Annotated in this window: 204 protein-coding genes, 2 tRNA genes and 1 pseudogene (2 of these 207 running past the window's edge); 73 read left to right on the top strand and 134 right to left on the bottom strand. The window is 64.8% G+C overall.

The features are described from left to right. From araD to ABFK29_RS20930, 4 genes are all read right to left on the bottom strand, one after another. Positions 1–1371: the 5' portion of an L-arabinonate dehydratase gene (araD, locus tag ABFK29_RS20945; RefSeq protein WP_005862550.1), read on the bottom strand. 366 nt of this gene lie to the left of the window's left edge; 1371 of the gene's 1737 nt are visible here — the first part of the coding sequence; its start codon is at positions 1369–1371; its stop codon lies beyond the left edge, outside the window. Between the two features lie 264 nt (positions 1372–1635). After that, positions 1636–1758: a hypothetical protein gene (locus ABFK29_RS20940; protein WP_005862548.1), complete on the bottom strand. Its 123-nt coding sequence runs from the start codon at positions 1756–1758 to the stop codon at positions 1636–1638. A 9-nt stretch (positions 1759–1767) separates the two neighbouring features. After that, positions 1768–3849, bottom strand: a complete 2082-nt coding sequence (locus tag ABFK29_RS20935) for a TRAP transporter large permease subunit (RefSeq protein ID WP_005862546.1) — start codon at positions 3847–3849, stop codon at positions 1768–1770. A 106-nt stretch (positions 3850–3955) separates the two neighbouring features. Further along, positions 3956–4996, bottom strand: coding sequence for a TRAP transporter substrate-binding protein (locus ABFK29_RS20930; protein ID WP_005862544.1), 1041 nt, complete (start codon positions 4994–4996; stop codon positions 3956–3958). Positions 4997–5161: 165 nt separating this feature from the next. Here ABFK29_RS20930 and ABFK29_RS20925 point away from each other — a divergent pair, with 165 nt between their 5' ends. Then, positions 5162–5866: a GntR family transcriptional regulator gene (locus tag ABFK29_RS20925; protein ID WP_005862542.1), complete on the top strand. Its 705-nt coding sequence runs from the start codon at positions 5162–5164 to the stop codon at positions 5864–5866. Positions 5867–5892: 26 nt separating this feature from the next. On the opposite strand, the gene choV is transcribed toward ABFK29_RS20925, so the two are convergent. The 4 genes from choV to ABFK29_RS20905 form a co-directional block, all read right to left on the bottom strand. After that, complete coding sequence (choV, locus tag ABFK29_RS20920; RefSeq protein WP_005862540.1) at positions 5893–6972, bottom strand: choline ABC transporter ATP-binding protein; 1080 nt, start codon at positions 6970–6972, stop codon at positions 5893–5895. Position 6973: 1 nt separating this feature from the next. Then, positions 6974–7807: a choline ABC transporter permease subunit gene (gene choW, locus ABFK29_RS20915; protein ID WP_005862538.1), complete on the bottom strand. Its 834-nt coding sequence runs from the start codon at positions 7805–7807 to the stop codon at positions 6974–6976. Between the two features lie 108 nt (positions 7808–7915). Next, positions 7916–8836 (bottom strand): choline ABC transporter substrate-binding protein, encoded by a 921-nt coding sequence (locus ABFK29_RS20910; RefSeq protein WP_005862536.1) that lies wholly within the window; start codon positions 8834–8836, stop codon positions 7916–7918. Between the two features lie 147 nt (positions 8837–8983). Next, a complete protein-coding gene (locus tag ABFK29_RS20905) occupies positions 8984–9475 on the bottom strand; it encodes a MarR family winged helix-turn-helix transcriptional regulator (RefSeq protein ID WP_005862534.1) in 492 nt (163 codons plus the stop codon). A gap of 234 nt (positions 9476–9709) precedes the next feature. On the opposite strand from ABFK29_RS20905, the gene ectA reads away from it, so the two are divergent. From ectA to ABFK29_RS20880, 5 genes are all read left to right on the top strand, one after another. Continuing rightward, positions 9710–10240 carry a diaminobutyrate acetyltransferase gene (gene ectA, locus ABFK29_RS20900; protein WP_005862532.1) on the top strand — a complete coding sequence of 177 codons (531 nt, stop codon included), beginning with the start codon at positions 9710–9712 and terminating at the stop codon, positions 10238–10240. Between the two features lie 53 nt (positions 10241–10293). Beyond that, on the top strand, positions 10294–11583 hold the full coding sequence (gene ectB, locus ABFK29_RS20895; protein WP_005862531.1) for a diaminobutyrate--2-oxoglutarate transaminase: 1290 nt from the start codon (positions 10294–10296) through the stop codon (positions 11581–11583). A 5-nt stretch (positions 11584–11588) separates the two neighbouring features. Beyond that, on the top strand, positions 11589–11990 hold the full coding sequence (locus ABFK29_RS20890; RefSeq protein WP_005862529.1) for an ectoine synthase: 402 nt from the start codon (positions 11589–11591) through the stop codon (positions 11988–11990). Then, positions 11991–13412 carry an aspartate kinase gene (locus ABFK29_RS20885; RefSeq protein WP_005862526.1) on the top strand — a complete coding sequence of 474 codons (1422 nt, stop codon included), beginning with the start codon at positions 11991–11993 and terminating at the stop codon, positions 13410–13412. Positions 13413–13575: 163 nt separating this feature from the next. Beyond that, a complete protein-coding gene (locus ABFK29_RS20880) occupies positions 13576–14028 on the top strand; it encodes an RrF2 family transcriptional regulator (RefSeq protein ID WP_005862524.1) in 453 nt (150 codons plus the stop codon). Positions 14029–14055: 27 nt separating this feature from the next. Here ABFK29_RS20880 and ABFK29_RS20875 read toward each other — a convergent pair whose 3' ends face one another. The 7 genes from ABFK29_RS20875 to ABFK29_RS20845 form a co-directional block, all read right to left on the bottom strand. Then, a complete protein-coding gene (locus ABFK29_RS20875) occupies positions 14056–15159 on the bottom strand; it encodes a c-type cytochrome (protein ID WP_005862522.1) in 1104 nt (367 codons plus the stop codon). After that, a complete protein-coding gene (locus ABFK29_RS20870) occupies positions 15156–15725 on the bottom strand; it encodes a cytochrome c oxidase assembly protein (protein ID WP_040605025.1) in 570 nt (189 codons plus the stop codon). Before ABFK29_RS20870 ends, ABFK29_RS20875 begins: the two co-directional genes overlap by 4 nt. Next, positions 15725–16114 (bottom strand): hypothetical protein, encoded by a 390-nt coding sequence (locus tag ABFK29_RS20865; protein WP_005862518.1) that lies wholly within the window; start codon positions 16112–16114, stop codon positions 15725–15727. The genes ABFK29_RS20870 and ABFK29_RS20865 overlap by 1 nt, the downstream gene beginning before the upstream one ends. Then, the gene (ctaD, locus tag ABFK29_RS20860; RefSeq protein WP_005862516.1) at positions 16114–18669 is read right to left on the bottom strand and encodes a cytochrome c oxidase subunit I; all 2556 of its coding nucleotides are present in this window, start codon (positions 18667–18669) and stop codon (positions 16114–16116) included. The genes ABFK29_RS20865 and ctaD overlap by 1 nt, the downstream gene beginning before the upstream one ends. 7 nt (positions 18670–18676) lie before the next feature. Continuing rightward, complete coding sequence (gene coxB, locus ABFK29_RS20855; protein ID WP_040605009.1) at positions 18677–19636, bottom strand: cytochrome c oxidase subunit II; 960 nt, start codon at positions 19634–19636, stop codon at positions 18677–18679. Next, positions 19615–19968: a hypothetical protein gene (locus ABFK29_RS20850; RefSeq protein WP_198135753.1), complete on the bottom strand. Its 354-nt coding sequence runs from the start codon at positions 19966–19968 to the stop codon at positions 19615–19617. The genes coxB and ABFK29_RS20850 overlap by 22 nt, the downstream gene beginning before the upstream one ends. Positions 19969–20083: 115 nt before the next feature. Beyond that, positions 20084–20452 (bottom strand): response regulator, encoded by a 369-nt coding sequence (locus tag ABFK29_RS20845; protein WP_005862513.1) that lies wholly within the window; start codon positions 20450–20452, stop codon positions 20084–20086. 158 nt (positions 20453–20610) lie between these two features. On the opposite strand from ABFK29_RS20845, the gene ABFK29_RS20840 reads away from it, so the two are divergent. From ABFK29_RS20840 to ABFK29_RS20830, 3 genes are all read left to right on the top strand, one after another. Then, on the top strand, positions 20611–23694 hold the full coding sequence (locus tag ABFK29_RS20840) for a transporter substrate-binding domain-containing protein (RefSeq protein WP_005862511.1): 3084 nt from the start codon (positions 20611–20613) through the stop codon (positions 23692–23694). Positions 23695–24225: 531 nt separating this feature from the next. Further along, the gene (locus ABFK29_RS20835) at positions 24226–24531 is read left to right on the top strand and encodes a hypothetical protein (RefSeq protein ID WP_005862509.1); all 306 of its coding nucleotides are present in this window, start codon (positions 24226–24228) and stop codon (positions 24529–24531) included. Between the two features lie 128 nt (positions 24532–24659). Next, entirely contained in the window at positions 24660–26942 is a 2283-nt protein-coding gene (locus ABFK29_RS20830; RefSeq protein ID WP_005862507.1) for an arginine/lysine/ornithine decarboxylase, read from the top strand. 78 nt (positions 26943–27020) lie between these two features. Here the strand turns inward: ABFK29_RS20830 and ABFK29_RS20825 are convergent, their stop codons facing one another. The 10 genes from ABFK29_RS20825 to ABFK29_RS20780 form a co-directional block, all read right to left on the bottom strand. Continuing rightward, a complete protein-coding gene (locus ABFK29_RS20825) occupies positions 27021–28475 on the bottom strand; it encodes an N-acyl-D-amino-acid deacylase family protein (protein ID WP_005862505.1) in 1455 nt (484 codons plus the stop codon). Beyond that, positions 28472–29401, bottom strand: coding sequence for a DUF6963 family protein (locus tag ABFK29_RS20820; protein ID WP_005862503.1), 930 nt, complete (start codon positions 29399–29401; stop codon positions 28472–28474). The genes ABFK29_RS20825 and ABFK29_RS20820 overlap by 4 nt, the downstream gene beginning before the upstream one ends. Continuing rightward, on the bottom strand, positions 29398–31137 hold the full coding sequence (locus tag ABFK29_RS20815; RefSeq protein ID WP_005862501.1) for an ABC transporter ATP-binding protein: 1740 nt from the start codon (positions 31135–31137) through the stop codon (positions 29398–29400). The genes ABFK29_RS20820 and ABFK29_RS20815 overlap by 4 nt, the downstream gene beginning before the upstream one ends. Beyond that, a complete protein-coding gene (nikC, locus tag ABFK29_RS20810; protein ID WP_005862499.1) occupies positions 31134–32030 on the bottom strand; it encodes a nickel transporter permease in 897 nt (298 codons plus the stop codon). Before nikC ends, ABFK29_RS20815 begins: the two co-directional genes overlap by 4 nt. Next, positions 32030–32950: an ABC transporter permease gene (locus ABFK29_RS20805; RefSeq protein ID WP_005862497.1), complete on the bottom strand. Its 921-nt coding sequence runs from the start codon at positions 32948–32950 to the stop codon at positions 32030–32032. Before ABFK29_RS20805 ends, nikC begins: the two co-directional genes overlap by 1 nt. Before the next feature lie 94 nt (positions 32951–33044). Then, positions 33045–34568, bottom strand: a complete 1524-nt coding sequence (locus ABFK29_RS20800) for an ABC transporter substrate-binding protein (protein WP_005862494.1) — start codon at positions 34566–34568, stop codon at positions 33045–33047. 239 nt (positions 34569–34807) lie between these two features. After that, entirely contained in the window at positions 34808–35656 is an 849-nt protein-coding gene (locus ABFK29_RS20795) for a MurR/RpiR family transcriptional regulator (protein WP_100929039.1), read from the bottom strand. A gap of 156 nt (positions 35657–35812) precedes the next feature. Further along, positions 35813–36859: a GlxA family transcriptional regulator gene (locus ABFK29_RS20790; RefSeq protein ID WP_005862490.1), complete on the bottom strand. Its 1047-nt coding sequence runs from the start codon at positions 36857–36859 to the stop codon at positions 35813–35815. Between the two features lie 258 nt (positions 36860–37117). Further along, positions 37118–37777, bottom strand: coding sequence for a hypothetical protein (locus ABFK29_RS20785; RefSeq protein ID WP_005862488.1), 660 nt, complete (start codon positions 37775–37777; stop codon positions 37118–37120). Positions 37778–37779: 2 nt separating this feature from the next. Next, positions 37780–39180 carry a selenium-binding protein SBP56-related protein gene (locus ABFK29_RS20780; RefSeq protein WP_005862486.1) on the bottom strand — a complete coding sequence of 467 codons (1401 nt, stop codon included), beginning with the start codon at positions 39178–39180 and terminating at the stop codon, positions 37780–37782. Between the two features lie 512 nt (positions 39181–39692). Between ABFK29_RS20780 and ABFK29_RS20775 the strand changes: the two genes are divergently transcribed. The 4 genes from ABFK29_RS20775 to ABFK29_RS20760 all read left to right on the top strand — a co-directional run bounded on the left by ABFK29_RS20775 (position 39693) and on the right by ABFK29_RS20760 (position 44165). Continuing rightward, positions 39693–39953, top strand: coding sequence for a hypothetical protein (locus ABFK29_RS20775; protein ID WP_005862484.1), 261 nt, complete (start codon positions 39693–39695; stop codon positions 39951–39953). Between the two features lie 227 nt (positions 39954–40180). Beyond that, complete coding sequence (locus tag ABFK29_RS20770; RefSeq protein WP_040605008.1) at positions 40181–41407, top strand: ATP-grasp domain-containing protein; 1227 nt, start codon at positions 40181–40183, stop codon at positions 41405–41407. Continuing rightward, on the top strand, positions 41407–43434 hold the full coding sequence (locus ABFK29_RS20765; protein WP_005862480.1) for a hypothetical protein: 2028 nt from the start codon (positions 41407–41409) through the stop codon (positions 43432–43434). Before ABFK29_RS20770 ends, ABFK29_RS20765 begins: the two co-directional genes overlap by 1 nt. Positions 43435–43634: 200 nt before the next feature. Beyond that, positions 43635–44165 carry a hypothetical protein gene (locus ABFK29_RS20760; protein WP_005862478.1) on the top strand — a complete coding sequence of 177 codons (531 nt, stop codon included), beginning with the start codon at positions 43635–43637 and terminating at the stop codon, positions 44163–44165. Between the two features lie 51 nt (positions 44166–44216). Here ABFK29_RS20760 and ABFK29_RS20755 read toward each other — a convergent pair whose 3' ends face one another. The 4 genes from ABFK29_RS20755 to ABFK29_RS20740 all read right to left on the bottom strand — a co-directional run bounded on the left by ABFK29_RS20755 (position 44217) and on the right by ABFK29_RS20740 (position 47890). Further along, positions 44217–45488, bottom strand: coding sequence for an aspartate aminotransferase family protein (locus tag ABFK29_RS20755; RefSeq protein ID WP_005862476.1), 1272 nt, complete (start codon positions 45486–45488; stop codon positions 44217–44219). A 3-nt stretch (positions 45489–45491) separates the two neighbouring features. Beyond that, complete coding sequence (locus ABFK29_RS20750) at positions 45492–46724, bottom strand: NAD(P)/FAD-dependent oxidoreductase (RefSeq protein WP_005862474.1); 1233 nt, start codon at positions 46722–46724, stop codon at positions 45492–45494. A gap of 102 nt (positions 46725–46826) precedes the next feature. Further along, positions 46827–47159: a RidA family protein gene (locus ABFK29_RS20745; protein WP_005862472.1), complete on the bottom strand. Its 333-nt coding sequence runs from the start codon at positions 47157–47159 to the stop codon at positions 46827–46829. A gap of 35 nt (positions 47160–47194) precedes the next feature. Then, on the bottom strand, positions 47195–47890 hold the full coding sequence (locus ABFK29_RS20740) for a TetR/AcrR family transcriptional regulator (RefSeq protein ID WP_415857465.1): 696 nt from the start codon (positions 47888–47890) through the stop codon (positions 47195–47197). A 201-nt stretch (positions 47891–48091) separates the two neighbouring features. Between ABFK29_RS20740 and ABFK29_RS20735 the strand changes: the two genes are divergently transcribed. The 3 genes from ABFK29_RS20735 to ABFK29_RS20725 are packed head-to-tail and all read left to right on the top strand — an operon-like array spanning position 48092 to position 50915. Continuing rightward, positions 48092–49378 carry a TRAP transporter large permease gene (locus tag ABFK29_RS20735; RefSeq protein ID WP_005862469.1) on the top strand — a complete coding sequence of 429 codons (1287 nt, stop codon included), beginning with the start codon at positions 48092–48094 and terminating at the stop codon, positions 49376–49378. Between the two features lie 10 nt (positions 49379–49388). Then, complete coding sequence (locus ABFK29_RS20730; protein ID WP_005862467.1) at positions 49389–49925, top strand: TRAP transporter small permease; 537 nt, start codon at positions 49389–49391, stop codon at positions 49923–49925. Positions 49926–49928: 3 nt separating this feature from the next. Next, positions 49929–50915, top strand: a complete 987-nt coding sequence (locus tag ABFK29_RS20725; RefSeq protein WP_005862465.1) for a TRAP transporter substrate-binding protein — start codon at positions 49929–49931, stop codon at positions 50913–50915. 127 nt (positions 50916–51042) lie between these two features. Here ABFK29_RS20725 and ABFK29_RS20720 read toward each other — a convergent pair whose 3' ends face one another. The 3 genes from ABFK29_RS20720 to ABFK29_RS20710 form a co-directional block, all read right to left on the bottom strand. After that, positions 51043–52548 (bottom strand): amidase, encoded by a 1506-nt coding sequence (locus ABFK29_RS20720; protein WP_005862463.1) that lies wholly within the window; start codon positions 52546–52548, stop codon positions 51043–51045. Positions 52549–52561: 13 nt separating this feature from the next. Then, entirely contained in the window at positions 52562–53380 is an 819-nt protein-coding gene (locus ABFK29_RS20715; protein ID WP_005862461.1) for a sulfite exporter TauE/SafE family protein, read from the bottom strand. A gap of 251 nt (positions 53381–53631) precedes the next feature. Then, complete coding sequence (locus tag ABFK29_RS20710; RefSeq protein ID WP_005862459.1) at positions 53632–54081, bottom strand: MarR family winged helix-turn-helix transcriptional regulator; 450 nt, start codon at positions 54079–54081, stop codon at positions 53632–53634. A gap of 579 nt (positions 54082–54660) precedes the next feature. Here ABFK29_RS20710 and maiA point away from each other — a divergent pair. Then, complete coding sequence (gene maiA / locus ABFK29_RS20705; RefSeq protein ID WP_332306613.1) at positions 54661–55299, top strand: maleylacetoacetate isomerase; 639 nt, start codon at positions 54661–54663, stop codon at positions 55297–55299. Between the two features lie 102 nt (positions 55300–55401). Here the strand turns inward: maiA and ABFK29_RS20700 are convergent, their stop codons facing one another. Next, the gene (locus ABFK29_RS20700) at positions 55402–55914 is read right to left on the bottom strand and encodes an Lrp/AsnC family transcriptional regulator (RefSeq protein WP_005862455.1); all 513 of its coding nucleotides are present in this window, start codon (positions 55912–55914) and stop codon (positions 55402–55404) included. 461 nt (positions 55915–56375) lie between these two features. Here ABFK29_RS20700 and ABFK29_RS20695 point away from each other — a divergent pair, with 461 nt between their 5' ends. Next, on the top strand, positions 56376–58013 hold the full coding sequence (locus tag ABFK29_RS20695; protein ID WP_005862453.1) for an aminotransferase class V-fold PLP-dependent enzyme: 1638 nt from the start codon (positions 56376–56378) through the stop codon (positions 58011–58013). 298 nt (positions 58014–58311) lie between these two features. On the opposite strand, the gene ABFK29_RS20690 is transcribed toward ABFK29_RS20695, so the two are convergent. Then, positions 58312–59775: an aldehyde dehydrogenase family protein gene (locus tag ABFK29_RS20690; protein ID WP_005862450.1), complete on the bottom strand. Its 1464-nt coding sequence runs from the start codon at positions 59773–59775 to the stop codon at positions 58312–58314. A gap of 560 nt (positions 59776–60335) precedes the next feature. Then, positions 60336–61469, bottom strand: coding sequence for an acetylornithine deacetylase (gene argE / locus ABFK29_RS20685; protein WP_005862448.1), 1134 nt, complete (start codon positions 61467–61469; stop codon positions 60336–60338). Positions 61470–62156: 687 nt separating this feature from the next. Here argE and ABFK29_RS20680 point away from each other — a divergent pair. Beyond that, complete coding sequence (locus ABFK29_RS20680; RefSeq protein ID WP_005862446.1) at positions 62157–63530, top strand: aminotransferase class III-fold pyridoxal phosphate-dependent enzyme; 1374 nt, start codon at positions 62157–62159, stop codon at positions 63528–63530. A 463-nt stretch (positions 63531–63993) separates the two neighbouring features. Here ABFK29_RS20680 and ABFK29_RS20675 read toward each other — a convergent pair whose 3' ends face one another. From ABFK29_RS20675 to ABFK29_RS20665, 3 genes are read right to left on the bottom strand one after another with little or no spacing between them, the layout of a single operon-like run. Further along, positions 63994–65430, bottom strand: coding sequence for an NAD-dependent succinate-semialdehyde dehydrogenase (locus tag ABFK29_RS20675; RefSeq protein ID WP_005862444.1), 1437 nt, complete (start codon positions 65428–65430; stop codon positions 63994–63996). Next, a complete protein-coding gene (locus tag ABFK29_RS20670) occupies positions 65427–66479 on the bottom strand; it encodes a tartrate dehydrogenase (RefSeq protein ID WP_040605007.1) in 1053 nt (350 codons plus the stop codon). Before ABFK29_RS20670 ends, ABFK29_RS20675 begins: the two co-directional genes overlap by 4 nt. Before the next feature lie 17 nt (positions 66480–66496). Beyond that, positions 66497–67822, bottom strand: a complete 1326-nt coding sequence (locus ABFK29_RS20665) for an NAD(P)/FAD-dependent oxidoreductase (protein ID WP_005862440.1) — start codon at positions 67820–67822, stop codon at positions 66497–66499. 169 nt (positions 67823–67991) lie between these two features. Here ABFK29_RS20665 and ABFK29_RS20660 point away from each other — a divergent pair, with 169 nt between their 5' ends. Beyond that, complete coding sequence (locus ABFK29_RS20660) at positions 67992–68486, top strand: Lrp/AsnC family transcriptional regulator (RefSeq protein ID WP_005862438.1); 495 nt, start codon at positions 67992–67994, stop codon at positions 68484–68486. A gap of 15 nt (positions 68487–68501) precedes the next feature. On the opposite strand, the gene ABFK29_RS20655 is transcribed toward ABFK29_RS20660, so the two are convergent. Beyond that, positions 68502–69410, bottom strand: a complete 909-nt coding sequence (locus ABFK29_RS20655) for a 2-hydroxyacid dehydrogenase (protein WP_005862436.1) — start codon at positions 69408–69410, stop codon at positions 68502–68504. 92 nt (positions 69411–69502) lie between these two features. Continuing rightward, the gene (locus tag ABFK29_RS20650) at positions 69503–70333 is read right to left on the bottom strand and encodes a GNAT family N-acetyltransferase (RefSeq protein ID WP_005862434.1); all 831 of its coding nucleotides are present in this window, start codon (positions 70331–70333) and stop codon (positions 69503–69505) included. Between the two features lie 657 nt (positions 70334–70990). On the opposite strand from ABFK29_RS20650, the gene ABFK29_RS20645 reads away from it, so the two are divergent. Then, complete coding sequence (locus ABFK29_RS20645) at positions 70991–71656, top strand: haloacid dehalogenase type II (RefSeq protein WP_040605006.1); 666 nt, start codon at positions 70991–70993, stop codon at positions 71654–71656. A 3-nt stretch (positions 71657–71659) separates the two neighbouring features. Further along, a complete protein-coding gene (locus ABFK29_RS20640; protein WP_005862430.1) occupies positions 71660–72949 on the top strand; it encodes an NAD(P)/FAD-dependent oxidoreductase in 1290 nt (429 codons plus the stop codon). Between the two features lie 19 nt (positions 72950–72968). Here ABFK29_RS20640 and ABFK29_RS20635 read toward each other — a convergent pair whose 3' ends face one another. The 13 genes from ABFK29_RS20635 to ABFK29_RS20575 all read right to left on the bottom strand — a co-directional run bounded on the left by ABFK29_RS20635 (position 72969) and on the right by ABFK29_RS20575 (position 88118). Further along, positions 72969–73841: a GNAT family N-acetyltransferase gene (locus ABFK29_RS20635; RefSeq protein ID WP_005862428.1), complete on the bottom strand. Its 873-nt coding sequence runs from the start codon at positions 73839–73841 to the stop codon at positions 72969–72971. A 243-nt stretch (positions 73842–74084) separates the two neighbouring features. Continuing rightward, a complete protein-coding gene (locus ABFK29_RS20630; protein WP_005862426.1) occupies positions 74085–75086 on the bottom strand; it encodes a threonine ammonia-lyase in 1002 nt (333 codons plus the stop codon). 3 nt (positions 75087–75089) lie between these two features. Then, entirely contained in the window at positions 75090–76082 is a 993-nt protein-coding gene (locus tag ABFK29_RS20625) for an ornithine cyclodeaminase family protein (RefSeq protein WP_005862424.1), read from the bottom strand. 18 nt (positions 76083–76100) lie between these two features. Next, positions 76101–77411, bottom strand: coding sequence for an NAD(P)/FAD-dependent oxidoreductase (locus ABFK29_RS20620; protein WP_005862421.1), 1311 nt, complete (start codon positions 77409–77411; stop codon positions 76101–76103). Positions 77412–77419: 8 nt separating this feature from the next. Next, a complete protein-coding gene (locus ABFK29_RS20615; RefSeq protein ID WP_005862419.1) occupies positions 77420–78301 on the bottom strand; it encodes an ABC transporter permease in 882 nt (293 codons plus the stop codon). Between the two features lie 22 nt (positions 78302–78323). After that, positions 78324–79274 (bottom strand): ABC transporter permease, encoded by a 951-nt coding sequence (locus tag ABFK29_RS20610; protein WP_005862416.1) that lies wholly within the window; start codon positions 79272–79274, stop codon positions 78324–78326. Positions 79275–79355: 81 nt separating this feature from the next. Then, complete coding sequence (locus ABFK29_RS20605; RefSeq protein WP_005862415.1) at positions 79356–81023, bottom strand: peptide ABC transporter substrate-binding protein; 1668 nt, start codon at positions 81021–81023, stop codon at positions 79356–79358. Beyond that, positions 81020–82732, bottom strand: coding sequence for an ABC transporter ATP-binding protein (locus ABFK29_RS20600; RefSeq protein ID WP_050772478.1), 1713 nt, complete (start codon positions 82730–82732; stop codon positions 81020–81022). The genes ABFK29_RS20605 and ABFK29_RS20600 overlap by 4 nt, the downstream gene beginning before the upstream one ends. A 265-nt stretch (positions 82733–82997) precedes the next feature. After that, the gene (locus tag ABFK29_RS20595; RefSeq protein ID WP_005862410.1) at positions 82998–83354 is read right to left on the bottom strand and encodes a cupin domain-containing protein; all 357 of its coding nucleotides are present in this window, start codon (positions 83352–83354) and stop codon (positions 82998–83000) included. A 650-nt stretch (positions 83355–84004) separates the two neighbouring features. Beyond that, a complete protein-coding gene (locus ABFK29_RS20590; protein WP_005862406.1) occupies positions 84005–85348 on the bottom strand; it encodes a cytochrome-c peroxidase in 1344 nt (447 codons plus the stop codon). A 215-nt stretch (positions 85349–85563) separates the two neighbouring features. Beyond that, positions 85564–86067, bottom strand: coding sequence for a flavin reductase family protein (locus ABFK29_RS20585; RefSeq protein ID WP_005862405.1), 504 nt, complete (start codon positions 86065–86067; stop codon positions 85564–85566). A 9-nt stretch (positions 86068–86076) separates the two neighbouring features. Beyond that, positions 86077–86967: an aldo/keto reductase gene (locus ABFK29_RS20580; protein ID WP_005862403.1), complete on the bottom strand. Its 891-nt coding sequence runs from the start codon at positions 86965–86967 to the stop codon at positions 86077–86079. After that, positions 86964–88118, bottom strand: coding sequence for an LLM class flavin-dependent oxidoreductase (locus ABFK29_RS20575; RefSeq protein ID WP_005862401.1), 1155 nt, complete (start codon positions 88116–88118; stop codon positions 86964–86966). The genes ABFK29_RS20580 and ABFK29_RS20575 overlap by 4 nt, the downstream gene beginning before the upstream one ends. Positions 88119–88203: 85 nt before the next feature. On the opposite strand from ABFK29_RS20575, the gene ABFK29_RS20570 reads away from it, so the two are divergent. The 6 genes from ABFK29_RS20570 (at position 88204) to ABFK29_RS20545 (ending at position 99451) form a co-directional block, all read left to right on the top strand. Next, positions 88204–88905, top strand: a complete 702-nt coding sequence (locus tag ABFK29_RS20570) for a GntR family transcriptional regulator (RefSeq protein WP_005862399.1) — start codon at positions 88204–88206, stop codon at positions 88903–88905. Beyond that, positions 88902–90011 carry a Gfo/Idh/MocA family protein gene (locus ABFK29_RS20565; RefSeq protein WP_005862397.1) on the top strand — a complete coding sequence of 370 codons (1110 nt, stop codon included), beginning with the start codon at positions 88902–88904 and terminating at the stop codon, positions 90009–90011. The genes ABFK29_RS20570 and ABFK29_RS20565 overlap by 4 nt, the downstream gene beginning before the upstream one ends. Before the next feature lie 189 nt (positions 90012–90200). Further along, positions 90201–94592 carry a beta strand repeat-containing protein gene (locus tag ABFK29_RS20560; RefSeq protein WP_005862395.1) on the top strand — a complete coding sequence of 1464 codons (4392 nt, stop codon included), beginning with the start codon at positions 90201–90203 and terminating at the stop codon, positions 94590–94592. A 139-nt stretch (positions 94593–94731) separates the two neighbouring features. Further along, entirely contained in the window at positions 94732–96027 is a 1296-nt protein-coding gene (locus ABFK29_RS20555) for a TolC family protein (RefSeq protein WP_005862394.1), read from the top strand. 14 nt (positions 96028–96041) lie between these two features. Further along, positions 96042–98270: an ATP-binding cassette domain-containing protein gene (locus ABFK29_RS20550; RefSeq protein ID WP_005862392.1), complete on the top strand. Its 2229-nt coding sequence runs from the start codon at positions 96042–96044 to the stop codon at positions 98268–98270. Next, entirely contained in the window at positions 98270–99451 is a 1182-nt protein-coding gene (locus tag ABFK29_RS20545) for an HlyD family efflux transporter periplasmic adaptor subunit (protein WP_005862390.1), read from the top strand. The genes ABFK29_RS20550 and ABFK29_RS20545 overlap by 1 nt, the downstream gene beginning before the upstream one ends. Before the next feature lie 91 nt (positions 99452–99542). On the opposite strand, the gene dtd is transcribed toward ABFK29_RS20545, so the two are convergent. From dtd to ABFK29_RS20525, 4 genes are all read right to left on the bottom strand, one after another. Then, on the bottom strand, positions 99543–99986 hold the full coding sequence (gene dtd, locus ABFK29_RS20540; RefSeq protein WP_005862388.1) for a D-aminoacyl-tRNA deacylase: 444 nt from the start codon (positions 99984–99986) through the stop codon (positions 99543–99545). Continuing rightward, positions 99983–100882, bottom strand: a complete 900-nt coding sequence (locus tag ABFK29_RS20535) for a carbohydrate kinase family protein (RefSeq protein WP_005862385.1) — start codon at positions 100880–100882, stop codon at positions 99983–99985. The genes dtd and ABFK29_RS20535 overlap by 4 nt, the downstream gene beginning before the upstream one ends. A gap of 258 nt (positions 100883–101140) precedes the next feature. After that, positions 101141–102277, bottom strand: coding sequence for a TFIIB-type zinc finger domain-containing protein (locus ABFK29_RS20530; RefSeq protein WP_040605003.1), 1137 nt, complete (start codon positions 102275–102277; stop codon positions 101141–101143). 335 nt (positions 102278–102612) lie between these two features. After that, positions 102613–103092, bottom strand: coding sequence for a cytochrome b (locus ABFK29_RS20525; RefSeq protein ID WP_005862381.1), 480 nt, complete (start codon positions 103090–103092; stop codon positions 102613–102615). Positions 103093–103246: 154 nt separating this feature from the next. Between ABFK29_RS20525 and ABFK29_RS20520 the strand changes: the two genes are divergently transcribed. Continuing rightward, entirely contained in the window at positions 103247–103792 is a 546-nt protein-coding gene (locus tag ABFK29_RS20520; protein ID WP_157136589.1) for a hypothetical protein, read from the top strand. Positions 103793–103975: 183 nt separating this feature from the next. Here ABFK29_RS20520 and ABFK29_RS20515 read toward each other — a convergent pair whose 3' ends face one another. The 7 genes from ABFK29_RS20515 to ABFK29_RS20485 form a co-directional block, all read right to left on the bottom strand. After that, the gene (locus tag ABFK29_RS20515) at positions 103976–105100 is read right to left on the bottom strand and encodes an SPFH domain-containing protein (RefSeq protein ID WP_005862379.1); all 1125 of its coding nucleotides are present in this window, start codon (positions 105098–105100) and stop codon (positions 103976–103978) included. 49 nt (positions 105101–105149) lie between these two features. Then, on the bottom strand, positions 105150–106127 hold the full coding sequence (locus ABFK29_RS20510) for a DUF2927 domain-containing protein (protein WP_005862377.1): 978 nt from the start codon (positions 106125–106127) through the stop codon (positions 105150–105152). 59 nt (positions 106128–106186) lie between these two features. Next, on the bottom strand, positions 106187–107383 hold the full coding sequence (locus ABFK29_RS20505; RefSeq protein WP_005862375.1) for a toxic anion resistance protein: 1197 nt from the start codon (positions 107381–107383) through the stop codon (positions 106187–106189). A gap of 24 nt (positions 107384–107407) precedes the next feature. After that, positions 107408–108322, bottom strand: a complete 915-nt coding sequence (locus ABFK29_RS20500) for a 5-bromo-4-chloroindolyl phosphate hydrolysis family protein (protein WP_005862358.1) — start codon at positions 108320–108322, stop codon at positions 107408–107410. Positions 108323–108569: 247 nt separating this feature from the next. Beyond that, positions 108570–109409: a hypothetical protein gene (locus tag ABFK29_RS20495; RefSeq protein WP_005862355.1), complete on the bottom strand. Its 840-nt coding sequence runs from the start codon at positions 109407–109409 to the stop codon at positions 108570–108572. Continuing rightward, entirely contained in the window at positions 109409–109606 is a 198-nt protein-coding gene (locus ABFK29_RS20490) for a hypothetical protein (RefSeq protein ID WP_005862353.1), read from the bottom strand. Before ABFK29_RS20490 ends, ABFK29_RS20495 begins: the two co-directional genes overlap by 1 nt. Positions 109607–109690: 84 nt before the next feature. Then, on the bottom strand, positions 109691–110716 hold the full coding sequence (locus ABFK29_RS20485; protein ID WP_005862351.1) for a pseudouridine synthase: 1026 nt from the start codon (positions 110714–110716) through the stop codon (positions 109691–109693). Positions 110717–110791: 75 nt separating this feature from the next. Here ABFK29_RS20485 and ABFK29_RS20480 point away from each other — a divergent pair, with 75 nt between their 5' ends. Beyond that, the gene (locus ABFK29_RS20480; RefSeq protein WP_005862350.1) at positions 110792–111241 is read left to right on the top strand and encodes a nucleoside deaminase; all 450 of its coding nucleotides are present in this window, start codon (positions 110792–110794) and stop codon (positions 111239–111241) included. Beyond that, positions 111241–111786 (top strand): pseudouridine synthase, encoded by a 546-nt coding sequence (locus ABFK29_RS20475; protein ID WP_005862348.1) that lies wholly within the window; start codon positions 111241–111243, stop codon positions 111784–111786. The genes ABFK29_RS20480 and ABFK29_RS20475 overlap by 1 nt, the downstream gene beginning before the upstream one ends. A 55-nt stretch (positions 111787–111841) precedes the next feature. Here the strand turns inward: ABFK29_RS20475 and ABFK29_RS20470 are convergent, their stop codons facing one another. From ABFK29_RS20470 to clpS, 5 genes are all read right to left on the bottom strand, one after another. Beyond that, positions 111842–112309: an SRPBCC family protein gene (locus tag ABFK29_RS20470; RefSeq protein ID WP_157136588.1), complete on the bottom strand. Its 468-nt coding sequence runs from the start codon at positions 112307–112309 to the stop codon at positions 111842–111844. Positions 112310–112480: 171 nt separating this feature from the next. Continuing rightward, positions 112481–113362 carry an oxygen-dependent coproporphyrinogen oxidase gene (gene hemF / locus ABFK29_RS20465; RefSeq protein WP_005862345.1) on the bottom strand — a complete coding sequence of 294 codons (882 nt, stop codon included), beginning with the start codon at positions 113360–113362 and terminating at the stop codon, positions 112481–112483. Positions 113363–113466: 104 nt separating this feature from the next. Beyond that, the gene (locus ABFK29_RS20460; protein WP_005862343.1) at positions 113467–114264 is read right to left on the bottom strand and encodes an SDR family NAD(P)-dependent oxidoreductase; all 798 of its coding nucleotides are present in this window, start codon (positions 114262–114264) and stop codon (positions 113467–113469) included. 25 nt (positions 114265–114289) lie between these two features. Beyond that, the gene (locus tag ABFK29_RS20455) at positions 114290–115297 is read right to left on the bottom strand and encodes a class I SAM-dependent methyltransferase (protein ID WP_005862341.1); all 1008 of its coding nucleotides are present in this window, start codon (positions 115295–115297) and stop codon (positions 114290–114292) included. A 70-nt stretch (positions 115298–115367) separates the two neighbouring features. Then, on the bottom strand, positions 115368–115691 hold the full coding sequence (gene clpS, locus ABFK29_RS20450) for an ATP-dependent Clp protease adapter ClpS (RefSeq protein ID WP_157136587.1): 324 nt from the start codon (positions 115689–115691) through the stop codon (positions 115368–115370). A 120-nt stretch (positions 115692–115811) separates the two neighbouring features. Between clpS and ABFK29_RS20445 the strand changes: the two genes are divergently transcribed. Continuing rightward, the gene (locus ABFK29_RS20445) at positions 115812–116510 is read left to right on the top strand and encodes an HAD family hydrolase (protein WP_347099788.1); all 699 of its coding nucleotides are present in this window, start codon (positions 115812–115814) and stop codon (positions 116508–116510) included. 116 nt (positions 116511–116626) lie between these two features. Here the strand turns inward: ABFK29_RS20445 and ABFK29_RS20440 are convergent, their stop codons facing one another. The 3 genes from ABFK29_RS20440 to ABFK29_RS20430 all read right to left on the bottom strand — a co-directional run bounded on the left by ABFK29_RS20440 (position 116627) and on the right by ABFK29_RS20430 (position 118625). Further along, on the bottom strand, positions 116627–117694 hold the full coding sequence (locus ABFK29_RS20440) for a 5-(carboxyamino)imidazole ribonucleotide synthase (RefSeq protein WP_005864279.1): 1068 nt from the start codon (positions 117692–117694) through the stop codon (positions 116627–116629). A gap of 141 nt (positions 117695–117835) precedes the next feature. Further along, positions 117836–118321, bottom strand: a complete 486-nt coding sequence (gene purE, locus ABFK29_RS20435; protein WP_005864277.1) for a 5-(carboxyamino)imidazole ribonucleotide mutase — start codon at positions 118319–118321, stop codon at positions 117836–117838. A gap of 79 nt (positions 118322–118400) precedes the next feature. Beyond that, the gene (locus ABFK29_RS20430) at positions 118401–118625 is read right to left on the bottom strand and encodes a YdcH family protein (RefSeq protein WP_005864276.1); all 225 of its coding nucleotides are present in this window, start codon (positions 118623–118625) and stop codon (positions 118401–118403) included. Between the two features lie 167 nt (positions 118626–118792). Between ABFK29_RS20430 and ABFK29_RS20425 the strand changes: the two genes are divergently transcribed. From ABFK29_RS20425 to ABFK29_RS20415, 3 genes are all read left to right on the top strand, one after another. Next, positions 118793–119203 (top strand): Hsp20 family protein, encoded by a 411-nt coding sequence (locus tag ABFK29_RS20425; protein ID WP_005864274.1) that lies wholly within the window; start codon positions 118793–118795, stop codon positions 119201–119203. A gap of 4 nt (positions 119204–119207) precedes the next feature. Next, positions 119208–119438, top strand: a complete 231-nt coding sequence (locus ABFK29_RS20420) for a DUF1150 family protein (protein WP_005864273.1) — start codon at positions 119208–119210, stop codon at positions 119436–119438. A 276-nt stretch (positions 119439–119714) separates the two neighbouring features. Then, positions 119715–120929 (top strand): peptidoglycan-binding domain-containing protein, encoded by a 1215-nt coding sequence (locus ABFK29_RS20415; RefSeq protein WP_005864271.1) that lies wholly within the window; start codon positions 119715–119717, stop codon positions 120927–120929. On the opposite strand, the gene ABFK29_RS20410 is transcribed toward ABFK29_RS20415, so the two are convergent. The 6 genes from ABFK29_RS20410 to trxB all read right to left on the bottom strand — a co-directional run bounded on the left by ABFK29_RS20410 (position 120917) and on the right by trxB (position 127412). Then, complete coding sequence (locus ABFK29_RS20410; protein WP_005864268.1) at positions 120917–121666, bottom strand: hypothetical protein; 750 nt, start codon at positions 121664–121666, stop codon at positions 120917–120919. The genes ABFK29_RS20415 and ABFK29_RS20410 overlap by 13 nt on opposite strands. 7 nt (positions 121667–121673) lie before the next feature. After that, entirely contained in the window at positions 121674–122954 is a 1281-nt protein-coding gene (locus tag ABFK29_RS20405) for an autotransporter domain-containing protein (RefSeq protein WP_040605268.1), read from the bottom strand. Positions 122955–123192: 238 nt separating this feature from the next. Beyond that, positions 123193–125271 carry a bifunctional sulfate adenylyltransferase/adenylylsulfate kinase gene (locus ABFK29_RS20400; RefSeq protein WP_005864264.1) on the bottom strand — a complete coding sequence of 693 codons (2079 nt, stop codon included), beginning with the start codon at positions 125269–125271 and terminating at the stop codon, positions 123193–123195. A gap of 145 nt (positions 125272–125416) precedes the next feature. After that, positions 125417–125968: a VOC family protein gene (locus ABFK29_RS20395; protein ID WP_005864262.1), complete on the bottom strand. Its 552-nt coding sequence runs from the start codon at positions 125966–125968 to the stop codon at positions 125417–125419. Between the two features lie 92 nt (positions 125969–126060). Then, entirely contained in the window at positions 126061–126399 is a 339-nt protein-coding gene (locus ABFK29_RS20390; RefSeq protein ID WP_005864260.1) for a ribonuclease E inhibitor RraB, read from the bottom strand. After that, the gene (trxB, locus tag ABFK29_RS20385; protein WP_005864258.1) at positions 126399–127412 is read right to left on the bottom strand and encodes a thioredoxin-disulfide reductase; all 1014 of its coding nucleotides are present in this window, start codon (positions 127410–127412) and stop codon (positions 126399–126401) included. The genes ABFK29_RS20390 and trxB overlap by 1 nt, the downstream gene beginning before the upstream one ends. A 171-nt stretch (positions 127413–127583) precedes the next feature. Here trxB and ABFK29_RS20380 point away from each other — a divergent pair, with 171 nt between their 5' ends. Beyond that, positions 127584–128084 (top strand): Lrp/AsnC family transcriptional regulator, encoded by a 501-nt coding sequence (locus ABFK29_RS20380; RefSeq protein WP_005864256.1) that lies wholly within the window; start codon positions 127584–127586, stop codon positions 128082–128084. A gap of 116 nt (positions 128085–128200) precedes the next feature. On the opposite strand, the gene ABFK29_RS20375 is transcribed toward ABFK29_RS20380, so the two are convergent. From ABFK29_RS20375 to lgt, 5 genes are all read right to left on the bottom strand, one after another. Continuing rightward, on the bottom strand, positions 128201–128986 hold the full coding sequence (locus tag ABFK29_RS20375; protein ID WP_005864254.1) for a Hint domain-containing protein: 786 nt from the start codon (positions 128984–128986) through the stop codon (positions 128201–128203). A 389-nt stretch (positions 128987–129375) separates the two neighbouring features. After that, a complete protein-coding gene (locus ABFK29_RS20370) occupies positions 129376–129519 on the bottom strand; it encodes a hypothetical protein (RefSeq protein ID WP_005864252.1) in 144 nt (47 codons plus the stop codon). 159 nt (positions 129520–129678) lie between these two features. After that, entirely contained in the window at positions 129679–130434 is a 756-nt protein-coding gene (gene pgeF / locus ABFK29_RS20365; RefSeq protein WP_005864250.1) for a peptidoglycan editing factor PgeF, read from the bottom strand. Between the two features lie 82 nt (positions 130435–130516). After that, the gene (locus ABFK29_RS20360) at positions 130517–131590 is read right to left on the bottom strand and encodes a class I SAM-dependent methyltransferase (protein ID WP_005864248.1); all 1074 of its coding nucleotides are present in this window, start codon (positions 131588–131590) and stop codon (positions 130517–130519) included. Beyond that, positions 131587–132495: a prolipoprotein diacylglyceryl transferase gene (gene lgt / locus ABFK29_RS20355; RefSeq protein ID WP_005864246.1), complete on the bottom strand. Its 909-nt coding sequence runs from the start codon at positions 132493–132495 to the stop codon at positions 131587–131589. Before lgt ends, ABFK29_RS20360 begins: the two co-directional genes overlap by 4 nt. A gap of 97 nt (positions 132496–132592) precedes the next feature. On the opposite strand from lgt, the gene ABFK29_RS20350 reads away from it, so the two are divergent. From ABFK29_RS20350 to xylA, 3 genes are all read left to right on the top strand, one after another. Continuing rightward, positions 132593–132838 carry an accessory factor UbiK family protein gene (locus ABFK29_RS20350; protein WP_005864244.1) on the top strand — a complete coding sequence of 82 codons (246 nt, stop codon included), beginning with the start codon at positions 132593–132595 and terminating at the stop codon, positions 132836–132838. Positions 132839–133107: 269 nt separating this feature from the next. Then, a complete protein-coding gene (gene xylB, locus ABFK29_RS20345; RefSeq protein WP_005860285.1) occupies positions 133108–134559 on the top strand; it encodes a xylulokinase in 1452 nt (483 codons plus the stop codon). Between the two features lie 26 nt (positions 134560–134585). Further along, complete coding sequence (gene xylA, locus ABFK29_RS20340) at positions 134586–135893, top strand: xylose isomerase (RefSeq protein ID WP_005860282.1); 1308 nt, start codon at positions 134586–134588, stop codon at positions 135891–135893. Between the two features lie 239 nt (positions 135894–136132). Here xylA and ABFK29_RS20335 read toward each other — a convergent pair whose 3' ends face one another. The 5 genes from ABFK29_RS20335 to ABFK29_RS20315 form a co-directional block, all read right to left on the bottom strand. After that, on the bottom strand, positions 136133–136855 hold the full coding sequence (locus ABFK29_RS20335) for a CDP-alcohol phosphatidyltransferase family protein (protein WP_005860280.1): 723 nt from the start codon (positions 136853–136855) through the stop codon (positions 136133–136135). Positions 136856–137088: 233 nt separating this feature from the next. Continuing rightward, entirely contained in the window at positions 137089–137712 is a 624-nt protein-coding gene (locus ABFK29_RS20330; RefSeq protein ID WP_005860278.1) for an FMN-binding negative transcriptional regulator, read from the bottom strand. Positions 137713–137830: 118 nt separating this feature from the next. Further along, the gene (gene mtaB, locus ABFK29_RS20325) at positions 137831–139096 is read right to left on the bottom strand and encodes a tRNA (N(6)-L-threonylcarbamoyladenosine(37)-C(2))-methylthiotransferase MtaB (RefSeq protein ID WP_005860276.1); all 1266 of its coding nucleotides are present in this window, start codon (positions 139094–139096) and stop codon (positions 137831–137833) included. Further along, entirely contained in the window at positions 139093–139932 is an 840-nt protein-coding gene (gene dapF / locus ABFK29_RS20320; RefSeq protein ID WP_005860274.1) for a diaminopimelate epimerase, read from the bottom strand. The genes mtaB and dapF overlap by 4 nt, the downstream gene beginning before the upstream one ends. Before the next feature lie 48 nt (positions 139933–139980). Then, positions 139981–140988 carry a hypothetical protein gene (locus tag ABFK29_RS20315; RefSeq protein WP_005860272.1) on the bottom strand — a complete coding sequence of 336 codons (1008 nt, stop codon included), beginning with the start codon at positions 140986–140988 and terminating at the stop codon, positions 139981–139983. A 325-nt stretch (positions 140989–141313) separates the two neighbouring features. On the opposite strand from ABFK29_RS20315, the gene ABFK29_RS20310 reads away from it, so the two are divergent. Both ABFK29_RS20310 and ABFK29_RS20305 read left to right on the top strand, forming a co-directional pair. Continuing rightward, positions 141314–142405, top strand: coding sequence for a hypothetical protein (locus ABFK29_RS20310; RefSeq protein WP_005860270.1), 1092 nt, complete (start codon positions 141314–141316; stop codon positions 142403–142405). Between the two features lie 163 nt (positions 142406–142568). Next, positions 142569–142644: transfer RNA gene (locus tag ABFK29_RS20305), tRNA-Lys, on the top strand. 766 nt (positions 142645–143410) lie between these two features. On the opposite strand, the gene ABFK29_RS20300 is transcribed toward ABFK29_RS20305, so the two are convergent. The 14 genes from ABFK29_RS20300 to ABFK29_RS20235 form a co-directional block, all read right to left on the bottom strand. Then, positions 143411–144010 (bottom strand): SCO family protein, encoded by a 600-nt coding sequence (locus ABFK29_RS20300; protein ID WP_005860268.1) that lies wholly within the window; start codon positions 144008–144010, stop codon positions 143411–143413. Then, complete coding sequence (locus tag ABFK29_RS20295) at positions 144010–144984, bottom strand: DUF1775 domain-containing protein (RefSeq protein ID WP_005860266.1); 975 nt, start codon at positions 144982–144984, stop codon at positions 144010–144012. The genes ABFK29_RS20300 and ABFK29_RS20295 overlap by 1 nt, the downstream gene beginning before the upstream one ends. 96 nt (positions 144985–145080) lie before the next feature. After that, a complete protein-coding gene (locus ABFK29_RS20290; RefSeq protein ID WP_050772437.1) occupies positions 145081–145329 on the bottom strand; it encodes a hypothetical protein in 249 nt (82 codons plus the stop codon). A gap of 484 nt (positions 145330–145813) precedes the next feature. Next, a complete protein-coding gene (locus tag ABFK29_RS20285) occupies positions 145814–147292 on the bottom strand; it encodes a PLP-dependent aminotransferase family protein (protein WP_005860263.1) in 1479 nt (492 codons plus the stop codon). A gap of 7 nt (positions 147293–147299) precedes the next feature. After that, positions 147300–148040 (bottom strand): hypothetical protein, encoded by a 741-nt coding sequence (locus ABFK29_RS20280; RefSeq protein WP_157136525.1) that lies wholly within the window; start codon positions 148038–148040, stop codon positions 147300–147302. Between the two features lie 15 nt (positions 148041–148055). Then, complete coding sequence (locus ABFK29_RS20275) at positions 148056–149711, bottom strand: tetratricopeptide repeat protein (protein ID WP_005860258.1); 1656 nt, start codon at positions 149709–149711, stop codon at positions 148056–148058. 58 nt (positions 149712–149769) lie between these two features. Further along, positions 149770–151287: a tripartite tricarboxylate transporter permease gene (locus ABFK29_RS20270; protein WP_005860256.1), complete on the bottom strand. Its 1518-nt coding sequence runs from the start codon at positions 151285–151287 to the stop codon at positions 149770–149772. After that, positions 151284–151772: a tripartite tricarboxylate transporter TctB family protein gene (locus tag ABFK29_RS20265; protein WP_232281576.1), complete on the bottom strand. Its 489-nt coding sequence runs from the start codon at positions 151770–151772 to the stop codon at positions 151284–151286. Before ABFK29_RS20265 ends, ABFK29_RS20270 begins: the two co-directional genes overlap by 4 nt. A gap of 16 nt (positions 151773–151788) precedes the next feature. Further along, a complete protein-coding gene (locus tag ABFK29_RS20260; protein ID WP_232281575.1) occupies positions 151789–153147 on the bottom strand; it encodes an MmgE/PrpD family protein in 1359 nt (452 codons plus the stop codon). Between the two features lie 115 nt (positions 153148–153262). Continuing rightward, positions 153263–154240, bottom strand: a complete 978-nt coding sequence (locus ABFK29_RS20255; protein ID WP_347099764.1) for a Bug family tripartite tricarboxylate transporter substrate binding protein — start codon at positions 154238–154240, stop codon at positions 153263–153265. 68 nt (positions 154241–154308) lie between these two features. Then, on the bottom strand, positions 154309–155604 hold the full coding sequence (locus ABFK29_RS20250) for a CapA family protein (RefSeq protein ID WP_005860247.1): 1296 nt from the start codon (positions 155602–155604) through the stop codon (positions 154309–154311). A gap of 356 nt (positions 155605–155960) precedes the next feature. Further along, positions 155961–156989 carry a YeiH family protein gene (locus ABFK29_RS20245; RefSeq protein WP_005860244.1) on the bottom strand — a complete coding sequence of 343 codons (1029 nt, stop codon included), beginning with the start codon at positions 156987–156989 and terminating at the stop codon, positions 155961–155963. An 8-nt stretch (positions 156990–156997) separates the two neighbouring features. Continuing rightward, entirely contained in the window at positions 156998–158311 is a 1314-nt protein-coding gene (locus ABFK29_RS20240; protein WP_040604700.1) for an aspartate aminotransferase family protein, read from the bottom strand. 74 nt (positions 158312–158385) lie between these two features. Then, positions 158386–159888, bottom strand: a complete 1503-nt coding sequence (locus ABFK29_RS20235) for a CoA-acylating methylmalonate-semialdehyde dehydrogenase (RefSeq protein WP_050772436.1) — start codon at positions 159886–159888, stop codon at positions 158386–158388. Positions 159889–160182: 294 nt separating this feature from the next. On the opposite strand from ABFK29_RS20235, the gene ABFK29_RS20230 reads away from it, so the two are divergent. After that, on the top strand, positions 160183–161376 hold the full coding sequence (locus ABFK29_RS20230) for a CaiB/BaiF CoA transferase family protein (protein ID WP_005860238.1): 1194 nt from the start codon (positions 160183–160185) through the stop codon (positions 161374–161376). Between the two features lie 30 nt (positions 161377–161406). Here ABFK29_RS20230 and ABFK29_RS20225 read toward each other — a convergent pair whose 3' ends face one another. The 3 genes and pseudogenes from ABFK29_RS20225 to ABFK29_RS20215 all read right to left on the bottom strand — a co-directional run bounded on the left by ABFK29_RS20225 (position 161407) and on the right by ABFK29_RS20215 (position 164368). Then, positions 161407–162330, bottom strand: a complete 924-nt coding sequence (locus ABFK29_RS20225; RefSeq protein ID WP_005860236.1) for a LysR family transcriptional regulator — start codon at positions 162328–162330, stop codon at positions 161407–161409. 227 nt (positions 162331–162557) lie between these two features. After that, a pseudogene (locus ABFK29_RS20220) lies at positions 162558–162755 on the bottom strand (integrase core domain-containing protein); the annotation flags it as partial. Between the two features lie 53 nt (positions 162756–162808). Continuing rightward, a complete protein-coding gene (locus tag ABFK29_RS20215) occupies positions 162809–164368 on the bottom strand; it encodes a methyl-accepting chemotaxis protein (RefSeq protein ID WP_005860234.1) in 1560 nt (519 codons plus the stop codon). Between the two features lie 577 nt (positions 164369–164945). Here ABFK29_RS20215 and ABFK29_RS20210 point away from each other — a divergent pair. Continuing rightward, complete coding sequence (locus ABFK29_RS20210) at positions 164946–165614, top strand: hypothetical protein (protein WP_347099760.1); 669 nt, start codon at positions 164946–164948, stop codon at positions 165612–165614. A gap of 1 nt (position 165615) precedes the next feature. Here ABFK29_RS20210 and ABFK29_RS20205 read toward each other — a convergent pair whose 3' ends face one another. Then, positions 165616–166014 carry a c-type cytochrome gene (locus ABFK29_RS20205; protein WP_040604699.1) on the bottom strand — a complete coding sequence of 133 codons (399 nt, stop codon included), beginning with the start codon at positions 166012–166014 and terminating at the stop codon, positions 165616–165618. Positions 166015–166142: 128 nt separating this feature from the next. Between ABFK29_RS20205 and ABFK29_RS20200 the strand changes: the two genes are divergently transcribed. Beyond that, positions 166143–166844 carry a DUF1194 domain-containing protein gene (locus ABFK29_RS20200; RefSeq protein ID WP_005860229.1) on the top strand — a complete coding sequence of 234 codons (702 nt, stop codon included), beginning with the start codon at positions 166143–166145 and terminating at the stop codon, positions 166842–166844. Here the strand turns inward: ABFK29_RS20200 and ABFK29_RS20195 are convergent. After that, positions 166841–168334 carry a hypothetical protein gene (locus tag ABFK29_RS20195; protein WP_005860227.1) on the bottom strand — a complete coding sequence of 498 codons (1494 nt, stop codon included), beginning with the start codon at positions 168332–168334 and terminating at the stop codon, positions 166841–166843. The two genes, ABFK29_RS20200 and ABFK29_RS20195, sit on opposite strands and share 4 nt — an antisense overlap. 260 nt (positions 168335–168594) lie before the next feature. Here ABFK29_RS20195 and ABFK29_RS20190 point away from each other — a divergent pair, with 260 nt between their 5' ends. Continuing rightward, positions 168595–170664 (top strand): S8 family serine peptidase, encoded by a 2070-nt coding sequence (locus ABFK29_RS20190; protein ID WP_005860225.1) that lies wholly within the window; start codon positions 168595–168597, stop codon positions 170662–170664. A 95-nt stretch (positions 170665–170759) separates the two neighbouring features. On the opposite strand, the gene ABFK29_RS20185 is transcribed toward ABFK29_RS20190, so the two are convergent. Then, on the bottom strand, positions 170760–171686 hold the full coding sequence (locus ABFK29_RS20185) for a phosphatase PAP2 family protein (RefSeq protein WP_232281573.1): 927 nt from the start codon (positions 171684–171686) through the stop codon (positions 170760–170762). 348 nt (positions 171687–172034) lie between these two features. Between ABFK29_RS20185 and ABFK29_RS20180 the strand changes: the two genes are divergently transcribed. After that, positions 172035–173642 (top strand): hypothetical protein, encoded by a 1608-nt coding sequence (locus tag ABFK29_RS20180; RefSeq protein ID WP_005860219.1) that lies wholly within the window; start codon positions 172035–172037, stop codon positions 173640–173642. A 254-nt stretch (positions 173643–173896) separates the two neighbouring features. Next, the gene (locus tag ABFK29_RS20175) at positions 173897–177031 is read left to right on the top strand and encodes a Hint domain-containing protein (RefSeq protein WP_005860217.1); all 3135 of its coding nucleotides are present in this window, start codon (positions 173897–173899) and stop codon (positions 177029–177031) included. Positions 177032–177034: 3 nt separating this feature from the next. Here the strand turns inward: ABFK29_RS20175 and ABFK29_RS20170 are convergent, their stop codons facing one another. The 3 genes from ABFK29_RS20170 to ABFK29_RS20160 form a co-directional block, all read right to left on the bottom strand. Beyond that, positions 177035–178276: a lytic murein transglycosylase gene (locus ABFK29_RS20170; RefSeq protein ID WP_040604698.1), complete on the bottom strand. Its 1242-nt coding sequence runs from the start codon at positions 178274–178276 to the stop codon at positions 177035–177037. A 45-nt stretch (positions 178277–178321) separates the two neighbouring features. Beyond that, entirely contained in the window at positions 178322–178552 is a 231-nt protein-coding gene (locus tag ABFK29_RS20165) for a hypothetical protein (protein WP_157136524.1), read from the bottom strand. Positions 178553–179422: 870 nt separating this feature from the next. Continuing rightward, complete coding sequence (locus tag ABFK29_RS20160) at positions 179423–180622, bottom strand: efflux RND transporter periplasmic adaptor subunit (protein WP_005860211.1); 1200 nt, start codon at positions 180620–180622, stop codon at positions 179423–179425. 138 nt (positions 180623–180760) lie between these two features. Between ABFK29_RS20160 and trxC the strand changes: the two genes are divergently transcribed. After that, positions 180761–181186: a thioredoxin TrxC gene (trxC, locus tag ABFK29_RS20155; protein ID WP_005860209.1), complete on the top strand. Its 426-nt coding sequence runs from the start codon at positions 180761–180763 to the stop codon at positions 181184–181186. A gap of 13 nt (positions 181187–181199) precedes the next feature. Here the strand turns inward: trxC and ABFK29_RS20150 are convergent, their stop codons facing one another. The 3 genes from ABFK29_RS20150 to ABFK29_RS20140 form a co-directional block, all read right to left on the bottom strand. After that, entirely contained in the window at positions 181200–181706 is a 507-nt protein-coding gene (locus tag ABFK29_RS20150) for a DUF2478 domain-containing protein (protein ID WP_040604697.1), read from the bottom strand. A 63-nt stretch (positions 181707–181769) separates the two neighbouring features. Next, entirely contained in the window at positions 181770–182552 is a 783-nt protein-coding gene (locus tag ABFK29_RS20145; RefSeq protein WP_005860204.1) for an oxepin-CoA hydrolase, alternative type, read from the bottom strand. A 58-nt stretch (positions 182553–182610) separates the two neighbouring features. Next, positions 182611–183810 (bottom strand): lytic murein transglycosylase, encoded by a 1200-nt coding sequence (locus tag ABFK29_RS20140; RefSeq protein WP_005860202.1) that lies wholly within the window; start codon positions 183808–183810, stop codon positions 182611–182613. Positions 183811–184016: 206 nt separating this feature from the next. Between ABFK29_RS20140 and ABFK29_RS20135 the strand changes: the two genes are divergently transcribed. Together ABFK29_RS20135 and ABFK29_RS20130 are read left to right on the top strand one after the other, a co-directional pair. Beyond that, positions 184017–185387, top strand: coding sequence for an SH3 domain-containing protein (locus tag ABFK29_RS20135; RefSeq protein ID WP_005860200.1), 1371 nt, complete (start codon positions 184017–184019; stop codon positions 185385–185387). A gap of 71 nt (positions 185388–185458) precedes the next feature. Beyond that, entirely contained in the window at positions 185459–186109 is a 651-nt protein-coding gene (locus tag ABFK29_RS20130; RefSeq protein WP_157136523.1) for a M15 family metallopeptidase, read from the top strand. A gap of 27 nt (positions 186110–186136) precedes the next feature. Here the strand turns inward: ABFK29_RS20130 and ABFK29_RS20125 are convergent, their stop codons facing one another. Together ABFK29_RS20125 and ABFK29_RS20120 are read right to left on the bottom strand one after the other, a co-directional pair. Next, positions 186137–186904 carry a metallophosphoesterase gene (locus ABFK29_RS20125; RefSeq protein ID WP_157136522.1) on the bottom strand — a complete coding sequence of 256 codons (768 nt, stop codon included), beginning with the start codon at positions 186902–186904 and terminating at the stop codon, positions 186137–186139. 88 nt (positions 186905–186992) lie between these two features. Continuing rightward, positions 186993–188387, bottom strand: a complete 1395-nt coding sequence (locus ABFK29_RS20120) for a polysaccharide biosynthesis/export family protein (protein WP_005860193.1) — start codon at positions 188385–188387, stop codon at positions 186993–186995. A 321-nt stretch (positions 188388–188708) separates the two neighbouring features. Between ABFK29_RS20120 and ABFK29_RS20115 the strand changes: the two genes are divergently transcribed. Next, the gene (locus ABFK29_RS20115; RefSeq protein ID WP_005860192.1) at positions 188709–190913 is read left to right on the top strand and encodes an NADP-dependent isocitrate dehydrogenase; all 2205 of its coding nucleotides are present in this window, start codon (positions 188709–188711) and stop codon (positions 190911–190913) included. Positions 190914–190986: 73 nt separating this feature from the next. On the opposite strand, the gene ABFK29_RS20110 is transcribed toward ABFK29_RS20115, so the two are convergent. The 4 genes from ABFK29_RS20110 to uvrB all read right to left on the bottom strand — a co-directional run bounded on the left by ABFK29_RS20110 (position 190987) and on the right by uvrB (position 195359). Next, complete coding sequence (locus ABFK29_RS20110; protein ID WP_005860190.1) at positions 190987–191175, bottom strand: PLD nuclease N-terminal domain-containing protein; 189 nt, start codon at positions 191173–191175, stop codon at positions 190987–190989. A 289-nt stretch (positions 191176–191464) separates the two neighbouring features. Then, the gene (locus ABFK29_RS20105) at positions 191465–191752 is read right to left on the bottom strand and encodes a hypothetical protein (RefSeq protein ID WP_005860188.1); all 288 of its coding nucleotides are present in this window, start codon (positions 191750–191752) and stop codon (positions 191465–191467) included. 176 nt (positions 191753–191928) lie between these two features. Further along, positions 191929–192888 (bottom strand): hypothetical protein, encoded by a 960-nt coding sequence (locus ABFK29_RS20100; RefSeq protein WP_005860186.1) that lies wholly within the window; start codon positions 192886–192888, stop codon positions 191929–191931. Positions 192889–193163: 275 nt separating this feature from the next. Continuing rightward, entirely contained in the window at positions 193164–195359 is a 2196-nt protein-coding gene (gene uvrB / locus ABFK29_RS20095; protein WP_005860184.1) for an excinuclease ABC subunit UvrB, read from the bottom strand. Positions 195360–195922: 563 nt separating this feature from the next. On the opposite strand from uvrB, the gene ABFK29_RS20090 reads away from it, so the two are divergent. Next, complete coding sequence (locus ABFK29_RS20090) at positions 195923–196234, top strand: ETC complex I subunit (protein ID WP_005860181.1); 312 nt, start codon at positions 195923–195925, stop codon at positions 196232–196234. A 71-nt stretch (positions 196235–196305) separates the two neighbouring features. Beyond that, positions 196306–197283, top strand: coding sequence for an MYG1 family protein (locus ABFK29_RS20085; protein WP_005860180.1), 978 nt, complete (start codon positions 196306–196308; stop codon positions 197281–197283). 244 nt (positions 197284–197527) lie between these two features. Here ABFK29_RS20085 and ABFK29_RS20080 read toward each other — a convergent pair whose 3' ends face one another. From ABFK29_RS20080 to ABFK29_RS20055, 6 genes are all read right to left on the bottom strand, one after another. After that, the gene (locus ABFK29_RS20080) at positions 197528–197815 is read right to left on the bottom strand and encodes a hypothetical protein (RefSeq protein ID WP_157136521.1); all 288 of its coding nucleotides are present in this window, start codon (positions 197813–197815) and stop codon (positions 197528–197530) included. An 8-nt stretch (positions 197816–197823) separates the two neighbouring features. Continuing rightward, entirely contained in the window at positions 197824–199782 is a 1959-nt protein-coding gene (gene parE / locus ABFK29_RS20075) for a DNA topoisomerase IV subunit B (RefSeq protein WP_005860174.1), read from the bottom strand. Between the two features lie 140 nt (positions 199783–199922). Continuing rightward, positions 199923–200411, bottom strand: a complete 489-nt coding sequence (locus tag ABFK29_RS20070) for a hypothetical protein (protein WP_005860172.1) — start codon at positions 200409–200411, stop codon at positions 199923–199925. Between the two features lie 543 nt (positions 200412–200954). Continuing rightward, positions 200955–201776: a DUF3800 domain-containing protein gene (locus ABFK29_RS20065; RefSeq protein WP_083803463.1), complete on the bottom strand. Its 822-nt coding sequence runs from the start codon at positions 201774–201776 to the stop codon at positions 200955–200957. Between the two features lie 64 nt (positions 201777–201840). Next, positions 201841–202302: a dihydrofolate reductase gene (locus ABFK29_RS20060; protein ID WP_005860168.1), complete on the bottom strand. Its 462-nt coding sequence runs from the start codon at positions 202300–202302 to the stop codon at positions 201841–201843. An 11-nt stretch (positions 202303–202313) separates the two neighbouring features. Further along, positions 202314–203105 carry a thymidylate synthase gene (locus ABFK29_RS20055; protein WP_005860166.1) on the bottom strand — a complete coding sequence of 264 codons (792 nt, stop codon included), beginning with the start codon at positions 203103–203105 and terminating at the stop codon, positions 202314–202316. 224 nt (positions 203106–203329) lie between these two features. Here ABFK29_RS20055 and ABFK29_RS20050 point away from each other — a divergent pair, with 224 nt between their 5' ends. From ABFK29_RS20050 to ABFK29_RS20030, 5 genes are all read left to right on the top strand, one after another. Further along, positions 203330–204400 carry a hypothetical protein gene (locus ABFK29_RS20050; protein ID WP_005860164.1) on the top strand — a complete coding sequence of 357 codons (1071 nt, stop codon included), beginning with the start codon at positions 203330–203332 and terminating at the stop codon, positions 204398–204400. Between the two features lie 4 nt (positions 204401–204404). Beyond that, positions 204405–205784 carry a tetratricopeptide repeat protein gene (locus ABFK29_RS20045; protein ID WP_005860162.1) on the top strand — a complete coding sequence of 460 codons (1380 nt, stop codon included), beginning with the start codon at positions 204405–204407 and terminating at the stop codon, positions 205782–205784. Between the two features lie 69 nt (positions 205785–205853). Beyond that, the gene (locus ABFK29_RS20040) at positions 205854–206288 is read left to right on the top strand and encodes a VOC family protein (RefSeq protein WP_005860160.1); all 435 of its coding nucleotides are present in this window, start codon (positions 205854–205856) and stop codon (positions 206286–206288) included. Continuing rightward, positions 206282–206998 (top strand): DUF1194 domain-containing protein, encoded by a 717-nt coding sequence (locus tag ABFK29_RS20035; protein ID WP_232281578.1) that lies wholly within the window; start codon positions 206282–206284, stop codon positions 206996–206998. The genes ABFK29_RS20040 and ABFK29_RS20035 overlap by 7 nt, the downstream gene beginning before the upstream one ends. Beyond that, positions 206995–207672: a DUF1194 domain-containing protein gene (locus tag ABFK29_RS20030; RefSeq protein ID WP_005860156.1), complete on the top strand. Its 678-nt coding sequence runs from the start codon at positions 206995–206997 to the stop codon at positions 207670–207672. The genes ABFK29_RS20035 and ABFK29_RS20030 overlap by 4 nt, the downstream gene beginning before the upstream one ends. Before the next feature lie 284 nt (positions 207673–207956). On the opposite strand, the gene ABFK29_RS20025 is transcribed toward ABFK29_RS20030, so the two are convergent. After that, on the bottom strand, positions 207957–208454 hold the full coding sequence (locus tag ABFK29_RS20025) for a MarR family winged helix-turn-helix transcriptional regulator (RefSeq protein ID WP_005860154.1): 498 nt from the start codon (positions 208452–208454) through the stop codon (positions 207957–207959). A gap of 220 nt (positions 208455–208674) precedes the next feature. Between ABFK29_RS20025 and ABFK29_RS20020 the strand changes: the two genes are divergently transcribed. Further along, positions 208675–209157, top strand: a complete 483-nt coding sequence (locus ABFK29_RS20020) for an NUDIX hydrolase (RefSeq protein WP_005860152.1) — start codon at positions 208675–208677, stop codon at positions 209155–209157. Positions 209158–209230: 73 nt separating this feature from the next. Then, entirely contained in the window at positions 209231–210739 is a 1509-nt protein-coding gene (locus ABFK29_RS20015; protein WP_198135725.1) for an inorganic phosphate transporter, read from the top strand. A 99-nt stretch (positions 210740–210838) separates the two neighbouring features. Here the strand turns inward: ABFK29_RS20015 and ABFK29_RS20010 are convergent, their stop codons facing one another. Further along, complete coding sequence (locus ABFK29_RS20010) at positions 210839–211060, bottom strand: succinate dehydrogenase assembly factor 2 (RefSeq protein WP_415857462.1); 222 nt, start codon at positions 211058–211060, stop codon at positions 210839–210841. Between the two features lie 50 nt (positions 211061–211110). After that, a complete protein-coding gene (locus ABFK29_RS20005) occupies positions 211111–211503 on the bottom strand; it encodes a helix-turn-helix domain-containing protein (RefSeq protein WP_005860146.1) in 393 nt (130 codons plus the stop codon). An 87-nt stretch (positions 211504–211590) separates the two neighbouring features. Between ABFK29_RS20005 and ABFK29_RS20000 the strand changes: the two genes are divergently transcribed. From ABFK29_RS20000 to ABFK29_RS19985, 4 genes are all read left to right on the top strand, one after another. Further along, complete coding sequence (locus tag ABFK29_RS20000; RefSeq protein WP_005860144.1) at positions 211591–212808, top strand: pyridoxal phosphate-dependent aminotransferase; 1218 nt, start codon at positions 211591–211593, stop codon at positions 212806–212808. Continuing rightward, positions 212805–213206 (top strand): hypothetical protein, encoded by a 402-nt coding sequence (locus ABFK29_RS19995; RefSeq protein ID WP_040604716.1) that lies wholly within the window; start codon positions 212805–212807, stop codon positions 213204–213206. The genes ABFK29_RS20000 and ABFK29_RS19995 overlap by 4 nt, the downstream gene beginning before the upstream one ends. 538 nt (positions 213207–213744) lie before the next feature. Next, positions 213745–214065, top strand: coding sequence for a hypothetical protein (locus tag ABFK29_RS19990; RefSeq protein WP_005860141.1), 321 nt, complete (start codon positions 213745–213747; stop codon positions 214063–214065). A gap of 83 nt (positions 214066–214148) precedes the next feature. Beyond that, a complete protein-coding gene (locus tag ABFK29_RS19985) occupies positions 214149–214940 on the top strand; it encodes an inositol monophosphatase family protein (protein ID WP_005860139.1) in 792 nt (263 codons plus the stop codon). Positions 214941–214958: 18 nt separating this feature from the next. Here the strand turns inward: ABFK29_RS19985 and ABFK29_RS19980 are convergent, their stop codons facing one another. After that, positions 214959–215366 (bottom strand): hypothetical protein, encoded by a 408-nt coding sequence (locus tag ABFK29_RS19980; protein ID WP_040604693.1) that lies wholly within the window; start codon positions 215364–215366, stop codon positions 214959–214961. Between the two features lie 342 nt (positions 215367–215708). On the opposite strand from ABFK29_RS19980, the gene ABFK29_RS19975 reads away from it, so the two are divergent. Then, positions 215709–216053: a hypothetical protein gene (locus ABFK29_RS19975; RefSeq protein WP_005860136.1), complete on the top strand. Its 345-nt coding sequence runs from the start codon at positions 215709–215711 to the stop codon at positions 216051–216053. 31 nt (positions 216054–216084) lie between these two features. Here the strand turns inward: ABFK29_RS19975 and ABFK29_RS19970 are convergent, their stop codons facing one another. The 3 genes from ABFK29_RS19970 to putA all read right to left on the bottom strand — a co-directional run bounded on the left by ABFK29_RS19970 (position 216085) and on the right by putA (position 220939). After that, a complete protein-coding gene (locus ABFK29_RS19970; protein ID WP_005860135.1) occupies positions 216085–216459 on the bottom strand; it encodes a GFA family protein in 375 nt (124 codons plus the stop codon). After that, entirely contained in the window at positions 216456–217199 is a 744-nt protein-coding gene (locus tag ABFK29_RS19965) for a rhomboid family intramembrane serine protease (protein WP_005860133.1), read from the bottom strand. The genes ABFK29_RS19970 and ABFK29_RS19965 overlap by 4 nt, the downstream gene beginning before the upstream one ends. A 284-nt stretch (positions 217200–217483) precedes the next feature. After that, positions 217484–220939: a bifunctional proline dehydrogenase/L-glutamate gamma-semialdehyde dehydrogenase PutA gene (gene putA, locus ABFK29_RS19960; RefSeq protein WP_005860131.1), complete on the bottom strand. Its 3456-nt coding sequence runs from the start codon at positions 220937–220939 to the stop codon at positions 217484–217486. A gap of 142 nt (positions 220940–221081) precedes the next feature. Between putA and ABFK29_RS19955 the strand changes: the two genes are divergently transcribed. The 4 genes from ABFK29_RS19955 to ABFK29_RS19940 all read left to right on the top strand — a co-directional run bounded on the left by ABFK29_RS19955 (position 221082) and on the right by ABFK29_RS19940 (position 224193). Beyond that, complete coding sequence (locus ABFK29_RS19955) at positions 221082–221537, top strand: Lrp/AsnC family transcriptional regulator (RefSeq protein ID WP_005860129.1); 456 nt, start codon at positions 221082–221084, stop codon at positions 221535–221537. 48 nt (positions 221538–221585) lie between these two features. After that, a complete protein-coding gene (locus tag ABFK29_RS19950; RefSeq protein WP_005860128.1) occupies positions 221586–222107 on the top strand; it encodes a tetratricopeptide repeat protein in 522 nt (173 codons plus the stop codon). A 121-nt stretch (positions 222108–222228) separates the two neighbouring features. Further along, positions 222229–224052 (top strand): calcium-binding protein, encoded by a 1824-nt coding sequence (locus tag ABFK29_RS19945; RefSeq protein WP_005860126.1) that lies wholly within the window; start codon positions 222229–222231, stop codon positions 224050–224052. A gap of 56 nt (positions 224053–224108) precedes the next feature. After that, positions 224109–224193 (top strand) — tRNA-Leu (locus ABFK29_RS19940). Positions 224194–224407: 214 nt separating this feature from the next. Here the strand turns inward: ABFK29_RS19940 and irr are convergent. Then, positions 224408–224848, bottom strand: a complete 441-nt coding sequence (gene irr, locus ABFK29_RS19935; RefSeq protein WP_005860124.1) for a Fur family transcriptional regulator Irr — start codon at positions 224846–224848, stop codon at positions 224408–224410. Positions 224849–225014: 166 nt separating this feature from the next. Here irr and fabA point away from each other — a divergent pair, with 166 nt between their 5' ends. The 4 genes from fabA to ABFK29_RS19915 form a co-directional block, all read left to right on the top strand. Continuing rightward, positions 225015–225524 carry a bifunctional 3-hydroxydecanoyl-ACP dehydratase/trans-2-decenoyl-ACP isomerase gene (fabA, locus tag ABFK29_RS19930; protein WP_005860122.1) on the top strand — a complete coding sequence of 170 codons (510 nt, stop codon included), beginning with the start codon at positions 225015–225017 and terminating at the stop codon, positions 225522–225524. A gap of 335 nt (positions 225525–225859) precedes the next feature. After that, positions 225860–227089 (top strand): beta-ketoacyl-ACP synthase I, encoded by a 1230-nt coding sequence (gene fabB / locus ABFK29_RS19925; RefSeq protein ID WP_005860120.1) that lies wholly within the window; start codon positions 225860–225862, stop codon positions 227087–227089. A 15-nt stretch (positions 227090–227104) separates the two neighbouring features. Then, entirely contained in the window at positions 227105–227893 is a 789-nt protein-coding gene (locus ABFK29_RS19920; protein ID WP_005860118.1) for an enoyl-ACP reductase FabI, read from the top strand. Positions 227894–227974: 81 nt separating this feature from the next. Further along, positions 227975–228213 carry the 5' portion of a hypothetical protein gene (locus tag ABFK29_RS19915; protein ID WP_005860116.1) on the top strand. The gene runs 217 nt beyond the window's last position, so the window shows 239 of its 456 coding nt (coding positions 1–239); the start codon lies at positions 227975–227977; the stop codon falls past the right edge of the window.

Raw genomic sequence — 228213 nt, 5'->3', positions numbered from 1 at the left:
CATCGGGATCATGCCCCATTCCGGCATGCCCGGCCCGCCCTGCGGCCCTGCGTTCCTGAGGACCAGCACGTGATCCGGGGTCATCGGGTAGTCCTCGTCGTTGATGATCTCCTTCAGCTCCGCGTAGCTGTCGGCGACGATGCAGGGGCCGCTGTGGGTCTGGAACTTCGGGTCCATCGCGGCGGGCTTGATGACCGCGCCGTCGGGCGCGAGGTTGCCGCGCAGCACCGCCAGCGAACCTTCGTGATACAGCGGATTGGAAAGCGGGCGGATCACGTCGTCGTTGTAGTTCACCGCCGACTCGATGGTTTCGCCCAGCGTCTTGCCCGAGACGGTCATCACCGACAGGTCGAGCTTGTTGCCCAGTTCCTTCATCAGCGCCGGAAGGCCGCCTGCGTAGAAGAAGTCTTCCATCAGGTATTCCTTGCCCGAAGGGCGGATGTTGGCGAGGACGGGGGTGGTGTGCCCGATGGCATCGAGGTCGTCGAGACCCAGCGGAACGCCCGCACGCCGCGCCATGGCGATCAGGTGGATGATCGCGTTGGTCGAGCAGCCGGTGGCCATGGCGACGGTGACGGCGTTGCGCGTGCTCGCCTCTGTCATGATCTTGTCGGGGGTCAGGTCTTCCCACACCATGTCGACGATGCGGCGCCCACAGGACTTGGCCATGCGCTTGTGGCCGGCGTCGGGCGCGGGGATCGAGGACGCGCCGGGCAGGGTCAGGCCCCAGCCGTCGGCGATGCTCATCATGGTCGATGCGGTGCCCATGGTCATGCAGGTGCCGTAGCTGCGGGCGATGCCGCCCTGAACGCCCATCCACTCTTCCTTGCCGATGGTGCCCGCGCGGCGTTCGTCCCAGTATTTCCAGACGTCCGTGCCCGAACCGAGCTTTTGCCCCGCGTAGTTGCCGCGCAGCATGGCGCCGGCGGGCATGAAGATGAACGGAAGCCCCATGCTGACCGCGCCCATCACAAGCGCCGGGGTGGACTTGTCGCAGCCGCCCAGCAGCACCGCGCCGTCGATGGGATGGGAGCGCAGGGTTTCCTCGACCTCCAGTGCTCCCATGTTGCGGTAGAGCATGGATGTCGGCTTCAGGAGCTGTTCGGAGAACGAGTGCACCGGCATCTCGACCGGATGGCCGCCCGCCTGCAGGACGCCCTGCTTCACGAATTCCGCGCGGTCGCGCAAGTGGTGGTGGCAGGGCGAGAGGTCGGACCAGGTGTTGATGACGGCGATCACCGGCTTGCCGGTCCAGTCCTCGTCGTCCCAGCCCATCTGCATCGCACGGGAGCGGTGGCCCATGGACCGCAGGTCGTCGGGTGCGAACCAGCGGGCGGAGCGGAGCTGTTCAGGGGTCTTGCGGTTGGTCATGGTCTGTCCTTGCTGGTCTTCGAAACTGGCGGCGCTGGCCGGGCCATCCCGGCCGGCGCGAGGCCGGATGTTGCGGGCATGTGGTTCGGCGCATGGCCACGGTCACCACCATGCCATCTGTGGTGCCCGTGGTCACGTTGCCCCCGATGGGATTTCCGATGGCGGGCCTCATCGCGCGGCGACAGGGCCGGAGGCCATCCGTTCGGGCAGGCCGCGCGGCGGTCCGGCGGTCCGGCATGTCGTCCCCCTCCCCAGGGTTGCCGCTCAGGAAATGGGCTGGGCGGCACCGAACATGATTCCGATGATGACCGCCACGAGCACAAGCCCGAAAAGCCAGGGCCAGATGCCGTAGCCGTCGATGTCTTCACGTGAGTCGCGTCCGATCATGGCTCTACCTCAGTTCAGGAGTTCGGGAAGGAAAAGGGCTATCTGCGGGAAGGCCATCACCAGGACGAGGCCGACGATCTGAAGGCCGATGAAGGGCAGTACGGAGAGGAAGATCTCCTGCAGGGTCACATCCTTCGGCGCCACGGATTTCAGCCAGAAGCAGGCCGGGCCGAAGGGCGGCGACAGGAAGTAGATCTGGATGTTCATCACGAAGAGGATGCCGAACCAGATCTTGGCCTGATCCTCGGTCAGGCCGAGGGCGGGCGCCAGCGTCATCACCACCGGCGCAAAGACCGGGACGGTGATCAGCACGATGGCGATCCACTCCATGAAGGTGCCCAAAACCATCAGGATCAGCATCATCACGAGCACTGTGCCCATGGCCGACAGGCCGAGGTCGAGGAACAGGGAGCGCATGAACTCTCCGCCGCCGACAAGGTTGAAGATACCCACGAAGGAGACCGCCCCGACGATCAGCCAGATGATCGTGCCCACGGTCGCCATGGTGCCCATGAGCGCGGCGGTCACCACCTCCCAGTTGAAGCGGTTGCGGATGGCGGCGATCACCATCGCGCCGATGCAGCCCACGGCGGCGGATTCGGTGACCGAGGCGATTCCGGCGTAGATCGACCCCATGACCGTGGCGATCAGGGCGATCGACAGGATCACGGCGGTCAGACGCTCGCGCGACAGCCTTTGTTCGGTGCCGGTCATCGCGGCGACCTCGGACGCGGTGGGGGCAAGGCGGGGGTTCAGGTTCACGCGGATCAGAACGTAGCCCGCGTAAAACACCGCCAGCATGATGCCGGGGATCGCGCCCGCCATGAAGAGGTCGCCGATGCCGACCTCGGCGGACAGGCCGTAGACGATCATGATGATCGACGGCGGGATCAGCGTGGCCAGCGCGCCTGCGGCACAGATCAGGCCGATGGTGATCTTGCGGTCGTAGCCCAGGCGGAACATCTGCGGCAGGGCGACGAGACCCAGCATGACGATTTCTCCGCCCATGACGCCCGACATGGCGGCGAGGATCACGGCGACGACGGTGGTCTGCACGGCGACGCCGCCGCGCAGGTTGCCGGCAAAGATCGACATGGCGTCGAAGAGGTCCTCGGCGATGCCTGCGCGTTCGAGGATGGAGGCCATGAGCACGAAGAACGGCACCGCGACGAGCGAGTAGTGCTCCAGCAGGCCCACCGCGTTCGAGGACACGAGGAACAGCCCGCGCGGTCCGAAGAAGCCGATGGCCATGATGACCGACACGATCAGGGTGACGATGCCCAGCGGCATGCCGGTCATCATCAGCGCGATCAGCATGACCACCATGATGAGCGACACGGTGCCCAGGTCCATCGACCGCATGTCCAGCGCCTTCGACGGGTCGAGCGCCTTGCCGATTTCGGAGATGGCGCCCGACAGCGCCTCTGCCGGGGCGAAGGCGAAGACCTCGGACAGGAAGGCGGAGACGAAGTAGAGGACGAAGTAGACGGCGACGATCTTGACCAACAGCCGCCCGAGGTTGGTGTTCAGGTGCCGGTGCAGGTTCATCATGAGCTGCGCGAGGTACATGAACGCGCCGATCACCATCAGCGACTTCATCATCATCGGCAGGGGGGAATTGAAGGCGGAACCGGACTTCTCGATGCGTTCGATGCTGACGTAGGCGCGGATCGGCGCGTCGGTCAGCAGCATGTAGAGCGCGAAGATGCCCACAAGCATGGCGAAGAGGTCCAGCCACCATTGCTGGCGCCGGGTGGTCAGCCCGTGGATGACGGTGATCGCGATGTGCCGCTTCTTCAGCGTGACGTAGCCCGCCGACAGCATCCACGCGGCGGCCACGGTGGTCATCACCGTCTCGAACGCCCAGAAGGTCGGGTGGTTCAGCACGTAGCGCGAAAACACCTCGTACAGTCTGGCGAGCGCCGCCACGAGGTAGAAGGACGAAATGGCGATGCCTGTGATGTGGCTGGCGTGGTCGACCACCGTGTAGTCGGACATCGGCAGGTCCGTCTCATCCTCGTGGGCGAGGGGGTCCTGATCGGCGATTTCCAGATCGGACTGCGCGATGGCGTCGTCGATGTTTCGGGTCACGGGCGGGAATCCTCCCTCGGGGCCGGGAAAAGAGGGCCTCGGACAGGCCCTGGAGGTGCCGAGGCGTCCCCGTCGTCCGGGGACGCCCTGGGGGGCTCTGAGGCGGTCAGAGCAGCCCGGCTTCCTTCATGAAGGCGATATGCGCGTCGTAGACTTCCTGTGCCAGGTCGGAGCCCTTGGCGAAGTCTTCCCACGCCTGCTGCGCCACCTTGCGGAAGGCGTCGCGCTCTTCCTGCGGCCAGTCGATCACTTCCAGTTCCCCGGCCGCCTTGTCACGCGCGACAAGCTGGCGGTCGAGGCGGTCGAAGTGCTGGCGCAGCCCGTTGTAGGCGGCAAGATACCAGGTTTCGAGCGCGACCTGCTCCTGCTCGGACATCTCGTCCCAGACGGCTTGAGAGACAGTGAACTGCAGGATCGGGGTGGAGTGGATGCCCGGGAAGATCGGGTACCTGGCGATCTTGTGCATGCCGTTGGCGTCGTTGTTGGCATAGGCGGAATTGTCCGCGGCGTCGATCACGCCCTTTTCGAGCGCGCCATAGGTTTCGGAGCCGGACATCGACACGGGCGCTGCACCCACGCGCTTGAAGACGTCCGCCGCAAGACCTTCGGGCGAGCGCACCTTCACGCCCGCGAAGTCCTTCACGCCCCGGATCGGCACCTTGGAGACGAAGGCTTCGCGCGCGTATGCGCCGCAGCCGACCACGTGCACGCCCTCGAAGTGTTCGTCGAAGAGCTTCTGCAGCATCTCCTTGCCGCCACCCTGCGCGCAGAACGCCTGGATCTGGTCGGCCGAGTCGTAGCCCGCGATCAGGTCGCCCATCAGCGCGAAGGCCGGGTCGACACCGGCGAAATAGTTGATCGAGGTGAGGTCGCCGTCGAGGATGCCGACCGAGATCGCCTCGGCCGTCTCGCGGCGCGGCACGACGGCGTCGATCGGCAGAAGCTCCACCCCAAGCGATCCGCCGGTCATTGTCTCCAGCTTGGGCACCCATTCCTCGTTCAGGTAGGCGAGCGAGGCGTGGCTGGCGTTGGATGACGTCTGGATCTTCAGCGTCTTGTCGGCAGCGGTCGCCGCGGTGGCCAGCGCGGCGACGGATGCCGCAAGGACCGCCGCCTTGGACATGTGCTTCAGGATCTCGGTTTTCATTGTGTCCTCCCTTGGTGCAGTGCACGCGGCGCGGCCCTCCTCGACCGGCGCTCACGAGCTGCGTGGACTAATATATTAGTAGTATTAGGCGTTCAATCTTGATTGAAATGGGGAAGCGCCGATATTAGTGGGCAAGGCCACTGCGGTGGCGTATCTGGAACGGACATGGCGATCATCGAACAAGCTTTTGGCGAACATGGAGAGAAGCACCCGGTCTCGGCGGCGAGCGCGGTCTACGACGCGTTGCGCAAGAAGGTGGTGTCGCTGGACCATCCGCCGGGCACGGTGCTGTCGCGCACGGCCATCGCGCAGGAATACGGCGTCAGCCTGACCCCGGTGCGCGAGGCGCTGCAGAGGCTGGAGGAGGACGGGCTGGTCCGGATCATGCCGCAGTCCGGCACGGTCGTGAAGCGCATCGACGTCGACCAGTTGCGGGAAACCCAGTTCCTGCGGGTCGCCGTGGAAACGGAGGTGGTGCGCCGGCTGGCGCTCGATCCCGATCCGGAGGTGATTTCACGCGCGCGGGCGATCCTGAACATGCAGGAGGCGCTGCAGGGCGATACCGCGCAGATGGGTCTGTTCAACGAACTCGACCGGGCCTTTCACCGCACGCTGTTCGCGGGCGTCGGCATGACGAACCTCCAGCAGATCCTGATCCGCAGGCTGGGCCACTTGTTCCGCTGCCAGATGCTGGACCTGCCGTCCGAGGGCAAGATGGCCGACATCGTGGAAAAGCACTGGAGCATCTTGCAATGGATCGAGCAGGGCGATCCCGACGCCGCGATGGAGGCGATCCGCGTCCACCTCTCGGGCACGATCCGCCGGCTCGACATGCTGCGGGAGAAGTACCCGGAGTTCTTTTCGAGCTGAGGGGCAGCAGGACGTGCGCCGAGGTTTCAGGCGCTTTCCCGGACCTCTGCAACCTGTCGCTGTTCATTCATCAGGGCGGTCAGCAGCGCGCGGGTGTCGATTATCCCTACGGGCTGGCCGTCTTCCATGACGATCAGCGGGGCGGTGTCCTCGCTGAGCATCGGCAGGATGTCCCGGATCGGTATGGTGGGCGCGACGTGCCGCGCCGACGCGGGCGGTGCGGCAGGGGCGGGCGCCATGATCTCCATCGCGCGCAGCACATTGAGCGGATTCATGTGCGCGACGAAATCGGCGACGTATTCCGTGGCAGGCGTCAGGACGATGTCCTGCGGCGTGCCGCATTGCACGATGCGCCCGCCCTCCATGATCGCGATACGGTTGCCGATCTTCAAAGCCTCGTCCAGATCGTGGCTGACGAAGATGATCGTCCGTCCGAGCCGCTGTTGCAGTTCCAGCAATTCATCCTGAAGCCGGTTGCGGATCAGCGGGTCGAGGGCCGAGAAGGGTTCGTCCATCAGCAGGATCGGCGCCTCGGTGGCGAGCGCGCGGGCAAGGCCCACGCGCTGTTGCATGCCGCCCGACAGTTCCTGCACCTTGCGGTCGGCCCATTCGCCGAGGTTCACGGTGTCGAGCTGGCGGCGGGCGCGATCCATACGTTCGGTTTGGGGCACGCCTGCGATCTCCAGCCCGAAGGCCACGTTGTCGATGACGGTTCGCCACGGCAACAGACCGAACTGCTGGAAGACCATGGCGACGCGCTGGGTGCGGATACGGCGCAGCGCCTTGGCGGAGGCGGTGGCGACATCGACGAACTCGTCGTCCATGCGGACCTCTACCTTGCCGCGCGCCACCGGATTCAGCCCGTTGACCGCGCGCAACAGCGTCGACTTGCCGGAGCCCGACAGCCCCATCAGCACGAGGATTTCGCCGTCATGCACGTCGAGCGAACAGTCATGTACGCCCAGCACCTGGTTCGTACGTTCCTGGATTTCGGCACGGGAGAGGCCTTCGTCCATCAGCGGCAGGGCCGTCTGGGGTGCGTCGCCGAACACGATGTTGACGGCGTCGAAGCGGACCATGGGCCGGGTCGTCATGGGGTCGGTCATCTCAGGACCCCCGCTTCTTGAACATGCGGTCGAAGATGATCGCGACAAGGACGATGGCGATGCCCACCTCGAAGCCCTGGGCGATGTTGACGGAGTTCAATGCGCGCAGCGTCGGCACGCCCAGGCCGTCGGCGCCGACCAGCGCGGCGATCACCACCATCGACAGCGACAGCATGATCGTCTGGGTCAGCCCGGCCATGATCTGCGGCATCGCGTAGGGCAGTTCCACCTTGTAGAGCAGTTGGCGGCGAGTGGCGCCAAACGCTTCGCCGGCCTCGATCAGCGCGGTGGGCGTCGATGTGATGCCGAGATGGGTGAGGCGGATCGGCGCTGGGATGGCGAAAATCACCGTGGCGATGAGCCCCGGAACCATGCCCAGTCCAAAAAGGATCAGCGCCGGGATCAGGTACACGAATGTCGGGATCGTCTGCATCAGGTCGAGGACCGGTGACAGCGCGTTATAGAGCCACGGGCGGCGCGCCGCGGCGATGCCCACCGGCACGCCGACACCCATGCAGACCACGGCGGCCGCGATCACCAATGCCAGGGTCTCGGTGGTTTCTTCCCAGTAGCCCTGATTGATGATCAGCAGCAGCCCGGCGGCGGTGAAGATCGTGAAACCGACAGAGCGGCGGGCGAACCATGACAGCAGCGTGATGAGGGCGACGATCAGCAGCGCGGGCGGCGTCTGGAGGCACCAGAGCAGGGCGTCGATCACCGATTCCAGTGCCAGCGAGAGCCCGTCGAAGAACCAGACCGCGTTGTCGGTCAGCCAGTCGACCGCGTCCCTGACCACACTGCCGATCGGCAGCTTGTGTTCTTCCAGCCACTCCATGTCACGCCCCTGTCCCTGTTCGGTCCGTCTTTGGTCTTGGTCTTGTCAAACCCGAAAGCGCCGATCCCTGTCGGGACCGGCGCCGGTATCTGTAGAACCGTCGGGCGCTTATTCCAGCGCGCCCTTCACGGCCTCCATGGCGTCCCCACCGTCCTTGGTGGTCACACCGGACAGCCAGCCATCCAGCACATCGGCGTTGGCCTGGAGCCACTCAGTCGCGGCATCTTCCGGGTCCGCGCCATCGTCGAGGATCTTGCCCATGATCTCGTTCTCCATCGCGAGGGAGAATTCGAGGTTGTTCAGCAGCGCGCCCAAGTTCGGGCACTCTTCGGCGAAACCCGCGGAGGTGTTGGTGTAGACGGTCGCGCCGCCGAGGTTCGGGCCAAAGTAATCGTCGCCGCCGGTGAGGTAGGACATCTCGTAGTTGGCGTTCATCGGGTGCGGTTCCCAGCCGAGGAAAACGACCGGTTCGTCTCGACGGTCGGCGCGGGCAACCTGGCTCAACATGCCCTGTTCGGACGATTCCACGACTTCGAAACCTTCGAGGCCAAAGGCGTCTTCATCGATCATGGACTGGATCAGGCGGTTGCCGTCGTTGCCTGGTTCGATCCCGTAGATCTTGCCTTCGAGCGCATCCTTGTGCGCGGCGATGTCGGAGAAGTCCTTGATGCCCAGATCGGCGGCGGCCTTGTTGACGGCGAGCGTGTACTTCGCGCCTTCGAGGTTGGCGCGGACCGTATCGACCGTCCCGGCTTCGCGGTAAGGGGCGATGTCGGCTTCCATCGTGGGCATCCAGTTGCCGAGGAAGACGTCCACGTCGCCGGAGGCCATGGAGGTGTAGGTCACGGGAACGGACAGCACCTTCACGTCGGTGTCGTAGCCGAGCGCTTCGAGCACGACGGAGGTCGCGGCGGTGGTGGCGGTGATGTCGGTCCAGCCGACGTCGGACAGGACAACCGTATCGCAATCGGCCCATGCGCCATTGGCCGAAAGGGCCGCGATGGCGCAGAAGGTGAGGGTCTTTTTCATCGGGTTTCTCCGCTGTCGGGATTTGTCATGCACCCAACATCCGGCAATGTGGCCCCGTCTTCAAGCAATCTTAAGCAATCTTGTGTGCGGTGTCACAGGCGGCATTCCGCGTGTGAACCGGTCGCCCGGTGTGTACCCGGGGAACGGTCAGTGTGCGCCGTTGCGGGCGGCGTGGCGAATGTCGCCTGTGTCCAGCACTGGGGACGCGTCCAGATCCTCCGCATCGAGCATGGCCGCAACGCGTTCTAGAGACGCCACGAGCATCGACTGTTCCCAGTCGTCCATGGCCTCGAACTTGCGGACAAACCGTTGTTGCAAGGGGTCGGGCGCCCGGTCGAGCGTCTCGTGCCCCAGCGGTGTCACCTGAATGTTGGTCTGACGGCGGTCGGCGGCGGATTTCTCCCGCACGACGAGATTTTGCCGCACGAGTTTATCGACAAGCGACGTCACCGTCGCCTGGGTCACCCTCATGCGTTGCGCGATCTCGGTCGCGGTGGCGGATCCGTTCTCCGCGATGATCTGCAGGGCGCGGAACTGGGGTGCGGTGATACCCGCCACCTGCTTCAGCTCACGACCGAACAGCTCTGTCGCGCGGAGAATTCTGCGTAATGCGATCAACGACGTATCGATGCGATCCATCGAACCTCCTTTGTTAGATCGTCTAAATATAAGGGTGGCTAACCATTGCGTCAAGCGCGTTACAGGTTAGCCTATCGAAGGACATTCCCTTAGGCGCACAAAGAGTTAACATGTGCTATTGGCTTTGTTTTATGAGGGATATGCGGCAACTCCCAAGAATATTTACTTTGCCTATTGAAGCAAAGCATCCGTCACGCTATTTAGATTGACGAAGCAATATGGAGCGACCGATACATGCAGCATCCGCGTGACCTTGCCCGGCAGGCTTTGCCGACACTGCGCACCCCGGTATCCGAGGACGGCTCGGGCATCTGGGAACTGGTGCGTGCCTGCAAGCCGCTCGATGAGAACTCGATGTATTGCAACCTTCTGCAGTGCGACCATTTCTCCGACACCTGCGTGGTGGCGGATATGGGCGGCGAAGCGATCGGTTGGGTGTCTGCCTATATCCTCCCGAACGATCCCGAGACGCTGTTCGTCTGGCAGGTCGCCGTATCCGAAAAGGCGCGGGGCATGGGCCTTGGCGGCAAGATGCTGGCCGAGATCCTGAACCGTGACGTGTGCGCGGACGTGACCCGTCTGCAGACCACGATCACAAGCGACAACAAGGCATCGTGGGGGCTCTTCCGCAAGTTTGCCCGCAATCAGGGTGGCAGTCTCAGCTCGGAACCGCACTTTATCCGCGAAGACCACTTCGCAGGCCGCGCCGCGACCGAGAACATGGTGACAATCGAGATGCCGAACCCGGTGGCGCAGGCCGCCTGAGCTGCGCACGCTCCAGAATTCCCAAAATTTCAAGTTATCCGAGAGAGGTCGTAATGACTACGCAACCGACAGAAACGAATGTGTTTGAACGACGCGAATCCGAAGCCCGCTCCTACTGCCGCGGCTTCAAGACCACCTTCACCAGCGCCAGCGGGTCGGAGATGACCGACGAGTCCGGCCAGACCTACATCGACTTCCTGGCGGGCTGCTCCTCGCTGAACTACGGGCATAACGACCCGGACATGAAGGCGGCGCTGATCGAGCACCTGACCAACGATGGCATCGCTCACGGTCTGGACCTGCACACCAACACCAAGAAGGACTTCATCGAAGCCTTCGAGCGTCACATCCTCGAACCGCGCGGGATGGACCACAAGCTGATGTTCGTGGGGCCGACCGGCGCAAACGCCGTCGAAGCGGCGATGAAGATCGCCCGCAAGGTTACCGGCCGCACCAACGTGATCTCGTTCACCAACGGTTTCCATGGCGTGACTCTTGGCGCGCTGGCCGCGACCGGCAACAGCTACCACCGTGGCGGCGCCGGCATCGAGCTGAACGGCGTGACGCGGATGCCATACGATGGCTACATGGGTGAAGGCACCGATACCGCCGACATCCTTGAGACGATGCTTGAGGACAAGTCCTCGGGCATGGACGCGCCTGCCGCGATCATCGTAGAGCCCGTGCAGGGCGAAGGCGGCCTGAACGCCGCGCGCCCGGAATGGCTGCGCCGTGTGGCCAGCCTTGCGAAGAAGCACGGCGCGCTGCTGATCGTCGACGACATCCAGGCGGGTTGTGGCCGTACCGGCGACTTCTTCGGCTTCGAGGAAGCGGGCCTCAAGCCCGACCTCGTCACCATGGCGAAATCCGTCTCGGGCTTCGGCCTGCCGATGGGCCTCGTGCTGTTGAAGCCGGAACATGACATCATGGGCCCGGCCGAGCACAACGGCACGTTCCGCGGCAACACCCATGCCTTCGTGACCGCCCGCGTGGCGATCGAGAAGTTCTGGGCCGACGATGCCTTTGCCAAGGACATCGCCCGCCGCGCCGACATCGTCGAGAAGGGCCTGAGCGCCCTGGCCGCGATGATCCCGGGCGCCTACCTGAAAGGCCGCGGCATGATGCGCGGCGTGGACGTAGGTTCCGGCGAACTGGCGGCAGCCATTTGCGCCAAGGCCTTCGAGAACGGCCTTGTCATTGAAACATCCGGTCCGGAGGACGAGGTGGTCAAGGTGCTCGCACCGCTCACCACCCCCGACGAAACGCTGGGTAAGGGTCTGGCCATCGTGCTGGACGCCGCCCGCGACATCGTCGAGCCCGGCCAGAAAATCGCAGCGGAGTAACAGACATGATCGTCAGAGACTTCAACGAAATCACCAAGAACGAACCCGACCGCGTCGTGTCGGATGCAAAGTGGACATCGGTCCGCATGCTTCTGGCCGACGACAAGATGGGGTTCTCGTTCCACATCACCTTTCTCGAGGCCGGTTCCGAGCACACGTTCGAATACAAGAACCACTTCGAGAGCGTCTATTGCATGCAGGGCACCGGGTCGATCACCGACCTCGGCACAGGCGAAACGCATGAGATCAAGCCCGGTGTCATGTACGCGCTCGACAAGCACGACCGGCATGTCCTGCGCGCGGACGAGGAGCTTGTCATGGCGTGCTGCTTCAATCCGCCCGTGACGGGCACCGAAGTGCACCGTGAGGATGGCTCCTACGCCGCGCCCGAACCTGCAGAGGCCTGAATGACCCATACTGTCGAAAAGATCGGCGGGACGTCCATGTCCCGCCTCGGCGAACTGCGCGATACGCTGTTCATCAAGAACGGCAAACCGGAATACGGCCGCATCTTCGTCGTTTCCGCGTTCGGCGGCATCACCAACATGCTGCTCGAACACAAGAAGACCGGTGAACAGGGCGTCTTTGCCAGTTTTGCGCAGGCAGATGACGACCACGGCTGGCACCGCGCGATGGACCGTGCCTCGACAGAGATGATCGCGGCTCACTCCGAGGTGCTCACTCACGCGGGTGACATCCAGCTTGCGACGCGTTTCGTGCAGGACCGCATGGAAGGCGCCCGGAGCTGTCTGGTGGATCTTCAGCGGCTGTGCTCGTACGGGCACTTCCGCCTGAACGAACACCTCCTGCAGATCCGCGAGCTGTTGTCCGGGCTGGGTGAGGCGCACTCCGCCTATGTCGCCGTCCTGATGCTGCAGCGCGCTGGTGTGAACGCGCGGCTGGTCGATCTGTCCGGCTGGCGTGACGAGGAGCATCTGAGCCTCGAAGACCGCTTGGCGAAAGGTATGGACGGCGTCGATCCGGCGACCGAAATGCCCATCGTCACCGGTTATGCCCAGTGCACCGAGGGTCTGATGCGCGAGTTCGACCGTGGTTACTCCGAGGTGACGTTCTCTCGCTTGGCGGCACAGACTGCCGCGCGCGAAGCGATCATTCACAAGGAGTTCCACTTGTCATCCGCCGATCCCAAGGTGGTCGGCGCGGACGTGGTGCGCAAGCTGGGTCACACGAACTACGATGTGGCGGACCAGATGGCAAACCTCGGGATGGAAGCGATCCACCCCTCGGCGGCCAAGACGCTGCGCCGGGCCGGTGTGCCGCTGCGCGTCACCAACGCATTCGAACCCGAGGATCCGGGCACCATCATCGACGACAAGCCGGCAGAGACCGCAGCTGCCGAGATCGTGACCGGACTGACGGTCTTTGCGCTGGAAGTGTTCGAACAGGACATGGTCGGCGTGAAGGGCTACGACGCAACGATCCTCGACGCGCTGAAACGCCATGACGTGTGGATCGTGTCCAAGGTGTCGAACGCCAACACCATCACCCACCACGTGCACGGGTCGCTGAAGGCGTTGCGCCGGGTCGAAAGCGATCTGAGCGAAGTCTACCCGCAGGCCGAAATCTCGCTGCGCAAGTGCGCGCTCGTTTCGGTCATCGGCCGTGACCTGACCGGGCTTTCGGTACTGACGCGCGGCATGGCAGCGCTGGAAGAGGCGGACATCGTTCCGCTGGGCGCCGCGCAGGGGCCGCGCAGCGTGGACGTGCAGTTCATCGTCGACCACTCGGAATTGTCCAACGCGATCCGCAGTCTGCACGATGTGTTCTTTCCGCGCGAAGAACAGGCGGGCGTCGCGCTCGTCGCCTGATGGCCGTCGCGCCTGCATTGAATGATGAAAAGGCCCTGCCGAAAACGGTGGGGCCTTTTCTTATGGTGTTGTGCGTGACGCTAAATTCTCCTTTAAGGTGAATGCGTTGACGTATCGTAAATCCTGCATCAGATTGGCGGGAATTAATAAAAGGTAATGCTGTATGCACTTCTCGAAATTCACCGACTACGCTCTCAGGGTCTGTCTTTACCTCGGCGCTCACGACGGACGCGTGGTGCCCATATCGGAAATCGCGAGGGCGCATAGCCTGTCACAGAACAACCTGATGAAGGTTGTGAACATGTTGGTGGAGGGCAATTTCCTCAAAAGCACGCGGGGCCGTGCCGGCGGCGTTCAACTGGCCCGGTCGCCGGATCGGATCCTGGTCGGCGACGTGGCCCGCTTCATGGAGGGAGATGCCCAGATGGTCGACTGTTCCTCCTGCATCCTGCGTGGGTCCTGCGGTTTGACGGGTGCGTTGGCAGAAGCGAAAATCCTCTTTTACCAGACCCTCAACCGAAACAGCATCGCGGATGCAATCGCCTCCCATCCGCGCACGCTGCCGATCCTCATGAATGCCGACCGACAACCGGGTTCGGTGTCGCGCGCAAGCTGAGGCGTGCCGTAGCCCAGGGGTGGGCGGTCAGTTGTCGTCGCCCGCAGCCGCCTCAGACAGCCCGGCATAGTAGGCGGATAGGTCCGCAATGTCGCTGTCCGACAAGGGCTTTGCCGCTGCGGCCATGAGGTGTGCACGGGGTGTCTCCGGGACCGGACCGTCGCGGTACATAAGCAACCAGTTGTACAGCCAGAAGCCATCCTGACCGGCAATTCTCGGGGTGTCGGCGCGGCGCGGCATCAGCGGGTTCTCCCCGCCCTCGTGACAGGACGCGCAAGACGCGATGTCGTTGTGTTCGTCTCCCTTGCGGGCCAGTTCAGCGCCCCTCTCCGGATCGCCGAAGGGAAGGGGGCGACCGGACCAATTGCCGTCCATTTCCGCGTAAAGCTCCGAAATGCCGTCGATGTTGGATTCGGTCAGTGTGGCGCCGAGCGGCTCCATGAAGCCGCTCTCCCGGCGGCCGTCGTGATAGGCATCCAGCACCAGAGCCAGCCAGTCCCGCGACTGTCCGGCAAGTTTCGGTGCGGTGCCGTCGCGGCCCAGCCCGTCCTCGCCGTGGCAACGGGCGCAGGCCATGTCCTTCGGGATCGCACCGTACAGGCCGGGGAAGCGGATGGCATCGCCGGCATAGGCGGAACCGAGCGCGGATTCTTCGTAGGACGCGCGGTCGAAGTCGTCGTAGGTGCGCAGGAAGGCCGCGATGGCCCACGGCTCCACCTCTCGGCCTTCGCCTGGCCAAGAGGGCATGCCGGAATAGCGGATGCCGTGACGGGCGATCCACCAAAGTTCGCCGTCGGTGAAGTCGAGCCCGTCGAGCTTCGGGGGCGCGGGCATCATCTCGGCCGTGATCGGGTTGCGCGCGATGCCGGGCGCGCCGTGGCAGGTGGCGCAGCCGGTGGCAAAGTGCCCGGCGCCAAGGCGGACAAGTCCCGGATCGTCGAGGTCGATCTGACGGGGGACCTCCTTGTTGCGGGACCGGATGGCGACGGCGTTGCGCATGTACTGGTGCAAGACCTCGCCCACGCCGGGCCAGTGCGGCTGGGAAGCTGCGATTGTGTAGGGGGCGAGCCAGTAGAAGGCGTTGCCAAGCACGACGACCAGACCGGCGGCATAGAGGACCAGGCGTTTCATGCGGGTTCTCCTTCGTCGAGCGCGCGGCCCAGACGGCCCAGTGCCGCGGCGAGGTAGAGCGCGCCGCCAAGACCGGCCATGAGCACCCCGGCGACTTGCTGTTCCTGCAGGGCGGTCAGTCCGAAGTGCCCGGCGCAGATGTCGCCGTAGAGGTCGCGGGGGGCGAGGCCTATCAGAGCGCCGAGTAGCGTCATGTGCATGGTGGTGGCCAGCAGCACCAGCACGCCGCCGAATGGTCCGGCCTGCCGCACCGCGCCCCAAAGCAGCAGCCCCGCACCGAGGAAACTGGCCTGTTCAAGGATCAGCCCCATGGTGTCCAGCCGGGCCCAGAGGTGCATTCCGGGCAGGTGCCACGTCCAGACCACGGCCATGTCGACCACGGAGCCGAGCGCGAGGGCGATGGGGCCGGAGGGGAACGCGGCCGGCAGGCGCGGCGCCCAGAGTAGTGGCACCACCGCGACCACGCCCAGATGCAGGACCATGTGCACGATCATCGACCCCGTCGCAAAGGCGGGCAACGCCAGCCAGAGTACGGTCAGAAGCACAAGCGCTATGGCGCGGCGCATCAGCATGTCTGCATCACCAGCCCGGGGATCACGGTGAAGCCGACCGCCACCGCGGAGAGGATGCACAACAACAGCGACACGTGCCCCATGAAACGTTCGCGCGCGGGGCGGGAATCCTCGGTGATTTCCTCGAAGATGATGAGCGTCCCGCCGTACCGGCGCACCGCGACTAGCGCCAGAAGGCCAATGAGCGCGATGGAGGCCAGCCCGAGTGCCGCGATGATCCAGCGTACATCCAGCAGCGATCCGCCGATCTTGGCGCACCAGATCGCCGCGACCCAGTAGCTGATCAGGAAATGCGCCGCCCAGATCGAGGGTGCGGCGATCACGATCCAAAGCGAACCGTCGTCGATCAGGCGGGGCGCGCGGGGTCTTGTCGGGTGTTTCATCACAGCGCCCCCAGCCAGAGCGGGAAGACCGCCAGCATGGCAAACGTCATGATGACCGTCACCGCGAGGAAGTGGGTGTAGAGCGTCAGGTTGCGCAGGTCTGCCGGGAAGTCAGGGGTGCAGATGCCCGCCCAGATGCGCGCGGCGGTGTAGAGCTGCATGAGCAAACCAAGCGCCACATGCACGGAGAGCCAGAGCAGCAGCGCCCAGATGGTTGCGTCGAAGCTGTGGCGCGTGGGGTCCAGCCCCGCCTGCATCGCGGCCCACGCGAAGGCCGCCATGCCCAGCACGCCCGCCACCGGTGCCGCGATCAGCGCGCCGATGGCCGCGCCCGGTGCGCGCCCCGCCAGTTGTCCGCGCGCAGCGACAGTCAGGCCCCATTGGCCAAGGACGCCCGCGAAGCCGAGCAGCAGCCAGCCGAAGGGCATCGCCTCGGTCGTGGACATGAAGTCGGGCAGCACGGTCCAGAAGAAGAAGTACGAGAACACCAACCCCACAAACGCGGTCATGTCGCCGGTCATGGTGATGAACACGGCCCACCAGCCGACCGACCCTGCGCCTGCCTCGTAGGTGGGCAGGGTCAGCCCGCGCCCGACGTACTTCTCGGTCTTCTCGGGGATGTGCGCGGTGCCGGTCCACAGCCAGTAAAGCGTGACGGCGACAAAGGCTGCACCGGAGATCAGGGCCACGGTCCACCAGTGATAGGTGGCCACGATGAAACTGGTCCCGAGAAAGAGCGCGGCGAACAGCATCAGCCACGACGGCCCCGGCACGCGCTGCACGAACAGCGGGCGTGCGTCGAGGATGTCGGTGACGATCAGTTCGCGCTTGCCTTCTTTAGCATCCGGCAGGAACCACTCGCCCCGGTCAATCTGGTCAAGCAGGCCGGGCTGGTCCCACAGCGGATAGCGCGACTTGATAAGCGGGATCGACCGCACGCCCCACGGCTTGTCGGGGACCTCTGCGCTCCACTCCATGGTGCCAGCGTTCCAGACGTTGCGCTTCACTGGCGCGTGCTTGCCGCGCGGCCAGAGCACGTTGACCGCCAGCACGACGAAGCCCGCCGCGAAGATGAAGCTGCCCACGGTCGACACCATGTTCAGCACCGCCCAGCCGTCTGTCACGTCGTAGGTCCAGACGCGGCGGGGCATCCCCATGACGCCCGTCCAGTGCATCGGCAGGAAGGCGAGGTTGAAGCCGCCGAACATCAGCCAGAAGGACCACTTGCCTGCCTTCTGGTTGGTCTGGCGCTGCGTGACGAAGGGATACCAGTAGTACACCCCGGCAAAGAGCGGGAAGAGCATTCCGCCAATCAGCGTGTAGTGCAGGTGGGCGACGACGAAGTAGCTGTCATGCGCCTGCCAGTCGAAGGGCACCAGCGCGACCATGACGCCCGTCAGGCCGCCGAAGACGAAGATCGCCAGCGCGCCGCCTGCGAAAAGCATAGGCAGGGAGGGGCGCACCTTGGCCACCAGCATCGTCGCGACGAAGCAGAAGATCTGGATGCCGGTTGGCACGGCCACGGCCTCTGACGCGGCAGAGAAGAAGCTGAGCGAGATTTCTGGCAGGCCCACGGTGAACATGTGGTGGACCCATAGACCGAACGACAGGAACGCCACCCCAACCGCCGACAGCACGATCCAGGAATGACCGATCATCGGACGGCTGGCGAAGGTCGGCAGGATCGTCGCGATCAGTGCGATGGAGGGCAGGAAGACGATGTAGACCTCGGGGTGGCCGAAGATCCAGAACAGGTGCTGCCACAGCAGCGGGTCGCCGCCCCGATCCGGGTCGAAGAAGGCCCAGCCGAAGGCGCGTTCCAGTTCAAGCAGCAGGTCGCCCGCGATCAGCGGCGGGAAGGCGAAGAGGATCATGCCGGCCACCACCAGCACGTACCAGCAATAGAGCGGCATCTGGTTCAGGCGCATGCCCGGCGGACGGGACTTCAGTACGCCGACAATCAGCTCCACTGCCGCGGCGATCGACGACACCTCGATGAACGACAGGCCAAGCAGCCAGATGTCCGCGCCGACACCGGAGTATTCGGGGTTCGACGACAGCGGCGCGTACATGAACCAGCCGCCGTCGGGCGCCGCGCCAAAGAAGATCGACCCGCAGACAAACACGCCGCCGATCAGGAAGCACCAGTAGCCGAAAGCGGAGAGGCGCGGGAAGGGCAGGTCCCGCGCGCCGAGGATCTCCGGCAGGACGAGGATGGCCACCGCCTCGAAGATCGGGACGGCAAAGAGGAACATCATCGCCGTGCCATGCAGGGTGAAGACCTGATTGTAGAGGTCCTGCGACAGGAAGTCGTTGCCCGGCACCGCAAGTTGCGTGCGGATCAGAAGGGCCAGCACCCCGGCGAAGCAGAAGAAGGCGAAGGACGTCAGCAGATACCAGAGGCCGACCTCGGAATTGTTGACGTCCGAAAGGTAGCGCCAGCCCTTCGGGCTTTGCCACGTCGTGAGCAGGCGCTCACGCTGCGCTTTGTCACGGGCCTCGTCGTAGGGTTCGGCGGGCGGCAGATCGTCAAGGTCGAAGGCGTCTGATGTCATGGCGGCTTTACTTGAGGCTCATCAGGAAGGAGACGAGCGCGTCGAGGCGGTCGCCGGAAAGATACGGATAGGCGGGCATGTCGATGTCGGGTTTCATGGCGTCGAGATCGGTGATCCAGCGGGCCATGTTCTCGGGGGTCATGTCGTAGATGCCCGCGCCCAGCCGTTCGCGGCTGGCAAGGTGGGTGAGGTCGGGGCCGACCTGCCCCACGGCCTCCGTGCCGCGCAGCGTGTGGCAGGCGCCGCAGCCCTCGTCGAGGAAGACCTCCCAGCCGGGATCGCCCTCCGTGATCCGGGCGGGGGAGGATTCGTTCTGCAGCCAGGCGTCGAAGGCTTCCGGCTCCATCACCACGGCGTCGAAGCGCATCAGGGCGTGCGCGCCGCCGCAGTATTCCGCGCAGAGCCCGCCCCAGCTTCCCAGTTTCGTGGGTGTCAGGGTCAGCTTGGTTTCGCGGCCTGGGATCATGTCCATCTTGCCGCCCATCGCGGGCACCCAGAAGGAATGGATCACGTCGTCCGCGGTCAGGCGGAAGAGCGTCGTCTTTCCCAGCGGCATGCGGATCTCATTGGCGGTGAAGACCTCGCCTTCCGGGGTCTCGTAGATCACGCGCCACCACCAGCGTTCGCCGTCCACCCGGACGGTCAGGTCGCCTTCGTCGGCCACGAGGTCGCGCAGGATGAACAGGCCCCAGATCAACAGGGCGCCGACCACCACTGTGGGCAGGACAGCGCCGCCCCAGATGATGAAGCGGCGAGCCTGCTGTTCGCGGTGCGGCTTGGCCTCGGCGCGGTGGGCAAAGACAGCGGCGCCCACAACCAGCGTCCAGATCAGGGCGGCACCCGCCACGACCGTCCAGAACAGGGGTTCGATGGTCTGCGCTTCCTCGCCCGCAGACGACAGCCAGTTGTGCCGTCCGCTGCAACCGGACAGCAGCAATCCCGCCGTCAGAACTGAAATGCGCCGCAACCCTTCGTCCCATCCCTGCTTTTCTTTTCGAACCAACCGACAAAGCGGCATTCGGTTGCACGACTATTCGGGCAAAGTGCATTTTGGGGCATGACGATCGTAAGCGCCTGAAAGTCCGGGGTCTTCGGACACGCAACCTGGCGGGCCAATCCACGTCTATTTTTCATGCCGAGGGCAATGTGAGCGTTGTCGTCATGGATGGTGTTATGCCGCCTCCGGCCGATACGGTCCGGGCGCAGAGCCGCTGGATCGCGCGCGTCGGTGTGTTCCGGCGAGGCTCCGCCCGAACATCCCGAAGCCTGTGCCTTCATTATAGTGATGGCGATGGTCATCCTGCCATCGTACCGAAAAACTCAGGCGCGGCTGGATCACCGGTACCCATTGTCACGGGTGCGACCTCGCCGCCCCCTGACCCGAAGGCTCAAGGCTGTCCGATACATGGGCGTGTTAGGGTGCCTTCTTCAACCCGCCCAGAATCGCCTTGAGCTGATCCATGGGGATCGGCTTTTGAAGGACGGTTGTGTCTTCGTGGTGGGCGGGTCGTTCGGCGCTGGAGCCCAGGCCCGACATCAAAGCATACACGAGGTCCGGTTGGATCGCCCGCGCCTGATCCACGAAGTCGAATCCATTGCGGCCTCCGGGCAGCGACACGTCCACGAGCGTAAGGGCGACGCGCGGCCCCGCCGTGAGCGCTTCCAACCCGCTGTTCAAGTCCTGAGCCACCAGGGCGTCGTGCCCCAAGACCCGGCAGATCTCGGCCATCAGTCTGGCGAGGTCGGCGTTGTCGTCCACGATCAGGACGCGTTTGTCTGGCATGGAGCAAATCCGGTGAAGTGAGGAGGAATCCGATCAGTCTGGCGCACGCGGACGACGGGCTTTCCGCGCACCGCTAAAACAACCCTGTGAAGTATCTTCGCTTGCATCGACAGATGCAACGGGTGTCACTGGGATCACGTGTCATACGGGACCGCCCCATGTCAAACCTGCTTGTCCGTGTGCTTCTGGCTTCGGCGATTGCCTTGATCTGCAGCTTCCCGGCCGCCGCGCAAGATGTCGCGGAGGAGCGGGTCGTCGTGCCTTGGGCACCGCTGAACGGGGTATATGAACAGACCGAGTCCGGTTTGACCGGCTTCTTCGCGGAACTGGCGCAAGAGATCGGCCGCCGGGCCGGTTTCGAGGTCGACTTTCGGCGTTATCCGACTTACCCGGCGGCGCTGGCCGCACAGGCCGAGGGCGAAACCGACATGCTCGCCGGTGTCATCGATCTGCCGATCATGCGCGGCAGGGTCCTGCTGTCGGAACCGGTGGCCGAGACGGCTGTCTACCTGTTCGTTCTGGGCGAGGCGCGTGCCGACACCAATCTTGACAGCATGGCGGGACGGCGTGTCGGGATCGTGCGCGATGCCGCCGGAAGCGATCTGGCCGACCTCCGGGGACGGGCCGAAGTTGTGACGTTCGACACCGTGTCGTCCGCTTTCGCGGCTCTGCTGGTCGGCCAGGTGGATGGGGTCGTGACGCTGCACAAGGCCGCGGTGGATTTCCTGCGCAAGGCGCGGCTCGACTACCGGATCCGCATCGCCGGAGAGCCGCTGCGCAGCGAACCGCACTACATCGCCTTGTCGCCCGATCGGGCCGACCTGATGCCCCGGATCAACCGTGCCATCGACGACATGCGTGCGGACGGTACTCTGAGCGACCTGCTGCAATGGTGGAACATGATCCCGCCAGAGCCCGCGCCCGGCGTCCTCACCGTCGGCGTCACGCATTTCCCGCCGTACCAGGTGGTCAATGCGGACGGGACCTTTACCGGCTACGGAGTCGAGACGCTGCGCGGGCTGGCGTCGCGTGCGGGTCTGACGCTGCGATACAAGGGTATCACGGTCGAGGAATGGGCGCGGGGACCGGGGCCGGGACGCTATGACCTGCTGCCGCCGATCAGCGTGACCAACGAAAAGCGGCAGACCATGGATTTCTCCATTCCGATCCAGCAGTCGCCCTACGCGATTTTCGTGCGCTACGGCGAAGGCGACGATGTGCAGGGGCTCGACGATCTGGAGGGTCTCCGGGTCGGTGTGCGCGAGAACAACTATGCGGCGCAACTGGCCCGGGATCATGGTGGGCTGATGCTGTCCACGTACCCGGACGAGTCGGGGCTGTTCGAGGGCTTGCTGAGCGAAGAAGTCGACGCCGTGCTCTACGCCAGCGTACCCGCGCGGGAGATATTGTCGCGCGGTGGATTGAGCGGGGACGTCCGCGAGATCATGCCGCCGTTTGACGTTTCGCAGCGGGCTGTGGCGCTGCGTCTCGGCCTGCCCGAGGTGCGGGAGCGGCTCAACGCCGCTATCCCCGGTTACCTGTCGTCCGAGGAGTTCATCGCCCTGCGCGACCGCTGGATGGGCGATCCGGTGTTCTGGACGCCCGCCCGCATCCGTCTGGCAGGTGGCATCGGCATTGCGCTTGCGGTGCTCATCCCGCTCGCTTTCCTCGTGCAGGCCAAGCGGGCGCAGCACCGCCTGCAGACCCAGGCCGACGACCTGCGAAGGGTCTCGGTTCGGCTGCGGGCGATCCTGAACGCCACGCGCGCCGCCATCGTCGGTCTCCGCCGCGACGGGCGCGTCGCCTTCGCCAATCCAGGCGCTGTGGGCATGCTGGGGCTGAATGGCGACGCGTGGCCCGCGGACTGGCCCGGCGAATTGACCTTTGTCGGCGCGGACAACGACTTGCCGTTGCAGTCTTCCGCGGATCCGGTGCAGCGGGCCCGCGCCGGGGCCGAGATCGTTTCGGAACGGGCGGTGCTGCGCACCGGCGAGAGCGACCCGAGGCGCTTTGTGCGTATCTCCAGTTCCCCGGTAGAGGCACCCGCCCAATCCGACCTCTCCACCGTGCTGGTGATCGAGGACGTGACCGAACAGGAGAAGGTGCGCCAGCAGGCGGAACGCGCCGGACGGCTGGATGCTTTGGGTCAATTGACCGGCGGGGTGGCGCATGACTTCAACAACATCCTCGCCACGATCCAATACGCAGCGCAACTGGCCAGCATGTCAGCGGATGAAACACAGAAAGCGTTCCTCGAAAAGGCGCTGGCCTCGGTCGAGCGGGGCAGCCTTTTGACAGGTCGTTTGCTGGCCTTCGCAAAACGTCAACCCGGCGCGCCGGAGGCTGTGTCGGTCACGCGCGTGCTGCGAGAACTGCGGGACCTGGCCGGGCCGCTTCTGGAGACGTCCGTGACGCTAGAGACCGAGTTTCCGGAGCCCGACCTCTGGGTGGTCTGCGATTCATCGCAGCTTGAAAATGCGTTGCTGAACCTCGTCCTGAACAGCAGGGACGCGATCCTCGGGGCGGCGGACAGCGGGCGGATCGTCGTCCGGGCCTGTGCGACAGCCCCGGACGCAGGCGGTTTCGACAGGGTGGAAATCTCGGTGGTGGACGACGGTCCGGGAATGTCGCCGGAGGTGCGCATCCGCGCCACGGACCCGTTCTTCACGACCAAGGGCAGCGACGGCGGCACTGGCCTGGGCCTGTCGATGGTCTACGGTTTCGTCGAGCAGTCGGACGGCGAGATGGACATCCTGAGCACGCCGGACCACGGCGCGACGGTGATCCTCCGGTTGCCAGGCGGCGACATGCCGGACGGGAGCGAGCAGACGTACTCGGAGCAGGTCGAAAGAGGATCTGGCGAATGCGTCCTGATCGTCGAAGACGAGAGCGACCTGCTATTCCTGACCTCGGAGCTGGTGAAGTCGCTGGGTTACCGCGTCCTCACTGCGGCCACGGGGCGGGCGGCGCTCGATCTGGTCGATGCCGATCCCGACTGTTTCGATATTCTCCTGACCGATGTGGTCATGCCGGGAGGAATCGGCGGCTTCGACCTCGTGCGCAGGATACGGGACGTGCGGCCGGACGTGGCCATCGTCTACATGTCCGGCTACACCGGCATCACGCGCGAGAACATGGGCAACGTTTCGGCCCCGCTGGTCCGCAAACCTTGCCGCCCTGCAGAACTGTCGCGCGTCCTGCGCCGCGCGCTTCGGAGCGCGCAGCACAAGTCGCTCCCCTAACCTGCTGTCATGGATGGTGGGCATCCGGCCACGTGCGGCGGACCCTTCCTTTTCAGCAAACAGATGCAACGTGCTATTTTTCGAGTTGCCGCATGCAGGTGCGCACCTTACCCAGCCTTACTTTACGTCACCTTTCGGCTGTTAAGAAAATATCTCTTTGGTCTAAATTCAATCCGGCAGGCGGCCGTCTTATGGACCAATGAAACGTGCTGCGAGCATCGAATCCAGAAGGCTTCAGCGCCCCACGTCGTCTTTTCCAGCCGGACTGCGGTCAGCCGGCATTCGGTGTGCCCGGCGGCTGGTCGTCAGAAACAGTTGCGGGTTTCCGCAAGTGAAGCCTGCGTTCTGCCAAGTTTCCATGTTCCGCGCGCAGGATGCTATCCTTTCGGAGAGGTCCCGATGCCGCGATGCCTCATTTTTTGCCGCCGGACGCCTGAAAGGTCTCCCGAAACCTCGGGATTGCGTTTTTGCATCCTTGTTAGGAGCCGACATATTTTGTAGCAAAAACGAAATTTCAAGGTTGGATGCAATATGTCCTCGCTTTCGGGTATGGCCAAGCTGCGTGCAGCGCTTTGGCAAATGGAAAAAGACGCCGGTCTCGCCGATCTGTCTCGGAACGAGCGCGATCTGCTGTACGCTTTTCACTCGGTTGCGGCCGTCACGGGCGGGGGCGAGGTGAGCTCGGAACAGGTCAGGACCGACGGTGTCGTCTGCGACATGAAACATGCGACGTTCCACAGGTCGCTCAAGCGGTTGCTCGAACTGGGCTACATCGAGGTGGCCCCGGAGAGAAAGACCAAGGTCTACATCCTGACAGGCAGGCCAATGGGCGTCTGACACAAGGAAACGCACACGGGTCGGTGTCATGCCGTGCCCGCCGCGCGCCCCCTTGACGATGCCGCCTCGGGCAGGAACAACGAGTGGACGCCGTGCGTCCGTTCAGGGCCGGTCCCGAGGAGTGACACATGAAATTCCGCTTTCCCATCGTCATCATCGACGAGGATTTCCGATCCGAAAACACATCCGGCCTTGGCATCCGCGCCCTGGCTCAGGCCATCGAAAGCGAAGGGTTCGAGGTGCTCGGCGTCACCAGCTATGGCGACCTGAGCCAGTTTGCCCAGCAGCAAAGCCGCGCGTCGGCTTTCGTGCTGTCCATCGATGACGAGGAATTCAGCCCCGGGCCGGACCTCGACCCGGCGGTGCTGAACCTGAAGAACTTCATCGATGAAGTGCGCTGGAAGAACGCCGACGTGCCGATCTACGTCTACGGCGAGACCAAGACCAGCCGCCATCTGCCGAACGGCATCCTGCGCGAGCTGCACGGCTTCATCCACATGTTCGAGGACACGCCGGAGTTCGTGGCCAAGCACATCATCCGCGAAGCGAAAAGCTACCTCGAGTACATCCAGCCGCCGTTCTTCAAGGAGCTGCTGGATTACGCGGAGGACGGGTCCTATTCGTGGCACTGCCCGGGGCATTCGGGCGGCGTGGCTTTCCTCAAGTCGCCCATCGGGCAGATGTACCACCAGTTCTACGGCGAGAACATGCTGCGGGCCGACGTGTGCAACGCGGTTGAGGAACTTGGCCAGTTGCTGGACCACAATGGCGCCATCGGCGAGTCGGAGAAGAACGCGGCGCGTATCTTCAACGCGGATCACTGCTTCTTCGTGACCAACGGGACCAGCACGTCGAACAAAATGGTCTGGCACCATACCGTGGCGCCGGGCGACGTGGTGGTGGTCGACCGCAACTGCCACAAGTCGATCCTGCATTCGATCATCATGACGGGCGCGATCCCGGTTTTCCTGAAGCCCACCCGCAACCACTGGGGAATCATCGGTCCGATCCAGCGCTCGGAGTTCGAGCCCGAGGCGATCAAGGCCAAGATCCGCGCCAACCCGCTGCTGGAAGGCGTCGACCCGGAGACGGTCCAGCCGCGCATCCTGACGCTGACCCAATCGACCTATGACGGCGTGCTCTACAACACCGAGGTCATCAAGGGGATGCTGGACGGCTGGATCGAGAACCTGCATTTCGACGAAGCCTGGCTGCCGCACGCCGCCTTCCATCCGTTCTACGGCACCTATCACGCCATGGGCCGCAAGCGGGAGCGGAGCAAGAAATCAGTCACCTACGTCACGCAATCGGTGCACAAACTGCTGGCCGGGATTTCTCAGGCAAGCCACGTCCTGGTGCAGGACAGCGAAGAGACGAAGCTGGACAGGCACCTGTTCAACGAGGCGTACCTGATGCACACCTCGACCTCGCCGCAATATTCGATCATCGCGTCCTGTGACGTGGCCGCCGCGATGATGGAGCCTCCGGGCGGCACGGCGCTGGTAGAGGAAAGCCTTGACGAGGCGCTGGATTTCCGCCGCGCGATGCGCAAGGTCGACGAGGAATTCGGCAACGACTGGTGGTTCCAGGTCTGGGGGCCTGACACGCTGGCCGAGGAAGGCATCGGTCGCGCCAAGGACTGGGAGCTGAAGAAGACCGACAGCGAAGGCGTCGAAAGCTCGGGCGAGGACGCGTGGCACGGGTTTGGCGACATGGCCCGCGGGTTCAACATGCTGGACCCGATCAAGGCGACGATCATCACGCCGGGCCTGGACATCGACGGGCTGTTCTCGGACGAGGGCATCCCGGCCTCCATCGTGTCGAAGTACCTGACGGAGCATGGCGTGGTGGTCGAGAAGACCGGGCTTTATTCCTTCTTCATCATGTTCACCATCGGCATCACCAAGGGCCGGTGGAACACGCTTCTGGCGGCGTTGCAGCAGTTCAAGGACGACTACGACCGGAACAACCCGCTGTGGCGCGTCATGCCGGAGTTCTGCGCCGCGCAGCGCCGGTACGAGAAGATGGGCCTGAAGGATCTCTGCCAACATGTGCACACGATGTATGCGAAGTACGACGTTGCCCGCCTGTCGACGGAAATCTACCTGTCAGACCACCACCCCGCGATGACCCCGTCCGAGGCGTTCTCGCACATCGCGCGCCGCACGACCCAGCGCGTGCCGATCGACGAACTCGAAGGACGCGTGACCACGTCACTGGTGACGCCGTATCCGCCGGGCATCCCGCTCCTGATCCCGGGCGAGGTCTTCAATGCGAAGATCGTGGATTACCTGCGCTTCAACCGCGAGTTCGCGCGAGAATGCCCGGGCTTCGAGACCGACATTCATGGGCTGGTGCAGGAAGTGGGCGAAGGTGGTGTCGTCCATTACTTCGCGGATTGTGTCGCCTGACAGGCTATTGCGGCGGATGCCGTGCCAGCAATTCGACGCCCGCTCCGGCAGGAGCGGGCGTTTTGCATCGCACTGGAACTACGGGGCGCGGGACAGCAGCGTGCCGCAGGGCGTGGTGCCCGGGGCGTCGGGACGATAGGCGAGTTTGCCGTTCAGGTAGACTGACACGATCCCTTCGGCGGGCCGGGCCGGGTCTTCGAAGCTGGCGGCATCGCGGATCAGGGCAGGGTCGAACAGCACCAGATCGGCGGCGGCCCCTTCGGTGATCCGTCCGCGGTCGTGCAGTCCAAGCACAGCCGCCGTCTGCCCGGTCATCTTGGCGATTGCCGTCGACAGGTTGAGCAGCGACCGTTCGCGCACATAGTGGCCAAGAACCCGCGGGAACGCTCCCCAAAGCCGGGGATGCGGCCTGCGGTCACGCGGCAACCCGTCGGACCCCACCAGCGACGGGGGCCATGCCAGAATGCGCTCAAGGTCTCCGTCATCCATCTGGTGATAGATCGCGCCGCCCGGGCGCAGCCGGTCGAGCGCTTCCATCTCCGGAATGCCCCAGATTTCCGCGATTTCGCTCAGGTCGCGACCTGCCATCTCGGGATGCGGATCCGACCAGCTTACGGTTACCCTGCGGCTGTCCCGTGCGAAGCTTTCGATAAGCACAGTGGAGCTGGCTGTGTAGGGATAGACGTCGATGTCCAGCGTGATATCCCGCCGGGCGTCCTCGATCATCGCCAGTGTCGTCCGGGACAGGCCGAACGCAGCTTCGCCACAGCATTTGTGGTGTGAAATCAGCGTGCGCGCGCCGCTGCGGCGGGCGATGTCGATGGTCTCGGCCACGGCGGACACGACCCCGGTCCGTTCGTCGCGCATATGCGTTGTCCAGAGCGCGCCTGCAGTGGCGACCTCGCGCACCAAGGCCAGCACTTCTTCGGTCGTGGCGGCTTTGGCGGGCGGGTAGGCGAGGCCGGTCGACAAGCCTGCAGCCCCCTGATCCAGCGCGGCGACAAGGTCTTGCCGCATGGCCGCGACCTCCTCTTCGGTGGCGGGCCCGCTCAAGTCGTCCACCGCCCGCGCGCGCAGCACCGTGTGGCCGACCAGCGGAACGACGTTCAACGCGGGACCAATGCCGCGGACGGCAGAGAGGAAGTCGCCGAAGGTTGCATAGCGATACTCGTCCTTCGTCGCGATCAGGTCCAGCGGCGGCACGACGGTATCCCGCCGCCCGAGCGGGGTCGGCCCGAGGCTGATCCCGCAATTGCCAGTCACGACAGTGGTGACGCCCTGGCTCAGTTTCGGCAGGCTGGTGTCCAGCGACATGGCGGCCAGATCGTCGTGGGTGTGAACGTCGATGAAGCCCGGCGCCAAGGCCAGCCCGTCGGCCTGCACCTCGTCGTGGGCGGACAGTGTCAGCGCGGCGCCGACCGCCACGATCCGGTCTTCGGCAACGGCAACGTCGCATGTGACAGGCGCTGCGCCAGTCCCGTCGAAAACGGAAGCGCCACGGATGAGAAGATCGCATTCGTAATCGCCCCTCATGACGGGTCCCCCTGTATCCAGGTGATCGTTTGGCCGCCGCGCGTTTGGGTCACGGTGCCGTTGCGGAGGATGCAATACGCCTCCTGAATGACCTTGCCGACGACGCGGCCGCCGGCGACGACGGGATCGCCCCGGCGGACCGGGCAGCCTTCCCAGGCCGGTCTTCTCCATTCGGAAGCTGCCGCTTCGAACCCAAGTATTGCGCCGGTGTCCGGGTCGGTCAGCAGCGCACGTTCGGCAGCGCCATCACAGACGGTCAACCCGATTGCCGTGCCAGATCCGGTCCATGCGTCCTTTGGCGCCAGCGTGTCGCGGATCGCCGAGACGGCAAGGTCCGCCAACGCCTCGTGCGGGAGGATCGAATTGTGCATCACCGCGACGGACATGCCCGGTTCGACCACCAAAGCTTGTCCGATGTCGTCCCGCGCCGCGACGGAGGCGGAGTTTGCCAGCGCGATCTCTCCGTCGAGCGTCAAGGCGATCAGTCCGGCGTCGAGCCCTGGCGCGTCGCCGAGGGCGCGGTTGATCGCCTCGGCGGCGGACAGCCCGTTGCGCAGGGCCTGCAGTGCCACGAGGTTCGGCGGCGTTCCGGCGGGGCCGGGCATGTTGGGCAGGCGGTGACCGGTCATCAACCCTGTGTCGGCCGCCGCCGGAGTGAACTGGGACAACGGTTCGGGGCGGTCGGGGCCAGAGGACATGAGCACGGCCAGGCGCGCCGCCGCGAGCCTCGTCAGATCGGGGTCTGCCAACATGGCCCGAGCGCCGCCCTTCTGGACACCCAGGTTTTGCACCTCGCCGCCGGGTGTGATGATCGACAGGCTGACGAAGCCCCCTATCGCCCCACGACCGACGGCTTCGACCGCTTCGAGACCCGCGAGCGCCGCACGGGCGGCGCCGGGGGCATGTACTGCAATTCCAATAGTCAACTGGCCACCATGTGTTGGGGAGCGATTTCTGTCAGCGGCCCCATGGGCAACTGATCGGCGTCGAGCGACGGCAGGGCGCCGCGTGTGCGGGTCGGATCGGGCACCGGCACGGCGGCCAGCAAAGCCTTGGTGTAGGCGTGGCGCGGATCGTTCAGCACCGCTTGCCGTGGCCCGATCTCCACGATGCGGCCACGGCGCATGACCGCGACGCGGTGCGCGACCTCTTCGACCACGGCCATGTCGTGGCTGATGAAGAGATAGGCGAGGCCGAGGCTTTGCTGAAGTTCCAGCATAAGTTCCAGCACCTGAGCCTGCACGCTGACATCGAGCGCAGAGGTCGGCTCGTCCGCGACGATCAGCTTCGGGTTTACCGATAGCGCCCGTGCGATGGACAGGCGCTGGCGCTGGCCGCCAGAGAATTCGTGCGGGAAACGGCGCATGTGGTCGGCTTCCAGCCCCACCCGAAGGAACAGTTGCTCGGTGCGGTCCTGCAGGTCCTTGCCGCTCGCCAACCCGTGGATCACCATTGGTTCCGCCACCAGACGCCCGGCGCTGAGGCGCGAGTTGAGCGAGGCGAACGGGTCCTGGAAGATCATCTGCATCTCGCGTCGCGCCTTGCGGACGGCCTTGCCCGACAGCTTGCGCATGTCGGTGCCGCCGATTTCGATAACGCCTTCGTCCAGGTCGAGCAGCCTGAGCACGGCACGCCCGGTTGTCGATTTACCGGAACCGCTTTCGCCCACAAGCGCCAGCGTTTCGCCGGCGGCGAGGTCGAAACCCACGTCCTGCATCGCCGCCGTGCCACCGGCCTTCGCAGCGAACAGCCCGCGTTCGCGGAAGGTTTTGGACATGCCATACGTGTGCAGCAGACGGTCGCCGGGGCGGGCCGGGCTGTCCACCACCTGCCGGGGCTCCGCCGCCGCCGCATGGGCACCAAGCCGCGGCACGGCGGCCAGCAGCGCCTTGGTGTAATCGTGTTGCGGCGCCTCGAAGATTTCGCGGACGGTGCCTTCCTCGATCTTCCGGCCCTTGCGCATGACGACGACGCGGTCGGCCATCTCGGCCACCACGCCCATGTCATGGGTGATGAGGATGATCGACGTGCCGAACCGGGTCTTCAGGTCACGCATGAGGTCGAGGATCTGCGCCTGTACGGTCACGTCCAGCGCCGTCGTCGGTTCATCTGCCAGCAGGATGGCCGGGTCTGAGGCCATGGCCATGGCGATCATCACCCGCTGTCGCATGCCGCCCGACAGTTCGTGCGGGAATTGCCGCATCCGCCGGTCGGGTTTGTCGAGCCCGACGAGGGTCAGCATCGCGCGGCCACGTGCGGCAGCCTCGGAGCGGGACATGCCCTTGTGCTCGATCAGTGCTTCGGTCAGTTGCTGGCCGATGCGCAGGACCGGCGTGAGCGACGTCATCGGTTCCTGAAAGATCATCGTCACCCGGTCGCCCCGGATCCCGCGCAACTGCTCGTCAGTGAGGGTCAGAAGATCACGCCCGTCGAATGTGGCCGTGCCGGTTTCGACGTTTGCCGACCCCGGCGGCAGCAGGCCGAGCAGCGCCATGGAGGACACGCTTTTCCCCGATCCGCTTTCTCCGACGATGGCCAGCGTTTCGCCGGGGTTGAGGTCGTAGCTCAGGTCCTGCACCGCGACGTTGCGGTTGCGACCCTTGCCGAAGGAGATGGTCAGCCCGTTGACCGACAGGAGGGGGGCGTCGGTGTCTGATGTCATCGTTCTGTCTGCCTCGGGTCGAGGGCCTCGCGGATGCCGTCGCCCAAGAGGTTGAAGCCCAGGACGGTGATGGCGATGGCGAGGCCGGGAAAGATCATCATCCACGGCGCGCGGGAAATCAGGTCGCGTGACGAGGACAGCATGAAACCCCATTCTGGCTGCGGCGGCTGCGCGCCGAGGCCGAGGAAGGACAGTCCGGCGGCGGCGAGTATCGCGGTCGAGACACCGAGCGTGCCGATCACGATCAGGGTCGGCACCACGTTGGGCAGCAGGTGAAGGAAGATCAGACGCAAGTGCCCGGCGCCGGCCGCGACCGCAGCTTCGAAGTAGGGTTTGCCCTTTTCCACCAGCACGACGGAGTGCGTCACGCGGGCGTAGAAGGGGATCGACGCGATGCCGATTGCGATCATCGCGTTGGTCAGACCCACGCCGAAGATGGCGAGGCAGGCCAGGGCGATCACGATCTCGGTGAAGGAGAACAGCACGTCCACCAGCCGCATCAGCACGCGCTCGGTCCAGCCGGAGGAGTAGCCCGCGACAAGCCCCAGAAGCAGGCCGGCGGTCAGCGAGATGCCCACGGCGATCACTCCGATCTGCAGCGTTAGACGCGCGCCGTAGATGATCCGGCTCAGTACGTCGCGACCGAAGTCGTCGGTGCCCATGAGGTGATCCAGCGACGGCGGCTGAAGCCTCGGCCCCGCCGCCATGCGCAGTGGATCGAATGGCGCGATCATAGGGGCGGTCAGGGCGGCCACGATCAGTACCGCCACGATCACGAGGCCGATAAGGCCCGATGGGCTGGCCACCAGCGCCCGCCAGAAGCTTCGCTTGCGCGGAGCGGATTCGGTAGCCAGATCGTCCGCCAGTTCGGCGGTGGAGGATGAGTGGATCATCACGAATACCGGATGCGGGGGTCAAGGAAGGCATAGGCGATGTCGATCACCACCGACGCCAGTGCGACCACGGTTGCAAAGAAGAGGATGAAACCCTGGATGAGCGGGTAGTCCCGCGACAGCACGGCCTCGATGGCAAGACGCCCGACGCCGTTCCAGGCAAAGACGTTCTCGATCACGATGGCGCCGCCCATCAGGTAGGCGAACTGCAGGCCAAGCATCGACACCACCGGAACGAGGCCGGAGCGCAGCGCGTGGCGGTAAAGCACGATGGACCGTGGCAGCCCCTTGGCGCGGGCGGTGCGGATGAAGTCCTGATCGAAGATGTCGATCATGGCGGACCGTGTCAGGCGGGCCAGCACGGCGGCATTGGCAAGGCCCAGCGTGAGGGCAGGCAGGATCAGGCTGCGCCAGTCTCCGCCCGCCACGGGCAGCCATTGCAGTTGCAGCGCGAAGAGGAAAAGCAGGAGCAGCCCCAGCCAGAAGTGTGGCATGGACACACCCACGATGGCGATGACCATCGCCCCCACGTCAAACCATGTGCCGCGCTTGTAGGCGGCCAGGAAGCCAAGGCTCATGCCCACCACGATGGCAATGGCAAGGCTGGACACGGTCAGCGCCAGCGTCGCCGGAAAGCGCGTCAGGAGCACGTCGAGCACCGGCTGGTCGCCGACGATGGAGCGGCCCAGATCGCCGTGCAGCAACCTTTCGAGGTACATGAAATACTGCGTCCAGATCGGCTGATCGAGGCCAAGCCTGACGCGGATCGCCTCCAGCTCCTCGGGCGTGGTCTGGAAGCTGCCGTACATGATCCGCACCGGATCGCCGGGCACGAGGTGGATGAGGATCGTCACCGCGATGGTCGCGATCCAGATCGTCACGAGCGCGGCAAGCAAACGCTGGAGGATGAACTTGCCCATGGGCGGTCTCCTTGGCGAGGGGATGTTCGGCGCGCGGGGGAATGAAACCGCGCGCCGATTTGGTGACAGGCCGGAGCCGTGTGGGGAACGGAGGTCAGCCCCCGCTTGTCACCGTGACGTCAAGGAAACTGGGGTGGAGGAAGGGCCCGACCTTGAAGCCTTCGACCTCGGGGCGCACGGCGAACACCCATTCCCAGCCGGGGCTGTAGAGGCCGATGTGAACCGCGTTTTCCATGAGGTACTTGATGACCGCCTGCACCTTTTCCAGCCGGGCTTCGAGCTCGATGGTGGTGCGGGTTTCCTCAAGCATGGCGTCAAGCTCGGCGTTCTGGAAACCCGAATAGGCGCCGGGCGAATGCCAGAGCTGGTAGAGGATGTCCGGGTCGTACCAGGACCACGTCATCATGTCGAACGTGCCCGGTTCCTCCGAGGTGCTGTCTTCGTTCTGTGCCTTCACGCGGGCGTTCATGGTGCCGATGTCCATGATCTCGATGCTGGCGTCGATGCCGACCTGTGCAAGTTGCGACTGGAAGATTTCCGCCAGCTTGTGCCGGTTGCCACCGGTCCAGACGAACATCGTCGTTTTCATCGGGTTGTCCGGGCCATAGCCCATCTCGGCCAGCAGCTCCTTCGCCTTCTCGGGATCGTACTCGTACCCGTACTGCTTGCAGAACTCCTGATCGTTGCCAAAGACGCCGCGGGCGACCGGGCACCACTCACGGTTGGTCAGCCCGCCGTAGATGATATCGATCGCCATCTGCGGATCGGTGGCATAGGCCACGGCCTGCCGCGCGCGGATGTCGTCGAAGGGCGGACGCGAGACGGTGAATTCCCAGAACACGTCCTGGCCGGTGTTCTCGGCCACCATGATGTCCAGCTCGCCATCAGCCTTGATCGCCTCGATGTCGTCGAAGGGCGGTTCCGCGATGTGGACCTCGCCCGTGCTCAGCGCGGCGAGACGGGTTTGCGCCTCGGGCACGGTGCGGATCAGCAGCCTGTCGATGTGCGGGGCGCCGTCGTTCTCCCACGGTTCGCCGTAGTTCACGTAGTCGGGGTTCTTCGACAGGACGATCTCGCTGCCCTTGACCCATTCGTCGAGGATGAAGGGCCCGGTGCCGATGGCGGTGGTCGACCCGAAGGTGTCCGCCGTGTTGGTGTCGCAGACCATCGACGAGAAGCTGTCGGCGAGAAACGGGAGGAAGGCGCCGAATTTGCTTTCCAGCGTGACCTTGAACGTCAGCGGGTCCTCGACGGTGACGTCGGTGATCGGGCCCCAGCTTGTCTTCGTCAGGCTTGGCGTGTCGCCGAATGCGCGGTCGATGGTGAACTTCACGTCATTGGCGTCGAAGGCCGTGCCGTCATGGCACAGGATGCCGTCGTTCAGGGTGAAGGTGTATTCGAGGCCATCCTCGCTGACCTCCCAGCTTTTCGCCATGTTCGGGCCGGGTGTGCCGTCCATGTCGAAGGCGAGCAAAGTGTCATAGATCTGGTCCCAGACCTGCATCGAAAGCGTGCTTGTCGCGCGGTGCGGATCGAGGCTGTCGATGTCCCCGTACCGCGCCCAAACGAGGTCCTGGGCGCTTGCCGTGGTCGCGCCGAGCGCCAGCGCAGCCGTCATCAACCCCCCCGTTGCCGCGTGCAATCCGCGTCTTCTTTTGCGTTTGTCGTCCATTGTCCTCATCTCCGTCAGACCGAGTTGCGTCGCCTCGCTTGGAGGAACGACATGAGGACAAGGGTCCGTGTGGAACCTCCTTCAGCGCAAGAACTGTTTCATAAACGACATGTCGATTTTCACAAATGACTCTTTCAAAGTGATCGCTTCAGGCGGTTCGTTTCACTTATGAAAACGCAACACTCTCATTTGCTGCTTTCTTCAGCCCATTGAGAATGGATCGACTCGATATGGTCTAGGCGCCGCTGTGCCGAATCGCCGGTCCGGGTCGCCACGCGTGCGCAGAGGTACGTGACGAGGCTGAGCGGCGCGGTCATGGAGCCGAAGACCGTCGGCCCCTCGGATCGTCCGCGCAGGATCAGGTCCGCGCCGCGCTTGTCCCCGGCGGCGATGGAATTGGTCACGAGGATGACCTTCGCGCCCGCGCGGCGGGACGAGCCGATTACATTGCGGAACTCGTCCGTGCGGCGTCCGACGCCGAAGGCCAGAACCGCGTCCTCGGGGTTGATCGAGGCGAATTCCTCCGGCACGGGGAAGCCGCTGAGGGGGATCATGCGTATGTCGGGGAAGACCTTGATAAGCAGCGCCCGGGCGAACAGTGCCAGCGGATAGCCCTCGCCAAAGCCCACGACCCACAGTTTCGCGGCACGGCAGAGGATCTCGACGGCCTCGGACATCTGTTCCGCGGGCAGGGTCTCGAACGTGCGCACGAGGTGCTTCACCTCGGCGTCGAGGTATTCGCCGGGCGACAGGAACCCGCCGGAGAGAGCGGGAACTTCCGGCGCGGCGGCCTTGGTCGACTTGTTTTCACGCACCTCGCGCTGGGCGTCGCGATACCCGTGATAGCCGAGGCGCCGGAACAGGCGCGCCGCGGTCGCCTTTGACACGCCGGCCTGGTCTGCCAGATCGCTGGCCGTCAGGTAGCCGAGCACGCCGACGTCTTCGAGCAGCAGGTCCGCCAGCCGACGCTCGCCGCGCGGCATCTCGTCATAGGTGGACAGCAGGCGTTGCGCGATGTGAAAGGTCTTTTCCATGGCTTTGGTCCCCGCCGACAGGATCATTTGCGTTGCCTTGCAGCGTAGAGGCTTGCCCGGAGCGTCGCCATGCGAAATCAAGCCAGTGGCGGAACGCCCACAGGGCGGTTCGGAAACCCGGTGCGCGTGACGCGGCATCCCGGACTGGCGACGGCCCTACCGCCTGTGGGTCGCGGTGTATTCCGTCGGCGTGATGCCGAAGCGTTTCTTGAAGTTGACCGCAAAGACCCGGGCGGATTCGAAACCGCAGGCGATCGCGACCTCGTGGACCGACATGTTGGTGGTCGCCAGTTGCAGGCGCGCATGGTCCAGGCGTCGTAGCTTGGCATAGGCCTGGGGCGAGTGGCCGGTGTACTTCTTGAACAGGCGCTCGATCTGCCTGCGCGACAGCGCGTGTTTTTCACAAAGAGTATCCATCGTGTCGAACCAGTTTTCGCTGTTCTCGATGTCCTGGATCAGCGCAAGGAAGCGGGCGTTTCGCACCCCGAAGGTGAAGGCCAGAGACGCCTTCTGTGCCTCGTCCGGCATGCGCATGGCCGGATGCAGGCACATTTCCATGACGACGCTTGCCGCGATGGGACCGTAGCGATCGTTCAGCACCGACAGCATCATGTCTGTCGCAGCGGTTCCCCCGGCGCAGGTCATGACGTTGTTGTCGATGGCGAACAGTTGCCGCGTCGACAGCAGTTTGGGATAGCGCAGCTCGAAACTGTCGGTGTTTTCCCAGTGCAGGGTAAAGCGTCGGCCCAGCAGCAGCCCGGCCTCTGCCAAGGTGTAGGCGCCGGTGCAGATCCCGCCGACGATATGGCCGTGCCGCCACGCGCGGCGGACCATCGCTGTGACGGCGTCGGAGAGCGAGGTTTCCGGTTCTGTGCCGGAACAGACGATCAGCCGGGTGTGGCGGGGCAGATCGCGTGGCGGGCTCTCGGCCATCATGCTCAGACCTGAGGAGAAGGTCAGCGGCGCGCCGTCCGGGGTCACCAGCCGCCAGCGCGCAATCTGACGACCGGCCAGCTGGTTGATGATGCGCAGTGGTTCCACGGCGGAGGTAAAGGCCAGCATGGACGCCTTGGGCAGGCCGACGAAGGTGAAGTCCAGCGTATCGACGTCGCCCTCCAGCACGATTGACGCGATCCCCCTCGAGGTCTGCTCGTAGGTGGCCGGGTCGCCAGTGGGCCGGGTCGAGGCTTGGTCAGTATCCATATCGCTGTGCCGTCGGTCAGTGAAAATACGGTGCGGGTGGTCGAACGGGTATGTCGTTTACACGGTCAGGCCTTTCGGGTTCCTACCCGTGGCGACGGTAAAGTGGCCTGATACCGAAGTAACACGACACCGGTCCATCGGCTTGTGGTGCCGGACCGACCGTACAGTCACGGGTGGCGGACGCAAGCTGAGCGGGGGTCTCACGGCAGGGGCAATCGTTGCTGCGCCGACGAAACAGGCCGGGCGGGTCCTTCGGCGTCAGTGCAAGGTCAGAAGTGAAATCCCGCCGACCGTCACCAGGCTGAGCGCCCAGACGATGTCGAGGTTGAACCAGCTCCGCGACAGGGCCTTCAGTCCAAACCAACGGTAGACGGCATAGGCGAAGGTTCCCCCGGCGAGCGTCATGGCCAGCGTGTGGGCCAGCGCCACCGACACGGCAACGCCCGCGTTTCCAGTCATCAGACCGGCCGCCGCAGCATGTCCCGCGTCGGTTTCGAGGGTACGGCATATGCCCAGGTAGATCGGCACCAGCATCAGCCCCGCCCCATGTGCCATTGCGGCGAGGAAAGACCACAATGCCAGGCGCGACGGTGGAACACGCGCCAGAAACCGCGGGTGGCGCCGGTTGAACAGCAGGTACAGGCCCAATGCTATCACCAGAATTGCGGCAACTAGTTGAATTGCCCGCTCCCATTCCGCCAGGAACATGAGCGCGCCGAACGGAAACAGGATTGCGGCCATCGCAATCAGATGCCCGACGGCCAGCGCCCCGAGGGCTCGCCAAAGGCTGCGCCGGCTGCGGTCCATCAGCGCGGCTGAGACTGCCAGCGGCCAGCCCATGCCGGGGTTGACCCCGTGGTAGACTCCGGACAAGACAACGGCCCCCCAGAGGGCCGTTGCGGTTGTGGTTTCGTCCATGTTCAGGCGGAGGGATAGCAGAAGCTGTCGGTCGAGCAGTCGCCGCCTTCCAGACGGATCTGATGGCTGCGATAGCCTTTCGGAAACTCGACGTAAAAGTCTTCCGCCAGGGTCAGGCCGCCGTTTTCGCCCACATGGGCCATGACCATCTGGCCTCCTTCATCATCCGGGTAGAACTGGTCGTCCCAAGTAGAGTACAGCGAGTTGGTCCAGTAGACGCGTTTCCCGTCGCGGCTGATCTCCACCATCTGCGGGCCGTAGGCGAAGGGTTTGCCGCAGGGATGTTTCGTGCCGCGCGCGATGCCGCCCAGCTCTACCTTGCCGGCTAGTTTGGGGTTCATTGGGTCGGAGACGTCGTACTGGTGCATCTCGCCCAGACCCCAGCAGGCGACGTATAGGAACCGGTCGTCGAGGCTGAGGTCGATGTCGGTGACCAACGGCGGAACGGCTTCGAACCCTTGCAGAAGGGGCGGCAGGTTCTCGGGCTTTTCCGGACGCGGGTCGATGGTCAGGGTCTTCTTCGCCTCAAAGGTGCCGTCGTCCTTTTGCCACCAGGTAAAGATCGACCCTTGAAGGTTGGTTGTGTCCACCACGACGCCGCAGAAGCCGTAATCTTTCGACGGATCGTGGGCAGGCCGGATTTCCAGCGCCATCTGGTGGTTCTCGCCCAGGTCGATGGTCTGCACGTTCTTGCGTTCGCGCAGTTTCCAGAAATGGATTTTGTGCCCGTACTTGTTGGACAAGAGGTCCTCGGCGACGATTCCGTTCTCGAACTGTGGCGGCAGGCCCCACTCCGACGACACCATGTAGTCGCGCGGCAGGTTCCACCAGAAATCGTAATGCTTGTCCTGCTCGCCCCGGTCCATCTCGTAGCGGCCGAGGATGTCGAAGGTTTCGCAATCCATGATGAAGATGCCCGGAGGCCCATCGGTGCCGTCCTTTCCGCCACCGCCAAGGGTGCTGACATAGATGCCTTCGGGACCGCAGTGAATCGTGTGGGGCCGGGAATAGCCGGTCTTGGCAAAGACCTCTTCGGGTTCGATGATCTTGTGGATCTTCGCCTTCAGCGGCTCCTTCACATCTATAACGTAGATCCGCGACGACCGGATACCGGGCACGATCAGGTAGCGCCGTTCCAGGAAGGCGTGCCCCGACAGCGGCGAGAGCGAGGACGAACAGGCATTCCAGCCGAAATGGTGAAACTCGTCGCCCTTGTTCGGCATGATGACCTGGTGGACGATCTGGCCATAGGACTTGGACTTCGGGTCCACGTCGACGACGGCAACCCCGTCCGGTTGCGATCCATCCGGACTGAGCATCAGCGTGAAGGCAAGTGTCTCGGCCGGCGCCTCCATCGCCAGCTTCGGCGTCGCGTGGAACGTCGGGTCGGGTCTTAGGTTCATGGTCTTTCCTCCCTGTTATTCAGTGTGTCGTTATGCGTTTGCTTGAAATCGTTTTGGTTAACTTTGCCATGGATTGTGGCCACGCCGAAGTCTTTTGCAGGTCTTCCGGAGCACGGAGCGGAAATCCGGCATGTTCCGGCGCACCGGCCCTTTTTCGCCGGCAGGCGGTTCGGACCTGCCCGGGTCTTTCGACGACGCTGCGGTGACGGAAGGAATTGGTATTGATGAGAAGAGCCAAGCGGGCCGGTTTCGGGCGCGCGCGGGACGGATTGGGCGCACACCGAAGGAACTTGTTCCGCGCACATGTCAGAAACATCGGCACCGATTGTGGCTCTTGCCCACTGTGTGGCGCCGTCTTCGGTATGCCGGGCGACCGCCAGTTCGAAGGTAAGATCGAATGCCAGCAGGCCGATTCATCGGGAATTTGCGGAGTAATTTCAGTTAATTAACCCTTAACGGTTTCCCCTGCGGCAATTCTGCGCTACTCTAAATCCCGAAAGGTGGTGAACATTATGGCTGCACCAGCTCAAGTCACATGGGCAAAGGTCGCGGAAAATGGCGCACAACTTCTTGCGATCGGAGGCGTTCGCAAGTCATTCTTCGGAAAGTCGCAGTGGCGTCTCTCGACCGAGGAAGCCATTGCCATGATCGAACAGGACGAATGGCGTTTCTTCGTCGAGATCGACGATGAAAAGGAATGGCTCGATGTCTTGGAAGAGCCCGACGGGACCAAGACGATCAGCGCCGACGGCCCGGTCAGAAACCTGCTCTGACGTCGTCCACTCATCCTGCGTCGTAAGCGGGTGCCAAGCGCCCGCCCAATGGCCTGTGTTGTGCGATCCGGTTGAACCGCGGGCAAGATGGGCTAACCTTTCAATCTGAAACCGACGCAGATCCAGCTCGCCGAGGTCGCTTTTCCCGTTACAGGATCTTCCCTTTGTCCGCGAGCGGACAGGACGCGCGCTCGTCCCTGTGGGTCTGCCCGAAGAAAGGATATGCAATGACTGACAAGAACCCGAACAAAGGGTATGTCGCCCTGCTCGGCTGGAGCCTGAACGCCATCGACGCGGTCGACCGCTTCGACCGCCGGTACGTCGTCGTCGCGCCTCCTTGGGCCGAAGACTATTGCAAGCAGAACGACATCCCCTTTGTGCCCTGGGACTTTGACCGGCTGAACGAACGTTCGCACGAACTGGCGCATCAGCTTGACGACATGGGCGTGGACGTGGCCATCCCGATCTTCGAAGAGACGGTGGAATGGGCCGGCGCGATCAATGCCGTGCTGCTGAAGAACCCGCGTCTTCTGGGGCAGGCGATGCTGTTCCGGGACAAGTCGCTGATGAAGCGCCGCGCACAGCTTGGCGGCATTCGGGTCGGTGTCTTCGAAGAGGCGCACGACCGAGGTGACGTGATCCGGTTCCTCAAGCGCGTGAACCAGACGCTGCTGAAACTGGACGGCGACCCGAACGACCCGATCCACTTCAAGGCCTTCGACAAGTCCGGCACCGCGGGACACAGGGTGATCCGTACGCCCGAGGACGTGGACAACATCCCCGACGAAGAGTTCCCGGCGCTGCTGGAAAGCCATCTCGACGGTTGGGAGTTCGCGGTCGAGGCATGGATCAAGAACGGCAAGGTGCAGTTCCTGAACATCTCGGAATACGTGACGCTGGGCTATTCGGTCTTCGTGCCCGCCACGCCGGAACTTGAAGCGCACCGCGAAAGGATCACCGAGGAGATCGAGAAGCTGATCGAGGTCTTCGACATCGACTTCGGCTTCATCCACCCGGAGTATTTCCTGACCTCCGACAACAAGCTTTACTTCGGCGAAGTCGCCTATCGTCCGCCGGGCTTCAACGCCTTGGAGCTGATCGAACGTGCCTATGGCTTCAACGGCTATCAGGGGCTCGTGGTGGCCTTCGACCCGAAGACCACGCAGGAAGAGCTCGACGCGTTCTTTCCGAAGGAGATCGTCGATGCGAAAGGTCACGCCGGGTGTTTCGGTGTCTATCCGCGCCGTCGCGTGGTCAGCCGGCTGGAAATCCCCGACGAGACCGCCAACCATCCGTACTTCGAGTTCCACGAACTGTCGGACCCGCGCGAGCAGAAGGTGGCCAAGCGGTCGGCCTTCGGCACGCACTGGGGGCTTGCCTATTTCTTCGGTGACAATCCGCACGAACTGCGTGACCTTCTGAAGAAGCAGGAAGAGCTGGATTACTACGTTTGATGAACCTCCGAAACGCGTCCACCGCGGACGGGCAGGCCGGCGAAGATACAGCCGCACTGGACCGGTTGTCCGGTACGCTCGATATCGCGATTGAACGGTTGGAGCGCGCCCGGCCCTTTGCCAAGGCGCGCTATCAGCGCCCCGTGCTTGACGTTCTTGGCCGCATCATCGCTCAGCCCGGCGGGCTGGGCGTGGTGCGCGAACATGCCGTGCGCATGGACGCCGCCGGGCTTTTCGCCGGCTCCGACTGGGACCGGCCGGAAACGCTGCGGCCGCAACTGGTCGGTGGAACTTTGGTGTCCGAAGATCCGGCGTTCCAGGCGCTGGAGGCGGCAAGCCTCTCGCGGTTCCTTGCGGTGGCAGAGGGCGACGCACGGCATGCCAACCTGCATCAGGATGGCGCACGGCACTTCCTCACCCAGGTTCTTGCGCTGAACCTCAAGGACCTTTTCGGTGTCCCGGATGAAGCGGCGCGCGGGCTGGGGGCACGGCACGACATGAAGTGCCGCGTGCTGAAACATATCGCGGATCACATCGGGCTGACCGACGTGCTGAGCGTGCTCGTGTCCGAGATATGGCGCCTTTTGGAACAGCGGTCGGTACAGGTCGGGGTGGTCAAAGACATGATCGCGCAGATTGCGGTCGCTCTCAACGAGAACGGCACCGAACCGGGCAGCACGCGCCTTGGCGCAGAGCGTCTGGTCAGCGCCCTCTTCGGTCCGACTAGCGCGTCGCGGGACGACCCGGGCCTCGCCGTCTATATCGACCGGATTTCGGTCGCCGATGATGCTGGCCTTTCGCGCGAAGCGATGGGATTTGCCCGTGCGATGCACGACACCGGGCTGGTCTCGGACTACCACGCGGCCTTCTTGACCTGGGCGTTGGACTTCGATCAGCGGCCCCTGATCCCTGAGGCACTTGGCCTTGGGTCCACCGGGCTGGACTGCTGGCGGCATTACCGTGGTCTGATCGAGAAACTGGTGCGCAGTGCCGTGACCCCGGCAACGCCGCAGGCGGCCTATGGTCTCGCCATGCTTCTGGAGCGCGGCATCCTGCATCATGCGCCGATGGTGCCCGCGCTCGAACGTCAGCTTTCTCTGTCCCTGCGCGGTGCTGCGCGGGACCGGCTCGCGCTTGGGTTCGGGCCTGCTGTTCCGCCCGAGACGCAATTGCTGGCGGGTGTGCTGCAGGTGCTCGGTCAACCGCTCGGTGTCGGGCAGGGCGCCAATCCGACCTGTCAGTCTGCCCGTGCCATTGCGCTTTGGGCGCTGAACGACCCCGACTACCTGCTGCACCTCGTCACGCAGGTGGCCGAGTTCGACACGCTTCTGATGCAGTTCGAAGGCACGCCGATCGACTCCGCCGACCTTCCCGCCGGGCTGGCGGGAACAGGGCCTATCGACGCCGACCCGGTGTCGGTTCTGCTGGTCGGCCATCTCGACCGCATCTATGCCGAGATGGGCCGTCTGTGCACCGGGCGCGCGGGCGATCCGCACAAGTGGATCAATCCGCAATTTCACGGCTGGTGGGTGTCGCGCGACTGCGCGGTTGCGGTGGACGTGACGACCGGAAAACTGGCGGCCTACCACGAATTCCTGCGCCGCTTCTTCGCGACCTACCATCCGGATCACAACGGTGGGCGGCCGCTTGGCCATCCGCAACCGGCCGGCATCGCGGTGACGGACGCGCAGCAACGGTTCGTGGGCTGGCATGCCATCGCCATCCTGCGCGTGGCCGAGGATCAGGCCGGACAGATGCGCGTCTACTTCTACAACCCGAACAACGACAGCGGTCAGGACTGGGGGAACGGCGTGGTGGTGTCGACTTCGGGCCACGGAGAACGCTATGGCGAAGGTTCTCTGGAGTTCGACGCCTTCCTGTCGCGCGTTTACCTCTTTCACGATGAGCCGCTGCGCAGCGCGCACGGTCAGGACATTCCCGCGGATGTCATCGAAAAGGTGCGCAAGCAGGCCATATCCAGTTGGGCCGCGGACAGGCAGCCGGAGGACGACGCCGGCGGGCCCTGAAACCGAAGGTGGACCGTGTGGAAGACTTCCACTGATGCGCTGACGCGCGTCTGCGAAGCGGTCGTCATCGGGAAGCACCTACGCTCGGACGCCGCCTCGGGCGAAACACACCAAGGGCCCGTCTTGCATCCATGGGGTGTCCTGCGTGATACGGTGGCGCGCAAGCCCTTGCGACCATGCGATGAAAGGCGACATCCGCGATGCCTCAGACCGACCATCTGGAGACCGATTGTTCGAAGTGCGCGGCGCTTTGCTGCCTTGCGCTGGCCTTCGACAAGGGCAAGGACTTCGCGTTCGACAAGAACCCGGGCGAGCCGTGCCGCAACCTCTCGGGCCACAGCTGCTCGATCCACGATAGGCTGACGCAGGAAGGGTTCCTAGGGTGCGTCGCATACGATTGTCTTGGGGCGGGCAACCGCGTCGTGCAGGAGGTCTTTGGCGGACGGTCGTGGCAGACGGAGCCGCGTCTGACGCGGCCTATGATGGAGGCGTTCTCCGGCATGCGCGAGGTCCATAAACGCATCGATCTGCTGCGCGCTGCCGAAACCCTGCCGCTGAAGCAAGGCGACGAGCAGGCGCGCCGCGATTTCCTTGGTCGCCTGGAACAGCACCGCTGGAGCGGTGACGCTCTCAACGACTTCGAGGTGGGGCTGGCGCTGGAGATCGACATTTTCTTTCATGCCATCCAGACTTACGCGCCGGACCCCCGCTTTGCCGAATGGCACGCGTGACGTGCATCTGGCCGCGCGCGATGCGCGCGTCTCTCTTCGGGCGACCGCCCCCTATCGACCGGCGATGAGCACGGCGTCCAGCGCGTCGAGGAAACCGGTCATCTCGGTCTCGCCCACCGGGAAGGACAGGGCGATCAGGCCGCGCGCGGCAAAGTAATAGCCCCGCTCCATCATCCGGAAGTGCAGCAGGCGCAGACGGTCGAGTCGGAGCGCGGCGTCTTCTCCCTTGCCGTGGATGTTCATGATCGAACCCATCCCGGTCACGTGGAATGCCCCGCCGTTCGCAGCGAAGCGCTCGTTCAAGGCGGCACGGAACGCTTCGCCGCGTTCGTAGAGGGCTGCCAGGGCCTCGGGTGTCAGGTGGTTGCGGACCGCTTCGAGCCCAGCCGCCATGGTGAGGCGGTTGTTGTTGAAAGTGCCCGCGTGAGGGATCGGATCGGGATGTGCGGGATCGAAGCGCGCCATCACCGACTGCCTGCCGCCAAACGCGCCGAAGGCGAGACCGCCGCCGAAAATCTTGCCCAGCGTGGTCATGTCGGGCGTGATGCCCAGACGCTCCTGCGCGCCGCCGGGTGCCATGCGGGCGGTCTGCACCTCGTCGAAGATCAGCCACGCGCCACTATCGTCGCAGAGATCGCGCAGAGTCTGCAGGAATTCGGCCGAGCCGACGACGCAGCCGCCCGCGCCCTGCATCGGTTCCACCAGCACCGCGGCGATGCGATCCCCCGATGCGGCGAATTCCCGGGCTGCGGCCTCCGCATCGTTGTAGGGCAGCACGGCAAAATCGAACGGCACATTCACCGGCGCATTGCCATTGCCGAACGTGAGCACCCCGCCGTGGTAGCCCCCGGCAAACACCACGATGCGCTTGCGCCCGGTCACCAGACGAGCGGCGGTCAGTGCCATCAGGTTCGCCTCGGTCCCCGAGTTGGTGAAACGCAGCAGGTCGATGGAGGGGAAACGCGCTGCCAGTTCCTCGGCCAGCGCGACCTCGTAGGGCGTGTGCGAGGACAGGCCGAAACCGGCGCGATGTGCCGCCGTCACCGCCTGTTCGAGGGACGGGCAGGTGTGTCCGTAGATACCGGCGGTGAACTCCCCCAGGAAATCGAAGTAGGTGTGGCCGTCGGCATCCGTGATGCGACAGCCCTCTCCTCCGGTGATGGACAACGGGTAGGGCGCGGTCCAGAGCGAGCTGCGGGTGTTTCCGCCCGGCAGGACGCGGGACGCACGGGTCAGCGCGTCCGCGCTTTGCGGGGTGCGCCTGCGAAAATCCTCTTCGGCGCGGCTGAGTTCGGCGGTCAGGGTGTCTGTGTGAAAGGTCATGTCTTACATCCGATGTGATGGCAGGAGGGCCTCGAAGCCCTCGTTCGGGTGGCCCGCAACCATCTGCGCGAGCAGGGTTCCGGTGGTTGGCCCAAGGGTGAAGCCCTGATGGCCGTGGCCGAAGTTCATCCAGAGCCCCTTGTGCCGGGGGGCTTCGCCCACCAGCGGCAGCATGTCGGGCAGGCACGGACGTGCGCCGGACCACTGGGGTTCATCCTTGCGGGCACCGATCTCGATCAGGTCGGATATGCCCGCTCGGCCACGATCGAGTTGTCGCAGGTCTGCGGCGCTGTCCTTGCTGACCAGGGCGGCACCTGTTGCAAGGCGCAACCCGTCGGTCATTGGTGACGCAACGATCCCATGCGCCACGTCGAGAAAGGGCCGCACCGGTGCACGCGGCGCGGCAAAATGGCCGTGATAGCCGCGCTTGTAGATCATCGGGATTCGGTAGCCGAGCCGGGCCAGAAGGCGCGGCGACCATGGACCAAGGGCAATCACGGCCTGTGTGGCATCGACAGCGCCTGCCTCGGTCTCGACCTGCCAGCCGGCTCCTCGCTGCCGGAGCGTGGCCGCGTCGCCAGTCAAGAGCGTACCGCCGCGCCGGACAAAGAGGTCGGCGTACCCCGCCGTCAGCGCCCCGGGCGATGCGCAGCTCCAGGAATCCTGCCAATGGACGACGCCTGCAGGCGCCTTGAGCAACGCTGGATCCTCCCGCGCATATTCGGCACCATCGATCGCCCGGAAGCGTGTGCCGTAAGTGGCGTGAACGCGCTCGGCGTCGATCACCGCGGCGGCGTATTCGTCAGGGTCGCGGTACAGGATGGCAATGCCGTCGCGGGTGATCAGCTTCTCCATCCCGGCCTCGGCGATCAGCGGGGCATGGTCGTGGGTCGACCGTTCGGTCAGCCTGACATAGGTGTGCGAGATCTTTGCATGGCGGGCGGGGGAGGAGTTCCTGTAGTACTGCCAAAGCGCCGGAAGCATCTCGGCCACGCCACTCAGTGACCATGTCACATCGTTGGTCCCGCCAAGCGCAAGGCGCAGAAGGGTAATCGGATCGCGGGGCAGGGCATACGGTTCGGCAGCCTCTGCCTGGATGATACCTGCGTTCCCGAAAGAGGTTTCCCGCCCCGCCGCCTTACGGTCGACAAGGGTGACCGAAAGGCCCTGTTCCTGCAGCGCAAGCGCGGTGGACACGCCGACCATGCCGGCGCCGAGTACGAGAAAATCGGCCATGATACGTTCCGAGTGTGGGGCTGGGACCGGCGGGACTGCCGGTCCGAAAGACTTTGGTGGAGGCAGGGACGCATTGTGGCGCCCTGGCTCCCCGCTGGTGGATCAGGCCTCGGCGATGACGGTGATCTCGACCTTTGCGTCGATCATCAGGCCGCTCTGCACGGTGGTGCGGACGGGCAGCGGATCGGAGAAGTACTCCGCGTAGACGCGGTTGAACTCGGCAAAGTCACTGGTGTCGGTCAGGTAGCAGGTGGCCGACACGACGTTGGCCAGCGTCAGACCCTCGGATGTCAGCGTCGCCTTCAGGCGTTCGAAGATATTGCGCGTCTGCGCCTCGATACCTGCGGGGACCTTGCCGTCCGCGTCGAAGCCGATCTCACCGGCAAGGTATACCGTGTTGCCGACGCGGCGGGTCTTGGAGAAGGGGAGGTTCATCAGATGTCCTTGTTTTCGGAAGGTTGGGGGAGGTGTCAGGAAGGTGGGGCCGGTGCCCGGGCCTTCAGCCCCTCGACCAGAAGGTCGAGCAGCAATTCGAAACTGTCGTTGTAGGGGATCTCGGCACCGCTCTGCCAGCGCAGGACGAAGATGCGATTGGATATCTCCGGGAGTGCCGCCGCCGTCAGCGGATAGAGTTCGGGATCGGTCTGCGCGACACGCTTGGCAAAGAGATCTTGCCAGGTCTCGCCCTCGCTGTCGGGCTTGCTGACCGGGGGCGGCGCGAGTTCCATCGTGACGAATCCGGCCAGCCCGCCCACCAGCGCGTTGAAGGCGGGCCGCAGCGCATCGCCGCGATAGCCGCCGTCATGTAGCGCCGAAAGGATCGTTTCGACCCAGTCGAGGTTCGCCACACCGTTGGATTTCATCTGGGCGCCCAGCAACGGCGCGACCGCCGGGTGACGGTGAACAAGCTCGCGGTATTTCAGAAACACCTGCCTGAGACGGTCGTCCCACGGCATGTCCGCATCCAGACCTTCGGACAAAGTCCCGGTGATCGAGGCGGATATCTCGGCGTAGAGGTCTTCTTTCGCGCCACCCACGTGCCAGTAGATCACCGCCGGGGAAACGCCCAGCTTGCGGGCCAGCTCGCGCAGGGAGAAGGCCGCCAACCCTTTTTCGCCGATTTGCGCGATCGCCGCGGCGACCACCTGATTCTTGTTCAAGCCCACTGCTGCGGCCCGGCCGCGCAGAACTTTGCCCTTTTCTTCATCATTTCCCGTGGTCACTGGTACGATTCCCGTTCAAAAATTAGGCGTTTCTCATTTTGTGTGACGGACTCGACGAGTTTGGTTTAACAGGTATAGAACATCGTTCAATTAAAAAACGCTACTCTCGCCCGGACACACTCGAACCTGACGAATGGGACCAAAATGACGGCACTGCCGATCCTCATCTTCTCTGCCGCCCTGTTGCTCGGGGGCGCTGTGCTTGCGCACCTGATCGGGGCAGCCTCCATCTTGTCCTTCGTTGCAGCCGACAGGACGCGCTTCCTAGCCGCAGCGCCCCAACGGATCATCGCTCATATCGACCTGTTTTCGATCATGTCGATGCCGTTGTTCATTCTGGCGGGCGAAATAATGAACCGCGCAGGCGTCACGAAGGCGCTGATCGACCTGGCCATGGCATTGATGGCGCGTCTGAAAGGCGGTCTGGGGCACGTCAACATCCTCACTTCGGTGTTCTTCGCGGGGATCTCCGGTTCTGCCATGGCGGATGCGGCGGCCGTGTCGAACACGCTGGTGCCGGCCATGCGGAAGTCGGGCTACTCCGTGCAATATGCCGGCGCGGTTACCGCGGCCTCGTCGGTCATCGGCCCAATCATCCCGCCGTCGATCATCATGATCTTCTACGGGGCACTCATGAACACATCGGTTGCGGCGCTGTTCATCGCGGGTATCGTGCCCGGCATCATCATGGCGGTCGCACTGTTTGGCGCGAACGCCTGGATGGCCCACCGCCACGATCACCCGACGGGTGAAAAGGTGCCAGCGCGCGAAGTGCTGAGACGTGCCGTCTACGCGCTGCCCGCCACGGTCATTCCGGTGATCATCCTGTCGGGTATCGTCTTCGGGGTCATGACCCCGACCGAGGCCGCCGGTGTCGCCGTATGCTGCGCGATCCTCGCAGGGATCATCTACGGTCAGATGTCGTGGGACACGATCATCAAGAGCCTTGAGCGTACGGCAATCCTGTCCGGATCTATCTTCATACTGTTGTCGGGCGTGGCGATCTTCGGCTACCTCGCAGGGCTGGAAAAGCTGCCGACGCTCCTGGCCGACGCTCTGATCGGGCTCGGGTTCGAGGGTTGGAAGTATCTGCTGCTGCTCAACGTGGTATTCCTTGTGGCGGGCATGTTCCTGGAGGTGCCGGTTGCGCTGGCCCTGCTTGTCCCGCTCCTGGTGCCGACTGGCATTTCGATGGGCGCAGATCCGATCCACCTTGGGATCGTCATCGTGGTGAACCTCATGCTTGGCATCGTGACCCCGCCTTTCGGCGCGGCGCTGCTGGTCGTGTCGGCGGTGTCGGGTGCGCCTTACTGGGGCATTGCCAAGGCAGCGGCGCCCTTCCTGCTGGTTCAGCTTGGCGTGCTGCTGATCCTGACCTTCACGCCTGAGCTGACGCTGTTCCTGCCGCGCCTGGCCGGTTTCGTCGAGTGAGGAGAGACAGATGATCCGTATCGCCAATCTCACGTATGCCACGTCGCAACGGTTGAACTTTTTCGCCACAAGGATCGCCGCCCTGTGCTTTGGCGCAATGCTGTGCGTCATGATGCTTCAGGTCGTGGCACGGTACGCCTTTGCCTCGCCGCCGTTCTGGACCGAGGAACTGGCCCGCTGGCTCATGGTCTGGGGCGGGTTGCTGGGGGCTTCGGCGGCGTTCCACACACATGCCGACCCGGCGATGGTGCATCCGCCCAGCCACGTGATCTGGCGCCAGAAGGTGCAGGTCGTGGCGCGCTTCCTGGCCTCGTGGACCTTCTTCGCGCCGGTTCTGTGGTTCACCTGGCCCTATCTCGAACGCCAGATTGGCCGCACCTCCGAGGGGCTTGAAATCTCGACCGCCTGGATGGCCGCCGCGTTGCCGGTCGCCCTGATCCTGATCCTGTTCCATGGGCTTGCCGGACTTGGCGCGCTCATCTCACCGAAGGTGCTCGAAGAAGAGATCGCCTTCGCAAAGTCCACTGAATCCAACATGCTGGAGTAACCGATGAACCTATTCTCTACCGCCACCCTCACCGCGCTTTTCCTAGCCTCCGCCGCTTCGGCGCAGTCCATCAATGTCGCGCTCGACTCCAACCCCGACCGTGAACAGTCCGGCACCTACCGCTACGTGGACAACTTGTTCACCACACTGAAAGAGGCCGGCTGGGACACTGAGACCTTCCCCCGTGACACCATCGGCGGCGAGGATGAGCGTCTCGACCAGATCCGCGCGGGTATCCTCGACCTCTCCATGTCGAACTATGCCGTGGCAACCCAGTTCGTCGAGGAAATGCGCGCGCTGCAACTGCCCTACACCTTCGAGAACCCGGCGCACGAGTTCAAGTTCTTCACCGAGTCCGACTACCTCGATCAGGTCAACGAAGAGTTGGCCGCCGAAGGTATGCGCATCCTGGCGATTGTGCCGACCGGCGGTTTCCTCGGTATCTTCAACAACGAAAAGGAAGTCCGCAGCGTTTCCGACATGGAAGGTCTGCGGATGCGCGCGCTGGACCCGAACCAGCTCGAGATGTTCCAGATGATGGGCGCAAGCGGCGTGGTCATCCCGTTCTCGGAAGTGCCTAATGCGATCCAGACGGGCATCGCCAACGGTTACGTCAACGCGTCGCTGGTGCCGCTGGTCTTTGGCCAGGGTGACCTGTTCACCAACTTTACCGATGCCAAGGTCATCATGTCCGCCCGGCTTGCGCTGGCATCGACCACCTGGTGGGATGGACTTTCGGAAGAGGAGCAGGCCACCTTCGAGAAAGCCTCTCTCGACGCTCTGGCCGAGGTCTTCGACTGGGTTGATGCCTCCGAAGTCACGCACAAGAAGAACCTCGAAGAGGCCGGCATTGCCGTCTACGAGCCGACCGAAGAAGAACTGGCGACGTTCCGCGAAGCCACTCTGCCGATGGCCGATGTGCTGACCGAGGTGCCGAACGAGCGGATCGAGGAGCTGCGCAGCTTCGTGGCGGAATACGCGCCCGAGTGATCGGGGCCGATGGGAAAGACCGGGGGCGTCCTGACGGGCGCCCCTTTTTCGTACCTGCCGATTTTGCGGGAACAACGATGCCGGGCGCGTCCCGCGGCCCGGCATCGGTCTGCTTCGGCAGTCGCGATCAAAGGCTGAGAAAGCCCTCGACATCTGAAAGCGGTCCGGCGGACTTGAGCGCCGAAATGTCGGGGCCACGCGGCGCGAGATCGGAAATCCCTGCGATGATGGCCTCAAGCTCTGCCGCGACGCTGAGGACGCCGAGGTCGTCGTACCGCCTGCCCACGATCTGCAGGCCGAACGGCATCCCGTTGGCGTCCCGGCCGCAGGGAATGGTGATCGACGGATGCCCCGCGATGGTGGAGGCATAGGCCATCGCCAGCCAGTGGTAGTAGCTTTTGGTTGCCACGCCGTCGATCTTGGTCGGGTAAAGCTCGTGCCAGTCGCGGGGGCTGATCGTCACCGCCGGAGAGATCACGTAGTCATGCGTTTCGAACCATGTCTGCCAGCGCTGGTAAAACGCGCCCTGCATCGACAGTGCTTCGGCGATGTCATCGGGGGTGAAGCTGCGGCCCTCGTGGACATTTTCTGTCACGTTGGGTCCGACCTGTTCGGGATGGTGGTCCAGGCGCTTGCCGTGCATGGCCACGAAGAGGATGCCGCGCAGCACGGAGAAGATCCGGTCGGCATCGGTGCAATCGGGCGTGCCGTCGTCGGCAGCGCCGAACAGCTGAGACAGTTGCGGCACGACGGTGCGGAAGTGATCCCGCACGATGCCTTCGGTGGGGGCAAAGCCGTAGTCCTCGGTGAAAGCCACACGCAGTGAAGACAGGTCGCAGCGGGGAAGGTTGGCGAAACTTGCCGGATTCCACGCGGTCCGGCCGTCCACGGTCGCCGTGTAGGGATCGCGCATGTCGGGCCGGGCGAGCACCGACAGCATCAGCGCCGTGTCCTCCACGTTGCGGCCCATGGGGCCAGCCGTCGACAGCGGGAGATATCCGATGCCCCGTGTGTTGCCCGGCACGACACCGGGCGAAGGGCGGTAGCCCACCACTCCGCAGAAGGCCGCCGGGTTGCGCAGCGATCCGCCGGTGTCGGAGCCGGTGGCCAGTGGAAAGTACCCCGCCGCCAGCCCCGCCGCCGACCCGCCCGAAGACCCGGCGCAGGTACGTGTCAGGTCGTGCGGATTGGCCGTTGCGCCGTAGACGCGGTTGCGGGTGTTGCCGCCCGCGCTCCATTCCGGGTTGTTGGTCTTGCCCATGGGGGTCGCGCCCGCGCGGCGCATGGCGGCCACCATGGCATCGTCCTTCGTGGCGACATTGTCGCGGAACAATTCCGATCCGAAGGTGGTGGGCAGGCCGGCGACGTCGACCATGTCTTTCACGCCGAATGGCAGCCCGTGCAGTGCGCCGAGGTCCGCGCCGGATGCCAGCGCCTTGTCCGCTGCCCATGCGCCCTCCCTCAGGCCGTCGAAGTCGCGCGCCACAAGCGCGTTCACCGCGTGGTCCACGGCCTCGACACGGGTGATGCAGGCGATGGCCAGTTCCGTCGCGGACAGCGCCTTGCGGGCGATCAGCCGGCGCGCTTCTGCGGCGCCAAGGTCTGCGGGATCGGTTGGGATGTCTCGGGCCAAGGGAGCGTCTCCTTCAGAAGAGGGCCTTGCGCAGCATATTCATGGCCGCAAGGATGATGAACAGGGCAAAGACCTGGCGCAGTCGGCCTGTCGGCAGGACGTGGGTCAGCCGCGCGCCGATCGGCACGGTCAGGAAGGTCATTGCGGTGATGGCGATAAAGGCGGGCAGGCTGACAAGGCCCATCGTGAACGGCGGAAGGGTGAGATCCTTCGGCGATGCGAGCAGGTAAGTCACACTCGCGGGAAGCGAGATCAACAGCCCGAACCCGGCAGACGTGGCGATGGCACGGTTGATCGGTGTGCCATAGGCGGTCAGGGCAGGTACGCCGAACGTCCCGCCGCCGATGCCGATCATCGCGCAGACAAAGCCCATCGTTCCGGAGTAGGGCACGTAAACCCGAGGTCCGGGATGCTCATTCCCCAGCCGCCAGTCGGGATTGCCGGCAAGCATGTAGATCCCCATGAGCGTTGCAAGTCCGCCGAAGATCAGCATCAGGGTGTCCGATTTGAGGGACGTCGCCGTCAGGACGCCGAGGATCGCGCCAGCCGCCAGCCATGGCGCCCAGGCCCGCAGAATGGCGACTTCGACCGCGCCGCGCCTGTGGTGCGCCCAGACAGAGCGGATCGACGTTGCCACGATGGTGGCCGTGGAAGTGCCCACGCAAAGCTGCATGACGATGGTGTCCGACACGCCGAGGCCGCGAAAGATGAACAGCAGAACGGGGACAAGGAAAATGCCTCCGCCGATGCCAAGCAGTCCCGACAGCAACCCGGCAAAGGCGCCGGTGGCCAGCAGGATCAGGAGGATAGGAAGCAAGGAGGGATCGAACATGGGCGCTATTCCATTCGGAGCATGCGCGGCCCGTACCACTCAATTGAACGGTGTTCAATTGTGGTTGGGCAGGCCGGGAGAGTTTTCCGGCAGAAATCCTTCAAGCTGCCTTTTTTCGATGCGCTGCGGGTTGCCATCGTTTGCCCTAGGGCGAACGCCCGTTCGATCCGCGTTCATCGGCGCGGCATGAATGATGAGCGAGAACAACGATTGCCTGAACGAGGATCAAAGCCCGATACCCAGGCAGGGTATCACTTGGTTTCTTTCAGCAGCTCTTCCAGCCCCGCTTCAAGCTGCTGGAACGCGTCCCCAAGCCGTTTTTCCAGTTCTTTCTGGTGTGCCTTGGCCATGGGCAGCAATTCGGTCATCATCTGGCGCCCCTTTGATGTGAGCGACAGGATCACGAGCCGCCGGTCCGCCGGGTTTTCCTTGCGCTCGATAAGACCCGCTTCGCGCAGACGCTTGGCTGCGCGGCTGACCTCGTATTTCTCCATCGCGACGCGGACTTCGATGTCCCGGACTGAAACCTTCCCGGAATGGGCAAGGTGTACCAGAACGCGCCACTCCGGGATCGAAATGCCGAAGCGGGCACGATACTGGCGGGCCAGTTCCTCGCTCGTGCGTTTCGCGGCAACAGCCAGCCTGTAGGGCGTGAAGCCGTACAGGTCGAACTCGGGAAGTGGGGGCAGATCCTCTTTCATCACGGGTCCTTTCGGTTCCCGGAACTATCCGCCGGGCACTGGGTGGGCGCAAGTGGTTTGGTTGCGAATGCAACAAACGCCTTGACTTCATTGCAAGTGCAACGTTCATTTTTGGTTTAGGATGCCGACCGTCGGACGAGGCAGATCGGGCGACGCACTTTGGAGACGGGGAGTTGACCAGAAACGTGCAGCGGGGCGTTCTCCATGGAATCCGATGCGCATTGCCCACGTGCTTCGTGCAGGGAGCGTGACATGGTGACGCCACGCAGGCGCGACACGTGGGCCTTCGAAAGCGCGTCGCATTCGATCCTGTGGCCGAAGGCCAAGATGCTGGGTTTTGGGATGCCCTTCAGGTTCGGGACCCGCCACCCAAAGCGCCCGGGCGGAAGCCGCCAGAAAGCAGGGGCCGCAGCAGGGCGATGACATGGACCGTCGCGGCAGGCCTGAGAATATGCCCGACGGCAAACCCGGGTTGAATGGACAGACCGTGGGAGGCGTTTCCATACCCACGGTATAGCGTCGGGAAGGTGTAGCAGAGGGGCACGACTTAGCCCCGCCACCAAATCGGAGGAGAACACGGTGTCCCTGAAACTTTATTCTTATTGGCGGTCGACCACGTCGTTGCGGGTGCGCGCGGCGTTGAACCTCAAGGGTATCGACTACGACATCCAACCGGTCAATCTGTTGACGGGAGAACACAGGAGCGATGCGTTCCGCGGGCTCAATCCCTCTGCCGGTGTGCCCGCCCTGCGGCTTGAGGACGGTACTGTCCTGACACAGTCGCTGGCGATCCTCGACTGGCTGGACGATATGTACCCCGACCCGCCGCTGCTGCCCCCGGATCCGACCGACAAGGCCCGTGTCCGGGCCGCCGCACAGGTGATCGCGCTGGAAATCCATCCGGTCAACAACCTTAAAGTCCTGGGCCAGCTCAAGGCCATGGGCCATAGCCAGGATGACTGCGTCTCCTGGATGCACCACTGGATGCAGGAAGGGTTCACAGCCTATCAGGGGCTGTTACCGGACGGCACCCGATACAGTTTCGGCGATACGATCACACAGGCCGACCTCTGCCTTGTGGGCCAGATGGTGAATGCGCGGCGCTGGAACCTTGACCTTGCCGCGTTTGAACGCCTTGTCGCCGTTGACGAGGCCGCCCGCGCTGTCCCCGAGATCGCCGCTGCCTTGCCCGAAGCGCAGCCTGACGCCGCGCTGTGACATGCCGAAGGGCCTGGACGGCGCACGCCGGCAGGAGCCAAGATGTTCAGCCAGCCGGTGACCCGACGGGAAAGTGGCATCCGTCTGGATCAATGATCCGGATCATAGGTACTTTGTCGGAACCGCCGTTGTGGACTTCATCTCTTCCATCGAGATCATCCCGTTGACCATCGTGAAATCAAGCTTGGCCACCATCCGCTTGTAGACGGCATCGTAGGCCGTCACGTCGGGCACCACGACCTTCAGGATGTAATCCACCGTGCCCGTCAATCGGTAGGCTTCGATGATCTCCGGGATCTCGTCGATCAACTCCCGGAATCGGTCGATCCAGTCCGTTTCATGGCGCGGAGTGCTGATGCCGATAAAGACCGTCATGGGCACCTTGGCCATAGCGTGGTCGACAATGGCCACGCGCCTCGCGATCAACCCGGCCTGTTCCATACGCTTGATCCTGCGCCAGCACGGAGTGGCGGTCAGCCCGACCTCTTCGGCGATGGCACTGATCGGCGCGTCGCTGTTCAACTGAATGATATCGAGGATCTTGCGGTCAATCGCGTCGAAACTGGTCTGCTCTGCCGGTTTCGCGGTGGTTCGGTCATTTTTTGTCTGGCTCATGGTGCAGGTCCTTCAGTGCAGATGACGGTTTTGCGGGGCCGGTGCATGGCATCGTGCCGCGGTGTCGCGTGGCGCGGTGCCGGTTTCGCGGCGGCAGCTGGATGATTGCTGCGGCGATCCGTGCGAATCGTTTGGCAGGTCAAAATGGTCTTCCCCGTTGCCTTTTGGGCACCTCCTCGCCGAAGCAGGTGAGCTTTGCCCCAGTGCTGGACCCTTGCCGGCGCAATTCATTTCGACCAGATCGCCTTATCGGCACGAAGGGCGGAATCCATTTCTTTATAGGTCTGAGAGTATAGAATGAGAATGCAAATTTATTACAATAAGTAGGTCAATATTGACGAGATTGGGTGGTTTCCCGCATTCTGAAGGTGGTCTCCTCTAGGGGCCAAGCCAGAAACAGTTCTTTGGGCCCTCTGTGCCGGCATGCATGTCGGGGCCGGGCCTGCACGGGCCAGGTCATCATGAACGTCACCATCTCCGACATCCGCAACTCCCTGATTGGCGAAGGCACGGCGATCGCAGGACCGTTCGGTCCGCGGCGCCTGATGTATGCAGACTACGTCGCCTCCGGGCGGTCGCTGAGCTTCATCGAGGATGCGATCCGGACGCATGTCATGCCGTTCTACGGCAACACCCATACCGAGACCTCCTTTACCGGGCGGCGCACGACACAACTGCGCGAGATGGCCCGGGCTTCCGTGCGTCGTGCGGTTGGCGCGGACGACCGACACGCTGTGATCTTTGCCGGGTCGGGGGCGACCGCAGCCGTGGACAAGCTGGTTCGGGCCTTGCTGCTGCGCGGGCTGGACGCGCGGTCGGTCGTTTTTGTCGGCCCCTATGAACACCACTCCAACGATCTGCCTTGGCGAGAATCCGGTGCCACGATTGAGCGCATTCCGCTTGATGACAGCGGTGCGATCTGTCTGAAGACATTGGAAAAGCGCCTGGCCGCGCACGCGGATGCGACGCTGAAGATCGGCGCCTTCGCGGCGGCCTCCAACGTGACGGGGATCGTCAGCGATCTGCGCGGCATCGCGCGGCTGATGCATGCGCACGGGGGATGGTGTGTCGCGGATTTCGCGGCTGCCGGACCCTATCTGCAAGTTTCGCTGGCCGAGACATCGCCTGGCGCGGGCGACCGGATCGACGCAGCCTTCCTGTCACCTCACAAATACGCCGGCGGTCCGGGTGCATCCGGTCTTCTGATCGCGGACCGGAGCCTGTTCGCAACCGGTCGGCCAACCGTGGTGGGCGGCGGCACCGTCTCCTACGTCACGGAACACCATCATGCTTACGTGGCCAATCCCGAACGGCGCGAGGAAGGGGGGACCCCCTCGATCATCGAGAATATCCGGGCGGGCATGGTTCTCGACCTCAAGCGGTGTGTCGGCGAAGATGAGGTCGCGCGACGCGAACTGGCCATGACAACGCGGATGGAGCGGGCCTTGCGCGCCATACCCGGGCTGGAGCTTCTTGGTCCCGCCGGTGCGACGCGCGTCGGGGTATTTTCATTCAACGTGAAATCCGGCGAGAAGAGGCTACACCACAACTATGTGGTCGCACTGCTGAACGACCTGTTCGGAATCCAGGCGCGTGGAGGCTGTTCTTGCGCCGGTCCTTATGGACACCACTTGCTGGGCATCGATGTCGAAACGGCTGAGCGCCATGAACAGCAGGTGCAGCTTGGCAACTCTGCCTACCGGCCGGGCTGGGCGCGCCTCGGGGTGAACTGGTTCTTTGAAGATGGCGACGTTGACCGCATCGCCCGCGCCATCGACTTTGTCGCCCGCAACGGTTTGGCATTGCTGCCGCTCTATCGTCTGGACCTTGGAGACGGCGTCTGGCGTGCACGCTGTTCCGCCGCCGAGGCGGCACCCGCCCAGTTTTCCGACCTTTGGAACGCGTCGGCGGCGCCAACAGATCCGGCGCCTGATTTTGAGGGGGCCATGCAGGCAGCTCATGCACTGCTGTCCGAAGTCCCCGCCAATGCAGAGCCGGTTCCTCTGTCGGCCGAGCAGGAGGCGCTTCGCTGGTTCTGGCTGCCCCACGAAGTTGCTGGCGCAGGCGCGATGGCGGGAGCCCGAACCCGGTCCGCATGAAGCGCCTGTGCCTGCGGCCCAGCAGAACCCGATCCGGCGCCGTTGCGCACGTGTGGTCCGTACGTTCGGAAAATAGTCTGACGACGGATGGTTGATGCGGCGCTCAGAAAACCTTCGCACGCGATGGTGCTGAATGTCCCGATCTGGCGTCGTTCATGGTAACGGGGTTCACGGCTTCAAACGGTGAACCGAACCGGCGCCCGCTCTTGGTTTGTCTAGGGCGTATCGACGCGACGATCCATCAAAGTGAAGGATCGCCACAAGAGCGGACGTCGCGCCGATGCCCGGGCGGCTATCGTCAATCGCCCTCGAAGTAGCCGAGGATGGACTTGATTTCGAGGTATTCTTCCAGTCCTTCAACGCCGTATTCGCGACCGTTTCCGGACTGTTTGTAACCGCCGAAGGGGACATGGGGATCCCAGGCCGGGTAATTGAGGTGTACCTGACCGGCACGGATGCGCGCGGCGGTGCTGCGAACCAGACCGAGGTCCGTGCCCTGCACATGCGCCCCCAGACCATAGACTGTATCGTTGGCGATGGCGATCGCGTCCTCCACATCGTCGTATGGCAGGATGACCAGAACCGGGCCGAAGATTTCTTCCTGCGCGACGGCCATGCCGGTCGTAACATCCGAAAAGACCGTGGGTTTCGAAAAGAAGCCGCGCGTCATACCTTCGGGCCGGCCCGGGCCACCGGTCAGAAGCCTTGCGCCCTCTTCGATGCCGGTCCGGATCATCGTCTGGACGCGGGCATACTGGGCCCGGTTCGAAGAAGGGCCGTGCGTCGTTTCGGTGTCGGTCGGGTCACCCACACGCATGGCGGCCACCGCTTCGACTACGAGGGCTTCGACCTCTGAAAGGCGGGGGCGCGGAACGATCATCCGGGTCGGTGCGCTGCAGGACTGGCCGACATTGCGCATCGCGGCCGCAACGCCCGGTGGCACGGCTTTCGACAGATCCGCGTCGGGCAGGATCACGTTCGGTGACTTGCCGCCCAGTTCCTGGGCGACCCGCTTGACCGTGGGTGCGGCAGCTTCCGCCACTGCGACGCCGGCCCGCGTCGATCCCGTGATCGAGACCATGTCGATGTCGGGATGTCCGGCCAGCCGCGCGCCGACCACCGGACCCGTCCCGTGGACAAGGTTGAACACGCCTGCCGGAAAGCCGGCCTGTTCGACCAGCTCCGTGAAGAGCGCCGCGCTGAGGGGGGAGAGTTCGCTCGGCTTCAGAACCATCGTGCAGCCCGCCGCCAGGGCCGAACCCGCTTTGGCGGTGATCTGGTAAAGCGGCCAGTTCCAGGGCGTGATAAGACCGCAGACGCCGATGGGCTCACGCACGATGGCGGCCTGGCCACGGCGGGTCAGGAACCTGTAGTCCCGCAACGCCGAGCTCGCGGCCCTCAGGTGTTCCGCGGCCAGAGGCACCTGGGCGGCCCGGGCATAGCTGGTCGCGGCGCCCATCTCGGCGGTGATGGCGCAGGCGATCTTCTCCTCGTTATCAAGGATCAGCGTGCGCAGCCTGTCGATCCGGTCGGCGCGCTCTTCGGTGGTGGTCGCGGCCCATGCGGGAAAGGCCGCGCGCGCCGCCGCAACGGCCCTGTCCGTCTCCGCGACAGAGCCAAGCGAGACTTCGCCGATGACCTCCTCGGTCGCCGGGTTCACGATGTCGGCGCGCTCGTTGCCCGATGCGTCGACCCAGGCGCCATCGATGTAGAACTGATGCATGCGCGCTTTGGCGGTTTCGATATGGGCAGCGTTGGCCATGAACGGCTCCTTAAGCTGCTGCCCGAGCGGTCGGTCGGGCAGCGTTACAGGTGAATTGCGGTGCGGTCAGGTCGGCTTGGGGTGGGCGCAGAGAGGGTGCACCCGTACGTGCCCGCAGTCTGCTACGTGGCTGGCATGGATTTTTGTCATCTTACCGGTCGCCTCGCAGACGGCGCGCGGGCCGTAATCGCCGCCGGTGATGTCGTTCGGTGTAATCCGTGCCATCGGGGTTCCTCATTTGCCCTCATCCAAAGCCTAGCTGCCCGAGACGAAGGATATTGCGGAAGGGGTTGATGTTGGCGGCATTAATGAGCGAATGCCCTCTTTGTTCTGGCAGGAACGCGCATGGCCCCACGGAAATAATCATTTTTTGTCGGTTCCCCTGAGGCGATACTCGTGAACCAGCGGTGCATGAAACCTGAGGCCGCGTGCACACAGCCCGGAGCACGCGTCATGCGTCCGCCTTCGAAGTCCGTGCCAACACTTCGAGGATCGGCTGTTTGCGCCGCGCCGAACGTCTCACGTTGAGAGCGCCCTGGCAGGGCAGGCCGCGCCGCGTGTCAGGCGGCCAGCTCGCTGGCCAGTCCGCGCAGCATGGCCATGCAGTCCCCCAGTTCTTCCGGCAGGATGTATTCGTCCGGGCGATGCGCCCTGCCGATGTTGCCGGGGCCGCAGACGATCGAAGGAATGCCCGCCGCGTAGAACAGCCCGGCTTCGGTGCCGAAGCTGACCGACTGCACCGGCGCGTGCCCGGTCAGACGCTCCAGCAGTTCGGACAGCGCCTTGTCCTCGGCGGGCGGCAGGGCGGGATAGCTGCTCAGCACCTCGGTCGAGACGGACAACGCCGCGCCGGTCCCGGTCAGACCTTCCAGACGTTGCACAACCAAAGCCGTCACATCGGCGGCGGTTTGGCCGGGAATGCAGCGCACCTCCATGTCGATCTCGGCGTGGTCAGGGATGATGTTGACGGCCGTTCCACCACGCACCACCCCGGCAACCGCGGTGGAATGCGGCGGATCAAAGCGCGGATCGAACGGTCCGTCGCTTGCCAGTGTCGCGTTGAGGTCCCGGATCGCCAGCAGCATCTCGGCGCTGGCGTAGATCGCGTTCACCCCGTCGTCGGGACGCGAGCTGTGGGCGGGACGTCCGGTCATCGTCAACCGGGTCGACTGCTTGCCCTTGTGCGACAGGACCGGTCGCATGTCCGTTGGCTCACCGACGATGCATCCGAAGGGCGGCGCCACCAGATCGGGCAGCGCAGCGATCATGTGGCCGACGCCACGGCAGCCGATCTCTTCGTCGTAGCTGAAGGCAAGATGCAGCGGGCGCTCCAGTCGGGCGGCCCGGAAATTGGGTATGGCGGCCAGCATGCAGGCCAGAAACCCCTTCATGTCCGTTGCGCCGCGCCCGTGCAACTTGCCCTCCCGCTCGGTCAGGCGGAAGGGGTCGCTGGTCCAAGGCTGGCCTTCCCCGGGGACCACGTCCATGTGACCGGACAGGATCATACCCGGAACGTCGCGCGGGCCGATGCTGGCGAAGATATTGACACGATCACCCTCCGGCCCCGGCATCACATGGGGATCGAGGCCCGCGCGGCGCAGGTGCCCGAGGACGCAATCGGCCACGCGGGCGTTGCTGTCGCCGGGCAGGTCGGCGCAGGCCACGAGGTCGGCAAGGATGGTTTCCGGGGTCATTCCACTTCTCCGCTTTGGCATCAAATTGCGCCGAACGTAGCGCCAGATGCTGCCGAATAGCACGACCGGGACGAAATCCTCTGCCGGCGGTGGGCGCGACGCGGTCGATGCTTGGGCTCGCGGCTAGCCCGAAAAGGGCGATCTGAATGCGATTTTCGTTGCACCCCCGCACCGCGGGACCAAGGGCCATATTAGGGCGTGCAGTATTTCATGCCGTCCGGTGGCGCTTCGACGGCCAAAGATTGCTACCGAGGCGCGGCATGCCGCTACATCTGGGTCCGCCATACGGCACTATGGGCCGCAGACGACTGGCAAGGCCCCGCATGACCCAGACAAAGATCTTCCGCCGCTTCGCAACGGACCGCATGGAAGCTGCCGCGACCCGGTCTCGCACCGCTGACAGACCGACCCGCCGCGCAGACCGGGGGCCACGGCCTCACCGTTCCGCATCGCCGGAGCGACACGCATCCGGCCGGACTGCCCACTGCGCGGCATCGCGTCGTGGCGTGGGACGGGGCAGGGGTCCGCGGCGTGCAGCCGGTTCCTCGGACTGGCTGGGCGAGAGCGGGTTGCCACAAATCGATACCGGCACTGCAACGCGACGCGGCACTCCCCGAGCGCCCAAGGGCGACAATCGGCGGTTCTCGCGCGTGATGCAGGCCCTCGGCTGACAGAGAAAGGGAAATCGTGCTGAGCAACTCCATCGCCGAACTCGACCGGAGACATCTGGTCCATCCCCTCGCCTCCTGGCGCGGACACGAAAAGGCAGGCCCGCGGATCCTGGCTTCGGCCAAGGGCGCGACGGTTACCGATGCGCAGGGGCACACGCTGCTGGACGGCTTTGCCGGACTATGGTGCGTGAACGCGGGCTATGGCCAAGACCACATTATCGAGGCCGCCACCCGGCAGCTCCGCGAACTGCCCTATGCCACGGGCTATTTCGGCCTCGGGTCTGAACCTGCGGCGCAGCTGGCGTCGCGCCTGGCCGATCACGCACCGGGCGATTTGAACCACGTCTACTTCTCACTCGGCGGATCGGACGCGGTGGACAGCACGATCCGGTTCGCCCGTCATTACTGGCATTCCAAGGGCGCGTCGGAGCGTGACCAGTTCATCTCGGTGGCACAGGGCTATCACGGCTCCTCGGTGGTGGGCTCGGGGCTGACCGCACTACCGGTCTTCCACGCGAATTTCGGCGTGCCACTGGACTGGCAGCACAAGATTTCCTCGCATTACGCCTATCGCAATCCGGTCGGGCAGGACGCAGACGCGATCATCGAAGCCTCTGTCGCGGAACTGCGCGCCAAGATCGCCGAGATCGGCGCCGAACGTGTGGCGGCCTTCTACCTCGAACCGATCCAGGGCTCGGGCGGTGTGCTCGTCCCGCCCAAGGGCTGGGTCGCGGCAATGCACGCGGTTTGCAAGGAAATGGACATCCTCTTCGTCGCCGACGAGGTCATCACGGGATTCGGCCGCACCGGACCGATGTTCGCCTGCGGTGAGGAAGGCATCGTCCCCGACATGATGACCACGGCCAAGGGCCTGACCTCGGGCTATGTGCCGATGGCGGCGGTCTTCCTGTCGGACCACGTCTACGAGACCATCGCCGATGGGGCCGGGGCGGGCATGGTGGGCCACGGCCAGACCTATTCCGCGCATCCCGTCAGTGCGGCGGTGGCGTTGGCGGCGCTCGATCTGTATGAGGGCGGCCTGCTCGACAATGGCGTGAAGATGGGGGCGCGGCTGATGGACGGCCTGCAGGGCCTCTCTGATCACCCGCTGGTCGGAGAAGTGCGCGGCCGTGGCATGCTGGCCGCGGTGGAACTGGTTACGGACAAGGCGAAGAAGACGCCGCTTCCCGCGGCGGCGGCCCCCGCAACCCGGATATTCGACCGGGCCTGGCAGAATGGCCTGATCGTCCGCGCCTTTGCGCAGGGTATCCTGGGCTACGCGCCGCCGCTCTGTTGCACCGCCGACGAGATCGACCAGATCGTGGAGCGGACGCGCCTGACACTCGATCAGACGCTGGAAGACCCCGACGTGCGCGCGGCCATGGCCTGAGCGCCACTCCGCGACTGCCACTGCATGACCCGGCGAAGGTGGACTGCCTTTGCCGGGAGCCCCAATCCGGTCAGCGCAGGTCGGGCCGCTCGACCCGTCACGCGGAACCGGGCTGTCGGCATTCCGGTAGGCACGCTGACCGAAAAGGGCCACGGCGTCGCGCTCATACCGGCGGCCCTGGCTGAGCCAGTGTTTTCAGTGCATTCCGGCTTGATTTGAGGAACGGGGCGCCAGCGGTTGCGGTCCACTTCGGGGCCCTGCGGTATCCTCCCGATTTCCTCAGCGTCGCCCTGCCGGCGGAGGTTTGAACTCGCTCGGCGAATACCGCCAGATCAGGGACAGGCACTGTTTTGGCGGAGGAGGCATCATGTCTCCTCCGGTTCGCGTTTCCGTAGCGGTCTGCCGGAAAGGCGGTACGGCACATATCCGCCCCCAACCCGCATCATAGCGATGGAAGGTCGGATCACAGACCGCCGAAATGCATCGCCTTTGTTTCGAGGTATTCCTCGATCCCCTCCTGCGCCCCCTCGCGGCCGAGGCCGGATGCCTTGACCCCGCCGAAGGGTGACACTTCGTTGCTGAGGATCCCGGTATTGAGCCCCACCATCCCGAATTCCAGGGCCTCACCGAACCGGAAGGCGCGGGCCATGTCGCGGGTGTAGAAGTAGGAGGCAAGTCCGAAGGGCGTGCCATTGGCCAGTTCCAGCGCCTCTTCCTCGGTCTCGAATCGGAAGATCGGCGCGACGGGTCCAAAGGTTTCCTCGGACGCAAGCCGCATCGTCGTGTCGGCCCCGGTCAGCACAACAGGGTCGGCGTATTGCCCGTCCAGCTTGCGGATTTTTGTGGCGCGCGACGCGCCCCGCGCAAGCGCATCGGCGACATGTGCGTCGATCTTGTCGATGGCGGCCGGGTTGATCATCGGACCGATGTCCACCGCGTCCCCGGTTCCGGGACCGACGCGCAGCGCGTCGACGCGGGCGGCCAGCGCCGCGACAAAATCGTCGTGGATGCCCGATTGCACCATGATCCGGTTGGCACAGACGCAGGTCTGCCCGCCATTGCGGAACTTGGACTGCATGGCGCCTTCGACTGCGGCATCCAGATCGGCATCGTCAAAGACCACGAAGGGTGCATTGCCACCCAGTTCCAGGCTCATCCGCTTCAGCGTAGGCGCGCATTGCTCCGCCAGCAGAGCGCCCACGCGGGTGGAGCCGGTGAAGGACAGCTTGCGCACAACGGGGCTTTGGGTCAGCGCACCGCCGATGGCCTCGGGCCGGCCGGTCAGCACGTTGATGACCCCCGCAGGGATGCCGGCACGCTCTGCCAGCACCGCCAAGGCAAGCGCGGAATAGGGCGTGAAGTCCGACGGTTTCACCACCATGGTGCAGCCCGCCGCCAACCCAGGCGAGACCTTGCGGGTGATCATCGCGATGGGGAAGTTCCACGGCGTGATGATCGCGCAGACGCCCACCGGTTCCTTCATCGCAAAGATCTTTTTGCCCGGGGTGGGCGACGGGATGATCTTGCCGTTGATACGCCGAGCCTCTTCAGCGAACCAGCGCACGAAACTGGCGCCATAGGCGACCTCGCCGCGCGACTCGTGCAGGGGTTTGCCCTGCTCGGCGGTCAGGATCTGCGCAAGATCCTCGGTGTTGTCGAGGATCAGGTGATACCATTTCATCAACAGATCGGCGCGCTCGGCGTGGGTGCGTGCGGCCCACCCTTTCATCGCGACGTCGGCGGCGGAAATGGCCTCGTGGGTTTCCTGCGCCGTAATGTCAGGCAACTGGCCGAGGGTCTCTCCGGTGGCGGGATCGGTGACGGCCATCTCGGACCGGGCGCGCCAGTCTCCATTGATCAGGGCCGCGTTGCGGAACAGGTCGGGGTCGCGAAGTTTCATGCGTTGTCTTTCAGTGCGGCCAGGATTGCCGTCGTGATGTCATCTGTGGAATGGCTGCCGGGGCGTGTGCCGATGCCCTTGGCGGTCGCCGCCTCGATGGCGGACAGAATGGCCTGCGCCGCTGCGGTTTCGCCCAGATGGTCGAGCATCATGGCCGCCGACCAGATCGCCGCGATGGGATTGGCGATGCCCTTCCCTGCGATGTCGGGGGCAGAGCCGTGCACCGGTTCGAACATCGACGGCCCGCTGCGGTCGGGACAGATGTTGGCCGAGGCGGCAAAGCCGAGGCCCCCCTGGATCGCCGCGCCGAGGTCGGTCAGGATATCTCCGAAGAGGTTCGAGGCGACCACCACGTCCAGGCTTTCGGGCGCCATGACCATCCGTGCAGCCATCGCGTCGATATGCATCATGTCGACCGTCACGTCGGGATAGTCCTGCGCGACAAGCCGGGTCATCTCGTCCCAGAAGACCATCGAGTGTTTCTGCGCGTTGGACTTGGTGACCGAAGTGACATGGCCGCGCCGCGACCGGGCCTGATCGAAAGCGAACCGCAGGATGCGCTCGACCCCTGCGCGGGTGAAGATCGCGACCTCAGTGGCGACCTCGTTCAACGTGCCCTGATGGACCCGGCCACCGGCACCGGAATACTCGCCCTCGGTATTCTCTCGGATGCAGAGGATGTCGAAGGCGTCGGCCTTCAGCGGACCCTGCACGCCCGGCAGCAAGCGGTGCGGGCGGATGTTGGCGTATTGGGTAAAGGCCTTGCGGATCGGCAGCAGAAGCCCGTGCAGCGACACAGAATCCGGCACGGTTTGCGGCCAGCCGACCGCCCCCAGCAGGATCGCGTCGAAGCGGCGCAGCGTCTCGATCCCGTCTTCGGGCATCATCGCGCCAGTTTCGAGGTAATGCGCGCAGGACCAGTCGAACTGCTGCGAATTGATCCCGAAGCCGTGACGCGCGGCGGCGGTCTCGACCACGGCCATGGCTGCGGAAGTCACATCCACACCGATCCCATCGCCCGGGATGAGGGCCAGTTCATATGTTTTCACGTTTCGCTCCGTCTGGGTCAGAAGTCCGACACCTTGCCCCACTGGCTGCGCCCGAAGCGCGCCAGCCGGTATTGTGCGGTCTCGGTAATTGGGGCGCGCCCCAGGATCAGGTCGGCGACGAGGTGGCCCACGCCCGGGCCGATGCCAAAGCCGTGCCCTGACAGTCCCGCCGCGAGGACAAGGCCGGGCACGCCGATGTCGGCGTCGATCACCGGCACGCCGTCCGGGGTGCTGTCGATATAGCCGCCCCAGGCGGCCTGCACCGGCACCTTGTTCAGCTCGGGCATCAGCGCCCGCCCGCGTGCGAGGGTCTGGGCGATGACCTTGGCGTCGGGCTTCGGGTCGAGGATGCGCACGCGTTCCATCGGTGTGGGGCGGTCCAGCGCCCAGCGGCGGCGGGTCTCGAACCCCGCGGCCCAGGCCTGCGTGCCGCCGGGGCGCAGCACCCGCCAGCGCCGGGCAAACATCGGCAGGAAATGCCGCATGCCCATGATGGCGCCCGGTGTCGGGTCGAGGTTGGCGCGGCCCGAGGTGGCCAGCGTGTACCCGCCATCGGCGCGGCGGGTGACGGTGACGGGCGCCGTATGCAGCGCATCGGGCAGCCCCTGCGCGCCCGGCGCCACCGACAGGATCGAACTGCGGGCAGAGGCCTGAGGAAAGAAGATGCCCTGCTGGTGCAGGAAACTGCCCGCCCAGGCACCGCCCGCCACGACGACCGAAGGCGTGCGGATCGTGCCGCGCTCGGTCACGACGGCAGAGACCCGGCCCGCGCTGCGCTCCACGCCGCGTGCGGCGCAGGTCTGCACCACATGTCCGCCCAGCTTTTCGATCCCCTTGGCGATCAGCGGTGCCGCCCGCGACGGGTCGGCGATCCCGTCGGTGGGCGACCAGACGCCGCCTTTCCATTGCTGACCGGTGGCCGCTCCGCGCTCTGCGGCTTGCTGAGCCGTCAACATGTGCGTCTCGACCCCTTCGCCACGTGCGAAACGGCCCCATTTCGCCCAGCCTTCGATCTCGGCCTCGTCGTTGGAGAGATAGATCAGCCCACAGCGGCGAAATCCCAGGCTGTCGCCCAGCTCGGCGCCCATGCGCTCCCACAGTTCCAGACTGCGTGTGGACAGGGGCAGTTCGCGCGCGTCGCGGTTCTGCTGGCGGCACCAGCCCCAGTTCCGGCTGGATTGCTCTCCGCCGATGGCGCCCTTTTCGACCAGCACGACCTTCTGGCCCGCGCGCGCCAGCCACCAGGCGGCACAGGTGCCGACAATGCCGCCTCCGATCACCACGCAATCGGCTTCGCGCGGAAGGGTATCGGATGTTGTCACCGTGAGACGAGGTGCGGACATGGGCAGGCCTTTCGTTTGGCCGCAGCCTACCCGTGGCGATAAAGCGGGTTGTTCTGCAATCAAAGGCGCAAACGGCATTTCCTGTTGAAACGGGATGGTAAATAACGTGCATAGGGAAGCACCCCGTCGTGGGTCGTCCGTCCCTCCCGAGCAGGCACAAGGAAGATAGATGAAGCCGGCCTACAAACTCGACCGGATCGACGTGAAAATTCTTGCCGTGCTGCAACGCAACGGTCGGATCACCAACGTCGAACTGGCCGAAGAGGTGAACCTGTCGCCTTCGCCCTGCCTGATGCGGGTCAAGAAGTTACAACAGGCTGGCTATATCTCGGGCTATTCGGCACAGATCGACCTGGCGATGCTTGGCTCCACCATGACGGTGTTCACCGAGTTCACGCTCAAGAACCACCGGCAGATCGACTTTGCCCGCTTCCAGGAGGCGCTGGAAAAGACCGATGCCTGCGTGGAGTGCCACCTCGTCTCGGGCGGGTACGATTACCTGGTGAAATTCGTCACCAGCGGAATCGACGATTACCAGTCCATCGTCGAAGGGCTGATCGACCGGGGGCTGGGCATCGACAAGTATTTCAGTTTCGTCGTGCTCAAGACCCCTTTCACGCGCCAGCACGTCGATCTCACGCGGCTTTTCGGCGATCCCGACTGAGCGGACGAAGAGACGTCAGTAGCCCCGTGCCGGATCCACCTCGCCGGGCAGGGGGGTGCCGTCGCGCAAGGCACGCATCACGGACAGGGCGTGGCGCGCTCCCTCGGCGGCGTCGGTCTGGGCGGCGATATGAGGGGTCACGATGACCCTCGGGTCGCGCCACATCCAATGGTCGGCGGGCAGCGGTTCAGGGTCCGTGACATCCAGCATCGCGGTCGACATCTGTTCGGAGTCCAGCGCGGCGCGCAGGGCATCGGCATCCAGATGCGCGCCCCGTCCCGCATGAACTAGCGCGGCCCCCTTCGGCAGCGCCGAGAAGGTCTTCGCATTCAGGATGCCCCGCGTCTCATCCGTCAGCGGCAGCAGGCAGATCAGCAGGTCTGTCCGCGCCAGAAAGCCGTCGAAATCCGTCGCGGGGAACATCGGCACAACGCCGGACTTGCCCGAGCGCGAGAGGCCAGCCACCTCGAAACCAAGGGCCTGAAGGCTTTGCGCCGCAAGCGTGCCGATGCGGCCCATGCCCAGGATGCCGACCCTGCGAGAGGCGGCCAGCGGGACGGGATGTCCGCGCCATTCGCCGCGTTGCGCCTGGTCGAGATAGGCGGGCATGTCGCGGTGTAGCATCAGCGAGGCCATCACCACCCAGTCCCGCACCATCCCCTCGATCCCCGGCGCCAGCGTGCGCGACAAGGCTACGCCTTCTGGCATGGGCGGCAGGTGGTCAACGCCTGCGCCAACGGAAATGACCGCGCGCAGGTTGGGATAGCGCGACAGGTCCTTTGGCGGTTGCCAGCAGGCGATGGCGGTCACCTCGGCGGGATCGGTCACTGCCTCTTCGCCCGCGATCAGCGTCTCGCCTTCGGCATCGAACAAGGGTTGCCAGACGGACAGGCGGGTGGGCGTGGAGAGATACAGAAGAGCCATCAGCGCAGCACCATATCAAAGGACTGGCGCCGAACCGGGGCGGCGGGGGAGTGGGCGAGGAGATACTGTGTCACGACGGTGTGCTCCATGGTTCAACCCAGCGCCTGCGAGACGAGTGCATGCGTCTGGTAGCCAGAGGCGGTGGGTGTCTTCGGGTTCCGGACCATGCAGGTGCCATCCCCGGCAACGGCGAGCCCCAACCCTTCGACAAAGGGAGCGAGCCCCATGTCTTCGATCATGTCGATGCGCAGGAACTGGCCTTGCATGTGATTTACGCCGGCAGCGATCAGCGCCCGGGCGGCGGCGGCGTCACGGGCGACGACCGGGCCGAGGACGTGTCCCTTGCCAAATCGGCGCAGGATCGCGAACCCGCCATCGGTGGTCAGCATCTCTCCGGTTTCGGCGATCCGCGACAGGAGATCGTCGCGCTCCATTCCGCTGGCCGCCCTGTCCATGTCCGCGATACTTCCCAGGTCCGCAGGTCCGAAGACGACGGGCTGTTCGGGCGTTGCAGCCGAAGCCGTCCCACGTAGCTGAATGATGCGCCCGCAGTCAACGAAGCCCATCTTGCGGTAAAGCGGCAGACCTTCCGGGGTTCCGACAAGGCGCAGTTCCCGGTCGCCCGCTAGCGCGATCACCTGTTCCATCATCTTGCGGCCCAGCCCACGGCCGCGCAGCGCCCCGTCCACGATAATCATGCCAAGGGTGGCCACCGGGCCGTACAGCGTGGCCATGGCGGTCCCGACGGTACGCCCTTCGGCAACGGCCGCCACCCCCTTGGACACCGAAAGGTTGAGTTCCCAGTCGTCCAGTCGGTGCGGCCAGTGCACGGCCCGCGACAGGGCCAGCGCCTCCGGCAGATGTGCTTGGGTCAGCGGGACAAGCTCGATCGCGGCCGAGGGCGGGGTATCAAACGGGGTCATAACGGCAATCCTTAATCTCTCCGCAAAGTCTCGCGTGGCAGCGTTAGCATCTGTGGCTGGACTGGGCGCGAGCGCGGCAGTTTTCGCCAAAGCCCTTGGGCCGGGGCCGCAGATAATGCCGCCGCTAGGGCTGGCATTACCAATGGTCGCAGCATCGCTGGGTCCGTCGGACCCGCAACGTACAGGCATCCGGACACGCGCACGCCTGCCCGGGCCCGGATCGGGAAGGTGCCGCAAGCGTTCGGCAACATATTACTGTCACACGATAAAGTACGCCAATGCCGCTTGCACTCTACGTCGGCAGCCCCCCGCGAGACGGGCGAGGGTCCGTTTGCAATCCGGTCGAAACGATCAGCAATCGCTCCCTTGAGCCCGGCAGCCCCCGGGGAATGCGACTACCGGCCATTTCAGGCGGCCCTCCGTCTGCCACACGCAGAGATCGCGGCCCGCCCGAGCTGGGGCGCGTGCCGTTCCGTCCGGCGTGCCGGGCTTTGCCAGCCGCGAAAAGCGTCCGAGGTCAGCGAGGAACGGGTTCCGGCAGGCTGTGCTTCGAGCCCGGACTGAAACGCAACTTCCTGCCTTCCACCGGGCGAAGCCAGCATCTCTGACGCTGCAATGCGCCGATGCTGGAACAAAGTCAGACACACGGAGACCGCCATGACTTCCCGTCCCAAGTTCGTCAGTTTCGACTGCCACGGCACCATGATCTTTTTCGACATGGCCGGTGCGGCGCGGGACCACTACGGTGCCCGGCTGTCGCCCGAGCAGATGGAGACCTTCATCCGCGACTTCTCGGCCTACCGCCTGGACGAAGTGCTGCACGACTGGAAACCCTATGCCGAGGTCGTGCACAACGCGCTGGAACGCACCTGCAAGCGCAACGGCGTTCCCTTCGACCCGGATGTGGCCATGGAAATCTACCATCGCGTGCCCACCTGGGGACCGCATGCAGATGTGCCCGCAGGACTTGCCCGGGTGGCGCAGGAGATCCCTCTGGTTGCCCTGACCAATTCCATGAACGAACAGATCCCGCACAACATCGCCAAGCTGGGCGCACCGATCGCGCATGTGCTGACCGCGGAAAGCGCGGGCGCCTACAAGCCGCACATGCAGGCGTTCGAGTACATGTTCGACACCTTGGGTTGCGGCCCCGAGGACGTGGTGCATGTCTCGTCAAGCTTCCGCTACGACCACATGACCGCGCATGACATGGGAATCCGGAACAAGGTCTGGGTCAACCGAGGGCATGAGCCCGCAAACCCCTACTACGGCTACACGGAGGTGCCGGACGTGTCGCACCTTCCCGCCGCACTGGGTCTCTGAGACATGAAGTTTGCGTCTTACTGGCATGACACAACCCCCGCGTTTTCCGGCGCGCAAGCGGGGGCGGTTGAAGGCCGATACGATGTCGTGGTGATCGGCGGCGGTTTCACCGGACTGAATGCAGCACGCAAGCTGGCGCGCGAGGGCGTCCGCGTCGCGCTGCTGGAGGCCGCCCATCTCGGAGCTGGAGGATCGGGTCGCAATGGCGGGCATCTGAACAACGGCATCGCCCATGGCTACGCCGACGCCAAGGCGCACTTGGGAAACGACCGGGCACGACATCTCTACCGGGCCTATGACCGCTCGATCGACATGATCGAGGACCTGATCGCGGAAGAAGGTATTGCCTGCGATTTCCGCCGTGCGGGCAAGTTGAAACTGGCGTCGAAACCAAGCCACGCGGCAGGGCTGCGCGCGAACCAGGAACTCGTTGCCCGGGAGGTTGACCCCGCGACGCGCTGGCTGGACCGGGCGGAGCTGGAGGGCGAAGTCGGCTCCCAGAGCTTTCACGGCGCGGCATTTTTCGAGAAGTCGGCGATGATGCACATGGGGCGCTACCTGTCCGGCCTCGCCGATGCCGCCGTGCGACATGGCGCGGACATCTGGGAGCAGGCGCCGGTGACGGGTCGGCGCAAGGCGGGCAGCGGATGGCAACTGGACACGCCGCGCGGCAGCCTTGAGGCGGAGACGGTGATTGCCGCGACAGGCGGCTATTCGGCGCAGGTGCCCAAGGCGCCGCTGGGCTACTTCCGCAAGCGGATCATTCCCGTCGGCTCCTTCGTCATCGCCACGCGCCCGCTTGCAGACTCCGAGGTCACGGCAACCCTGCCGGGCAACCGGACCTGCGTAACCTCGCTGAACATCGGCAACTACTTCCGGCTGTCGCCGGACAAACGGCTGATCTTCGGCGGGCGGGCGCGGTTTTCGGCCCGCTCCGATCAGCAGTCCGATGCCCGTTCCGGCGACATCCTGCGCGCGGCGATGACCGGGGTCTTCCCGCATCTGGCGCGTGTGGAGGTCGACTATTGCTGGGGTGGACTGGTCGGGATGACGCGCGACCGTTTCCCCCGCGCGGGCGAGGCAGACGGCATGGTCTACGGCATGGGATACTCAGGCCACGGTGCACAGATGTCCACGCTGCTGGGACAGGTGCTGGCCGATCTGGCAATGGGGCGGCGGGACACAAACCCGCTCGACGGTCTCGACTGGCCAGCGGTGCCGGCGCTGAACGGCAAACCCTGGTTCCTGCCGCTGGCGGGCCTGTGGTTCGGACTGAAGGACCGGCTGTCGTAAGGCCGGTCCGTATCCCGCGTCAGCCTAGCGAATGCGCGGCCAGAGCGTAACACACCGACCCGTCCTCGGCACGTGGATGGCCCCCCACGCGCATCTCGGTGACAGTGTCGAACCGGGGCATGCCCGAGGCAGACAGGAAGCCAGTCAGCAACGCCCCCTCGCAGGGGGTGTCCAGACGCACGAACTGGCCGGGCACCTGTCGCAGCAGTTCGGCGACCATCTGAACGGCCAGCGCCTCGGACTCGGCGGCGAGCGGGCCGATGACCTGACCCTTCCCGAAGCGCCGCATCAATGCTGTGCCGCAGGGCTTCCCGGCGCGCGTGGCGATCAAACCGGTCGAAACGTCCAACAAGGTGTCTATCACGGCCCGGCGCTCGGCCCCAAAGGCGATGCTGTCCATCTCGTGCACCGCGGACCGGTCATCCGGCGTGATCGGGGAAAGCTCGATCCCGGGAAGTGCGTCCACTTCGGGTGGCGTGCCCACGTGACCTTGGTGCTGATACACGGTGGTGATGTGCTGGAAGCCCACGCTCTGATACAGCCGATAGCCCGAGCGGGTCGCGTTGAGCCGCAAGTCGCGGCCCGCGCAATCCGCCATGATCCGCTGCAGCAGAAACCGTCCGCCTCCCTGCGCCTGCAGGCGTGGAGGCGTCACCATCATGCCCAGCATGGCGAAATCGTCGCCCATGTTGAAATGCATGGCTGATCCCAGCGGGCGCCCGATCTCGTCCAGCGCGATATAGCCCGCGCCAAGCGCCATCAACTGGTCCAGATCGCTGCTGCGATGCGGCCAGAATACGCTGACCGTCAACTCGTGCAACAGCCCGCGATCGGTGGTCTTGATCGGTTCGACCTGCGCCTCGTAGGCCTTGAAGCGTAGACTATCGTTCAAAGGTGCTGCCTCCGGATTCACCGGGTTCGAAGACCCGTGAAGTGATTTCGGGCCAACGCCCCTGCATTCCAGCCGCCTGACGCCACCCTACCGGTTACGGCGCCGAACCGCGTCTTCAACCTAGCGAAATCCGTGTAGCAGGTTCATCCATTTTCCCCTTCGCCACGGTATTTTCTGCCCGATTTTTGCGCGCTTTGTGGATTTCTGTACCGGTCGCCGGGGCCATATCCTGTCCGGGGAACGTCATTCCGCCACCATCTCAGGATCGGTCGCAGCATAGATCGCCGCTAGATCCGCCAGCCCCCAGTTTCCGCCGGTCAGGATGGTGCAGACCTTTTCGTTGGGCCGCACCTTGACCCGCCCGCCAAGCAGCGCGCCGACCCCGATCGCCGCGGAGGGTTCGGCGATCAGCTTGGCGTCTCGCGCCAGTGACCGCATGCCTGCCTTGATATGGCTGTCCTCGACCGTCACGATCTCATCCACGTGGCGCTCGATGATCGGCCAGGGGTTCTGGCCGGGCACGCTGATGCGCAACCCGTCGGCAATGGTGTCGAGCAGCGGCAGCGAGACGCGCTTGCCCTCTATGCGGCTTTGGTAATACTTGGGGGTCAGTGCCGGTTCCGCGCCGATGACGCGGATCCCGGGCTTCAGCGCCTTCAGCGCCGTCGCTACGCCCGAGATCAGCCCGCCGCCGCCAAGGGGTACGATCACCGTATCGACATCGGGCAGGTCTTCCACGATCTCGCAGCCAATGGTCCCTTGGCCCGCCATGACGCGTGTGTCCTCGAACCCGTGGACGGTCTCGTATCCCTCTTCTTCCGCGATCCGGTAGACCTCTTTCCAGCGTGCGGCAGTGTCGCCGTCGTAAAGGACCACTTCGGCCCCAAGGGCGCGCGTGTTCTCGACCTTTTGCTGCGGGGTGATGGTGGGCAGGACAAGCACAACCTTCGCCCCCAGCATCCGCCCCGCCCAGGACAGGCCCTGCGCGTGATTGCCGGAAGACGAGGAAATCAGTCCCCGCGCAAGCTGCTCGGGCGACAGTTGAAGCGTGGCGTTCAACGCGCCGCGGATCTTGAAGGCGCCGGTGACCTGCAACGTCTCGGGCTTGAGGTAGAGCGAACAGCCGACAGCGGGCTCGATCCTTTCAGCCCGCAAAAGCTGCGTGCGACGGATGTAGGGTGCGATGCGCGCGCGCGCGGCCTGAATGTCCGCGATGGTCGGGGGATCTTGGATCGAGCGGGTCACGGGTCAGCGGTCCTGTGTCAGAAAGTCGAATGGTTGGCCGATCCCGCGCTCGCGCGCACGGCGCAGGATCGCCGCGGCCGTGGTGTTGTCCTGAATCGCCATGCCGGTGGAATCGAAGAGGGTGATCTGCTCGACGCTCTCGCGGCCCGGCTTGCGGCCCAGCAGCACCTCGCCGATCTCGGCATGGGCACCGTCCACGATCCCGGCCTTCAGGGCATGTTGCAACTCGCCCTTTTCGGCGCATTGCACGGCGGCATCGACCACGATGCGGGCGTCGCGGAAGAGTTCGGGATCGAGTTCCTGCTTGCCCGGCTGATCCGCGCCGATGGCTACCACATGGGTGCCGGGGCGCAGACAACCCGCCCGCAGGGCAACACCACTGGCGCGGGTCGTGGTGACGACAACGTCCGCCTGCGCCACGGCGAGCTCGGCAGAGGCCTCGACGGTGACCGGGATGCCAAAGGTCGCCTCGATCTCTGTCGCGAAGGCTTCGGCGCCCGCATGCGAACGGCCCCAGGCATGAATGGCGTCGATCTGCATCACCTCGCGGATCGCGCGGATCTGCATGCGTGCCTGGTTGCCGGTGCCGATGGCGGCCAGCCTGCGCGCGTCCGGCCGCGCCAGCGCGCGCACCGACACTGCACCCGCCGCGCCGGTACGGAAACCGGTCAGAAGACTGCCGTCCATCACGCAGGTCAGCGCGCCGCTCTGGCCGTCGAACAGCAGCACCGTGCCCATGCCGTTGGGAAGGCCGAAGCGCGCGAGGTTGTCGCGAAAACCACCGGATGACGCTTTGAGAGAAACCAGTTCGCCGCTGCGGTGGTAGCCCGCCTTGAAGTCGATTTCAGCACCTTCGGTCGACAGGTGGATGCCCATGTAGGACGGCTGATCCACCTCGTCGCTGCTATAGGCGCGGAAGGCGGCCTCGACCGCTTCGATGACGGCGGGCATCTCGATCAGGTCGCGCACGTCTTCCTTGGTCAGCAAAAGTGTCACTGTGTCCTCACCCCAGGGTCAACGCCGCGCGCGGCGCATGGCAAATTGATCCTGCAGCGTAAAGCCCTTGAGCACCGCGGGCAGGAACCACGGGTCGCCACGATACAGCGGGATCGCGGCGGGCGGGCGGAAGGCGAAGGCGCTCTTGCCAGCCTCGGCGCCCAGCAGACGATGCGCTGCCCTGCTGCCCACCCAGGGCGCCCAGACCACGCCGGAGCCGCAGAACCCCGTCGCGAACAGCATACCGTCGTGCTCGAACAGCCGAGGCACCATGTCCCGGTGCATCGCCACATTGCCGAACCAGCTGTGGCTCAGTTTCACGTTTTCGAGTTCGGGGAAGATCTCTGCCAGACCGGCCCGCAGGCGCAGGGTCGGTTTCAGAGGATCGCCCTGGCGCGAGGAATCGCGCCCGCCCAGCAGAATGCGCCGCCCGTCAGGCGAGGGGCGATAGTAAAAGCCCATCTGGCGCTTTTCGCTCAGCATCACGCCTTTGGGCATCAGGCGGGCCATGACCTCGGGCGGCAGTTCTTCTGTGGCGATCATCCGGCTGCGCACCGGCACGAGACGGCGTTGCAGGTATGCCAGTGCCTTGTCGGTGTAGCCGTTGGTGCAGACCAGGACCTGCCGTGCCTGAACGGTGCCGGCAGCGGTGGTGACGCGGAAGGTCTCGCCCTCGCGCTGGATCGCGGTGACCGGCGTATGGTCGTGTACGGCTGCACCGGCGGCCAGGGTGATGCGCAGCAGCTCGGCGTGGAACTTCGCGGGATGCAGTCCGCCGATGTCCATCCGCAAGGTGCCGCCGCGATAAAGATCGCTGCCGACGTAGCTGTGCTGTTCAGCATGAGGCACCGCGCAGATGTCGATCCCCAGCCGCTTGCCCAGCCCTTCGGCGGTGCGGGCCGCTGCATCGTACTGGTCGAAGCCGAAGGCGCCACTGAAGGCGCCGGTCAGCTTGTAGTCGCAGGCCAGCCCCTCGGTCTGGATCAGGTCGCGCAGGAACTTGCGAGCCACCTTGCCTTCCGCTTCGATGGCATAGGCCGTCTCCTTGCCGAAGCGCTTGATCAACGAGTCGAGGCTAGGGCGAATGTTGCCGCTGGTGATGCCGCCATTACGCGAAGAGGCGCCCTCGCCGGGGTTCATCGCGTCGAAGGCCGCCACCGAGCGTCCCGCCCGCGCCAGCACCAAGGCTGCGGAGAGCCCCGCGAAACCGGCCCCGACGATCGCCACGTCGACCTTCGCCGGCAGCGGGGACCGGGGCAGAGACGCCGGCGGCGCGGCTTCCCACCAGTAGGGCGTTGCGCTGCGGGCGGCGCGCGGGTCTTGGGACATGTCAGGCCTCAGAAGTTGTCGTTGCGGACGTCGAGCGCATCGCGCAGCCCGTCGCCGATGAAGTTGAAACTGGTCACGGCGATGGTGATCGCGGCGCCGGGTATGATCGCCAGCCAAGGAGCGGAGCCCAGATACTGCTGCGCGCCGTTGAGCATGTTGCCCCAGCTTGGCAGCGGCGGCTGGATGCCAAAGCCGAGGAAGCTGATGTAGGCCTCCAGCAGGATCGCCCGTGCCACCGTCAGCGTCGCGGCCACGATGATCGGCCCCATGCAGTTGGGTAGGATCTCGCGGAACATCATGTGCGCCTGACCCAGTCCCAGCATCCGGCCCGCCAGCACGAATTCGCGCTCTTTCAGCGACCGGACTTCGGCCTCGACGATGCGGGCGACCTCCATCCATCCGGTGAGGGCGATGATGACGGTGATCATCACCGGGCTGGGTTTCAGCGCCACGGCGAGCGCCAGCAGCAGGAAGATCGTCGGGAAGGACAGGAAGCCGTCGACGAGGCGCATGAGAACGGCGTTGACCGTGCGCCCGCCATAGCCTGCGATCACCCCGATCAGCGTGCCCATGACCGTCGCCAGGAGCATGGCGAAGAACCCGACCAGCAGCGAGATCCGGCCCGCCATCAAGAGCCGCGCGGCGATGTCGCGGCCCAGCGGATCGGTGCCGAGGTAATGCTGCCCTGTCAGCGGCGGCGCAAAGCGCGCCCGCAGGTCGATGTAGAGTGAATCGTAGGGCAGCAGATAGGGGCCGAAGACACAGGCCAATGTCAGCAGCGAGATCAGGATCAGCCCCAGCAGGGCCAGACGGTGACCGAAGAACCGCCGCGCGACGCGACTTTGCCACCAGCGGGGTAGTGGGGGCGTGGTGATGTCGGTGGTGGACATGGGAGAAATCCTTGTTGCGGGATCAGGCCAGGCGAATGCGCGGATCGACCAGCGCAACGGTGATGTCGGCGACGAGGTTTGCGACGATGGTCAGCATGGCAGAGAACATCAGGAGGCCCATCACGACCGGGTAGTCGCTGTAGCCGAGGCTATCGAGGAACAGCCGCCCCATGCCGGGCCAGGTAAAGACCGTCTCGGTCACCAGCGCGCCGGTCAGCAGCGACGGGATCTGCACGCCCGCCAGCGTGATCATCGGAAGAAGCGCGTTTCCGACGACGTGCTTCATCACGACACGGCGCTCGGAAACGCCTTTGGCGCGGGCGGTCTTGACGAATTCCTGGCTGATCGCGTCCAGCGTGGCGCCGCGCATGAAGCGGCTCCAGATCGCGATATGCACCAGCGCCAGGACCACCGAGGGCAGGATGAGATGGTGCAGGTAGTTCAGCACCGACCCGTCGCCGATGGTGTACATATTGCCCGCGGGCAGCCAGTCGAGCCGCAGTGCGAAGACGTAGATGCCGATGAGGCCGAACCAGAAGGTGGGGATCGACAGGGCAATCATCGCGCCGACCGTCGCCATGTAGTCGAAGCCCGAGTAGCGGTGCGTGGCGCCGCGGATGCCGATCCAGGTGCCCAAGGCCACCGCGATCACCGAGGAGGAGCCCATCAGCAGCAGCGTCGCCGGAACGTGCCTCGCGATCACCGCCGTTACCGGGCGGCCATCGCGGAACGAGTTGCCCCAGTCGCCCTGCAAGAGCCCCCAGGCCCAGTCGAAATACTGAACGTACAACGGGCGATTAAGTCCCAGCTGCTCGGTGATCCGCGCCATGTCTTCTTGCGTCATGCCGGGGTCGAGCGCGTATTGCGACAGTGGTCCGCCCGGCATCAGGTTGAGCACCGTAAAGCCGATGATCGAGACGATCACCAAAAGGATGGCGCTTTGCAGGAAACGGCTCAGGAGGAATGCGGCCATGGGGCGCTCCTTGTCACGGTTCGCGTATCAGAAGAGGCCGCCGCCCGCCGGGAGGGCGCGGGCGGCGGCAGGAGCTAGGCGTCAGCCCCAGTACCAGAGGGCCGCGTGCGAAGACTCCGTCCGGGTGTTCGGGTTGGGCTCGAACCCTTCGAGACCTTCCTTGCGGCCGTACACGTTTGTGTAGCGGAAGAGCGGCAGGAACGGCAGATCGTCACGGATGATCGCCTGCACTTCCTTGTAGATCTCCTTGCGCCGCTCGACATCGAACGTCTGCGCGCCTTCCTCCAGAAGTTCATCGACTTTGGGGTTCGAATACTGCGCGTTGTTCGACCCGCTGCCGTTCTTCGCGGCGATTGCCTTGGAGTGGAAGCGGTTGGTGACATCCGGGTCCGAACCGATCAGGTAGGTGATGCCTACCATGGTGGATTCGAACTGGGACTGTCCCCAGAAGTCGCCCCACATCACGGCCGGCGGCAGGTTTTCGATGGTCATCTCCGCGCCGATTTCGGCAAAGGTCTGCTGCAGGAACTGCTGCGTCTGCTCGCGCAGATGCGCGCCGGTCGTGGTCGAGTTGGAGAAGGTCAGACGCATGCCATCCTTTTCGCGGATGCCGTCGGACCCGGGCACCCAGCCCGCCTCGTCCAGGATGCTCCGGGCCTTGTCGAGGTCGAACTCCTGCTCGGGCAGGTCCGGATTGTAGTAGGCCGAGGTCTCAGGCATGAAGGTCTCGGCTGGTTTCGGGACGCCGAAGTACAGGATGTCGATGATCGACTGGCGGTCGATGGCATAGTAAAGCGCCTCGCGCACCGCCTTGTCCTGGAACACCGGCAGCGCCTGGTTCAGGTAGATCGACTCGAGCGTGCCGCGCGGCACCAGTGTCACGACGCGCCCGTCGAGGCCCTTGGCCTCTTCGTAATTGTCCGGGGTGATGTAGGCCTGGCCGACCAGGTCGATCTCGCCGCTGCGGAACTGGGTGTAGAGCACCGTCATGTCCGGGATGTACTTGAACACAAGCTGTTCGATGTAGGGGCCGTCGCCGTGATAGTCGGGGTTGGCCACCAACGAGAGGTTGTCACCGGGCTGACGCGAGTCCCACTTAAATGCACCGGTGCCCACGGGGGCCTGGTTGAACGGCGCCTCGTTGGGATCTTCGGCCTGACCCAGGATGTGTTCGGGCAGGATGAAGGTTTCGGTCAGGAACGACAGGTAGGGCGCGAAAGGCTCTTCCATCCGCCATTTGATCTCGGTCGGAGAGACGACTTCGATGTCGCGGACCAGATCGTGGCCTGTGGTGCGCCAAGCGCGGAAATCGGGATCGACAATCAGTTCGAGCGTGAATTTCACGTCTTCGGCGGTGAAGGGTTCTCCGTCGTGCCACTTGACGTCGTCGCGCAGCTTGATCCGCCATTCGAGGCCATCCTCGGACAGGCCGCCGTTGTCGATCGTCGGCACCTCGGTCGCGAGGTTCGGAACGATTTCGCCGTCGGGCGTGATGCGGAACAGCGCGTCGAACAGAGAGAAGGCGACGCCGTCATCGGTTTCGATGTGCGGCATCAGCGGGTTGAACACGGTCGGTTCCTGCGACAGGCCGACGACGATGCGGCCCGTGGGCTCAGACGGAGGTGTCTGCGCGAAGGCGGGCTTGCCCAGGAGGTTGGGTGCCACCATGCCGATTGCGCCGCCTGCGGCCATCATGCGCAGTGTCTGGCGCCTGGTGAGGCCCGATCCGGTCTTCTTGGTGCTGGTCATGTCTGTTTCCCCTGTTGTGAAATATGGACTATTTTCTGGTCGCCCGCCGGGGCAGGCGCCTTGGTCTTGTCGTCGAAGTGTTCCCCCGGAATCGCTGCCACCAATTCCCGCGTGTAGTCGGCCGTGGGATTGAAGAAGATCTGCGAGGGGCGGCCGAACTCGACGATCCGGCCCTTCTGCATCACCGCGATCTCGTCGCAGATCTGGCTTGCGACGCGCAGATCGTGGGTGATGAAGATCATTGCCACGCCGGTATCCCGCTGGATCCGGTCGAGCAGTTCGAGAATCTGTGCCTGGATCGACACGTCCAGCGCCGAGACCGCCTCGTCGGCGATCAGAAGCTGTGGCTTGAACATCAGCGCGCGGGCAATGCCGATGCGCTGGCGCTGTCCGCCGGAAAACTCGTGCGGGTAGCGGTCGTAGGCGCGGGCATCGAGACCGACGAGGTCGAGAAGGGCCTTGGCCTCGTCCCGTGCTTTCCTGGCCGGCATGCCGTGCGCCTTCGGTCCGACCGTGAGGATCGTGCCCACGGTCATCCGGGGGTTCAGCGAGGCGAACGGATCCTGAAAGATCATCTGGATCTTCGGTCGCAGGCTGCGGAAAACGGATTCCGGCAGCTTGGCGATGTCGCGTCCCTCAAAGACGATCGCGCCGGAATCGGTGTCCATCAGGCGATTGAGCAGCCGCCCGAGCGAAGATTTGCCCGACCCGCTTTCTCCGACAACGCCAAGCGTATGACCGGGGCGCACCTCGAAGGACACGTCCTGTACGGCGGGCACCACGCGTTCGGTCCGCAACAGGCGGCTCCCGCTGCGATAGGTCTTGACCAGGTTGTGAACCTGAAGCAGCGGCTTGGCCTCCGCGGCGGCGGTCGGGCGCGTCTGGTCTTCGGCGCTCAGATGCGGCACCGCAGCGATCAACCGTTTGGTATAGGGGTGGTCCGGCGCGGTCAGCACCTTGTCCGCCTTGCCGCGTTCGACGACATGGCCCTTTTCCATCACCACGACGCTGTCGGCGATCTCGGCCACGACGCCGAAGTCATGGGTGATGAACATCACGCTCATGCCCTTGCGGCGCTGGATGTCCTTGATCAGCGTCAGGATCTGCGCCTGCGTGGTCACGTCCAGTGCAGTGGTCGGTTCGTCGGCGATCAGGATCGTGGGCTCCAGCGAAAGCGCCATGGCGATCATCACCCGCTGCCGCTGCCCGCCGGACAGCCGGAAGGGATACTGGTGGTACATCAGCGCCGGGTCGGGCAGGCCGACCTCGGTTAGCAGCTCGATGGCGCGTTCGCGGCGCGACACGACCGAGCCGACGCCATGCGCGGCCATTGCCTCGTCGATCTGCGCGCCCACGGTCATCAGCGGATTCAGCGCCGAGAGCGGGTCCTGGAAGATCATCGAAACGACCCGTCCACGGATGCTGCGCAACTCTTCGGCGCCCATGCCGACGATCTCGCGGCCTTCCAGCGTGATCGACCCCGAACTGGTCGTCATGGCCTTGGGCAGCAGCCCCATGACAGTGTTCGCCGTGACCGACTTGCCGGAGCCGGATTCGCCGATCACGCAGAGGATCTGGCCGCGGTGCAGATCGAAGGAGATGTTCTCGATCGCGTTATGCCGCTCCATCCCGTCGGGCAGGCGCACCGTCAGATCGCGGACCGACAGGGCGACGGTGGGGGCGGATGCGGAGTGACCTCCTGCGACCATGGGCTCTGTTTCCTCTTGGCTGCGTGCCGGGCCTTGGCGTGTGTCGCCGGGCTTGGCTGTTTCTTTGGGGCGGTTCATCGGTTGGGCACCGAACCGGACGGAAGACATGTGCCGCGATGGGAACGAGTGTGACGGTTACGGGGGCACGATGGTGTCGTTTTCCACGGACGCCGCAGCAGGAAAGGCCGTTCCTGCCGCTGGGTAAGGCATATACTACTGGCGGAACGACGGTCCGCGCGACCGATCCCGTTGGCCCGAACGGCGGTCAATCCTGAACCACAACGTAGATTTTGCGGACGGTTTCGAGCGTGCGCCACACGCCTGTGAAGCCGGGTTTCATGACGAAACTGTCGCCCGCGCTGTATTTGTGGGTCTCGCCGCCCGTTTCTTCGATCTCGATGGCGCCGGACAGAATATGACAGAATTCGAAGGTCGTCCCCTTGATCGAATGGGTTTCACCCGGCGTGGCTTCCCAGATCCCGGTCAACACCGTACCGCCGCGCGATTCGTCCTGCGCCCAGGTCTTGAAGCTGGGCCTTCCCGAGATCAGCCGTTCCGGCAGGGGCAGGGATTCTCTGGGCGCGAAACCAGGACTGGTGTCGAGTGCGACGAGATTGGACATGGCGGCTCCTGTCGGTAAGGCGACGTGGTTTTCGGATCTTTGGGGACCTCTCGTTGCGTTCAGCGTGCCCGTATTGGGGAAGCTATACGTGCCGTTTACCGCGACGGCGTAGCGGAAGATGACGATCTGGCGCGGTCTGGTGGATTAATCTGCCGATAGTCCGCTGGGGGGCAGGCATGAGCTCGGTCTTTGGGGTTCTTGCAGACCCTTGGGGCCAAAGTGCAAGACGACCCAGCCCGCCAAGCGCATGCTCGTTCAGTTCAGGTGTGCGCGGTCGTCGTGAATGGGGTATGGAGGTCTCCGCTCGCGGCGGGTCAGCGCGGCGTTATGGATCATCCCTCCCATCGGGACGTTCATCTGAGCGTAGATACCGTCCTGTCGGTGAATCTTGCCATGCAGGACCCACGCCCAAGCCATTCCGGGCATAGCGCGGTGCCGTACTCGGCAGACCGAGAAGCAGCGCGGCCGGTGCCGGTCCGCTGTCAGGCGTTCGGTGGAGGAAGACGCAGATGGGCGCCGTGCGGGCAGGAAAGCAATGCCGCGCTCACCCACTGTGTCGCGGGAACTGAACACACGGCGGATCTGCCACCCTGCCCGTGAAGCAACACGACGCGGCCGCATGGCAGCCGCGCCGCAAGATTGTCTGATCGTCAGTCGACCGGCAGACCGCTTGGCACCCGAGCTGGCCGACCAAGGGGGCGCTGCAGGGCCGTCTTGCCGGTCAGCGCGCCAAGAAAGGCTTCGAGGGCGTCAATGTCCTCGTCGATCATCTCTACGGGGACGATGTCCAGCGTCGTGCTTTGACGCTGTTGCTCTTCGCGATGGGTCACGATGGTGAAATCCTCGGTGCTCAGCCAAGGCACATCGGGTAGCCGGGCCATCCCTGGTGTCCAGCCGGCGCGAGTCGTGACCGGATCGCACATGTGGCGGATCATGTCGCGCAAGTTGCTGTAAGCGCCGTTGTGCCCCCAAGGCCCGGTCAACGTCACGTTACGCAGGCTTGGAACGCGGAACTTGTAGGCATCCGCCGGGTCGCGCGTGGTTTCCATCCGGCCCATGTCCACCGGCAGGGGATTGCCGTCGAACTTGCGACCGGGGCCAAACTGGGGAACGCCCGCCGCATAGAAGTTCTGGTCGGTGAACAGGGGGCCGCTGTGGCAATTCACGCAACCTGCGTCGCCGAAGAACAGCTCTCTCCCCCGTTCCGCCAGCGGTTCGAGCGGCGTGCCGTCCCGCACGTAGGCATCGTAGGGGCTGTCGAAGCTCTGCCATTCCGTCCCGATGAACGAGGCGATGGCGTTGACGATGTCCACGATGCCGATGTCGTCCGCGCTGCTCATCTCCGGGTAGGCGACAAGGAATGCGGCCTGGTATCCGGGGTTGTCGCGCACGCGCTGCGTGATGGTTTCCCACCCTTCTGTAAAGCTGGTTTCGAAGGCATCGGCCACGGGGTTGTCGCCCGGGCGGCCCTTCATCTCGTCGCCGGAGGTCATCGGGAACAGCGCCTGCGCCGCAAGCGGCGAATTCAGTCCAAGCGGTGTCTGATCCTTCGCCGGTGTCCGGAAGCCCGAAGGCTGGCTGGCGTCCTTTTCGACCCTTCCGTCGTGGAACAGCACGCGCCTGTCGACATGGCCGAGGTTCCACAGAGCCGGTGCGTTGCGCGGGATACGGGCCTGCACGCGGGTCGTGCCGACCAGCCCGGACAGACGGTCCGGACCGAGACCATAGCCGCCCTCGCCGATGCCGAGGCTTACGCCGTCGGCGCCGTGCAGGCTATGATGGTGGCAGGTGGCGCAACTGATGTTCATGTTGCCGGACAGAATCTTGTCGTAGAACAGCAACCGGCCAAGGCGCGCCTGCGCCGGGTCGAAGCGGGTGAAATCGTCGGCGTCCAGTGTGTCGGCAAGGACGGGTGCGACCGTCAGGACTGTCGTTGCGCAGCAAGCTGCGGCGAACCGCGTCAGGTGCTTCAGAAAATGCGTTGTCAGAGGCATGGCAGACCTTTGATCAAGAAAAAGCGAGTGTCGCTGACTAAATCGTGATCTCGTCGCCTCAGCAATGCAAGTGTCAGATAGGGAAAGAAAATTCTTAAACTTATCCACAAAAAGGTGTGTTTTTCGTGACAACGGGGGAGCGTCTCCCGATTCCGGAAGTGCGGGCTAATCGGACAACCTCCATAGCCGATACAAGCTTCGGCCGGCGTTGTGGATCAGGCCAGACGCCCGAAAAGACCCGCATGAAACAGGAGCGGTGCTCCGGGCCGGGCAGTGACCTGGAGGACATGCCCTACAATGATCGAATGGTCGCCGCCGTCGTGCGTGGCATAAAGCTCGCAGTCGAACCGGGCGAGGCAACCGTTTATCAACGGTGTGCCATGTGGACCTGTGGCCCAGTCGATCCCGTCGAACGCGTCGCCCGCCTGCGCGAAATGCTTGCACAGGCTTTCCTGTTCGACCCCGAGGACATGGATCGCAAAGTGCTTGGCTGCCATGAAGAACGGGTAGCGAGACGAAGCCTTGGCCGGCGACCAGAGCACCAGCGGCGGCTCAAGCGACAGGCTTGCAAAGCTGTTCGCCGTGATCCCCAGCGGCCCGGTCGGCGTTTCGCACGTGATGACCGTCACGCCCGTGGCGAAACGGCCCAACGCCGCGCGAAAGGCGCGGGGGTCGGCATCCGCCGGATCGAAGCTTTCGTGGCCGGTGGGTGTTGTCACCGGCTGGCCTCAGGGCACTTCGTGGCCGAGGGCGAGGGTATAGAGTTCAAACCATGTCTCCCGGTCGAGCGTCACGCGCGAGGCATCGCCGATCCGGGCAATACGCTCAAGGGTGTTCGTGCCCAGAACCGGCAGAATGCTTGCCGGATGTGTCATTAGCCAGGCAACAGCGACTGCCGCGGCATCCGTGCCTTGTTCTTCGGCAATCTCGTTCAGGCGCGCGCGCAGAGGAGCACTGGATTCGGCGAAGAGGGCACCTCCGCCCAGTGGCGACCACGCCATGACCGGATGGCCGTGGCGCTGGTGAAAGGCAAGGTCGCCGTTGGTCATCGGCTGGTGATGCAGCAAGGATATCTCGATCTGGTTGGTTGCGAGCGGAGTGGTCATGCCGGATTGCAATAGCTCCCAATCCCACGGCCGGAAGTTCGAGACACCCACGGCCCGCACCTTGCCGCTGTCGATCAGCTCGTCCAGCGCAGCGCCGGTTTCCTTGTGGTCCATCAGCGGATCGGGGCGATGGATCAGCAGCAGGTCGATGCGATCGGTGCGCATCAGCTTCAGACTTGCGTCGACCGATGCCCGGATGTGCTTGCGCGTTGTGTCGTAATGTTTCACCCGATGGCCCGCATGGCGGCCCACGGGCGCGACGATGTCACACTTGGTGACAATTTCGACCTCGTTGCGGAGGGCAGGTGTCAGTGCGCCGCCGAGGATATCCTCGGCCATGTAGCCGCCGTAGATGTCCGCCTGGTCCAGTGTGGTGATCCCTTGGTCGAGACAGGCGGCGATCTTGTTGCGGACGTGTTCCGGCGAGGTGTCGGCATCGTCGCCCAGCCGCCACATGCCGTAGACGAGGCGCGAAAAAGACAGGTCGTCGGTAATCTGGATGCGAGGGGTCATCGGCGGGCTCCTGCGGCAAGCGGGGTGTCGGGTGCGGTGGCCGGCACCCTGCCGTAGGCTTCCGGCAAAGAACAGGTCTTCAGGTGCGGCAGCACGCGGCTGCCGAAGTGGCGGCATTCGTCCAGATGAGGATAGCCCGACAGGATGAAGGCGCGGATGCCCATCCGGCGATATTCTTCCAGTTCCGACAGAACCTGGTCGGTGGAGCCGACGATTGCCGCCCCGCAGCCCGACCGGGCCCGGCCGATGCCTGTCCAGAGGTGCGGCTCCACGTATCCGAACTGATCCGCAAGTTCGCGGGCGCGGGCCTGATGCGAAACCCCGAGGGAACCGGAATCCAGCGCGCGATCCCGGATCAGGCGCCCCATTTCGTCGTCAAGCTTCGACGTGATGTGTTCGGCGTATTCCCTGGCTTCGGCTTCGGTATCGCGAACGATGACGTGGACGCGCAGGCCATAGTCCAGCGTGCGCCCGTACCGTTCGGCCACCGCGTGGACCGCCTTCATCCGCTCGGCGATCTGGTCCTTGGGCTCGGGCCACATCAGGTAGACGTCGCAATGCTGGCCGCAGAGTTCCAGCGCGTCGGGAGAGTAGCCGCCGAAATACAGGAGCGGTCCGCCGGTCTGGTAGGGGCGGGCAGGATCGGTCGTCAGGCCGTGGAAGCTGTAGACCTCGCCATCATAGTCGATCTGATCGCGGGTCCACGCCTGTTTCAGGATTTCCACCACCTCGCGGGACCGCCGGTAGCGAAAGCCGCTCTCGGCCTTCTCGCCCGGAAAATCGGATGAGATGATGTTCACCGTCAGCCGCCCTTCAAGCATGTGATCCAGCGTCGCGATGGTCCGGGCCAGCATGATCGGTTGCATCTCGCCGCAGCGCACGGCGGCCAGCATGTTGATCTTCGAGGTGATCGGCGCGCAGCCCGCGACGAAGGACAGCGTGTCCTGGCCCACCTGATAGCTCGACGGACAGAGGATGTTGCGGAAGCCCTGCTGCTCGGCCTCCCTCACGATGGAGGAACAATGCGCCCAGGACGACCTTAACCGGCCCTCAGGGACTCCGAGATATTCGTAGTCGTCGGAGCAAAGCGCCGCGAACCAGGACACCTCGGCGGCGTCGAGATCGGGGGAGGTGATGGGCACAACGGTCATAAGATGTCTCCGGTCCGCATTTTCCATATTGCTTAGCCGCGGAATTTGGGTAGATCAATGGTGTATCAATTTCGGAACGCGCGCAATGACCGACCGCCATGCCCTGCCACTGTACCTCCAGATCAGCGAGATGCTGATCCGGGAGATCAATGCCGGGCGGATAGTGGATGGGGAGCGCCTGCCGCCCGAACGCGACTACGCCGCCAAGCTGGGTATTTCGGTGGGCACGCTGCGCAAGGCGCTGGCCGACCTGACGGAGAAAGGTCTGCTGGACCGGGTGCAGGGGTCGGGCAACTACATCCGCGCACGGGCCGACGTGCAGGCGGTCTATGCCTTCTTTCGGGTCGAGCTGCTGGAGGGTGGCGGCCTGCCCACGGCCGAAATCCTGGACGTAACCAAGGTGCCGAAACCGGATGACCTTCCGGCCTTCGGGACGGACAGGGAGGCATGGCGCATCCGGCGCCTGCGCCGTCTGAACCGCGTGCCGGCGATCCTCGAAGAGGTCTTCCTGGATGCGTCCTACGCGGCGAGGATGACGCGCGCCGACCTGTCGGAGTCGCTCTATCTATTCTACCGCGACAGGCTTGGCCTGACGATCGGCCGGGTGGAAGACCGGATGACCGTTGCGCCAGTCCCCGACTGGGCGCCCGCGTCGTATGGGCTGGCGGCCGGCACACCGACGCTTCTGGCATCGCGTATCAGTTTCTCGCGCGAAGGCGCACGGGCAGAGGTGTCGCGCGGTTGGATCGACACGACGGTTGCAACTTACGTGGCACGGCTGAAATGAAGGACCTCTCTCTCGCGACCGTCAAATACGGCGTCATCGGCTGTGGCATGATGGGGCAGGAGCATCTGCGCAACATTGCCCTTCTGCCGAATGCCCGTGTCGCCGCAATCTATGAGCCGTCGGAGGCGATGGCCGGTGCCGCGCGCGCCCTTGCACCCGGGGCCGTCCAGGCCGACAGTGTCGACGCACTTCTGGCCCGCCCCGACATCGACGCCCTGCTGGTCGCCAGTCCGAACCACCTGCACCTGTCACAGCTGGAACACATCGCAGAGCACAGGCCGCTGCCGATCCTGATGGAAAAACCGCTTTATACCGCGCCGGAGGATGCGGCACGCGTGGCGCGCATCGCGGCAAGCTATCCGGCGCCGATCTGGGTGGCGATGGAATACCGCTACATGCCGCCGGTCGCGACCTTCCTTCAGCAGGTCGAGGCCGCGACCGGCGGGGTGAAGATGCTGACAATCCGCGAACATCGCTTCCCCTTCTTGCCGAAGGTCGGCGACTGGAACCGTTTCAACCGGAACACCGGCGGCACGCTGGTGGAGAAGTGCTGCCACTTCTTCGATCTGATGCGTCTGGTCCTGAAGTCCGATCCGGTGCGGATCATGGCCAGTGCCGGGCAGGAGGTGAACCACCTCGACGAACGCTATGGTGAGGAGGTGCCGGACATCTGGGACAGCGCCTACGTCATCGTCGATTTTGCCAGCGGCGCGCGCGCCATGCTTGAACTGTGCATGTACGCCGAAGGCTCCCGCTACCAGGAGGAGCTGTCGGCCGTCGGTCCGACCGGCAAGATCGAGGCGCTGGTCCCCGGGCCGACCCGCTTCTGGCCGGGCCCGGTGTCCGAGGCGCCGGTGCCGCAGGTCATCGTCAGTCCACGTGCCCCGAAAGCGCCACGCGCCGTCGAAATCCCCGTCGATCCGGCCCTGTTGGACGCGGGCGACCACAATGGCGCGACCTATTACCAGCATGTCCGGTTCCTGGAAGCGGTCCGTCAGGGCGCGTCCTGCGAGGTGTCTTTGCAGGACGGCGCATGGGCTGTGAGAATGGGATTGGCCGCACAACTTGCGGCACAACGCGGCGCAGCAACGTATTTCGATGGTTGAGCGGACCGCCGCATTTTTGTCACAAGCCGACGCTGATCTTGTCGTTTATCCTTACCAGGGCGACGTTAAGCGGCACCAACGTCAATTTCGCCTAGCGATTGAGATCAAAATCAGTTAACCGGTCATCAGAGCAAAATAAGCCTGTCACCAAAAAAAATCGACGGGCGCAGAGGCAAGAGCGGTGTAGTGATGAATGCGATTGAATTCGTGATCCGTACCCCTGAGGGTACGGTCGAACGCGGCTCCGTTGGTGGCGAAGGACAAGGGTTCCTTCTGGCTGGCGGTTCCGGTAACGATATTTCCCTCAACATCGGTCAAAGCGACCTGCGCGGCTACGACCGGGCGGCCAACGACCTGCTGATCACCCTCGCCGATGGCCGCGTCATTGTGCTTGAGGACTACTTCGACTCCGGTGCCAGCGGTGGCGCGAACAGCCGTCTCTTCATCAGTGCCAACGGTGAACTGAACGAAGTCAGCTTCGTCGAGAGCGAAGGCGGCGTGCTCTTCGCCCAATACGGACCGACGGAGACATGGGGCAAATGGAGCCCCTCCGACTCCCTGATTTTCATCGACGATCCAGAGGTCGTGGCGCAGGGCGTGACCGACTTCGACGGCGAGGGCGAAGAAGCCACCATGCTTGCGGCACTGCCGCTCCTCGGCTTGGGCGGCGCGGGGGCGGGCGGACTTGGCGCACTGCTGGGCCTGCCGCTGCTTGTTGGCGGCAAGGGCGGCGGCGGTGGCGGCGGGTCGAACGGCGACTCGTGGATTGCCCCGACCGTCGACAACCCGGATGACTCCTACTCCATCAGCGGCAACGACGATCCGACTCTGACTGTCACGGGCACCGCAAACCCCGGTTCGGTGATCGAGGTGGTGATCGGCGACGACACCGTCACCGCGACCGCCGGCGACGACCGGACATGGGAAGTGATCTTCACCGGCCCCGAGTTTCCCGATGACGGCACCTACGAAGACATCGACGTCTCCGTAACCGACCCGAACGGCACGGTGACCGATCTCGACGGACCGTCCTTCGTGATCGACACGACGCCTCCCGCAATCGACATCACCGACGGCACCGTATCGCTGGGCGATATCGTCAACGCGGTCGATCATTCCGATGGCGTGACGATCACCGGCAATGGCGAACCCGGCGCGGAACTGACGATCACCATCGGCACCGTGTCCGAGACGGTTGTCATCGGGACAGATGGCGCGTGGAGCTTCACTTTCGACGAAACCGTCTTCCCCGAAGGCGAATACGTCACCGATTTCTCGCTGTCCGCCACCGATGCGTTCGGCAACAGCACCACCGTGACCGACCAGGTGCAGATCGATACGGTCAACATGGTGTCGCTCGACAGCGTGCCGCTGACCGGGGACGACCTGATTTCGGCCGCCGAACATGCCGCCGGTGTGACGCTGAGCGGTACGAGCCAGCCGGGCAACGCGATTTCCGTGGTCATCGATGGCGTGACGCAAAGCGCGACCGCCGACTCCAACGGCGCGTGGTCCGTGACCTTCGGCAGCGGCGATCTTGCGACCGGGACATACACGGCGACGGCGCAGGTCACCTCCACCGACCTGGCGGGCAACGTCTCCACGACCTCGCACAGCTTCGATGTCGATACCGAACAGGCCGTGACCATCGACACCGGCAACGTCGCCGTCGACGGGGTGGTGAACGGGGCGGAGTACGGTTCTGACGTGACCGTGACCGGCACGGGCGAGGCAGGATCGACGATCACCGTGACCTCTGGCGGGTTTACGCTGGGCACGACGACCGTTGCGCAGGACGGCACGTGGACTCTCGACTTCTCGCCGTCCCTGATCGACGGCGCACCGGGGCACTCGGATCTGGGCTATTCCGGTACGCTGACGGCAACAGCCGTGGATGCGGCGGGCAACAGCTCTTCGGCCTCCGGCACTGTGGCGGTGGACCGCCATACCTCGCTGTTCGCCACCTTCGACGATGCGGACTTCGTGGTGAACGCGGCGGAACGTGCGGCGGGTGTGACTCTGACTGGGAATGCGGAGCCGGGCGCCACCATCGCGGTCGCCATCGGCGCTCAGACCCTGAGCGCCACCGCCGACACTGCCGGTACGTGGAGCGTGATTGTGCCCCCCGCGCTGATCCCTGAAGGTGTTGGAACGCTGGGCGCTTCGGTGACTTCGACCGACCTTGCGGGCAACACAGCAACGCAGACCGTCAGCATCGACGTGGACACCCAGACCGCGGTGACCGTGAATACCGCCACCGTCGAAGGCGACGGTGTGGTCAACGCGACAGAGGCGCAGGACGGCTTTGTCCTGACCGGCACCGCAGAGCCCGGCGCGCACATCACCGGTACGGTCGGCGCCGCGGGCGGCACGCAGTTTGCCATCGACACCGTGGCAGGCGCCAACGGCACCTGGAGCGTGACGGTTCCCGCCGCCTCAGTCCCGGCGGGCGAGACGATGCTGAATGTCGCCGTCACCTCGACCGATGTCGCGGGCAACAGCGCCAGCACCTCCGGCAGCATCGCGGTGGATACGCTGAACACCGTCACCATCGCGACGTCCGGCGTGGAAACGGATGGCGTCATCAACTTCGCCGAACGCGCGGATGGTGTCGTCCTGACCGGCACCACGCAGCCCGGATCGACGGTGCAGGTGTCGCTGGGCAACGTGACACACGCGGCAACCGTCGCGGCCGACGGCACCTGGAGCGCGAATTTCGCCGCCGCCGAGATCCCCACAGGCGAAACGACGCTGACCGCCAGCGCCGTTTCCGTCGATGCGGCGGGCAACTCCGCAACCGCCTCTGGCAGCGTCGGGGTCGACACCTTCGTGCGCGATTTCGCCGTGACCTCCACGCCGGGTGGCGCGGATGGCGTGATGAACGCCGCAGAAGTCTCTCAGGGCCTGACCCTGACCGGCACCACCGAACCCGGCGGCGCCGTGCGGCTGACGCTGAACGGGCACACGGTGAATGCGTCTGTCGATGCGAGCGGCAACTGGTCGGCGACCTTCGACGCCTCGAAGCTGCCGACGGGCGAACTGACGACTGTGCTGACCGCCGTGTCGACCGACCGGGCTGGCAACTCCGAGACGATCACCCGGAACGTGGTCATCGACACGGATGCGGGCCGCCTGACCATCGATCCGGACCCGGTGGAAACCGATGATGTGGTGAACTTTGTCGAAGCGTCCGATGGCGTGGTGCTGACCGGCACCTCGACCCCGGGCCAGTACGTCGATGTCACCATGAACGGAGTGACGCACCGGGTGCTGACCGACGCCAACGGCAACTGGGTTGCTCCTTTCGCCGCGAACGAGATCGCCCCGGGCACCTACACAGCGCAGATCACGGCGCAGATCGTGGACAGCGCGGGCAATACGCTGACCCGGACCGACAGCGTGAAAGTCGACACCGAGGTGCAGAACTTCGCCACCTCCACCGATCCGGTCGAAGGTGACAACGTCATCAACGCCGCAGAAGCGTCGGACGGCTTCACCCTCAAGGGCACGACAGAGCCAGGCGCCACCGTATCCGTCACCTTCAACGGTGTGACGCACGACGCGACGGTGGACAGCCTCGGCAACTGGTCGGTGGATTTTTCCGCCGCGCGGGTCCCTGCGGGCGAGATGCCGGCCTCCGCCACGGTGAACACCACCGATATGGCCGGCAACACGGCATCGACGCAGGTCAACTTCGCCATCGACACGCTGGTCAACCTGCTGGAGACCACCGGCACGGTTGCGGGCGATGGCGTCGTGAACTTTGCGGAGGCTGCGGCCGGCATCACCCTGACCGGCAACGTGGAGCCGGGCTCGACCGTCGAGATCGAGATCGACGGCCACACCCATGTGGCGACGGTGGCACCGAACGGAAGCTGGACAGTGGATGTGCCGTCCTCCTCGATCCCGACCGGAACGCTCAGCACGCCGGTGCATATCTCGGCCGTGGACGCGGCGGGCAACACCGCCTCGATCACCGAGACATTGAGCATCGACACCGAAGCTCCGGACACCCTGAGCTGGACCGGTTATGGCCGCAGCGGCGGCGGGGTCGCGCAGGTCTGGACCGATACGACCGCCGACGATCTGTTCCTCGGCAAGGTCGGCGATCCGTCGGGCAACCCGAATGTCTCCGAGGTTCAGATCGCCAACTCCGTGTCGGCCGGGCCGGACACCTACCTGTTCCTGCAGAACACCGTCGCCGATGGCACGCACCTGGTGCTGGCGTCTTCAGATCAGGCGGGCAACACCTCCGGCGCCTACCTCGTGACGGACGACCCGCACACCAACCAGGTGCAGATGTCGGATGACATCGCATCTGCGCTGCGGCAGTTCAACGTCGATACGATCGACCTGCATTTCGCCGAGGACAGCCAGCTTACGATCACCGAAAGCCAGATCCAGGCGCTGTCCTCCACCACCGACACGGTGGCGATCCACGGCGGTTCGGACGACATGGTCACGATCTCCGGCGCCACCTCGAACGGAACGGTGACGCAGGACGGCAATACCTTCAACGTCTTCGAACTGGGCGGTGCCACTGTCCTAATCGATGACGACATTACCAACGTGGTCATCTGAAGACAGGTGCCTGCATGGCGGGCGCAAAAGCAAGACATTCGGAGGGCCGGACCAACCGGCCCCCGAATCCCGGTACCCAGAGCAGTCGGGCCGACAACGGGGGCACGAAATGAGTTTAGTAATCAGGCGTAGTCTGTCCATGATCGCCATCACGGCGATGATGGCAGGGTGTTCAACAGACATTGGCGAAGGCATCGTTTCGCGCTTCAGAAGCGCGGAAGCGACGATTCCGGCGGAACAGGATGGCGGCGTCCGAAAGGCCGTGGTCAGACAAGGTGACGCCTCGGAGATCATATCCGCCCTCCAGACCCGTCCGTCGGTCATCATTTCCGGCACGCCCTATGCCCGCGTATCGCACGCCGTCATCGCCTCCGACGCCCGGGTGGCGGAGGCGGAGTTGCGCGTGGCGGAACTGCGGGCCGAAGCGGCTCAGAAGAACTGGATGCCCAAGATCGGGCCGCGTGTATCCTTGACCTCTCTCGGCGATCTGGTCGCGGAGATGGTCGTGAACCAGGTGCTGTTCGACAACGGGCGCAAGGTGGCCGAGCGCGACCTGGCAAAGGCGGATGTCGAACGCGCGGCGGTTCAGCTTGTCGAGGACGGCAACCGGCGGGTCTTCGAGGCGCTGTCGCTTTACGTAACGGCAGAGGAAAGCCGCGATCTTTCGCTGCACCTCGACCGCGCTTACGACGACATGGCAAAGTTCGAATGGGTCCTGCAGCAGCGCGTGCAGGGTGGCGTTTCGAACACCTCCGACCTGAACGTCCTGCAACAGAAACTGGCTTCCATCCGCGCGCGTTCCGCAGAGGCGCAGGAGGCGGAAGCGACGGCCATCGCCGAATTGAACGCCATGACGGCGCTGTCCCTGACGGATCTGCGCGGGCTTGGCGGACTGCGCGACGATGCGGCGGGCGAGGCTCTCGGCGTCCTGCGCGCACGCGCCGAACGGGAACAGGCGCTGGCCATGGCCCGGATCGAGCGGGCGGGCCACCTGCCGGGCCTTGCGGCCACCGGAACCGTCAATCGCCACGGCGACACCGGCGCCGGGCTGGAAGTGACAACGGACTCCCTTTTCGGGCTTGGCACGCTGGCAGAGTTCAAGGCCATCGAGGCGACCAAGGAGACGTCTGACCGGAAGGTCGCCGAAGCGCGCGAAATCGCGGACCGCCACATTGCCAGCCAGCAGTCGAAACTCGCGGCCTACAAGCGGCAGGCGGGCGAGGCGAAGGGCCTGACCGCCGCGGCTAAACAGAACCTCGACATGTTCCAGCGCCAGTTCGAAGGCGGACAGCGGCAGGTCATGGACGTGGTGGGCACGTACGAGACCTACGCCCGCGCGCTGGAGACCGAGATCGAGCTGAAGTACAAGGCCGCCCGCGCGGAACTTGAGCTGGCCCGCCTGCGCGGCGCGCTGGCCGAAGGCGGCGCGATTTGAGCCAGGTCCTGCATATGGCAGGGCGGGCGCGGGACGCCGTTCTGAGGGCGGTGCCGTCCGGGCACGGCGCCGGCACGTCGTCGCGGTTCAGCACACGGGCGCGTGCCCGTGCGACGCTGGTCCGTGTGCTGGCAGGACGGCTCGGGGTCGAAGCCAAGGCGACAGACATCCTGGAAGCCCTGTCGCAAAACGCCGGATGCGACGACAGCTACGATGCCTATGCCCTGCGTTGCGGGATCGAGGCCGCGGGATTGCTGGCGCTGGAGGATGAACCCGACAGCCTCGTGCCCGGGCTCTGGCCGGCCATTGCCGTCATGAGGAACGGGCAGGCGGTGCTGGTCCTGTCGCAAGACGCGGGTTTCCTGACGATCTACGACGACACCACGGTATCCCGAACCTCCGAGGTGGAACTCGCGGAATTCGGGCGTTTCTTTTCGGGGCAGTTGATCCGGGCAGAGGCACCGGTCGCCTACCTCGCCGAAACCCACGCCGCGGTCGAGCGCAAGCGGCACTGGTTCTGGGGGCAGTTCGGTCACTTCACCAAGCAGTTCGGAGAGGTGGCTCTTGGCTCATTCGTGGCGAACGTGCTGGCCGTCTCGGTCGCGTTGTTTTCGCTCCAGGTCTACGACCGGGTGATTCCCCACCAGTCCGAGGCGACGCTGTGGGTTCTGGCGGCGGGCGCGGGTCTGGCGCTGCTGCTCGAAGGTTTCCTGAAGATCGCGCGGTCTCAATTGCTGGACGGGGCAGGGCGGCAGATCGAGCTGGGCGTGCAGGGCCTGCTGATGAAGCGTCTGCTGGGGATGCGGTCGGACCTGCCGGGGCGGACACCGTCGCAGCTATTCTCCTCCATGCGGGAGTTCGGATCGGTGCGGGAATTCTTCACCGCCTCGACCGTGGGCGCGCTTGCCGACATCCCCTTCATCTTCGTCTTCCTGCTTCTGGTCTGGTCCATCGCGGGCAGCGTCGTCTGGGTGTTGGTGGCGGGGGGCATCCTGATGGTCGTCCCCGGTTTCTTCATGCAGCGCCGCATGATCCGGCTGACGCAGGAAATGCAGGGGGCCTCGTCCAAGCAGTCGCGGCTGTTGCAGGAGACCGTCGTCGAACTGGACACCATCAAGACGCAGCGCGCCGAAGACCGCTTTGCCCGGGTGTGGGATGAACTGAGCGCCGTGCAGGCCCTGAAGTCCTCCGACCAGCGCAAACTGGCCGCAAAGCTGACGTTCTGGAGCCAGGGCGTCCAGCAAGCCACCTATGTCTCGGCCGTCATTACAGGCACCTACCTCGTCTTCGCAGGGGAATTCACCGTGGGGTCGATCATCGCGGTCGGCATTCTGTGTTCCCGCACGCTGGCGCCGCTGACCCAGCTTTCGGGCATCCTTGCCCGCTGGGGCAACGTCAAGGCGGCGTTGGACGGGCTCGATTCCATCGCCGAGGTACAACAGGACCGGTCCGAGACCCGCACCTACCTGCGCCGCGAGGCACTGGGTGGGCGCTTCGACCTTCAGGGCGTGAGTTTCGGCTACGATCCCGATGGCGCGGCGGTTCTGGACGTGAACGCGCTGAGCATCCTGCCGGGGCAGGTGATCTCCGTGCTGGGCGCGAACGGATCGGGCAAGTCGACGCTCTTGAAACTTCTGACCGGGCTTTACCAGCCGCAGACCGGCAAGGTGCTGGTGGACGGAACGGAGATGGCGCAGATCGAACCCAAGGACCTGCGCCGCAACATCGGCTACCTCGGGCAGGACGTGCGGCTGTTCCACGGCACGCTGCGCGACAACCTGAATCTTTCTCTGCTAGAGCGGGACGACAACCGGCTTTATGAGGCGCTGGACTTTGCAGGGCTTGGCCCGTTTGTGAAGGCGCATCCCAAGGGGCTGGACCTCGACATCCGCGACGGCGGCGAAGGCCTGTCGGTCGGGCAGCGGCAGTCGATCGGCTGGGCGCGTCTGTGGCTGCAGGACCCGAGCGTCTGCCTGCTGGACGAGCCCACCGCTGCACTGGACCAGACGCTTGAGAAGACGCTGATTTCACGGTTGGAGCACTGGCTGGCCGGGCGCACGGCGGTGATCGCGACACACCGCGTGCCGATTCTGCAACTGGCGGATCGGACCATGATCCTGGCGAACGGACGGATGATCGTGGACGGGCCGCGCGATCAGGTCCTTGCGCATCTGCGCGGCGCACAGGTGGCAGGCGCCCCGGCCCCGGTGACCGCGTCCATGCCCGCGACGGGGGTAGCGTGATGGCGGCCTCCTCCACCAACCTGGGCGCGCAACTGTCGAAGAACCTGCGCGGTCCCTCGATGACCATCTGGCTGTGCGCCATCACCGTCTGGGTGTTCATCGTCTGGGCGTCGATGGCGTGGCTGGACGAAATCGTGAGGGCGGAGGGCGAGATCATCTCATCCTCCCGTCCGCAGATCATCCAGAACCTCGAAGGCGGCATCTTGTCCGAGCTTCTGGTGAAGGAAGGCGACGAAGTGCTGCGCGGCGACGTGCTGGCCCGGCTGCACGGCACGCAGTTCAGATCGTCGGTGGACGACCTGCGCGACCAGATCACCGCGTTGGAAATCCGCCGGCTGCGGCTGGAGGCGGAGCTGTCGGGCAATTCCGTGGTAGAGGTTCCCGAGGTGCTGAGGGAGCGCCTGCCAGCCATGGTCGCTTCGGAACAGGCGCTGCTGGCGGCGCGGCAGTCCGACTATATCTCGCGCCGTCAGGGGGCGCAGAAGGTGCTCGACCAGGCGGCGGAAGAGAAGGCGCTGATGGAGAACCTTCTGGACAAGAAGGTCGTCGCGCTGATCGAGGTGACGCGCGCGCGCAAAGCCTATGCGGATGCGAAGAATGCCTACGACGAGATCGTGACGCGCACCGAACTGGCACGCGCCGAGGAATTCTCCGAAACGCTGAAGGAACTTGCGACGCTGAAGCAGAACCTGAAGGCGTCGCTGGACCAACTCAACCGGACGGTGCTGGTGTCGCCGCTCCATGGGGTGGTGAACAAGCTGAGCGTGACCACAATCGGCGGCGTGGTGCGGCCCGGCGAGGAGATCATGCAGATCATCCCGCTGGACGAGGAACTGTTCGTCGAGGCCAAGGTGAAGCCGGAGGACATCGCCGGGATCCGTCCCGGGCAGGAAGTCACCATCAAGCTTTCGGCCTACGATTACACGATCTACGGCGCACTGAAGGGGCGGGTGGACGTGATCTCGGCTGACACCTTCAAGGACGAGCGCCGCCCGGAACTGCCGCCGCACTACAAGGTGACGGCCCGTGTTGACCGGGACGCGATGACAGACCGGCAGGCGGCGATGGAAGTCCGCCCCGGGATGCAGGCGCAGGTGGAACTGCACACCGGCGAAAAGACGGTGCTGCAGTATCTCCTGAAACCGCTCTACAAATCTCGCGACGCCTTCCGGGAACCGTAAGCCGGCCACGATCCGTAATCCGGCGGCGCGCCTGCGGCGCACAGGGTGTCTCGTCGCAGGCCTTCGGCCGTCTCCTTGGGACTGCCGCCAGTCAGCTGTCGGTGTCCATCCAGACCGTCACCGGACCGTCGTTGGTCAGGCTGACCGCCATGTCGGCGCCGAAGCGGCCCGTCGCGACGGGGATGCCCAGCGTCTGGATCTGCGCGGCGAAGTGGTTGTAGAGGCGTTCGCCCTCGTCCGGACGGGCGGCGGCGGAAAAGCCGGGCCGGTTCCCGCGCGAGGTATCCGCCGCAAGGGTGAACTGGCTGACGACAAGCGCCGCGCCGCCGGTGTCGATGACGGAGCGGTTCATGCGGTCTTCGTCGTCGCGGAAGATCCGCAGCTTGGCGATCTTGGCAGCGAGCCGGTCGGCCTCTGCCTCCGTGTCGCCCTGCATGGCGCACACGAGGATCATCAGGCCGGGACCGATCTCTCCGACGGTGGAGCCGCCGATCTCGACCCGGGCCGCGGTGACGCGCTGGATCAGGGCCCTCACAACTCGTTGTCCCAGGGCGGGTTTGCGCCGGCGCGGCTGACGGTGATCGCAGCGGCGCGGGCACCGAGGTCGGCGGCGGGCGCGAGATCGTCGAGCCATGCGGCGCCAAGCCTTTCCCGGCTCAGCAGCCCAGCCCGGTCGAGCCCGGCGAGGAAGCCCGCGTTGAACGTGTCGCCGGCGCCAACGGTGTCGACCACGGAGACCTTCTGCGCGGCGATGCGCTTTGTCCCTTCGCGGCTGACCATGTCGACACCTTCCGCGCCGCGCGTCACCAGCACCAGTGCCACGCCCTGCTTCAGCAGCGTTTCGGGCGCCGTGCCCAGCCACTCCATATCCTCGTCGGAGATCTTTACCACGTCGGCGCGGTTCAGCATGGCCGTCAGGCGCGCACGGTAGCGCGGTTCATCCGTGATGAACCCGGGCCGGATGTTCGGGTCGATCATCACCACGCGGTCGCCCGCCCGCTCGCACAACTCGGCATAGGTGTCCGCAGCGGGTTCACCCACCAGGGAAATACCACCGAAGAACAGGGCCTTGCAGGTGTCGTCCAGCTTCGGAAGCTGATCCGTCGACAGCATCCGCCCGGCTGTGTTCTCGTCGTAGAAAGCGTATTTTGCGTGCCCGTCCACCAGCGTGACAAAGGCCAGCGTCGTGGGACGGTCGCTGCGCGCAGCGGGGCTGTGATCGACCTTCGAGGCCGTCAGGGTCGATGCCAGGATCTGGCCGAACAGGTCGTTCGACAGTCCGCCGAAGTAGCCCGCCGGGGCGCCGAGGCGACCAAGCGCGATGGCGGTGTTGAAGACCGCGCCGCCGGCGTAGGGGGCGAAGGCCGCCTCACCTGCGGTCGTTTCGCGAGGCAGCATGTCGATAAGAGCTTCGCCGCAGCAGAGGATCATGGGTCCGGTCCCTTCTGGCATTCGTGTTTGCGCTACCTATCAGGAAGAGACGCGAATGCGGAAGGGGTCAAGCCCATGTTGCGGATCCGGACCCGGAGAAACATGCCCGGTGCATTGCGGCGCACCGGGCCGTTAACCTTCCGGTCGTCACCGGCGGGACACGTTGCGGGGTGGTCACACCTTGCCCGTCACGGGTTACGAATCCGTTAATCCACGGGGCGCAGCAGGCTGTAGGGCGGGGCTTTGCGCCGCCTGCCCTCACTGGTTCTGGGCGAAGACATAGCCCACGCCGGCCGCGACGATCAGGCCGAGAATCACCGCAACCGCGATCTTCCACGTCGACCATGGCCGTTCGCCCTGCACCCGGCCCGTGCGGCCGTTGACCACGAAGCGGTAGGTCTTGCCCCGGTACTTGTAGGCCGCCAGCCAGACCGGCAGCAGGATGTGCTTGAAGGTCACGTCAGAGACGTTCGTGTCGATGCGGTGGATGCGCTGGCGGTCGCCGCCGATGTCGAACTTCACGTCCCGTTCGATCTGCCGGTCCATGTGGGCGCGCGCCTCGACAAAACCTTCGTCGAGATCGACCTGGTAGCCTTCGGCCCTGAAACCGGCAAGAAATTCAGGGCGGTAGGGTTCCAGAGCGGCCAGATCCCACGGCTCCAAGGCGTCGGTGAAGCGTTTCGGCAGCGCCTTCGAGGCCAGCACCAGAACGTCGTCGAAGAAGCGCGAGACATGGCCGGAGGCGGGGGACCAGCGGATCTTCTGGACCTGCACCTGCTGGCGTTTGCCGTCGCGCACGACTGTTTCTGTCACGTAGTAGACCGTGCCGCGTTCGCCCGAGTAGCGCGAGGCCGTGTTGGCGTCGTAGGTCCAGTAGGGGACGTAGATGCCGCTCATCTTGCGCCCCTTCCGGGCATAGTCCTGAAGCCCGCCGGGTGCGAACCAGAGCTTGCCCAGCCATTTGGTCATGGAGTCCCGCGCGGCGGATTCGTCCAGCGCAAAAGGCAGCAATCCCCGTGGCTTGATGTGTCTGTGCGTGCCTGTGTCGGCAACCACGGGCGTGGCACAGAAGGGGCATTCCGTGGCATGCACCGCCGGGTCGAATTCGAGCTGCGCAGCGCAGTTCGGGCAGGTGGTGACGCGGGTCTCCTCCATCTCCTGAAGCGGCAGAAGGTTGTCGATCGCCGCCCGGAAGTCGAGCTCTTTCAGGCCGCCTTCCCAGGGGCCGGTCTGTTCGATCACCTCGCGGGTCGATCCGCAGAAGTCGCAGATCAACATATTCCTTTCAGGATCAAAGCGATAGTCGGCGCCGCACTGGTCGCAGGGGAAGCGGTGTTCCTCTGTCGGGCCGCTGGGCGGCGGAGCGGATTCGAAAGGCGGGGGCGAGTCACTCATGGCAATAACGTCTTGGAACAATGGGGATTGCGGTCATCCTAGGGGGATTGGCGCAAAGGGGAAGGGGGCAGCGCCGCGAACGGTCACATTTGGCTTTCGTGACCGGGGCGCACGGTCGGGTTAAGGGGCCGTGCGCTGGGCATATGTGGGGGCGTCGCGGCCCTGCATCACAAGGACGGAAGCGTTTGTTCAGGGATATGAACGCGCTGTAAGGGGTGAACCGGCCGGTTCGGGGGGCCGTTCCGGCCGGTTGTTAACCTTTCCGGGCGCGGCGGGAGCGGATTTTGGTGACGTCGCGTCGCCCGCGTTAACTCTCCCGTGCCGTCAGAGTGCCGTCAGACCTGCGGGCGGACCATCCGGGTCAGCACGCCGTCGCGTCTCAGGATCGCGTGCAGGATCGCCACGGCGGCGTGGGCGGCGGCGAGGATCACCAGCGCCTTGCCAACCACTTCGTGCACGTCGCCCGCGCTGCGCAGCCCGCCGTACCATGCGGCGATGCCCAGAAGCGGCGCCGCGATCATCAGCAGGTAGAGCACCCGGTGCCCCCAGATCGCGGCCAGGTCGGCCCAGTGGGGCTGACCGGCGGGCGGCGGCGGGGCGCCGTGGAAGGCGCGCACGACGATGCGGAGCGCGATGAAGACCAGGGCCGCGATCCCGAACCAGACGTGCAGCGGTGCGCCGGTCTCTCCCGATTCGAGACGGCTGCGCAGGGCGCGGCCCATGTCCTCGTGCGTGATGAAGGCCGCTGCGATCAAGACCGCGACGACCCAGTGCAGGCCGATCTGCAGGCCGGAATATCCCTGTTTGCGGGCCATGTTGCGAAATCCATGAAACAGCGGTGCCGTGGCACCCGTGAAATGCTGCGTCCAGTTTAGGGACCGCGCGATTCATGGCAAGCATGCCTGAGACGACCTCTTGCCGCAGGCGCACAGCCGGTTAGGGTCGGGGCGGACTATGGAGGGCTGCGGCGTGATTGTGCGAACGACCTTGTTGATCCTGCTGGCGGTGCCGGTCCGGGCGGAGACGGTGACCATGGCGTTCCAGTGGGACGGCTCGGGCGGCTACGCGGTGTCGGGCGCGCTGCAATACGACACGCGGGACGTGTCCGGGCCGCTGGTGCGGGACAGCGACCTGATCTGCTTTCACGTCGACGGGACCAAGGACGGGGCGCCCATCGGCCACTGGGGCCTGCGGATGCTGAACGAAGAAACCGACTGGCGGCTTTTCCTCGACCCGGAGGGATCGGAGCTGCTGGTCGAAGGCATGGGCGTGGACATGCCGCAGGCGTGGAATATGGACGGCTTCGGGACGAGCTGCGGCACGGGCGGCTTCGGCTTCAACATCGGCAGCGCGGCGCAGGATCTGTGCCTGGACGGAGAACTGCTGTACGAAAGCCAGGTCGACCCTTTCCGCCCCTTCCCGGTGGCGCGGGTGACGGACCACGCCTTTCCGGCCTATGCCTGCAATGCCCCGGCGCTGATGAGCGCTTTGCCCGGCGTGCTGCCGGGGGGGTGAGGTAGGAGGGGGCTCTGCCCCCGCCTTCGGCCCCCCGAGGTATTTTTTGCCAAGATGAAGGTGCCGCGTTTCGCGACATGGCCGCGGGAGTCCGGAGCGGGTGCCCGCGGCGCCCTTGGGTGTGCAACGGGACGCCACTTCGGCGTGCGCGGTGCGTCTGTGTGGCGCAGCCCGAAGGGAGGCTTACATCGGTGGCGGGGGCGGAGGCATGACGGTGAAGAGCTGGGCCAGTTCGGCAATCTCGCCGGCTTTTTTCCAGCCGTCCTGGCCTTGGGTCCAGACGTGGGTGTCGCGGTCGAATTCGCCGCTGGTGACCATCTTGCCGAGGTCGGCCTTCGAGAACGGGCCGGTGGTCTGGCCGGCCTTCGCGATGTGCCAGACGTGTTCCACCGGCGGCGGAGGTGGCGGTGGCGCGGCCGCCGCGGGCTGTTGCTGCCCGCCCCACGGCCCGGGTTGACCGCCTGAGGGCTGCGTCATCTGCTGGGCCATGTTCATGCCCATGCCCGCGCCGAAGCCCATGCCCATCGACTGGTCCATGGCGCCGCCCTTGCCCATCGCCTCGGCGGCCTTCCACTTCATGTGGTCGTCGAGGTTGCCGGCAAGCCCGCGCGACGTGCGGGCGTCGAGCGCCTTTTCGACCTCGGGCGGGAGGGAAATGTTCTCGATGTAGAGTTCGGGCAGCGACAGGCCGTAGGCGGCGATCGTCGGATCGATGGCCTTGGCGATCAGCCCGCCGACCTCGCCGGTGTTGGCGGCCATGTCGAGCACCGGGATGCCGGATTTCGCAATCGCCTGCGAGAACTCCTGCACGATGATGTTGCGGATCTGGAAGGCGACCTCGTCGGTGGTGAATTCGCCGTCGGTGCCGACGATCTCCTGCATGAAGAGCGCGGGATCGGCGACCTTGATCGCGTAGGTGCCGAAGGCGCGGATGCGGGTCGGGCCGAACTCCGGATCGCGGAGCATGATCGGGTTCTTCGTGCCCCATTTCAGGTTGGTGAAGCGGTTGGTGTTGACGAAGTAGATCTCGGACTTGAACGGGCTCTGGAAGCCGTGGTCCCAGTGCTGGAGCGACGTCATGATCGGCATGTTGTTGGTTTCCAGCATGTACATGCCGGGGGTGAAGACGTCGGCCAGCTGGCCTTCGTGGACGAAGACCGCCGCCTGGCCCTCGCGCACCGTGAGCTTCGCGCCGTACTTGATCTCGTGGCCTTCGCGCTCGAACCGCCAGACGAGCGTGTCGCGGGTGTCGTCCGTCCAGTGGATGACGTCGATGAACTGTCCCTTGAGGAAATCCCAGATCGGCATTGAAATCTCTCCTTATTTCAAAACGGTCGGACGGCGGTGCGAGGCGCGGTCAGCTTGAATTGCCGGTGCCGACGAGTTGGGCGGCCTTTTCGCGGACGATGGGCAGGGCCGCTTCGGGCGACATGCCCGGACGCAGGCGCGGATCGTAGAGGATCTTGAGCAGCAGTTCGTCGTGCCGGGTCAGGAGCGCGAACTCGTCGTCGTCGTTGAAGATCGTCGGGCGCGCCGTGGGGCTGTCGTTGGTCAGGCCGAAGCCCTGTGCCATTTCCTCGTGCACGCAGGAGCGGCGCATCAGGTCCGGGTGTTCCGAGCGGATCACCGCGATCGCTGTACCGTAGTCGTAGCCGCCGTAATCGGTGGCGAAGGCCATCACGAGGCAATGGATGCCGCGCGGCAGGTTTCGGAAGATGCGCAGCGCGTTGGGGTTCACGTCCGGCACGAGCTGACGGATCCGGTTGGCGATCAGCGGCTGGTCGTCCTCGGACATGAAGAGGACGTAGAAGTTCGGGTTGTCGTTGCTCATCGACACCGGGTGGCCGGTGATGCGTCCGAGGCGCGCGGCGTATTTCGCCACTTCGGCGCGGTCCCAGTCGATCTGGTCGCGCGGCACGCCGGGGCCGAATTCGGTCGTCACGCGCACCGGCTGGGTCCACTTCTTGACCGCAGAGGAGTCGTGGGGGCCGACCGGGCGCAGGCCCTGGCCGCGGACGTATTCCTCTTCCAGCGCGATGGCCATGAAATTGCGCACCAGCATGGTGTCGGTGAACGGCGTGTCGGGGCCGCCGCCGTCGGTGCGCAGGAGGCCGCGGGCGAGGTTGTCGGCCTGCACGCGAGAGTAATAGGCCGCAATCTCACGCGAGGCGGCGGAGGGCGGTTTGGGGGCCGCGTCGGTGACCGGTGCGGGGACGGCTTCGGGCGCGGGGCGGGCTTCGGGCGTGATGTCGGTCTGCCCGGGCGCAAGCGCGGCCTCGTCACACGCCGAAAGGACCCCGACGCACAGCAAGGCCGGCAGCCATGACCGGAACATGCGCCGAACATCGAACCGGGCCCTGTCGGACCCGGCAATAATTTGCGGTGCCGCCATGATCAGGACGGCACGGAGGTCGCGGCGACGTCGCCGGTTCCGGTCTTGCGGGCCTTCGCGGAGGCCAGCGTGTCGCGGAGTTCGTGTTCCATCTTCTTCAGCTCCTCTTCGGCCTTGGCGCGACGCGCCTTGCCCTCGTCTGCAATACGCAAGGAGTCCTCGATGGTTCCGATCAGGTCGGCGTTGGCCTGCTTGACCGCTTCGATATCGAAGACGCCGCGCTCCATCTCCTCGCGGATCATCTTGTTGCTGTCGCGCAGGTTGGCGGCGTTGGAGGTCAGCAGCTCGTTGGTCAGGTCGTTGGCGTCGCGCACGGCGGCGGCGGCCTGCTTCGAGCGCTGGATGGTGACCGCCTGCGCAAGCTGGGTTTCCCACAGCGGCACGGTGTTCACGAGCGTCGAGTTGATCTTTGTCACGAGCGACTTGTCGTTCTCCTGCACCAGCCGGATCGAGGGCAGCGACTGCATGGTGACCTGGCGCGTCAGCTTCAGGTCGTGCACCCGGCGCTCCAGGTCGTCGCGGGCGGCGCGCAGGTCGCGCAGTTCCTGCGCCTTCATCACCTGGTCGCCTTCGTCGGCGTTCTGAACCTCGTTCTCCTTCGCGGGGATCACGATGCCGTCCAGTTCTTCCAGCTTCTCCTCGCCGGCGGCGATGTAAAGCGCCAGTTCGTCGTAGAATTGCAGGGTCTTTTCATAGAGCAGGTCGAGCGATTTGATGTCCTTCAGAAGCCGGTGCTCGTGCTTCAGCAGGTCGTCGGTCACCTTGTCGATCTGCGCCTGCACCGTCTCGAAGCGGGCGGTGAACTTGGCGAAGGGGGCGGCGCGGCCGAGCAGCTTTTCCCACCACGACCGTTCGCGGCGCACGTCCAGTTCGGAGACGGAGAAACCGCGGATCGTGGTGACGATGCCGCGCAGGCTGTCGCCCGCCGGGCCCACGTCCTTGTTGCGCACATCCGTCAGCATCGCCTGCGAAATGGTCTGAAGTTCGGCCTGCGCGGCAGAGCCGAAGGAAACGATGGAGTTCGTGTCGCTCATGTCGATCTCGTCCATCCGGGCGCGGATTTCCTCGCTCGTCTCGGCGGGGGCCTCCTTCAACGGCACGATGGCGTTGGCATCGGCCGGTTCCGGCAGGATCGTGGCGTTGACCTCATCGACCATCGTGAGCGTCTTCTGAGCTTCCTGGCGAACGTTTTCAGACATCTAAGGGATCCCCTGTTTAAAATTTCAGCCCAACTTCCGGTCGAGAAGCACGCCTTCGCGCTGCAGGCGGTCGCGCAGGACTTCTATCTCGACGTTGAGGTCGGCGTTGTCGTCCTCAAGCAGTTTTTCGATCTTCTTGTCGAAGCTTTCTTCGAGATCGGTAAGCAGCATCATGAAATCGCTTTTGGCACCACGGTCGCGGGTGCGCGAAAAGATGTCCGCGAACTTGATGGCCGCGTCTTTCGCGCCCATCAGGTAGACGCCCAGAAACTGGCGGGCGGCGGTCAGGTCGCGTGGGTCTTCCTCGACCGTGCGGATCATTTCGCGGGCCTTGACGGTGAAGCGTTCCACGCGGGCTTCGGCCTGCGCGTCGTCGGCGCGCTTCACGGCCTCGTTCATGGCGGCGAGGTGGCGCTCGGCCTCGTCCACCACGCGGGCCACGCGGTCCTGCTGGAAGGTGTCGATGCCTTCCATACCCTTGTCCTTCATCGGGTCGATGCCGAACGCGCCCACATGGAGCGCGGCGGCGACGACGCCGTATATGGCCGGGGCGGCTATTCCGTGTTGCGAGGTCCAGGCCGCCAGCGCGGCGCCGATCCCGCAAAAGCCCGCCGCGAACAGCTTGCGCGGAATGGAGGGACGGCGGGCGATCTTGCGTTCGTGATAGGCGGATTCGGCCTGAAGCCCGTCCCTGAGAAGCCAGGCGCCAAGCACCAGCGCCCCGGCGCCCAGCAGGCCGACGGCCATGTCGACCGGCGCTTCGTTGATCGAGAAGAAGGCGAGGAGCAGCCCGGGAATGAACAGGACGTTGGAGCGTGCCCCGGCAGGCGCGACCTTCGCGCCCTTGTAGGCACGGACTTCGGCACGGTCCTCACGCGGAGTGGGTTCGCCGGCCATGTCCCCGTCGGGGCTGTATTTTCCGCCGTAGCGCTTTGCCATCGTTCAAAGGCCCCCGAGCCAGCCCGTGGACACTCCGAAAAGAAGGACGATCAGCAGGATATAGCTGATCTTCTGCAAGGCATTTCCGGACATCCAGCCCCCCGATGGTCTGCGTTTGACCGAAACTTAGGGGCTAAGTGCTGCACTTGCTAGGGGGAACTATCCGCAGTCAGCGTCACCTTGCCCACGGGCGCGCGGTCCATTGACGCGCGTTGCCGCAAGGGAACAAAGGGGCTGACGCCTTTTCTCAGGCCGCGGTGTTGGCGGGCATCCGGTCGAGAAGCAGGTCGGCCTCAACCTCGAAGGCATCCTTGTCGCCGCGCACCCGGGTCTTGCGGGCACTGGTTTCGAAGCTTTCCATCATGACGTCCAGCTTGGCGATGTAGCGGCGTCGGGCGAACTGGACGCCTTCGCCCGAACGCGCATCGCAAAGCCGGTTCGATTCCGCGTCGAGCAGGCTGATGAACTTGTCGACCGGTCGCGTCAGCCGGGCCAATGACTGCGGGTCGCGGGCGAAGCTGCGCATCAGGCGCAGAACCTGTGTGCGGGCAGCTTCTGTGCGGCGGGTGATCTCGGCGTCTTCCAGCATCGCAATGCGGTCTGCGATCGTCGCCAGCCGGTGATCTATGTGTTCCAGCGCGATGTCGGCGATCTGCCGGCTCTCGTCCGCGCGGGTATCGGTCTTGTCACGCATCGGATCTGGACCGAAGGCGGCGATGCTAAGGCCGAAACCGCAGATCCCGATCATGAGGGGCACGACGAGATCGTGGAACCGATGCCCGGCCAGAACGGTGATCATCATGCCGATCAAAAGCGATCCCAGAATCTTGCGCGGAATGCGCGGGGCCCGGGCGCCGGGCGTGACGCGGTAGATGGCGTGCAGGCGCGTGCCGTGCGCGATCATGCGCAACGCGACGGTCAGTACCCAGAGTTCGACCATGGCCGTCGCCATCGCGGAAAACGTCCCCTCAAACATCCACGCGAACAGCGGAAACGCGGCCAGGAACAGAATATTGAGCCCCGAGTCGTAGTTCGGGGCCTCCAGGGGCGCCTCTGCCGGGCGCTGCATGGCAAGGATTCGCGGCATCAGAAGAAACTCAGGAAGAAGATCAGCAGCCAGAGTGTGACAAAGGCCCCGCGCGAAATCATCTGCCCGCTGTCCCGTGCCCGACTTGCGCATGCGGTCAGCATCGCGCAGGTGTCCTGCAGCAGGACGCGCAGGTTGGCGAGCACCACCAGCGTGGTGCAGAACAGGATGAGAAGGGCCAGAGTCGATGTCATCATGACCTCAATCTCTTGCCGAAACCGGGCGAAAAAGCGGCGCTGCCCGGGAAAAACCTTGAAAAGGTGAACAGATCCTTAACGCGGTCAGCCCCGACGCGGCTTGGACGGTCCGTGGCCTGCGCCCGGGCGGGACGGTGCGGATCGTGTGGGTTTGCCCTTTGCGGGACCGGCCCGTCCACCCGGTTTGGGGCCGGATTTGCCGGCGGGCTTCGCGCCCGGGCTGGTGGACTTCCGGGCTGGGCCGCCCGTGACGGATTTTCCGCCCCCCGCGCCCGACCGCGCCGGAACCGGCTTTGCACTAGTGGGCGCCGCCCGGGACTTGCGCGTGCGCGGCTGCAGGCCGGGTTTGGGCTTTGCCTCCGCCTCGGGTTCGGCGTCGAGCCCGAGGCCAAGCTGATCGCGCAGGATCTTGCGGCGCACTTCCTGCACCTCGCCGGGTTTCATCTGGCCAAGCTGGAACGGCCCGTAGGAAATCCGGATCAGCCGGTTCACCGACAGACCGAGGTCGGCCATGGCGCGGCGGATCTCGCGGTTCTTGCCCTCGCGCAGGCCCACGGTCAGCCAGGCGTTGGCGCCCTGCTGCCGGTCGAGGCTGACGATCATCGGCTGGAACGTCTGCCCGTCGACCGTCAGGCCATCCCGCAGCGGTTGCAGCATCGGATCGGTCGGGCGGCCGTTGATCCGCACGCGGTAGCGGCGCAGCCAGCCGGTGGAGGGCAGCTCAAGCCGCCGTTTCAGGCCGCCATCGTTGGTCAGCAGCAGCAGTCCCTCGGAATTGAGGTCGAGCCGGCCCACGGACATCACGCGTGGCAGATCGTCGGGCAGATCGTCGTAGATCGTCGGCCGCCCCTGTTCGTCCTTCGTGGTCGTCACCAGCCCGGTGGACTTGTGATACAGCCACAGCCGCGCCTCCTCCGGCCCGTCCAGCGGAGTGTCGTCGACCGTGATCCGGTCTTTGTCGGTGACGTTCAGGGCCGGGCTGTCGATGACCGTGCCATTCACCGCCACACGACCTTCGGCGATCATGCGCTCTGCCTCGCGGCGGCTGGCGCGACCGGCGCGGGCGATGACCTTGGCGATTCGGTCTCCGGGAGGGGTCTTGTTGTCCATGGGGCCTCTTACCGTGTCGGCGGGGGGCGGGGGAAGCGGCTTTCCTGCGCCGGGACCGCGCGCTAAGGGGAACGCATGGTCTTTCGTTCGCACATGGACGCGGCGCTGGCAGAGGCGCGCGCGGCGGCAACCCGGGGGGAGGTTCCGGTGGGCGCGGTCGTCGTGGCGCCGTCGGGCGCGGTGGTGGCCCGCGCGGGCAACCGCACCCGAGAGCTGTCGGACCCCACGGCCCATGCCGAGATGCTGGCCCTGCGCGCGGCTTGTGCGGCGGCGGGATCGGACCGGCTGCCGGGGCACGATCTTTACGTGACGCTCGAGCCCTGCCCGATGTGCGCGGCGGCGATCTCCTTCGCGCGGGTGGCGCGGGTGTACTACGGCGCGGCGGACCCGAAGTCGGGCGGCGTGGCGCAGGGGCCGCGGGTCTTCTCGCATCCGCAGTGCCACCACGTGCCGGAGGTTTACGACGGGATCGGGGCAGAGGCGGCCTCCGCCCTGCTGACCGGTTTTTTCAGGGAGCGGCGGTGATGGCGCGGGTGATCCTGTTCAACAAGCCGATGGGCGTGCTGTCGCAATTCACCGACAAGGGCAACGCGGACAGCCCGCGCTCCACCCTGTCGGAGTTCGTCGACGTGAAAGGCGTGTACCCGGCGGGGCGGCTGGACCGCGATTCCGAGGGACTCTTGGTGCTGACGGACGACGGGCGGTTGCAGGCGCGCATCGCCTCGCCGAAGTTCAAGCGGCCCAAGACGTACCTCGTGCAGGTCGAAGGCACGCCGTCCGAGGACCAGATCCGGGCGCTGCGTGCAGGGGTGGACCTGAATGACGGCCCGACCCGGCGGGCGGAGTGCGTGGCGATCGACCCTCCCGATCTCTGGCCGCGCAACCCGCCGGTGCGGTTCCGCAAATCGGTGCCGGACGCGTGGCTGTCGCTGACCATCTCTGAGGGGCGCAACCGGCAGGTGCGGCGGATGACGGCGCACGTTGGGCTTCCCTGCCTCAGGCTGGTGCGCTGGTCGGTGGGCGACTGGTCGGTCGAGGGGCTGGCACCGGGAGAGTGGCGGGACGCCTGAGTGGCGGCGACCGGGGGCGGTGTCCCGCCGCCCAGCCGTCCGGTCCGGGGATGTTTCAGGCGGCGCGGTGCATCGTCGGCTTCTTGCCTTCGCTGGCGGCCTTGAGGTCGGCGAGGCCCTCGATCAGCAGCGCCTTGGCGTGGCGTTTCGCCTGTTTCGACAGCGCCAGTGGCCAGGCGCCCCGATAAGAGGCGGTGGCGTGCACGTGCGTTGCCTTCCCGCGGTCCTCCAGCGTGACGAGATGCCCCGTCGAGACGAAGAGCGCGGTGCCCGTCCAGCCAAGCTGGTGCGTCGCGTCGACCACCTGCAGCCGGGCGCGGACGGTCTGGCCGCTGGCGCGCATCTCGAAGGCGGTGCCGGGCACCGGAGGAATGTGGGCGCTGATCCACTCCACATTGCGGAACCATGCGGGCCAGCTTTGGATGTCGGAGAGCACGGCCCAGACGGCAGAGGCCGGAGCGTCGATAAGAATATCCGCGCGGGCAGCAACCGGAGCGGAGGCGTCGATGTCGTGATAGGTCAAGATAAGCCCCATGAGATGGGGCCGGGGCCACGGGGCGCGAACGATCGGCAGCGTTCGGAGGCGCCAGAATCTCCGGCCATGACCGGGAATTTCCCTTTGGTCACGGCGGGTGATTTAGTGTGTCCCAAGGTGTCCCGCAAGCCCCTTGCTTGGCGGGCGATCACGAATGTTTCAGACCCATTTCGCCAGTGGGGGCAGGCTCATCAGGACGGCGTTCGCGTCGTGCCCGGTGGCCAGTCCGAACTTCGTGCCGCGGTCGTACACGAGGTTGTATTCGGCATAGAGCCCGCGGTGCACGAGTTGCACGTCCTTGTCCGCGTCTGAGAACGGTTGCGTGCGGCGCTTTTCGGTCAGCGGCACGAAGGCGGGTAGGAAGGCGCGCCCGATGTCCTGCGTCAGGGCAAAGTCCGCCTCCCAGTCGCCGGAGTTGCGGTCGTCCATGAAGATGCCGCCGACACCGCGCGCGCGCTTGCGGTGGGGGATGTAGAAATACTCGTCCGCCCACGCCTTCAGCGCCGGGTAATGTTCGTCCCCGTGCGGGTCGAGGTGCGCTTTCTGCGTGGCGTGGAAATGGGCGGTGTCTTCGTCGTATTCGATGCAGGGGTTGAGGTCGGAGCCGCCGCCAAACCACCACGCGCCGGGTGTCCAGAACATGCGGGTGTTCATGTGGACAGCGGGGCAGTGCGGGTTCTGCATGTGCGCCACGAGCGAGATGCCCGAGGCCCAGAAGCGCGGATCGTCCTCGATGCCCGGCACGCCACGCGCCGCCATCGCCTGCTGGGCCGGGACGCCGAGGGTGCCGTAGACGGTGGAGACGTTGACGCCCACCTTCTCGAAGACCCGTCCGCCGCGCATGACGCTCATCAGCCCGCCGCCCGCATCGGAGCCGTCGTCGGAATGCCGGGTGGTCTGCGTCACCTCGAACCGGCCAGCGTCCGCTTCGGCGAAGGGACCGGCGTGGTGGCTGTCCTCAAGCGCTTCGAACGCCGCGACGATCTGGTCGCGCAGGTCGCGGAACCACGTGCTGGCGCGGTCTTTTTCGGCGGTCATCATGGCGGTGTCTCCTCGCAGTCGGGCGGACAGTAGCGGCGCGCTGCACCGGGGGCAACGTGGGCCCGCCTGCACCGCTTCCCGTCAATGCCGGGCGGTCGGGTCGATCAGTGCGCCGGTGCGGCCACGGGGTCGAGCAGGGTGCGCCCGCCGTCGACCGTCATGATCTGCCCGGTCATGAAGCCAGATCCGTCGCTGGAGAGGAACTGCACGGCCTCCGCCAGATCGCGCGGCGGGGCGATGCGGCCAAGCGGCGTGTGGTTCTCGATGTCGGAGCGGTAGTCGCGGTGCTCTTTCAGCGTGTCCTTCAGGCTGGTGGACATGACCGAACCGAAGGCCAGCGCGTTCACCCGGATCCGGTTGGGCGCGAGCGTCACCGCCATCGAGCGGGTCATCTGGTCGAGCGCGGCGCAGGAGACGGAATAGGCCAGAAGCTCCGGATGGGTGCGGCGGGCGGCGATCGACGAAAGGTTGACGATGGCGCCCACCTGGCCTTCGGTCTGGCCTTCCGCCTGCTTGATCATCCGCCGCGCCACGAGTTGGCTCATGCGGTATGCGGTCATCAGGTTCTGGTCCAGCAGCTTGTCCAGCGTGTCGTCTTCGAGGTCGAGCGGATCGGTCGGCAGCATCTGCCGCGATCCGTTCACCAGGATGTCGACCCGGTCATAGGCGTCCAGCGTTGCCGAGAGCAGGTTGGCCAGCGTGAGCTTTTCGCGCAGGTCGCCCGCGAAGAACTTGATTTTTTCCTCGTCGCCCTTCTCGCACTCCTTTGCCAGACGCACTTCGTCCATGTCGGCGAGCATGACGTTGGCGCCGTTGTTGGCGAAGTGCTTGGCGATGGCCAGTCCGACGCCGTTTGCGGCTCCGGTGACGATGGCGGTCTTGCCGTCGATGGAGAAACTCATGGTCGCGCCTTTCCTCGTTCGGCGGTCAGCGCCGCGCCCGGATGACCCGGGCAGCGTGCAACAGTTTGAAGCGTGAGTCGCCCCCGATCTCGGCCACATCGCGGAAAAGCGCGATGAGGGCGGTCTCGTAGGGGAGGTGACGGTTGGCCACCATCCAGAGCTGGCCATGCGGCGCGAGCACCCGGGCGGCGGCCTCGATGAAGGCACGGCCAAGCGCGGGATCGGCCCGGCGACCGGTGTGGAACGGCGGGTTCATGACCACCGCGTCGAGCTTGCGGGGCGCATGCGCACCGGCGGGCTGCGGCGGCGTCCAGGCGGTGGCGTCGGCCCAGTGGAAGACGGCGCGCGGGTCGGTGACGTTCAGGCGGGCGCAGTCGAGGGCTGTCTTCTCCGTCTCGACGAGGTGCAGCGTCTTCACGCCGTGGTGACGCAGGATCCCGCGCGAGAGCCAGCCCCAGCCGGCGCCGAGGTCGGCCACGTCGCCCTTCAGCGCAGACAGGGCGGCGGCCAGCGCAACAGACGCCTCGTCGGGGGCATCGGCGGAAAAGATGCCCGGCGCCACCCAGTCGCCATGCGCGTTCTGCGCCTGCGTCGGGCGGAGCCAGTCCGCCAGCGCATCGCCCGGACGGACCCACGCGCAGCGCCCGTGCGCCTTGGACACCTGCCCGTCGAGCGTCACGCGCTGCCTGAGCGCCTTCAGGATCGCCTCCACCCCGTCGGTCTTGGCGCCGTCGATCACCACCATGTTGGCGTGCCGGGCGGCAAGGGCGAGGCGTGCCTCCGCGGCGTCGCGGGCGCGGGGCAGGGTGACGATGGCGGCGGCAAAGCGGCCTTCGGGGGCGGTGGCGGTCGGCAAGCCGCGCGCGACCCAGCCGTCATGCGCGGCGGCATCGGTCTGGATCACCGTCAGGCGGGATGTGTCCAGCATGTCGACGGGGGCATCGGCGGGCGCACCGATCAGGGCCAGCGGCCCGTCGTCCGGCAGGACGAGGCCGCCGGTCTCGATGGCAAAGCGGAGGCGTTCGGATGTCATGAGCGGAAAGACCGTTCCCTTGTCTCTGGCGGACGCAGCCTGCAAAGCCCCGTCCATTGAGACCGGGGGCCTATTCCTTTTCCATGGTGCACTGCAAGGGGTGCTGGTGGCGGCGGGCGAAATCCATGACCTGCCCGACCTTGGTTTCCGCGATCTCGTGACTGAAGACGCCGACCACCGCCACGCCCTTCTTGTGCACGGTCAGCATGACCTCGAACGCCTGCGCGTGGGTCATGCCGAAGAACCGCTCAAGAACGTGCACGACGAATTCCATCGGCGTATAGTCGTCGTTCAGCAGCAGGACCTTGTAGAGCGGCGGGCGCTTGGTCTTCGGTTTCGTCTTTGTGACGACGCCGGTCTCACCCTGGCCATCATCCGGCTCGTCTGCGGCCATCGTCCACTTCTGCGGGGCGTCTGTCATATGTGCCTGTCGCGCTTTGCGTTCCGGTGTACGGCCACTTTATATAGCCGCAAGGCCCCCGGCGAAAAGGGGGGCACAGAGGATGAATCCAAAATGGCGCAGAATCTGCTAACAATCGGTTTCGACGCGGACGACACGCTCTGGCACAACGAGCGTTTCTTCGTGGGCGCGCAGGACAGATTCGCCGACCTGCTCAGGGATCATGCCGAACGCGCGCACCTGGAGGAACGGCTGATCGCGGCGGAACGGCGCAACATCGGGCACTACGGATTCGGCGTTAAGGGTTTTACCCTGTCGATGATCGAGACCGCGATCGAGGTGACGGACGGCCGCGTGCCCGCCAGCGTGATCGGCCAACTGCTGGAGGCCGGCCGCGATATGCTGGCCCACCCGGTCGAACTCCTGCCCCACGCCAGAGAGGCGGTGCAGGCGCTGGCACCGGGCCACCGGCTGGTGCTGATCACCAAGGGCGACCTTCTGCACCAGGAACGCAAGCTGGCCGCCTCTGGCCTGGGCGATCTGTTCGACGCGGTCGAGATCGTCTCGGACAAGCGGCCGGCGACCTACGCGCGGATCTTCGGGCCGATGCCCGGCGGCACCGAGGCGGCGATGATGGTCGGCAACTCGATGAAGTCCGACGTGCTGCCCGCCATCGAGGCCGGCGCCTGGGGCGTGCATGTCCCCCACGACCTCGCCTGGGCGCTGGAACACGCCGAGGCACCCGACACGGCACGGTTCCGCGAAATCTCGGATCTGTCGGGCCTGCCGGGTCTCGTGCGCGAGATCGGTTGAAACACCCGCCTGCAACCGGACGCTGCGCCCACTCCTTCATCTTGGCCGAAATACCTTGGGGGTCCGGGGGTGAAACCCCCGGCGGGTCGCTGCCGAAGGCAGCGAAACCGGGGTTCTCAGCTCTTCACAAGCCGGTTGACGTGGCCCATCTTGCGGCCGGGCTTCACCTCGGCCTTGCCGTAAAGATGCAGCGCCACCGCCGGATCGGCCATCAGCGCGGGGAGGCGATCCATGTCGTCTCCGATCAGGTTCTCCATCACGATGTCGGCGTGGCGTTCGCCGTTGGCCAGCGGCCAGCCCGCGACGGCGCGGATGTGCTGTTCGAACTGGTCGACAAGGCAGCCGTTCTGTGTCCAGTGGCCGGAGTTGTGCACCCGCGGCGCGATCTCGTTCACGATCAGCCCTGTGGGCGTCACGAAGAGCTCCACCCCCATCACGCCCACGTAGTCGAGCGCGTTGAGGATGCGACCGGCCAGCAGCACCGCGTCGGTCATGAGGCGCGCGGGCACGTCCGCGGGAACGGTGGTGGTGCGCAGGATGCCGCCCTCGTGCACGTTCTCGCCCGGGTCGAAGGCCGCAACCTGCCCGTCCTGGCTGCGGGCGGCGATCACCGAGATCTCCTTCGAGAAGTCCACGAAACCTTCGAGGATCGACGGCGCGCCTTTCATGTCGGCCAGGGCCTGCGTGGCGTCGCCGGCGCTTTGCAGGCGCGCCTGCCCCTTGCCGTCATAGCCGAAGCGTCGGGTCTTCAGGATCGCGGGCGCGCCGATGGTCGCGAGCGCCGCGTCGAGCGCGGCGGCGTCCGGCACGTCGGCGAAGGGCGCGGTGGCGAAGCCCAGGTCGGTGAGGAAGGTCTTCTCGGTCAGCCGGTCCTGGCTGACCCGCAGCGCCTCGCGGTTGGGATGGATCGGCTTCAGGCTGTCGAGCAGGTCGAGCGCGGACGTCGGGATGTTCTCGAACTCGTAGGTGATGACGTCGACGCTCCGGGCGAAGCGGCGCAGGGCGTCTTCGTCGTCGTAGGACGCCTGAAGGTGGAAATTCGCCACATGCGAGGCCGGGCAGTCGCCGCCGGGTTCGAAGATAACGGTTTTGAAGCCGAGGCGGGACGCCGCGACGGACAGCATGCGGCCAAGCTGGCCGCCGCCGAGAATGCCGATGGTGGCGCCGGTGGGGAGAGGGGACATGGCTGATCTCCGTGTTTTCGGCTGTCTGGCGCGGGACGGCCCGCGTTGCAAGCGGGGGCTCTGCCCCCGTCACCTGCGGTGACTCCCCCGAGGTATTTTTGCCAAGATGAAGGAGTGGGCGCGGGCGGTTTCCGTCTAGGCTCAGTCGCGGACTGGTTCCTCGGGGATCGATGCGGCGAGGGCCGCGCGCCAGTCGTCGAGGCGGCGGGCGAGGTCGGGGTCGGTGTTGGCGAGGATGGCCGCGGCCATCAGGCCGGCGTTCTTCGCGCCCGCACCGCCGATGGCCATGGTGGCGACGGGGAAGCCGCGCGGCATCTGGAGGATGGAATAGAGCGAATCGACGCCGGAGAGCGCCTTTGTCTGGACGGGAACGCCGATCACCGGCACGCGGGTTTTCGAGGCCATCATGCCGGGCAGGTGGGCGGCGCCGCCGGCCCCGGCGATGATGGCCTTGAGCCCGCGCTCCACCGCGGTCTTGCCGTAGTCCCAGAGCCGGTCCGGGGTACGGTGGGCCGAGACGATCCTGACTTCGTGCGGGACGCCGAGTTCGTCGAGCACGTCGGCGGCCTCCTTCATGGTGGGCCAGTCCGATTGGCTGCCCATGATGATGCCGATCTCGATAGTCATGCCGCTGTCCCCGATGCCGTGCCGGAAAGCCTCTTTATAGGGGGCCGGGCGCCGGGTGCAACGGGCGCCGGGCGCTTGTTCAGGCGATGATGTCGGGGGTCAGGCGGTCCTCGATCAGGGCGATGCGGTCCTTGAGAAGCAGTTTCTTCTTCTTCAGGCGTTGCAGCGTGATCTGGTCCGCGATGCCGGTGGATTGCAGCGCGCGGATGGATTCGTCGAGGTCCCGGTGCTCTCTGCGGAAAACCTCGAGTTCGACGCGAAGGACCTCGTCGTTCTTCATGGAGATGTCCAATGGGGCGTTCATCTGCCGACTCCTGAAAGCTCCGTGAAACATTAACATAGCGAAGAGAAGGCTCTGCGCAAAGACCCTTGCGCGGTCCATCGGGTGTTCCCATATTCCATATGTGCGGGTTGCCGACAGGGACACGCGCGAAACGGTCGCTTGTATCAAGGACTGAAAGGATTGCGTCCATGAGCAAACTCACACTTGGGTCCTACCCGCACATGCTGGGGTTCGAGCAGCTTGAACGGCTGCTGGAGCGGACCGCGAAGACGGCGGAAGGCTATCCGCCGTTCAACATCGAGCAGACGTCCGAACACTCTTTCCGCATCACTCTGGCTGTCGCGGGTTTCCGCGAAGAGGACCTGGCCATTACGGTCGAGGACCGGCAGCTGGTGATCCGCGGACGGTCGCGCGACGATTCTGCCGAGCGCATTTTTCTGCATCGCGGCATTGCCGCGCGACAGTTTCAGCGCAGTTTCGTATTGGCGGACGGGGTCGAGGTCGGTGAGGCCGTGATGGAAAACGGGCTGTTGCACGTCGACCTGACGCAGAACCAGCCGGAGACCGTGGTTCAGACGATCAAGATCAGGAAGGGGTAACTGGATGCATACCAAGTACGACATTTCCAAGCTGATGGACGAAGGCCGTACGGTCTACGTGCGTCCCGTGCAGCGCGACGAGCTGCCCGAAGACATGCAGGAACAGATGGGCGGCCGCGACACGATCTACGCCGTGCACCGCGCCGATGGCGAGCGGCTGGCGCTTGTGAAGGACCGGAGCCTGGCCTTTGCCCTGGCCCGTCAGAACGACCTTGCGCCGGTGACGGTGCACTAAGACCTGTTGGCGGGCGCCGGTGTCGGCGCCCGGCCCGGTGCGCCGAAGGAGTGTGGTGTGCCTCTGCGGCTCGGTCCCTGGCGGCGTGTAAAGCCTGAGGCATGCGCTGGCCCGGCGACGCAGGTGTTTTCCTGTGCCATCCACTTTCCCATCCAACACACATGAGAACTGCCGGACGCATCCGGCGGGCGTTTGCGCTTTGATTTGACAGGCAGGGGCAGTTGCGCTTGGCTCGTCCGGTGCGCTTTCGGGCGCGGGCCTGATCTGAGAGGTGCCATGCGCTTCGCCGCAGCCTTCGTGTTCCTGTTGTGCGGACTGTGCGGTCCGGCCTTTGCGGGCGACGTACATGTGGCATGCGTTCAGAACCAGTTGTCGGCGTTGGGGCAGGACCCCGGACCGGTGGACGGTCAGTCCGGGCCGCGCACAAAGGCCGCGCTTGCGGCGCTGGTGGCGCAGAGCGGACCCGACGCGCAGACGGCGTATGCGCGGCTCCCGGGGTTTTCGCGCCGCGCCGCCGTGGGCTGGTGCCGCGAGATCGGGCGGTTCCACCTCGACGCGCTGCCGTTCCTGCCATCGTACCGGATGCCCGAGGTGCATGTCTCTGACGAGGTCAGCCCGCAGATGCGCCGTGCCTTGCTGGCCGCGCATGCGCAGGCGCGCAGCTACATGGCCGAGCGCTACGGCGTGCGGCTGGCCAGCCAGGTGGAGATCGCCGCCGCCGTCAGCCCCCAAGCCTTCCGTGAACTGGTGCGGACAACGGAGGAGGGTCAGCAGATCCCAGGCACGACGCTGCGCGCTTCGGCCGAGCGCAACTGTCTGGGCGCGCGTGGGCTGGGCGGCAGCATGTACCGCGACGTGATGACCTTTTGCGGGCTGGCCATGGGGGTGGCGGACGGCGCGCAGCTCAGGATTGCGCGGGACACGCTGACCTCTGTCATGGTGCACGAATACGTCCACCACATGCAGCGCGAGATGGCCTACGACAAGGTGGAGCGCTGGGTGCGCAAGGGGCAGAGGGTGCGTCGCCGTCTTGGCCCCGCGTGGATGGTCGAGGGGACTGCGGAGGTGCTCGAGTCGCGCTACTGGACCCGTGATACCCATGTGGCGGGCGACGCGCTGTTCCTGCTCAGGGCGCGCGCCATCGCGGCGCAGAAGACTTTGGCCAGCGTGCGCACGGACAACGAGGTGCGCACCGCCGGTGCCTACGCGGTGTCCCATTATGCCGCCGCCCTGCTGGCCGGGCGCTATGGCGACCGGAGCCTGATCGATTTCTGGCGCGCGGTGGGCGAGACCGACAACTGGTACGATGCCTTCGCGCAGGTCTATGGCATGAGCGTGCAGGACTTCGAGAAGCTCTATCAGACGATGCTTGAAAGCCGGGCCTTCGGGCTGGAGTTCGTGCAGGACATCGACATCGACGGCGACGGTCTGATCGCGGGTCGAGAGGCGCTGCCGCCAGTCGCGGGCGGCGCGCAGGTTCACGGCAACTGAGACGGCCAGATCCCGAAGCGGTCATGCAGCCATTGGGCCGTCGCCGCGTTCGCGGTGGCGCGCTCCGGCAGGTCCGGCGCCGATTGCAGCGCGGCGGGACGGTCGAGCGGCGTGCAGAGCGCGCGGGCGTCTGGCACGGCGCGGATCGCGGTGCCGCTCTGTGCGAGCATCCCGGAGAACCAGATGTCGTCTACCGGCCATGCCACGTCCGGGATCGCGAAGACCTCTGGGCCGAACATGCAAGGGGTCACGCTAAGGCCGGAAAAGCCCTGCGCGATGTCGACCGAGGGCGGGGGCAGGCCCCGGCGTTTCAGCCGGGTCACGGACCAGCCCGCGCCGGTGGTGGCGATGTCCGGCGCTCCTGCGTGTTCCAGCGCGCGCAGCCAGCCGTCGCCATAAAGCGTGTCGTCGTCGCAGGCGGTGATGCGCGCGTTGGGGCAGGCGTGAAGCGCGCCCAGCAGTTTCAGCGCCGGGCCGGGATCGGTGCCGGACCGCAGGAGGGTCACGCCTTTCGGCAGGGGCGGTGCCTCAGTCGTGCCGGGAAAGCGCCGGAAGGCGCGTGGCAGGGCCAGCACCACGGCGTCGGCGCCTTGTGCGGTCAGCGTCTCAAGCACCGGGCCGAGCGTCGCGAATCGCGGTGGGATCGACGTGAGGGAGATGACGCTGCGGGTGTCCCGAAGGTCTTTGGGAAAGGAAAGGGCGAGGGCCTTGGCCCCCGCCCCGCTGATCGTCGCCAAGGGGACCTCAGAAGTTGAAGTTGTAGTTCATCCGCAGTTCGACGTCGCGGGTGTCCTCGAAGATCTGGCCGCCATTGAGGTCCATCGACAGCGACCCGTTGCCGGTGTTGTAGGTGAAACCGGTGCCGATCCGCGGCGTGTTGTGCGTCTTCCGACCGTTGACGCCATCGTCGTAGCGGTGGAAGTCGGCGCCGATGCTGACGTAGGGCCGGAGCGGCGCGCCCTGGGCAAAGATCGCCTTTGTCCCGATGGAGCCGGTCAGCGCACTGACGGTGCGCGACGACAGGGCACCTGCGTTCGGATGGTCCTCGGAGAAGCCGGAGACGCCGAGGAAGCTCTCGATCTCGGTGTTGCCCCACATGTAGTTTGCATTCGCCGTCAGGCCCGCGGCGCGGCGCTCGGCCTCGTAGGAGGTGCCGCCGATGTCGTAGTCGGGCCGAGCAAAAAGGGCGTAGCCGGTGATCTCGTAGGTGTCGGAGAGCCGGGTCTTGAAGTAGGGGCCGAACGACAGCGCGTCGGTTTCCACGTCGACGCCGGCGATGTCCAGGTCCGCGCGCCCCGACGAAAGGAACAGGCCCAGCCGGGTGCCTGCGCCCACCTCGAAATCGGCGCCGAGGGTGAATTCGTAGGACCGTCCGTCGACATCGCCGCTGTAGTTGCGCCCCTGAAGCGACGCCCAGGCCTGCATCGGGGACGAGGTGCCGCCGCTGGACAGGAACAGGCCTCGGGTCGACAGGTTCGGGCCGTTGCCGGTGATGGCGTTGTTGATCGCGTTGCCCACCGCGGTCGCCGATCCGCCGGCCGCCACGGTGGAGCCTGCGCCCTGCGCCGCGGCAGGCAGCCCGCCCCCGGTCGGGGAACCGCTGTTCGTCGTGGTCCCGCCGCCCGAGCCGGAGCCGCCTGTGCCCGGACCCGTGGTCGCGGCGGTGCAGGAGTATGTCGCCGTGCCGGACTTGCCCGTGCCAGGCCCGCTCTGGCCAGTGGCGAGGAAGTAGTAATTGTCGGTCGCGGGGGCGGTGTAGGTATAGCCGTTGCAGGTCGCGACGGAGTTGCAGAGCACCTGGCCCTTCACCTCGATCTTGAAGAACTGGAAGTCGCCGGCGACGGTAAAGGTGGCGTCCTCGCCACTCAGCAGGCCACCGGGAAGCCCGTAGGATTGCGACCCGCCGTAGTTGTAATCGACGGAGTAGAATTCGTTGTTGCAGCCGGCCGCAGCCGCACCCGCGTTCATGGCACCGATGGACAGGAAGGCAGCGGCGCAGGCGGTTAGTCGACTCAGAAGTCTCATTTCGATCCCCGGAACACGTGCGAGCCGGCGGTGCCGGTGGTTGCAGGCCTTCCAGAAGAATATCCGTCCCGACGGTAAATGCAACGTAAACGCATATCCGGTTTGCGCCTGGCGCATAGATTCCCGAGAGGCGTGATGCGGCGGCCACAAGTTTTTGTGCCACCTCGGGCGGGAGCGCCAGATGTGGAAAGGCCGGGGACGTGCCCCGGGCTTCCGCGTTCGGTCTGGACGTTGCGGATCAGGAACCCGCGATCAGGCCCATCGATTCCAGCTTCAGGATGACCTGGTGCGCGCAGTTGTCGACTTCGACATTCTCGGTCTCGACGCGCAGTTCGGGGGTCTGCGGCTCTTCGTAGGGGTCGGAGATGCCGGTGAACTCCTTGATCTTGCCTTCGCGCGCCAACTTGTAGAGACCCTTGCGGTCACGCTTTTCGCATTCCTCGATCGAGGTCGCGACGTGCACTTCGCAGAAGGCGCCGTATTCCTCGATCATCTCGCGGACGGCGCGGCGGGTCGCGGTGTAGGGCGCGATGGGCGCGCAGATCGCGATGCCGCCGTTCTTGGTGATCTCGGACGCGACGTAGCCGATCCGCTTGATGTTGATGTCGCGGTGCTCTTTCGAGAAGCCCAGTTCGGACGACAGGTGCTTGCGCACGACGTCACCGTCGAGCAGCGTCACCGGACGGCCGCCCATCTCCATCAGCTTGACCATGAGCGCGTTGGCGATGGTCGATTTGCCGGAGCCGGAGAAGCCGGTGAAGAACACGGTGAAGCCCTGCTTGGAGCGCGGCGGCTTCGTGCGGCGCAGTTCCTTCACAACCTCGGGGAAGGAGAACCATTCCGGGATCTCCAGGCCCTCGGCCAGACGGCGGCGCAGTTCGGTGCCCGAGATGTTGAGGATGGTGACGTTGTCCTTGTCCTCGATCTCGTCGGCGGGCTCGTACTGGGCGCGTTCCTGCACGTAGACCATGTGCTTGAAGTCGACCATTTCGCAGCCGATTTCCGCCTGATGCGTGCGGAACAGCTCTTGTGCGTCGTAGGGGCCGTAGAAGTCCTCACCTGCAGAGTTCTTGCCCGGGCCGGCGTGGTCGCGGCCGACGATCATGTGCGTGCAGCCGTGGTTCTTGCGGATCAGGCCGTGCCAGACGGCTTCGCGCGGACCGGCCATGCGCATGGCGAGGTTCAGCAGCGACATGGTGGTGGTGGAGGCCGGGTACTTGTCCAGAACCGCCTCGTAGCAACGCACGCGGGTGAAGTGGTCCACGTCGCCCGGCTTGGTCAGGCCGACGACCGGGTGGATCAGCAGGTTGGCCTGCGCTTCCTTGGCGGCGCGGAAGGTCAGTTCCTGGTGGGCGCGGTGCAGCGGGTTGCGGGTCTGGAACGCGACGATCTTGCGCCAGCCGAGCTTGCGGAAGTAGGAGCGCAGCTCGTTCGGCGTGTCGCGACGGGCGCGGAAGTCGTAGTGCACCGGCTGCTGGATGCCGGTCACCGGACCGCCGAGGTAGACCTTGCCGGCGGTGTTGTGCAGGTAGTTGACCGCCGGGTGGGCGAGGTCGTCTGCGCCAAAGACGTTCTCGGCCTCTTTCGCCTTGTTCGGGATGTACTTGTCGGTGACCGTCATGGTGGCGAGGATCACGCCCTCCTGGTCACGCAGCGCGATGTCCTGGCCTTCCTCGACCTTGGCGGCAAAGTCTTCTGACACGTCCAGTGTGATCGGCATCGGCCAGAGCTGGCCGTCGGCCATGCGCATGTTCTCGACGACGCCGTTGTAGTCGTCCTCGCCCAGGAAGCCTTTGAGCGGGTAGAAACCGCCGTTCATCAGCAGTTCGAGGTCGCAGACCTGGCGGGGCGTCAGATCGTGCGAGGTCAGTTCGGCCGCTTCGGTCTTCAGCTTCAGGGAACTCTCGTAGGAGACGTAGAGCTCCGGGATGGGGGCAAGGTTGGATTGCATCAGATTGCTCCTGTATTTGATGGGGACGAAGTCGCTGGCAGAGCCGGTGAGCTCGGCGTACAGCGCCGCGTATTCGGTGAATTTCCGTGCGAGGAAGGCGTCGATCAGCCGGTTCTTGACCGACGTGCCCTCGGGTGTCAGCGCATAGGCGAAGCGCTGGCGCCGATCCGGCCCGGGCCGGTTGCTGACCACGATCAGGCCCGCGTTCTGGGCCGCCCTGAGCTGGCTGTTCAGCGTGCCGAGAGATACGCCGAGCGCTTCTGCCGTGACCCGTTGCGAGGCCTCCGGTGCCTGTTCGAGCTGCCGCAGCAGACGGAAGAGCTGATCGTCTTCCCTAAGCGTCGAAGAGGCAGAAAGCGAGGGCATGAAAGCGGCGACTCAAAGTGTGTTCAGTGCTGAACGCATCGCACCATTTCGCACCTGCAGCAAACCCCAAATGCCGCCGTGGGAGGTTTTTCGCCTATGCTCGGGGAGTGGCGTGGCCGATAAGCCACGTTATTGGGCTTTCGCCTCAGTTGTCTCCGCGTCCGGGGAGGGCGCGCATGGCCTGAGACATGCCATCGCCCGGCCATTCCGGATGGGCGCGGGCGGCGTCCTTCCAGGCGGCCTTGAACCTGCGCACCATCCCGAGGCCGACGACCACGGGGATATGCGCCAGTTCCCAGTGGAACCCGTTGATCGGATCGTCGAAGAAAACGCCGTAGTAGCCGGGCGCATAGATTGCGTATTCGGCGGGCGTCTCGGTCACCGGTATGGCGTTGGGGACAAGGAAATCGCGGTGAAAATCGTCGATCTCGCGCCGGTTCCTGGCCCAGAGCGCTATGTGGTGCAGGCCCGTGGCGCGGGCGGCGTGGTCCAGCTTGCCGCCCGATTGCGCGGGCTGGATGCCGATGTAGGAATGCGGCGCCGGAAACCGCGCCATGTAATAGGTGGAGCGGTAGCCGACATCCATCGTCCAGAAGCTCTTGTAGCCCAACCAGCCGAACAGCTTGTCGTAGAAATCCACGGAGGTCTCGTAGTCGAGGACGGAAAGCTCGATGTGATTGACGCCGCGCCAGCGCATGCCCTGTATCCTTCTTTCTCCGGTCCCGCCTTGCGGGGCGTGGTTAACCGGGGCGGATGACGGTCAAGCGACAGTGCGGCACACGCGTGCCTTCAGTCTTCGCCGTCCCCCATGAGGCCCCAGCCATCGGGGGTGAAGCCGTGGTCCAGTGCGATGCGCGTGGCCACTTCCTCGCCCAGCCAGATGCCGTCGGCCGAGATCATCTGGTCGGGCAGGGTGGCGACGAGGTAGCGGCCTTCCTCGTCGTCCTCAACCCAGTCGCACTCGAAACCTTCGTTCGATAGCGCCTCGGCCAATGGGCGCCAGTCCGCATTGGCCTCGGGGACCAGGAAGTAGTCCACGTCGGTGAATTCCGGCAGGCCCGGGCCGTCGCGCAGTTCGGCATAGGTGGCCCGGGTCTCGGCCCGCTGGGCGGCGAAGTCGTGGCTCATCAGTGTCCCGCTTCGACCGGCACGCCATAACCCATCGGTTCGACCGTGTCCTTGCCCTCGTCGAGGTCCTGCTCGGACAGCCAACGCTCGGCCTCCAGCGCGGCCATGCAGCCCATTCCGGCCGACGTCACCGCCTGACGGTACTTGTGGTCGGTCAGGTCGCCCGCAGCGAAAACGCCGGGGATCGAGGTCTCGGTGCTGTCGGGTTTGGTCTTCACGTAGCCGCCCATGTGCGTTTCCAGCACGTCCTTCACCAGCTCGGATGCCGGCGCGTGGCCAATGGCGACGAAAACGCCGGCGCAGGGAATTTCGGAGATTTCGCCGGTGTTCACGTTCTTCACCTTCACGCCGGTGACGCCCTTGGGCATGTCGGTGCCCATGACCTCTTCGAGCTGATGGAACCAGAGCGGGTGGATCTTCGGGTTCTTCAGCAGGCGGTCCTGCAGGATCTTTTCGGCGCGCAGTTCGTCGCGGCGGTGGATCAACGTGACCTTGGAGGCGAAGTTGGTCAGGAACAGGGCCTCTTCGACCGCGGTGTTGCCGCCGCCGATCACCACGATTTCCTGCCCGCGGTAGAAAAAGCCGTCACAGGTCGCGCAGGCCGAGACGCCGAAGCCCTTGAACGCCTCTTCGGAGGGCATCCCCAGCCACTTCGCCCGAGCGCCGGTGGCCAGGATGATGCTGTCGGCGGTGTAGGTCTTGCCGCTGTCGCCGTGTGCCACGAAGGGACGGACGTCGAAGTCGATTTTCGTGATGATGTCGCCGATGATCTCGGTGCCCATGGCGCGTGCGTGCGCTTCCATGTTGACCATCAGGTCTGGGCCCTGGATCTCGGTGTTGCCGGGCCAGTTCTCGACCTCGGTGGTGGTGGTCAACTGACCGCCGGGTTCCAGCCCCTGCACGAGGATCGGCTCAAGCATGGCGCGGGAGGCATAGACACCGGCGGTGTATCCGGCCGGGCCGGAGCCGATGATCAGGACCTTGGTGTGGCGGGTTTGGGACGTCTCTGCCATGGGGCCGCTCCATACGTTCAGGATGGGCCTTGCATATAGTGACCGGGGCGACAGGTGCAATGCGTCAGGATTGAGCGAACATGGGTTAAGAATATTGCGCTTTTGCGAAATATTATTGCGCGCAGCACGGGGGCTGGTATAACAAACGCGAAAACTGGCAGGGGAAGATGCATGCCGACGCATCGGCTTGATCCTATTGATCGCAAGATTCTGTCCGAACTGCAAACGGATGGGCGCATGACGAACGTAGAGCTGGCGCGGCGCGTGGGTATTTCCGCGCCGCCCTGCCTGCGCAGGGTGCGTGTTCTGGAAGAGCAGGGCTACATACAGGGCTACCACGCGGACGTGGACGCCCGGGCACTGGGGTTCGAGGTGCAGGTGTTCGTTATGGTCGGGTTGCAAAGCCAGGCGGAGTCCGACCTTTCGGCTTTCGAGGCGCGGTGCCGCGACTGGCCGCTGGTGCGGGAGTGCCACATGCTGAACGGCGAGGTGGACTTCATCCTGAAGTGCGTGGCGCCGGACCTGTCGACCTTTCAGAGTTTCCTGACCGGCGACCTGCTGACGGCGCCGAACGTGGCCAGCGTGAAGACTTCGCTGGTGATCCGGGGCGCTAAGGACGAGCCGGGTGTACCGTTCGACGTGCTGGAAGAGCGGCTGAGCCGCACTGCCTGACACAGGTCGTACAGGGTGGCGCAAAGCCCCACCCTGCAGGATGTCTCGACGGTTCGTAGGGCGGGGCTATGCGCCGCCTGCCCTTCGGGGCGGACCGGGCGCAACGCTCGGCTCGGTCAGGTGTTGATCAGCCCCTCGATGACCTCTCGGGCGGTGCGCGTCGCGCAGGTTTCCCCGAAGTCTCCGAGCGTCTCGAAGTTCGGGAACATTGACATGAACAGCGCACGGGTCTTTTCGCCAAGCTGCTGGCTGGCGGAATTGCCGGGGTGGAATGTCTCGACCTCCACACCGCCGACCTTGAGCGTCGTGTGGCGCCGGACCATTAGGTGATAAAGCTGCACCGTGCCCGCGGGGCTGATCTGCAGGAAGCGGTCGCCGTCCGTGTATTCCTCGACACGGGCGAGCACGGCGGCCTGCCCTAGAAGGGTCTTCAGCCGAGCGTGGCGCACGACCATGCGCGCCGCCGGCCCGAACAGCAGGTCCATCGGTGGGTTGCCGAACCCCATGGCGTCGGCGGTCACGCGTGTCAGGTGCGTGAGCGAGGTGTCCTCCGTGCGGCGCCCCGGCACGTAGGTGGTGGAGCCGATCCAGGTGATGGGTTCGGCGCCAAGCGCGGTCTGGATGTAGTCGCCGGGCACGAGGTCCTCGATCGCGACGGGTCCGCGCACGGTGTCGATCAGCGTGCCGCGTGCAAAGGCCGAGGCGCATTCCTCGAAGAAAGGGGTCGCAGGGGCGACGTGCTGGGTGAAATCGACCGTCAGATCGGGCCGCAACACGGCGACCTCGAACTTGCGCATAAGAGCGCCTGTGCGGCGGGGCCGCGCATCCGCGTCGTGGCCCGGATAGATTGTGGCTGTGCCGGCGTAGGTTGCGGGAGAAAACCCGCGGTGGAGACTGGACATGTGATCACCCCTTAAAAGGTCGGTCACAACCGTGTTGGCCCCCACCAACAACGACAGAAGGACGTCAGGTTTCGCGTCTTCGCTGGAGCAGATAAACCCGATTTCATCCAGCCGGTCAAAGATAGTGGGCTCTTCCCGCCCAAAGCGTTTCCAATCCTTCGGTGAGGTGAGGATTGTTGGCGCGGGGCGAACGGTTTTGCCACAAATGGCCCGATGTGGCTCCGAATGGCGCGGCTCCGAATCGTGTGGGGGTTGCCTGCCCGGAGTCATGGAACGGGTCCGCGCCGTGTCACGGCCCCCCGGAACGCGGAAAGGGCGGGGAAATCCCCGCCCTGTTCCGAACTGACCTACATCCGTGCGCGCCCCGGGCGCGTGCCCCTCCGCGTGGCTCAGGCGCGCTTCAGGGTCGGTTCCGCGGACTTGCGGTTTGCGATCATCGCGGCACGTGGGGCGCCGCGTTCCCACGGCATGCGCGTGCCCTCGTTTGCCTTGGCGGTTTCGATGATCGACTTGATGAAGCGACGTTGTTTCATGATCCCGGCTCTTCTCGCTGACTGCTCTGTCGGGCGGCTTGTCCGCCTGTTCTCTGACATAGACTGTCGCGGTCAAATGGGGCGGACTTGTGACCGAGTTGGGATAATATCGCGAAACCGGCTGGCATTGTTTCCGAACGGGAAGCCGGACAGCCTTGTTCAGAGCCGGATGGCCGAGATCAATCGGCCGTAGTCGGCTTCGCCCGCGTGTGTCGCGCGGCGGTAGGAATAGAACCGGTCCGGGTCGGCATAGGTACAATGGCGCGTCCACTCCGCCTCCACCCCGGCGCTGCGCAGGCGGTGAAGCCCGTAGGCCGGCAGGTCGAACATCATGCGGTCGCCGGTGCCGTTGGCGAAGAAACGGGTGTTGCCGGGGTCTTCCGCCATGAAGTCGTCCAGGAACTCCGGCCCGACTTCGTAGGCGCCCTGGCTGATGGACGGCCCGATCACGGCCCGGATGCTGTCGCGTTCCGCGCCGAGCGCTTCCATCGCCTCGATCGTGGACTCCAGCACGCCCCCCAGCGCCCCGCGCCAGCCCGCGTGAGCAGCGGCGACCACGCCGTTGTCTGCGTCTGCAAAGAGCACCGGCTGGCAGTCTGCGGTCAACACGGCAAGAACGATCCCCTCGGTCGCGGTGACAAGCGCGTCGGCTTTTGGGCGCGGTTCTTCCAGCGGCCCGTCGACAGTCACCGCATCGGCGGAATGCACCTGATGCAGCGTAACCAGCGCGCCGGCCTCCGCACCGAGGGCGTCGGCCACGCGGGCGCGGTTGATCGCCACGATGTCGGTCTGGTCGGAGGAGCCGGGGCCGCAGTTCAGCCCGGAGAAGATGCCCGAGGACGCACCGCCCCTTCGGGTGAAGAAGCCGTGGCGGAAGGGCGAAAGACTGTCGGCGGTGATGATCTCGAGCGTCATTGCGGGCGTCAATCCGGGGTCGTCGGGCGTATAGACAAGGGGGCGGCGGGGGCGGGATACATGGTTCTCGGCGCGGCGGACATCAGGACGGATCGGCAGGCAAACCGGTTCCGGGGGGCGGCGGCGCATCGTGTGGAAACAGCGCCAGCACCTTGAATAGTGATCCCATTTCCCCGGGGTGCGTCAACCGCCGATGTGCCGCGACATGGCTTTCGAGCGCGGCCCCGCCAAGACGGCGCGCCAGTGCCTGCGCGCGCGCCGTGATCCCGAGGTGTTCGAGAAAGACGCCTTGCGGGGTCAGGGCGCTGTGGGCGGCGGGGTGCGCCGCCTTTGCCAGCGCCTCGAAGTCGACATGCGCGGTCAGGTCGGCCTCGCCGGGGCGGGCGAAGGGCTCGGCGGGTTTGTGCCGGTAGAGTGCCTGGAAGGTGTCGCCCCGGGACCGCCAGTCGCCGTAGTCGACGATCAGCGCCGTGCCGCCATGAGATGCGATGCGGCGGCCAGTCTCCTGCACGATGGCCTGAGCGGGGGCGCAGTTTTCGACGATCTGACCCGGTTCGGTATCGGCGAGCCTGTGGTCGAGCGCGTCATGAGGTGCGGGATCGGTCAGGCCAAGCGTGGGCTGACCGTCCTTGAGGCCGACCACCCGCTCCTGCCAGCCCTGAGCATGGCGTAGGAACTGGCGGATCGGCAGCGCGTCGAAGAACTCGTTGGCGATCAGGAACAGCGGTGCCTCGGGGAGGGAGGCGACCGACTCGTGCCAGGTTGCATCGGGAAGGCGAGCGGCCTGTTCGGCGCGCAGGGCGGGCGAGGTCTCGACCAGGTGAAGCTCCAGCGCGTCGTGGAAGCCGGGCACGCGTGTCGTGGCGCGCAGGGCGTCGGCCATCAGCGTGCCGCGTCCGGGCCCCAACTCGGACAAAACGAAGCGCGTGGGCGCACCCTGGTCCATCCAGCTTTGCGCCAGCGCGAGGCCGATCAATTCGCCGAACATCTGGGAGATTTCCGGCGCCGTGGTGAAATCGCCCTCCGCCCCCAGCGGATCGCGGGTGGCGTAGTAGCCGTGCTCCGGATGCGACAGGCAGAGCGCCATGTAGTCGGCCAGCGTGAGCGGCCCCGTGCGCGAGATCTGGCGCGTTATGATGTCCTTGAGCGCGCTCATGCCGTGCGGGGGCCGGACGCGGACCTGCGGCGCCGTGCCCAGAGGATCAGGGCAAGGCCGCCGAGGATCATCGGCAGGGTCAGGATTTGGCCCATCGTCAGGCCGAAGCCATCTATGTGCAGTGCAAGGCCGGTCGGGTTGCCGGGGCTGACGAACTGCGCGTCGGGCTGGCGGAAGAACTCGACCACGAAACGGGCAAGGCCGTAACCCGTGAAGAACGCGCCCGCGACAACGCCCGGTGCCTTCAGCGCGCCGCGCCGGACCAGCACCAGAAGGACGAGCCCGAGGATAAGACCTTCGAGCGTCGCCTCATACAGTTGCGAGGGGTGGCGGGCGCAGAGCGCGCCGATGGGCTGGCCGCATGACTGGGCCATGTCGCCGGGAAAGATCACCGCCCACGGCACGTCGGAGGGACGGCCCCAGAGCTCGGCGTTGACGAAGTTCGCGAGCCGCCCGAGCAGCAGGCCCGGCGGCGTGGCCAGTGCGAGCAGGTCGGCGGTGGGCAGCATGGGGATGCGGTTGCGAACGCAGAAGATCCCCGTCGCCGCGATGACCCCCAGGAGCCCGCCGTGGAAGGCCATGCCACCCTGCCAGATCATCGGGATCTCCAGCGGGTGGGACAGGTAGTAGCCGGGCATGTAGAACAGCACGAAGCCCAGCCGTCCGCCGATGATCACGCCAAGGATGATCCAGGTCAGCAGGTCTTCGAGCTGGCGTGGCGTCATCGGCGGCGTGTCGGCGGGCCAGAGCGGGGCGCGTTTCAGTGCGGTCACCGCCAGCCGCCAGCCGATCAGGATGCCCGCGATATAGGCGAGCGCGTACCAGCGCAGCGCGAATTCCATGCCGAAGGCGGAGACGGAGAAGACCTCGGACGAGAGGTTCGGGAAGGGGATGGCTGCTATCATGGATGCCTCTTGCCTCTGCTCCGGTGACGCCGTCAACCTTGAGCGTCGGGCCTTTGGTGTCCATATAGGTACGAAACGCAACGCCGGAGTGACTATCATGCAAACCCGCAACAAGGTTTTCGACGATCTGAGCCAACTTATGACCAACGCCATGGGCGTGGCGCAGGGGGCGAAAGAGGAGGCGGAGACCGCCCTCAAGGGCATGGTGGACCGCTGGCTGGCGGATCGCGACTTCGTGACCCGCGAGGAATTCGACGCCGTGCGCGCCATGGCGCAGAAGGCGCGTGAGGAGAACGAGGCGCTGAAGGCACGGCTGGATGCGCTGGAGACGGCCTCCAAATAGTGGATTGCTGACGGATTGCGCCCTGCTGCCGCAGGTCGCCACGGGGCGGGCGCGGGGCTTACGCCCCGCGCCCGCGGCGCGTCCGGGGTCCGGTCTTCGGGCATGTTCGGGTCTTGCCGGGTGTGGCGCGTCAGCGAGGGGCCGGCCCCTCGCGCTCCCCGAGGTATTTGGACAAGGTGAAACGGGGCCCGGGCGCCCGATTTCTGGTATACCGTTTGACTTGACGGGCCGCTTCGGTGTTTGTGTGAGCGCAAACGGGGAGGTGAGCCATGTATGTCGGTCTGGATCTCGGGACATCGGGCCTGCGGGCGCTGCTGGTGGGCGAGGACGGTGCGCCGGTCGCGAGCCTGTCGGAAAGCTATCAGACCGCGCATCCGCACCCGGGCTGGTCGGAGCAGGACCCGGCGGTCTGGGTGGCCGCTGTCGATGCCGTGCTGACACGGATGGCGGCAGAGCGTCCGGAGGACATGGCGGCGGTCCGGGGCATCGGCGTTTCGGGGCATATGCATGGGGCCGTCTGCCTCGATTCCGCGGGCGCGGTCGTGCGGCCCTGCATCCTGTGGAACGACACGCGCAGTTTTGCCGAGGCGGCCGCGCTGGATGCGACCGACGATGTGCGGGCGTTGTCGGGCAACATCGTCTTCCCGGGGTTCACCGCGCCGAAGCTGGCCTGGATGGCGGCGCACGAGCCGGATGCGTTTGCGCGCGTGGCGCATGTGGTGCTGCCCGCCGGCTACATGAACTTCCACCTGACCGGAGAGCTGTTCGCCGACATGTCGGACAGCGCGGGCACGTCCTGGCTCGACGTCGGCGCGCGCGACTGGTCGCCGCGGCTGCTGGAGGCCGGGGGCATGGCGCGGGCGCAGATGCCCCGGCTTGTCGAAGGCTCGGACGTCGGTGGGCAGCTTCGTCAGGACCTGGCCGCGCGCTGGGGCATGACGGGCACCGTGGCCGTGGTGGGCGGCGCGGGCGACAATGCGGCCTCGGCCTGCGGTGTGGGCGCGATGCGCGAGGGGCAGGGGTTCGTGTCGCTGGGCACCTCGGGCGTGCTGCTGACCGGGCGCGACGGCTATGCGCCGCTGCCGGAGAGCGCGGTGCACACCTTCTGCCACGCGGTGCCGGGGCAATGGTACCAGATGGGCGTGATCCTTGCCGCGACGGATTCCCTGAACTGGCTGTCCCGCGTCACGGGCACGGCACCGGCCGATCTGGCGCGCGAGGTTGGCGACGAGATCTCGGGGCCGGGTCGGCTGCGCTTCCTGCCGTATCTGTCGGGCGAGCGGACTCCGCACAACGACGCGCGCATTCGCGGCGGCTTCCTGAACATCGAGCAGGCGACGGATCGCCGCGCCATGACACAGGCGGTGATGGAGGGTGTCGCCTTTGCCATCGGCGACTGTGCGCTGGCGCTGCGCCAGACCGGCGTGGAACTGCAGAGCCTGCTGGCGATCGGCGGTGGTGCGGCCTCGCGCTACTGGGTCAAGACGATCGCCACCGTGTTGGGTGTGCCGCTGGACCTGCCGGAGGCCGGCGATTTCGGCGCGGCGCTTGGGGCGGCGCGCCTGGCGATGGTGGGCTGTGGCGCGGGGACGGTGGAGGATGTCATGGTGGCCCCCGCCGTGCGCGAGACCGTCGCACCGGATGCGGCCCTTGCCGACGCCTATGCCGAAGCATTCCAGGCGTATCGTGCGACATACCCGGCGGTGAAAGACCTGCCTTGACGCGTATCCTTGGGAGGGGACTTTAGATGACGACCGGATTTTTCGAAGGCATTGCACCGCTTCGCTACGAGGGCGCCGACAGCACGTCCGAGCTGTGCTTCCGCCACTACGACCCGGACGCGGTTGTAGTGGGCAAGCGGATGGAGGACCACCTGCGGTTCGCCGTGGCCTGGTGGCATTCCTTCGCCTGGGAAGGTGGCGATCCTTTTGGCGGGCAGACCTTCGTGCGCCCGTGGCATCCGCAGGACGACATGGGGCGGGCGAAGATGAAGGCCGATGTCGCTTTCGAGATGTTCGAGCTTCTGAACGTGCCGTTCTACTGCTGGCACGACGCGGACCTCCGCCCCGAACAGGGCGACTACGCGAAGAACCTGAGCACGATGGATGAGATCACCGACTACATAGGCGAGAAGCAGGCGGCCTCGAAGACCGGGCTATTGTGGGGCACGGCGAACATGTTCTCGGACCGGCGCTGGATGGGCGGCGCCTCCACCAACCCCGATCCGGATGTGTTCGCCTATGCCGCGGCCACGGTGAAAGGCTGCATGGATGCGACTCACAAGCTGGGTGGCCAGAACTACGTGCTGTGGGGCGGGCGCGAGGGGTACGAGACCCTGCTGAACACCGACCTAAACCAGGAGCTGGACCACATGGGGCGGTTTCTGTCGATGGTGGTCGACTACAAGCACAAGATCGGGTTCGAGGGCGCGATCCTCGTGGAGCCGAAGCCGCAGGAGCCGTCGAAACACCAGTACGACTTCGACGTGGCGACCTGCATCGGCTTCCTGCGCAAGTACGGGCTGGAGAGCGAGGTGAAGCTGAACATCGAGCAGGGGCACGCGATCCTGGCCGGGCACTCCTTCGAGCATGAGCTGGCCCTTGCAGCGGCGGAAGGGATGCTGGGCTCCATCGACATGAATCGAAACGATTACCAGTCGGGCTGGGACACCGACCAGTTCCCGAACAACGTGCCCGAGGTGGCGCTGGCCTATTACCACGTGCTGAAAGGCGGCGGATTCACCACGGGTGGGACGAACTTTGACGCCAAATTGCGCCGGCAGAGCATCGATCCGGTCGACCTGATCGCCGGGCATGCCGGCGGCATGGATGTCTGCGCGCGTGGGCTGAAGGCGGCAGCGGCGATGATCGAGGACGGCGGGCTGGAGCAGGCACTGGACGAGCGATACGCCGGTTGGCAGAGCGAGGCGGCACAGGCGATGCTGGGCTCGGACCTGGAGAGCATCCAGAAGCGGGTGCTGGACGAGGGGATCGAGCCGCAACCGCGCTCCGGCCGGCAGGAGAGGCTGGAGAATTACGTGAACCGTTTCGTCTGACGTCGGCGGTCTGCAGGGCGTCCAGCAGGGGAGAGGCCGTTTTTCAGGCAAGTGCGTTACGGTTTGCGGCCGTCCCGGGGGTAGAAGCTCTGTGCCAGGACTGCCGCGAAGTGGCTTGGAGCAATCGGACGTACCGGCCAGCGAAGCAGGCGGTCTGGCGCGGCGACGTGACCGTCGCGCGAAACCTTGTGCTTATTCGGTGGCTGTACCGGGGAAGGAAGGCGGCGCGTAGCCCCGCCCTACGATCTGTTCCGCGTCGGCACGATCTGCTGAACGATGCCGACGGCGATCAGGTAGACCGAGGTCACGACCAATCCCCAATGCGCCCAGCTCTCCGGGTGGAACTCGACCCACGCGGCCCAGCCTGCAAAGAATGTCCACGCCAGGGCGACCGGCAATGAAAGGGCGCGCCATCGCTCGGTCCGGACGGGATGGATGAACTTGAGCGGCAGGAACATCGCGACCGCCAGAACGGTGATCAGCAGGAGGATCACCCAGAACCCGGGTTTGATCGCGAAGAGCACGAGGATCAGCATGTTCCAGCACCCCGGGAAGCCCTGGAAGGAATTGTCGGTGGTCTTCATGCGGCTGTCCGCGAAATACATCGCGCTGGCGAAAGTGATGACGATGATCGCAAACCAACCTGTCCAGCCGGGCAGCAGGCCGCTCTGGAAGAGCGCGAAGGCCGGGATGAACACGTAGGTCAGGTAGTCGATGATCAGATCCAGAAGCACCCCGTCAAAGCGCGGCGCGTTGGTCTTGACGTCGTATTTCCGGGCCAGCGGTCCGTCCACGCCATCCACGGCGAAGGCAATGACCAGCCAGAGGAACATCACCGGCCAGTTCTCCTGAACCGCTGCCAGAAGAGCGAGCATAGCGAACACGGCGCCAGTGGCGGTGAGAAGGTGGACGCAGAGGGCGCGGGCTTCGATGGTCACTGTGGACTTCAGGCTCGGGGTCATCGACCTGTCATGGCGGAAATTGTGCGGGAAAGCAAACAATCAGACAGATTGGCCGACATGGCGCGTTCCATTGGGGCTTCGCCCCCACGGCCTCTTCCGAGGCCGTTCCCCCGAAGGTATTTGAACCAAGATGAAGGGCAGGGGCGGGCGGTTTCCCTTCATCTTGGTTCAAATACCTGTCTTCGCGCCGAAGGCGCGCGGGTCGTCTCGCGGGACGCGAGGCGAAATCCGGTTCAGTTGCCGGAGGGCGGGGTGCGCATGAGGTCGGCAAGACGTGTCAGGTCGGAGCCGAAGCCTTCTTCGACATGGCGGGCGGCGTTATGCCGTGCGTTTGCTGACTTGTTCTGGTTCAGCTTGAAGGTACTGGCGACGCTCAGGATTTCCAGACGGAAGGGCTGGATCATCCGGAGGAAACGGGCGGTCGTGTCCTCCGACATCTTGTCCATGGTCCAGGGCATCTTGCCGGGAATGAAGTCTTCGAAGGCGGCGGACTGGCGGGCGAGCATGCCGGGCAGTTCTTCGGGCTGCAGAGGGTGGAGGATGCCCGAGAGGTGCACGGCGACGTAGTTCCATGTCGGAACCTGGTCCTCAAGGCCGTACCAGTCCGGTGAGACATAGCCGTCGGGGCCGGTGATGGCGAGAGTCACTTCGCGCGGGACGCGGCAAGCGCGGGCGATTGGATTTGAGCGGGTCAGGTGCAGGTCGATGGTCCGGCCGTCCTCGGCCAGAAGGAAGGGCACATGCGCGAGATGTGGCGCGCCCTCGGTCGAGAGGCAGAGCGTGCCGAAGGCGCGGCTGCGGGCAAAGTCGAGCGCCACCGTCTCGTCAGTCTGGCGAAAGGCTGGGTTGGTGTGCATGGTGTCTCCTGCCCGGGGACCCGGGCGGTGGCGTTTCTCACATTCCGCCAGAGCAGCGAAAAGCCGGGGCCGCTTCGGGCGTGTCGTTTCATTCAGTGGCCGTCGTGGCGAGGGAGGTTCAGAGCGGCATGGCGGTCAGGCGGGCGCCCTCCGTACCGGTGATACGCGCGGCGACGATCCGGCCGGTCGGTTGCGGCGCGGCAAAGGTCACCTCGGTGAACTGCTCCGTGCGGCCCATGTCGGGGGCTTCCATGAGGATCTGCGCCGTGCGGCCGTCCTGTGCCGCAAGGTGACGGGCCACGGCGGCATCGCCCGCGGCGCGCAGGCGGGCGGCCCGCTCCCTGATCGTGGTGCCGTCGACCCGGTTCGGGATCTTCGCTGCGGGTGTGCCGGGCCGCGCCGAGTAGGGGAACACATGCAGCCATGTCAGGCCGCAGTCCTCCACCAGGCGCAGCGAGGCGTCGAAGTGTTCGTCCGTCTCGGTCGGGAAGCCTGCGATGATGTCTGCGCCGAAGGTCATGTCGGGGCGCAGGGCGCGCGCTTCTTCGCAGAAGCGGATGGCGTCGTCGCGCAGGTGGCGGCGCTTCATGCGCTTGAGGATCAGGTCGTGCCCGTGCTGGAGCGACAGGTGCAGGTGCGGCATCAGGCGCGGCTCTGTCGCGATGGCCTGCATCAGGGCGTCGTCGGCCTCGATGGAATCGATCGAGGAGATGCGCAGGCGCGGCACGTCGGTGAGCCTGAGAATGCGCAGCACGAGATCGCCGAGGCGCGGCTCTCCGGGCAGGTCGGCCCCCCAGGACGTCAGGTCGACGCCGGTCAGCACGACCTCGTTGTAGCCTTCCTGCACGAGCCGCTTGATCTGATCGACCACGACACCGGCGGGCACGGAGCGCGAATTGCCGCGGCCATAGGGGATGATGCAGAAGGTGCAGCGGTGGTCGCAACCGTTCTGCACCTGCACGTATGCGCGCGAGCGGGTGCCGAAGCCGTCGATCAGGTGGCCGGCGGTTTCCTCGACCGACATGATGTCGTTGACCAGCACGCGCGGCGTGTCGCCGATGAAGTCGGGCGTCAGGCGCTGCCATGTCTCCGGCGCCATCTTTTCGGTGTTGCCGATGACGTGGGTGACCTCGTCCATCGCAGCAAAGCTGTCGGGGTCGATCTGCGCGGCGCAGCCGGTGACGATCAGCGGTGCGTCGGGGTTGTCGCGGCGCAGACGGCGGATCTCCTTGCGGGCCTTGGCCACCGCCTCGGAGGTGACGGCGCAGGTGTTGACGATCATCGCGTCGGTCAGCCCGGCGTCGGCGGCGAGGCGCTTCATCGCCTCGGTTTCGTAGGCGTTCAGGCGGCAGCCCAGTGTGGTGAACCGTGGCGCGTCGGTCATTGGCACAGCCACTCTGCGGTCAGCGTGCCCGTGAAGACGTGCGATGTGGGGCCGGTCATCCAGACGCCGTCCTCGCGCCAGTCGACATGCAGCGTGCCGCCGTCGAGGTCGATGTGCACGGCGCGCCCGGTCAGCCCTCGGCGCGCGGCGGCGACGGCGGTGGCGCATGAGGAAGAGCCGGATGCCAGTGTCAGCCCCGCGCCGCGTTCCCAGACCCGCATCCGCAGGTGGTCGGGGCCGATCAGGGTGGCCACCTGCACATTGGTCCGCTGCGGGTAGAGGGGGTGATGCTCGATCCTCGGGCCGAAGTCCGTGAGGTCAACGGCTTCCGCATCCGCCACGAAGAAGGTGCAGTGTGGGTTGCCCATGGACGTCGCCACGGGGTCGCCGTCAATGGGCAGGTGCAGGGTGTCCACTTCGCTTGCCAGGGGGATATTCTGCCAGTCGAGAACGGGCGGGCCCATGTTCACCGATGTCATGCCGTTGCCGGTATCCACCGCCTGCAGCGCGCCGTGGTCCGTGGTCAGGACAAGGCGATCCTTGCCGGTCTCGGTCATCAGGTGGCGGGCGATACAGCGCGTGGCATTGCCACAGGCCGCCGAGGTGGACCCATCGGAGTTCAGGAACACGAGGTGCGCGTCGGCATTGCCGCCCGGCTCGATCAGGGCGAGCTGGTCGAAGCCCACGCCCATGTGCCGGTCCGCCAGCCGCATGGCCAGTTCGGGCGTCACCTGGACGCTGCGCGCACGTGCGTCGATGACAACGAAATCGTTGCCCAGCCCGTGCATTTTCATGAAGGGCAAACCTGTCGCGCGCGCGTGATCCATGGCGCCCATATACGCCCGAAGACCAGCGCGCGCCAGAGGGGGCGGCAGGGTCTCCGCTTACTCCGTCACGTCCATGAAACGGCGCTCGGCGGCTTCGAGGAAGGGCACCAGCATGTCGGTGGTCGACTGGCGGTCGGCAAACCACGCGGCCGTCCGGCAAAGATGCGCGGCAAGCAGCGGGTGGCGGCCCACATCGTCCCGTTCCACGATCTCTTCGATGGAGCGCCAGCCGCGCGATTCGACCTCCCCCAGGATCAGCTTCAGCCGCTGGATGCAGTGCAGAACCGTGTAGATGGACAGGTACTCCATGTAATGGTCGAAATCATGCCCGCAGGACGGGTCGAAGCCGTCCTCGACGATCTCCAGCATCGTCTCTGCGTCGACCGGCCAGCTTTCGTCGCCGATCAGCCAGGCAAAATCCTCCGCCCCGTGGCGCATTCCGGCGTATTCGAAATCGAACCATCGCAGGCGACCGTCATCGCCAAGCGCGGCATTTCCGGAGCGGCAGTCCCACTTGACGAACTGGATGCCGCACTGGTCGAGGTAGGCGGGCAGTTCCACGCGGTTGAAGCTGTCGGGGATACCGCGGTCCAGCAATGGCCCGAGGATGTCGACATCGTTCACCAGTTGGGCCAGCCATTCGGCATTGTTGCCGAGCCGGGGCAGGGTGGTGCCAAGATCGGTGTGCCGGGCGGCCGCCTGTATGCGGAAGATCGCGGCCACCGCGTCCTCTGCCAGCGCGACACGGTCCGCAGCGGCGTGCTTGCGGATTTCCGTGTTCAGGCGGCGGCTGCCCACGTCGGACTGGAACATGATGTCGCCCATGACGCCATGGCAGACGGGGACGTCGTCGCAGACCGGCGCCAGTTTCTGGAGGATGAACGCCTCGAGATGCGTGCGGCGGAAGTTCGGACGCAAGGAACCGATCACCGTCATGTCGTCGAAATGCAGGCGCAGGCTCGCCCGGCTTTCGCCGCCGGGAAAGCTGATGTCGCGCACGGGCCGTTGAAACAGGGCTTCGGCGCCTGCCTTGATGCGTTCGTGTTTCCGCAGGGTCTTGTTCACGGGTCTGCCCCCTCAGCTTGCGCCACGCATGTTTCCCGACGTCCATGCGTAGCAGGTGATTCGTTCATCATTGCGGCGATTCCCGGTTCCGGATGCGACGGAATTGTGGCGGCGATCCGGGCCATTGTTGCCGGACCTCGTGACAGTTCCGGGGCGTGCCAGTGACGCAAGGTCATCTTCGAAACAATACCTGCATGACTGGGTCTGAAATTTGGCGAAACCATGACCTTGTGCCCACAATCCCTGATCTGGGTGGGGGCCTGGACAGCGCAAGCGGAACGTTTTTCGGGTTCGGCTCTATGCGCGGAGGGCGTGGAGTAGACACATGTTCAATTCATATTGGAGCTTCCCGAAGCTGGGACATTCCGGAAAGACCTGCACCAGCAGGGGATCTGATGGTGACAAGGGCTCGCATGGCAGCAAGGGGTCGCACGGCTCCAGAGGGCATCACGCCAGCGGCGGCACCAAAAGCAACTTCTTCGACAAGTGGTTCGGTGGAACGGACGGCTCCGGCGGCACGAAGGCGGGACATGGCTGGAAAGGCTCCCACGGGTCGGACGGTACGAAAGGCGGGCACGGTTCCAAAGGGACCGGGGGCTCGCACGCGGCGGACGGAACCAAAGGTACACATGGTTCGCACGGCAAGGGTGGCTCCGGGGGGACGGGGGGATCGAAGGGGTCGCATGGCTCCAACGGCACCCGCGGATCGCATGGTTCGGATGGGACGAAGGGTTCGCAAGGCACTGCAGGTTCCAATGGGTCGGGCGGAACCGGCGCGAGCTGCGGCAAGTCCTACCATAACGGCGGTGTCGAAGGGCACGGCTTCTCCGACTGGTACGACAAGCATCTGGCCGGTCATTTCGGTGGGCACTGCGACGACGGCGGGCAAGACGACGGCCATGGCGGCTCCGGTGGCACCGGCGGTTCGGGCGGTTCGAAAGGGACCGGCGGATCTGGCGGGTCCAGGGGGACGGGCGGCTCCAAAGGGTCCGGCGGCACGGGCGGTGCTTGTGGGACCGGCGGCACGCGTGGCACCGGCGGCACTTCGGGCGGGTACGACCCGGATACCTGCACGTCCGGCGTCGTCCTCGACTTGACCGAGGATGGACCGCTGAAGGTCATCAACCTCGAGGAAGATCCGGGCGACCAAACCCTGTCGGGCTCCGTCGAGTATCTGGACGAGGAGGGCGCCACTTTGGGCTTCGGCCACTTCCAGGGCGTGACCGAGATCCGGATGCCTGACCCGGACCTTCCGGACGGCCCGGATGGAGAGCCGCGCGATGAAGTCGTAACCGGGGATGACGGTTGGATCTCGCTTGAGGACCTGTTCACCAATGTGGAGTGTCCCGAAGATGAGCAGACCGTGCATGACGCGCCCGAAGACGAGCCGCAGGACGACTGGGCTCACATGATGTAGGCAGCGGCCGATTCTCCGCTAAATCGGCGCCCGCTCCCTCCCGGAGCGGGCGCTTTTTCGTTTAGACACAAGCCATTCCGCGATACTGCAAAAGGGAGGAGAAAAAGCCGGTTATCGGGGTTGACGGGATTCGCAGTTGTGACTAGACAGCGCTCCACACAGTGGGCCGTTAGCTCAGTTGGTAGAGCAACTGACTTTTAATCAGTGGGTCGCAGGTTCGAATCCTGCACGGCTCACCACTGATCACAAAATGTCCTTTCCCTGCTTGGGGTTGGTTTCGTAGTTGACGAACCGCTCTAGAAGGTTTGGCAGATTGTGCTCGCCATTCGGGCGGGCGATCAGTTTCCAATCGCAGAATTGGTCATGCCTACTCGGTCAGCGATCTCGGTGTAGCGTTGCAAGACGGCTAGCGGTTTTGGGCCCGTGACTGCGCCGATCTCTTTGGCTTCGGCCAAGGAACGGGCGCACGCCTTGCGCAGCCCGTGTGCGGTGTAGGCTGGCAAGCCGACCTCTTCTCATCACTCCCGCATGTAATTGCCAAACTTCTCAGCTGTGCGTTCTGCACCACGATTCGTTGCGAGAAAGGGACGGTCTTCGGGAAGCCTGCCCGGCAAATCAAGTAAGCCCGCGTGCATTGGGGTTCTGACTGGAACGCCACCGATCCACGCTGTCTTCTTACGACGGTACTCGATGCGCTCGGACTTCAGATTCCACGGGCTGAGCTTCACCGCATCCACGCCGGCGCCTGCGGCATGCCGATGTTTAGGCCGGGTCGCGTTGTGAGCGTGTATTCGTCCTTGAAGAGGTAGCCGCTTCGTTGACCGCGATGAGGATGTCGAAGGGCGGGATGATGGAGCCCACATGGACGTGCCCGGGCCAGACGGCGCGATAGAGCACGGACGTGCCTGTCCGCGACAATGACTCTGCCACGCCCCGGGCTTCGTTCGATTGTCTGTGAAAGTCGCTCCGGGAACCCTCCGGAGCGACGGTCGTTCATGTACAAGGTCAGCCGGCGAGAAGGCTTCGGATCTTTCCGACCGCTCGCTCAGGATCTTCTTGATAGTTGATGGGTTTGTAAAAGCGGCCATCCTCATCGAAAAGCAGCACCATCGCCGAGTGGTCCATCGTATAGCCGCCGTCCTTGAGCGGCACCTTCTGTGCGTAAACGCGGAAGGCGCGGATGGCCTTGTCGATCTCCTCGCGGGAGCCGGAGACGCCGGTCACGCCTTCCGCCCAGGAGACGTAATCGCCAAGCATCTCGGGCGTGTCCCGCTCCGGGTCCACCGTGACAAAGAAGGTGCGGATCGGGCCGAGGCCGTCCTCTGCCAGCATGTCCTGCCAGACACTGATATCGCCGAGCGTTGTCGGGCACACTTCGGGGCAATGGGAAAAGCCGAAGAACACCGCAGACGGCGCGCCGTCGAGCGTGTCTTCGGTGAAGGTGCCGCCATCACTCGTGACAAGCGCGTAGTCGCCATGACCGAGCCTGTCGGTGACGCTTTGGTTCAGGCGCGGCTCGAGGATGTAAAACCAGCTCAAGGCGAGAAGGGCCAGCAGAGCCAGCCCTCCCCATGCCACGAGCGCGATTTTGCGCAACGGGCTCATCAATGGCTCCCGTGCTCATGCGCCGCGCCGCCGGCATCACGCGCCACGACTGGCATGGTCACCGTCACCTCGCCGGCCTTCTCGAATGTAAGCGTGACCTCGGCGCTGTCGCCTTCGGACAGCGGCCCGGCGAGATCCATGAACATCACGTGGTAGCCGCCGGGTTTCAGCGTCACCGTCTGGCCAGCCGGAATTGGAAGGCCGTCTTCCAGTTCGCGCATCCGCATGACATCGCCGTCCATTGCCATCTCGTGGACCTCCATCCGGCCCGCGGCTGCAGAACGTGCCGCGATGAGCGTGTCATCCGTCTCACCGGTATTGGTGAGGGTCATGAAGCCGCCCGCCACGGGCTGGTTCGGCAGCGTGGCCCGCGCGAAGGGCGCCGAGATTTCAAGATCGCCAAGCGTCACCGTCGCGCCCTTCTTCATTGCGGCATCGCCATGGCCGTGGCCATGTCCGTGCCCCCCGTCGCCCGAGACGAGCATCAGCGACGGCGCCGGGTTCGGAACGTCGTGGGATCCGCTGATATCGGTCCAATCCGCTGTGCCATTTGCGCAGGTCTGAACCGCCGGGAAGTAGAGCGCTTCGCCGGCGGCAAGCTGCGGGCCGACGGCGCCGCGGATTGTGAACTCGTCATAGAATTCGTCCGGCAGATCGCCGCCGGACCATGTCACCGCGCGCACGCCCTCGGTCATCTCGCGGCCGTGGTTGTTGTAGGGCGTCTCGTAGGCTCCGGTCTCGGTGGTCAGCTCCCAGCCGGCTTTGGGCATCGGCTTCACGGCATAGAAACCTTCGGGGATCTCGAAGCGCACGGCATTTGTGGCCTCGCCGTCGCAGCCATGCGGAATGCGCAGGGTGATCTTGGTGGTTGCGCCGATCGCGGCCTCTTTCTGCTCGAGCGTTGCATGGGCGAAGGCTGTGCCGGACAGCGCGAAAAGGGCCGCCGCGGCGGTCAGAGTGGTCTTGATGAACATATGTCTGTCTCCAGTCGGAAGGAACACGCGCGCAAAGGGCGGCGTCCCGGAAAAATCCCGCTCCGGCCAATGCGAAGCGGACCAAGATGTCAGGGATCAGACGTGGCGCGGCGGCGCGCGGGGAGATGCGTGGACCCGGATATCCTGCGGCCCGACAACGAGGTCGTGCCCCAAACGATGGGCAATGACCCGGGTGATGCGGGCAGCGTCGTCAGGTGCGGCGATGCGGGGCGCATCGGGCAGCTTGTGGCAGAACGGGCAGTGATGCTTCTCTCCGTCATCGGAAAGACCGCAGAGCGCATCGAGCGTTTCGCCCATCGCCAGGAGGGTGGCCTGGCGTTCCATTGTCCCGCGGTCCGGTGCCATCTCATACGCGGACACGGCACTCAGCACCGCGAAGAGACACGCGACAAGAAAGGGTGTGAACGTGCGGGCGCAATGGCGAAGCATGCGCCATCTATAGACCCGACGTGCTGGTGTTTAAATGGCCAATCGTCGCATGCAACTGCGGGCTCAGAAATGACTGGTTCAAGCATATGTTGTGCAGATCCAGCGCGTAGGTGGCTCTGTCATTGTCCGGAGCGATCATTCCGCACCTAAGTAGAAAAACGCTGAACGTCAGAAAGGTCCCGCAGAGGGTGAGGAATTTGTGGCCAAGACTCCGCAGCCGCAGTGGAAGGCAGGAAGTTCGAATCTGCACTGCAGTGAATAGTGCCGATTTGGAGGTCGTTTATCGATGTAATGCTGGTGTTTGCCGGATACGGCGTCGGCATTGTCTTGCCTGTCGCGCCGATCCCCAGATTCTCTTCGGTTCCTGCTGTTTTGCGGTTCACAGGGACGATCTGAGCGCATCGATGGTGCTGTTGAGAAGGTCCAGCCCCGGGGCGATCCGATCGCGCGGGATCGACGACACTCCGATGCGAAACCTGGAACGTCCGGCACCCTCTTGTTGGTAACAAGGCCAGATCGGCTCGACCAGGATACCGTGGCTGGCCGCTTCGGAGGCAATGGTTTGCGCGTCGAGTTTCGCTTCGGGATCGCAGGCGACAAAGTTGGTGCTGCCAAACGCTCCGGTAAACTTCAAGGCGGACACCTGACTTCCGAGCGCCGACGAAGCAATGTTCCAACGCTCTTCCTGGTCACGCTTCTTGCGCAGCAACAGCCCGTCGTAGAACGCCTGTTCAAGGAACACCGCCGCCGTATGCTGCAGCAGGAACGGCGGGTGGCGCATGACCATGCTTCGGCAGTCTCTGGCTGCGGCAATGAATTTTGGCGAGGCGTTCAAGTAACCAAGCCTGAGACCGGGTGCGAGGCTTTTGGAAAGGCTCCCCAGATAGATGACGCGGTCGGCTGTGTCAGACGCCCTGAGCGACATGGGAGGAGAGGGCCGAAAGTCCACGTCGCACGCGTAATCGTCCTCGATGATGTAGAAGTCATAGGCCTCGGCGGCTTCCAGCAATTCCCTGCGTCGCCGGTCGGACAGGGTGACGCCGGTCGGGAATTGCCGGTTGGGGGTGGTATAGACCAGATCGACGCCGCGCAGGCGTTCATCCACGATCAGACCCTCCTCATCGACCGGTTGTGCAACCACCTTGCCGAAGTTTGCGCTCAGGATCCGGCGGGCATCGGGATAGCCGGGGTCTTCCATCGCGGCAACGCTGCCGGACGCGCCGAACAGATAGCTGGTCAGGAAGATGCCGTTTTGCGAGCCGAGCGTGATCAGCGTGCTGTCCGTTTCTGCAAAGATCCCGCGGCGCGGCAGGACTCGCTGGTTTACCTGTTCGATCAGCTCGGGGCTGTCGTCGTTATCTCCGTCCGCCGACCAGAGATTGACGCTCTTGCGGGCCATGGCGATGCGCGAGCATTCCCGCCACTCCGCCACCGGAAAGTCGGCCTCGTCGATCTGGTTGCAGACGAAAGGATACGGATAGCGCCGCCAGTCTTTCGGGCGTTGAATGGTGGTGATCTTTTCGGTCTGCGCGCAGCGGTTCAGCTTGGCGGTGATCGGCGCTCCGCCCGGGCGGGGCGGATGTGCGCGCACCGGCATGTCTGTGTGCACACCGCTCTTGGCACTGACAAAGAACCCGGACCGCGGGCGCGCCTCGATAAGCTCTTCGGTTTCGAGCCGGGAATACGCGGAGGTCACCGTGTTCACCGCCACGCCCAGATCGCGCGCCAGTCCGCGGCAGGACCAGAGCTTTCGTCCGGGCGGAAGGACGCCCTTGAAGATCAGGCGCGAGATTTGCGCAGTGATCTGGTCGCTCAGCCCGGCACCTTGGCACCGGTCAATCCTGATCGGCAGGATCATGTGCGGCCTACGTGACCGTGGCAGAGCCGGTGCGCGCAGAGGCAGGCCGGGACCGGGACTTTTGTGAAAGCGCCATGACGGCAAGCATGACGAGCATGGCAAGAACGTTCATAAGGCCGAGTGGGAACATGAGCAGGAGCATCGGGACGCAGCGCAACAGCCTCCGGATCATCCAGCGAAACCCGCCCGAAAACCCCTTTCCCGTGGCCGGACTGCCGGGATCTCGTTCAAGGCGGCGCAGGCCGAAAAACAGCACAGATGCGCACAGGAAAATTGCCTGTACGGGGGCAGAGGTGATCCTCAGTTGTGGCGATAGGACGCCCAGACCCTGCGCCAGGATCTGAACCAGCGCCCCCGCGCCGCACAGGCACAGCAAGCCCGCGCAGATCCCCATCCGGAAACGCGCATTGGTTTCCGGCCATGTCCGCGCCAGTGCGCCGCCACAGGCCCACGACGGCAGCACCATCGCAAGAACCATGGACAGCCACATGACGGCGATTTCCGCAATCACCGCAAAGGCCTGGCGGTCTGGCTGGAAGGCACAGAGGGCCGCCGGGTCAAGCAAGGCGCTGAAATCGTGGAACACGTGAAGCCGCACCATGTCGACAGCCTGCATGCCGGGCCCAAAAGGTGTCAGGGCGCCCAGAGGGTCCGGGCGTGCCAGCATGCCGAACATAGCCAGCCATCCCGCACAGCACAGGGCCGCGAGGGAGATCGGGAGGCTGTGCCGGAGGAGTCCGTTCGGCATGCTGACGCTGCGCACTCAGAAGCTGCCCTGCTTGCAGTAGCAGGACGACCGGACCGGAACGTCGACACGCCCCTTTGCCAGCGTCAGACGCTGGCCGACCAAGGCGGCCTCGGCGTCGCGGCCCAGCTTCTTGAGGCATTCGTTGTAACCCTGAAGGCTCCAGACGTTGTCCGGGTGGTGGACGGCCCGTGGCAGCGATGGATCCAGCCCCAGATCCTGCTCGTAGACGCGGGCCGAGTCCTCTACATGACCTTGCTCCAGAAGCAACGCGGCAAGCGCGTGACGGGTCGGCTGCATCCAGCCCCAGGGCTCGTCGTAGGGCAGGTTGTCGCTCAGATCGACCGAGTTGCGCAGATGGGCGAAAGCCTGATCGTAGTTGGCCTTGCGATACTCGATCTCGCCCAGCATCATTTCGCGTGCCACTGTCAGGATGTCGCGGCAGGTGTTGTTGAAGAGCATCCGGCTTTCGGGCACCAGCGCAAATGCCTCTTCGAAGTGTTTCGCCTCTGTCTCGGCTTCGGGGACGCGGTTGCTGGCGGCATAGGCCACGGCCTTGGCGTAGCGCATCATGGCGTTGGTCACGCAGAACAATTCGCTGTTCTCGGGTTGCGCCTGGGCCACGATCTCGTCCCACTTGCCGAAGCGGATATAGACGTGCTGCTGCACCGAGATGAAGCCTTCGAGCCAGTCCGCCATCGGCGGCGACTGAACCGTCAGCAGGTCTTCGGGCAGGGTGGCGACCATCTCGGTCGCGGCCTCGATGGCCGGCGTGTACTGGCCCAGGAACATCGCTCCGTAGACCTTGAAGTGGTAGTTGTGGCAGCGGTAGAGCGAGTAGAAATTGATCGCCCCCTCGCGCTCCAGATACTTCCGATCCGCCTTGACCGCGTCACCGTTCGAAGCGACCACGCGTTCGTAATGGCCGCACAGCACGTCGATGTGCGTAGGCATATGCCGCAGGTGACCGGAGTCGGGCACCAGATCGCGCAAGGCGTCCCCGGCACGCAAGGCGCGCTCTGGAAACGGCGACATTTCCATCAGGTGAATATAGATGTGCAGCAAGCCCGGATGCCGGTAGGCTTCGGGCCGCTTCAGCGCGCGTTCGCTGACCTCGACGGCTTCGGCTGTGCTGGCGCCCTCGGCGATGGCGCCGGTCCCAAGATCCCAAAGCGCCCATGGCGTCCGGTTCATGATGGCCTCGCAGAAGAAGGTGACCACGGTCAGATCGTCGGGAAACTGCGTGTAGACCTCCCGCATGGCGTCGGCGAAATCGTCGTTCCATACGCAGAACCCTTCGAGCCCGGGCACCTCGGCGCTCTGGTATCGCTTGGCGAGGGCGGAAATCAGCGCCGCCTCAAGTTCCGATGCGTGCTCGGCCTTTTCCAGTGCGCGGCGGCTGTAGTCGAAGGCCCGCTCCAGCGACAGTTGCATGTCCGCGTCGTCGAAGGCCTCCCAAGGCTTGTTGTAGTTGCAGCCAGATGCGTAGGACACGCCCCAATATGCGATGGCAAGATTGGGGTCGTGCTCGATCGCCTTGAGAAAGCAGGCGATCGCCTCGTCATGGTTGTAACCGAAGCACCAGACCACGCCGCGATCAAACCATGTCTGCGCTTCAGGGGACTGGGTCGAAACCGCGTAGCTGTAGTCACCAAGGTCGTAATAGTCGGACATAGGATACTCCTTGTGTCTTTGTGGCCCAGTGGCCGTCATGCAGGGTGGGGGAAGGGGATCACTCCCCCTCGCTCAGGATGCGGTTGCGAAACAGCGAGCGGCCGAACTTTGTCTGGCGGATGAACTTGAACGTGAACAGCAAGGCGATAATCAGGTAGATCGTCAGACAGATCGCCCCTTCGAAGAAGGCCGAAGGATCGCCGCGGGACAAAAGAAGCGTCCGGCGGAAGTGCTCTTCCATCATCGGTCCCAGGACATAACCCAGCAAAAGAGGCCCGGCAGGAAAGTTGGCGAGCCGCGCACCGACGCCGAACAGGGCCGCGGCGATCACCAGCCACACGTCGCCCACGTTCATGCGGACCGAATAGGTTCCGATGCAGATGAACATCAGGATCAGCGGGTAGAGATAGCGGCTGGGGATCTGCAGAAGGCGCACCCAGACGCCGATCATCGGGATGTTGAAGACGCAGAGAATGATGTTGCCGATCCAGAAGCTCATGATCAGCCCCCAGACGACGTCCGCGTGGTCGGTGATCAGACGCGGGCCCGGTGTCAGGCCGTGGACGACCAGAAGCGAGAGGATCAGCGCCATCGACGTCGAGCCGGGCACGCCCAGCGTGAGCGTGGGAATGAAGGCGGTCATGTCTGCGCTGTTCGCGGCGGCCTCCGGTCCGACGACGCCCTCGATTGCGCCTTTGCCAAAACGCTCGGGCTGTTTCGCCAGCTTGCGTTCGGTGCCATAGGAAATGAAGGTCGAAATCGTCGATCCGGTCCCGGGCAGCGCCCCGAAGAACGCCCCAAGTACCGTCCCGCGAAACATCGGTGCAATCGACCGGCGCAGGTCGTCCCTGCTGGGCAGCATGGACCGCATGCTGACTTTCCCGATCGAAAAGCTGGAGTTGGTAAAGCTGAAGACGATCTCGGTCACACCGAAAAGGCCCATGGCGATGACCACAAGGCTCACCCCGTCCTGAAGCGTTTCCATGCCGAAGGTAAAGCGTTCCACGCCGGTGTTCACGTCCGTCCCGGCCAGCCCCACGACGATACCGAGCAGGACCATGGCGATGCTCTTGACCGGCCCGCTGTCGGACATCGCGGTCGTCGCCAGCAAGCCCATGACCATCAGGGCGAAATACTCGGGCGACCCGAAGGACAGCGCCACGGATGCGATCAACGGAGAGAACAGCATCACCACGATGATACCGATGGCGGCGCCCTTGAACGAAGCCAGCGTGCTCATGAACAGGGCGATCCCCGCCTTTCCTTGCTGGGCCATGGGATGACCGTCGAGACAGATCACCGCCGCGTCCGTCGTGCCGGGCACGTTCAGAAGGATCGCAGAGGTCTTGCCGCCATAGGAGGTGCCGTAATAGATCCCCGCCAGCATGATCAGCGCGTACTGTGGTTCCACGTGGAAGGTGATCGGATACAGGATCGAGATCGCGGCCAGCGCGCCCAGCCCGGGCAGAACGCCGACGACCATGCCGACCAGCACGCCGAGCGTGCAATACATGAGCCCTTCGGCCGAGGCCGCGACGGACAGGCCCAACATGGCATTGGACAGGATCTCGTTCATTTCAGACCTCCGAAGGGCCAGGTGAAGATGTGCACCGGGATGGCGAGAAGGATGGCGAAGATCAGAACCGCCAGCGCAGAACCGAGCACCGAGGCGATCAGTTTCTGCAGCAGGCTCATGTCGCGGATGACCCCGGACGACAGCAGGATCAGGGCGAAACAGGCAGGCGCCAGACCGAAGGTCTCAAGCAGGAGGGCAAAGGCGGCGATGGCCAGGATGACGATGACCAGAACCCTGTAGTTCAGCACCAGTGAAGGAGAGATGTCGGCAGGCGCGTTATTGCGCCTGCCCTTGAGGGACAAGAAGAGTGAAAACGCTCCGTTCAGCATAAGCAGCACCCCCAGAACGAAGGGAAACCCTCCTGGTCCGGGCTGGATGAAGCTTCCCAGGTCTAGCGTGATCCTTGAATAGGCAGCGATTGCCAGCCCGACGGCGAGGATGCCGCCTCCAAGCAAGGGACTGGTCGAATGTTGCGGGGCATTCACGTCATGGTCTCCCTTTTCAGTCCGCCTTGGCGGCCAGAAGTGTAGCGAGTTTTTCCAGGCTGTCCGGCGTCTCGTCGAATTTGCGCAGCAGGGCAAAGATCTCGTCGCTGGCGGTATCGCCGACGACCGGGGCAACCAGTTCCTGGAACTTGCCCTGATGATCGTCCCATGTGAACGGGCGGCGCGGGTCGCCGAACGGAATTTCGGACGTGGCCTTGAGCACTTCGCCGCTTTCGAGCGTCACCTCGATATGTGTCTCGTCCTCGGGCTGGTCGTCGATCGTGATGCACTCGATCTTCTTGAGCAATGCCTGAATGTCGGGGCGGCCCAGCGTTGCCTCGCTGAAGTCCTGCGGTCCGAGACTTGTGCCGGTCAGGCCCATGGCGACGCAGAGCGGGATGCTGAAACGTCCTTCCAGCCCGGTCTTCGGATCGAGCCTGCCGGCCGTGACCATGGCGGTGCGATCGAGATAGACGACAACCTTGGCGATCGGGCGGCCATCGACCATCGGGCGGGCTAGAACGGCAGCCTCGGCGGGCGTGTGGGTCGCGCGGCAGCTGGCGAAGCGTTTGTAGCCCGTTTCGAGCAGCTCCCACTTGGCCGCAAAATCGAGATCCGGGATATCGTACTTGTCGTCGCGCAGGAAGGCCTGCAGCCAGCCGCCCTTGATCTCGTAAAGCTGCCGGGCGCCGATGAAGCCGTCATGCGCCAGCTCGGCACAGAGGATCCCATCCATCGCCGCCTTGCCCGCGTGGAACGGTTTGCCATGGGTGCCGAAAGAGCCGAGCAGCCCGCCGGCGGTGGTGGCGACGGCGCCAAGCGCATTGCCGATCTGATCGTCGCTCAGCCCCAGAAGAGCCGACGCGGCGCTTGCCGCGCCCATCCGGCCGACCATCGAGGTGGGGTGGAATCCGCGAACCTGCAGCGTGCGGCCGATCCCGTAGGTGCCCCCACCGCCAAGACGCGCCATGACCTCATAGCCGGTCACGAAGGCCGCAAGTGCCTCCGAGGCGTTCTTGCCGTAGTGCTGCGCCATGGCCATTGCCGTCGACCAGACCGGACCGGAGGGATGCCCGCACCCCTGACTGTGGGTGTCGTCCATGTCGTAAGCATGGGTCATGGACCCGTTGGCCAGTGCCGCAAGGGCCGGGTTGGTCTTCGGGCCAAGGATGACCCGTGCGTTGCCCGCGGCGGCCCAGCGAGCGACGGTTTTCTCGGCGGGCGCTGCCGCCGCGCTGTTGTGGCCTGCAATCGACACACCGATATAGTCCACCAGGGCCTGACGGGCGGCCTCTCTGACCTCTTCGGGGATCGTGTCATAATTTGTTGATGCAACAAAGGTTTCGAGCTGCCTGCCTCTGGGCATATCGGCCATCTTCATTTCCTTTTGGGATTTTTCGCGCCGTCTCGGCGCGAGGGTAGGGCGGCCAGAAGCCGCAATTCTGACACGGGGCCGCGATGAAACGCGGCCCCGCATCGGTCGATCCTGTTCAGTCGATCAGGCCAAGGCCCTTGGCCACCGATTGAAACTTGTTCACGTTGTTGGAGATCATCTCGCCATATTCCTCGGAGCTTCCCGCCTCGACCACGAAGGACGTTTCGGACTGCAGTTTGTCCGCGATGTCCTCGGTCGTGAGGGTGGCTACGATGGCGTCGTGGATCATGGCCACAACGTCTTCGGGTGCTCCGGCGGGAACGACGACGCCGTAGGTCTGCGTGACCTCGTAGCCTTCGAGGGTTTCGGCCACGGTCGGTACGTCGGGCAGCAGCGGGTGCCGTTCGGCCGAGGTCACGGCGAGATAGTTGACCTTGCCTTCCTCAACGTAGTCGGCGACCTCGTAGGGATAGGCGAGGAACAGCGGCACGCGACCGGACAGGAAGTCCGCGAACATCTCGCCGCCCCCTTTGTAGGGGATCTCGATCATCTCGATGCCGGCTTGGGTCTTGAGCAGACCGTAGGTCAGCGCCTGAAGCGAGGTGTTTCCGGACGTCGAGTAGGGAATCTCGTTCGGCGTTTCCTTGGCCTTCTCGATCAGCTCCGGCAGGTTTGTCACGCCAAGATCGGCGTTCGCGGTGATGAAGTAGGGTGTGGTGGCCAGCGCGACGACCGGATCAAAGTCGGTCGTCAGGTCGAAGCCGACAGCCTCCGGGCCCTTGATCGCCTGGTTGACCACCATCGAGTTGGTGATCCCCATGATCGTGCAGCCATCCGCGTCGGCCTTGACGACCTCCTTGCCACCGACGGCGCCGGTTGCACCAGGGCGGTTGTCGACCACGATCGAAACGCCGCCAAGGTTTTCAGAGACGCCATCGGTCAGCAGGCGGGTGGCCCAGTCGAGGCCGCCGCCGGCGGAGTATGGCACGACCCAGCGCAGGGTCGAGCAGGGGAATTCCTGCGCTGCGGCGGGCAGGGCGATGCCCGCCTGAAGTGCGGTCAGCAGACCGGCCGTGATGAGTTTGGTTTTCATGTCCATGTGTCTTTCCCTGTTGGTGGCGATGGCTTTTTTCTGCTTCTTTGCCTGCGGTGTATGGCGCCTCAGATTCTGATCACTCCAACGCCATCCTCATTGGAGATCTCGGTTTTGAAGGGGGCGGAGTATTCGGCCATCTTCTCGATGATCCGGTCTCCGGTTTCGCGGTCGGCGATCCGGGGAAGTCCCCGTTGCGACCGTTTTTCATGATAGTGCCACAGCGGATGCAGCCGGATTTCGCGCAGCGCGCCGCCCTCGTAGGTCAGCGTGCCCAGAACCGCCTCGTGCCACTCCTTGTATTCGTCGCCGGACCGGAGGGGGCGGATGTTGTCCTTCTTCAGCCGTCCCGAGCGCACGGCATCGCGGTATTCGATGGCCTCTTGCGGCAGCGCGTCGATGCCCAGACCGTTGCGGATGTACATGTCGGGCGGGAAGATCTTGATCGTCTCGCTCTGGTAGAAAAAATTGCCGAGGCTGTAGAAGATCGGGCAGCCATTGTAGATCTCGATCCCTTGCAGCAGGTGGGGGCCGTCGCCCATCACCACGTCAGCGCCTGCATCCACCAGCGCATGCGCCAGTGCGATAACGTGCTCTTCGGGGTAATGGCCTTCGGTTTCCTGATGCAGGTGCACGACGACTTGATCGGCGGCAAGCTTGGCATCGGCGATGACACGACAGTTCCGTTCAAGGTCCGCCTTGTCGACGGTGTAGCGCAGGGTGTTTTCCGAACCGCGCTCGAAGATCTTGCCGAAAGCAAGGATCTGGTCCTCGCGCAGGGCCTTGTTCTGGCCGGTGTCCTGCATGATCGTGGCCAAAGAGTCGAACGCGCTGTCGCTCAGCGCATAGCGTGTCTCGTGGTGAATGGCATTGATGCCCGGGCGTCCGGGAAACTCCGGTCCCTGCGGGCCGGCGGGGCAATGCGGGGGAAAGTCGATGCACACCGAAAGCAGCGCGACACGACCGTTGTCCGTTTCAAGAAACGTCGCTCGTGTGGCGGCTGCCAGATGTTCGCCCACGCCCGCATGGACCAGTCCGGCAGCGTCGAGGATCTCGGCTTCTTCGCGGAGCATTTCCGCACCGAAATCCATCCCGTGGTTGTTCGAGCGGGCGACCATGTTGATCCCCATCCACTTCAGCTCATCCGCCACGAAAGGATCGGCCTGCTGATAGGACTGCTCCTGGCCCATCGTGTCCGCGGGCATCGGAGCGCCCTTGAAGGTGTGGATGCGAGTCTCGAGGTTGGTGCAGGCGATATCGGCCGAACGGATGATCTCAACGAGATCGAGGAAGGGCTTGTCCTGGTAGCAGGAGTGCCGACGCGTACACAGCGTTTCACCGGTTACTACGAGCTTCATGTTCATATGTGGGTCCAGATCTCTCGTCGTTCTGGCGCAGGAATGGATCGAAGCTCCGGTCCGCGCGCCCTTTCGGAAGACGCTATGCCGGTCGCGGCCTTCCAGCAAATGCAAATATGGCGCATAATTATTGCGATATTTGGAATAGACTGGGCGTCTAAATTTGAGCCGAACTGGGCCCGTTCGACGCTTCGCATGGTTTTTCAGCAAGAGCTGCAACGCGCCGAAAAACACAGACGCCCCACTCAGGAACTGGTGGGGCGACTGCAGTTTTTCAGATTTTTTAGTCGGTTAGCTGCGCCGGGCGTGCGGAGTCTCACTCTGACCCGGGACGTTTGGCCGGGGAAGCCGCGGCGCGTGTATCAGGACCACCCGACGACCAGCAGGAAACCAGTGCCGAGATAGAGCGTCTCGGCCACCACAAGGATGATTGCCTGTCCGCCGATCTTGGAAAGCTGCTTGAGAGACGTCTTCATCCCGGCGGCTGCTACCGCGGTGAGCAGCATCCACTTCGATGCCTGGCTCGCCAGCGAGATGACCCATTCGGGGACCGAGATGACCGAATTGAGCGAGGTGAGGAGCAAGAAGACCACCACGAACAGCGGCAGCAACGGCGGCTTTTTCGTATCGTCCGTGACCGCCCGCCCTGACAGGCCGATGGCAATACCAAGGAAGAAGATCACCGGCGCAAGCATGGCAACGCGCAGCAGTTTGACGGCTGTGGCGACGTCCCCCGTTTCGTCCGAGACGGTGTAGCCCGCGCCTACCACCTGCGCGACGTCATGAATTGTGGCCCCCAGAAACAGCCCCGCTTCGGGCGGTGACATGCCAGCGCTTTCGGCGATGATGGGATAGAGCACCATCGCGATCGTGCTCAGGATCGTGACGGCCATGACGGTGAAGGTCAGGTCTCGTTCCGAACGGTCGTTCCGGGGCAGCACAGCAGAGATCGCCATGGCTGCAGAGGCCCCGCAGATCGCCACCGATCCTCCTGTAAGCACACCGAAATGCCACCCCTGCTTCAACAGCCGGGATCCGATCAGGCCGAGGCAGATCGTGGTCAGCACGGCCAGAACGATCCACAGGACCGAGACGGCCCCGAGTTCGGCCAGCATCTGCCAGCTGACCCGCAATCCAAGCAGCGCGACCCCGATCCTCAGGATGACCCGGCTTGCGAAGTTGATGCCGGGGGCGCATTCGGTTTCCTCGTAGAGAAAGTGGAAGGCGATCCCGAGAAGCAGGGCCATCAGCATGGCCGGGGCGCCGTAGTGTTCCGACAGAAACGAGGCCGCACAGGCAATAAGCCCGGCCACGAACGCCCCTTTCGAAAGGACGAAGCCCGAGGAAACCCGGTGGCGCAGATCGCGTGCGGTATCCGACATCATGACCATGGCCGCCCTCAACGCAGCGAACTCAGAACCTGACGCAGAAGCTCGCCGAGTTCGGCGATCTGGTCGGGTTGGATGATCAGTGGCGGGGACAGGGCGATGATATCCCCGGTGACGCGTATCATCGCGCCCAGATCCCAGGCCCTGCGCATCGCCTCTGTACCGCGCGCACCGGGGGCGCCGTCACGCGGGGCAAGCTCGATAGCGCCCACCAGCCCGAGGTTGCGGATGTCGATCACGTTGGGGCAGTCCCGCAGACCGTGCAGCATCTCTTCCCAGGGCAGGGCTACCGCCGAAACATTGCCGTACATGTCGTCCTGCTCGTAGGCGTCCAGCGCACCGAGCGCGGCGGCGGTCGCCATCGGATGGGCCGAGTAGGTGTACCCATGGAACAGCTCGATCGGAGTCTCCGAGGTGCCGGTGATGGTCTCATAAATCTCGTCGCGCACCACCACGGCGCCCATCGGGATCACGCCGCTGGTCAGACCCTTCGCGCAACAGATGATGTCGGGCGTAACACCGAAGTATTCCGCCGCGGTTGCCGTTCCCAGACGTCCGAAAGCGGTGATCACCTCGTCGAAGATCAGCAGGATTCCATATTTGTCGCAGATGGCGCGCAGCCGTTGCAGGTAGCCCTTGGGCGGAAGCAGAACACCTGCGGACCCGGCCATCGGTTCGACGATCACCGCCGCAATCGTCGAGGCATCGTGCAGCGCGACCAGCCGCTCGAGATCGTCCGCCAGTTCGGCCCCGTGCTCCGGAGTGCCGCGGCTGAAGGCGTTCCGCGCAAGGTCATGGGTGTGGCGCAAGTGGTCGACACCGGTCAGAAGCGTTCCGAATTTCATCCGGTTGCGCACGATCCCCCCGACCGAAATGCCGCCGAACCCGGCGCCATGGTAGCCGCGTTCCCGGCCGATCAGCCGGGTGCGTGTGCCGTCCTTGCGCGCCGCGTGATAGGCCAGCGCGATCTTCAGAGCGCTGTCCACCGACTCCGACCCCGAATTGGTATAGAATACCCGGTTCATGGGCTCGGGGAACTGCGCCGCGATGCGCGCGGACAATTCAAAGGCGGCAGGGTGCGAAAAGTTAAAGCTGGGCGCGTAGTCGAGGCTGTCGATCTGCCGCAGCAGGGCCGCGGTGATCCGCGGATCGCGGTGCCCGGCATTCACGCACCAGAGCCCGGCGGTGGCGTCCATGATCTGCCGCCCGTCCTCGCTTGTGTAGTACATGCCCTCGGCGGACACGATCAGACGGGGATCCTGCTTGAAGTCGCGGTTCGCGCTGAACGGCATCCAGAAATGTTCGAGCGAATTGGGTCGGTTCATGAAAAGCGCTCCGGGGTGTCGGTGGAGGCGCAGCAGCGCCACGTTGCGCTGCTGCGAAAGGATGGGCTTGGTGGTCAGACGTCTTTGCCACCGGTAAAGTTGAACTCGGCCCCGGTGCGGATGCCCGAGGGCCAGCGCGTCGTCATGGTCTTGAGCCGGGTGTTGAACCGCACGCCTTCGGGGCCGTGGATGTGGTGGTCGCCGAACAGGGACCGCTTCCACCCGCCGAACGAGTGATAGGCGACCGGCACCGGGATCGGGACGTTGACACCAACCATGCCGATCCGCACCCGCGCCCAGAAATCGCGGGCGGCGTCGCCATCGCGGGTGAAGATCGCGGTGCCGTTGCCGTATTCATGATCGTTGATCATCTCTACGGCCTGCTCGTAGGTCTCGGCGCGCACGACCGACAGCACCGGGCCGAAAACCTCTTCAAGATAGATCGCCATGTCGGGGGTGACCCGGTCGAACAGGCAGCCTCCGATGAAATACCCGTCTTCGTAGCCTGGAAGCGTGATGTCGCGCCCGTCGACGACCAGTTCGGCGCCCTGTTCGATGCCCTGCGCGATCAGCCTGTGAATCTTGTCGTAGCTCTGCTGCGAGATCACCGGACCCAGTTCGGACTGCGCGTCGGTGTAGGGCGCGACCTTGAGCGCGCGGATGCGCGGCTCCAGCGCGGCGACCAGCCGGTCGGCGGTCTCCTGGCCCACCGGAACGGCGACAGACACCGCCATGCAGCGTTCGCCGGCAGAGCCGTAGGCCGAGCCGATCAATGCATCGACGACCTGATCCATGTCGGCGTCGGGCATGATGAGCATGTGGTTCTTGGCACCGCAGAGCGCCTGCACGCGTTTGCCGTTCGCGGTGCCCCGGCTGTAGATGTATTGCCCGATCGGGGTAGAGCCGACAAAGCTGACCGCCTCGATTACGGGATGGTCAAGCAGCGCGTCCACGGCCTCCTTGTCGCCATTGACGACGTTAAAGACACCTTCGGGCAGACCCGCTTCGGCCAAGAGCTCGGCGATGCGCATGACCACCGACGGGTCTTTTTCCGAAGGCTTGAGGACGAAGGTGTTCCCGCAGGCGATGGCCACCGGATACATCCACAGCGGCACCATCGCGGGGAAGTTGAACGGGGTGATGCCGGCGACCACGCCAAGCGGCTGGCGCACCGAGAAACTGTCGACGTTGACCGAAACCGCTTCCGAGTATTCGCCCTTCAGCAGCTGGGGAATGCCGCAGGCGAATTCCACCACTTCGATGCCGCGCGCGATCTCTCCCTTGGCATCGGGCAGCGTCTTGCCATGCTCGGCGGACAGCAGTTCCGCCAGTTCGTCGGTGTGGGCTTTCAAGAGGTCGCGGAATGCGAACATCACCATCGCGCGCTTCGCCGGAGGCGTCGCCGCCCAGGCCGGCAGTGCGCGGCGGGCCGTTTCGACCACAAGGTCGACGTCGTCCTTGGTGGCAAGGCTGACCTTGCCCGTGACTTGTCCCGTTGCGGGGTTGCGGATCTCTGCGATGCGTTCAGATCTGCCCGCAAAGGGTTTGTTCGACATGAAATGACCGATGGGTGTCATGGTGTTCTCCGTCCGTGGATGGGGGCCGTCCCGCGCGTTCAATGCGCATTCGACCGGGCTGGCGTCACCCATAGCGGGCGCCCGTAACCGCGGGACAGACGCAGATCACGGGATCTATGGGTGCAGATCCGCAATTGCGTGTGCGTTATTGGAGTTAGGCATTAATTTCGATTTTCGGAATAACCGTTCATCCCAACGCAATGGGCGCAGCTATCCGGTTTGGCTAGGCTGGGCGCAGCGCGGCCCGTCCCGGTAAGCCGCATTCAAACAACGGAAAAGCCACGAGAGCCGCCCATGCAAAGACCTTTCGAAGGCATCAGGATCATCGACATGACCCACGTTCTGGCTGGCCCGTTCGCGACGAGCCAGTTTGCCCTCTTGGGCGCGGAGGTCATCAAGGTCGAACCGCCGGAAGATCCCGACATGGCGCGGAGCGATGGCGGCGACGCGGTCCTGGCTGAGAACTTCATGGGCACGCGCTTCCTGACCACGGGTTCGAACAAGAAATCCCTGACCGTCAATGTGAAAACCGCCGAGGGCCAGGCCATCGTGAAGGCGCTGGTCAAGGATGCCGACGTCTTCATCGAAAACTACCGCGCCGGGGCCTTCGAGGCGCTCGGGCTTGGCTACGAGGACCTCAGGAAGATCAACCCACGTCTGATCTACTGTTCCCTGACCGCTTGGGGGCAGGATGGTCCGCGTCGCACGCACACCGGTTTCGATCAGGTCGTGCAAAGCTATTCCGGCATCATGTCGATCACCGGAACCGAAGAGACGGGTCCGCTGCGCTGCGGTCCGCAACTGGTGGATATCGGCGCCGGGGTCACGACGGCTTTCGCCCTCGCCAGCGCGCTCTTCCAGCGGCAGACCACCGGCGAAGGGCAGCGGATCGACACAAGCCTGACCGATGTCGCTTTCATGATGATGTATGCGCAAATCACCGACTCGATGCGCACCGGGAAAGATATGGGTTTCGAAAAGCTGGAGCACGGGTCGCCGACATACAACCAGTTTCAGGCCTCGGACGGAAAGGTCATGCTCGCGGCGTCGAACCACCGCCAGTATGCCCGCTTCTGGGCGGCACTCGGCCAACCCGAGCGCGGCTTGAAGACCGAGGCAGAGCGTCACGCGGGCCGCGAGGAGGAACTCGCCCTGCTCAACGCGCTGTTTCTCACGAGAACCGCGCAGGAATGGGAGGACTTCTTTCAGGCCCATCACGTTCCCTGTGTCCGGCAGCGCAGCGTGAAAGAAGCGCTGGCCGATCCGCAGGTCGCGCATCGCAACAGTTTTCACCGGTTCGAGGAGGGCTCGGATCGGGTCGAGGGCGCCTATACCGTGCCGCTCGCCGCTTACAAGTTCGCGAAGGGCGGGCCACGGATCGACACGCCGCCACCGCCTCTGGGCCGCGACAATGCAGAGATCCTTACATCGCTTGGTTATGGCGAGGATGAGATCGAGACGCTGCGTGCCCGCAAGGTGATTGGCTGACAGCGCCGGGTCGCTACCGGGCGCGCGGGGTCACTTTGCGAGATCCGGCTGGCCCGCATCCACGATGGGCGACGATTTCAGCAGATCGAGGAACGCATTCACCAGACGCCCGTGCCGCGCGCCCTTGCGCTGGATGATGCCAAGCGTGCGCGACAGCGTGGGCGCAACCAGCGGCGTGATGCAAAGATCGTCCATCGGCGCGTCGACATAGGCCAGCCCCGGCAGCACCGACACGCCCACGCCATGTTGCACGAGGCCTATCGCCGCCGACAGATGGTTCACCTCATGCGCCCAGTTCAGCTTGAGGCCTTCCTTCGCCAGACTGGCGTCCAGCAGCGTCCGGTTGCCGCTGGAGCGATTGACCCCGATCAGTTGGCGGGTCGCCAACTGGCTCCACGCGATGCTGGGGTTCTCAACAAGCGGATCGTCCTTGCGGGTTAGCGCCACGAACTCGTCATCGAACAACGGAATGAAATCGACCTGACCGTCCGTTTGTCCCATGAATGTCACGCCGAAATCGGCAGAGCCGTTCAGGACGCTTTCGATCACGTGGGTGGACGAGGAATCCAAAACGCGGAAGCTGGCCTTTGGATACTCCGTGTGGAATTGGCCGATGAGCTTGGGCAGAAAGCTGACCATCGACGTCGGAACGCAGGCGATGGAAACCAGCCCCGATCTGAAATATGCGGAATCCGAGATCACGCCGAATTGCTCGTCGATCTCCGAAAGGGTGCGCCGGATGGTCGGTTCCAGTTCCCGGCCGACGTTGGTCAGAAAGACGTGCCGCGTAGAACGCTCGAAAAGCTGGTTGGCAAGCTTGTACTCAAAAGCCTTTATCCGGCGGGTGAGGGCCGGTTGCGAAATATTGAGCGCTTCCGACGCCTTGCGGAAAGAGCCGAGGTCAACGATTGCGACAAATGCCCGAAGATCCTGAAGTTCGAAATTTAAACTCATGTCGGAACTCTGGGATGTTGGCGGTCGATGTGCGAACCTGATCGCAGAAGTGACGTTTCACGCGACCGGCGTTGCGCGGATTTCATGATTGGCATGTCTTGCCGGCAGGGCGGGGCCCCTAGTGTGTCTCAAACGTGCGCAGTTCCCGGAGGAAGTCAACCTTCGCGCCGCCTCCTTCTGTGTGAAGTACCCCACCGAGTGGTCCGGTCGGAATGTTCATCGATGGTGGGGCTTGGGTCCATCGGGACGATGCTCTTGGGAGCTGGTGGTCTGTATCCGAAAGCGCTGAGTGGCCTGATGGATTGGCGCCATCGTTCGATCAAAATCTGTGCTTAACGCCAAGTGGCAAACACTTCGTCTCCGAGCATCTCGTCGCGGAAGCGGGCATTGGAGCCTTTGCAGTCGCCGTTATCCTGGGGAATCCCTCGCTTGCCAGCCGTCTCGCCGTCTTCATGTAAACGGATCAAACACTTAGGCGCTATGCGACGTTGCGCATAACCTGTGCTGGCTCATCCTGCTCGGAAGCGCTCTGGAATTCCGCGACCACCTCGCTGAGCAGATTGGTCGCAGCGTTCAAAGCTGCCGTTGCAGCGGAGGTTTCTTCAAACATGCCTGCATTTTGCTGTGTAAGCTGATCGAGCTCACCCATGGTATGTTTCAGATCCGCAATTCCTTGTGAATGTGTCCCCACAGTCTCCGCGATATTCTGCATTGCGTCAGATGCCTTGCGCACAGCTTCAAGAACACCGCGAAGTACCGCACCGGCGTTGTCTACCAGTTCCACGCCGTTCTGTACCTGACGGGCGCTATCGTTGATGAGGACACTGATTTCTTGTGCCGCATCCGAAGAACGGCCGGCGAGCGCGCGAACTTCCGATGCGACAACAGCGAACCCTTGGCCGGCCGCCCCTGCACGCGCGGCTTCGACCCCTGCATTGAGGGCCAGGAGGTTGGTCTGCAACGCCACGTCTTCGATCAAATCGACAACCGAAAGGATCCGGTCTGAGCTGCTCTTGATTTGGCCCATTGCATCCAAAGCGCCATCGACCACTTTCATGCCATTTTCCGCGTCGGTTCTCGTCTCGGCTGTCATCAGCGCTGCCTGTTGGGCGTCCCCTGATGTGGAGGACATGACCTCACTGATTTTGTCGATCCGCGAGGTCACGCTTCCCAGTGCGTTCGCCTGATCCTCTGTCCGCTTGGCAAGTTTGTCGGACGCAGAAGCAATGCTCCTTGTATCCGCTTTTATTGAATCTGCGTTTTCCTGCACGCGTGTCATTGCCGTGGACAACGCGTGCACCGCGCTGTTGAATTCGGTTCGCAAAGGTTCGAACTGATCTGGAAACACTGTCTCGATGCGCGTTGCGAGATCGCCCTTTGCCAGTCTGGTCAGAGCCACGCTGAACTGCTCCATGACATTGAGCTGTTCCGCCTCCTTCTTGGTCAAGTCCTCTTGCAGTTCTTGGGAACTGGTCAGCGCAATGGACAGCCTGGCCGACTCTTGTTCGATCTGTTCGCGTTGACCCAACTGCATGCTCAAAAGGTAGAACAAGCCCCCGGTTTCAGCCACCCAAACGGCGCCGTGTAGCGCCAAGCGACCCAAATCTATCAGCAAACCGCCGCTTGGATAAATCAGTGTCGGGAGGAAAAAGGTGAGCACCGCGTGGTGAACAATGACGATCCCTGAAGCGGAGAGGAGCGCGCGCCGGTCTTGCAGGATGACCAGTACGGCCAGCACGGCAAAATAGATCAAGTGGGAGTCAAGCTGCCACGGGTTGCCGGCCAATGCTGCAGTCAGCAGGGGCAATTGCCCCATGGCACCAAGTGAAACCGCAATCCGTGCAATCCCGCCGCCACGAAACTGAAGGCCGATGGTGACCGCGGCAATTACGAAAGACATCGCGAGAAACGGCCAAGGCGACAGTCCCGCCAGCCAAGCACCGACCGCTGGCACGGGTGTCAGCAGGACGTTGAGATAGCCAACCAGGCGCAGACCTTTTGCCTGCGCAACTTCCAGGGAAGAGTTAATGTCGGTCATTCTAAACTCCGCATATTTGCGCTGCTATCGCGCCGTCGAGGACCAGCCAAGCACCCTCGTTTCTCAACCGCTCCGCAAAGCTTTCAGGGTGCGTGTCTGCAACCGCGAGCAGGGCAAGCGGTGCGCGGGTCGGGCCGATGGGACGGCCGCCCGCGCGCCGCAGGATGTCGGGCAAACCGTTTACAGGTCCGACAACAAGAAATGTGGTTGCGGTTTGAATCGGGCGGCCAGTGACAGCCAACACAGGTGCCGCTATCAGGGGCGCCAGGACCAGACATATCATTGCGGCTATGCGCATCACGGGTTCCCGAAAAGAAACAAAGATCACATTGCTCTAACCCCGAGAGATTACCTTGCGATTAAGCGGTCTTCGGTTTGCCCGGCAACTTTGTGTCGCAATCTACACTTGCCTTATGCGACGGGCTGTTCTTGCAAGTCGCGTTGGCACTCGGCACGCCGCACCGGTGGAAACGCATTTTGGGGGCCGGCCGGATAGGCCATTTTGGCGTGGCTTCACTTACACCGCTTGCCAATCCGCCCGTCGCCGCGCCATCCTCTGGCAATGCGTTTCGTCTTGATGTTCCTATTGCTGCTTGCGGCCTGTGGCCGGCCCCTGACCCCTTCAGAGGCCGAGTATCTTGCTGCCATCCATGGACCTGAACTCGACACCTCGAAGATCCGGCTGGTCGATGGCCATTTCGCTGGCGCGATGACCTATCGCATCCCGGTTCGGCCGCGCACGACCTGCCAGGAACGTATCTGGCCACCCTTGTCTGAGACCACCGAAGTCACGGTCGCGCCTGCGGCCACCGTGCTTTTCAACAAGGTGATGATCCGTGATGACATCTACCGCACCGATTTCCTGAAGGGCTGGCCGGAAGAGGTCGATCTGCTGGAAGCAATGCTGTTCGCGCACGAGGCGACCCATATCTGGCAGTGGCAGAACCGCAAGCGCACCGGCTATACACCTTTGAAAGCGCTGAACGAGCACGTCGCATCGAAGGACCCCTACCTCTTCGATCCCGACAATGCGACGCGGTTTCTCGACTACGGGTACGAACAGCAGGGCAGCATCGTGGAGGAATACGTCTGCTGCCGCTTGCTGGACCCCGAGGCGCCGCGCACCGACCGGCTGCGCCGGCTGATCGGAGCCGAGATGCCCATCGACCGACTGGACCACGTCATCACCACACCGCGTGTGCGGGTCCCCTGGAAGGACGTGCAGACCGAGGGCATCTGCCGCTGATTTACTCCTGCCGCTGGATCTGCGTGATGAACGCGACAAGGTCCACGACCGGGCGCGAGGTCAGAACCGGCTGTCCGCCAGGGGTTTCGATCGGCACGTCAAAGCGCCCTTCGAAAAAGCCTCCGTAGACCGGCATGGGCGAGCCGTGACTGACCAGCGGATCGCGCCCGTCGATGCGTTTGACAACCCGTTCCATCGGGAACGCCCCACCGTTCTGTGCGGCGAGTTCGGTGAGGTTGACCGGTTTGATCGTCATCACACCGGCCATCGGCCCGTCGCCTCGTCCTTCCAGGCCGTGGCAGGTGGCGCAATGCCGGGTGAATATGTCACGCCCGACCTCCGCATCCTGTGCGATAGCGGGCAGTGCAAGACAACAGAGCAGAGCGGCGAGGCGGGTCATGGCGTTCTCCTTGATCTCCCTTCGGGCAGGATGGCGCGGATCACCTCTGCGTGCCTTGACACGCATCAAGACTGGAGCTGCGCGCCTGCCGTGCTAGCCTTTCCGGGATCGCAACGGGGGGATTTCGGATGCTGGCACGTCTTCTGGCCTTGGTGCTCAGCGCCAGCGTGGTGCAGGCGCAGGATACCGATCTCGAACTGGTGTTGTTGGCGGATGCCTCCGGCAGCATAGATTCCCGCGAAATCGCCTTCCAGCGGCAGGGCTACGCGCAGGCCATCACCGACCCGGAGGTCCTGGCGGCCATCGGGGGCACCGCCTATGGCAGCATCGCCGTCACCTATGTCGAATGGGCGGCCAACACCGCCGTCGTGGCGGACTGGACGCTGATCGACGGGCCGGAGACAGCGCAGGCCTTCGCCGACGAACTGACGGGCAAGCCGCGCCAGGCCTACGGGCGCAATGCGATCGGTGGCGCGTTGCTGGATGCGCTGGGGCTAATGGACGCCAATGCGCATGACGGCTGGCGCAGGGTGATCGATTTCTCGGGCGACAGTGCAAACAACTGGTCGGGTCCGTCCATCGAGGAAGCCCGCGACACGGTCTTGGCGGCGGGCGTGACGATAAATGCCCTGCCGATCCTGCGTCCGGACGATCCCGGGCGCGCTCAGGGCGGGCTTGAGGCGCTCTACGAGAAGCGGATCATCGGCGGACCGGGTGCCTTCGTCGTGACGGCAGAGAGCCGTGACAGCTTTGCCGAGGCCGTGAAGCGCAAGCTGATCCTGGAGATATCCGGCACCGTTCCCGCGCCGCGCAAGATCGCCGCGCGCTAAACCACGGCCGTCAGGTGTGCGGCGGGCGGCGCGGCTTCCTGAGGCCACGGCACTGCGGCGCCATTCGCCCGCAATTGCGCAAAGCCGCGACCGAAATGACGGGGATGCGCCTCGATCCGCAGCGGGCGGTCGTCGAAGTCGGTCAGGTCGAGCGTGGCGCTGCGGTTGTCGGTCTCCAGCGTCTCGCGCAGGATCTGGAGCGCGATGGCCTGACCCAGCCGCAATTGCTGATGGTTCTCTGCAGGATGCCAGCCGCCCGACACGATGCGGGCCAGCGCGATGTTGGAGGCCATGCGGTCGGCCTCTTCCGCCAGGGCCTGTGCTGGACCGGTCGTGCCGACCATCTGGATCTGTGCACGCCGGGACGTGTCGAAGACCGCCTTCAAGAGGGTTGCCATGGCACCCGCCACGACGACGTGGCTGGCACAGTCGGAGGGCGGGACCGCTTGCCGCTCGGGTTCGGCCAACGGCAGGAACAGTGCCGTGTCGAACCTTTGCCGGCCGCGCAATATGCCGTTGTCGCGGCTGACCCAGTACAGCAGGTTGGGCGCGCATTCCGCCAGTTCGTCGGCGGCGGCCCGGTAGAGGGCGCTGGCCGGCTCGTCCCCGCGTTCTTCGCGGGCTAGCCAGACGGTCATCCGGGCGGCGGTCACGGCGGGCCGGGCAAGACGGCTGCGCGACATGAGCAACTCCAGCGCGGTGCGGCGGGCGCGTGTCTCGGCCTCTGCCATGAGCGATAGCAGGCGGGGCCCGCGCCACATCGGTTCCGACAACGCCAGCCCGCCGTCGAGCGCGGTGCGATGAGCCAAAGCCTTGAGCGCGGCGTTGTAGAAAGGGCGGCCCGACGGTGTCTCGTGCAGGCCGCTGGCCATCTCCTCCAGCGTGCCGGGGTCTGTCTTGGACGCACCGTCGCGCGGCGTCCGAAGCGTTGCACCGCTGTGGCGGCCGCACCAGTCGTGCCACACCGACATCGGCGCCCCGGGTGAGGGCGGGCGGCGCACCGGGTCGGTTACGGCACCGGCGTGGTCCCCGCTCCAGAAAGCGGACACCCTCGTTTGCGTGCCGCGCAGGGCGACTCCGCAGTTGAACAGCGTCCGGAGGGTCAATTGGCCATCGGCGTTCCAGCGCAGGGCGCGCCGCTGCTCGGCTTCGGCGTCGCCAGCAATCTCCGGCAGGATGCGTGTCTGGTCGAACCACGCCAGGCTGCGCAGATCGCAAAGCAGTTCGTGCAGCGTAAAATGCGTGGCGCCGTCGATCCAGATTGCGCAGTGCGGATCGTCCAGCTCGGCCAGCCCGCGCTTGCGCAGCAGCGACAGGGCAAAGATCTCGGCCATGTCGGCCGCGAGTTCCGATGCACAGACGCGCGGCGCCTCCGGCACAATTGGCTGGTGGCGGGCGCCGCCGTGGGCGCCTCCGCCGTCGATCACCTTCAGTCTGGAGGTGACGGATTTGCGGCGGCTTTCTTGGTCTGGCGTCTGGATGCGAGTCATGTCTTCCCCCGGATGGTCCCGGCGCTCTGCAGGCGCTGTTGACGATGCGTTAATCCAACCATGCCCAGCTTGCGTGATCGTTCCGTGAGTGCTTCGTAATTCGCCCGTGAATGCGTGATGAATTGCGATTCAAAGGGCTGGTATTCACGCATCGGACGGCGTGAATTCTGCGCAATTCACCTTGGCATTCCAGCGGCTTGCTTGACCGGGTCTTGGAAACCGCCTTTGATTTACGCAAAGGCAAACAGGGGGAAGTTTCGATGGGATTTACCTGGAGCGCGCCGCGGCCACATACCTTTCGCGATGCCTATCTCGACTGGTCGCGCCTGCTGGGCAAGCGTCTGGACGCCCTGCCGCCGCAGCGTGAGGACGGCGGCGCGGAGTATGAGCCGATCTTTGTCGCGCTCAAGACCGGAGACGACCCGTTGGCCGCGCGCATTGCATTGGCCGAAGCGCTGGCGTCCAGCCCGGTCCTGTTGATGGACCCCCATGAGACACAGGCGCTTCTGGCGCGCATCGACGACCCCGCAACCCACGCGGACCTGCCCGACGAATACGCGCTGTATCGGAAGGTCGGCACTCCCGACAGCGCGCATGCACAGCTTTTCGACGTGCTCGACACTGGTGTGGCCGTGCGGCTGGAAGATGCGCCTGCGCCGGTGATGTCTGCACCCACCCCGGCCGCGGCTTCCACTGCGCCGGGTGCCCCGATCGTGGCGATCATCGACGACGGTGTGGGTTTCCTGAACACGCGTTTCCGCAGGACGCAGCGGGACGGCACCAGTCGTACGCGCTTTCACGCGGTCTGGCTGCAGGCACTGGAAAGCCGCAGCACGGAGGGCGGCGTTCTCTCGGGACAGGTGCTGAACGCGGCGGACATCGATGCCCTTTTGCTGCTGCCCGAAGACGCGACCTACGCCCGTTTCAACAAGGCGCTGGGTGGGCCGCGGACGCGTCCGGCGCTCGGCGCGCAGACCAGTCACGGCACGCATGTCCTCGACCTCGCCGCCGGGGCCGATCCGGAGGACGAGAACGATCCCGTCCGAGGCTGGCCGCTGATCGCTGTGCAACTGCCATCCGAAACCATCGACGACACGTCGGGCATGTGGTTCGAAAGCTACATGCTGCAGGGCCTGCGATGGATCCTGCGGCGCGCGGCGGAGGTCAGCACATCGGCCCCGGTGATCGTGAACCTGTCGCTGGGAAACACCGCTGGACCGAAGAACGGCACGCGCTTCGTCGAGCGGCAGATGGCGCGGGAGGCGCGGGTCTGGGAAGAAGTGACCGGCCAGCCTGTGCGGATCGTCTGGTCCTTCGGCAACAGTTATCGAGACGACCTGATGTGCACCCTCGAATTGCCGAAAGCGGCGGAGGGGCAGGCGGTGGTCCGCGTGCAGCCCGACGACATGACGGCGAGTTTCGTGGAGATGCATCCGCGCAACGGCGCGACCGGCGACATTGCCCTGTCGGTGACCGCGCCGGACGGGGCAACCACCGGGTACCTCAAGCTAAATCCCGGAGAGATCGTATCGCTTGAGGACAGGGGAACTTCGGTTGCGCGGCTTTATCACGTTCCGGAACGTCCCGCCGGCGTCGGCGAAGTGGAGGCCGCGCACTACACGCTGGCGCTCGCGCCGACGAGGCAGCGCAAGTCTCGGGAGGAGGTGGCCCAGCCCGGCGCATGGACCATCGACGTCCGGAACGATGGCGACGCAGAGGTCTGCGTGTTGTGCCAGATCCAGCGCGACGACGCGCTTGGTGGCAGCTTGCTGCGCGGACGGCAGGCCTATTTCGATCACAGCGGGGCCTACGGGTGGAGCACGACCGCTGCCTCCTATTCGCAGCCGCAGGACGATTGTCCGGTCACGCCGTCCGGTTGTCACAACGCACTTGTCACCACATCGGCCCGGCAGGTGTTCTCCTGCGGTGCGGCTGTCTGGACGCCGCGCCACGGGGTGCCGACACATGCCAACTTCGCCCCCGCCTATTACAGTGCCGAAGGTTCGGACTGGACGGTGGCGGGGCCGACGGTGTCGACGCTTGTGGATCACGGCGCCTTCTCTGGTGGCACTCGGGCAAGCGGCACCCTGTCCGGGTCAACCCGGCGACTTGGGGGGACTAGCGCGGCTGCCGGGCGCCTGACACGGGCGCTGGGGCTGTCGGCCGGGTTGATCGCGGCCAATGCGAAGAAACCGGACACAACGCAGAACGACGACCTGAACCCGGCGGCGCTGGACCTCTACGAGGTCGATGCGGACCGCAGATCGAGGCTGGGGGCCTATATCGTCGTGGCGCCGGGCAGCGGGCCGGGCGCGGACCTGCCTGTCTGACAAACAGAGGACTGCCTCACGAAACGACGCCGGGGTGCCTTGCAGCACCCCGGTCTACCCATAGCTTCCGGCTGCTGCCGGTACTGCTCAAACTCTCACCATTCTTCTTTGGCGTCATCCCACAAGCGGCGCAGCCATGCCGGAACGATGTCTTGGGAAAAGGTGACGGACGTTGTCTGAACGACCGTGTTGCCGTCCAGAGCGTCGGTCAGCGCCTTGAGGGTAAAGTCGCCTTCGTAGGTGTCGCCGTTGAATGTGCGTGCCTTGACCTCGGTCTCTCCGTCCAGAAGGCGCACGAGCGCTTCGGCCAGCGTGACGCCAAGAACGGCGCCAGCCATGCTGTCGGTGGGAAAGTGCACGCCCGCGACGGTGCGGTTCATCGCGATACGCTCGGCGTGGCGATAAAGCTCGTTGCCGTTTGCGATCTCCTGCACCGGGTCGAACCCGCGGTTGTAGAACAGACGCGTCAGGAGCGTCGCCGAGGCGAAGCTTTCGGTCGCATGACCCGATGGCCAGGAGCCGTGCCCCGGGGTCTGGATGATCGGTTGCACCTTGGCCGTCATGGCAATCGGGCGGGCCACGTCGAAGGCATGCTTCAGCGGCTGTTCGATCATCGTGCACAGCCGGTAGATCGCCTGGTTCAGCGCCAGCGTCCACTTGGTTGCGTCCGGGGCCATGTAACCGACAAGGGCAAAAAAGCTCTGGATGTCGCCAGTCTGCATGACGATTTCCGAAAGCCGGTCGCCCCGCAGGTCGGCATAGGTTCGCAGGAAGCGCAATTGCTTGTCGGCAAGGAAGGCGTTCGTGGGTTTCTTCAGCGTCACGATGGTCTCGCCGTCGAGGGTCACGCGACCTTCGTCGTTGGCGTCGGTGGATGTGTCGAGGGAAACCGCGCACATGCCCAACAGTGCCTGGTCGAGGACCGCGCGGCGCGGGCCGTTCGACATCGCCTTCAGCGCCGCCCAGCTTTGACGGCCGTTTTGGTGCGGCGTGCGGTCGGCCTTGCCGTCCCAGAATCCCACGGTGCCATCCCGCGCCATGCCGAGCGCTGCACCGCTGAACCCGCTGTCCGGACCAGACTGGTGGTTTTCCGTCGCCTGATGGTTCTGGTGGTTTTGATGGTTCTGATGATTTTGGTGGTTCTGGTGGTTTTGATGATTTTGGTGGTTCTGATGGTTCTGGTGATTATCGATCCCGAAAACAGGCATACCGTCTTTTCTCCCACGCCCCCGCGTTAGCCCAATTCAGACCCGATGCTTGCCGTGGCGTCAAATCGGTAAACGAATTGCAGCAAGTGTTTTACGGAAATTTCACGAGTGTTGCCGCACTCGCGGACCGGTGTTAACGTCGCGTGACGTAAGGGGTAATCCATGTCCGTATCGCAGGACAGTCTTCTGAGGATCGAGGTGCTCGGCCCCTTCAAGGTGGTCGGTTCCGATGGCGTGGACCTGACCCCGAAAGGCGCCAAGAACCAAGCCCTGATCGCAATGCTGGCGCTCAGTCCCGGCATGAACCGCACCCGTCGCTGGCTGGAGGACAAGCTCTGGTCGACCTTCGGACCGGAGCAGGCGAGCGCGAACCTCAGGCAGGCCCTGTCCAAGCTGCGCAGCGCACTCGGTGACGAGGCGGTACGTCTCGGATCGGACCGCAGCGCAGTCTGGCTAGAGGCGGCAGGTGTTCGTGTCGACCTGCTGGAAGAAGTCGTTCCCGGCGACGAGCGCACCGAGTTGCTTGAAGGCATGGACGTCCGCGATCCGGAGTTCGAGGACTGGCTCCGGCAGGAGCGCGCCCAGCTTCAGACGATGATCTCGCGGGCGACGCCGTCGGACAGCAAGGGCGTTCTCATCAGTTGCCGCAGCGACGTGTCGGGCGGGTTGCACAGCCAGATCATGAGCGAGGTCCTGTCCAACCAGATCGGCGAGAACATCGGCGAGCAGGTCCGCGCCTGGCGTCAGGCCGATCCGGATATCTCGGCCGCTGTAGAGGCGCCGGACAGCGATGTCGTGATCCAAAGTCAGATCGTCCAGGACAACGAGGGCCACACGCTTTTCCTGAAGGCCGTCCACCAGCCCAGTGCGCGCATCCTCTATTCCAAGCTGCAGCGTATCGAACGTCTTGAGGACGTGATGAACAGCGAGGAGGCGGTTGCCCGCACGGTGTTCGAGGCGGCGGACCAGATCCTTGGAAAGCTGCCGCACGTCTTGCAGAAAGACCGCCCCGAGTCCCGCTCGACCGCGCTGTCGCGGCTTGGCCTCTACCGCATGTTCAGCTTCGATCAGGACGCCCTGCGCGAAGCCTACGGGCTGATGGACCAGGCCTTCCGCAACGATCCGTCGGGCATATATCTCGCCTGGTGCAGCCTGATCCGTACGACCCAGATGATGGAACTGTCGGAGGCGGATCAGGCCGAACTGATGGACGAAACGATGGAGCTGTACTACCGCGCCATCGAACTGGATGCCGACAATGCGCTGGTGCAGTCCATCGTCGCCAAGGTCCGCGCCACGACCGTGGGCGATACCGCGGGTGTGATCGACATGGCGCGCAACGCGGTAGAGCGAAACCCGGCCTCTGCCTACGCGCTGAAATCGCTGTCCGAAGGCTATATGCTGGCCGGGGACCTGGAACGCGCCTATCAGACGTCGGCGCGCGCCTGCGCCATCGCGCGCACCTCTCCGTTCCGCCACTACTGGGACACCGGGCATTGCGTGATTGCGATTGCCTGCAACCGCCCGCAGGACGCGATCGAGGCCGGAGAGGCAGCCGCCCGGGCCGCGCCCCTGTCGCGCCCGGCACACCGGCACCTGCTGGCGCTCTACGCGCTGCAGGGCGATCTGGACAAGGCGGAAGCGGTGGCAAAGAAGATGGCCAAGATCGAACCCGGATTCAGTATCGACAAGCTGATCAACGACGACACCTACCCGGTGCGCACCCTTCGCAACAAGGGGCTTCTCGACCCGATCCGCGCCTTGCTCTGACCTTGCACGGCGGCCCTTTTCAACGCGGAAACAGTGGGCCGCGGCGGCGGTGCTTGGTTCCCTAAATCGTCAAGATACCGCCAAATCTGCCTATTTGGGACACATTCCTGGCGTTTCTGGACAAAGAGCAAAAGCTCTGAAGGCAGGATAGTAGCGCAAGGGCAGAACATGTCGATCGGACCGGAGTGTGCCGGTGACCCGAGCCGGCCCAAGGCCGGACATGCTGCGTTGTGCGGTCTAGGGAAGCGCTGAACATGGCGACGTACGTTGTAACAACCTCGAACTGGAACCAGCCAAGTTTTTGGTCCGGGATCAGTGCCGCGAGCGGCGATACCCTTGATCTGTCGGCGCTTGGGGCCGCGTATTCCGTCGACGTCGATCTGGCGACCAACATGGTCACGATCTCCGACGGTGTGACGACATTCTCCATCGGCGACGCCGGGTCCACCGGCACCGATGCCCAGTTGGGCAGCGGCAGCGTGGATTTCTTCGACGGACAGTTCGGCACCGCCGGCGACGACACTCTCGATGGCGGTGCGGGAAACGACAGCCTCAATGGCCAGGCGGGCGACGACAGCATCACAGGCGGAACCGGTGACGACACGCTGATCGGCGGTGCAGGGGACGACCAGCTCTTCGGGCAGGATGACGGGGATTTCTTCCGGGTCGAGGATGGGTTCGGCGCAGATACCGTCGTCGGGGGGGAGGGTGTCTCTGCCGGAACCGACTTCGACACGCTCGACCTGTCGGCGCTCACCAGTGGCGTCACTGTGACGTTTTCCGGCTCCGAGGCGGGCAGCGCCAGCGACGGCACCGACACGCTCTCCTTTTCTGAGATCGAGGCAGTCCGGGCCACCGGCTACGACGACACACTGGACGGCAGCCTGTCAGGGGCTGCGCTGACCTTCCTTGCCGGGGCGGGCAACGATTCGATCCGCGGTGGCGATGGTGGCGACGTCATCGACGGTGGCGCGGGGGCCGATACCATCGTGGGAGGGGCGGGCAACGACAGCCTCATTGGCGGCAGTGCGGGGACAGGGGCCGACGAGATATCCGGCGGCGAAGGCGACGACACGCTTGTCGCTTCTACCGGCGCGACTGCAGACATTCTTGATGGCGGTGCCGATGCCGACCTGCTGCTGATCTCCGACATTGCGACCGGGGAGATGCTGAAGGGTGGCGAGACCGTCACCACCGGCTCCGACAACGACACGCTCGACGCCTCCGGCTTCACGGCCACGGGGATCGAGTTCACGTTCAACGCCGACGAAGGTGGATATCTCGGGGATGGCACCAACAACGGCACGTTTTCCGGGATCGAGCACTTCGTTCTGACCGACCAGGACGATACGGTCGATGCCTCCGTGTCCTCCGTCGATCTGACCTTCGATGCGCTGGACGGCAACGACAGCATCGTCGCCGGCACCGGCGACGACAGCGTCGTCGGCGGGACGGGCAATGACACGCTGCGCGGTGCCGCGGGCAACGATACCATCGAAGGCGGGGCCGGTGACGACCTGATTGCCGGCAACAGCGGCGACGACAGTCTGATCGGCGGGGACGGGTCGGACTCGCTTTATGGCGAAGAGGGCGCCGACTTTGTCAGCGGTGGCGACGGTGACGATACGGTCGAAGGCAACGAAGGCAACGACACCCTTTATGGCGGTGCCGGCAACGACTGGATGCGTGGGTCTTATGAAAACGACATCCTCTATGGTGGTGCGGGCGACGACTATCTGTGGGGCGGATGGGGCGACGACACCTTCATCATCGAGAACGGCTTTGGCAACGACACCGTCGACGCCGAGGGCGTGGCCGAAACCAACGGCGACGTTCTCGACCTGTCCGCCGTTACCGACGATCTGACAATCGACCTGTCGAATCTGCATCCCGAAATGGGAGCGGTGACCGACGGCACCTCCACGCTGGTGTTCGACGAGGTCGAGACCATTGTACTTGGGTCCGGCGCGAACACGCTGAAGCTGGCGGACGGCTCCGGCGCCGACGTGATCTCCGGGTTCGATGGGCCTATCGACAACGGCGACGGCACATACACCGGACAGGATCAGCTGGACGTCTCGGGGCTGACGGACGACTGGGGCCTGCCGGTCTCGGTCGAGGACGTTGTGGTCAGCGACACCAACGGCGACGGCACAGGCGACGCAATCCTGAACTTCCCCTCGGGCGATACGCTTGTGTTGACCGGACTGACGGCGGCGCAGGTTTCGGCGCCGGAGGCACTGCAAGCCATGGGCATCCCGGCCTTCGCGGGGGACTACGTGGTGGAGGGCACAGCGGGCGACGACATCATCGACGCGGGCTACACCGGCGATCCTGACGGCGATCACGTCGACGATGGCGATGCGGCGGACTTCTCTGACGATGACAGCATCGAGGCGGGTGCCGGCAACGACAGCATCGTCGCCGGGGCTGGCAACGATACGGTGAACGCCGGCGAGGGCGATGACACCGTGCTTGGCGGGGACGGCTACGACGACCTCTATGGCCTTGAAGGCGCGGACAGCATCGACGGCGGTACTGGCGATGACACGATCCATGCCGGGTCGGGCGATACCGCCGTAGGAGGCGACGGCGACGACACCTTCTTCGTCAGCGCTTCGGACGTGAATGGCGCACCGCTGACCATCGTCGGTGGCGAAGCGGGCGAGACCACGGGCGACACGCTGAAAATTGCCGGATCTGCGACGATCAGCATGACCGGGGCGGAATCAGGCACGGTCACCTGGAAAGATGGGTCGGTTCTGACGTTCTCGGAAATCGAGAACATCAACTACGTTCCCTGTTTCACCCCCGGCACGCGGTTGAAGACCTTGCGGGGCGAGGTGCCGGTCGAGGACATACAAGTGGGCGACCGGCTTCTGACCCGCGACAACGGCTATCAGCCGGTGCGTTGGTGCGGTGCGAAATCCCTGTCAGCACGGCAACTGGCGGGGGAGCAGGCGTTCTGCCCGATCCTCATTCGCAAAGGCGCGCTCGGCCCCGGCTATCCGGAGCGCGACATGATGGTGTCGCCGCAACACCGCGTGGTGATGACAGGCGCACCGGTGGAACTGCTTTTCGGCGAGGAAGAGGTTCTTGCCGCCGCGCTTCACCTCGTGGGCTGGCCGGGCATAGAGCAGGTGCTGCCGGGACGCGGGACAAGCTACATTCACTTCATGTTCGACCGCCACGAACTGGTCATGTCGGAAGGTCTTTGGACCGAGAGTTTCCAGCCGGGCGACCTGTCCCTGGCCGGGCTCGATGCGCCCCAGCGGGACGAGTTGTTCTCGCTCTTCCCGGAACTCATGGGCGACTACGGACGGGAAGCCTATGTTGCCGCCCGCCCGATGCTGAGGGCCTACCAGGCGCGTCTTCTGGTCAACGCCTGACGGCTACGCCACCGCATCCAGCAAAGCGCGCGAAGGGCTGCCCGTGACGGTCATTCCGCGCGATTGCTGGTAGGCACGGATCGCGGCCTCGGTCTTCTTGCCCAGCACACCGTCGGGCGTGCCAGCGTCAAAACCGGCCCGGGTCAGTCCGCGCTGCAACGCTTTCCGGTCGTCCAGGTCGAGCCCGTAGCGGTCGCGCCCGAAGCGGCCCACCAATGGCCCGCCTCCCGCGAGGCGCGAGGCCATGTAACCGACGCCAAGCCCGTAGTTATCGGACGGGTTGTAGCGCAGGATGACATCGAAATTTCGGAACACCAGGAAGGCGGGCGCGTCCACGCCCATCGGGGCCAGAACCGCCGCCGCGCCGTAATCGGGCAGGCTGCCGCCGCGTGCGGGCCGGACGCCAAGGCTTTGCCATTCGGAAACGCTTCGCCGTGTCCCGCGCCCGATCCGCGCCGAGAAACCTTCGGGCAGGACCACTTCCAGTCCCCAGAGTTGCCCTTGGCGCCAGCCGTTTTCGCTCAGATACCGGGCTGTGGTCGCGAAGGCGTCGGTCGGATCGTCCGACCAGACGTCGCGCCGCCCATTGCCGTCGAAGTCGACGGCATAGCGCTGGAAGGCGTTTGGCATCAATTGCGTGTGGCCCGACGCTCCGGCCCAACTCCCTACAAGTTGTTCGGGCGTTGCGTCGCCGGCCTGCAGGATACGCAATGCGTCCATCAGGTTGGATTCGAAGAAAGCCCCCCGCCGTCCCTCCCACGCGAGGGTCGAGGTCGACGAAATCACCGGGATGTCGCCACGGCGGGTGCCGAAGTAGCTCTCAAGCCCCCAGACGCCGCCCAGCACGTCCGCGTCGACGCCATAACGGGCTTCGACCTGCGCCAGCCGTGCGGAATGCGCCGATATAGCGCGGCGCCCAAAGGTGACCTTCTCCTCCGGTGCGACGATGGCGAGGTAGTCCTCCAGGCTGCGCTTGAATTCCGTCTGGTTTCGGTCCCTCTCCACGACGCCGGGCAGGAACCCCTGACCGCGAAAGGCGGCATCCAGCGTCGTCGTGGAAATTCCGCGCGATTGTGCCCTGCTCCTGAAGGACGCAACCCAATTGTCATAGGCCGAATTGGGGTGCGGTTGCAGGGAGGGATCGCGCGTTGTGCCTCGTTGGGTGCCTATCGGTGCCGATGTGCTGCAGCCCGCCAAACCAAGGGCCGCGCCGTACATAAGCAGCTTTCGCCGCGTGAGGGTCATTCTCCGGATCCTTCTTACATGCTCCGGTTGACCCTATCGCGGGGATCAACTGTCCGACAATGGGACAGTCTTTTCATCCATCTCGACTAGCGGTTCGGTGCCGGTCACGGCGCCGTACACCTCATATCCGAAGAAGGCGACGACGGCTGCAATGATCAGCCAGAACCAGGCGCGATTGCGCAAGCGGGTCGGACGGAAGCAATAAGGGCAGGTGGAGGCGCCAAAACGCAGGTCATAGTTGCAATGCGGACATTTGAACATGCGCGGTAGTTTCATTTTTACGCCCTTCTCATTGCCGGTTGCCGATTATGTTCGAGCACCGACATCGCCACTTCCCCAAATGGCGACGGAAAATTACATACACGCTCATTGCCGCCGCCCATGTTCACTTGGCATGGCGGATGCGCATCACGATCCTGTTACCCCAGCTGACGCGGCCTCATGATTCGGCCGCGTCCGTCAGGCAACGTTTGGCACCTATCTTCTTTACCGCACCGGTCCACTCGGGTTTGGTTAAATTGGCGGATTCTTGCCTGTTATTTTTGCCATTCTGATACGGGATGCGGGTAGGGAGCAAGGATGACGCGGGGGTATTTTCCCGGGAAATCTGGTGCGTCACCGGCGGGTCGGACGTGACCGTTCCCTTTGGACAACATCTGATTTGCGCTATCGATGATGCCCGCGATCTAGAAAAAGCGCGTCAGCCAGAGAAGTTCCTACGCCGCGCCTGACCGCCGAGGCGACCGCCCTGCATGTGACGGCCCACATGATTTCTCTTCAGGCGCGAGGCTTTCGGGTGTTGCGCTGCGGGCTGAACCGCAGGTGCACATACAAGTCGGCAGGTGCTGTGGGCGATGTCTTCGCCATGCAAAACCGGAGAACGGCCTCCTTGTCTTGCTGAGCTATTTTCGACCGGAGCGTCATCTCTCGTGCATGTCGATGCGGGGCGAAACAGGGTCCGGAGGACTGCGGCCCATCAAGCGACGGGCGCGCCAGATATTTGACGGCAGGAAGACCGTGCCGCCCATTATTCGTTTCATTACGCGATTTTTGGTCGCGTAAGGTGGGGGCCGCATCAGTCGCGTGCCGGAGGCCGTCTCAACCCGACCACGCAAAGTGACCGTGGCCGGGTGACTGGCACTCCGGTCAGGAAGGTTCGGACGTGTCCAGCATTGCGTCAACACCTTCCGACATGGCGTCCACCACGGCCAGGCGGCCCGCCATCCCGGGCAGGCGCACAACGACGGCACCGTCTTCCCGTGACACGATGTCGGCGGCCATGCTCTCCAGCGTCTCTCGCTCTTCGTTGACGATGTAGACGGCCCCATCCAACAGCGCCGTCTCCGGCAGGCGGAAGGCGTCCGGAGCGCTGGCCATCTCAACTGCCACGGCTTCGTTCAGGAACAGCTCGGGTGCACATGTTTCGTCGACGTCGATGGTCGTCTGCACGTATTGGCTTTCGAGGTCGGCCTCCGTGTCGATGCGGGTGATGACGCCACCGCAAGTCTGACCGTTGCCGCGCCGCACGGTGACTTCGGCCCCTCGCGACACACCCGTCGCATCCTGCGCCGACAGACGCGAGATCAGGACGTAGACATCGACGGACTTGCGGCTGGGGTCATATATCTGACCCGCCAGCGCGCCATCCGCGACACACGCGCCGACGCTGGGTTCGAAGCCGATCATCACACCGTCGAACGGCGCGACAAGCTGCAGGTCCTCATGGTTGATCTCGGCGGTCCTGAGCTCCAGCTCGCCGATGCCCACCGCGATTTCCGCCCGTGCCTTGGCGGACCGTGCGCTGGCCATCGCTTCCTTCGCCTGCTCGGCGGCGAACGTCGCATCCATCATCCGGCTTTCGACGGCTTCCATCGTCGTCTCGTTGATGAGGCCGCGGCGGAACATCGCCTGGTTCCGTTCGAACTCCTTGGCGACGAAGGCCTTGTCCTCTGCGCGCCGGCGGTCGTCATTCTCGGAGGCGGTCACGGCAAGCTGCCGTTCCTCCACCGCAGCGCGCAGATCGTCGAGACGGGCCTGCGCGGTCTTCAGTGCAAGCTGCGAGTGCTGGTCGTCCAGTTCCACCAGAACCTGCCCGGCCTTCGCCACCTGCATGCGCTTGGCGTCCTCGGAGATGGCGACGATGCAGCCGGTCGTACCGTAGGACAGGCCGTACATGTCGCGCGCCCGGACGGTTCCGACGTAGCTTTCCTGCGGCGCGCTGACCGGGTCCAGCCGAACCACCTCGACCGGCCACTCTGTCGCGGTCTGGGCCAGAGCGGCGGCTCCGGTCGCTAGCGCGGTCCCCACCGCGAGCGTCTGGCAGATCCTCCGGAAAATCGGGGTCATGCAAAGTCTCCTGTCGTGTATCGGTAACCTGTTACTTGTGGCGACTATAACGTCTGAATCTGTTTCGTCGCGCCTTTTTGGCTCTTGTGACCGGATCTGACCCCATTATATTCGAAAAAACGAATAGGAGTGACGGAAATGGCTGGCAAGAAGCTGTCCTGTTTCGATTGCGGGCAGGTGAACCGCGTGCCCGAGGACAAGCTGGGCGCAGGTCCGAAATGTGGCACCTGCGGCGCCCCTCTCATGCCCGGCAAGGCGATCGACGTCGATGCGGCCACGCTCGCCAAGGCGTCCCGCGTGGATGAAGTGCCGCTGGTGGTGGATTTCTGGGCCCCGTGGTGCGGCCCGTGCCGGATGATGGCGCCCGAGTTCTCGAAGGCGGCGGGTCAGCTCAAATCCGAGGCGCGGCTGGTCAAGCTGAACACCGAAGCCAACCCCGACCCCAGCGCGCGCCTTGGCATCCGTGGAATCCCGACGATGATCGCCTACAGGGCCGGGCGCGAGACGAAGCGTCAGTCAGGGGCGGTGTCCGCCGCGCAGATCGTGACCTGGGTCAGAGGCTGAAGGATCGCGGTGGTCAGGCGGCCAGACGCTGCGCGTTGCACCATGCGATGATCGCACCGACATCCGGTTGAAGCGCCTCTGCGTAATCCCCGGCGAACTCAAGGAATCCTGAGAGGTTTCCGGGGTTCACGGCTGTCAGGACAGAGATCCCGCGTGAAAGGGCCTCTCCGATCAGGGGGCGAAAGCCGCGTCCGTCCAGTTCCTGCTTGCCGAACTTGTTGACCACGAGGAGCGCGGGCCCGATTTCCAGCGCGGCGGCAACCATGCCCACCGCATGTTCGAGGCCCGCCGGATCCAGCCGGCAGCCCCGCGAAAGGGCGCCGAGGTTTTGACTGATGCGCACCACGTCCGAGCCCGACAGAATGTGCAGATCCATGTCGCACTTGTGCGCCGCGTCGCGTTCGGAGTTCACCTGAACCGCACCCGCCAGCGGCACGCCGCGCGCAAGCAGCGCCATCGCCGCATCGCGGATCAGGACGTCGCTTTCGCCGCGCGCCTCGACGCTCACATATCCCAGCATGGTTCCTCCAGGGTCCCGGTCCGCCATTCATAACCTGTCACGCAGCGCCGGGGAAGTGCGCCTTTAGCGATAGACCGGGCGGCGTTTTTCGAGGAAGGCGGCCAGACCTTCGGCGGCCTCTTCCGTGTAGCGCGCCCGGTTGATGCCGTCCGCCTCCAGCGCCATCTGCGCTGTCAGGCCGTTGACCTCTGCCATGTTGACCGTGTGCTTGATAGAGGCCAGCGCGGCTGCCGGCCCATCGGCCAGCCGTTCCGCGATGTCAATTGCGCGGGTGAGGGCGTTGCCCGGCACCGCGAGCTCGTTCACCAATCCGAAGTCCGCAAGCCGCTCCACGGGCATGGGGCGGCCGGTCATGCACATTTCCATGACCAGTTGGCGGGGCAGGGCGCCGCGCAGGAAATGCGTGGCCCCGCCGTCCGGTGTCAGGCCGACCTTCACATAGGCTATGACGAGGCTGGCGCCCTCGGCGGCGACAAGCATGTCACAGGCCAGCGCCAGCGATGCCCCGGCACCTGCTGCCCCGCCCTCCAGCGCGCAGACGACGGGCACAGGCGCGTCGTACACGGCACGGATCAGCGCGTTCAGCAGGTCGGTGTTGGAAGAAACCTGCCCTCGCGGACGGCTGGCGGAGGCCTTCAGCATGGCGACATTGCCGCCCGAGCAGAAATAGCCGTTTGCCCCGGTCAGGACGACGGCGCGGACCTGTGGGTCATCGCTGGCGTCGATCACCGCTTCGCGCAGTGCGGTATAGAGCTCCGGCCCGATGGAGTTGCGGCTCTTGGCCCCGTCGAGCGTCAGCACCAATACGGCGCCCTTGCGCTCGGTCTTCAGCACCGTGTCGGTCATCGCGGTCTCCTCCCTGCGTATTGCCCGCAGAAAGGCGCAAGGCCGCGCGGGATGCAAGTCAGCGCAAGGCGGATTTCATCGACGCTTCGGGGAAGCAGGTGGCGGGTTGCCCCCGGCTTTCCTGCCAGCGCCCGATGGAGCGGCGGGTCTTGAACCCCGGCAGCCCGTCGGCGCCGCCGACATCGTGGCCCATCTTCTCCAGCGCTCTCTGCATCGCTGCCACGTCGGATCTGTAAAGCCCTCCGACGTTGCCCCACTTGGCAGAGAAGTCGCCGGAGTTGTACTGGATGCGGTCCCCGACGTGGCCCACGAACAGCGCGTAGAGGTCGCTCATGTTGTAGTCCTTCAGGACGTAGAAGTTCGGCGTGACGATGAACGCCGGACCGTTTCGCCCCGCGGGCATCAAGAGGAACCCCTCTTCCTTCACCTCGTGGTCGGGGAAAGGGCGGCCGCTGACCCTCTTGACCCCTATCGCCGCCCAGTCGGAGATGCGCTTGCCCTGGTCGGGGCCTTCGAGCGTGCACGAGACCGAAGCAGGGACCGTCACTTCGAACCCCCAGTCGCGGCCCTTCACCCAGCCGTGGCTTTGCAGGTAGCGGGCGATGGAGGCGATGGTATCCGCCTCTGACCGCCAGATGTCGGCGTGGCCGTCGCCGTCACCATCGGTGGCATAGGCGAGGAAGTTGGTCGGCATGAACTGAGGCTGGCCAAGCGCCCCGGCCCAACTGCTTTTCATCGCGGAGGATGGCGCGTGCCCGGCCTCCGCGATCTGAAGAGCGGCGATGAGTTCGTCGGTGAAATAGGCGGCGCGGGTGCTCATGAAGCCCTTCGTTCCCAGTACGCGGAACACATCGTGAGGGATCGCGGCGCTGCCGTAGTTGCTTTCCCGGCCCCAGATGCCCAGTACGATGCGCCCCGGCACGCCGGTTTGCGCCTCTGCCGCCGCAAGCGGGCGGGCGTGGGCCTTGGCCATCTTCCGGCCTTCGCGCGTGGCATAGTCGAGCGACCCGCGCGAGAAGTACTTGGCAGGCTGTCCGAACTCTGCCTGCCGTTGCTGCTTCGGCGTCTGCGGTGTGCTGCCCGGCGGCACGAGGTCGGGCAGGTCCCAGTCCAGCGTTATCCCCTTGAACGCCGCATCGAAGGTCTTGCGCGAGACCCCCTTCGCCTCCGCACGTGGCCAGATCTCCTGCCGGAGCCAGCCTTCGAACTGCGTCTGAATGGCGGCGCGGTCCTGAGCGTTGGCAGGCACCGCCAGCATGGTCAGCAGGCAGAGGACGCAAAGAAGGGATCGGATCACGGCACGGGCTCCTGCTGGGGCATTGGCGGTCGAGTCTACCGGATCGCGCGGCAAACGCACCCCCTGCGGCGGCCATCGGCAACGATCGTCCGGTGCCGTCCCTGCGGGGTCGCTTCGCCGGTCGGCTGTGCTAGGGTCCGGCCGAAATCGACCGGTCCGGAGCCTCCATGTTGCGTATTGTCCCCATCCTTGCCGCCCTCTTGCTGATCGCGCCCACCGCCCGGGCCGCGGAGATCGTCGAAGGTGACGCGGGTGCGGGATGTAACCTGACGCTCGCCGGAGCGCCGGCCAGGGGAGATGCCCGCGCGATACGGGGCGCGCTCCGGGACTTGGATCAGGCAGATTCGCCCCCGCGGCTGTGCCTCGAAGGCCGCGGCGGCTCGATCTCCGGGGCGCTGGAAGTTGCGGACCTCGTAGCACAGGTGCCCATGGCGACCCACCTGACCGAGGGAGCCATCTGCGAAGGGCCCTGTGCCCTGATCTTCATCGCCGGTGCCCGCGGCGCGCGGGTGATGCACCCAAAGGCGATCCTCGGTTTTTCCGCCCCTCTGGTCCTGCCGGACAACGAAACGATTCCCCGCGCAGAGGCCGAAGCCGCCTACCGCGACGGCCTGTCCGCCGTGGCAGAGGTCATACGGCTGCGGACACGCCGGGATCTGGAACTGCCGGATTCGCTTTTGCTGGCGCTGCTGGAGGGGGATGAACACCCGTTCCGGGTTGCTACCGTAGGCGATGCCGCACGCTGGGGGATCGAAGTGGCCCCGGTTGCTCTGCCTGTCTCCGGAGCGGACAAGGCGCTTCAGGACGCATGTGCCAATGCGGATGGTGCGCGGCTTGACCTGTCGCCCGCAGACCTTCCGTCCCACGACCGGGAGGTCGGTTTCATGGTGGACAGCTTCGGCGCGAGCGCGGTGCGCCTCCGGTCCGAGGCCGCGTTCGGTGCGGCGCAGACCACGCGGTGCCATGTGGAGCTGTCGCTCGACGCGGGGCCGGAGGGCGATCTGGGCACCCTTCGGTTCGGTGGTGCCGATGCCGGGACCACGCCTTCCCAGCCCTTGAGCTCCTTTGCATTCCATGACCCCGCAACCGCTATAGCCGACCTGCCGGAACCCGGGATTCCTTCCGCCGAAGCCTCCAGTGTGGGCGACTTCCGGATCGAGCTGGACGCCCGGGCGCGCGAGGCATTGTCCGCCGTGACTTTCCCGTCGTGCTGGGTCGCCTCCCCACAGGTGAAAGTGGTGAACGTCACCGATTTCGTGAACCTGAGGGCAGATGCAGGTTTCGGCGCGACTGTCCTGCGCGAGGTGCCTCTGGGCGAGCCGCTGACCATTGTGGGCAGCCAGTCGCTTGAGGCGCCTGGCGATCAGGATCGTGCCCGGACCTGCCGCGACGCCTGCAACGCCTTTGCGCTGGACCCGACCGATACGGCGCAAAAAGAGCAAGCCCTGGACTGCATCTCGCGCAACGTCTTCTGGTACGAGGTCAGCGACGCGCAGGGCCGTCTGGGATACATCAGCCGCAAATACCTTTCGGACTGAAGACCGGAAATCCGCACTTGCCGACGGGCGCCAATGCCGCGACCGTAGGCCGAAACGAGGAGACGGGCAGGATGACACGACACATCACAGCGGTTCTGGGCGTCGCGGCACTGGTGGCTTTCGGCTCACCGGCGCTTGCCGAACGTGGGACGCAGTCGCCGATCCCCGATGACGTCTGGCAGAAGATGCAGGGCGTGAGCTGGCACGCCGACCTGCCGTGCCCGGCCCGCGACGGATTGCGACTGCTCAGCGTTCCTTACGTGGATTTTGAAGGCGCAGAGCAGACCGGCCAATTGATCGTCGCGACAGAAGTGGCCGGCACCATGCTGGACATCTTCGCCGACATCCACGCTGCGCGTTTTCCGATCCAAAGCATGCGCCCGGTGCATGAATTTGCCGGCGACGACGGGTTTTCCATGGCGGCCAACAATACCTCTGCGTTCAACTGCCGATTGGTCGCCGGGACGTCGCGGCTGTCCCAGCACGCGCTCGGCAAGGCAATCGATATCAACCCCGTACACAATCCCTACGTTCAGGGACGGCATACGTCGCCGGACGCGGGCGTGGACTACGACGAGGCGTCCGAGCGCCGGGCGGACGTTCCAGGCGTCATCTTGTCTGGCGACGCGGTCGTTACCGCTTTCGAGAAACGGAGCTGGGGATGGGGCGGGACGTGGTCGTCGGCGAAGGACTATCAGCACTTCTCCGAATCCGGGAACTGAGCGGCCTGACCGGGGCGGAGGGACGCCTCAGGTGTGGATAAAGTCGACACCGCCTGGATAGATGTGCGCGGCGGTCAGGCGACCGTTGACGTAGGCTCCGGTGTCGACGGAAATACGCCCGTCCTGCGCTGTGGCTTCTTCGGTTATGGTGTGTCCGTGAACCACCCAGATGCTATCCTCGCGGTTGACCCGGAAAAAGTCGGGGTGGCCCCACGCCAGAACCTGCGTCGACTGGAAGTTCATCGGAAGCGCAGGGTCTGCGGCGGCGTGTACGGTGGCCACGTTGCCGGTCTGCCATTGGGATGGCAGGTCCCGCAGCCAGTTCACCATGTCATCCCCCATCGCATCGAGGAGCCGGTCGCGCAGGCCCTCCGGATCACGTTTGCCGCTGCGGGAGACGCCGAAACTCGCCAGCGTCTGAAGGCCGCCATGACTTAGCCAGCGGGATTCGTAGCGGTCCGGGTCCTCGATAAAGCGGAGCATCATCTGTTCGTGGTTGCCACGCAGGCAAACGAGTTGGTCGCCCATCTCCCGGCTCAGGGCCAGCAGCAACTGCAGGACGCCGGCGGAGTGATCGCCACGGTCAATCATGTCACCCAGGCAGACGATTTTCGGCGCGTTGTCCCGCTTGTCGATTTCCAGCAGCAGTTTGCCAAGTTGCGAGAGGCAGCCGTGCACGTCGCCGATGGCAAAAAACGCCTCTTCCGGCGCCAAAGGCGCGTCGAAAGGGACGCTTGCCCGCACTGCTGGTTGGTGGTCGCGGTCGCGCCCGCGTGGCTTGCCGAAAAGTCTCATATGGGAATGTATATGAGGCGTCTTCGCGGCCCAGCAAGTGTGACCTTGCTTGAAATCGGTCACACTTGCCGGATTTTCGGTCAGATGCTCAAAGAGCGTTCTGTGCGCTGCGGAGCAGGACGGGGAACAGCTGCTGAAGGGCGCGGTTCCATTTGGTGATCGGCTGTTCCTCGATGAAGATGATGTCGTCGGGACGCATCTCGAACTTTGTTGCGAGGATCAGTTTCGCTGCATTTCGGGCGTTCAGGTGGTAGGCAATGACGATGTCGCCATAGCCGGCCTGCGGGTCGCCGCGCAGCACGTAAATCTCGGACGGATCGCCCGTCGTCGTGTCAAAGCCGCCCTCGCCGTACAAGACGTCTGCCAGCGTGGCACGGTCGTTGAACGGCAGGGCAAAGCGGTTCTGGTCGCTCACTTCACCGGCAAGGTAGACGTACTGGCGGCCGTTGGCACCGTACTTCTCGCGGCGATCAAAGTTGGTGCGGTCCTCTTCAAGCGCGCCGCGGCGGATGTTGATTTCCGTCATCAAGTTGTTCAGCGCGCTGTTGCGGGCTTCCTGGCGCAGGGAGATCACGTCGATCTTCGCCCGGTAGAACTCCAGCGCCCGGTCCAGATCGTAGGAGGTATCGACGAACACAGCGTCGCCCGCCTGCATGAGCTTGTCCTTCATGCCCGGGTTCTGGAGGTAGATTTCCAGAGGGATCTGGTAGAGCGTGCCCTGACGGTACACGCGGATCGAGGCGAATTCCCTGTCGCGGACTTCCGTGCCACCGGCGGCGATGATCGCCTCGCCGAGTGTCAGGTCGTTGGGCGTGATGGGCACGATGGTCGGGGCGCGCACTGCGCCACCAACGGCCACACGCTGCGAATTGAAGCGGCTGACTTCAAGGCTGAAGGTCGGATCGATCTGGTTGTCGACCAGCACCTGGAACAGGCGGTTCTCGGCCTCTTCGATGGTCAGGCCGGCCACTGCGATGGAGCCCACGTCGGGAATGGCGATGTTGCCGTCGTCGCGGACGGTGTACCCCTGACGCTGGTTCGCCGCGGCGAGCAGGCCGGACAGTTCCTCGACCGAATTGCGGCTCTTGGTGGCCAGAAGAAGCTCGTCGCCCACGCCGATGCGGTACGGCTGCGGCGCAACGTCGGGCAGGGGGCGAAACTCGACGGTTTCACGCGATTCGTCGGGCAGATAGGGGGTCGGCGGGATGGCGCCGGCGCCACGCGCGCTGCCGCCACCTGCGTTGGCGAAGAAAGACGCGGGCAAGCTTTGCGGCGCATAGGGCGAACGGTTGGCGCTTGCCACGATCGTCGGCGACATTTCCAAGACGGTTACCTGGAAGCCCTCTGCTGATGAATTGACCGTGGGGCTGTTGTAGGTGATTCCGCAGGATGTCAGCGCAACGGTCAGCGCCGCGGCTCCGATCCAGCGCCCTGCTTTCGGCAGAAGGCCCCGATCCTGCGCCCGCTTGGAGGTCCCGCTCATATCTTACCCCGTCCCAGAATTTGCTTTTGTCCATTCTTGAACCGCACAGGGCCGCTTGCAAGCCGCGCCGCGCAGGCCGTCAATCATTGTTGGAGTTACATGTGTTCCGGCCACATGGCGACATGACGCTCTTGCTACAGCGCAGCAAATCCGACGAGCGGGGCAAATCTGCAACATCGGCAAGATTCTTCCACAGGGCGAAAGTGAACAAACTGTTTACAGCGCACGGGCGACGAAATGGCTCACTGTATACATCTGCATACTGTAGACGCCGTTGCAGGTTTGGCCTAGAGAGGGCGCAAGGTTAACAAGGGGGATCCCATGTCCGACACGTCCACGTCCGATATCATCTACACCAAGGTCGACGAAGCGCCCGAGCTGGCCTCTGCTTCGCTTCTTCCGATCATCCAGTCCTTTGCTTCTGCCGCCGGTGTCTCGGTCGGTACGAAGGACATCAGCCTTGCCGGGCGCATCATCGCCACCTTCCCGGAGGCTCTGTCCGCGGATCAGCGCCAGACCGACGACCTCGCCGTGCTGGGCGATCTGGTGAAGAAGCCGGACGCAAACGTGATCAAGCTTCCGAACATCTCCGCATCGGTGCCGCAGCTTGTGGCGGCGGTCAAGGAATTGCAGTCGCAGGGTTACGCTCTGCCGGATTACCCCGAATCCCCGTCCACGGACGAGGAAAAGGCCGTCCGCGCCAAGTATGACAGCATCAAGGGCTCCGCCGTGAACCCGGTTCTGCGCGAGGGGAACTCCGACCGCCGTGCAGCGGCAGCGGTCAAGAAATTCGCCCAGAACAACCCGCACCGCATGGGCGAGTGGACCGCAGACTCCAAGACCCGCGTCGCCGCGATGTCGGGCGACGATTTCTATTCCAACGAAGTGTCCGCCACGCTCGACAAGGCCGCGACCGCGAAGATCGTGCTGGAGACCGCAGATGGCGAGACCGTTCTGAAAGAGGGCGTCTCCTACCCGGCGGGCACCGTGGTCGACGCCACCTACATGTCTGCCAAGGCGCTGGATGCCTTTCTTGCCGAGGAAATCGAGAAAACCAAGGCGGAAGGCACCCTCTTCTCGCTGCACATGAAGGCGACGATGATGAAGGTCTCCGACCCGATCATCTTCGGCCATGCAGTCAAGGCGTGGCTGGCTCCGGTCTTCGAGAAGTACGGCGACAAGATGGCCGCTCTTGGAGTGAACCCGGCGTCCGGCATGGGCGATCTGCTGGCACGAGTGAAGGACGAACCGGAAATCACCAAGGCCATCGCGGACTGCCGCGAGCAGCGCCCGCCGATGTACATGGTCGACAGCGACCGTGGGATCACCAACCTGCACGTGCCGTCGGACGTCATCATCGACGCCTCGATGCCGGCGCTGATCCGCGCGGGCGGCAAGGGCTGGGGCCCGGACGGCAAGGAGGCGGACACCAACTGCGTGATCCCCGACAGCTCCTATGCGCCGGTCTATGATGCGGCGATCGAGTTCTTCAAGGCGAACGGCAAGCTGAACCCGGCCACAGCCGGCACCGTACAGAACATCGGCCTGATGGCGCAGAAGGCGGAGGAGTACGGCTCTCACCCGACCACCTTCGAGATCCCCGCCTCCGGCACCGTGAAGATGATCCTCGACGACGGCACCGTTCTGCACTCTCACAGCGTCGAAGCGGGCGACATCTGGCGGTCTGCTTCGGCCCGCAAGGCGCCGATCGAGGACTGGGTCAAGCTCGCCATCGAACGTCAGAAGGCGACCGGCTACCGCGCGATTTTCTGGCTGGACGCGAACCGCGCCCACGATGCTCAACTGATCGAGTTCGTAAAGCCGATCCTCGAAGCCCAGGGCGTTTCCGACAAGTTCGAGATCATGGCCCCGCGCGAAGCCACCGTCGCCTCGCTGGAGACCATCACCAAGGGTGAGAACTGTATCTCGATCACCGGCAACGTTCTGCGGGACTACCTGACCGACCTCTTCCCGATCCTCGAACTGGCGACCTCGGCCAAGATGTTGTCCATCGTCAAGCTGATGCAGGGCGGCGGCCTGTTCGAAACCGGCGCCGGCGGCTCTGCCCCCAAGCACGTCCAGCAGCTCCAGTCCGAAAACCACCTGCGCTGGGACAGCCTTGGCGAGTTCTGCGCGCTTGGCGAGTCGTTCAAGTTCCTCGCCGACCAGAAGGGCAACCAGAAGGCCCGCGTTCTGGGTGACGCGGTCGACACCGCCACGCAGGGCATCCTGGACAATGGGCATTCGCCTTCGCGCAAGGTTGGCGAGCCGGACAACCGCGACAGCCACTACTGGTTTGCGCGGTACTGGGCAGAGGCGCTTGCGGCTCAGTCGGACGATGCCGATCTGGCGTCTCATTTCGCGCCCATCGCCAAGGCACTTGCCGATGGCGAATCGGACATCGTTGCAGAACTGGCGGCGGCACAGGGCAGCCCGGCGGACACCGGCGGCTACTACCACAACGACCCGGATAAGGTTGCCGCGGTGATGCGCCCCTCGAAGACGCTGAACGCGATCATCGGCTGAGGCGTTCGGCGCCGGCAAAAAAGAAAGCGGGCCCCGAAAGGGACCCGCTTTTTTCGTGCCTTTGAACGTGCGGTCAGATGCGTGCGTGTGCGCCGCCACGCGGACCGGCCACCAGCCATGCGATGAAGCCGAGAACCGGCAGGATCAGGATGGCAAGGGTCCAGACGATCTTGGCGAGCGTGGACGCGCCAGAGGTCAGTGTCTGGTAGATTGCGTAGATGTCGGCGATGAGGATCAGTAGACCCAGAAGACCATATTCCATTGGTTCAGCTCCCGTTTAGCTATCTAGGGAGACAACGTGCTCGCGCCCGTCGGGTTCCCTCGACGTCAAAATTGGCAAGGCGGGGCCGGGAGTGTCGGGCGTGCATCAAGCCCGCTCAGAGCGGCTTTTGGAGGGCGCGAGTGGAGGCCCGAACGGTTGTTTGGGGAAGCGGGTGGAGCCCGGTCAGACTTGGCACGGACCGTCCTGTTTGCCGCTTTAGGGCGCGGCGTGGACCGGCAGGTCGACCGCCGTCGCGGGGCCCCGTCCGGGGCCCCTCTGGGGTCTGATATCAGATACCGCTGCGTTTGGCGGCCGCATCTGCCGGGGCCACGCGTGCCACGGATTGGATGGCGCCAAGGCCGTCGTCGCCCTTCCACTGGAAGGCGATGTCGATGCGGTCGCCGGTGGCGAGGTCGACCGGAACCACCAAGTCCGCCGGCAGGGTCCAGACCGTCTTGTCGGTCAGGACGAGGGTGTGGGTGGCCGGGGTCCAGCTGTGGACGGTGCCAGTGGTCTGATCGGCCAGGACCGGACCTGCGACGAGGGCGGCCAGAGCCGCGATAAGCGTGAAACGCATGGGATTTGCCCGAAGGGAGGATGGCGCTCTAGGCGCGATCCCCGCGCTTGCAGCCGCCGGGCGGAGCCTCACGCCCGGATGACGCGAAGATGACATGCCCGTGCCTCTTTTCAAGTGGCCGTGGTAAGAGCTTTTCTTGAATGGCGGCTTTTTGCCAGCCGTTTCGACGCGCCCAGTCAGAAGATCTTGCCGTTTGAGCAGATGCGCTGCACGAACGTGGCGATCATCGGCTTGCACAGCTCGACCGGTTGGGGATTGTACATCTCTTCCGGCGCAGCAGAGTGCATCCAGCCGATGTAGGTTTCAGCATCGACACCCATCTCGGAAAGGTAGTCGGCGATCAGGCCGTAGAAGGCGTGGTCGTCCGGCAGAACGGTCCCGCCGCGCACCGCAAGCCGGTGAAACCCGAAGTCGTGTCGGACGGCGGCCCAGACAGTTCGTTCGGTGCCGCCGACAAAGACAAGCGGGCAGGCGGAGTAGCAGTTGCCCTCCAGTACGGTGTCCAGACCGCGTTTTCGGATTTCGCGCCCCATCTCGATGGCATCCTTGACGCTGCCACCGCCGCTGCCGAGTGCCACGGACTTCGTATCGGGATTCGCCCGCAGGACGCCCATGAAGCGGTCGTACATGCCTCTGTCGATGTCGCCGTAGACGATAATGGTCGTGCCGTCCGCAGCGATATCGGCCTGCGGGGCGGGGCTGGCGACATATGCGTCCTGCGGAACGAGCGTACCGACACAATCAAGGTTCCAGGTGTTGATCCGTTCCGTCTCGGTCTGGGCCAGCGCCGTTTTCGCTTCACCTACCCAGTTCGACAGGGATACGCCGATCTCCACGGCTTCAAATGGATCGGGCCGGTCCTTCAGCGGCGGATAGTCGAAGGTCTCCAGCTCGGAGATGACGTCGATCTGCCCAAGCATCCGGCCAAGAATGGCGCAGCGGTGCTTTTCGATATCTGTAAAGACGCCGGCCACCCCGACAGCTTGCTGAACCGAACCGCTCCCCGATTCACGCAGGCCGTACTCGATATAGGCGTCGGACGTTTTCGTGACGGCGGCGATGGCCTTTGCCCAATCGTTATTCTGGGCAAGGGCGAACGTGGGCAGGAAGAGGCAAGCAACGAGGACACGGATCATTTTTGCACGCTTGCACAGTGATCTGGGAGGAGCAAGCGCGTCGCCCGATACGCTGGCCTCATACCGACGGCCAGCGGCCAGTCAGGATGCGCGAATGAACTCGGTGACGGCCAAGGGCGCCCACTGAAGGAAGGCGCTGACGCACCGGCGCGATCACTACAATACATAGCACGCACGAAGTCGGAGGACGGCGCGATGGCGAGCCTGGGACTTGACCGGCAAGACCAGACCTGTGCGCAACATGGCACGCGCAGCCATCGCCGCGACTCATCCTGCTAGCGCTTGCGCCGCTTCACGTTTCCGCCGCGTTGGCCCGGTCGTCCTGCAGTCGAGCGGCCCCTGGACTTGGTCGCCTCCTCCGAGGCTCGCTCCACCGCTTGCTGCCGGGCCAGCGGATCGTCGGCTACGGCAAGTTCGACCGCTTCCAGCCGCTTGACCTCGTCGCGCAGGCGAGCCGCTTCCTCGAATTCGAGGTTTTCCGCCGCCTTGCGCATGTCGTTCCGCAACCCCTCCAACACGGCCTGGATGTTCGAGCCCTGGTGCTTCGGGTCGATCTTGGCCGTGACGCGGGACTGGTCGGTGTCGCCCTGATAAAGACCGGCGAGGATATCATCGACGTTTTTCTTCACTGTCTCCGGCGTGATGCCGTGTTCCTCGTTGTAGGCGATCTGTTTCTCGCGGCGGCGGTTGGTCTCCCCGATGGCACGTTCCATCGAGCCGGTCATCCGGTCGGCGTACATGATGACCCGGCCATCGGCGTTGCGCGCCGCGCGCCCGATGGTCTGGATCAGTGACGTCTCGGAACGCAGGAACCCTTCCTTGTCCGCATCGAGGATGGCCACCAGGCCGCATTCCGGGATGTCCAGACCCTCACGCAACAGGTTGATGCCCACGAGCACGTCGAAGGCCCCGAGCCGCAGATCGCGCAGAATCTCGATGCGCTCGATCGTGTCGATGTCGGAGTGCATGTAGCGCACCTTGATGCCCTGCTCGTGCAGGTACTCCGTCAGGTCTTCTGCCATGCGTTTGGTCAAGACCGTGGCCAGCGTGCGATAACCCGATGCGGCAACCTTCCGGATCTCGTCGAGAAGATCGTCCACCTGCATTTCGACGGGCCGGATCTCTACCTGGGGGTCCAGAAGCCCGGTGGGTCGGATCACCTGTTCGGTGAAGACGCCGCCGGATTGCTCCAACTCCCACGCGGCAGGTGTGGCAGAGACAAAGATCGACTGCGGGCGCATGGCGTCCCATTCCTCGAACTTCAGCGGACGGTTGTCCATGCAGGACGGCAAGCGGAAACCGTGCTCGGCCAGCGTGAACTTGCGCCGGTAGTCGCCCCGGTACATGCCCCCGATCTGAGGCACGGAGACGTGGCTTTCGTCGGCAAAGACGATGGCGTTGTCGGGGATGAATTCGAACAGCGTGGGGGGCGGTTCGCCCGGCGCGCGGCCGGTCAGGTAGCGAGAGTAGTTCTCGATCCCGTTGCAGACACCGGTCGCCTCCAGCATTTCCAGATCGAAGTTCGTCCGCTGTTCAAGCCGTTGCGCTTCAAGCAGTTTTGCCTCGCCGACGAGCTGGTCGAGCCGTTGACGCAGCTCTTTCTTGATGCCCTGGATCGCCTGCTGCATCGTGGGACGCGGCGTAACATAGTGCGAGTTGGCGTAGATCCGGATGCGCTCGAACGTGTCGGTTTTCGTTCCGGTGAGCGGATCGAATTCCATCAGGCCTTCCAGCTCCTCGCCAAAGAACGACAGCCGCCATGCGCGGTCTTCAAGGTGGGCGGGCCAGACTTCCAGCACGTCGCCGCGCACCCGGAACGTCCCGCGAGAAAACCCCTGGTCGTTGCGGCGGTACTGTTGCGCGATCAGGTCGGCCATCACCTTGCGCTGGTCGTATTCCTTGCCGACGAAAAGGTCTTGCGTCATTGCCCCGTAGGTCTCGACGGACCCGATACCGTAGATGCAGGACACGGAGGCCACGATGATGACGTCATCGCGCTCCAGAAGCGCCCGGGTGGCGGAGTGGCGCATCCGGTCGATCTGTTCGTTGATCTGGGATTCTTTCTCGATGTAGGTGTCGGACCGGGCGACATAGGCCTCCGGCTGGTAGTAGTCGTAGTAACTGACAAAATACTCGACCGCATTGTCCGGGAAAAACCCTTTGAATTCGCCGTACAATTGGGCGGCGAGCGTCTTGTTGGGGGCAAGGATGATCGCCGGTCGCTGGGTCTCTTCGATCACCTTGGCCATGGTGAAGGTCTTGCCGGTGCCGGTCGCGCCAAGAAGAACCTGATCGCGTTCGCCTTCGTTGATGCCGCCTGTCAGTTCCGTGATGGCAGTGGGCTGGTCGCCGGCCGGAGAAAAGGTCGTGTGCATGACGAAACGTTTGCCGCCCTCAAGCTTTTCACGCGTGCGCACATCCGGTGCGGCGGCCTGCAGAACGGGCATCTGTTGCGGCGAATTGTTGTGCATCCCGGTCTCCTGTCTGCGACACCGGTGGCCATGTCCGGTGCACTCGCTGCAGCGCAACGTAAGTCGCTGGTCGCCTTCGCGCCAGTGCGGTGCTGACAATAACTGTCGGCAAGGCTCTCAACGCGCGCAATGTGCGTGACGATGGGCTGTCCGTTTTCCGGTTTGCGAAGTGCCGAATACATGCGCGAACCGCTGATCTTCTGTTCGCGATATTGCCAACTTTGGTCGTAGCGCCTACCGCGCTTCTTTGACGTGACCATCTGATAACAAAAGCGAAAAGTGCCTCCGCTACATACTGTGAGAGACCCGCCACCGAGTTACCCTAAAGTAAAGATTTGCCAAAACCTGCCGCTAATATGTAGCTTTGTGGGGACAAGCAGCGCTCGGTCGCCCGGTGGCACGCACCCACCCCTCGCTCCCTGTGGCTCCGGTCGGACACCTGAGCCTGCTTGTCGACCGATCCCCTTTTTTGACAGGTCAGGATGTGACAATTGGAGCGGAGCAGCGTGTTGCCCTTCGCTGCGGAATCCCGGATAAACGTTGTGATTCATGGAGGTGTAGAAATGCGGGCACGCATCTATCAACCGGCAAAGACTGCCATGTCCTCGGGCCAGGGCAAGACGAAGCACTGGTATCTCGACTACGTGCAGGACAGCCCGAGGTCGATCGATCCGCTTATGGGCTGGACCTCCTCCGCCGATACGCAGAGCCAAGTGCGCTTGCGGTTCGAGACGAAGGAAGCGGCGCTGGCCTACGCCAAGGAGCACGGCATCGACGCGACTGTGATGGAGCCGAAGAAGCGGAAGGCGAACATTCGCGCGCGGGGGTATGCGGAGAACTTCGCAAGCGACCGCCGCGCGCCCTGGACGCACTGAGCGGCACCGAAGCGGGCGGGGGCGCCGGCATTTTCCGAAGCGAACCAAGGCTTTAGCGGAGCACCCTCGCCATGACCATCACCCATCTCGTCACCCATTCCGGGGGCTTCCACGCCGACGAACTTCTGTCGACAGTCGTGCTTACACGCTTGTTTCCAAACGCAAAACTGGTGCGCTCACGGGATGTTGACTGGATCTCTCCGGCGCCGGGGCGGGTCATTTACGACGTCGGCCGCATCTACGACGCCGAAGCGGGTATCTTCGACCATCACCAGCGCCCCGCGCCGCAACGTGAGGACGGCGCGCCCTACAGCTCTTTCGGGCTGATCTGGCGGCATTTCGGGCACGACTACCTGCGCGCGCTGGGCGTGCCCGAGGTGGACGTCTCGGGGATACACGCTTGTTTCGACAGGGAATTCGTCCTGCCTGTCGACCTACTGGACAACGGCGCGATGGAGCCTTCGGTGGCCGGGCCGCTGGCGGGGATGACGCTGCCGGTGCTGCTGGAAACGCTGAAGCCGGTGTTCGACGACCGGGGCCCCGGGGCGGATGACCGCGCGTTCATGGATTCGTTAACAGTTGCGCAGGCCTTCGTCGAAGCGGCGGTAAAGGGCCAGGCGGCCAAGCGCCGGGCGGAGGCGATGGTCATGACCGCCATCGCGGAGGCTGGTGCCTCGCGCGTGCTGGAGCTGCCCATGGGGATGCCCTTCCGCGCGGCCATTGAACAGGCGGGCGCCGATCACCTGCTGTTCGTCGTGCATCCGCGCGACGGCGACTGGGCGCTGAACACCATCCGCAAAGGCTCCAACACCTTTGAATCGCGGGCAGATCTGCCGGAAAGCTGGGCCGGTCTGACGGATACAGCGCTGGAGGCGGCAAGCGGCGTGACCGGCGCGAAGTTCTGCCACAACGCCCGGTTCATCGCGGTCGCCACGAGCCGGGAAGCGGTGCTTGAGATGGCGCGCCTTGCCGTGGCAGAGGCGGTGACGGACGCGCCCGAAGGCCTTGGCGCGGTCTTCGATCCGGCGGCGAGACAGGCTTTGTCTTAGCTTGCATGAATGGAGGGTGCGCTGCGCGAACCCTACCGCGTTAACCATTCCTTATGGTGAGTCCCGGCCGGTTCGGGGTGTCGAAACGGCCGGTTGTTAACCTCTCCGAGGCTGGGGCGAATCGCAAAAGCCGCGTTCAAAGCGGTTTGAGATCGGGATTGTGCAATCCGTGGTCCAGCGCCCGGATCAGGGGCTTCGGGTCGGATCACGGTTGCGTGAGCCTTCATCCCCGGCGCAGCTCTCCTTACCGCGAAAAAGCCCACCTGATGACCTGCCACACAGACCCCAAGACGGCGCCAACGATCATGGTCTCGGGAACCAGCCTCACCACGGAGCGAAAGACATACTGAGCATAGTCACGGTCGGGGAAAGCGGACAGGTACTGCTCTTTGGAAGGCATCGCCCCGTCGATTTTTCCGGCGGTCAAGAGCAGTGCCGAGACCGCGATCACGGTCATGATCGCAGCACCTATGGCAGCGCCGCGAACGATACGCTTGATCGGGCTGGTGGATTGCGACTGTTTGCCGGTCAACGCATCACTCAAACGTCCAGCTCAACCGCAAACCGCGCGTTTTCCTGGATGTACTGGAAGCGCAGTTCGGGCTTCTTGCCCATCAGGCGCTCTACCAGGTCGCCGGTTTCGCCCGGTTCGTCCTCGTCGATGGTCACGCGGATCAGGGTCCGGGTGTTGGGGTCCATCGTGGTTTCCTTCAGGTCTTTTGCGTCCATCTCGCCTAGGCCCTTGAAGCGCTGCACGTCGATCTTTCCCTTTCCGCCCAGACCCTTGGCCAGAGCTTCCTCCTTCGCGGCATCGTCGGCCACGTAAAGCCGCTTCGCCCCCTGCGTCAGCCGGTAGAGCGGTGGGCAGGCAAGGTAGAGGTGGCCCTGGTCGATCAGCGGGCGCATCTGGGTGAAGAAGAATGTCATCAAAAGCGAGGCAATATGGGCGCCGTCCACGTCGGCGTCCGTCATGATGATGATCTTTTCGTAACGCAGATCGTCGATGTTGAACTTTGTCCCGAGGGACACGCCGAGCGCTTCGCAGAGGTCGCGGATCTCGGCATTCGATGTCAGCTTGTTGGAGGCGGCGCCGAGCACGTTGAGGATCTTGCCCTTCAGCGGCAGAAGGGCCTGGGTTTCGCGGCTGCGGGCGCCCTTGGCGGAGCCGCCCGCCGAGTCGCCCTCGACGATGAAGATCTCTGTCCCCTCGCGGGACTTTGCGGTGCAGTCGGTCAGCTTGCCCGGCAGGCGCAGCTTCTTGGTGGCGGACTTGCGGGCGGTCTCTTTCTCCTGCCGGCGGCGGAGGCGTTCCTCGGCCCGAAGCACGAGGAAGTCGAGGATCGCCCCGGCGGACTTCGTGTCGGAGGCGAGCCAGTTGTCGAAGTGGTCGCGGACGGCGTTTTCGACCAGGCGCTGCGCTTCGGTCGTGGCGAGGCGGTCCTTGGTCTGGCCGACGAACTCCGGCTCGCGGATGAAGCAGGAGACCAGCGCGCAGCCGCCGGTCATCAGGTCGTCGCGGGTGATATTCGAGGCCTTCTTGTTGTTCACCAGCTCGCCGTAGGCACGGATGCCCTTGAGGATCGCGGCCCAGAAACCGGCCTCGTGGGTGCCGCCCTCCGGCGTGGGAACGGTATTGCAGTAGGACTGGATGAAGCCGTCGCGCGAGGGCGTCCAGTTGATCGCCCATTCGACCTTGCCCGGCACCTGGAAGCGTTCGCGGAAGTCGACCACCCCGCCGAAGGGTGCGTCGGCGTAGGTGCTGGCGGTGCCCAGCGTTTCGGTCAGGTAGTCGGAGAGGCCGCCGGGGAAGTGGAAGGTCGCCTCCGTCGGGGTCTCCTTGTCGTCGATTTCGGACTTCCAGCGGATTTCGACGCCGGAGAAGAGGTAGGCCTTGGAACGGACCATCTTGAACAGCCGCGCGGGCTTGAACCGGTGGTGGCCGAAGATGTCCTCGTCGGCGTGGAAGGTGGTGGTGGTGCCACGGCGGTTGGGGGCGGCGCCGACCTTTTCGACCGGGCCGAGCGGGATCCCGCGGGAGAAGCGCTGTTCGTAGAGCTCCTTGTTCTTGGCCACCTGCACGACCATCGAATCCGAGAGCGCGTTGACGACAGACGCGCCGACACCGTGCAGGCCGCCGGAGGTCTCATAGGCGTCGCCGGAGAACTTGCCGCCGGCGTGCAGCGTGCAGAGGATGACCTCCAGCGCGGACTTGCCGGGGAACTTCGGGTGCGGATCGATGGGGATGCCGCGGCCGTTGTCGCGAATCTCGATGGCGTGGTCGGCGCGCAGCGTGACCTCGATGCGGTTGGCGTGGCCGGCGACCGCCTCGTCCATGGAGTTGTCGAGGATCTCCGCCACCATGTGGTGCAGCGCGCGTTCGTCCGTGCCGCCGATGTACATGCCGGGGCGTTTGCGGACGGGTTCCAGCCCTTCCAGCACCTCGATGGAGGAGGCGTCATAGGTGGGTTCGACTGCGGTGTGGAGGAGATCGTCTGCCATGTATGTCCCTCGACGCGTGCTCGGTTTGTTCTGTTGATTGCCGATCAGTATGGCAGAGCCCGCGGGGCGGCGAAAGGGGAACGCCGCGCCGGGCCACTACCTATACACAGGAGATCCTCAGGTTTCGGCAGATATGGGGGTCATTCGCCGGTGCAGGGGGTGGTGTAGGCGTCGGGGTGCGCCATTGCGGCGGCCTCCACCTGCCCCTCGGGAATGTCCGCCTTCAGCACGTAATCGTCGTCGCGCAGGAGCAGGCCGTAGCCGTACGTCAGGCCCTTCGGGTCTTCGATGGCGCGCACCTTGAAGAGGCCCTTGATGCGGTCGGTCCCGCCGGGGTTGTAGCGCAGCCAGACGAGGGCGGATTGTTCGCCGTGATCCTCCGCCGTCACCATGTCCTGCGTGCGGGTGAGGAAGACATCGACGAAGACGAGGTCCCGTGCCTCCGCCCGCCGCGCGGCGGCGCCGTAGGCCTGCGCGAGCAGCGGCCCGAGGTCGTCCAGGTCGGTGCGGATCATCACCCGCTGGCTGCCCGCCCCGGTCGCGCCGGGATCGTGCGTGTCCCAGACGGAGCACCCGGCATGGGTCTGCGTGGCGAGGGCGAGAAAAGTGGCGGTCAGGGCGCGGATCATGAAACGGGCTTTCCTGGCAAAGGGTCTGGACAAATGTCTGCCGCGAGTGTGCCGGGGGCAGGGGCGTCCGGCAAGAGGTCTTGGGGAGGTGCGGGGCCCCGGATGATGGCCTTAGCCTTGGTTGGCTGCCGTTGGATTCGGCCCGTGAGCCTTGGTCCCGGGCGCGGACTCAAGGCCGAAGGCCGCTGCGCCTTCCTGATGTCGCAACCGCAGGGAGCCACCAATGCAAGCTTGATTGTGCCGTTGCGTTGAGCCAACCCGCAATAGGGTAGAGCCTATGTCCCGGGCGCGGAATCAAGGCCGAAGGCCGCCGCGCCATTGACGGGCCGCCCCCTCGGCCCGGCGATCTGATTGGGCTGGGGCATGACCTTCGAGGTCCTTCGGATGTGTCACGATAAAGCGCACCCGCTCTGGCTCCGGATCGCCGAACCGCGGCCCGTCAATGGCGCGGCTCGGCACAATTTATCCCAACGAATTGCCCACACAGTAGTGTCCTATCAATTTTCGTGCTTGTTAGTGAATGTTGCACGATCGCGACCTGCGTTATGCTGTCCGTCGTCTCGTCATCCCCGTTGGAGCTTTGCACTTTGTTACAGCCAACAGGGCGGCGACGTCCGGGTCTAACTGCAATTGTTCAAGTGTGTGGATGCACTTGATACCTGTGCCCAAGACGTTGCAACTATGGTCCCCCGCAAAGCGTGAGCTTAGTTCAGTGAAATATCGAGTTTCGGGAATTTCAAAGTTCGCGATTGTTTTGTTTGCAAGTTGGTAGACCGCGTGGCTGACAAAGTCGGCCACCTCCATTGCTTCATCCTGACCCTTTTTTAGTTTTGTGATGCAGAATGGATTGAAGCCTGAAAACACCTGAGATTGTAAGTAAAGTGGATTTTTCTTAACCTTTTCGAAGTACCTCAGCATCGCGTCGTAATCATGGTTTCTTTCTTCCAAAACGACTCGCAACTGGTTTGGGTTGTAGTCAGTATCAGAAAGGTATGACAGCACCTTCTCCAAAAGATATTTCAGGCACTTGTTGTAAAACCTTTGGGAGTCAAAGTTGATCGTGTCCTTGTACTCTTTCAGGGTTGCTTTGTTGGAGATCACGGCAAAGTATCGAACTGGAAGGCTTCCCAAGGTTCGCGCTAATAGCACTTTCTCAGAATGCCCCAGATCCGTAGCGTGTTTCCATTTTGTTTTACCAATTTTGGTTTTGAACTCGGAAATTCGCTTCCTTGCAATGATTTCTGAAGCCGGCTGAAACACAGCAGCGCCTAGCACAAAGTATGGGGACGCACCGGGAGAAGTTCCGTTCCGAATTTTCGCTACTCCGGTTTCTCCACTTTCATCGACAAAGACTGTATACTGCATTCTTCGCTCATGACTGCCTCGATTCCTTTAAGGCGTCTCTAATAGCACGTTTCTAGCTGCTATTCTACTTGAGCCGTTCATTTGTGAGAGCCATTTCCGAGACTACGCATGTAGATACCTCCCGCCATCCCTCTCCGACATCCGGGAAAAAAGCGTCCGCTTCTTCCACAACCGTGTCGACCTCGGTGATCAGCAGGCGGTGGGCGAGGGGGAGCATGGCTTCGTAGATCCTCTGTCCGCCGATGCCGTAGATGCGGAAGTAGCCTTGGGACTGCGCCAGGGCGATGGCGTCCTCGACGGAGCCCACCACGTGCTCATGCAGGGAGGTGTCGCGGGAGACGACGATGTTCAGGCGGTCCTTCAGGGGTTTGAAGGGCAGCGACTCCCAGGTCTTGCGGCCCATGACGATGGCGCCTCCGAGGGTCTCGCGTTTGAACATCGCGAGGTCTTCGGGGATGTGCCAGGGGATGTCTCCGTCCTTGCCGATGGCGCGGTTGCGGTCGTGGGCGGCGATGAGCGTGATCATGTCCGGCCCCCTTACACCGCGACCGGCGCCTTGATGCCGGGCGCGGGATCGTAGTTGTCGAAGGCGAAATCGTCGTAGCGGAAATCGAAGAGGTCGGTGACCTCGCGGGTGAAGCGCAGGGTGGGCAGCGGGCGGGGCGTGCGGGAAAGCTGGAGGGCCACCTGATCCATGTGGTTCGAATAAATGTGCGCGTCGCCCATGGTGTGGATGAAGTCGCCCGGTTCGTAGCCGGTCACATGGGCGATCATGTGCTGGAGCAGCGCGTAGGAGGCGATGTTGAACGGCACGCCGAGGAACATGTCGGCGCTGCGCTGGTAGAGCTGGAGGTGCAGCTTGCCGCCCGCGATGCGCACCTGCCAGAGCGTGTGGCAGGGCGGCAGCGCCATGTCGGGCACGTCGGCGGGATTCCAAGCGGAGACGATCAGCCGGCGGGAGTCGGGCGCGGTGCGGATCATGTCGAGCAGGGTGGCGATCTGGTCGATCTCGCCCTTGCGGGAGGGCCAGTGGCGCCACTGGTGGCCGTAGACCGGGCCGAGGTCGCCGTTCTCGTCCGCCCATTCGTCCCAGATCGAGACGCCGTTGTCCTTGAGGTAGCCGATGTTGGTGTCGCCGGAGAGGAACCACAGCAGTTCGTGCACGATGGAGCGCAGGTGCAGCTTCTTCGTGGTCACAAGCGGGAAGCCGTCGGCCAGCGGATAGCGGCATTGCAGGCCGAAGTGGCTGCGGGTGCCGGTGCCGGTGCGGTCGGTGGTGTCGGTGCCTTCCTTCAGGACAGTGCGGAGGGCGTCGAGGTACTGCTGCAAGGGAATCCCTCCAGTTCTGGGGGTGGGGTCAGGGTTGGCCGCAAGATATAGCCGAGGCTGCGGCGGGTAAAGCGGTGCATCCCGCCGAAAACCGGCCGAAGTGGGGCGATTATGCCGCACATTCGCCGCAGGTCCGGCGGGCAAGAGGCGGTGAAGATTGACTTTTCCACAGGGGTCCCGCAGGCTGATGCACAAAATAAAAGGCAAGACCTGAGGCAGTCATCATGTACCGGATTTTCGCAGCGCTCGCGCTGGCGGGTGTGCTTGCGGCGTGCTCTTCCAGCGGCGGCGACAGCCCCCTGACCAGCTCGGATTCCGTAGGCGTGGGGACCTGCAACCAGCCGCTTGTCGCGGACGACGCGGAGTGCGCGACGGACGACAACACCACATCGACCCCCGTCGATCCCACCGATCCGGACGTCTACGCGCAGCAGTTCAGCGACGACCTGACGGTCAGCGGGATGAGCTATGACACCGCCTCGGGCGAGCTGGTGCTGGACAACGTGCCGTTCGACGGAGACGACAACGTCTATCGCCGCAACGCCACCGCGTCCAACCGGATCAACGCCACCAGCGGGTCGAGCTTTGGCTTCTTCGGTAACGACCGGGGCACAGCCGGCGCGCCCACGACCGAGTTCTTCGCCGTGTTCCGGCGCTCGCCCGACGATTACAGCCAGGTCGGCGCCATGGGCACCAACCGCTATGTCAGCTACGGCTTCGGCGGTGCGGCGGCGCAGCGCCTGAACGGCGACGGATCGCTGCCAAATGCCAACCAGAGCTATGTCTTCCAGGGCGAATACGCGGCGGTGCGCACCATCGTCGAGGAAGGCACCAACACGGTCGTGCAATACGTGTCCGGCACCTCGCGGATCGAGGTGGACATCCAGGACTTCAACAACGTGGGCGCGGTCGAGGGGATCATCGCGGACCGCCGGTTCTTCGACCTGAACGGTGTCGAGGTGCCGGAGATGGCGGGCGGCGTGGGCGACTTCGTCTCGCTCGCCACGGCAGAGATCAATTTCGACGACTGGACGATCACCGCGTCCGATGCGACGCTTTTCGTGCCGAATTCCGTCGACAAGGACACAACCAACATCGCCGGCGCCACGCCCAATACCCAGAGCACCACGGGCAACTGGGCGGGTCTGTTCGCCGGTCCGAACGGCGAGGAAGTGGCAGGCATCGTCTTTGTCGAAGGCACGGGCCCCGTGGGCATCGACACCTCTACCGGCTCGCCCATCATCCTGACCCACAACCAGGTGCGGGAGACCGGGGTCTTCCAGGCCAAGCGCTGAGCCCATGACGTCGCTGGCCCGCCTGCTGTGCCGGGGGATCTGCGCGTTGCTGACGGCGGTTGTGCTGGCTGTTCCTGCCACGGCCGACACGGCGCGCCCCGACGCCCTGCGCATCACGCTGGACGAGGCGCGGCAGGCGGCGGCCAACGCGCTGATGGCGGGCCGGGCGGAGGATGCTTTGATCTTGTCGCAGGGGGTGCTGCTGGGTGCGCCCGAGGACAAGACGGCGCTGTTCATCAAGGCCCGCGCCCTGCGGCAACTGGGCAATCGCGACGCGGCGGTAGAGACCGCGCGGATGGCCTGGCAGACCTCCGAGACGCCGCGCGACCGGTTTTATTCCGCGATGATGATGGCGCAGATGCGCAGTTTCGCCGGGCAGAACGGGGTGGCGCAGCTTTGGCTGCGGCGGGCGGTGCAGCTTGCCCCCGACGACCGGTTGAAGGAGATCGCGGTCGAGGACTTCCGTCACGTCCGCCGCATCACGCCGTGGCGGTTCGCAATGGACCTGTCCTTGCAGCCTTCGGACAACCTCAACAACGCGCCGACAGAGGACACGCCGGTGCCGGGGGGCGTGATCAAGGTCACGCCGCCGCTGTCCGGCCTGCGCTACGGCGCGGGTGTGCAGATGCGCTACATCAAGCCGCTGGCGCCCCGGGTGCGGTTGCAGTTCTCGGGCTTTGCCCATGGATCGGCGGTGCGGCTGTCGGACGAGGCGAAGAACGTGCCGGGCGCCGATGCGGGGGACTACAGCAGCGCGGTGCTGGGCGGCTCCGTGACGCTGGAGGGCATGGCGCAGGACGGCGGACGGCTGGGCCGCGCCCAGTTGAGCCTGCGCCGCCAGTGGCAGGGCGGCGACCCGATTGCCGATATCGCGCGGCTCGACCTCGGGCTGGACCAGCGGCTGAGCCCGACGGTCGGGCTTGGCCTCAGGCTGGGGTTCGAGGACGTGAAGCGCCTGGATTCCCCGGTGGGCGACGCGCAGCGCCGGGACGCGGGCCTGTCGCTGACGAAACGCTTCGCGCATGGCGCGCTGACGCTGGACATGGGCGTGGGCGAGACGTTCTCTGCCGCCTACAACGTCGGGCGGCAGGATGGCAGCGTCGGCCTCAGCTATGCCTTTGCGCAACCTGTCGCGGGCGTGCTGCCGACGCTCAGCTTCGATTACGGGGTCTACAACTACGACGCGCCCTGGATCGGGGCGCCGAACGGCCCCGCGCGGCAGGACCGGCAGCGCCGTATCGGCGTGGACCTGCTGTTGCCGGAGTTCGATTATTACGGGTTCGCCCCCGAAGTCGGGGTTTCCTTCACCGACCGAAAGTCCAATTATAACCTCTACGAGACCCGCAGTACGGATATGCGGTTCGGATTGAAATCTGTGTTCTGATCCTTTGGCGCGGCGCGCATTCCCTGCGAAGGGGCGTGTGTCCCCGAAGGTGGGACGAAGGAGGAAGACGTGGGCATCAAGTATCTGCACACGATGGTCCGGGTTAAGGACCTGGACAAGTCGATCGAATTCTACAAGCTGCTGGGCCTGGTGGAGCGCCGCCGCACCGAGAGCGAGAAGGGCCGCTTCACGCTGGTCTTCATGTGCCCGCCGGACATGGCGGACGGCCATGCGGACGTGGAACTGACCTACAACTGGGACGGCGACGAGGGGCTGCCTTCGGATTCGCGGCACTTCGGGCACCTGGCCTACACGGTGCCCAACGTCTACGAGATCTGCCAGGCGCTGATGGACGCGGGCGTGACGATCAACCGGCCGCCGCGTGACGGGCACATGGCCTTTGTCCGGTCGCCCGACAACGTGTCCATCGAGCTGTTGCAGCAGGGCGATGCGCTGCCGCCGCAAGAGCCATGGGCCAGCATGGAGAACACCGGGCATTGGTGAGGCGTCTCGCCAGCCTCTGTCTCTGCCTCGCGGTGCTGATCTCCGCGGGGCAGGCGCAGGCCTGCCGGCTGGCGCTTGCGCTGGCACTGGACGTGTCGTCCTCGGTGGACGCGCGGGAGTACGCCTTGCAGCGCAACGGGGTCGCGGCGGCGCTGATGGCCGAGGACGTGACGGCGGCGATCCTGTCGGGTGAACCCTCGGTCTGGATCGCGGTCTACGAATGGAGCGGGCGGCAGCAGTCGGTCGTGGTTCAGGACTGGGTTCTGCTGGACTCGCCACGCGTCATCGCAGAGGTGGCGGCGCGCATCTCCGGGCACCGGCGGTCCTTTTCGCGCTTTCCCACCGCGATGGGCTATGCGTTGGGGTTCGGCGCCGGGCTGCTGGCGCGCGGCCCCGAGTGCGAGCGCCGTGTGATCGACGTGTCGGGCGACGGCGTGACGAACGACGGCTTCGGGCCGCAGCTTGCCTACCGCCATTTTCCCTTCGGCGGCGTGACGGTGAACGGGCTGGCTGTGCTGGGGGCCGATCCGGGCGTGGTGGAGCATTTCGAGTTCGAGGTGCTGCATGGGCCGGACGCCTTCCTTGAGACCGCGCAGGGATATGAGGGGTACGAACGCGCGATGGTGCGCAAGCTGTACCGGGAGATCGAGAACCGCGTTGTGGGCGGGCTGGAAGCGCCCGACCGGCCGCGCCGGGAGGGCCCCGGGTGAGGCTGGCCCTCGCGGCTGCTCTGGGCCTTGCGGTATGGGCTGCGCAGGCGGAGGCGGCCTGCCGCCAGGCACTGGCCCTGGCGCTGGACGTTTCCGGATCGGTCGACGGCGAGGAGTACCGGCTGCAACTGGACGGGCTGGCGGCGGCGCTTCTGCATCCGGAGGTGCAGGGCGCCCTGTTCGCGATGCCCGAGGCGCCGGTGGCGCTGGCGGTCTTCGAGTGGAGCGGGCCGGAGGCGCAGCGCCTGCTGGTGCCCTGGACCGTCGTGGACAGCCCATTGGCGCTGGCGGGGATCGCCGGGCGGCTGGAAGGCACGGCGCGGGTCGGCGGCGAGACCTCGACCGCGATCGGCGCGGCCAAACGGTTCGGCGCGGGATTGCTGGCGCAGCAGTCCGGGTGTTGGCGGCAGGTGCTGGACGTGTCGGGCGACGGCACCTCGAACACCGGGCCGCGCCCGCAGTTCGTGCGCCCCGAGGCCATCACGATCAACGGTCTGGTGATCGGGCCGGGCACGGCGGACGACGTGGGCGCACTGGCCGCCTATTACGAGGCTTACGTGGTGCAGGGCGCCGATGCCTTCGTCGAGACGGCGGCCGGTTTCGCCGACTTCGAGGATGCCATGGTGCGCAAGCTGAAGCGCGAATTGCAGGTGATGGTGGTGTCGGCCCGCTAGGGCGTGCGGCTGTCGCATGGTGCGCCGTTACAGGCGGGCAGGAAAACCGGGCAGGGCAGAGGCGCGATTGCGCGGATCACGACATTGACCGTCGGTGTCAGCCAGTTCCATGCGAAAAACGAAAAAAAAGCGCCGGCAAGATGGGCGCGCGTCGTATGTCGGGATCTGGGGGCGTTTGGACCGTGGCATCGGTTCTCGGAGGGGCGCTGCTGCGCTGCGTCCGGAACGTGGGCGCCGTGGGGAAGAGCCTGGCCATTCTGGCCGGGGCGCGTCGGGGCGCGGGCTCAGTAGATATAACGGATCTGATCCGTCCAGTAGCGTTCGACACGCCGCAGGGCCGAGGTGATCTCGTCCATGCCGTCGATCGAGATGACCGCCTTCGTCTGGAGGCCGTCGGCGTGGCGTCCGAAGAGTTCGGAGACGATGCTCCGGATTTCCCGGCCGCGCTGGGTGAGACGGACGCGCACGGAACGGCGGTCGATCTCGCACCGCTGGTGGTGCATGTAGCCCATTTCCACCAGTTTCTTCAGGTTGTAGCTGACGTTGGAGCCCTGGTAGTAGCCCCGGGTTTTCAGTTCGCCTGCCGTCACCTCGTTATCGCCGATGTTGAACAGCAGGAGCGCTTGCACCGCGTTCACGTCGATGATCCCCAATCGCTCGAACTCATCCTTGATGACGTCGAGAAGCAGACGGTGGAGACGCTCCACCAAGCTTAACGCATCGAGGTAGCTCGCCATGAAGCCCTGCTCGGGACTCTTGTCCATGGACGAATGTATGCTCATAGATTTTCTCCGCCTGTTTTGATTGACGGCAGCTTTCCGGGAAAAACGCAAATATCGGGTTAAACCGTCGTGAAACCCCGGAAAATTCGAACGATATGCGATGCTTGGTTAATGGGCGTTCGGCAGGACCGCAGCCGCCTTCGCGCGGGGACGGATTTGCAATTTGCAGCGAAAAGCGCTAGAACTATGCACTTGAGAAAAAAATGGGCGAACACATCGCGTGATTGAGCAGTTCCGGCACTTCTGGGGCGACTATGTCGCTCCGCTCTACAAACGTCCCGAACGTCTTCAGTTCGCGGCGCTTTGTTACCGTGGGCACGGGGCCGACACGCAGATCCTGCTGATCACCAGCCGCGATACCGGGCGATGGGTTCTGCCGAAAGGGTGGCCGATCAAGGGCCTCGATTCCGCCGGCTCCGCCATGCGCGAGGCCTGGGAAGAGGCGGGCGTTCGCGCCGGTCGGGCGTCGAAGTCGCCGCTGGGGGATTTCGTCTACGGCAAGGCGCTGCCGGGAGACTGGAGCATCCCGGTCCGTACCCTCGTCTACGCCGTGGAGGTCGAGCAGCTTCTGGACGACTACCCGGAGGTGTCGCAACGGCGTCGCGTCTGGGTCAGCCCGAAAGAAGCTTCCGAAATGGTGAACGAGCCGGGCCTGAAGGACCTCCTGCGCGGATTCCGCGCCAAGGCGCCCGATCTGCTCTGACCCGGCCCGAGCCGATTGAAATCGGTGTCCAGACCCCATAAACACCCCCGAATTGCGCGCCGGACCTGCGCGAATGACCCGATGGGAGGGGCGGCACTTGGCGGGAAACGATCATCATCCGAAGCACCTTGAGACGCTGGACCGCGACCTTGGCCGCGTCCAGATGCTGGAGCTTGCCACCGCCTATGTGGCGAAACCCGTGGCGGGCATCGGCATCGCCGTGGTCTTCGTGGTCTTCGCCGCGCTTCTGGCGACGCTGCTGTTCGGAGGGTCCGGCCACGGTGTGACGATTGTCATCGCCTCGGTCTTCGGGGCCTACATGGCGCTGAACATCGGTGCCAACGACGTTGCCAACAACATGGGGCCTGCGGTGGGCGCCAATGCGCTGACCATGGGAGGGGCCATCGCCATCGCCGCGGTGTTCGAAAGCGCGGGCGCGCTGCTGGCGGGCGGCGACGTGGTATCGACCATCGCCAAGGGCATCATCGCGCCGTCGAGCATGGGATCGCTCGACATGTTCATCTGGGCGATGATGGCGGCGCTGCTGTCGTCGGCGCTGTGGGTCAACCTCGCCACCTGGATCGGTGCGCCGGTGTCGACGACGCACTCTGTCGTGGGGGGCGTCATGGGCGCAGGCATCGCTGCGGCGGGCTTTGGCGCGGTGGGCTGGAGCACGATGGGACTGATCGCGGCAAGCTGGGTGATCTCGCCTCTGATGGGCGGCCTGATCGCCGCCGGGTGCCTGTGGTTCATCAAGTCGCGGATCATCTACCGCGAGGACAAGATCGCCGCGGCCCGCGTATGGGTGCCGGTGCTCGTGGGGGTCATGGCGGGGGCCTTTGCCGCCTACCTCGCGATGAAGGGGCTGAAGCACCTCGTGAAGATCGACCTGAAGACGGCGCTGACGCTGGGGCTGGCGATGGGCGTGCTGATCTGGCTGGTGATGATCCCGGTGGTGCGGCGCCAGTCCGAGGGGCTGGAGAACCGCAACAAGTCGCTGAAGGTGCTGTTCGGCGTGCCGCTGATCGTCTCGGCGGCGCTGCTGTCCTTTGCGCATGGCGCCAACGATGTGGCCAATGCGGTGGGTCCGCTGGCCGCCATCGTGGAGGCGGCGCGGTCGGGGCATTTCACCGACGGCTTCGGCATCCCTTTCTGGGTCATGCTGATCGGCGCCGTGGGGATCTCGTTCGGGCTGTTCCTGTTCGGGCCGAGGCTGATCCGGATCGTTGGTTCGGAGATCACCAAGCTGAACCCCATGCGTGCCTATTGCGTGGCGCTGTCGGCGGCGATCACGGTGATCGTGGCAAGTTGGCTGGGCCTGCCGGTCAGCTCCACCCACATCGCGGTGGGTGCGGTGTTCGGTGTGGGCTTCTTCCGCGAATGGGATTCGGAGCGCCGTCTGCGCAAGGCGCGCATGGCGATGCCGGAGCGGCCGCGCTATTCGCCGGAGGAACGTCGGCGGCGCAAGCTGGTGCGGCGTGCGCATTTCATGACCATCGCGGCGGCCTGGATCGTGACGGTCCCGGCGGCGGCGCTGCTGTCGATGGTGATCTTCTGGAGCATCCGGGCGATGGTCGCCTGAAGCCCGCCGGGGCCAGTTCCGTGCCAGCTTTGGGCCGGTGGCCGTGATCGTGGTGCGGCGGACGGATGGGGCCGGGACAGAGACCCGGCCCGCAAGGACTTAGCGGTTCCCGGCGACGCTTGCGATCTCGGCGATGAGCGGGGCATGGGCCGCGGGCGCGGGGCGCTGACCGGAAATCCACTGGTAAAGATCCTGGTCGTTCTCGTCGAGCAGTGCCTCGTAGGCGTCCAGCGCAGCGGGGTCCAACGCGGCAAGACGCGCCTCGGCGAAGCGCATCAGGAGAATGTCCATTTCCTTCGTGCCGCGCCGCATGGACCGCATGGTCAGCCGTTTCAGCCGGATGTCGTGCGTTTCGCGGATTGCCTGTTCGGTCAAAGCGCGGCCTCCTTCAGCGCCTGCCGCAGGCGCTTTTCCAGTTGTCCCAGCTTGTCGGTGCGCGCCTTGATCTGCACGCGCAGCGCGCGCATCTCGGCGAGGATCTCGGTGAAGTCGGCCCCCATGGTCGTGTCTTCTTCCGGGTTGCCGACGCCCTCGCCTTCACCGGTGATGAGCCAGACCATCGACACGTTCAGGATTCCGGCCACCATGCTCAGCTTGTTGGCGCGGGGTTCGGACAGGTCGTCTTCCCACCGCTCAAGCGTGGTCAGCTTGATCCCGAGATTTTTCGCCAGCGTCTCCTGCGACATGCCCTGTGCCTCGCGGGCGGCCGCCAGCCTGTCGCCCAGCGTGGCGACGTCCGGGCCGTACCAGTCCGTGTCCTGCATGTGTAAGCTCCCTTGCGCAACCGCCTGATCGGGGTATGAGTGAACCCTATGATACCCCGTCCCCAAAGACAAACCGACGAGTTCCCCATGCCTTTCCTGTCCGAGACGCTTTCGAGGGTGAAACCCTCTCCGACGGTTGCCGTGACGCAACTGGCCCGAGACCTCAAGGCGCAGGGCCGCGACATCATCAGTCTCGGCGCCGGCGAGCCGGACTTTGACACGCCCGACAACATCAAGGCTGCGGCGATTGCGGCAATCGAAGCGGGGAAAACGAAGTACACCGCGCCGGACGGCATTCCCGAGTTGAAAGAGGCGGTTTGCGCCAAGTTCCGTCGCGAAAACGGGCTGGAGTACACGCCCGCGCAGATCAGTGTGTCGACGGGCGGGAAGCAGGTTCTTTACAACGCGCTGATGGCGACGCTGAACCCGGGCGACGAGGTGGTGATCCCGGCGCCCTTCTGGGTCAGCTATCCCGACATCGTGCGGCTGGGCGGCGGCGAGCCGGTGATCGTGGAGGGCGAGCGGCAGCTTGGCTTCAAGATCACGCCGGAGGCGCTGGAGGCCGCGATCACGCCGAAGACCAAGTGGTTCATCTTCAACTCGCCGTCGAACCCCACGGGCGCGGGCTATTCCCGTGCCGAGCTGAAGGCACTGACCGTCGTCCTGATGCGCCATCCGCACGTCTGGGTGATGACCGACGACATGTACGAGCACCTGGCCTACGACGGGTTCGAGTTCGTGACCCCCGCCCAGGTGGAGCCGGGGCTTTATGACCGGACGCTGACCTGCAACGGCGTGTCGAAGGCCTACGCGATGACCGGCTGGCGGATCGGCTATGCCGGCGGGCCGGAACACCTGATTGCCGCGATGCGCAAGATCCAGGGCCAGTCCACGACCAACCCCTGTTCGATCAGCCAGTGGGCCGCGGTCGAGGCGCTGAACGGCCCGCAGGATTTCCTCGCGGAGCGGTCGGCGGCTTTCAAGCGGCGCCGGGATCTGGTCGTCGACGGGCTGAACGCCTGCCCCGGCATCTCCTGCGCGGTGCCGGAAGGCGCGTTCTACGTCTATCCGTCGGTCGCGGACTGCATCGGCAAGGTGACGCAGGCCGGGACGAGGATCACCGACGACGAGACCTTCTGCACCGCGTTGCTGGAAGAGCAGGGCGTGGCCGTGGTCTTTGGCGCGGCCTTCGGTCTCAGCCCCAATTTCCGCGTCAGCTATGCCGCCTCGGACGAGATGCTGACGGAGGCCTGTGCGCGTATCCGCCGGTTCTGCGAGGGGTTGAAAGACGGGGAGGGCAACTGATGGCCGATCTTCCCGCCTTTTACTTCCGGGTGCGCGACAACGGCGCCGCCGTCTTCCGCGTCGACACCGAGAACCGCCAACGCCGGATCGAGATGGAACAGATCGCGGTGCTGAACCTGAACCGCAACGAGATCAAGCCGCAGGGCGACGCGACCTTGTCCGATGACGACCTGGCCGAGATCCGGCGCTGGATGGCCGAGCGCAGGACATTGCTGGCAATGCGCGACATCGACGACATCCACCGCTGCGTCGACTACCTCAACACCACGACGCAGTGGGCGCAGTCGAAAGCCACCGACGACCAGCTTGAGGAAGTGACGGATGCGCTGCTGCTGGCGATGCACGATCTGCGCAGCGTGCTTGTCCGAAAGAAGGCCGACCGGGTGATGAAAACCTGACCAATCCGCCTGTATCCCGCTCATTTCGGCGGTCTTTCGCCGGAACGGGGGCCGCCTGGACGGGCCGTGGGCTTTTACTGGCATACGTCATGCTCTAAGTGGCGGATATGCCCATTGAGCCTACAAAACGTGCTGAAACTGCGGCACCGGGTCTTACCACCCTTCAGCGTCCCTTGTTCCCGCTGGCACCCGACGCGGTGCGCGCGCTGCTGCTGAGCGACGATTGAGGAGGCGTGCCGGGGCGCGCGGTGCCCGAACGGCGATGCCTGCACGGAAACGATCCGCCCGAGTCCAGATGCCCGCTTGTGCCGGGACGGCGTCGGCTGACCGATTGTCCGGCATGGTGGGATGCTGCATTTTACCACCCCGACGACGATGGCCGGGCAGAGTCCGCCTCATGCGGACTGGTTCGATACGGGAAACAATTCCCGGCATTTGCACGGACAAGACAGTAAAAATTTGACTTGCCCACAGGGATTGCTAGCCTTGCGCGGGGAATTCTGCGAGTCACCATTCCGACGTCACCAAGGGGAACATTATGAAACTCATTCTCGCGGCGGCCGCCGCATTTGCGCTTTCGGGCTCCGCTGCCTTTGCCTGGGGCGACATGTACATGGGGGATCCGACCAACAACCCCAATTCCAACATGCTGGTCCACACCTACAACGCGCCGAACTACTGCCCCGCCGGTCTGCAGCCGGTGTCGGTCGGGGGCGTGATCTGCTGCGGCAACCCGAACGCCGGTCCCTACGTCGACCGTCCGGGCAAGGTCTATCGCAAGCCCGCGCCGCGCAGCTATGCGCCGGTGGGCGTCAAGGGCGTGGCCGTGCCGGGCGACAAGGGCGTGGTTTACCGCTGATCCGCAAGGACCCTTGGCATTGTGTGTCAGGCCGCGTATAGCCGCGGCCTGATTTCTTTTGTGCGAACGCCGGAGGCCGACCCATGCAGGGCAGCGCGAATCTCAACATCATGATGAAGGCCGCGCGCAAGGCGGGACGATCGCTCGTGAAGGACTTCCGCGAGGTGGAGAACCTGCAGGTGTCGATGAAGGGCGCCGGGGACTTCGTCAGCAAGGCCGACATCGAGGCGGAGCGCATCCTCAAGGAAGAGCTGATGGGCGCGCGTCCGACCTACGGCTGGCTGGCCGAGGAGGGCGGCGAGGAGCCGGGGCAGGACCCGACGCGCCGCTGGATCGTCGACCCGCTGGACGGCACCACGAACTTCCTGCACGGCCTGCCGCACTGGGCGATTTCCATCGCGCTGGAGCATAAGGGCCAGATCGTGTCGGCCGTGGTCTTCGACGCCGCCAAGGACGAGATGTTCTATGCGGAGCGCGGCGCGGGCGCCTGGCTGAACGACAGCAAGCGCCTGCGCGTCTCGGGCCGCCGCCGTATGGTGGAGGCGCTGTTCGCCACGGGCGTGCCCTTCGGCACAAAGCGCACGCTGCCGGCCACGATGAAGGACCTCGCCCGGCTGATGCCGGAATGCGCGGGTGTGCGCCGCTTCGGTGCCGCGTCGCTCGACCTCGCCTACGTGGCGGCGGGCCGCTACGACGGCTACTGGGAGCGTGAGGTGCAGATCTGGGACATCGCGGCGGGCTACCTGCTGGCCAAGGAAGCCGGGGCGCTTGTCGAAGGCGTGCGCGAGGACCAGGACCCGCTGGAATCGGGCGCCATCCTCTGCGCCAACAACGACATCTTCACCACCTTCGCAAAGGTCCTGCGGGGGGAGTGACCCCGCAGGCCGGGGCCGTCAGCCGAGGGTCGGCCAGTCTCCGGGATTGGCATCGACGGAGAAGTCCTTTTCCGGTTCCTTCTTCGCCGGGATGTAGAACAGCACGTGCTTGAGCATGTCTCGCTGGTTCTGCGTGGCGGATTTGACGTGGCTCAGTTCAACTTCGACGGTCGAGAGGTTGACGTTCTTCAGTACGCCGTTGACCACAAGGTCGACGTTGAACAGGCTGCGGAGTGCCCCGTAGGTAATGCCGATGTACTTGAATTGCGTGCTGTCGTACTTGATGTGGATGTGCGGATAGCCATCCGGAGACTCCGCCGAAGCCGTCGTGCTCGAATAGAGGTTCGTGAACCCTCCGGACGTTTTCTTTTCCCAGCTGGTGGTCAGCAGGTGCTCGCGCGCTTGGGCAAAGGGCATGAGGGGCATGTGGGGTCTCCGTCCGTGGCACGTGTCTTGCCGGTTCGCGGCGTCGCACCACGGAGGCCGGGGCGTGCGTCAACCACGAAAACCCACGCCGGGTGACACAGTGTCGTCTCAACTTTCCGTTGCGGCAAGAGTTTTCCCGATGGTGCCATCTTGCCCGTCTTCAAGGCGGCGGAGCGGCCTTGCCATCTGCACCGGGGGAGGCCGGCGGAACCGCCCCGTGGGGTGCCGGCAAGACACCGCCGCCTCCGCCATGTTGACGCTTGGTCAAGATTGGGCTTGCCGATGGCGCGGGGGCTGTCCTACGCTTTGCAGATTGTTGTCCGCATGGGAGTTTGACCTGTCATGACGGTGCGCGGTTTTCGGTTTTTCATGGGCGGAATGCTGGCTTGCCTATTGGCGGCGGGCTGCGAGCCGGAGGTCGGCACGGCCGGCCAGATCGAGGTCGACGGCGTGCGCTACACCGTCAGCTTCAGCAAGTCGTACAAGCAAAAGACGTGGTATTACGTCGATCTGCCGGGTCGGCCAAAAGTCAGTTGCGGCGAGCAACCCAGCGACTGCGAGCAGGTGATCCGCGACTACCTCGACAATCCGGAGGGGCCGCCGCAGCCGCCCCCTCCGCCGGACGCCGAGGACCCGCCTGGCACCGGAGACGTGGAACCCGAGGTGGAGCCGGGCCGCGACGCGTGATCCGGGGTGTTGCGGCGCCGGCCGGACGGTCTTACGAGGCGCGGTCCGACGGGTGGTTCACGCCGTCGTTCCAGTGCACCGGTTCGAAGTCCTTGGGCTCTGTCCCCTCGATGCAGTAGAGGTTCACGCCGTATTCGTTCGGGTTCGACCGGCGCCGGTGGTACATGTAGATGCCGCAGGTCTTGCAGAAGTAGTGCTTCGCGGTGTGGGTGTTGAAGCTGTATTCCGACAGGTTGTCGGCCCCCTTGACCACCTCGACCCCGCCGAGGGGCGCGGAGACGGCGGCGCACTGGCGGCGGCGGCAGAAGGAGCAATCGCAGCGGCGCCGGGTCTCGAACCCGTCTGTGAGGGTGACGGAGAGTTCCACGGCGCCGCAATGGCAGGTGGCTTTGACAGGGTCGGTCATTTGCGTCGAATCCTCGGGACACGGGTTGCGGAAGAGCCGGGCTGCCAGCGGGTGCTGGCCTCCGGGTGGGGCGGGTGGCCGTGGTGCAGGCGCCAGAAGCGCGGGCCGCCCAGTTTCAGGAAGACGGGCAGGGTCAGCACGAGCCCGATGACAAAGCCGCCGATGTGCGCCCAGTAGGCGACGCCGCCCTCGTCGGCGCTGGTGCCCACACCGCCAAACAGTTGCATGACGAACCAGATGCAGAGCGCGATCCAGGCCGGGATCGGGATCACCTTGATGATGACGACGATGAAGATCAGGATGTCGACCCGCGCGCGCGGAAAGAGCAGGAGGTAGCCGCCCATCACACCCGCTATGGCGCCCGAGGCGCCCACGGTCGGCACGTTGGAATAGGGGGCGGAGGCGTAGTGGATCAGCCCGGCGCCCAGCCCTGCCGCGAGGTAGAACAGCAAGAAGGGCACATGGCCCATGCGGTCCTCCAGGTTGTCGCCGAAGATGTAGAGGTAGAGCATGTTGCCGATGATGTGCATCCAGCCGCCATGCAGGAACATCGAGGTGAGCAGCCCCTGATAGCCGAAGCCTTCGGACAGGAAGCGGGGGACCAGCGAGTAGGTGGCGAGGAAGTTCAGATCGTTGATCGCGTCGAGCGTCATCAGGAACACGACCGAGTTGATCGCGATCAGAGCGTAGGTGACGAAGGGTGTCCGGCCAGAGGGATTGTGATCGCGGATCGGGAACATGCACGGAGCCTATGCCCGGCGCGGGGCCGCGTCCAGAGGATGTGCGGCCCGACCGATGCGGCCCGACCGGTGCGCCCGGGCCGCGCGGGGAGGCGGCGCGAAGCCCCGCCCTACGGTATGTTGCGCCAGACGCGCCCCGTTGCGCGCTGTCCAGTGGGTCGGGCCGGACCGGTGCGGAAGCGCAACGCAATGTAGGGCGGGGCTGTGCGCCGCCTTTGTTGCCCTTCAGGTGCCGCGATCCCGCCCGGCGCCGCGTGGCGCGGGACGGGGCCGGTGGACACCCGTCAGGCGTGGCCAGCCAGAAGCGCGGTGTTGCCGCCTGCCGCGGTGGTATCGACGCAGACGTGACGCTCGGTCAGGGCGTGGGCGGCGTCGGGCATACCTGTGATCAGCGGCAGGATCGGCCCCTTGCGCGCGGCCAGCGCCCTGCGGAAGGCGCGGGCGGTGGTTTCGTCCCCCCACCACACGGCGCCCGAGAAACCGTCGAGCGAGGCCAGCAACTCCGGCGCGACCTTGCCCGTCACCGGGTAGGCGATACCGCCAAGTGCGCGGACCGCCTGTGCCTGCGCGTCTGCCGCCTTGTGGCCGGGGCCGAGGCAGAGGACCGGCGGGCGCGGCAGGCAGGTCAGCTGGTTGGCCTCACCTGTGGGGCCGGGCAGGACCGTGCGGTGCGGCACCGGATTGGCCTCGGCTGCGGCGCGGACAAGGCTTTGGGCAAGCCCGGCCTCCGTCGCGGGCAGGGCGCTGCCGGGTGCCTTGGTCTCCTGCGTTTCGGCCGGCTCGTCTGCGGGCTGGGCGCGGAAGCGGGAGAGGTAGTGCGGACCGCCTGCCTTGGGTCCGGTGCCGGACAGGCCCTCGCCGCCGAAGGGCTGGCTGCCCACGATCGCGCCGATCTGGTTGCGGTTGACGTAGATATTGCCCGCGTGGACCGCTTCGGTCACGTGCTGCACGCGGTCGTCGATCCGGGTCATCAGGCCGAAGGTCAGCCCGTAGCCGGTGGCGTTGATGTCGGCGATCACGCGGTCCAGTTCCTCGGAGCCGAAGGTGGCGACGTGCAGCACGGGTCCGAAGATCTCGCGCTCCATCGCCTTGATGCCGGGTACGCGCAGCAGGGCGGGCGCGACGAAGTGGCCGGGCGCGGGTGCGTGAAGTTCCTTGATCACGCGGCCTTCCTTGCGGGCCTTGGCGACGTAGGCACGGATGCCCTCGGCGGCCTCCTCGTCGATGACCGGGCCCGCGTCGGTGGCGGGGTTCCACGGGTTGTCCATGACCAGCACGTCCATCGCGCCGGTGAGCATCTTGAGGAAGTCCTCGGCGATGTCCTCCTGCACGTAGAGGCAGCGCAGGGCAGAGCAGCGCTGACCGGCGGACTGGAAGGCGGATTCCACGATGGCGGCGACCGCCTGTTCCGGCAACGCGGTAGAATCGACGATCATCGCGTTCAGGCCGCCGGTCTCGGCGATCAGCGGTGCGCCGGGGGCGAGGTTCTCGGCCATGGCGCGGTGGATGGCCTGCGCGGTCTCGGTCGAGCCGGTGAAGGCCACGCCGTCCACGTCGGGGCAGGAGGTCAGCGCGGCGCCCACGTCGCCGGCGCCGGGCAGCAGTTGCAGGGCTGTGGCGGGCACCCCGGCCTCGTGCAGGAGCTGGGTGGCGCGCCATGCGATCAGCGGCGTCTGCTCGGCGGGCTTGGCCAGCACGGCGTTCCCGGCCGCCAGCGCGGCAGAAAGCTGCCCGGTGAAGATGGCCAGCGGGAAGTTCCACGGCGAGATGCAGGCGAAGGTGCCGCGCGGCACGCCGCCCTCGGCCTGGGTGGCGTAGTAGCGCAGGAAGTCCACCGCCTCGCGCAGTTCGGCCACGGCGTCCAGCAACGTCTTCCCGGCTTCGCGGTGGAGCAGGGCGAAGAGTTCGCCGAAGTGGTCTTCGTAAAGGTCGGCGGCGGCGTTCAGGATGCGCGCGCGTTCGGCGGCGGAGGCGTCCCAAGGCTGCGCGGCGGCCGCGGCGGCGGTGGCCTGTTCGGCGGTGGCCCAGGTGACGGACCCCACGATGTCGGACGGGATCGCGGGGTTCACACGCTCTTCGCGGGGACCGGCGGCGGCGTCGCAGGCGACGAGCGGCGCGCCCTTCCACCGGTGCCTGGCAAAGGCGTCGCGGGCGGCGTCGATGCGCGCCATGGTCGGGCGGTGCCGCAGGTCGAACCCCTTGGAGTTGTCACGCCCGGGAAACAGGTCGCGCCCGGTGGGCAGGGTGTTGGTCTGCACCGCCTCGAACGGGTCGGCGGCGACGGTTTCCGGCGGGACGTCCTCGTCGACGATCTGGTTCACGAAGGAGGAGTTGGCGCCGTTTTCCAGCAGCCGGCGGACGAGGTAGGCCAAGAGGTCGCGGTGTGCGCCCACGGGTGCATAGATCCGGCAGCCGGTGCCGTTCTGCTCCTTGACGAGCGCGTGCAGCGTCTCGCCCATGCCGTGCAGGCGCTGGAACTCGAAGGCCTCCTTCGGCACCTTCATGCCATTGGCCATATGCAGGATAGCCGCGGCGGTGTGTGCGTTGTGCGTGGCGAACTGCGGATAGATGCGGTCGGTGTAGCCCAGAAGCCGCCGCGCGTTGGCGATGTAGGACACATCGGTGGCGGCCTTCGAGGTGAAGACCGGGAAAGCGTCGAGGCCCATGACCTGCGCCTTCTTGATCTCCGAATCCCAGTAGGCGCCTTTCACGAGGCGGATCATGATCTTGCGGTCCAGCCGCTCGGCCAGCCCGTGCAGCCAGTCGATGACCGCGCCCGCGCGCTGGCCGTAGGCCTGCACCACGACGCCGAAGCCGTCCCAGCCTTTCAGCGCCGGCTGGCCGAGGGTCTGTTCGATGACGTCGAGCGACAGGGACAGGCGGTCGGCCTCTTCCGCGTCGATGTTCAGGCCGATGCCCGCGCTTTTCGCCAGCCCGCAGAGCGCGGTCAGGCGGGACACCAGCACGTTCAGCGCGGTGTCGGCCTGAAGCTCGTCGTAGCGTGGGTGCAGTGCGGACAACTTGACCGAGATGCCGGGGTTCTTGCGGATGTCGCCATGGGTGGCGGCGTTGGAAATGGCGGAGATCGCCTTGGAATAGGCGAGGTGATAGCGGGAGGCGTCCTTCTCCGTTCGGGCGGCTTCGCCCAGCATGTCGTAGGAATAGGTGTAGCCCTTGGCCTCCATCTTGGAACCGCGCTTCATCGCCGCCTCGATGGTTTCGCCCAGCACGAACTGGCTGCCCATCTCCTTCATGGCGCGGCCCACGGCGGTGCGGATCACCGGCTCGCCCAGGCGGCGGATGGCGTTGCGCAGGTGGCCCACGGGACCGGGGTGCATTTCGTCGTCGAGCACCTTGCCGGTCAGCGCCAGCGCCCAGGTGGAGGCGTTCACCAGCGGCGAGGTCGAATGGCCCATGTGCTTCGACCAGTCGGAGGGTGCGATCTTGTCCTCGATCAGCGCGTCGACGGTTTCGGCGTCGGGCACGCGCAGCAGCGCCTCGGCCAGGCACATCAGCGCGACGCCCTCTTCGGTCGAGAGACCGTATTCGGCCAGGAAGACCTCCATCAGGCCGGGGCGTGTGCTGGACCGGATGTCGCGCACCAGTTTCGCCGCATCGCGCGAAATGGCGGTGCGGTCGGCGGCGGACAGGTCGGCCCGCTCGCGCAGCGTCTCCAGCACGGAGTTTTCCGATGCGTAGGTGAGCGTGTCGATGCGGGTGCGCAGGTCAGAATGATTCATGTCATGCCTCAAAGCAAAGTTGGGGCTAGTATAGGGCTGGGATAGCAGGTGATCCGACTGTTGAAGGCGCGAGCGTGCACCGTTCGGACTGAAAAAAAGGGCATGACCAGTGCAGAGTGAAGTTCAGAAGGAATTTGGGGAGATGGACCGTTTCGACCGGGCGATCCTGCGGGAGCTTGCGGCGGAAGCGCGGATTTCCGTCACCGAGCTGGCGCGCCGGGTCGGCCTGTCGAAAAGCCCCGTTCAGGCCCGCCTGAAGAAGCTGGAGGAGACCGGCGTCATCCAGGGCTACCGCGCGCTGCTGGACCCGATCCGGCTGGGTCTGGCGCATGTGGCCTTTGTCGAGGTGCGGATGATCGACACGCGCGAGGTGACGCTCGCAAAGTTCAACGCGGAAGTCGCCCGCATCCCCGAGATCGAGCAGGCGCATCTGATTGCCGGCAACTTCGACTACCTCCTGAAGGTGCGGACCGCCGACATGCCCAGCTACCGGCAGGTGCTGGCCGAGAAGGTGTCCGTCCTGCCGGGGGTCGCCTCGACCTCGACTTTCGTGGCGATGGAGGCAATCAAGGACGAGGCTGTCACGGATGTGACTTGATTAGGGGCCGCGATCTGGCACTCTCGGTGCATGAGACTTGCACTCGTCATGAGCCTTGTTGCCGCGCCCGTGCTGGCCGACGGATGCCCGGAGGCGCCGGACATCTCGGCCGAGATGGCCCCCCTTTACGAGGAGCTGTTGCAGGCGCCGGACGAGATGACGGCGCGCGGGATCACAAACCGGATGTGGCTTCTGTGGGACAACGCGCCCGACGAGCCCAGCCAGGAGATGCTGGACGAGGGGATGCGCGCGCGGGCGGCATTCGACATGGTGCGCGCGCTGAAGCGGTTCGACGCTCTGGTGAACTACTGCCCGTTCTACGCCGAGGGCTACAACCAGCGGGCCTTCGTGAACTTCATCCGTCAGGACTATGCCGCCGCGCTGCCCGATCTCGACCGGGCGCTGGAACTGAACCCGCGCCACATCGGGGCACTGTCGGGCCGGGCGCTGACGCTGATCGCGCTCGGGCGCGACGACGAGGGGCAGGCCGCCCTGCGCGCCGCGCTGGAGATCAACCCCTGGCTGGTGGAACGCCGCCTGCTGAAGGAGGAGCCGGGCGAGGAGTTGTGACGCCAGCGCGTCCCGGTCCCGGCTAACCCCATCTTTACCCGCCCGCGCCATGCTGGCCCCGCGTCGAAAGAGGCGCGGACAGTCATGAGCGGTCAGAACGGGCCGCCTGAAAAGGGCGAGAATGGCCTTCGTATTCCAGAACGCGGACCAGATCTACACCGGCTCGCACTACAGCGTGGCCAATGGCGACACCGTCTTTGTCACCGACGGCACGATCATTGCCAACGACGAAACCTACACCGTCCAGATGAGCGGCGGGTCCCAGCGCAGCCTCCTGGCGAATTACGGCGTTATCGTCGGCCATGCCAACGCGGTGATCTACATGGGGTCGGCCTCGACCGTGGTGGAGAACCACGGCCTGATCCGCAACAACGACGATTCGCTGAACATGCGCAGCGCGCTGCTGCTGGCCTCGGCGGGGACACACCGTATCGTCAACAACGGCGAAATCACGAGCGCGGGCCGGGTCATCGACGTGATCGGCGCGGCAGCGGCCCTGTCCTACACGGTGGTGAACCATGGGCTGATGCAGGCGCTGTACGGGCACGACCTGCTGCGCGACGGGAATTACGCCCAGCATGTCACGGTCGAGAACACCGGCACCATGCGCGGCGGTGAACTGGGCATGTCGGGCACCGGGCGCGCCTACCTCGACAACGCGGGCCGGATGGAGGTCACCCAGATCGACGGGGCCGCCGCGCTGGGTCTGACGCTGTTCAACACCGGCGTGATCGAAGGGTGGGAGACGTCGAAGGCAGGCCTGGCCGACGCGGGCGAGGCGTGGATCCTGGGCAGTGAAACCGCCGACATCCTGCGCAACGACGGCACGGTGCGCGGCGACCTGGACGCGGGCTCCGGCGCCGACGCGGTCTACAATGCGGGGCAATGGCTCGGGAATATCGATCTGGGCTATGGCGACGACACGATCTACGGCACCGGCGGTTCCTTCGAAGGGTGGATCGACGGCGGGCCCGACAACGACCTGTTCGTGATCGAGGACGGATCGGTGGCGGTTCTTGGCGGCACGGGATCGGACACGGTGATCGCCCGGTCCGACGTGCTGGACGTGACCGGGGTCGAGATGATCGTGTTGCTGGGCGCCGGCAATCACGAGGTCCGTGGCTCTGTCGAGGCAGAGCAGATCGTCGGCAACTCAGGCCACAACATGCTGGCGGGGCTGGCGGGCGACGACACGATTTCCGGCGGCGCGGGCGACGACATCCTGCTTGGTGACGATGGCGACGACCTGATGACCGGCAATTCCGGCGACGACGAACTGGACGGCGGCGCGGGCGTGGACACGCTGTCGGGCTGGTCCGGGTCCGACACGCTGATCGGCGGCGCGGGCAACGACGAACTGTCGGGAGAGGACGGCGACGACGTTCTGGACGGCGGGGATGGCAACGACACGATGAACGGCGGCTACGGTCGCGATGCGATGTCCGGCGGGGCGGGCAACGACTACATGATCGGACGGCAGGGCGACGACTTTCTCGATGGCGGCGACGGGGCGGATCGCGTGCTGGGCGGGGACGGCAACGACACGCTGATGGGCAGCGGGGGCAACGACACTATAGCGGGCGACGGCGGCGACGATGTTATCCAGGGCGGGCTTGGCTACGACATCCTGATCGGCAAGTCCGGCGCCGACACTTTCGTCTTCGACAGCGTGCTGGAGGTGGACGACGGATTCTCCGACCGGATCAAGGATTTCGAGCGGGGCATCGACACGGTCGACCTGTCCGGCATCAACGAAGAGGGCAGTTTCGCCTTTCGCGGCACCGCGGGGTTCACCGCCTCCGGCGCGATGGAGGTGCGCTTTTTCATGAACGCCTTCGGCGCGGCGATCCTCTACCTCGACGAGAACGGAGATGGCGTGTCGGACGGCGAACTGATCCTCCTGAACGTGCCGGGCGGACTGACGGCGGACGACTTCCTGCTGTAACGGGCCGACACGACCGGTTTACACGGCGCACGCCGCCGCTATTGTCGCGCGCGTGTGCCCGCGTGGTGGAATGGTAGACACAGGAGACTTAAAATCTCCAGGCCTTGTGCCGTGCCGGTTCGAGTCCGGCCGCGGGTACCACAAAAGACCGGCTGTTTTCGGGAAAGCCTGGGTCCGCCGCCCCTTTGTTCCAGCGCCATGATTGAATTGTCAGGTCTTCCGGAACCGCCGTCTGATGCGAGTGACGGCGATTCTCGTTTCTTGAATGTGCTCGGACAGTTCCAGGAGCATCACGCCATTGGGTGCGATCAAGATCGGTCGGAGTTCAACACTGGCCGTGGTCGCCAGGCGGAAGTCATTTCCGGCGCAGGCGGATGACCACGTCGACGGAGGCGATCTCGGCCCCGTCCGGCGCGTTCGGCAACTGCGTGATCACAAGCTGATCCGCAGGCGCGTCGGTCAGGTGGCCGTCGTCTTCCCAGAAGAAATGCGGGTGATCGTGGGTGTTGGTGTCGAAGTAGCTGCGCGAGCCGTCGACCGTGACTTCCTGCATCAGGCCCGCATCGCAGAACGCCTTGAGCGTGTTGTAGACGGTGGCGAGGCTGACCCGTTCGCCTTGCTCCTTGGCGGCGGCAAACAGGCTTTCGGCGGTGACGTGGCGGTTTCGGCCATCCCCCACCAGTAGGGCGGCCAAAGTAACACGCTGCCGGGTCGGGCGCAGATCGCTGCGCGCCAGCCAGGATTTTCCGCGGTCCAGTTCCGTGGACATGGGTGTGGTGATATCCGCCTCGGTCATTGATCCGTTATATAATGCGTCGGCGCGCCTGATTTCAAACCTTTTCGTGGCAGTGACTTGCGGGCTGCGGCACCGTGTTCCGCTTGCATGGCGCGCTGACCCGGTGCTAGACGGGGCCGGACTTCGCGATACGATCACTTTTTGAAGGATAGGGAGCCCTCCCCGCATGGCCGATTACCCCACCAGCTTCGGCAAGGAAGACCTGTTGAAATGCGCGCGCGGCGAGCTGTTCGGCGAAGGCAACGCCCAGCTGCCGGAGCCGCCCATGCTGATGATGGACCGGATCACCGACATTTCCGGCGAAGGCGGCCTGCACGGCAAGGGGCACGTCGTGGCGGAATTCGACATCACGCCTGACCTGTGGTTCTTCGAGTGCCACTTCCCCGGCAATCCGATCATGCCGGGGTGCCTTGGCCTTGACGGCCTGTGGCAGCTGACGGGCTTCAACCTCGGCTGGCGCGGCTGGCAGGGGCGCGGCTATGCGCTGGGTGTGGGCGAGGTCAAGCTGAAGGGCATGGTCCGCCCGGACCGCAAGATGCTGACCTACAAGGTGGATTTCACCAAGGCCGTGCAGACCCGCCGCCTGACCATGGGTGTGGCCGACGGCATCGTCGAGGCCGACGGCGAGGTCATCTACGAGGTCAAGGACATGAAAGTCGCGCTGAGCGAAAGCTGAGCGTGCCGCGACGCTTCATGTGCCGGAGATGGAAAAGGTGCGCCATGGCGCACTTTTTTTCACGATCTCTCCCGCGTGATGCGATGTCTGCCGCGTGACGTGGTGGCTTCGCTGTCGCGACGCCATCAAGGCCGTCGCGTGTCGTCGGTCGGAAGCTGACCGGCTTGCGAATGCCGCAGTGTCTGCCTCGGGGCGTCCGTTCGCCCAAACGAGTGGCGGTCGCTGGTCCGACGGGACGGCGGCTGCCGGCCTTGCAGCGGATGGAAGCGCGCTGTGCACCTTGCGCCTGACCGCAGGACTGCCTTAGTAAGACCCAGCAAATCAAGGGAGGCCGCATGCGCCGCGTCGTCGTTACAGGGTTGGGGATCGTCTCCAGCATCGGAAACAACGCCGAAGAGGTTACCGCCTCGCTGAAGGCGGGACGGTCGGGTATCTCCGCCTCTGAGGAGATGAAGGAGCACGGCTTCCGCAGCCAGATCTCCGGCCAACTCAAGATCGACGTGTCCGAACATGTCGACAAGCGCACGCTGCGCTTCATGGGGCCGGGGGCGGCCTATGCTCATATCGCGATGCAGCAGGCGATTGCCGATTCCGGGCTGGAAGAGACCGACGTCGTGAACCCGCGCACCGGGCTGGTGGCCGGGTCCGGCGGGCCGTCGACCTCTGCCCTGCTGACTGCGCACCAGACCGTGCTGAAGTCCGGCGGGACCAAGCGCGTCGGGCCATTCGCGGTGCCGAAGGCGATGTGCTCGACGATCAGCGCGAATCTCTCGACGGCCTTCAAGATCAAGGGGATCAACTATTCGATCACCTCGGCCTGCTCGACCTCCCTGCACTGCATCGGCAACGCGGCGGAGCAGATCATGATGGGCAAGCAGGACATCATGTTCGCCGGCGGTGGCGAGGAGCTGGACTGGACGCTGTCCTGCCTGTTCGACGCCATGGGCGCGATGTCGTCGAAGTACAACGACACGCCGGAGCGCGCGAGCCGCGCCTTCGACGCCGGACGTGACGGCTTTGTCATTTCGGGCGGCGGCGGCATCCTCGTGCTGGAAGACCTGGAGCATGCCAAGGCGCGCGGCGCCAAGATCTACGCCGAGGTGACGGGCTACGGCGCGACCTCCGACGGTGCAGACATGGTGGCCCCTTCGGGTGAGGGCGGCGAACGGGCGATGCGCGTGGCGCTTTCGACGGTGCCCGAAGGCCGCAAGGTCAGCTACATCAACGCGCACGGCACCTCGACCCCGGTGGGCGACGTCGGCGAGATCGAGGCAGTGCGCCGGGTGTTCGGCGACGGCTCGACCCCGCCGGTCAGTTCGACCAAGTCGATGACCGGCCACAGCCAGGGGGCGACCGGCGCGCAGGAAGCGATCTATTGCCTGCTCGCGCTCAAAGACGACTTCATCATCCCGTCGATCAACGTGGAAACGCTCGATCCCGCGCTGAAGCCCGAAGAGATCGCCACGTCTCTGGTCGAGAACGCTGGGTTGGATTCGGTGATGACCAACTCCTTCGGCTTCGGGGGCACCAACGGTTCGATGGTGCTGTCGCGGTTCAACGACTGATACGGAAAGACTGGGATGACGATAACTCTGGAAGGCAAGCGCGGGCTTGTCATGGGTGTGGCGAACGAGCGGTCGATTGCCTGGGGGATCGCGAAAGCGTGTCACGAGGCAGGGGCGGAGCTTGCGTTTACCTACCAGGGTGAAGCCTTTGGCAAACGGCTGGCGCCGCTGGCCGAGAGCGTGGGCTCGGATTTCATGGTCGACGTGGACGTGACCGACGATGCCTCGCTGGATGCCGCTTTCGAACAGTTGGGACAGCGCTGGGACCGGCTGGATTTTCTCGTCCATGCGGTCGCCTTCTCCGACAAGTCGGAGCTTCAGGGGCGGTTCCTCAACACGTCCCGCGCGAACTTCAAGAACTCCATGGACATCTCGGTCTACTCGTTCATCGAGGTGGCCCGCCGCGCCCATCCGCTGATGACCGATGGCGGCACCATGCTGACCCTGACCTATCAGGGGTCGCAGCGCGTCGTGCCGAACTACAACATCATGGGCGTGGCCAAGGCGGCGCTGGAGTCGGCGACCCGCTACCTTGCCAACGACCTTGGCCCGGACGGCATCCGGGTCAACGCCATCTCTCCGGGGCCGATGAAGACGTTGGCCGGTGCGGCCATCGGCGGTGCCCGCAAGACCTACAAGCACACCGACCAGAACGCGCCGCTGCGGTCCAACGCGACGCTCGAAGCGGTGGGCGGCACGGCGGTTTGGCTGTGTTCGGACGCGGGGTCCTGCACGACCGGCGAGATCATCCTTGTCGATGGCGGCTATCACGTGCTTGGCATGCCGCAGTACGAGAACCTGTAAGTTTCCATTTTCGTTTAAATCGCCGGATTTCCGCCATGACTTCGCCGTGCTTCCGGCCGGGTCCTGTGCTGGGATCGTGTCATGACGACGGATCACGATCTCAGGCAGGCCATCCTTGGAGATGCGGGCGCGGAGGTGCGCAAGCGCGTGGTGAAGCGGCACTACGGCAGGCGGCGCGGCGGCTTTGCCCGGGGGATTGCCGTGAAGCTGCTGCTGCTCGGGCTGAGCTTGGGCGCGTCCCGCTATCTGATGGCGACCGAGGACGGGAAGGCCATGTTTGGGCAGTTCCAGGCCGGGCTGCTGGACGTCATCCAGACGGA

The organism is Sagittula stellata E-37, assembly GCF_039724765.1.
GTDB lineage: Bacteria > Pseudomonadota > Alphaproteobacteria > Rhodobacterales > Rhodobacteraceae > Sagittula > Sagittula stellata.
Note: the sequence above shows the minus strand (reverse complement) of the source record. Positions and strands in the feature narration are given on the sequence as shown.

Excerpts from the sequence above, each read along its gene's own strand:
- ABFK29_RS20940 (WP_005862548.1), bottom strand. The coding sequence starts at position 1,758 with ATGATCGGACGCGACTCACGTGAAGACATCGACGGCTACGGCATCTGG.
- ABFK29_RS20930 (WP_005862544.1), bottom strand. The coding sequence starts at position 4,996 with ATGAAAACCGAGATCCTGAAGCACATGTCCAAGGCGGCGGTCCTTGCG.
- ABFK29_RS20925 (WP_005862542.1), top strand. The coding sequence starts at position 5,162 with ATGGCGATCATCGAACAAGCTTTTGGCGAACATGGAGAGAAGCACCCG.
- choV (WP_005862540.1), bottom strand. The coding sequence starts at position 6,972 with ATGACCGACCCCATGACGACCCGGCCCATGGTCCGCTTCGACGCCGTC.
- choW (WP_005862538.1), bottom strand. The coding sequence starts at position 7,807 with ATGGAGTGGCTGGAAGAACACAAGCTGCCGATCGGCAGTGTGGTCAGG.
- ABFK29_RS20910 (WP_005862536.1), bottom strand. The coding sequence starts at position 8,836 with ATGAAAAAGACCCTCACCTTCTGCGCCATCGCGGCCCTTTCGGCCAAT.
- ABFK29_RS20905 (WP_005862534.1), bottom strand. The coding sequence starts at position 9,475 with ATGGATCGCATCGATACGTCGTTGATCGCATTACGCAGAATTCTCCGC.
- ectA (WP_005862532.1), top strand. The coding sequence starts at position 9,710 with ATGCAGCATCCGCGTGACCTTGCCCGGCAGGCTTTGCCGACACTGCGC.
- ectB (WP_005862531.1), top strand. The coding sequence starts at position 10,294 with ATGACTACGCAACCGACAGAAACGAATGTGTTTGAACGACGCGAATCC.
- ABFK29_RS20890 (WP_005862529.1), top strand. The coding sequence starts at position 11,589 with ATGATCGTCAGAGACTTCAACGAAATCACCAAGAACGAACCCGACCGC.
- ABFK29_RS20885 (WP_005862526.1), top strand. The coding sequence starts at position 11,991 with ATGACCCATACTGTCGAAAAGATCGGCGGGACGTCCATGTCCCGCCTC.
- ABFK29_RS20880 (WP_005862524.1), top strand. The coding sequence starts at position 13,576 with ATGCACTTCTCGAAATTCACCGACTACGCTCTCAGGGTCTGTCTTTAC.
- ABFK29_RS20875 (WP_005862522.1), bottom strand. The coding sequence starts at position 15,159 with ATGAAACGCCTGGTCCTCTATGCCGCCGGTCTGGTCGTCGTGCTTGGC.
- ABFK29_RS20870 (WP_040605025.1), bottom strand. The coding sequence starts at position 15,725 with ATGCGCCGCGCCATAGCGCTTGTGCTTCTGACCGTACTCTGGCTGGCG.
- ABFK29_RS20865 (WP_005862518.1), bottom strand. The coding sequence starts at position 16,114 with ATGAAACACCCGACAAGACCCCGCGCGCCCCGCCTGATCGACGACGGT.
- ctaD (WP_005862516.1), bottom strand. The coding sequence starts at position 18,669 with ATGACATCAGACGCCTTCGACCTTGACGATCTGCCGCCCGCCGAACCC.
- ABFK29_RS20850 (WP_198135753.1), bottom strand. The coding sequence starts at position 19,968 with ATGACCATCGCCATCACTATAATGAAGGCACAGGCTTCGGGATGTTCG.
- ABFK29_RS20845 (WP_005862513.1), bottom strand. The coding sequence starts at position 20,452 with ATGCCAGACAAACGCGTCCTGATCGTGGACGACAACGCCGACCTCGCC.
- ABFK29_RS20840 (WP_005862511.1), top strand. The coding sequence starts at position 20,611 with ATGTCAAACCTGCTTGTCCGTGTGCTTCTGGCTTCGGCGATTGCCTTG.
- ABFK29_RS20835 (WP_005862509.1), top strand. The coding sequence starts at position 24,226 with ATGTCCTCGCTTTCGGGTATGGCCAAGCTGCGTGCAGCGCTTTGGCAA.
- ABFK29_RS20830 (WP_005862507.1), top strand. The coding sequence starts at position 24,660 with ATGAAATTCCGCTTTCCCATCGTCATCATCGACGAGGATTTCCGATCC.
- ABFK29_RS20825 (WP_005862505.1), bottom strand. The coding sequence starts at position 28,475 with ATGAGGGGCGATTACGAATGCGATCTTCTCATCCGTGGCGCTTCCGTT.
- ABFK29_RS20815 (WP_005862501.1), bottom strand. The coding sequence starts at position 31,137 with ATGACATCAGACACCGACGCCCCCCTCCTGTCGGTCAACGGGCTGACC.
- nikC (WP_005862499.1), bottom strand. The coding sequence starts at position 32,030 with ATGATCCACTCATCCTCCACCGCCGAACTGGCGGACGATCTGGCTACC.
- ABFK29_RS20805 (WP_005862497.1), bottom strand. The coding sequence starts at position 32,950 with ATGGGCAAGTTCATCCTCCAGCGTTTGCTTGCCGCGCTCGTGACGATC.
- ABFK29_RS20800 (WP_005862494.1), bottom strand. The coding sequence starts at position 34,568 with ATGACGGCTGCGCTGGCGCTCGGCGCGACCACGGCAAGCGCCCAGGAC.
- ABFK29_RS20795 (WP_100929039.1), bottom strand. The coding sequence starts at position 35,656 with ATGGAAAAGACCTTTCACATCGCGCAACGCCTGCTGTCCACCTATGAC.
- ABFK29_RS20790 (WP_005862490.1), bottom strand. The coding sequence starts at position 36,859 with ATGGATACTGACCAAGCCTCGACCCGGCCCACTGGCGACCCGGCCACC.
- ABFK29_RS20785 (WP_005862488.1), bottom strand. The coding sequence starts at position 37,777 with ATGGACGAAACCACAACCGCAACGGCCCTCTGGGGGGCCGTTGTCTTG.
- ABFK29_RS20780 (WP_005862486.1), bottom strand. The coding sequence starts at position 39,180 with ATGAACCTAAGACCCGACCCGACGTTCCACGCGACGCCGAAGCTGGCG.
- ABFK29_RS20775 (WP_005862484.1), top strand. The coding sequence starts at position 39,693 with ATGGCTGCACCAGCTCAAGTCACATGGGCAAAGGTCGCGGAAAATGGC.
- ABFK29_RS20770 (WP_040605008.1), top strand. The coding sequence starts at position 40,181 with ATGACTGACAAGAACCCGAACAAAGGGTATGTCGCCCTGCTCGGCTGG.
- ABFK29_RS20765 (WP_005862480.1), top strand. The coding sequence starts at position 41,407 with ATGAACCTCCGAAACGCGTCCACCGCGGACGGGCAGGCCGGCGAAGAT.
- ABFK29_RS20760 (WP_005862478.1), top strand. The coding sequence starts at position 43,635 with ATGCCTCAGACCGACCATCTGGAGACCGATTGTTCGAAGTGCGCGGCG.
- ABFK29_RS20755 (WP_005862476.1), bottom strand. The coding sequence starts at position 45,488 with ATGACCTTTCACACAGACACCCTGACCGCCGAACTCAGCCGCGCCGAA.
- ABFK29_RS20750 (WP_005862474.1), bottom strand. The coding sequence starts at position 46,724 with ATGGCCGATTTTCTCGTACTCGGCGCCGGCATGGTCGGCGTGTCCACC.
- ABFK29_RS20745 (WP_005862472.1), bottom strand. The coding sequence starts at position 47,159 with ATGAACCTCCCCTTCTCCAAGACCCGCCGCGTCGGCAACACGGTATAC.
- ABFK29_RS20735 (WP_005862469.1), top strand. The coding sequence starts at position 48,092 with ATGACGGCACTGCCGATCCTCATCTTCTCTGCCGCCCTGTTGCTCGGG.
- ABFK29_RS20730 (WP_005862467.1), top strand. The coding sequence starts at position 49,389 with ATGATCCGTATCGCCAATCTCACGTATGCCACGTCGCAACGGTTGAAC.
- ABFK29_RS20725 (WP_005862465.1), top strand. The coding sequence starts at position 49,929 with ATGAACCTATTCTCTACCGCCACCCTCACCGCGCTTTTCCTAGCCTCC.
- ABFK29_RS20715 (WP_005862461.1), bottom strand. The coding sequence starts at position 53,380 with ATGTTCGATCCCTCCTTGCTTCCTATCCTCCTGATCCTGCTGGCCACC.
- ABFK29_RS20710 (WP_005862459.1), bottom strand. The coding sequence starts at position 54,081 with ATGAAAGAGGATCTGCCCCCACTTCCCGAGTTCGACCTGTACGGCTTC.
- ABFK29_RS20700 (WP_005862455.1), bottom strand. The coding sequence starts at position 55,914 with ATGAGCCAGACAAAAAATGACCGAACCACCGCGAAACCGGCAGAGCAG.
- ABFK29_RS20695 (WP_005862453.1), top strand. The coding sequence starts at position 56,376 with ATGAACGTCACCATCTCCGACATCCGCAACTCCCTGATTGGCGAAGGC.
- ABFK29_RS20690 (WP_005862450.1), bottom strand. The coding sequence starts at position 59,775 with ATGGCCAACGCTGCCCATATCGAAACCGCCAAAGCGCGCATGCATCAG.
- argE (WP_005862448.1), bottom strand. The coding sequence starts at position 61,469 with ATGACCCCGGAAACCATCCTTGCCGACCTCGTGGCCTGCGCCGACCTG.
- ABFK29_RS20675 (WP_005862444.1), bottom strand. The coding sequence starts at position 65,430 with ATGAAACTTCGCGACCCCGACCTGTTCCGCAACGCGGCCCTGATCAAT.
- ABFK29_RS20665 (WP_005862440.1), bottom strand. The coding sequence starts at position 67,822 with ATGTCCGCACCTCGTCTCACGGTGACAACATCCGATACCCTTCCGCGC.
- ABFK29_RS20660 (WP_005862438.1), top strand. The coding sequence starts at position 67,992 with ATGAAGCCGGCCTACAAACTCGACCGGATCGACGTGAAAATTCTTGCC.
- ABFK29_RS20655 (WP_005862436.1), bottom strand. The coding sequence starts at position 69,410 with ATGGCTCTTCTGTATCTCTCCACGCCCACCCGCCTGTCCGTCTGGCAA.
- ABFK29_RS20650 (WP_005862434.1), bottom strand. The coding sequence starts at position 70,333 with ATGACCCCGTTTGATACCCCGCCCTCGGCCGCGATCGAGCTTGTCCCG.
- ABFK29_RS20645 (WP_040605006.1), top strand. The coding sequence starts at position 70,991 with ATGACTTCCCGTCCCAAGTTCGTCAGTTTCGACTGCCACGGCACCATG.
- ABFK29_RS20640 (WP_005862430.1), top strand. The coding sequence starts at position 71,660 with ATGAAGTTTGCGTCTTACTGGCATGACACAACCCCCGCGTTTTCCGGC.
- ABFK29_RS20620 (WP_005862421.1), bottom strand. The coding sequence starts at position 77,411 with ATGTCCCAAGACCCGCGCGCCGCCCGCAGCGCAACGCCCTACTGGTGG.
- ABFK29_RS20615 (WP_005862419.1), bottom strand. The coding sequence starts at position 78,301 with ATGTCCACCACCGACATCACCACGCCCCCACTACCCCGCTGGTGGCAA.
- ABFK29_RS20610 (WP_005862416.1), bottom strand. The coding sequence starts at position 79,274 with ATGGCCGCATTCCTCCTGAGCCGTTTCCTGCAAAGCGCCATCCTTTTG.
- ABFK29_RS20605 (WP_005862415.1), bottom strand. The coding sequence starts at position 81,023 with ATGACCAGCACCAAGAAGACCGGATCGGGCCTCACCAGGCGCCAGACA.
- ABFK29_RS20600 (WP_050772478.1), bottom strand. The coding sequence starts at position 82,732 with ATGGTCGCAGGAGGTCACTCCGCATCCGCCCCCACCGTCGCCCTGTCG.
- ABFK29_RS20595 (WP_005862410.1), bottom strand. The coding sequence starts at position 83,354 with ATGTCCAATCTCGTCGCACTCGACACCAGTCCTGGTTTCGCGCCCAGA.
- ABFK29_RS20590 (WP_005862406.1), bottom strand. The coding sequence starts at position 85,348 with ATGCCTCTGACAACGCATTTTCTGAAGCACCTGACGCGGTTCGCCGCA.
- ABFK29_RS20580 (WP_005862403.1), bottom strand. The coding sequence starts at position 86,967 with ATGACCCCTCGCATCCAGATTACCGACGACCTGTCTTTTTCGCGCCTC.
- ABFK29_RS20575 (WP_005862401.1), bottom strand. The coding sequence starts at position 88,118 with ATGACCGTTGTGCCCATCACCTCCCCCGATCTCGACGCCGCCGAGGTG.
- ABFK29_RS20570 (WP_005862399.1), top strand. The coding sequence starts at position 88,204 with ATGACCGACCGCCATGCCCTGCCACTGTACCTCCAGATCAGCGAGATG.
- ABFK29_RS20565 (WP_005862397.1), top strand. The coding sequence starts at position 88,902 with ATGAAGGACCTCTCTCTCGCGACCGTCAAATACGGCGTCATCGGCTGT.
- ABFK29_RS20560 (WP_005862395.1), top strand. The coding sequence starts at position 90,201 with ATGAATGCGATTGAATTCGTGATCCGTACCCCTGAGGGTACGGTCGAA.
- ABFK29_RS20555 (WP_005862394.1), top strand. The coding sequence starts at position 94,732 with ATGATCGCCATCACGGCGATGATGGCAGGGTGTTCAACAGACATTGGC.
- ABFK29_RS20550 (WP_005862392.1), top strand. The coding sequence starts at position 96,042 with ATGGCAGGGCGGGCGCGGGACGCCGTTCTGAGGGCGGTGCCGTCCGGG.
- ABFK29_RS20545 (WP_005862390.1), top strand. The coding sequence starts at position 98,270 with ATGGCGGCCTCCTCCACCAACCTGGGCGCGCAACTGTCGAAGAACCTG.
- ABFK29_RS20535 (WP_005862385.1), bottom strand. The coding sequence starts at position 100,882 with ATGATCCTCTGCTGCGGCGAAGCTCTTATCGACATGCTGCCTCGCGAA.
- ABFK29_RS20530 (WP_040605003.1), bottom strand. The coding sequence starts at position 102,277 with ATGAGTGACTCGCCCCCGCCTTTCGAATCCGCTCCGCCGCCCAGCGGC.
- ABFK29_RS20525 (WP_005862381.1), bottom strand. The coding sequence starts at position 103,092 with ATGGCCCGCAAACAGGGATATTCCGGCCTGCAGATCGGCCTGCACTGG.
- ABFK29_RS20515 (WP_005862379.1), bottom strand. The coding sequence starts at position 105,100 with ATGCCGATCTGGGATTTCCTCAAGGGACAGTTCATCGACGTCATCCAC.
- ABFK29_RS20510 (WP_005862377.1), bottom strand. The coding sequence starts at position 106,127 with ATGTTCCGGTCATGGCTGCCGGCCTTGCTGTGCGTCGGGGTCCTTTCG.
- ABFK29_RS20505 (WP_005862375.1), bottom strand. The coding sequence starts at position 107,383 with ATGTCTGAAAACGTTCGCCAGGAAGCTCAGAAGACGCTCACGATGGTC.
- ABFK29_RS20500 (WP_005862358.1), bottom strand. The coding sequence starts at position 108,322 with ATGGCAAAGCGCTACGGCGGAAAATACAGCCCCGACGGGGACATGGCC.
- ABFK29_RS20495 (WP_005862355.1), bottom strand. The coding sequence starts at position 109,409 with ATGCCGCGAATCCTTGCCATGCAGCGCCCGGCAGAGGCGCCCCTGGAG.
- ABFK29_RS20490 (WP_005862353.1), bottom strand. The coding sequence starts at position 109,606 with ATGATGACATCGACTCTGGCCCTTCTCATCCTGTTCTGCACCACGCTG.
- ABFK29_RS20485 (WP_005862351.1), bottom strand. The coding sequence starts at position 110,716 with ATGGACAACAAGACCCCTCCCGGAGACCGAATCGCCAAGGTCATCGCC.
- ABFK29_RS20480 (WP_005862350.1), top strand. The coding sequence starts at position 110,792 with ATGGTCTTTCGTTCGCACATGGACGCGGCGCTGGCAGAGGCGCGCGCG.
- ABFK29_RS20475 (WP_005862348.1), top strand. The coding sequence starts at position 111,241 with ATGGCGCGGGTGATCCTGTTCAACAAGCCGATGGGCGTGCTGTCGCAA.
- hemF (WP_005862345.1), bottom strand. The coding sequence starts at position 113,362 with ATGATGACCGCCGAAAAAGACCGCGCCAGCACGTGGTTCCGCGACCTG.
- ABFK29_RS20460 (WP_005862343.1), bottom strand. The coding sequence starts at position 114,264 with ATGAGTTTCTCCATCGACGGCAAGACCGCCATCGTCACCGGAGCCGCA.
- ABFK29_RS20455 (WP_005862341.1), bottom strand. The coding sequence starts at position 115,297 with ATGACATCCGAACGCCTCCGCTTTGCCATCGAGACCGGCGGCCTCGTC.
- clpS (WP_157136587.1), bottom strand. The coding sequence starts at position 115,691 with ATGGCCGCAGACGAGCCGGATGATGGCCAGGGTGAGACCGGCGTCGTC.
- ABFK29_RS20445 (WP_347099788.1), top strand. The coding sequence starts at position 115,812 with ATGGCGCAGAATCTGCTAACAATCGGTTTCGACGCGGACGACACGCTC.
- ABFK29_RS20440 (WP_005864279.1), bottom strand. The coding sequence starts at position 117,694 with ATGTCCCCTCTCCCCACCGGCGCCACCATCGGCATTCTCGGCGGCGGC.
- purE (WP_005864277.1), bottom strand. The coding sequence starts at position 118,321 with ATGACTATCGAGATCGGCATCATCATGGGCAGCCAATCGGACTGGCCC.
- ABFK29_RS20430 (WP_005864276.1), bottom strand. The coding sequence starts at position 118,625 with ATGAACGCCCCATTGGACATCTCCATGAAGAACGACGAGGTCCTTCGC.
- ABFK29_RS20425 (WP_005864274.1), top strand. The coding sequence starts at position 118,793 with ATGAGCAAACTCACACTTGGGTCCTACCCGCACATGCTGGGGTTCGAG.
- ABFK29_RS20420 (WP_005864273.1), top strand. The coding sequence starts at position 119,208 with ATGCATACCAAGTACGACATTTCCAAGCTGATGGACGAAGGCCGTACG.
- ABFK29_RS20415 (WP_005864271.1), top strand. The coding sequence starts at position 119,715 with ATGCGCTTCGCCGCAGCCTTCGTGTTCCTGTTGTGCGGACTGTGCGGT.
- ABFK29_RS20405 (WP_040605268.1), bottom strand. The coding sequence starts at position 122,954 with ATGAGACTTCTGAGTCGACTAACCGCCTGCGCCGCTGCCTTCCTGTCC.
- ABFK29_RS20400 (WP_005864264.1), bottom strand. The coding sequence starts at position 125,271 with ATGCCCTCGCTTTCTGCCTCTTCGACGCTTAGGGAAGACGATCAGCTC.
- ABFK29_RS20395 (WP_005864262.1), bottom strand. The coding sequence starts at position 125,968 with ATGCGCTGGCGCGGCGTCAATCACATCGAGCTTTCCGTCCTCGACTAC.
- ABFK29_RS20390 (WP_005864260.1), bottom strand. The coding sequence starts at position 126,399 with ATGAGCCACGACTTCGCCGCCCAGCGGGCCGAGACCCGGGCCACCTAT.
- trxB (WP_005864258.1), bottom strand. The coding sequence starts at position 127,412 with ATGGCAGAGACGTCCCAAACCCGCCACACCAAGGTCCTGATCATCGGC.
- ABFK29_RS20380 (WP_005864256.1), top strand. The coding sequence starts at position 127,584 with ATGCCGACGCATCGGCTTGATCCTATTGATCGCAAGATTCTGTCCGAA.
- ABFK29_RS20375 (WP_005864254.1), bottom strand. The coding sequence starts at position 128,986 with ATGTCCAGTCTCCACCGCGGGTTTTCTCCCGCAACCTACGCCGGCACA.
- ABFK29_RS20370 (WP_005864252.1), bottom strand. The coding sequence starts at position 129,519 with ATGAAACAACGTCGCTTCATCAAGTCGATCATCGAAACCGCCAAGGCA.
- pgeF (WP_005864250.1), bottom strand. The coding sequence starts at position 130,434 with ATGACGCTCGAGATCATCACCGCCGACAGTCTTTCGCCCTTCCGCCAC.
- ABFK29_RS20360 (WP_005864248.1), bottom strand. The coding sequence starts at position 131,590 with ATGAGCGCGCTCAAGGACATCATAACGCGCCAGATCTCGCGCACGGGG.
- lgt (WP_005864246.1), bottom strand. The coding sequence starts at position 132,495 with ATGATAGCAGCCATCCCCTTCCCGAACCTCTCGTCCGAGGTCTTCTCC.
- ABFK29_RS20350 (WP_005864244.1), top strand. The coding sequence starts at position 132,593 with ATGCAAACCCGCAACAAGGTTTTCGACGATCTGAGCCAACTTATGACC.
- xylB (WP_005860285.1), top strand. The coding sequence starts at position 133,108 with ATGTATGTCGGTCTGGATCTCGGGACATCGGGCCTGCGGGCGCTGCTG.
- xylA (WP_005860282.1), top strand. The coding sequence starts at position 134,586 with ATGACGACCGGATTTTTCGAAGGCATTGCACCGCTTCGCTACGAGGGC.
- ABFK29_RS20335 (WP_005860280.1), bottom strand. The coding sequence starts at position 136,855 with ATGACCCCGAGCCTGAAGTCCACAGTGACCATCGAAGCCCGCGCCCTC.
- ABFK29_RS20330 (WP_005860278.1), bottom strand. The coding sequence starts at position 137,712 with ATGCACACCAACCCAGCCTTTCGCCAGACTGACGAGACGGTGGCGCTC.
- mtaB (WP_005860276.1), bottom strand. The coding sequence starts at position 139,096 with ATGACCGACGCGCCACGGTTCACCACACTGGGCTGCCGCCTGAACGCC.
- dapF (WP_005860274.1), bottom strand. The coding sequence starts at position 139,932 with ATGGGCGCCATGGATCACGCGCGCGCGACAGGTTTGCCCTTCATGAAA.
- ABFK29_RS20310 (WP_005860270.1), top strand. The coding sequence starts at position 141,314 with ATGTTCAATTCATATTGGAGCTTCCCGAAGCTGGGACATTCCGGAAAG.
- ABFK29_RS20300 (WP_005860268.1), bottom strand. The coding sequence starts at position 144,010 with ATGAGCCCGTTGCGCAAAATCGCGCTCGTGGCATGGGGAGGGCTGGCT.
- ABFK29_RS20295 (WP_005860266.1), bottom strand. The coding sequence starts at position 144,984 with ATGTTCATCAAGACCACTCTGACCGCCGCGGCGGCCCTTTTCGCGCTG.
- ABFK29_RS20290 (WP_050772437.1), bottom strand. The coding sequence starts at position 145,329 with ATGGAACGCCAGGCCACCCTCCTGGCGATGGGCGAAACGCTCGATGCG.
- ABFK29_RS20285 (WP_005860263.1), bottom strand. The coding sequence starts at position 147,292 with ATGATCCTGCCGATCAGGATTGACCGGTGCCAAGGTGCCGGGCTGAGC.
- ABFK29_RS20280 (WP_157136525.1), bottom strand. The coding sequence starts at position 148,040 with ATGCCGAACGGACTCCTCCGGCACAGCCTCCCGATCTCCCTCGCGGCC.
- ABFK29_RS20275 (WP_005860258.1), bottom strand. The coding sequence starts at position 149,711 with ATGTCCGACTATTACGACCTTGGTGACTACAGCTACGCGGTTTCGACC.
- ABFK29_RS20270 (WP_005860256.1), bottom strand. The coding sequence starts at position 151,287 with ATGAACGAGATCCTGTCCAATGCCATGTTGGGCCTGTCCGTCGCGGCC.
- ABFK29_RS20260 (WP_232281575.1), bottom strand. The coding sequence starts at position 153,147 with ATGGCCGATATGCCCAGAGGCAGGCAGCTCGAAACCTTTGTTGCATCA.
- ABFK29_RS20255 (WP_347099764.1), bottom strand. The coding sequence starts at position 154,240 with ATGAAAACCAAACTCATCACGGCCGGTCTGCTGACCGCACTTCAGGCG.
- ABFK29_RS20250 (WP_005860247.1), bottom strand. The coding sequence starts at position 155,604 with ATGAACATGAAGCTCGTAGTAACCGGTGAAACGCTGTGTACGCGTCGG.
- ABFK29_RS20245 (WP_005860244.1), bottom strand. The coding sequence starts at position 156,989 with ATGGTCATGATGTCGGATACCGCACGCGATCTGCGCCACCGGGTTTCC.
- ABFK29_RS20240 (WP_040604700.1), bottom strand. The coding sequence starts at position 158,311 with ATGAACCGACCCAATTCGCTCGAACATTTCTGGATGCCGTTCAGCGCG.
- ABFK29_RS20235 (WP_050772436.1), bottom strand. The coding sequence starts at position 159,888 with ATGACACCCATCGGTCATTTCATGTCGAACAAACCCTTTGCGGGCAGA.
- ABFK29_RS20230 (WP_005860238.1), top strand. The coding sequence starts at position 160,183 with ATGCAAAGACCTTTCGAAGGCATCAGGATCATCGACATGACCCACGTT.
- ABFK29_RS20225 (WP_005860236.1), bottom strand. The coding sequence starts at position 162,330 with ATGAGTTTAAATTTCGAACTTCAGGATCTTCGGGCATTTGTCGCAATC.
- ABFK29_RS20215 (WP_005860234.1), bottom strand. The coding sequence starts at position 164,368 with ATGACCGACATTAACTCTTCCCTGGAAGTTGCGCAGGCAAAAGGTCTG.
- ABFK29_RS20210 (WP_347099760.1), top strand. The coding sequence starts at position 164,946 with ATGTTCCTATTGCTGCTTGCGGCCTGTGGCCGGCCCCTGACCCCTTCA.
- ABFK29_RS20205 (WP_040604699.1), bottom strand. The coding sequence starts at position 166,014 with ATGACCCGCCTCGCCGCTCTGCTCTGTTGTCTTGCACTGCCCGCTATC.
- ABFK29_RS20200 (WP_005860229.1), top strand. The coding sequence starts at position 166,143 with ATGCTGGCACGTCTTCTGGCCTTGGTGCTCAGCGCCAGCGTGGTGCAG.
- ABFK29_RS20195 (WP_005860227.1), bottom strand. The coding sequence starts at position 168,334 with ATGACTCGCATCCAGACGCCAGACCAAGAAAGCCGCCGCAAATCCGTC.
- ABFK29_RS20190 (WP_005860225.1), top strand. The coding sequence starts at position 168,595 with ATGGGATTTACCTGGAGCGCGCCGCGGCCACATACCTTTCGCGATGCC.
- ABFK29_RS20180 (WP_005860219.1), top strand. The coding sequence starts at position 172,035 with ATGTCCGTATCGCAGGACAGTCTTCTGAGGATCGAGGTGCTCGGCCCC.
- ABFK29_RS20175 (WP_005860217.1), top strand. The coding sequence starts at position 173,897 with ATGGCGACGTACGTTGTAACAACCTCGAACTGGAACCAGCCAAGTTTT.
- ABFK29_RS20170 (WP_040604698.1), bottom strand. The coding sequence starts at position 178,276 with ATGACCCTCACGCGGCGAAAGCTGCTTATGTACGGCGCGGCCCTTGGT.
- ABFK29_RS20165 (WP_157136524.1), bottom strand. The coding sequence starts at position 178,552 with ATGAAACTACCGCGCATGTTCAAATGTCCGCATTGCAACTATGACCTG.
- ABFK29_RS20160 (WP_005860211.1), bottom strand. The coding sequence starts at position 180,622 with ATGACCCCGATTTTCCGGAGGATCTGCCAGACGCTCGCGGTGGGGACC.
- trxC (WP_005860209.1), top strand. The coding sequence starts at position 180,761 with ATGGCTGGCAAGAAGCTGTCCTGTTTCGATTGCGGGCAGGTGAACCGC.
- ABFK29_RS20150 (WP_040604697.1), bottom strand. The coding sequence starts at position 181,706 with ATGCTGGGATATGTGAGCGTCGAGGCGCGCGGCGAAAGCGACGTCCTG.
- ABFK29_RS20145 (WP_005860204.1), bottom strand. The coding sequence starts at position 182,552 with ATGACCGACACGGTGCTGAAGACCGAGCGCAAGGGCGCCGTATTGGTG.
- ABFK29_RS20140 (WP_005860202.1), bottom strand. The coding sequence starts at position 183,810 with ATGCTGGCGGTGCCTGCCAACGCTCAGGACCGCGCCGCCATTCAGACG.
- ABFK29_RS20135 (WP_005860200.1), top strand. The coding sequence starts at position 184,017 with ATGTTGCGTATTGTCCCCATCCTTGCCGCCCTCTTGCTGATCGCGCCC.
- ABFK29_RS20130 (WP_157136523.1), top strand. The coding sequence starts at position 185,459 with ATGACACGACACATCACAGCGGTTCTGGGCGTCGCGGCACTGGTGGCT.
- ABFK29_RS20125 (WP_157136522.1), bottom strand. The coding sequence starts at position 186,904 with ATGAGACTTTTCGGCAAGCCACGCGGGCGCGACCGCGACCACCAACCA.
- ABFK29_RS20120 (WP_005860193.1), bottom strand. The coding sequence starts at position 188,387 with ATGAGCGGGACCTCCAAGCGGGCGCAGGATCGGGGCCTTCTGCCGAAA.
- ABFK29_RS20115 (WP_005860192.1), top strand. The coding sequence starts at position 188,709 with ATGTCCGACACGTCCACGTCCGATATCATCTACACCAAGGTCGACGAA.
- ABFK29_RS20110 (WP_005860190.1), bottom strand. The coding sequence starts at position 191,175 with ATGGAATATGGTCTTCTGGGTCTACTGATCCTCATCGCCGACATCTAC.
- ABFK29_RS20105 (WP_005860188.1), bottom strand. The coding sequence starts at position 191,752 with ATGCGTTTCACGCTTATCGCGGCTCTGGCCGCCCTCGTCGCAGGTCCG.
- ABFK29_RS20100 (WP_005860186.1), bottom strand. The coding sequence starts at position 192,888 with ATGATCCGTGTCCTCGTTGCTTGCCTCTTCCTGCCCACGTTCGCCCTT.
- uvrB (WP_005860184.1), bottom strand. The coding sequence starts at position 195,359 with ATGCACAACAATTCGCCGCAACAGATGCCCGTTCTGCAGGCCGCCGCA.
- ABFK29_RS20090 (WP_005860181.1), top strand. The coding sequence starts at position 195,923 with ATGCGGGCACGCATCTATCAACCGGCAAAGACTGCCATGTCCTCGGGC.
- ABFK29_RS20085 (WP_005860180.1), top strand. The coding sequence starts at position 196,306 with ATGACCATCACCCATCTCGTCACCCATTCCGGGGGCTTCCACGCCGAC.
- parE (WP_005860174.1), bottom strand. The coding sequence starts at position 199,782 with ATGGCAGACGATCTCCTCCACACCGCAGTCGAACCCACCTATGACGCC.
- ABFK29_RS20070 (WP_005860172.1), bottom strand. The coding sequence starts at position 200,411 with ATGATCCGCGCCCTGACCGCCACTTTTCTCGCCCTCGCCACGCAGACC.
- ABFK29_RS20065 (WP_083803463.1), bottom strand. The coding sequence starts at position 201,776 with ATGCAGTATACAGTCTTTGTCGATGAAAGTGGAGAAACCGGAGTAGCG.
- ABFK29_RS20060 (WP_005860168.1), bottom strand. The coding sequence starts at position 202,302 with ATGATCACGCTCATCGCCGCCCACGACCGCAACCGCGCCATCGGCAAG.
- ABFK29_RS20050 (WP_005860164.1), top strand. The coding sequence starts at position 203,330 with ATGTACCGGATTTTCGCAGCGCTCGCGCTGGCGGGTGTGCTTGCGGCG.
- ABFK29_RS20045 (WP_005860162.1), top strand. The coding sequence starts at position 204,405 with ATGACGTCGCTGGCCCGCCTGCTGTGCCGGGGGATCTGCGCGTTGCTG.
- ABFK29_RS20025 (WP_005860154.1), bottom strand. The coding sequence starts at position 208,454 with ATGAGCATACATTCGTCCATGGACAAGAGTCCCGAGCAGGGCTTCATG.
- ABFK29_RS20015 (WP_198135725.1), top strand. The coding sequence starts at position 209,231 with ATGACCCGATGGGAGGGGCGGCACTTGGCGGGAAACGATCATCATCCG.
- ABFK29_RS20010 (WP_415857462.1), bottom strand. The coding sequence starts at position 211,060 with ATGCGGTCCATGCGGCGCGGCACGAAGGAAATGGACATTCTCCTGATG.
- ABFK29_RS20005 (WP_005860146.1), bottom strand. The coding sequence starts at position 211,503 with ATGCAGGACACGGACTGGTACGGCCCGGACGTCGCCACGCTGGGCGAC.
- ABFK29_RS20000 (WP_005860144.1), top strand. The coding sequence starts at position 211,591 with ATGCCTTTCCTGTCCGAGACGCTTTCGAGGGTGAAACCCTCTCCGACG.
- ABFK29_RS19990 (WP_005860141.1), top strand. The coding sequence starts at position 213,745 with ATGAAACTCATTCTCGCGGCGGCCGCCGCATTTGCGCTTTCGGGCTCC.
- ABFK29_RS19985 (WP_005860139.1), top strand. The coding sequence starts at position 214,149 with ATGCAGGGCAGCGCGAATCTCAACATCATGATGAAGGCCGCGCGCAAG.
- ABFK29_RS19980 (WP_040604693.1), bottom strand. The coding sequence starts at position 215,366 with ATGCCCCTCATGCCCTTTGCCCAAGCGCGCGAGCACCTGCTGACCACC.
- ABFK29_RS19975 (WP_005860136.1), top strand. The coding sequence starts at position 215,709 with ATGACGGTGCGCGGTTTTCGGTTTTTCATGGGCGGAATGCTGGCTTGC.
- ABFK29_RS19970 (WP_005860135.1), bottom strand. The coding sequence starts at position 216,459 with ATGACCGACCCTGTCAAAGCCACCTGCCATTGCGGCGCCGTGGAACTC.
- ABFK29_RS19965 (WP_005860133.1), bottom strand. The coding sequence starts at position 217,199 with ATGTTCCCGATCCGCGATCACAATCCCTCTGGCCGGACACCCTTCGTC.
- putA (WP_005860131.1), bottom strand. The coding sequence starts at position 220,939 with ATGAATCATTCTGACCTGCGCACCCGCATCGACACGCTCACCTACGCA.
- ABFK29_RS19955 (WP_005860129.1), top strand. The coding sequence starts at position 221,082 with ATGGACCGTTTCGACCGGGCGATCCTGCGGGAGCTTGCGGCGGAAGCG.
- ABFK29_RS19950 (WP_005860128.1), top strand. The coding sequence starts at position 221,586 with ATGAGCCTTGTTGCCGCGCCCGTGCTGGCCGACGGATGCCCGGAGGCG.
- ABFK29_RS19945 (WP_005860126.1), top strand. The coding sequence starts at position 222,229 with ATGGCCTTCGTATTCCAGAACGCGGACCAGATCTACACCGGCTCGCAC.
- irr (WP_005860124.1), bottom strand. The coding sequence starts at position 224,848 with ATGACCGAGGCGGATATCACCACACCCATGTCCACGGAACTGGACCGC.
- fabA (WP_005860122.1), top strand. The coding sequence starts at position 225,015 with ATGGCCGATTACCCCACCAGCTTCGGCAAGGAAGACCTGTTGAAATGC.
- fabB (WP_005860120.1), top strand. The coding sequence starts at position 225,860 with ATGCGCCGCGTCGTCGTTACAGGGTTGGGGATCGTCTCCAGCATCGGA.
- ABFK29_RS19920 (WP_005860118.1), top strand. The coding sequence starts at position 227,105 with ATGACGATAACTCTGGAAGGCAAGCGCGGGCTTGTCATGGGTGTGGCG.